The sequence below is a fragment of the Roseivirga echinicomitans genome, assembly GCF_001592935.1.
Taxonomy (GTDB): domain Bacteria; phylum Bacteroidota; class Bacteroidia; order Cytophagales; family Cyclobacteriaceae; genus Roseivirga; species Roseivirga echinicomitans.
Genome location: NZ_LRDB01000002.1, coordinates 57,672 through 288,357 on the forward strand (window position 1 = coordinate 57,672; position 230,686 = coordinate 288,357).

Annotated in this window: 203 protein-coding genes and 3 tRNA genes (2 of these 206 only partly in view); 96 read left to right on the forward strand and 110 right to left on the reverse strand. The window is 39.7% G+C overall.

The window, feature by feature from the left end:
• The 6 genes from AWN68_RS03765 to AWN68_RS03795 all read right to left on the reverse strand — a co-directional run.
• A protein-coding gene (locus AWN68_RS03765; protein WP_068411660.1) for a SusC/RagA family TonB-linked outer membrane protein crosses the window boundary here: on the reverse strand, window positions 1-2,788 show its 5' portion. 503 nt of this gene lie to the left of the window's left edge; only the first 2,788 of its 3,291 coding nucleotides appear in the window; the start codon lies at window positions 2,786-2,788; its stop codon lies beyond the left edge, outside the window.
• Window positions 2,789-3,579: 791 nt separating this feature from the next.
• Complete coding sequence (locus tag AWN68_RS03775; protein ID WP_172796026.1) at window positions 3,580-4,923, reverse strand: D-alanyl-D-alanine carboxypeptidase/D-alanyl-D-alanine-endopeptidase; 1,344 nt, start codon at window positions 4,921-4,923, stop codon at window positions 3,580-3,582.
• Window positions 4,916-5,611 (reverse strand): nitroreductase family protein, encoded by a 696-nt coding sequence (locus AWN68_RS03780; protein WP_068411669.1) that lies wholly within the window; start codon window positions 5,609-5,611, stop codon window positions 4,916-4,918. Before AWN68_RS03780 ends, AWN68_RS03775 begins: the two co-directional genes overlap by 8 nt.
• A gap of 145 nt (window positions 5,612-5,756) precedes the next feature.
• A complete protein-coding gene (locus AWN68_RS03785) occupies window positions 5,757-6,371 on the reverse strand; it encodes a DoxX family membrane protein (RefSeq protein ID WP_068411672.1) in 615 nt (204 codons plus the stop codon).
• A 1-nt stretch (window position 6,372) separates the two neighbouring features.
• Window positions 6,373-7,152, reverse strand: a complete 780-nt coding sequence (locus AWN68_RS03790) for an ABC transporter permease (protein WP_068411676.1) — start codon at window positions 7,150-7,152, stop codon at window positions 6,373-6,375.
• On the reverse strand, window positions 7,149-8,066 hold the full coding sequence (locus AWN68_RS03795; protein WP_068411679.1) for an ABC transporter ATP-binding protein: 918 nt from the start codon (window positions 8,064-8,066) through the stop codon (window positions 7,149-7,151). The genes AWN68_RS03790 and AWN68_RS03795 overlap by 4 nt, the downstream gene beginning before the upstream one ends.
• A 178-nt stretch (window positions 8,067-8,244) precedes the next feature.
• Between AWN68_RS03795 and AWN68_RS03800 the strand changes: the two genes are divergently transcribed.
• From AWN68_RS03800 to AWN68_RS03815, 4 genes are all read left to right on the forward strand, one after another.
• Window positions 8,245-9,315, forward strand: a complete 1,071-nt coding sequence (locus AWN68_RS03800) for a sensor histidine kinase (RefSeq protein ID WP_068411682.1) — start codon at window positions 8,245-8,247, stop codon at window positions 9,313-9,315.
• Window positions 9,308-10,003, forward strand: a complete 696-nt coding sequence (locus AWN68_RS03805) for a LytR/AlgR family response regulator transcription factor (protein ID WP_068411685.1) — start codon at window positions 9,308-9,310, stop codon at window positions 10,001-10,003. Before AWN68_RS03800 ends, AWN68_RS03805 begins: the two co-directional genes overlap by 8 nt.
• A gap of 76 nt (window positions 10,004-10,079) precedes the next feature.
• Complete coding sequence (locus tag AWN68_RS03810; RefSeq protein WP_068411687.1) at window positions 10,080-10,748, forward strand: TetR/AcrR family transcriptional regulator; 669 nt, start codon at window positions 10,080-10,082, stop codon at window positions 10,746-10,748.
• Window positions 10,749-10,802: 54 nt separating this feature from the next.
• Window positions 10,803-12,122 (forward strand): ABC1 kinase family protein, encoded by a 1,320-nt coding sequence (locus AWN68_RS03815; RefSeq protein ID WP_068411689.1) that lies wholly within the window; start codon window positions 10,803-10,805, stop codon window positions 12,120-12,122.
• A 2-nt stretch (window positions 12,123-12,124) separates the two neighbouring features.
• Here the strand turns inward: AWN68_RS03815 and AWN68_RS03820 are convergent, their stop codons facing one another.
• The 4 genes from AWN68_RS03820 to AWN68_RS03835 all read right to left on the reverse strand — a co-directional run bounded on the left by AWN68_RS03820 (window position 12,125) and on the right by AWN68_RS03835 (window position 13,627).
• A complete protein-coding gene (locus tag AWN68_RS03820; protein WP_068411692.1) occupies window positions 12,125-12,475 on the reverse strand; it encodes a hypothetical protein in 351 nt (116 codons plus the stop codon).
• 93 nt (window positions 12,476-12,568) lie between these two features.
• Entirely contained in the window at window positions 12,569-12,844 is a 276-nt protein-coding gene (locus AWN68_RS03825) for a hypothetical protein (protein ID WP_068411696.1), read from the reverse strand.
• On the reverse strand, window positions 12,837-13,259 hold the full coding sequence (locus tag AWN68_RS03830; protein ID WP_068411698.1) for a DUF1801 domain-containing protein: 423 nt from the start codon (window positions 13,257-13,259) through the stop codon (window positions 12,837-12,839). The genes AWN68_RS03825 and AWN68_RS03830 overlap by 8 nt, the downstream gene beginning before the upstream one ends.
• Window positions 13,256-13,627, reverse strand: a complete 372-nt coding sequence (locus AWN68_RS03835) for a diacylglycerol kinase family protein (protein WP_068411701.1) — start codon at window positions 13,625-13,627, stop codon at window positions 13,256-13,258. The genes AWN68_RS03830 and AWN68_RS03835 overlap by 4 nt, the downstream gene beginning before the upstream one ends.
• A gap of 74 nt (window positions 13,628-13,701) precedes the next feature.
• Here AWN68_RS03835 and AWN68_RS03840 point away from each other — a divergent pair, with 74 nt between their 5' ends.
• The 7 genes from AWN68_RS03840 (at window position 13,702) to AWN68_RS03870 (ending at window position 18,810) form a co-directional block, all read left to right on the forward strand.
• On the forward strand, window positions 13,702-14,724 hold the full coding sequence (locus AWN68_RS03840; RefSeq protein WP_172796027.1) for a tetratricopeptide repeat protein: 1,023 nt from the start codon (window positions 13,702-13,704) through the stop codon (window positions 14,722-14,724).
• 129 nt (window positions 14,725-14,853) lie between these two features.
• On the forward strand, window positions 14,854-15,366 hold the full coding sequence (locus tag AWN68_RS03845) for an RNA polymerase sigma factor (protein WP_068411707.1): 513 nt from the start codon (window positions 14,854-14,856) through the stop codon (window positions 15,364-15,366).
• Entirely contained in the window at window positions 15,356-15,907 is a 552-nt protein-coding gene (locus AWN68_RS03850; protein WP_157716068.1) for a hypothetical protein, read from the forward strand. The genes AWN68_RS03845 and AWN68_RS03850 overlap by 11 nt, the downstream gene beginning before the upstream one ends.
• Before the next feature lie 19 nt (window positions 15,908-15,926).
• The gene (locus tag AWN68_RS03855; protein ID WP_068411712.1) at window positions 15,927-16,442 is read left to right on the forward strand and encodes a DUF4252 domain-containing protein; all 516 of its coding nucleotides are present in this window, start codon (window positions 15,927-15,929) and stop codon (window positions 16,440-16,442) included.
• A 53-nt stretch (window positions 16,443-16,495) separates the two neighbouring features.
• Window positions 16,496-17,026, forward strand: coding sequence for a DUF4252 domain-containing protein (locus AWN68_RS03860; RefSeq protein WP_068411714.1), 531 nt, complete (start codon window positions 16,496-16,498; stop codon window positions 17,024-17,026).
• Between the two features lie 66 nt (window positions 17,027-17,092).
• Window positions 17,093-18,001 carry an ABC transporter ATP-binding protein gene (locus tag AWN68_RS03865; RefSeq protein ID WP_068412208.1) on the forward strand — a complete coding sequence of 303 codons (909 nt, stop codon included), beginning with the start codon at window positions 17,093-17,095 and terminating at the stop codon, window positions 17,999-18,001.
• Complete coding sequence (locus AWN68_RS03870) at window positions 17,998-18,810, forward strand: ABC transporter permease (protein WP_068411717.1); 813 nt, start codon at window positions 17,998-18,000, stop codon at window positions 18,808-18,810. The genes AWN68_RS03865 and AWN68_RS03870 overlap by 4 nt, the downstream gene beginning before the upstream one ends.
• Window positions 18,811-19,029: 219 nt before the next feature.
• Here AWN68_RS03870 and AWN68_RS03875 read toward each other — a convergent pair whose 3' ends face one another.
• Window positions 19,030-19,875: a 1,4-dihydroxy-2-naphthoyl-CoA synthase gene (locus AWN68_RS03875; RefSeq protein WP_068411720.1), complete on the reverse strand. Its 846-nt coding sequence runs from the start codon at window positions 19,873-19,875 to the stop codon at window positions 19,030-19,032.
• A gap of 46 nt (window positions 19,876-19,921) precedes the next feature.
• Complete coding sequence (locus AWN68_RS03880) at window positions 19,922-20,209, reverse strand: DUF3817 domain-containing protein (RefSeq protein ID WP_068411722.1); 288 nt, start codon at window positions 20,207-20,209, stop codon at window positions 19,922-19,924.
• A 232-nt stretch (window positions 20,210-20,441) separates the two neighbouring features.
• Between AWN68_RS03880 and AWN68_RS03885 the strand changes: the two genes are divergently transcribed.
• Window positions 20,442-22,544 carry a S9 family peptidase gene (locus tag AWN68_RS03885; RefSeq protein WP_068412209.1) on the forward strand — a complete coding sequence of 701 codons (2,103 nt, stop codon included), beginning with the start codon at window positions 20,442-20,444 and terminating at the stop codon, window positions 22,542-22,544.
• Between the two features lie 66 nt (window positions 22,545-22,610).
• Here the strand turns inward: AWN68_RS03885 and AWN68_RS03890 are convergent, their stop codons facing one another.
• The 14 genes from AWN68_RS03890 to AWN68_RS03950 form a co-directional block, all read right to left on the reverse strand.
• Entirely contained in the window at window positions 22,611-24,413 is a 1,803-nt protein-coding gene (locus tag AWN68_RS03890) for a potassium channel family protein (protein ID WP_157716069.1), read from the reverse strand.
• Between the two features lie 176 nt (window positions 24,414-24,589).
• Window positions 24,590-24,940: a DoxX family protein gene (locus tag AWN68_RS03895; RefSeq protein ID WP_068411728.1), complete on the reverse strand. Its 351-nt coding sequence runs from the start codon at window positions 24,938-24,940 to the stop codon at window positions 24,590-24,592.
• An 81-nt stretch (window positions 24,941-25,021) separates the two neighbouring features.
• Entirely contained in the window at window positions 25,022-26,428 is a 1,407-nt protein-coding gene (locus AWN68_RS03900) for a TolC family protein (protein ID WP_068411730.1), read from the reverse strand.
• Complete coding sequence (locus tag AWN68_RS03905; RefSeq protein WP_068411733.1) at window positions 26,428-27,783, reverse strand: HlyD family secretion protein; 1,356 nt, start codon at window positions 27,781-27,783, stop codon at window positions 26,428-26,430. Before AWN68_RS03905 ends, AWN68_RS03900 begins: the two co-directional genes overlap by 1 nt.
• A gap of 7 nt (window positions 27,784-27,790) precedes the next feature.
• A complete protein-coding gene (locus tag AWN68_RS03910) occupies window positions 27,791-29,512 on the reverse strand; it encodes a peptidase domain-containing ABC transporter (protein WP_068411736.1) in 1,722 nt (573 codons plus the stop codon).
• Window positions 29,512-30,198, reverse strand: coding sequence for a TetR/AcrR family transcriptional regulator (locus AWN68_RS03915; protein WP_068411739.1), 687 nt, complete (start codon window positions 30,196-30,198; stop codon window positions 29,512-29,514). The genes AWN68_RS03910 and AWN68_RS03915 overlap by 1 nt, the downstream gene beginning before the upstream one ends.
• A 199-nt stretch (window positions 30,199-30,397) precedes the next feature.
• The gene (locus tag AWN68_RS03920) at window positions 30,398-32,317 is read right to left on the reverse strand and encodes a M1 family metallopeptidase (RefSeq protein ID WP_068411742.1); all 1,920 of its coding nucleotides are present in this window, start codon (window positions 32,315-32,317) and stop codon (window positions 30,398-30,400) included.
• A 151-nt stretch (window positions 32,318-32,468) separates the two neighbouring features.
• Entirely contained in the window at window positions 32,469-34,553 is a 2,085-nt protein-coding gene (locus AWN68_RS03925; protein WP_068411745.1) for a ComEA family DNA-binding protein, read from the reverse strand.
• The gene (locus AWN68_RS03930; protein WP_157716070.1) at window positions 34,553-35,368 is read right to left on the reverse strand and encodes a PorV/PorQ family protein; all 816 of its coding nucleotides are present in this window, start codon (window positions 35,366-35,368) and stop codon (window positions 34,553-34,555) included. The genes AWN68_RS03925 and AWN68_RS03930 overlap by 1 nt, the downstream gene beginning before the upstream one ends.
• 81 nt (window positions 35,369-35,449) lie before the next feature.
• Window positions 35,450-36,877, reverse strand: a complete 1,428-nt coding sequence (locus tag AWN68_RS03935) for a BamA/TamA family outer membrane protein (protein ID WP_172796028.1) — start codon at window positions 36,875-36,877, stop codon at window positions 35,450-35,452.
• 11 nt (window positions 36,878-36,888) lie between these two features.
• The gene (locus tag AWN68_RS03940; protein ID WP_084362757.1) at window positions 36,889-38,028 is read right to left on the reverse strand and encodes a prolipoprotein diacylglyceryl transferase; all 1,140 of its coding nucleotides are present in this window, start codon (window positions 38,026-38,028) and stop codon (window positions 36,889-36,891) included.
• Between the two features lie 132 nt (window positions 38,029-38,160).
• Window positions 38,161-38,322, reverse strand: coding sequence for a Lacal_2735 family protein (locus tag AWN68_RS18950; protein WP_157716071.1), 162 nt, complete (start codon window positions 38,320-38,322; stop codon window positions 38,161-38,163).
• A 31-nt stretch (window positions 38,323-38,353) separates the two neighbouring features.
• The gene (locus tag AWN68_RS03945) at window positions 38,354-39,901 is read right to left on the reverse strand and encodes a toxin-antitoxin system YwqK family antitoxin (RefSeq protein WP_172796029.1); all 1,548 of its coding nucleotides are present in this window, start codon (window positions 39,899-39,901) and stop codon (window positions 38,354-38,356) included.
• A gap of 261 nt (window positions 39,902-40,162) precedes the next feature.
• Window positions 40,163-41,161 carry a 3-oxoacyl-ACP synthase III family protein gene (locus tag AWN68_RS03950; RefSeq protein ID WP_068411755.1) on the reverse strand — a complete coding sequence of 333 codons (999 nt, stop codon included), beginning with the start codon at window positions 41,159-41,161 and terminating at the stop codon, window positions 40,163-40,165.
• 211 nt (window positions 41,162-41,372) lie between these two features.
• On the opposite strand from AWN68_RS03950, the gene AWN68_RS03955 reads away from it, so the two are divergent.
• Window positions 41,373-42,119 (forward strand): DUF6503 family protein, encoded by a 747-nt coding sequence (locus AWN68_RS03955; RefSeq protein ID WP_157716073.1) that lies wholly within the window; start codon window positions 41,373-41,375, stop codon window positions 42,117-42,119.
• A gap of 16 nt (window positions 42,120-42,135) precedes the next feature.
• Here the strand turns inward: AWN68_RS03955 and AWN68_RS03960 are convergent, their stop codons facing one another.
• Window positions 42,136-42,834 carry an SOS response-associated peptidase gene (locus AWN68_RS03960; RefSeq protein WP_068411761.1) on the reverse strand — a complete coding sequence of 233 codons (699 nt, stop codon included), beginning with the start codon at window positions 42,832-42,834 and terminating at the stop codon, window positions 42,136-42,138.
• A 203-nt stretch (window positions 42,835-43,037) separates the two neighbouring features.
• Between AWN68_RS03960 and AWN68_RS03965 the strand changes: the two genes are divergently transcribed.
• From AWN68_RS03965 to AWN68_RS03975, 3 genes are all read left to right on the forward strand, one after another.
• Window positions 43,038-44,666, forward strand: coding sequence for a pyruvate dehydrogenase complex dihydrolipoamide acetyltransferase (locus tag AWN68_RS03965; RefSeq protein WP_068411764.1), 1,629 nt, complete (start codon window positions 43,038-43,040; stop codon window positions 44,664-44,666).
• Between the two features lie 55 nt (window positions 44,667-44,721).
• On the forward strand, window positions 44,722-45,261 hold the full coding sequence (hslV, locus tag AWN68_RS03970; RefSeq protein ID WP_068412215.1) for an ATP-dependent protease subunit HslV: 540 nt from the start codon (window positions 44,722-44,724) through the stop codon (window positions 45,259-45,261).
• 88 nt (window positions 45,262-45,349) lie between these two features.
• On the forward strand, window positions 45,350-45,877 hold the full coding sequence (locus tag AWN68_RS03975; RefSeq protein WP_157716074.1) for a hypothetical protein: 528 nt from the start codon (window positions 45,350-45,352) through the stop codon (window positions 45,875-45,877).
• Window positions 45,878-46,063: 186 nt separating this feature from the next.
• Here the strand turns inward: AWN68_RS03975 and AWN68_RS03980 are convergent, their stop codons facing one another.
• The 7 genes from AWN68_RS03980 to AWN68_RS04010 form a co-directional block, all read right to left on the reverse strand.
• On the reverse strand, window positions 46,064-47,971 hold the full coding sequence (locus AWN68_RS03980) for a M61 family metallopeptidase (RefSeq protein ID WP_157716075.1): 1,908 nt from the start codon (window positions 47,969-47,971) through the stop codon (window positions 46,064-46,066).
• 175 nt (window positions 47,972-48,146) lie between these two features.
• Window positions 48,147-48,497 carry a preprotein translocase subunit SecG gene (gene secG / locus AWN68_RS03985; RefSeq protein WP_068411773.1) on the reverse strand — a complete coding sequence of 117 codons (351 nt, stop codon included), beginning with the start codon at window positions 48,495-48,497 and terminating at the stop codon, window positions 48,147-48,149.
• Window positions 48,490-49,416, reverse strand: coding sequence for a hypothetical protein (locus AWN68_RS03990; RefSeq protein WP_172796030.1), 927 nt, complete (start codon window positions 49,414-49,416; stop codon window positions 48,490-48,492). The genes secG and AWN68_RS03990 overlap by 8 nt, the downstream gene beginning before the upstream one ends.
• Window positions 49,382-49,915: an LPS assembly lipoprotein LptE gene (lptE, locus tag AWN68_RS03995; RefSeq protein WP_068411778.1), complete on the reverse strand. Its 534-nt coding sequence runs from the start codon at window positions 49,913-49,915 to the stop codon at window positions 49,382-49,384. Before lptE ends, AWN68_RS03990 begins: the two co-directional genes overlap by 35 nt.
• Window positions 49,902-51,179, reverse strand: a complete 1,278-nt coding sequence (locus AWN68_RS04000) for a sigma-54 interaction domain-containing protein (RefSeq protein WP_068411781.1) — start codon at window positions 51,177-51,179, stop codon at window positions 49,902-49,904. Before AWN68_RS04000 ends, lptE begins: the two co-directional genes overlap by 14 nt.
• A 17-nt stretch (window positions 51,180-51,196) precedes the next feature.
• Window positions 51,197-52,666: a tRNA (N6-isopentenyl adenosine(37)-C2)-methylthiotransferase MiaB gene (miaB, locus tag AWN68_RS04005; RefSeq protein ID WP_068411784.1), complete on the reverse strand. Its 1,470-nt coding sequence runs from the start codon at window positions 52,664-52,666 to the stop codon at window positions 51,197-51,199.
• A 158-nt stretch (window positions 52,667-52,824) separates the two neighbouring features.
• Window positions 52,825-53,271, reverse strand: a complete 447-nt coding sequence (locus AWN68_RS04010) for a hypothetical protein (RefSeq protein WP_068411787.1) — start codon at window positions 53,269-53,271, stop codon at window positions 52,825-52,827.
• A gap of 270 nt (window positions 53,272-53,541) precedes the next feature.
• Here AWN68_RS04010 and proC point away from each other — a divergent pair, with 270 nt between their 5' ends.
• The 3 genes from proC to AWN68_RS04025 are packed head-to-tail and all read left to right on the forward strand — an operon-like array spanning window position 53,542 to window position 56,360.
• Complete coding sequence (proC, locus tag AWN68_RS04015) at window positions 53,542-54,369, forward strand: pyrroline-5-carboxylate reductase (protein ID WP_068411790.1); 828 nt, start codon at window positions 53,542-53,544, stop codon at window positions 54,367-54,369.
• A 2-nt stretch (window positions 54,370-54,371) separates the two neighbouring features.
• Window positions 54,372-55,151: a glutamate 5-kinase gene (gene proB / locus AWN68_RS04020; protein WP_068411793.1), complete on the forward strand. Its 780-nt coding sequence runs from the start codon at window positions 54,372-54,374 to the stop codon at window positions 55,149-55,151.
• Window positions 55,152-55,160: 9 nt separating this feature from the next.
• Window positions 55,161-56,360 carry a glutamate-5-semialdehyde dehydrogenase gene (locus tag AWN68_RS04025; protein ID WP_068411795.1) on the forward strand — a complete coding sequence of 400 codons (1,200 nt, stop codon included), beginning with the start codon at window positions 55,161-55,163 and terminating at the stop codon, window positions 56,358-56,360.
• Window positions 56,361-56,402: 42 nt separating this feature from the next.
• Here the strand turns inward: AWN68_RS04025 and AWN68_RS04030 are convergent, their stop codons facing one another.
• The 11 genes from AWN68_RS04030 to AWN68_RS04080 all read right to left on the reverse strand — a co-directional run bounded on the left by AWN68_RS04030 (window position 56,403) and on the right by AWN68_RS04080 (window position 67,458).
• A complete protein-coding gene (locus AWN68_RS04030) occupies window positions 56,403-57,101 on the reverse strand; it encodes a hypothetical protein (protein ID WP_157716077.1) in 699 nt (232 codons plus the stop codon).
• 8 nt (window positions 57,102-57,109) lie between these two features.
• Window positions 57,110-59,380 (reverse strand): xanthine dehydrogenase family protein molybdopterin-binding subunit, encoded by a 2,271-nt coding sequence (locus tag AWN68_RS04035; protein ID WP_068411801.1) that lies wholly within the window; start codon window positions 59,378-59,380, stop codon window positions 57,110-57,112.
• Window positions 59,373-59,834: a (2Fe-2S)-binding protein gene (locus AWN68_RS04040; protein WP_068411804.1), complete on the reverse strand. Its 462-nt coding sequence runs from the start codon at window positions 59,832-59,834 to the stop codon at window positions 59,373-59,375. Before AWN68_RS04040 ends, AWN68_RS04035 begins: the two co-directional genes overlap by 8 nt.
• A 53-nt stretch (window positions 59,835-59,887) precedes the next feature.
• Window positions 59,888-60,712: a M23 family metallopeptidase gene (locus AWN68_RS19215; RefSeq protein WP_068411806.1), complete on the reverse strand. Its 825-nt coding sequence runs from the start codon at window positions 60,710-60,712 to the stop codon at window positions 59,888-59,890.
• A gap of 83 nt (window positions 60,713-60,795) precedes the next feature.
• Window positions 60,796-61,605 (reverse strand): 4-(cytidine 5'-diphospho)-2-C-methyl-D-erythritol kinase, encoded by an 810-nt coding sequence (gene ispE / locus AWN68_RS04050; protein WP_068411809.1) that lies wholly within the window; start codon window positions 61,603-61,605, stop codon window positions 60,796-60,798.
• Between the two features lie 99 nt (window positions 61,606-61,704).
• A complete protein-coding gene (locus AWN68_RS04055; RefSeq protein WP_068411811.1) occupies window positions 61,705-62,520 on the reverse strand; it encodes an enoyl-ACP reductase FabI in 816 nt (271 codons plus the stop codon).
• Window positions 62,521-62,635: 115 nt separating this feature from the next.
• The gene (gene can / locus AWN68_RS04060; RefSeq protein ID WP_068411813.1) at window positions 62,636-63,232 is read right to left on the reverse strand and encodes a carbonate dehydratase; all 597 of its coding nucleotides are present in this window, start codon (window positions 63,230-63,232) and stop codon (window positions 62,636-62,638) included.
• A gap of 11 nt (window positions 63,233-63,243) precedes the next feature.
• Entirely contained in the window at window positions 63,244-64,818 is a 1,575-nt protein-coding gene (locus AWN68_RS04065; RefSeq protein WP_068411816.1) for a SulP family inorganic anion transporter, read from the reverse strand.
• Between the two features lie 110 nt (window positions 64,819-64,928).
• Window positions 64,929-65,279 carry a hypothetical protein gene (locus AWN68_RS04070; RefSeq protein ID WP_068411819.1) on the reverse strand — a complete coding sequence of 117 codons (351 nt, stop codon included), beginning with the start codon at window positions 65,277-65,279 and terminating at the stop codon, window positions 64,929-64,931.
• A gap of 126 nt (window positions 65,280-65,405) precedes the next feature.
• Entirely contained in the window at window positions 65,406-66,776 is a 1,371-nt protein-coding gene (locus AWN68_RS04075; RefSeq protein ID WP_068411822.1) for a sensor histidine kinase, read from the reverse strand.
• Between the two features lies 1 nt (window position 66,777).
• Window positions 66,778-67,458: a response regulator transcription factor gene (locus AWN68_RS04080; RefSeq protein ID WP_068411825.1), complete on the reverse strand. Its 681-nt coding sequence runs from the start codon at window positions 67,456-67,458 to the stop codon at window positions 66,778-66,780.
• Between the two features lie 343 nt (window positions 67,459-67,801).
• Here AWN68_RS04080 and AWN68_RS04085 point away from each other — a divergent pair, with 343 nt between their 5' ends.
• Entirely contained in the window at window positions 67,802-68,956 is a 1,155-nt protein-coding gene (locus AWN68_RS04085) for a serine hydrolase domain-containing protein (RefSeq protein WP_068411828.1), read from the forward strand.
• A 92-nt stretch (window positions 68,957-69,048) separates the two neighbouring features.
• A complete protein-coding gene (locus tag AWN68_RS04090) occupies window positions 69,049-69,744 on the forward strand; it encodes a hypothetical protein (protein WP_157716078.1) in 696 nt (231 codons plus the stop codon).
• Between the two features lie 45 nt (window positions 69,745-69,789).
• Here the strand turns inward: AWN68_RS04090 and AWN68_RS04095 are convergent, their stop codons facing one another.
• The 5 genes from AWN68_RS04095 to AWN68_RS04115 form a co-directional block, all read right to left on the reverse strand.
• On the reverse strand, window positions 69,790-70,800 hold the full coding sequence (locus AWN68_RS04095) for an LLM class flavin-dependent oxidoreductase (RefSeq protein ID WP_068411833.1): 1,011 nt from the start codon (window positions 70,798-70,800) through the stop codon (window positions 69,790-69,792).
• Window positions 70,801-70,908: 108 nt separating this feature from the next.
• Window positions 70,909-72,066, reverse strand: coding sequence for an efflux RND transporter periplasmic adaptor subunit (locus AWN68_RS04100; RefSeq protein ID WP_068411836.1), 1,158 nt, complete (start codon window positions 72,064-72,066; stop codon window positions 70,909-70,911).
• Complete coding sequence (locus AWN68_RS04105; RefSeq protein ID WP_068411839.1) at window positions 72,063-76,400, reverse strand: CusA/CzcA family heavy metal efflux RND transporter; 4,338 nt, start codon at window positions 76,398-76,400, stop codon at window positions 72,063-72,065. The genes AWN68_RS04100 and AWN68_RS04105 overlap by 4 nt, the downstream gene beginning before the upstream one ends.
• Before the next feature lie 67 nt (window positions 76,401-76,467).
• Window positions 76,468-77,853 carry a sensor histidine kinase gene (locus AWN68_RS04110; RefSeq protein WP_068411842.1) on the reverse strand — a complete coding sequence of 462 codons (1,386 nt, stop codon included), beginning with the start codon at window positions 77,851-77,853 and terminating at the stop codon, window positions 76,468-76,470.
• The gene (locus AWN68_RS04115; protein WP_068411845.1) at window positions 77,850-78,518 is read right to left on the reverse strand and encodes a response regulator transcription factor; all 669 of its coding nucleotides are present in this window, start codon (window positions 78,516-78,518) and stop codon (window positions 77,850-77,852) included. The genes AWN68_RS04110 and AWN68_RS04115 overlap by 4 nt, the downstream gene beginning before the upstream one ends.
• A gap of 151 nt (window positions 78,519-78,669) precedes the next feature.
• Here AWN68_RS04115 and AWN68_RS04120 point away from each other — a divergent pair, with 151 nt between their 5' ends.
• On the forward strand, window positions 78,670-79,458 hold the full coding sequence (locus AWN68_RS04120) for a glycerophosphodiester phosphodiesterase (RefSeq protein WP_068411847.1): 789 nt from the start codon (window positions 78,670-78,672) through the stop codon (window positions 79,456-79,458).
• A 185-nt stretch (window positions 79,459-79,643) separates the two neighbouring features.
• On the opposite strand, the gene AWN68_RS04125 is transcribed toward AWN68_RS04120, so the two are convergent.
• The 6 genes from AWN68_RS04125 to AWN68_RS04160 form a co-directional block, all read right to left on the reverse strand.
• Entirely contained in the window at window positions 79,644-80,843 is a 1,200-nt protein-coding gene (locus AWN68_RS04125) for a CynX/NimT family MFS transporter (protein WP_068411849.1), read from the reverse strand.
• Between the two features lie 120 nt (window positions 80,844-80,963).
• Window positions 80,964-81,398 (reverse strand): hypothetical protein, encoded by a 435-nt coding sequence (locus AWN68_RS18955; RefSeq protein WP_157716079.1) that lies wholly within the window; start codon window positions 81,396-81,398, stop codon window positions 80,964-80,966.
• 419 nt (window positions 81,399-81,817) lie between these two features.
• Window positions 81,818-82,048 (reverse strand): DUF3820 family protein, encoded by a 231-nt coding sequence (locus AWN68_RS04145; protein WP_068411862.1) that lies wholly within the window; start codon window positions 82,046-82,048, stop codon window positions 81,818-81,820.
• Window positions 82,049-82,141: 93 nt separating this feature from the next.
• Window positions 82,142-82,816 carry an OmpA family protein gene (locus tag AWN68_RS04150; RefSeq protein ID WP_068412217.1) on the reverse strand — a complete coding sequence of 225 codons (675 nt, stop codon included), beginning with the start codon at window positions 82,814-82,816 and terminating at the stop codon, window positions 82,142-82,144.
• Window positions 82,817-83,062: 246 nt separating this feature from the next.
• Window positions 83,063-85,252 carry a helix-turn-helix domain-containing protein gene (locus AWN68_RS04155; protein ID WP_068411865.1) on the reverse strand — a complete coding sequence of 730 codons (2,190 nt, stop codon included), beginning with the start codon at window positions 85,250-85,252 and terminating at the stop codon, window positions 83,063-83,065.
• A 115-nt stretch (window positions 85,253-85,367) separates the two neighbouring features.
• A complete protein-coding gene (locus AWN68_RS04160) occupies window positions 85,368-86,435 on the reverse strand; it encodes a fatty acid desaturase (protein WP_068411868.1) in 1,068 nt (355 codons plus the stop codon).
• A gap of 182 nt (window positions 86,436-86,617) precedes the next feature.
• Between AWN68_RS04160 and AWN68_RS04165 the strand changes: the two genes are divergently transcribed.
• Window positions 86,618-89,032: an ABC transporter permease gene (locus AWN68_RS04165; protein WP_068411870.1), complete on the forward strand. Its 2,415-nt coding sequence runs from the start codon at window positions 86,618-86,620 to the stop codon at window positions 89,030-89,032.
• Here AWN68_RS04165 and AWN68_RS04170 read toward each other — a convergent pair whose 3' ends face one another.
• The 6 genes from AWN68_RS04170 to AWN68_RS04195 form a co-directional block, all read right to left on the reverse strand.
• On the reverse strand, window positions 89,033-89,224 hold the full coding sequence (locus AWN68_RS04170; RefSeq protein WP_068411873.1) for a hypothetical protein: 192 nt from the start codon (window positions 89,222-89,224) through the stop codon (window positions 89,033-89,035).
• Between the two features lie 43 nt (window positions 89,225-89,267).
• Window positions 89,268-89,735 carry an RES family NAD+ phosphorylase gene (locus AWN68_RS04175; RefSeq protein ID WP_068411876.1) on the reverse strand — a complete coding sequence of 156 codons (468 nt, stop codon included), beginning with the start codon at window positions 89,733-89,735 and terminating at the stop codon, window positions 89,268-89,270.
• Window positions 89,735-90,145, reverse strand: coding sequence for an antitoxin Xre/MbcA/ParS toxin-binding domain-containing protein (locus tag AWN68_RS04180; RefSeq protein WP_068411879.1), 411 nt, complete (start codon window positions 90,143-90,145; stop codon window positions 89,735-89,737). Before AWN68_RS04180 ends, AWN68_RS04175 begins: the two co-directional genes overlap by 1 nt.
• Before the next feature lie 125 nt (window positions 90,146-90,270).
• On the reverse strand, window positions 90,271-93,531 hold the full coding sequence (locus AWN68_RS04185; RefSeq protein ID WP_068411882.1) for an amidohydrolase family protein: 3,261 nt from the start codon (window positions 93,529-93,531) through the stop codon (window positions 90,271-90,273).
• Between the two features lie 115 nt (window positions 93,532-93,646).
• Complete coding sequence (locus AWN68_RS04190; protein WP_068411884.1) at window positions 93,647-94,138, reverse strand: GNAT family N-acetyltransferase; 492 nt, start codon at window positions 94,136-94,138, stop codon at window positions 93,647-93,649.
• A gap of 17 nt (window positions 94,139-94,155) precedes the next feature.
• Window positions 94,156-94,368 (reverse strand): PLDc N-terminal domain-containing protein, encoded by a 213-nt coding sequence (locus AWN68_RS04195; RefSeq protein ID WP_068411886.1) that lies wholly within the window; start codon window positions 94,366-94,368, stop codon window positions 94,156-94,158.
• Window positions 94,369-94,526: 158 nt separating this feature from the next.
• Here AWN68_RS04195 and AWN68_RS04200 point away from each other — a divergent pair, with 158 nt between their 5' ends.
• From AWN68_RS04200 to metG, 10 genes are all read left to right on the forward strand, one after another.
• A complete protein-coding gene (locus AWN68_RS04200; protein ID WP_068411889.1) occupies window positions 94,527-95,246 on the forward strand; it encodes a hypothetical protein in 720 nt (239 codons plus the stop codon).
• A gap of 59 nt (window positions 95,247-95,305) precedes the next feature.
• Complete coding sequence (locus AWN68_RS04205; protein ID WP_068411892.1) at window positions 95,306-96,241, forward strand: carbon-nitrogen hydrolase family protein; 936 nt, start codon at window positions 95,306-95,308, stop codon at window positions 96,239-96,241.
• A 96-nt stretch (window positions 96,242-96,337) separates the two neighbouring features.
• Window positions 96,338-97,018: a (d)CMP kinase gene (gene cmk, locus AWN68_RS04210; RefSeq protein ID WP_068411895.1), complete on the forward strand. Its 681-nt coding sequence runs from the start codon at window positions 96,338-96,340 to the stop codon at window positions 97,016-97,018.
• Window positions 97,019-97,030: 12 nt separating this feature from the next.
• Window positions 97,031-97,924, forward strand: a complete 894-nt coding sequence (locus AWN68_RS04215; protein ID WP_068411898.1) for a 4-hydroxy-3-methylbut-2-enyl diphosphate reductase — start codon at window positions 97,031-97,033, stop codon at window positions 97,922-97,924.
• A gap of 140 nt (window positions 97,925-98,064) precedes the next feature.
• Window positions 98,065-99,432, forward strand: coding sequence for a Na(+)-translocating NADH-quinone reductase subunit A (locus AWN68_RS04220; protein ID WP_068411901.1), 1,368 nt, complete (start codon window positions 98,065-98,067; stop codon window positions 99,430-99,432).
• A 2-nt stretch (window positions 99,433-99,434) separates the two neighbouring features.
• A complete protein-coding gene (locus tag AWN68_RS04225) occupies window positions 99,435-100,616 on the forward strand; it encodes an NADH:ubiquinone reductase (Na(+)-transporting) subunit B (RefSeq protein WP_068411904.1) in 1,182 nt (393 codons plus the stop codon).
• Window positions 100,603-101,370, forward strand: a complete 768-nt coding sequence (nqrC, locus tag AWN68_RS04230) for an NADH:ubiquinone reductase (Na(+)-transporting) subunit C (protein ID WP_068411907.1) — start codon at window positions 100,603-100,605, stop codon at window positions 101,368-101,370. The genes AWN68_RS04225 and nqrC overlap by 14 nt, the downstream gene beginning before the upstream one ends.
• A gap of 11 nt (window positions 101,371-101,381) precedes the next feature.
• A complete protein-coding gene (locus tag AWN68_RS04235; protein ID WP_068411910.1) occupies window positions 101,382-102,044 on the forward strand; it encodes an NADH:ubiquinone reductase (Na(+)-transporting) subunit D in 663 nt (220 codons plus the stop codon).
• A gap of 11 nt (window positions 102,045-102,055) precedes the next feature.
• Window positions 102,056-102,667 (forward strand): NADH:ubiquinone reductase (Na(+)-transporting) subunit E, encoded by a 612-nt coding sequence (gene nqrE / locus AWN68_RS04240; RefSeq protein WP_068411913.1) that lies wholly within the window; start codon window positions 102,056-102,058, stop codon window positions 102,665-102,667.
• A 152-nt stretch (window positions 102,668-102,819) separates the two neighbouring features.
• The gene (gene metG / locus AWN68_RS04245) at window positions 102,820-104,880 is read left to right on the forward strand and encodes a methionine--tRNA ligase (protein ID WP_068411916.1); all 2,061 of its coding nucleotides are present in this window, start codon (window positions 102,820-102,822) and stop codon (window positions 104,878-104,880) included.
• A gap of 201 nt (window positions 104,881-105,081) precedes the next feature.
• On the opposite strand, the gene AWN68_RS04250 is transcribed toward metG, so the two are convergent.
• The 19 genes from AWN68_RS04250 to AWN68_RS04340 form a co-directional block, all read right to left on the reverse strand.
• Entirely contained in the window at window positions 105,082-105,528 is a 447-nt protein-coding gene (locus tag AWN68_RS04250; RefSeq protein ID WP_068411919.1) for a cold-shock protein, read from the reverse strand.
• Window positions 105,529-105,788: 260 nt separating this feature from the next.
• Window positions 105,789-106,643 (reverse strand): ChaN family lipoprotein, encoded by an 855-nt coding sequence (locus AWN68_RS04255; protein WP_068411921.1) that lies wholly within the window; start codon window positions 106,641-106,643, stop codon window positions 105,789-105,791.
• Window positions 106,644-106,846: 203 nt separating this feature from the next.
• Window positions 106,847-106,919, reverse strand: a tRNA-Gln gene (locus AWN68_RS04260).
• Window positions 106,920-106,994: 75 nt separating this feature from the next.
• Window positions 106,995-108,182 (reverse strand): YncE family protein, encoded by a 1,188-nt coding sequence (locus AWN68_RS04265; RefSeq protein WP_068411924.1) that lies wholly within the window; start codon window positions 108,180-108,182, stop codon window positions 106,995-106,997.
• An 81-nt stretch (window positions 108,183-108,263) separates the two neighbouring features.
• Window positions 108,264-110,225 carry an LVIVD repeat-containing protein gene (locus tag AWN68_RS04270; RefSeq protein ID WP_068411927.1) on the reverse strand — a complete coding sequence of 654 codons (1,962 nt, stop codon included), beginning with the start codon at window positions 110,223-110,225 and terminating at the stop codon, window positions 108,264-108,266.
• Window positions 110,226-110,505: 280 nt separating this feature from the next.
• Window positions 110,506-111,387, reverse strand: coding sequence for a sugar phosphate isomerase/epimerase family protein (locus AWN68_RS04275; protein WP_068411930.1), 882 nt, complete (start codon window positions 111,385-111,387; stop codon window positions 110,506-110,508).
• Window positions 111,388-111,542: 155 nt separating this feature from the next.
• The gene (gene tpx, locus AWN68_RS04280) at window positions 111,543-112,043 is read right to left on the reverse strand and encodes a thiol peroxidase (RefSeq protein WP_068411933.1); all 501 of its coding nucleotides are present in this window, start codon (window positions 112,041-112,043) and stop codon (window positions 111,543-111,545) included.
• A 35-nt stretch (window positions 112,044-112,078) separates the two neighbouring features.
• Window positions 112,079-112,819: a 3-deoxy-manno-octulosonate cytidylyltransferase gene (kdsB, locus tag AWN68_RS04285; RefSeq protein WP_068411936.1), complete on the reverse strand. Its 741-nt coding sequence runs from the start codon at window positions 112,817-112,819 to the stop codon at window positions 112,079-112,081.
• Between the two features lie 385 nt (window positions 112,820-113,204).
• The gene (locus tag AWN68_RS04290; RefSeq protein ID WP_068411939.1) at window positions 113,205-114,806 is read right to left on the reverse strand and encodes a hypothetical protein; all 1,602 of its coding nucleotides are present in this window, start codon (window positions 114,804-114,806) and stop codon (window positions 113,205-113,207) included.
• A gap of 12 nt (window positions 114,807-114,818) precedes the next feature.
• On the reverse strand, window positions 114,819-117,632 hold the full coding sequence (locus AWN68_RS04295) for a TonB-dependent receptor (protein WP_245657949.1): 2,814 nt from the start codon (window positions 117,630-117,632) through the stop codon (window positions 114,819-114,821).
• A 177-nt stretch (window positions 117,633-117,809) separates the two neighbouring features.
• Entirely contained in the window at window positions 117,810-118,157 is a 348-nt protein-coding gene (gene gldC, locus AWN68_RS04300; protein ID WP_068411942.1) for a gliding motility protein GldC, read from the reverse strand.
• Between the two features lie 105 nt (window positions 118,158-118,262).
• On the reverse strand, window positions 118,263-118,823 hold the full coding sequence (gene pth / locus AWN68_RS04305; RefSeq protein ID WP_068411944.1) for an aminoacyl-tRNA hydrolase: 561 nt from the start codon (window positions 118,821-118,823) through the stop codon (window positions 118,263-118,265).
• Between the two features lie 100 nt (window positions 118,824-118,923).
• Window positions 118,924-119,556, reverse strand: coding sequence for a 50S ribosomal protein L25/general stress protein Ctc (locus AWN68_RS04310; protein WP_068411946.1), 633 nt, complete (start codon window positions 119,554-119,556; stop codon window positions 118,924-118,926).
• Between the two features lie 12 nt (window positions 119,557-119,568).
• Window positions 119,569-120,492, reverse strand: a complete 924-nt coding sequence (locus AWN68_RS04315; RefSeq protein ID WP_068411948.1) for a ribose-phosphate pyrophosphokinase — start codon at window positions 120,490-120,492, stop codon at window positions 119,569-119,571.
• 150 nt (window positions 120,493-120,642) lie between these two features.
• Window positions 120,643-121,818 (reverse strand): dioxygenase family protein, encoded by a 1,176-nt coding sequence (locus AWN68_RS04320; protein ID WP_068411951.1) that lies wholly within the window; start codon window positions 121,816-121,818, stop codon window positions 120,643-120,645.
• Between the two features lie 61 nt (window positions 121,819-121,879).
• Window positions 121,880-122,716 carry a LytR/AlgR family response regulator transcription factor gene (locus tag AWN68_RS04325; protein WP_068411954.1) on the reverse strand — a complete coding sequence of 279 codons (837 nt, stop codon included), beginning with the start codon at window positions 122,714-122,716 and terminating at the stop codon, window positions 121,880-121,882.
• Between the two features lie 160 nt (window positions 122,717-122,876).
• Entirely contained in the window at window positions 122,877-123,203 is a 327-nt protein-coding gene (trxA, locus tag AWN68_RS04330) for a thioredoxin (protein ID WP_068411956.1), read from the reverse strand.
• Between the two features lie 140 nt (window positions 123,204-123,343).
• Window positions 123,344-127,636, reverse strand: a complete 4,293-nt coding sequence (dnaE, locus tag AWN68_RS04335; RefSeq protein WP_068411958.1) for a DNA polymerase III subunit alpha — start codon at window positions 127,634-127,636, stop codon at window positions 123,344-123,346.
• Window positions 127,637-127,855: 219 nt separating this feature from the next.
• Entirely contained in the window at window positions 127,856-129,115 is a 1,260-nt protein-coding gene (locus AWN68_RS04340) for a hypothetical protein (RefSeq protein ID WP_068411961.1), read from the reverse strand.
• Window positions 129,116-129,300: 185 nt separating this feature from the next.
• Here AWN68_RS04340 and AWN68_RS04345 point away from each other — a divergent pair, with 185 nt between their 5' ends.
• Window positions 129,301-130,404, forward strand: a complete 1,104-nt coding sequence (locus tag AWN68_RS04345; RefSeq protein ID WP_157716080.1) for a hypothetical protein — start codon at window positions 129,301-129,303, stop codon at window positions 130,402-130,404.
• A gap of 249 nt (window positions 130,405-130,653) precedes the next feature.
• Here AWN68_RS04345 and AWN68_RS04350 read toward each other — a convergent pair whose 3' ends face one another.
• The 4 genes from AWN68_RS04350 to AWN68_RS04365 all read right to left on the reverse strand — a co-directional run bounded on the left by AWN68_RS04350 (window position 130,654) and on the right by AWN68_RS04365 (window position 138,017).
• A complete protein-coding gene (locus tag AWN68_RS04350; protein ID WP_068411967.1) occupies window positions 130,654-131,214 on the reverse strand; it encodes a PepSY-associated TM helix domain-containing protein in 561 nt (186 codons plus the stop codon).
• 512 nt (window positions 131,215-131,726) lie between these two features.
• Entirely contained in the window at window positions 131,727-134,399 is a 2,673-nt protein-coding gene (locus tag AWN68_RS04355; RefSeq protein WP_068411970.1) for a M14 family metallopeptidase, read from the reverse strand.
• A gap of 717 nt (window positions 134,400-135,116) precedes the next feature.
• The gene (locus AWN68_RS04360; protein ID WP_068411973.1) at window positions 135,117-136,862 is read right to left on the reverse strand and encodes a reverse transcriptase domain-containing protein; all 1,746 of its coding nucleotides are present in this window, start codon (window positions 136,860-136,862) and stop codon (window positions 135,117-135,119) included.
• A gap of 153 nt (window positions 136,863-137,015) precedes the next feature.
• A complete protein-coding gene (locus AWN68_RS04365; RefSeq protein ID WP_084362760.1) occupies window positions 137,016-138,017 on the reverse strand; it encodes a BT4734/BF3469 family protein in 1,002 nt (333 codons plus the stop codon).
• A 639-nt stretch (window positions 138,018-138,656) separates the two neighbouring features.
• Here AWN68_RS04365 and AWN68_RS04370 point away from each other — a divergent pair.
• Window positions 138,657-141,215 (forward strand): M14 family metallopeptidase, encoded by a 2,559-nt coding sequence (locus AWN68_RS04370; protein ID WP_068411977.1) that lies wholly within the window; start codon window positions 138,657-138,659, stop codon window positions 141,213-141,215.
• A gap of 480 nt (window positions 141,216-141,695) precedes the next feature.
• Here AWN68_RS04370 and gap read toward each other — a convergent pair whose 3' ends face one another.
• Window positions 141,696-142,688 (reverse strand): type I glyceraldehyde-3-phosphate dehydrogenase, encoded by a 993-nt coding sequence (gene gap, locus AWN68_RS04375; RefSeq protein ID WP_068411980.1) that lies wholly within the window; start codon window positions 142,686-142,688, stop codon window positions 141,696-141,698.
• Window positions 142,689-142,864: 176 nt separating this feature from the next.
• On the opposite strand from gap, the gene AWN68_RS04380 reads away from it, so the two are divergent.
• Window positions 142,865-142,936: transfer RNA gene (locus AWN68_RS04380), tRNA-Glu, on the forward strand.
• A gap of 122 nt (window positions 142,937-143,058) precedes the next feature.
• Here the strand turns inward: AWN68_RS04380 and AWN68_RS04385 are convergent.
• The 4 genes from AWN68_RS04385 to AWN68_RS04400 form a co-directional block, all read right to left on the reverse strand.
• The gene (locus AWN68_RS04385; RefSeq protein WP_157716081.1) at window positions 143,059-143,487 is read right to left on the reverse strand and encodes a BP74-related protein; all 429 of its coding nucleotides are present in this window, start codon (window positions 143,485-143,487) and stop codon (window positions 143,059-143,061) included.
• A gap of 175 nt (window positions 143,488-143,662) precedes the next feature.
• The gene (locus tag AWN68_RS04390) at window positions 143,663-144,760 is read right to left on the reverse strand and encodes an AI-2E family transporter (RefSeq protein ID WP_068411986.1); all 1,098 of its coding nucleotides are present in this window, start codon (window positions 144,758-144,760) and stop codon (window positions 143,663-143,665) included.
• A 95-nt stretch (window positions 144,761-144,855) separates the two neighbouring features.
• Window positions 144,856-145,770, reverse strand: a complete 915-nt coding sequence (locus tag AWN68_RS04395; RefSeq protein WP_068411989.1) for a glutaminase — start codon at window positions 145,768-145,770, stop codon at window positions 144,856-144,858.
• A 118-nt stretch (window positions 145,771-145,888) separates the two neighbouring features.
• Entirely contained in the window at window positions 145,889-147,502 is a 1,614-nt protein-coding gene (locus AWN68_RS04400; RefSeq protein WP_068411992.1) for an ABC-F family ATP-binding cassette domain-containing protein, read from the reverse strand.
• Between the two features lie 146 nt (window positions 147,503-147,648).
• Here AWN68_RS04400 and AWN68_RS04405 point away from each other — a divergent pair, with 146 nt between their 5' ends.
• Window positions 147,649-148,281 (forward strand): 2OG-Fe(II) oxygenase, encoded by a 633-nt coding sequence (locus tag AWN68_RS04405; protein ID WP_068411994.1) that lies wholly within the window; start codon window positions 147,649-147,651, stop codon window positions 148,279-148,281.
• Window positions 148,282-148,283: 2 nt separating this feature from the next.
• On the opposite strand, the gene AWN68_RS04410 is transcribed toward AWN68_RS04405, so the two are convergent.
• Both AWN68_RS04410 and AWN68_RS04415 read right to left on the reverse strand, forming a co-directional pair.
• Window positions 148,284-149,126, reverse strand: coding sequence for an endonuclease/exonuclease/phosphatase family protein (locus AWN68_RS04410; protein WP_068411996.1), 843 nt, complete (start codon window positions 149,124-149,126; stop codon window positions 148,284-148,286).
• Between the two features lie 265 nt (window positions 149,127-149,391).
• Window positions 149,392-150,069, reverse strand: a complete 678-nt coding sequence (locus tag AWN68_RS04415; protein ID WP_068411999.1) for a hypothetical protein — start codon at window positions 150,067-150,069, stop codon at window positions 149,392-149,394.
• 188 nt (window positions 150,070-150,257) lie between these two features.
• On the opposite strand from AWN68_RS04415, the gene AWN68_RS04420 reads away from it, so the two are divergent.
• The 3 genes from AWN68_RS04420 to AWN68_RS04430 all read left to right on the forward strand — a co-directional run bounded on the left by AWN68_RS04420 (window position 150,258) and on the right by AWN68_RS04430 (window position 153,742).
• Window positions 150,258-150,707: a hypothetical protein gene (locus AWN68_RS04420; RefSeq protein WP_068412002.1), complete on the forward strand. Its 450-nt coding sequence runs from the start codon at window positions 150,258-150,260 to the stop codon at window positions 150,705-150,707.
• 99 nt (window positions 150,708-150,806) lie between these two features.
• On the forward strand, window positions 150,807-153,107 hold the full coding sequence (locus AWN68_RS04425) for an ATP-binding protein (RefSeq protein ID WP_172796031.1): 2,301 nt from the start codon (window positions 150,807-150,809) through the stop codon (window positions 153,105-153,107).
• Window positions 153,104-153,742: a response regulator gene (locus AWN68_RS04430; RefSeq protein WP_068412008.1), complete on the forward strand. Its 639-nt coding sequence runs from the start codon at window positions 153,104-153,106 to the stop codon at window positions 153,740-153,742. The genes AWN68_RS04425 and AWN68_RS04430 overlap by 4 nt, the downstream gene beginning before the upstream one ends.
• Before the next feature lie 24 nt (window positions 153,743-153,766).
• Here AWN68_RS04430 and AWN68_RS19220 read toward each other — a convergent pair whose 3' ends face one another.
• From AWN68_RS19220 to AWN68_RS04445, 4 genes are all read right to left on the reverse strand, one after another.
• On the reverse strand, window positions 153,767-153,916 hold the full coding sequence (locus tag AWN68_RS19220) for a GyrI-like domain-containing protein (RefSeq protein ID WP_317038916.1): 150 nt from the start codon (window positions 153,914-153,916) through the stop codon (window positions 153,767-153,769).
• Complete coding sequence (locus tag AWN68_RS04435; RefSeq protein WP_262501362.1) at window positions 153,865-154,185, reverse strand: GyrI-like domain-containing protein; 321 nt, start codon at window positions 154,183-154,185, stop codon at window positions 153,865-153,867. The genes AWN68_RS19220 and AWN68_RS04435 overlap by 52 nt, the downstream gene beginning before the upstream one ends.
• 76 nt (window positions 154,186-154,261) lie before the next feature.
• On the reverse strand, window positions 154,262-155,980 hold the full coding sequence (locus AWN68_RS04440; protein ID WP_068412011.1) for an amidohydrolase: 1,719 nt from the start codon (window positions 155,978-155,980) through the stop codon (window positions 154,262-154,264).
• 59 nt (window positions 155,981-156,039) lie between these two features.
• Complete coding sequence (locus AWN68_RS04445) at window positions 156,040-157,050, reverse strand: acyl-CoA reductase (protein ID WP_068412014.1); 1,011 nt, start codon at window positions 157,048-157,050, stop codon at window positions 156,040-156,042.
• A 151-nt stretch (window positions 157,051-157,201) separates the two neighbouring features.
• Here AWN68_RS04445 and AWN68_RS04450 point away from each other — a divergent pair, with 151 nt between their 5' ends.
• Entirely contained in the window at window positions 157,202-157,546 is a 345-nt protein-coding gene (locus AWN68_RS04450; protein WP_068412017.1) for a 4Fe-4S binding protein, read from the forward strand.
• A 72-nt stretch (window positions 157,547-157,618) separates the two neighbouring features.
• Here the strand turns inward: AWN68_RS04450 and AWN68_RS04455 are convergent, their stop codons facing one another.
• The gene (locus tag AWN68_RS04455; RefSeq protein WP_068412020.1) at window positions 157,619-158,524 is read right to left on the reverse strand and encodes a DUF58 domain-containing protein; all 906 of its coding nucleotides are present in this window, start codon (window positions 158,522-158,524) and stop codon (window positions 157,619-157,621) included.
• A 191-nt stretch (window positions 158,525-158,715) separates the two neighbouring features.
• Here AWN68_RS04455 and AWN68_RS04460 point away from each other — a divergent pair, with 191 nt between their 5' ends.
• The 4 genes from AWN68_RS04460 to cas6 all read left to right on the forward strand — a co-directional run bounded on the left by AWN68_RS04460 (window position 158,716) and on the right by cas6 (window position 162,271).
• Window positions 158,716-159,060: a DUF3276 family protein gene (locus tag AWN68_RS04460; protein WP_068412023.1), complete on the forward strand. Its 345-nt coding sequence runs from the start codon at window positions 158,716-158,718 to the stop codon at window positions 159,058-159,060.
• A 60-nt stretch (window positions 159,061-159,120) separates the two neighbouring features.
• On the forward strand, window positions 159,121-160,206 hold the full coding sequence (locus tag AWN68_RS04465; protein ID WP_068412026.1) for an AI-2E family transporter: 1,086 nt from the start codon (window positions 159,121-159,123) through the stop codon (window positions 160,204-160,206).
• 9 nt (window positions 160,207-160,215) lie between these two features.
• Window positions 160,216-161,313, forward strand: coding sequence for a redox-regulated ATPase YchF (gene ychF, locus AWN68_RS04470; protein WP_068412028.1), 1,098 nt, complete (start codon window positions 160,216-160,218; stop codon window positions 161,311-161,313).
• Between the two features lie 136 nt (window positions 161,314-161,449).
• Window positions 161,450-162,271, forward strand: coding sequence for a CRISPR-associated endoribonuclease Cas6 (gene cas6, locus AWN68_RS04475; protein ID WP_084362762.1), 822 nt, complete (start codon window positions 161,450-161,452; stop codon window positions 162,269-162,271).
• On the opposite strand, the gene AWN68_RS04480 is transcribed toward cas6, so the two are convergent.
• A complete protein-coding gene (locus AWN68_RS04480; RefSeq protein WP_068412032.1) occupies window positions 162,268-163,485 on the reverse strand; it encodes a type IX secretion system plug protein in 1,218 nt (405 codons plus the stop codon). The genes cas6 and AWN68_RS04480 overlap by 4 nt on opposite strands.
• 254 nt (window positions 163,486-163,739) lie before the next feature.
• Here AWN68_RS04480 and AWN68_RS04485 point away from each other — a divergent pair, with 254 nt between their 5' ends.
• The 4 genes from AWN68_RS04485 to AWN68_RS04500 are packed head-to-tail and all read left to right on the forward strand — an operon-like array spanning window position 163,740 to window position 166,444.
• Window positions 163,740-164,309, forward strand: coding sequence for an RNA polymerase sigma factor (locus tag AWN68_RS04485; protein ID WP_068412034.1), 570 nt, complete (start codon window positions 163,740-163,742; stop codon window positions 164,307-164,309).
• Window positions 164,296-165,636, forward strand: coding sequence for a hypothetical protein (locus tag AWN68_RS04490; protein WP_068412037.1), 1,341 nt, complete (start codon window positions 164,296-164,298; stop codon window positions 165,634-165,636). Before AWN68_RS04485 ends, AWN68_RS04490 begins: the two co-directional genes overlap by 14 nt.
• 1 nt (window position 165,637) lies before the next feature.
• On the forward strand, window positions 165,638-166,045 hold the full coding sequence (locus AWN68_RS04495) for a hypothetical protein (protein WP_068412040.1): 408 nt from the start codon (window positions 165,638-165,640) through the stop codon (window positions 166,043-166,045).
• Between the two features lie 9 nt (window positions 166,046-166,054).
• Complete coding sequence (locus AWN68_RS04500) at window positions 166,055-166,444, forward strand: hypothetical protein (protein ID WP_157716082.1); 390 nt, start codon at window positions 166,055-166,057, stop codon at window positions 166,442-166,444.
• On the opposite strand, the gene abc-f is transcribed toward AWN68_RS04500, so the two are convergent.
• Window positions 166,441-168,357, reverse strand: a complete 1,917-nt coding sequence (abc-f, locus tag AWN68_RS04505; protein ID WP_068412047.1) for a ribosomal protection-like ABC-F family protein — start codon at window positions 168,355-168,357, stop codon at window positions 166,441-166,443. The two genes, AWN68_RS04500 and abc-f, sit on opposite strands and share 4 nt — an antisense overlap.
• A 130-nt stretch (window positions 168,358-168,487) precedes the next feature.
• On the opposite strand from abc-f, the gene AWN68_RS04510 reads away from it, so the two are divergent.
• The 3 genes from AWN68_RS04510 to AWN68_RS04520 all read left to right on the forward strand — a co-directional run bounded on the left by AWN68_RS04510 (window position 168,488) and on the right by AWN68_RS04520 (window position 172,774).
• Entirely contained in the window at window positions 168,488-169,621 is a 1,134-nt protein-coding gene (locus AWN68_RS04510; RefSeq protein WP_068412050.1) for a PQQ-dependent sugar dehydrogenase, read from the forward strand.
• 32 nt (window positions 169,622-169,653) lie between these two features.
• Window positions 169,654-170,658 carry an ABC transporter ATP-binding protein gene (locus tag AWN68_RS04515; protein WP_068412053.1) on the forward strand — a complete coding sequence of 335 codons (1,005 nt, stop codon included), beginning with the start codon at window positions 169,654-169,656 and terminating at the stop codon, window positions 170,656-170,658.
• 139 nt (window positions 170,659-170,797) lie between these two features.
• Window positions 170,798-172,774, forward strand: a complete 1,977-nt coding sequence (locus AWN68_RS04520; protein WP_157716083.1) for an OmpA family protein — start codon at window positions 170,798-170,800, stop codon at window positions 172,772-172,774.
• Window positions 172,775-172,858: 84 nt separating this feature from the next.
• On the opposite strand, the gene AWN68_RS04525 is transcribed toward AWN68_RS04520, so the two are convergent.
• The 5 genes from AWN68_RS04525 to AWN68_RS04545 form a co-directional block, all read right to left on the reverse strand.
• Window positions 172,859-173,767, reverse strand: a complete 909-nt coding sequence (locus AWN68_RS04525) for a dimethylarginine dimethylaminohydrolase family protein (protein ID WP_068412059.1) — start codon at window positions 173,765-173,767, stop codon at window positions 172,859-172,861.
• A gap of 114 nt (window positions 173,768-173,881) precedes the next feature.
• A complete protein-coding gene (locus tag AWN68_RS04530; RefSeq protein WP_068412062.1) occupies window positions 173,882-175,093 on the reverse strand; it encodes a TCR/Tet family MFS transporter in 1,212 nt (403 codons plus the stop codon).
• A 54-nt stretch (window positions 175,094-175,147) separates the two neighbouring features.
• Complete coding sequence (gene murB, locus AWN68_RS04535; protein WP_317038914.1) at window positions 175,148-176,164, reverse strand: UDP-N-acetylmuramate dehydrogenase; 1,017 nt, start codon at window positions 176,162-176,164, stop codon at window positions 175,148-175,150.
• Window positions 176,161-176,616: a DUF1572 family protein gene (locus tag AWN68_RS04540; protein WP_068412065.1), complete on the reverse strand. Its 456-nt coding sequence runs from the start codon at window positions 176,614-176,616 to the stop codon at window positions 176,161-176,163. The genes murB and AWN68_RS04540 overlap by 4 nt, the downstream gene beginning before the upstream one ends.
• A complete protein-coding gene (locus tag AWN68_RS04545; protein ID WP_068412068.1) occupies window positions 176,613-178,328 on the reverse strand; it encodes a phospho-sugar mutase in 1,716 nt (571 codons plus the stop codon). The genes AWN68_RS04540 and AWN68_RS04545 overlap by 4 nt, the downstream gene beginning before the upstream one ends.
• Before the next feature lie 169 nt (window positions 178,329-178,497).
• On the opposite strand from AWN68_RS04545, the gene AWN68_RS04550 reads away from it, so the two are divergent.
• Window positions 178,498-178,920 (forward strand): hypothetical protein, encoded by a 423-nt coding sequence (locus AWN68_RS04550; protein ID WP_068412071.1) that lies wholly within the window; start codon window positions 178,498-178,500, stop codon window positions 178,918-178,920.
• Window positions 178,921-178,989: 69 nt separating this feature from the next.
• Here the strand turns inward: AWN68_RS04550 and serA are convergent, their stop codons facing one another.
• Genes serA through AWN68_RS04565 form a run of 3 tightly spaced genes read right to left on the reverse strand, consistent with a single transcriptional unit; the run spans window position 178,990 to window position 183,678 of the window.
• Window positions 178,990-180,894: a phosphoglycerate dehydrogenase gene (gene serA, locus AWN68_RS04555; RefSeq protein ID WP_068412073.1), complete on the reverse strand. Its 1,905-nt coding sequence runs from the start codon at window positions 180,892-180,894 to the stop codon at window positions 178,990-178,992.
• 1 nt (window position 180,895) lies between these two features.
• Window positions 180,896-181,252, reverse strand: coding sequence for a hypothetical protein (locus AWN68_RS04560; protein WP_068412076.1), 357 nt, complete (start codon window positions 181,250-181,252; stop codon window positions 180,896-180,898).
• Window positions 181,252-183,678 (reverse strand): penicillin acylase family protein, encoded by a 2,427-nt coding sequence (locus AWN68_RS04565; protein WP_068412079.1) that lies wholly within the window; start codon window positions 183,676-183,678, stop codon window positions 181,252-181,254. Before AWN68_RS04565 ends, AWN68_RS04560 begins: the two co-directional genes overlap by 1 nt.
• Before the next feature lie 14 nt (window positions 183,679-183,692).
• On the opposite strand from AWN68_RS04565, the gene AWN68_RS04570 reads away from it, so the two are divergent.
• From AWN68_RS04570 to AWN68_RS04770, 42 genes are all read left to right on the forward strand, one after another.
• Entirely contained in the window at window positions 183,693-184,364 is a 672-nt protein-coding gene (locus AWN68_RS04570) for a KdsC family phosphatase (RefSeq protein ID WP_317038915.1), read from the forward strand.
• Complete coding sequence (gene kdsA / locus AWN68_RS04575) at window positions 184,357-185,202, forward strand: 3-deoxy-8-phosphooctulonate synthase (RefSeq protein WP_068412081.1); 846 nt, start codon at window positions 184,357-184,359, stop codon at window positions 185,200-185,202. The genes AWN68_RS04570 and kdsA overlap by 8 nt, the downstream gene beginning before the upstream one ends.
• 17 nt (window positions 185,203-185,219) lie before the next feature.
• Window positions 185,220-186,017: a polysaccharide biosynthesis/export family protein gene (locus tag AWN68_RS04580; protein WP_068412083.1), complete on the forward strand. Its 798-nt coding sequence runs from the start codon at window positions 185,220-185,222 to the stop codon at window positions 186,015-186,017.
• A gap of 4 nt (window positions 186,018-186,021) precedes the next feature.
• Window positions 186,022-188,436, forward strand: coding sequence for a GumC family protein (locus AWN68_RS04585; protein ID WP_068412085.1), 2,415 nt, complete (start codon window positions 186,022-186,024; stop codon window positions 188,434-188,436).
• Window positions 188,437-188,912: 476 nt separating this feature from the next.
• Window positions 188,913-190,700, forward strand: a complete 1,788-nt coding sequence (locus AWN68_RS04590; RefSeq protein WP_068412087.1) for an ABC transporter ATP-binding protein — start codon at window positions 188,913-188,915, stop codon at window positions 190,698-190,700.
• Window positions 190,633-191,388, forward strand: a complete 756-nt coding sequence (locus AWN68_RS04595) for an acylneuraminate cytidylyltransferase family protein (RefSeq protein ID WP_262501363.1) — start codon at window positions 190,633-190,635, stop codon at window positions 191,386-191,388. The genes AWN68_RS04590 and AWN68_RS04595 overlap by 68 nt, the downstream gene beginning before the upstream one ends.
• Window positions 191,389-191,405: 17 nt before the next feature.
• Window positions 191,406-192,443, forward strand: coding sequence for an N-acetylneuraminate synthase family protein (locus tag AWN68_RS04600; protein WP_068412090.1), 1,038 nt, complete (start codon window positions 191,406-191,408; stop codon window positions 192,441-192,443).
• Window positions 192,440-193,564 (forward strand): UDP-N-acetylglucosamine 2-epimerase, encoded by a 1,125-nt coding sequence (neuC, locus tag AWN68_RS04605; protein ID WP_068412091.1) that lies wholly within the window; start codon window positions 192,440-192,442, stop codon window positions 193,562-193,564. Before AWN68_RS04600 ends, neuC begins: the two co-directional genes overlap by 4 nt.
• Window positions 193,564-194,322 (forward strand): imidazole glycerol phosphate synthase subunit HisF, encoded by a 759-nt coding sequence (gene hisF / locus AWN68_RS04610; protein WP_068412096.1) that lies wholly within the window; start codon window positions 193,564-193,566, stop codon window positions 194,320-194,322. The genes neuC and hisF overlap by 1 nt, the downstream gene beginning before the upstream one ends.
• Window positions 194,319-194,978: an imidazole glycerol phosphate synthase subunit HisH gene (gene hisH / locus AWN68_RS04615; RefSeq protein WP_068412099.1), complete on the forward strand. Its 660-nt coding sequence runs from the start codon at window positions 194,319-194,321 to the stop codon at window positions 194,976-194,978. Before hisF ends, hisH begins: the two co-directional genes overlap by 4 nt.
• Window positions 194,965-196,194, forward strand: coding sequence for an N-acetyl sugar amidotransferase (locus tag AWN68_RS04620; protein WP_068412102.1), 1,230 nt, complete (start codon window positions 194,965-194,967; stop codon window positions 196,192-196,194). The genes hisH and AWN68_RS04620 overlap by 14 nt, the downstream gene beginning before the upstream one ends.
• A gap of 9 nt (window positions 196,195-196,203) precedes the next feature.
• The gene (locus AWN68_RS04625) at window positions 196,204-197,367 is read left to right on the forward strand and encodes a polysaccharide pyruvyl transferase family protein (protein WP_068412104.1); all 1,164 of its coding nucleotides are present in this window, start codon (window positions 196,204-196,206) and stop codon (window positions 197,365-197,367) included.
• A 174-nt stretch (window positions 197,368-197,541) separates the two neighbouring features.
• Window positions 197,542-198,951 (forward strand): hypothetical protein, encoded by a 1,410-nt coding sequence (locus AWN68_RS04630; protein ID WP_068412110.1) that lies wholly within the window; start codon window positions 197,542-197,544, stop codon window positions 198,949-198,951.
• Window positions 198,952-199,003: 52 nt separating this feature from the next.
• On the forward strand, window positions 199,004-200,011 hold the full coding sequence (pseB, locus tag AWN68_RS04635; protein WP_068412113.1) for a UDP-N-acetylglucosamine 4,6-dehydratase (inverting): 1,008 nt from the start codon (window positions 199,004-199,006) through the stop codon (window positions 200,009-200,011).
• The gene (pseC, locus tag AWN68_RS04640) at window positions 200,011-201,216 is read left to right on the forward strand and encodes a UDP-4-amino-4,6-dideoxy-N-acetyl-beta-L-altrosamine transaminase (RefSeq protein ID WP_068412115.1); all 1,206 of its coding nucleotides are present in this window, start codon (window positions 200,011-200,013) and stop codon (window positions 201,214-201,216) included. The genes pseB and pseC overlap by 1 nt, the downstream gene beginning before the upstream one ends.
• Window positions 201,206-201,877 (forward strand): class I SAM-dependent methyltransferase, encoded by a 672-nt coding sequence (locus AWN68_RS04645; RefSeq protein WP_068412118.1) that lies wholly within the window; start codon window positions 201,206-201,208, stop codon window positions 201,875-201,877. Before pseC ends, AWN68_RS04645 begins: the two co-directional genes overlap by 11 nt.
• A complete protein-coding gene (locus AWN68_RS04650; protein WP_068412119.1) occupies window positions 201,861-202,733 on the forward strand; it encodes an aldo/keto reductase in 873 nt (290 codons plus the stop codon). Before AWN68_RS04645 ends, AWN68_RS04650 begins: the two co-directional genes overlap by 17 nt.
• Window positions 202,733-203,491, forward strand: a complete 759-nt coding sequence (locus AWN68_RS19110; RefSeq protein ID WP_221405697.1) for a cytidylyltransferase domain-containing protein — start codon at window positions 202,733-202,735, stop codon at window positions 203,489-203,491. Before AWN68_RS04650 ends, AWN68_RS19110 begins: the two co-directional genes overlap by 1 nt.
• Before the next feature lie 7 nt (window positions 203,492-203,498).
• Window positions 203,499-204,809 carry an aminotransferase class III-fold pyridoxal phosphate-dependent enzyme gene (locus AWN68_RS19115; RefSeq protein ID WP_221405698.1) on the forward strand — a complete coding sequence of 437 codons (1,311 nt, stop codon included), beginning with the start codon at window positions 203,499-203,501 and terminating at the stop codon, window positions 204,807-204,809.
• A gap of 3 nt (window positions 204,810-204,812) precedes the next feature.
• Window positions 204,813-205,373: a GNAT family N-acetyltransferase gene (locus AWN68_RS04660; RefSeq protein WP_068412120.1), complete on the forward strand. Its 561-nt coding sequence runs from the start codon at window positions 204,813-204,815 to the stop codon at window positions 205,371-205,373.
• 4 nt (window positions 205,374-205,377) lie between these two features.
• Window positions 205,378-205,917, forward strand: coding sequence for a UDP-4-amino-4,6-dideoxy-N-acetyl-beta-L-altrosamine N-acetyltransferase (pseH, locus tag AWN68_RS04665; protein ID WP_068412124.1), 540 nt, complete (start codon window positions 205,378-205,380; stop codon window positions 205,915-205,917).
• Window positions 205,907-206,317: a MaoC family dehydratase gene (locus tag AWN68_RS04670; RefSeq protein WP_068412126.1), complete on the forward strand. Its 411-nt coding sequence runs from the start codon at window positions 205,907-205,909 to the stop codon at window positions 206,315-206,317. Before pseH ends, AWN68_RS04670 begins: the two co-directional genes overlap by 11 nt.
• Complete coding sequence (pseI, locus tag AWN68_RS04675; protein WP_068412128.1) at window positions 206,304-207,350, forward strand: pseudaminic acid synthase; 1,047 nt, start codon at window positions 206,304-206,306, stop codon at window positions 207,348-207,350. The genes AWN68_RS04670 and pseI overlap by 14 nt, the downstream gene beginning before the upstream one ends.
• A gap of 16 nt (window positions 207,351-207,366) precedes the next feature.
• Window positions 207,367-208,740: a capsular polysaccharide export protein, LipB/KpsS family gene (locus AWN68_RS04680; RefSeq protein WP_068412130.1), complete on the forward strand. Its 1,374-nt coding sequence runs from the start codon at window positions 207,367-207,369 to the stop codon at window positions 208,738-208,740.
• A gap of 30 nt (window positions 208,741-208,770) precedes the next feature.
• Complete coding sequence (locus tag AWN68_RS04685) at window positions 208,771-209,580, forward strand: glycosyltransferase family 2 protein (protein WP_068412131.1); 810 nt, start codon at window positions 208,771-208,773, stop codon at window positions 209,578-209,580.
• Between the two features lie 46 nt (window positions 209,581-209,626).
• On the forward strand, window positions 209,627-210,457 hold the full coding sequence (locus AWN68_RS04690; RefSeq protein ID WP_068412134.1) for a class I SAM-dependent methyltransferase: 831 nt from the start codon (window positions 209,627-209,629) through the stop codon (window positions 210,455-210,457).
• Window positions 210,458-210,473: 16 nt separating this feature from the next.
• Window positions 210,474-212,366 (forward strand): asparagine synthase (glutamine-hydrolyzing), encoded by a 1,893-nt coding sequence (gene asnB, locus AWN68_RS04695; protein WP_068412137.1) that lies wholly within the window; start codon window positions 210,474-210,476, stop codon window positions 212,364-212,366.
• Between the two features lie 14 nt (window positions 212,367-212,380).
• The gene (locus AWN68_RS04700; protein ID WP_068412139.1) at window positions 212,381-213,451 is read left to right on the forward strand and encodes a glycosyltransferase family 4 protein; all 1,071 of its coding nucleotides are present in this window, start codon (window positions 212,381-212,383) and stop codon (window positions 213,449-213,451) included.
• Between the two features lie 4 nt (window positions 213,452-213,455).
• On the forward strand, window positions 213,456-214,604 hold the full coding sequence (locus AWN68_RS04705; protein ID WP_068412143.1) for a glycosyltransferase family 4 protein: 1,149 nt from the start codon (window positions 213,456-213,458) through the stop codon (window positions 214,602-214,604).
• A 161-nt stretch (window positions 214,605-214,765) separates the two neighbouring features.
• Complete coding sequence (locus tag AWN68_RS04710) at window positions 214,766-215,395, forward strand: FkbM family methyltransferase (protein ID WP_157716085.1); 630 nt, start codon at window positions 214,766-214,768, stop codon at window positions 215,393-215,395.
• Between the two features lie 113 nt (window positions 215,396-215,508).
• Window positions 215,509-216,258, forward strand: coding sequence for an acylneuraminate cytidylyltransferase family protein (locus AWN68_RS04715; RefSeq protein ID WP_068412149.1), 750 nt, complete (start codon window positions 215,509-215,511; stop codon window positions 216,256-216,258).
• A complete protein-coding gene (locus AWN68_RS04720) occupies window positions 216,248-217,174 on the forward strand; it encodes a phosphoglycerate dehydrogenase (protein ID WP_068412150.1) in 927 nt (308 codons plus the stop codon). Before AWN68_RS04715 ends, AWN68_RS04720 begins: the two co-directional genes overlap by 11 nt.
• Window positions 217,174-218,049, forward strand: coding sequence for an NAD-dependent epimerase/dehydratase family protein (locus AWN68_RS04725; RefSeq protein WP_068412151.1), 876 nt, complete (start codon window positions 217,174-217,176; stop codon window positions 218,047-218,049). Before AWN68_RS04720 ends, AWN68_RS04725 begins: the two co-directional genes overlap by 1 nt.
• Window positions 218,050-218,107: 58 nt before the next feature.
• Window positions 218,108-218,770, forward strand: coding sequence for an HAD family hydrolase (locus AWN68_RS04730; protein WP_084362766.1), 663 nt, complete (start codon window positions 218,108-218,110; stop codon window positions 218,768-218,770).
• Between the two features lie 6 nt (window positions 218,771-218,776).
• The gene (locus AWN68_RS04735; protein WP_068412155.1) at window positions 218,777-219,886 is read left to right on the forward strand and encodes a glycosyltransferase; all 1,110 of its coding nucleotides are present in this window, start codon (window positions 218,777-218,779) and stop codon (window positions 219,884-219,886) included.
• Window positions 219,883-221,001 (forward strand): hypothetical protein, encoded by a 1,119-nt coding sequence (locus AWN68_RS04740; RefSeq protein WP_068412156.1) that lies wholly within the window; start codon window positions 219,883-219,885, stop codon window positions 220,999-221,001. The genes AWN68_RS04735 and AWN68_RS04740 overlap by 4 nt, the downstream gene beginning before the upstream one ends.
• Complete coding sequence (locus AWN68_RS04745; protein ID WP_068412157.1) at window positions 220,995-222,245, forward strand: O-antigen ligase family protein; 1,251 nt, start codon at window positions 220,995-220,997, stop codon at window positions 222,243-222,245. The genes AWN68_RS04740 and AWN68_RS04745 overlap by 7 nt, the downstream gene beginning before the upstream one ends.
• 62 nt (window positions 222,246-222,307) lie before the next feature.
• Entirely contained in the window at window positions 222,308-223,426 is a 1,119-nt protein-coding gene (locus AWN68_RS04750; RefSeq protein ID WP_221405699.1) for a glycosyltransferase family 4 protein, read from the forward strand.
• Window positions 223,416-224,021 (forward strand): sugar transferase, encoded by a 606-nt coding sequence (locus AWN68_RS04755; protein WP_068412160.1) that lies wholly within the window; start codon window positions 223,416-223,418, stop codon window positions 224,019-224,021. The genes AWN68_RS04750 and AWN68_RS04755 overlap by 11 nt, the downstream gene beginning before the upstream one ends.
• Window positions 224,018-224,617, forward strand: coding sequence for an acetyltransferase (locus tag AWN68_RS04760; protein WP_068412161.1), 600 nt, complete (start codon window positions 224,018-224,020; stop codon window positions 224,615-224,617). The genes AWN68_RS04755 and AWN68_RS04760 overlap by 4 nt, the downstream gene beginning before the upstream one ends.
• Entirely contained in the window at window positions 224,610-225,746 is a 1,137-nt protein-coding gene (locus tag AWN68_RS04765; protein WP_068412162.1) for a DegT/DnrJ/EryC1/StrS family aminotransferase, read from the forward strand. The genes AWN68_RS04760 and AWN68_RS04765 overlap by 8 nt, the downstream gene beginning before the upstream one ends.
• Window positions 225,743-227,647, forward strand: a complete 1,905-nt coding sequence (locus tag AWN68_RS04770; protein ID WP_068412165.1) for a polysaccharide biosynthesis protein — start codon at window positions 225,743-225,745, stop codon at window positions 227,645-227,647. Before AWN68_RS04765 ends, AWN68_RS04770 begins: the two co-directional genes overlap by 4 nt.
• A 170-nt stretch (window positions 227,648-227,817) precedes the next feature.
• Here the strand turns inward: AWN68_RS04770 and AWN68_RS04775 are convergent, their stop codons facing one another.
• The 3 genes from AWN68_RS04775 to sucC all read right to left on the reverse strand — a co-directional run bounded on the left by AWN68_RS04775 (window position 227,818) and on the right by sucC (window position 230,189).
• Window positions 227,818-228,723, reverse strand: coding sequence for a DUF6089 family protein (locus tag AWN68_RS04775; protein ID WP_068412168.1), 906 nt, complete (start codon window positions 228,721-228,723; stop codon window positions 227,818-227,820).
• Window positions 228,724-228,895: 172 nt separating this feature from the next.
• Window positions 228,896-228,969 (reverse strand) — tRNA-Arg (locus AWN68_RS04780).
• Between the two features lie 8 nt (window positions 228,970-228,977).
• The gene (gene sucC, locus AWN68_RS04785) at window positions 228,978-230,189 is read right to left on the reverse strand and encodes an ADP-forming succinate--CoA ligase subunit beta (RefSeq protein WP_068412175.1); all 1,212 of its coding nucleotides are present in this window, start codon (window positions 230,187-230,189) and stop codon (window positions 228,978-228,980) included.
• Between the two features lie 130 nt (window positions 230,190-230,319).
• On the opposite strand from sucC, the gene AWN68_RS04790 reads away from it, so the two are divergent.
• On the forward strand, window positions 230,320-230,686 hold the 5' portion of the coding sequence (locus AWN68_RS04790; protein WP_068412225.1) for an ABC transporter ATP-binding protein. The gene runs 290 nt beyond the window's last position; only the first 367 of its 657 coding nucleotides appear in the window; its start codon is at window positions 230,320-230,322; its stop codon lies beyond the right edge, outside the window.

Sequence of the window (230,686 nt, forward strand, 5' to 3'; positions counted from 1 at the left end):
ATGTCAAGTCTTTCCAAGTTAAAGTAGAAATTATACCACCGTTGAAGTCTGGTAGAACAGAACCGAAGTAATGGTTTTGATCAGCAGTGAAAAGACCGTTACCATCTAGGATAGGAAGACCTTCTGCATTTCTTAAGATGGCAGTACCTCTTAATTGACCCCACTCTTTACCAACTTGGTGTACCGTTCTTGCGAAGCCGAATGAACCAGAGCTATAAATTAAGCTTTCCAAGTTGTCGGCAATGCTAACAATCTCAGATTTGTTTTTTGCCCAGTTAAAAGTCAAATTCCATTCGAAGTCTCCTGAACGAACTGGAGTTCCAGAAAGCACTAATTCAATTCCTGTTCTTTGAGTTGAACCAGCATTTTGAAGAATAGAGCTATAACCTGATCCTGTAGCAATTTGTGCTGAAAGGATATCATCTCTGTGCTTCTCATTGTAATAGGTAAAACTAAAACCAGCTCTTCTCTCAAAGAACTTAAGGTCAGTACCAAATTCTAAGGAAGAGTTAGTTACTGGCTTAAGTGATGGGTCCACAAGACGACTTGGAACTGACATCAAAAGGTTACCACTAAACTGGGTACTACCAATTCCATAATAAGCTTCAGTTGTGTAAGGATTTAATTCACTCCCTACTTCTGCATAACCGGCTCTGATCTTACCGTAGCTTAACGCTGGAAGTAAATCTTCTGTGAATTCAGAGAATACGAAAGACCCGCCCACTGAAGGGTAAATGAATCCGTTTTCTCCTTTAGGTAAAGTTGAACTTAAATCATTTCTAAGAGTAGCTTCTAAGAATAAATACTCTTTATAGCCCAAGGTTGCTCTCGCAAAAACACTTCTGGTCTTTTCCAATGAATAACCATGCCCAGTCGTAGTAGGGTTAACAGAGTTAGCAATCGACCAAAGGTCAGGCACTACCATACCTCCAGAAGTTCCACCATTAATGCTTGTGCTTAGGTTGTTTCTTAAGTTGCCCCCAAGGTTGAAGTCTACAGATAGATCACCGAAAGTTTCAGAATAAGTAGCTAAGAACTCAAAGTTATCCTCGGTATAACGGGACTGACTTGTAGAGTAAGCGTTGAAATATCCAGCTTGAGAGGCTGAGTTAGCCAATAAAGCAGGTAATCTATACTCAGAACGACCAAATACCTCATATCTTCTTGCGGTACCAGTGATAGAGAACTTATCATTTAACTTATAAGTTAAAGAGATATCACCAAACACTCTATTTGTATTATTTCTATTGTCTAATAATTCAAAGTAGGTATAAGGATTGTACCAGTAGTTTCCTCTATTGAAGTTTGCAGTATTGAAGTTTGTTGTACTAGAAACGTTACTATGGTTCCAAGACGCAATATTACCTGTTGGTGTTTTAAACTGAGATAATTCTCTCATAATGTCCATGTCCAAATCTCTGTGGAACCAAGAGTTGAAGTTACCAGTAGCGTTGTTAGCATAACCATCTCCAAAATCTCCTTGAGTTTCCTGATCTTGGTAGTTTACGTTTGTTCTGATAGAGAAACGCTCAGAAACATCAAAATCTAACTTAGCTGAGATGTAATTTTTCTTAAGCTCAGAGTTAGGGATCAAACCAGTTTGTTGTTCGTTAGTATAAGAAACTCTCATAGAATAACCTTCGCCACCTTTAGAAAGGGCAATGTTGTTTCTCAAAGTTGTACCAGTTTCCCAGTAATCTCTAATGTTGTTTGGTTGTGGATCAAATGTAGTAGTCTTAAAAGAGTACTTAGAACCAGGGTACCAAGCATACCAAGGGATATATTCAGAACCATCCAATTTAGGGCCCCAGCTAGCATCATCAGTATAATCATGGTATTTCTTACCATCAAATACTTGCCATTCAGCAGGGTGATTAGGGTTGTAGTTGTAAGTAATCCAGTTCGCAGAACCACCGCCACCATAAGAGTTTTGGTATTTAGGCTGACGACCTACTTCTTCGAAAGTGATACCTGTAGTGAAATCAACAGACATGTCGCCTTTGGCAGCACGTTTAGTAGTAATCATTACAACACCATCAGCAGCTCTTTGCCCGTAAAGTGCAGTTGCGTTTGGACCTTTAAGAATGTTTACACTCTCAACTTCATCCATGTTAATACTACTTGGGTTAATACCTGGAGTACCATCAACAACCCAAAGAGCACCACCATCAGATGTTAAACTGATGTTACCTCTAATTCTAACAGAAGCGTTAGAACCAAGTCTAGCACCAGATTCAGTTCGGATTTGAACCCCAGCTACTTTACCTGCAAGTGCATTGGTAACGTTTTGTTGCTGAGCCATGTTCAGTTCCTTAGCATTCACTTGTTGTGCTGTGTAAGGAAGTGTTTTTGCATCTCTAGGAATGTTCAATGCAGTTACAATAACTTCACCGAAATCCACTACTTCAGGTTGCATAACAACATTGATAGAGTTTCTACCGCTGATTTCAACTTCTTGGGTAATAAACCCTAAGTATCTGAAAACGAGTGTGGTAGCGTTTTGCGGAACGGTTATTCTATAAGCACCATCACTTTCAGTAACAACACCACTGGTTGTACCTTTGATGTAAACAGATAAACTTACCAATGGAAGTCCATCTTCAGCACTAGTTACCTTACCAGTAATAGTTCTGTCCTGTACGCTAACGGTTTCAATAGCTTTGCTATTTCCGTCCTCATTTAATATGCCATTGGCGAAAAGTGATGACATAACAAATGTCTGAATCACGATGCCAAATAAAGAGTATTTAGCTCCTCGATAGAGGGCGTTTATACGTTTCTTTTTCATAGATAAAGTTGTGTTTTAGTTAAACATAGTTTGTAAGACCAAGACACTCCACTGCAATGGTGTGTCATGGGAATTGTAGTAATAGTCTCTGTCATAGGCATTCTAGTTATTAAGTTAGTTTTACAATTCTTTACTTTAGTTAATTCAGCACTATTAGAGCTTATGTATCGTATGATGATACTAGCTTCATTAGTGCATGAAAATTCCTTGATTTTATTTATTTGAATGTGAGTGTGTATAATGAGGGAGGGAAGGGTAGCGTTTATTTTGGATTCATCCCTTAAGACTTCAATAAAAGGGTTTTGATTTACCTCCCCTGCCGCTTCCATATTCCTTTTGGAAGTGTAGTAAAAAATATCAGATTCGGGTTGTTTCTTGTTAAAGAATCTAGCCGCTGTAACGATGTCTTCTCTATTGGTTTTCACAAGTAGCTTATCCATTATAAAATGGTTGTTTGCATTGCTTGAGCATACAAAAAGACAAGTGGAATTTGGTGGATGTTTTCCGCCAGTAGTTCATTAAGTCTAGTAGTTTAGTAGCTCATCACAACCGTATCAAGAATACGCGTTCTGATTTAGGATACTAAAATAATAATAATAATTTAAACTACATCGCTTGCAGTGGTAAAAGAATTAATATGGACTTGGTTTTTGATAAGTAGTAATATTCGTAGTTGTAAGGTCTAAAAACGAATGATTAACCTTGCATTGTGCCTTTATAGTTGATTAGAGCGAGATTAGAGATTGAATATATTTTATATGGCTAGCGCCTATGGTTGAGCAAAGTCCTTTTTAATAGGATGTGCTTATATTACGTAACACTACCTCTATACTTTTTCTTACCTCGTCAGTTGTATGTTCGTAATGGTTAACAATAAAGTTAAATATTAATATTTTACCCCTTTGGGTTTTGATGTAACCACTTAGCGCATAGTTATTTCGTAGCGAACCTGATTTCGCATAAACGTATGGTTCATTCTCTCCAGCATACCAATCTTTCAACGTCCCGGAAATTCCACCAACAGGAAGTAGTTCAAAAAGCCTGTCTTCACCGAGTTCTTTGCGCAGCTTTAGAAGTAAACCAGTGATCGTTCTTGGGGTAAACATATTGTAACGGGATAAGCCAGATCCGTCTACCCAAACCAGTTCGTCTACCTCATTTGTAAACAGAAGCTCCTTGGTTGTTTCAATTATGGATGCAGTACTTAATGTGTCATTCTCTATCCCGCTGGCCATTAACAGTGTTTGCTCAGCGAAAAGGTTATCGCTTTCCTGAAGCATTTGCTTATATAAGGTGTCAGAAAGTACGGTATACAACGTTTGGGGAAACTCTATACTTCTGGGTTTTTCAATGATGGTAATTTTTCGATTAACCGTATCTGAAAGAAGTTTTACAAAAAGATCGGTGGAGTATCGGAATGGTCTTATTAAGGTGTCTGTTGGGGAATAGTCTACAATGTCGAAATCCAGATCGCTTGGGAAAGCATATTCATATTGGTTCTTCATCTCTTCTCGTTGAATATAGCTGCTCAAGCGAATGAGTGAATCGTTTTTGAATTTAAACTGAGGTTCTAAATAGGATGGGGATACCTTAATTGTTTTTTTCTCTTTATTAAGATAGGTGCTTACACTATTCCCGTAAATGGGAAATACGGATTTTTCAGCAGAGTAATAACCGTTATAATCATCCCAGCCCCAACCCGGACCAAATCTATCATCTTCCATTGGGCGTGGCCAATAGTAGAGTTTTTCTGTGTGTGATTTTAGAAAGTGAAGTGCTGTTGTGTCATTATATTCAGGGTGAAGGAAGAGTGGATTGCCTGTTCCCCAAAAAATCAATGAGTCGTCCTTAATAATGTATTGTAGGGCTGGAATATTATTCCCTAGAAAATGTAGACCAGCATATAAGGTGAAAAGCTTTGTGTTCGAAGCGGGGGTCATGTACTTATCCTCGAACTGACTCACAATGGTCTTTCCGTTTTTCGGGTCGACCAACATAAATCCAACAAAGGCTTGCTCAAAACCGGGTAACTCTTTCAGGTCTTTAAGAATTCTCTTCTTAGAATATTTTTGTGCCTGAATACCTTGAACGCTGTATACAAAACATACCAATATAAATAACAGTCTCTTATTCATAAAAAACAGCCACTTCATCTAGTGACTTTCTTCTGTTATTGGGTACATAAACCTCATCGGCTTCATAGCCCACAGGCAAAAGTAAGAATGCCCTTTCGTTTTCTGGTCGGTTTAAAATTTTAGCCAAAAAGTTCATTGGACTAGGAGTGTGTGTTAATGTAACTAAGCCAGCATCGTGAATGGCGGTAATTAAAAAGCCAGCGGCCAAGCCTACCGATTCTGCTACATAATAATTCTGGTGCTTTTTTCCTTCAGCATCGAACTCAAAAGGGCGTTTGAAAACAATGATTAAATATGGAGCGGTTTCCAAAAAAGGCTTTTTCCAGTTTGTGCCCATTGGCTTTAGGTCATCCAGCCACTCTTCGCTCATGCGCTTGGTGTAACTTTCGTACTCCTCCTTTTCTGCGGCTTCGCGGATCTGTTTTTTGATTTCAGGGTTGCTGATTACACAAAAAGTCCATGGTTGCTTGTGTGCGCCTGATGGGGCTGTAGAAGCAGACATGATTACATTTTCGATAACTTCCTTTGGAACAGGTTTGTCAGAGAAATCACGCACAGACCTGCGCGTTTCCATCCAGTTATAGAATTTATGGCTACGAACTTTCATTTCTTCTGGTGAATAATGCACGTGCGAATACTTGATGAATTCGTGATCTTCTATAACCTTAATGTCTTGTTGTGCGCTCATTGTTTCGATTAATGACCCACAAGATAGGAAAGAACTCAGAAGCGGGAAAGTAAAATAAAAAAACCCCGACTGATAATCAGCCAGGGCACGATTTGGATGTAAAATAACCCTACTCGAGGGTTGCCTTTAAGACGATTGAAAATCGTCAATGTTTCTTCAATCTGATTTTTTGTTTTTTAGCAATCATTTGGTTCGCTATTAAACCCAAAACTGCTCCTGCACAAATACTCCAAGCTACGGTGAGATTTAAATACGAAATGGGAATTGTGAGTAGAATGACAACGCACAACACTATCCATCCTCTATCAGCTTTTCTAGAAGTCCGTTTAAAGGGGATGTTTTTAACCGATTCAGTATGGTCCGAAAGAATAAACTTCAGTTTTGGATAGTCATAAATTAGAAGCCAAGCATTGAGTAATAATAATGCTCCATTCACATAAGGTGTTCCTTGCCATTCTAATGATACTGTTACCATCAATATATTCAAGAGAATAGGGAAGAGGAGCACAGCCCCTAAAGTGGCAAAGCGTTGAGAAAATAAAAGCAGGCCTGTGATTACTTGAGCAATAGCAATAAATCTAGCGTACATTCCCAATCCGTATTGAGTCAGTTCATCTTCGAGCCAAACGGGGCCAATAATGCCCGGGAATTTATGTTCAAAATATAGCTTACTCATACCAGCCCCAAAGAAGATTAAGCCCAAGAAAACCCTGATGAGAATGATGACAGTAGGATATGGAACCCAAAGTATCTTTTTCATTTTAAACGATTCGTTTTCTGAGTTGAGTCACTCCTGCGAGGGTAAACATTGCAGCTGCAACGATTAAGCTTTTATACACAGAAACCATATCTGCCCAGATTTGATAACCCTCTTGCCTGATTCCGCCAGTGGCAAGAATGGCATAACCATAAGGGTGGTAAGGAGCGTACTCCCAACCTTGCACAACAATCATAAAAGAGATCAACCCAGCAATGCCAATGCCCAGTGGTAAAATCAGATTCTTTGATTGTTGACTAATAAAGAATTGGATAGAAGCCATGCCTAAAGTGGCCAAGAAAATTTTAAACATCAACGCATATTCAAAACCAAAACTGAAGCTTTCTTCGAAACCTAAACCCGGCTGTACAACACGCATAGACAAGCCAACAAGAATTGTGAAGGTGCCAAATAACATTAGGCTGATAAAGATCATGACAATGAACACCTTCATTTTTGAAAGGTAGAGTGCCAAACGTGAAAGCGGTTGTGCATAAATCAGTTTCCAAGTATTCGAGCTGTACTCAATATTGTTGACCAATAAGGCGACCATCATTACAAAAAATGGGAATAGAAAGTTAGCGGGGTCAATACTAAAGCCAATCAGGGTCGGCCACGCATTCATTCCTTCTTTAATCATTTCTGGGCCTTTTCGCCACAGTATAATAAAGTTGATAATGGGTACAAAGGCTGGCGCTAAAATGAGCAGCCAAAGGGTAAAGGTCTTTTTGTATTTGAATATTTCTGCTGAAATCCCTCTTTTGAGTTGTAGTGCTATATTCATTGGTCTAATTTTTTAGTAAGGTTTAAGAAGATGGCTTCGAGGGTTTCCTCAGTAGATTTAAGCTGATAGACTTCGATATCGTTTTGCACCAAAGCTTTGTTGATTTTTGAGATATCAGTTTTGTCAGAGATTGGCAACGTTATGGTTTTACTGTCATGCTCAGAGATGGTATAATTCAACTCCTTGATTACTTCGATTGCCTTTTGAACGTTGTCGAGCTTAATTTCTAAAAACTGACCAGAGTCGTTGCTATGAAGTCCATCGAGTTTGCCTTCATACATGATTTTACCTTGGTCGATAATGGCTACATCGGTGGCCATTTTTTCGATTTCAGTAAGAATATGGCTCGAAAGGAAAATCGTTTTACCATGTTCTTTATTCAAGCGCATAATCAATTCGCGCATTTCGATAATGCCACTCGGGTCAAGCCCGTTCGTGGGTTCGTCTAAAATGAGCAGATCAGGGTCGCTGATGAGGGCAGAAGCAAGCCCCAGTCTTTGGCACATGCCTAAGGAATAGTTCTTGGCTTTTTTATTTGCGTTATCCGTCAGTCGAACGATTTTAAGCACTTCGTCAATTCTAGATTTTGGAGCACCAATCATCCGTCTGACTACCTCAAGGTTTTGTCGACCAGTAAGGTGTTTGTAGATAGAAGGATTTTCAATCAGTGCGCCTACTTTACCTAGTAATTCTACTTTGTTGGGAAGAAGTTCTTTGTTGAACAATTTTACTTGCCCCGGTTTGGAATGGAAAAGATCGAGTAGAATTCTTATGGTGGTAGTTTTACCTGCTCCATTCGGCCCCAAGAAACCATAAATGCTACCTTCGGGCACATTTAGATTCACCTGATCCAATGCTTTAAAGCTGCCGAAATGGAAGGTTAAGTTGTTGGTTTGAATAATTGATTTTGGCATTTTTCAGTATTTAGTTGAAAGACGATGGATATTTGGTTTTGACAACCAAGCTATTTTTAATTATACCAATGGAGTAATTCTCTAGATCAATAGAAGCTAATGCTCTACCAAAAACAAGCAACTTAATTAATAATCAAGGTTTGAGACCTTTCTTCATTTCAATCGTCTCTCTAAGAGAATGAAAAATATTAAGGCTTGGCTTGATCAGCACCAGGAAGATTTAATTATAGCCGTCCTGCATATTGTTGCTTGGGGACTTTATCTCTCTTTTATCAACTTAACTTTTTTAGGAAATCGTTTCAGTACTGAGTTTAGTGTTTGGTACATTATTTCAGTGGCCATTGTAGATATGAGTGTGTTCTACTACCTCTATAGCATTGGCATTCCTAAATTGCTGATGAACCAGAAAGTGAGAATGCTTATTGGTTTAATTGTATTGATTTTGGCCATATACCCGTTTTTGGTGTTTTTAACCAATGCGGCTTTAGCGCACTTCTTTCCAGCCGATATCACCCCCATAGCGGCTTTAGAAAAAGCTCGCTTTTGGACTGCCTATGGGGTGCGGGTTTTGTCCTGCTTGTTTGTGGTAATGATGGCGGGCATTGGCAAGTTTACTTTCGATTGGTTCAAGAATTTAAGAATCAGAAGAGAGCTTGAAAATCAAAACCTCACCAGTGAACTGGCTTTCCTTAAGTCACAAATTAACCCTCATTTTCTTTTCAATACGCTCAATAATATTCATACACTGGCCTATAAAAAGGCAGATGGAGCACCAGAGTCCATAATGAAACTTTCGGAACTGATGCGCTATATGATTTATGATTCGAATACTGAATTGGTGCCTTTGAAGAAAGAGCTTCAATACCTCCAAAGCTTTATCGACCTTCAAGAACTTCGGTTTAAAGCCAAAGGAATTGTGAGTTTTAGAGTAGAAGGTAATATCTCTGAAAAGCACATTGCTCCATTGATTTTATTTCCTTTTGTTGAAAATGCCTTTAAACATGGTGCTCAACTTAATCGTCCTGATGCCATTCAGGTTCAGTTGAGAGTTGAAGATGATTTGGTGTATGAGGTGAGGAATGGAGTGGTAGAGAGGAATGACGCTCAACAAAAAGACAGCGTAGGCGGAATAGGGATGGGAAATATTAGGCGGAGATTAGAGCTTATTTACCCTTCAGGCTTTGACCTAGACGTAGAGCAAAACGGATTGCATTTCAACATAAAACTAACCATTAGAAATCATGGATAAAATTAGATGCATGGTAGTGGATGACGAACCATTGGCCATAGAGATTTTAGAAGAGTATATAAACAAAGTGCCGTGGTTAAGTTTTGTCGGAAGCTTTGATAAAGGTGTAGAGGCCATTGAATATATTAATAAAAATACAATTGATTTACTCTTTCTCGATATTCAAATGCCTGACCTGTCAGGCATACAAGTGGCTCAATTGATTGGGAAGAAATGTAATGTGATTTTTACTACCGCCTATAACCAATATGCAGTAGTAGGTTTTGAACTTGAGGCGAAAGATTACTTGCTCAAGCCGATTTCGTTTGAACGTTTTCTTAAGTCTGTTCAGCGCATCAAAGGATCACAAGAACCATTACAGAAGGAAACGGATGATTTTGTATTTGTGAAGACAGAATACAAAACGAAGAAAATACGCCTGTCCGATATTCTATATATAGAAGGCATGAAGGACTATTTGCGCATAGTCACCCCGACAGAAAAGATTATGATTCTGCAAAGCTTCTCTAAGCTCTTGCCGACCTTGCCCTCAAACCGATTTTCACGCGTACACAAGTCCTTTGTGATTGCTTTAGATGCCATCGATATTATAGAAAAGAGCAAAGTTAAAATTAAGGAGCAGTGGATTCCAATAGGCGAATCCTACAAGGAGGGCTTTTTGAATGAAATTCAACGAAGAACGGTTTAGGTTTTACGAGAATATTTTTTCCAAAATAATACCCTTCTACAATAACCTTTTGCTTACAACTTAGGTTAACCGAGTCATGGAAAAGAAGGCGACAAGTAAATCTTCTAAAGCGAAGGTGAACGATTCAGAAAAACTCAAGAAGGCCTACATCGAGCATATTCTTGAACACGGAAACAGACCTGCTTCTATCTTTAAGTTTGTGAAAGAATTGAAGATTAAGGAAGAGGCTTTTTACGAGAACTTCAACTCTTTTGATACCCTAGAAAAGGAGCTTTGGCGCGATTGGCTTAGAGAAACCATTACTGCAATTCAAGCCGAAGAAGTCTATGCTGAATATTCAGCACGAGAAAAGCTTCTGGCCTTCTATTTTACCTTTATTGAGGTTCTAAAAAGCAATCGAAGCTTTATTCTGCTGACCGTTAAGAAAACGATCAAACCAGAATTTACGCCCGCTCACCTTAAAGAATTTAGAAAGGATTTTAAAGATTTTGTGAATGAGGTGTTGGCAGAAGCCAAAGAAACCGAAGAGGTGCAAAATAGGCCGTACATAAGCGATAAGTACTATGAAGGAATTTGGCTTCAGTTTTTATTTGTTTTCAATTTCTGGATGAAAGACGACTCCAAAGCATTTGAAAAAACAGACGAGGCCATTGAAAAGGCCGTGAACTTATCTTTCGATCTAATGGGCAAGGGGCCATTAGATTCCATGATTGATTTCGGAAAATTCCTTTTTCAGAATAGATAAATGAAACTAACCCTCCAAGGGTTTTGAAACCCTTGGAGGGTTGTAATAAACAAGATGAAAGAACAATCTAAAATACCTACAGGGAAAGTGCAGAGGGCGGCCAAGTTTGTAACTACTGGCGCCAAGGTGGGAGGTAATTACATGAAACATTACGCCAAAAAAGTAATGAATCCGTCTATTTCAAAAGATCAGTTGCACGAAGACAATGCTCGGGATATTTATAATTCCTTGAGCGAGCTAAAAGGCAGTGCATTAAAGGTGGCGCAAATGATGAGCATGGATAAAAACATGCTGCCAACAGCTTATCAAGATAAATTTTCCATGGCACAATACAGTGCCCCTCCATTGTCTTACCCTTTGGTGGTAAAAACTTTCCAACAATATTTCAAGAAATCGCCCACTCAAATTTTTGAGACTTTCACCAAAAATGCCGTCAATGCGGCTTCCATTGGGCAGGTGCACAAAGCCACTTTAAACGGGAAGGAATATGCAGTTAAAATTCAATACCCAGGAGTAGCGTCTAGTGTTCGTTCCGACCTTAAATTGGTGCGTCCGTTTGCGGTTCGTCTAATGAATTTAAATGAAAAGGACCTCGACCATTATATGGAAGAGGTGGAGACGAAGTTGATTGAAGAAACCGATTATCTGCTGGAAGTACAGCGCTCGGTAGAAATTTCAGAAGCTTGTGCTCACATTGAAAATATTAGGTTCCCAAAGTATTACCCTGAATTATCAGATGAGCGCATCATTACCATGGATTGGATGGATGGAAAGGTGCTCAAAGAGTTTATGAAATCAAATCCATCTCAGGAGGAAAGGAATAAGGTTGGGCAGGCCCTTTGGGATTTCTACGACTTCCAGATCCATACTTTAAGGCAAGTGCATGCCGATCCACACCCTGGGAACTTCATTATTAATGATGATGCCGAATTGGGTGTTATCGATTTTGGATGTGTAAAGGTGATTCCAGATGAATTTTATGATCCGTACTTCAAGCTAATAAGGAAGGATATTCTTCATGAAGACAAAGAATTAGAGCAGCTTTTTACTCAATTGCAGTTTATTTATCCAGACGATAAACAGGAAGATAAAGTCTATTTTTCTGCGGTAATCAAAGACATGATGGGTGTTTTAGGGCAACCATTTCACCAAAATGAATTCGACTTTGGTGAGGATAGTTACTTTAGGAAAATCTATGAAATGGGTGAAGTAATTTCTCAATCGGCCAAGTTCAGGGAAAGTGAAAGGGCAAGGGGAGCGAGAGATGGGCTCTACATTAACCGTACGTACTTTGGCCTCTATAATATTCTAAATGAATTGAAAGCCAAGGTAAAAACCACCAAGCCAGAGTGGGCCATAAAAGTGGCTGTGTAGGACTATAACTCTAGATCGGCTGCTGTTTCGATTAAGAATTTCCCTTCTACTTTAACGGATTTGATGCTCATACGGCATGGGTCAAACTTTTTGATAAAGCAACTCGAAAGATCTGATGAATTGTTTAGCACTTCTATCAGTACTCCTTCTATACTGTAAATCTCAAACTTAAAGAGACCAGATTGAACAATGGATTCCATGTCTTCGAGTAATTCAGAGGCTTCTTTATTTAAATTTCGATGGACCGCATTCTCTACATTCAGTGTTTTTACTGAATTTGTTTGGTCATCAAAGGAGTTGCATCCTGTGAAGAATATCCCTAATAAAAGTAGTGAGGTAAAAGTGTATTTCATTGACTGGAACTACTACCTGCTCAGTTGAAAATACCCCACCCTTTGTTCTTGAATATGTTCAAAATAGGTGAATTACCTAGAACTTGTTTTTTATCAGTTTTCTTTATGCTGTCGATTCATTACCTCATCTTTTATTTGCTGGCGCAGTAGCTTCTGATTCTTTATAAATAGCCGTAATAAAAGGAAAGCCACAATAAGGTGCAAACCAATATAAGCCCAACGATTAAAGTCGAACCCAAGGTAGTCATAAACCTCTCTGGGTTTAATCAGGGAGCTTATTCCGTTAGCCAAATAAAATATCCCTCCAACTAAATAAAGCCATCTCCACTTTGTCCCGAAGCGTTCGGAACGAGTTCTTCTATCATCCATATTTGTTGGTCATGTAATCGTAAGAATCCTTGATTAAGTCCTTCAATACTTCAATATCTACGTCCTCAATCTGTTTGATGTACAGGCATGATTTTCCTGTTTTATGTTTACCCAATTGCGCCATGTATTCTTCATACCTGTCAAAGCCGGGCATAATATAAAGCGTAAGGTTTTGAACCCTTGGCGAAAAACCAACTTTAAGAGAATCACCTTCCCTTCCGCTGTCGTATTTGTAATGGTATGTACCAAAACCAACAATGGAAGGACCCCACATTTTGGCGGGTTCGCCAGTTATTTCTTCCATTAAGTTTTTGATGATAACACAGTCGTTTTTTTTCTTTTCTTCTGCTAAACTGTTTAAAAAATCGGTAACACTTACTTTGGTTACTTTGGTTTTGTTTTGTGCTTTTGTCATGAGTTGAAAAAATATGGGTAAAAAATAATTGTGCCGATTACTACCGCAGTAATAGCCGTAATAAGAACAGCGGCAGCAGCGATGTCTTTTATAATAGCTGCTTTAGGGTTAAAGTCGGGTGAAACTAAGTCCACTAGCTTTTCGATAGAAGAATTAAAAAGTTCGGCCACCAACACCATGGCAATTGCCGCGACAATCCAAAGCCATTCAAACACTGACAGGTTTAAATAAAAGCCCAATAAAAGAACTAGAAGGGTGGCAAACAAATGAACTCTGAAATTATGCTCGTGCTGAACTACATGCCAAAGCCCCTTAAGAGCAAATTTGAAGCTTTTTAACCTTGCCAAGACAGAGAATTTTTTAGACATCCGTTAAAAGTAAGAAGATTTATTACGCAATGAAAAATAGGTTTGTAAAAGCACGAGGGCTAATTTTGAGCGTCATGCAAAAAACTAAACATTTCTACCTAATACTGATCCTCTTATGTACAACCTTGGGTTGTGATAACGACAAGGCGAAAGCTGGGAGATTCCTATTGATGGGAAACAATGAATTGGCTGATTTGAATTATAAAGAAGCCATTAGACTGTATACTGAGGCCATCGGGAAAGATCCATTGTTTAAAGAAGCCTATAACAATAGAGGGGTAGCTTTATTCAAAAGTGGTCATTATGCCGAAGCACTTAATGATTACTCTTTTGCCATTTTACAAATAGACCCGACCTATATAGATGCCTATAAAAATAGGTTTGAAGTGAACCTAGTTTCAGGGAATTTAGAGCGTGCTTTAGAAGATGCCGAGTATTTAAATAAGGCTTACCCTGATAGCGCATATACTTATTTATTTGAAGGATTGGCCCTTACAGATCTTAAGCGTTATGATGAGGCCATCGTAAAGTTTGATATGGCCTATCAGAAGGATCCGAAAAATGTGGAGGCTGTGGTAAATCAAGCCAATGCCTATTACATGTCTAATCGATATGAAGAAGCCCGAAAACTACTTCAAAAGGCAATTACCATTGATGCTACTGAGCCGAACATCTACAATACCTTGGCGTTAATAGCTACACAGGAAGGTGATTTTGAAGAGGCTTTGAAGCAAGTAAATCAGGCAATAGAAATAGATGGCAGAAATGGCTACTTCAGCAATAATAGAGGCTTTATATACTTGAATTTAGGAAATCTTGAAAAGGCAGAAGCAGACATAAATATGGGGATCAGACTTGATCCTAGAAACCCATGGGCTTACCGCAACAAGGCGATTTTTTATTACGAGAGTAAGAGTTTTGACTCCGCACTAAGAAATATTGAACTGGCTGCGCAGTATGATGACTCAATTCCTTTACTAAACCATTATTGGGGCTTGGTATTGATAGAGTTAAATAGAGCAGATGAGGCCTGTGTTAAGTTTTCTTTATCTGAAACGCCAGATGCACAGTTACTTATGGAGAAATACTGCAAATAAAATCATAGATTTCTACCCTATAGCACCTGCCGCTTTTTATCTTTAGAAGGCGGTTTTTTTGTGTCCTTAACAATAATTTCTAACACCAGTGTTAACAAGTCTTAACAACCTGCCGTCTAACCATTGATTATGGATGTAGCACAGTTCAAAACTGACGTTCTGCCTTTAAAGAACAAACTTTACCGCTTTGCCTTTAACATTGTAAAAGATGAGGAATTGGCGAAGGATGTGGTACAAGAATGTATGATTAAGGTGTGGGAAAAAAGAGATGAAGTCAAACACATTAATAACCTGGAAGCTTGGTGTATGCAGGTGACCAGAAACAAGGCCCTAGATAAGCTGCGGTCTAAACATGTCAAGAAAACTGATCTTTTTGAAGTCGAATTTGACACTAGAAAAGAAAAGGATACGCCAGTTGTATTGGCTGAACGAAACGAGATAATGAATCGCATTCAGTTTTTAATTGATGCACTTCCTAACAGACAACGCGAGGTAATGCAGTTAAGAGATATTGAAGGCTACAGCTATAAAGAAATAGCCGATATGCTGGAAATAGATATCAATTTGGTGAAAACGAATTTGTTTAGAGCACGCAGAAAGTTGAAGGAAAGCCTAATTAAAGAAAATGCTTATGGACTCTAGAATGGAGCAATTATTAGAAAAATACTGGGCTTCAGAGTCAAGTATTCAAGAAGAAAAAGAACTGAAGGAATTGGTGGCAAAAGCTGACAATTCAGAGGAGATGGAAGAACTGAAGGTCATGTTTGGTCACTTTCAATCGGAGCAAGCACTAAGCTTAGGCGATGATTTCGATCGGGAGATTTTAGCATTGATTGAAGAAAAACCTGAAACGAAAGTAATCAGTATGTCTGGTTATTTTAAACGGTATGCAGGAGTGGCAGCAGCAATGTTGGTGTTGATCACTAGCTCATACTTCTTTATGCAACAACAAAAGGAATACGAACAAGAAGATACGTTTGATTCTCCAGAGTTGGCTTTGAAGGAATTGAAAAAACAACTTGTGATGGTGTCCAACTACATGAATACGGGCTCAAGCAGTCTTAATGAGTTGAATAGCATGAGTAAAATGGATGTCGGAATGGAAGGTCTTAAATATATGGGGGATGCCGCCAGAGGAATGGAGCCAATTAGTGAAATGGATATTTTAGAAAAGAAATTTTAAAAACTTAAAATAGAACAAAATGAAAAAGTTAGCAATGATTATGGTAATGGCTGTAATGGCCTTTGGAGCACAAGCTCAGAATGATGCGATTTCGAAGTATTTTTCGAAGTACGAAAAGGACACTGATAAGTTTAGTGCTGTATCCATCAGTGGGAAAATGTTTGCAATGATCAACTCTATCCAAGTAGAGGATGATGAAGATAAGGCTTTGGTTGAGTCACTAGGTAAAATTAAAGGAGTAAAAGTGCTTTTTGCTCAAAAGGATGTTGATGGAGTTGCTATGTACAAAGAGGCAATGGGCGCTATCAAAGGCAGAGATTTTGAAGAGTTAATGTCTGTTAGAGATGAAGACAAAGATATCAAATTCTATATCAAAGAGAAGGGCAATAAAATTGACGAGCTCTTTATGGTAATGGGAGGAAACAGAGAGTTTGGAATGGTGAGTATTGTTGGAGATGGTATTGATATCAACCAATTGTATAAGCTCTCTAAGAGTTTAGGGATGGATGAATTTAAACACTTAGGTGGGAAATAGTCCTTTTATCCCTTTTTAAATTCAAAAACTCAACAATTTTTTATATTTGGATTATGCGCAAAACAACACTGATACTAACGCTGGTCTTATTCTCCACTCTTGCTTTCGGTCAAAGCAAGAGTGTTGAAGAATTCAGGAACGACAATAAGCCCACACTGAAGTTATTTTTTTATAAGAGTACGCTTAAAATGTTTGCCAACTTACAATTGCAAATGACAGACGAAATTGAAGGACTACCTGATTTTTCTTCCGTAATCAAGAACATTGAGAAAGTGAAATTCTTTGTATTCGATAAGGAGAGGTATGAAATGGATGATCCTATGTTTTCTAAACTTGAAAAGGATATTCTCTTAGAAGGCTATGAATCAATGATGACAGCCCGTATGTCTGAGGCAAATATGAACTTTATGATGAAAGGGACTGCTGAAAAACCCAAAGGTTTTGTAGTGGTGATGAGGTCAGAAGAAGGGATTAGTGTGGTGGATATTGAAGGATATCCTGACCTAAAGCAAATCATGAAACTCTCTGAATTTATGAGTAAAAATACTAGCGGCCTTGAGTCCATCTTGGACGCTTTCAATTAAAAGAATTACGGGAACTGGTTTTGGATGGGCCGGTTGCTGAATATCAACAAAACTCAAAAACACGATTTGGAAACTGTATTGTCAATTAAAGGGCTCTCCAAGCAATATGGAAGAGTCAGGGCACTTGATAACCTCAATCTTGAGGTGAAGAAAGGAGATGTCTTCGGCATTCTCGGCCCCAACGGTAGCGGAAAAACGACTACCCTCGGTATTATCTTAAGCGTAATTAACCAAACCAGTGGTCAATTTGAATGGTTTGGAGAAAAAGCGAATAAGGATACCCGAAAAACAATAGGAGCTATTTTAGAGCATCCCATTTTTTATCCCTACCTCACTGCGGTTCAAAACCTCAAAATTGTATGCGATATCAAGGAAGTCCCTTATGCTAGGGTAGACGAGGTATTGACGCAAGTAGGACTTGATGAGCGCAAGGATACAAAATTTAAAACCTTCTCACTGGGAATGAAGCAGCGTCTGTCCATTGCGTCAGCATTGCTTTGCAACCCTACGGTAATGATTCTGGATGAGCCTACGAATGGCCTCGATCCTCAAGGAATTGCCGAAATCAGAGAACTCATTATTGAAATTGCCAATAGTGGTAAAACCATCATTATTGCTAGCCATTTACTAGACGAAGTTCAAAAAGTATGCTCACATTTCTGTGTGCTCCAGCGCGGTAAATTGATCTATAATGGATTGGTAGAAGACGTTGGTAAGGGCTCAGTTTCTGTAGAAGTAAAAGCCGATCATGACGATTTGCAGACCGTTTTGGAGGCATCAGGTCTCGGGACGACAGTGAAGCGAGAACTTGATAAGTACATTATTAAGATGGAGGGAGATCATTCCGCTGCAGAAGTAAATGCTTATCTGTTCAAGCAGGGAATCACCGCCAAGCATTTGCTGGTGCAATCGAAGAGCCTTGAAAAGCAATTCTTAGAAATTTTAGCTGGTAATAAAGAAGGAGGTGCCCAATGATGAGATTACTGAAAATAGAACTGAAAAAAGTAATGCCAAACCGTGCATTTAAGGTATTGGCCATTATGTACATCGTTGCAATGGTTATTGTGAGCATGGGGGTAATGCCCTTCTTCCAGTTTCTGAAGGCAAAATTTACTGAATTTGGTGCTGACGGGATTGATCCAACCATTATTCCTTTTTATGAGTTTCCAGACATTTGGCAGAACCTCACAAGTGTGATGATCTGGTTTAAGATGTTGCTTGGCTTTAGTCTAATATTCTCAATCACCAACGAGTATTCGTATAGAACCATCAGGCAAAATGTAATTGATGGCCTGACTAAAAATGAATTTATTTGGTCGAAGATTATTATGGCTGGCTTTTTAAGTGCTGTGTCAACGTTAGCCTTATTTGTGCTAGGCTTGATAACAGGCTTCATTTATTCAAGTGAAATTTCTTTCGCGCTCGTATTCAGCGATGTTTATTTCCTTTTGGCCTTTTTCTTCCAGCTGTTCGCATTCTTGCTTTTTACGCTTTTTGTTGGGACGCTCATAAGGAAATCGATTATAGCCATGGGCTTACTGATTTTCTGGGTTTTGGCTGTTGAAAATGGGTTTTATGTTTGGAGTAAAGTGAAGAATATTGAATGGGTTGAGTACCTTCTTCCTGTAAAAACTATTAATTCGCTAATTCATAATCCGTTCCCAAAATATGCCTTTATGGAAGTACAAGACTATGTTGCTTGGCACGAAATGGGTCTTGTTATACTGTGGGGAGCCCTATTCTATTGGGCTACGACAAGAATGGTATTAAAAAGAGATTTATAGAGAACTCCCTTTAACTTAAAAACAAAAGCCCTGTTCGTTTTATACGGACAGGGCTTCTTTATGGTCATTGCGAGCCTTTAATTCGATTCTGAGAGATGCCGATTACGCGAAGCAATCTCTCCTTTAAAATCACAGAAACTGCGGTTTTGAGACTTTTTAGTTTCAGTCCATTGCTAAAGCATGTCTTGCATCTCGCAGTGACGGTTCTGATTTGTCAACTTAAGGAATCCATTTAATGTCTTTAAAATTGGGTTTTCGCTTTTCTAAGAAGGCATTTCTACCTTCTTTGGCTTCGTCTGTCATGTAAGCAAGCCTGGTTGCTTCTCCAGCAAATACCTGCTGCCCAACCATCCCGTCATCAGTTAAGTTCATAGCGAATTTCAACATTTTGATCGAAGTGGGTGACTTCTCTAAAATCTCTTGTGCCCATTGGTAGGCAGTATCTTCCAATTCATCATGTGGAATTACTGCATTCACCATACCCATATCAAAAGCATCTTGGGCAGAATAATTTCTTCCTAAGAAGAAGATTTCTCTTGCCCTTTTTTGACCTACCATTTTGGCCAAATATGCAGAGCCATAACCACCATCAAAACTGGTGACATCGGCATCCGTTTGCTTGAAAATAGCATGTTCTTTACTTGCCAAGGTCAGGTCACAAACGGTGTGGAGGCTATGTCCGCCACCAACAGCCCATCCTGGCACTACGGCAATCACAACTTTCGACATAAAACGGATTAAACGCTGAACTTCAAGGATATTTAACCTTGGCATTCCATCATCATCTACATAGCCTTGGTGGCCTCTAGCATTTTGGTCACCACCGCTGCAAAATGCCCAGCCACCATCTTTGGCCGATGGGCCTTCGCCTGAAAGCAAAACTACACCGATGGAAGTGTCTTCGCGGGCGTCTAAGAATGCATCGAATAATTCTGACACAGTTTTAGGACGAAAAGCATTACGCACTTCTGGGCGGTTGAATGCAATTCTAGCTACGCCATCGCCTGATTTTTTGTAGGTGATGTCTTGGTATTCTTTAACGGTGGTCCAATTGGGTGTATTCATAATGCTTTATTTGTTGCTAAGATAAAACTTTTGATTGGGAGGGGATTTAATTTTCATCCCTGAAATATTTCTTTTCAGCTATAAAAGTACCAAAGGGAAGAAGAGAGGCCAATAATGATAAAAATGTAACGACTATGGACCACTGCTTTTTTCTTGCTACAATAAGTACCCAAAGGCAATAACTGACAAATAACACTCCGTGCGCCAAGCCAACGGGGTGGGTGGGCTCCGGAATGTTGAAGATATATTTTAGGGGCACGCAAATGCCGAGTAAAAGTAAATAACTTATTCCTTCTAAAATGGCGAGTAATCGAAGTGTTTTTAGGTGGTTCATGTTCGGTTTATCCTTATTCGCTGCGAAGATAGGTAATGAAGTATTTGACACTGAGCTTTATCTTTCTTTTTTGGCAGCCATTATTGAATAGATTACGATGATAACCAATACGGACTGATGTTATAATGTATTGACCGTATAATCACTTTATACTATTTTTTTACAGTCGAAAGTAGTAGTATTAGCCACGTGTTCCCTTTTTGGAATGAAAATCGATATTAAAATGAACTCAATGAAAAAGAAACTTGCATCAGTGATAGCCGCTGTGGTCTTTTTGGCTAGCAGTGCGAGCATTTTGACAGCGCAGGACAAGCTAAAAAGCATGCCTGGTTATGATCAATATCAGAAGGTAGCACCTCAGATTAGATCGTCCGTTGTTTCGGGAAGCCTATTTGTACAGTGGAGTGACGATGGATCGTCATTTGAGTACACAAAGGATGGTAAGAGATACCAGTATGACGTTAAAAAGAAAAAGACAACTGAAATCGATGCGCCAGAAGCAGCGTCTAGAGGAAGAGGTTTCAGCCGTGGTCCAGCCAGGGGAAGACAATTTCCTTCAGCGGATTCTCCTGACGGTAAATTAATGGCTTTTACAAAGGACAGAAACATGTACCTGAGTAATCCTGACGGAAGCAATGTCGTTGCTATCACTACCGATGGTAATCCTGAGAATCAAATCAAGTATGGTATTGCCACTTGGGTTTATGGTGAAGAACTAGGTCAGCGTACTGCTATGTGGTGGTCGCCTGACAGTAAAAAGATTGCTTTTTACAGATTTGATGAGAAGAATGCTCAAAAGTACTATGTGCTTTTAGATCAACTGAAACTTTATGATTCTCTGGAAGTAATGTCTTACCCTAAAGTGGGTGCAGATAATTTGCCTGTTGACTTGATGGTGTATGATATTGACACCAAGCAAATGAAGAAATTGGATACCCGTGATGGCAAGCCATTTAACGATGGTGCCGTAGGTACCTACCTTTATGGCATGGATTGGACGCCTGATGGAAAGGAATTGCTTTTCCATAGCACCAACCGCAAGCAAGACATCATGGAGTACCGTGCTGCTGATCCAATTACAGGGAAATCTAGAGTAGTAGTTCGGGAAGAGTGGTTACCAAGTTTCACGAAAAACACTCCTGAAATTCAAGTTTTAGAAGATGGAAAGCGTTTCGTTTGGGCTTCTGAGCGTTCTGGCTTCAATAACTACTATCTATACAATTTTGATGGTACATTGATCAATGCCATTACTAGTCATCCTTTCGAAGTATCAAACATTGTTAAGATAGACGAGAAAGCTGGTGAAATGTATTACATGGCCAGAAGTGGTGAAAACCACATGAAAATGCAGTTACACAGAGTGAAATTAGATGGGACAAAAGATACCCGTTTAACTGACCCTAAATTTAACCACAGTGTGAATGTTTCTCCTGATGGGAAATATTTTGTGGATGTTGCTCAAACACATAACATTGCGCCTGTTACTAATCTGGTAGATGCAAAAGGTAAAGTAGTTGCTGAGTTAGCGAAAAGTGATTTGACTAAGTTCAATGAACTAGGATTGAAAAAAGCAGAGGTATTTACATTCACTTCGGCTGATGGGGTTACACAGCTACACGGAATGATTAACTTCCCATCTAACTTCGATCCTAACAAAAAATACCCAACGCTTTTGGCCAACTACGGTGGCCCAGCGACAAACGAATTCTCTGAGAACTTTTCTATGCCAAGTCCATTGACTGAGTATGGATTCTTAGTAGTAAGTATTGATGGTAGAAACGTGAGAGGTAGAGGTAAGAGATTACTTGATCAACTCTATGGTCACTTGGGTATTGTGGAGCAAGATGACTTTGCGGAAGGTATTAAATCACTTTATAACCGCCCTTATTTCGATAAAAACAGAGTGGGTGTATATGGAACTTCTTATGGTGGAACTACTGCAGCGATGAGTTTGCTAAGATTTCCTGATGTATACCAAGCCGCTGTTGCTAATTCAGCTGTTGCGGATTGGGTATTCTATGACAACATCTATACTGAGCGTTACATGAACCTTTTAGAGGATAACAAAGCAGGGTATGATAATTTCAGGCTAGCTAAGTATGCGCCAAACTTGAAAGGTGAATTGATGATTTATTATGGAACTGCGGACAACAACGTTCACCCGTCTAACTCAATGCAATTGATCAAGGCTTTACAAGATGCAGGCAAGAGTTTCGAAGTTCAAGTAGGTCCTGATAGAGGTCATACGGCAGTGAACTCTGAAAGAATGATGGAGTTCTTTATTCAGCATTTAGTATTGACAAATCAGCCTTTGACTTCGATTCAGAGACGTTAAGAGAATCAATCTTATATGTATTAAGAGAGCAGTGCTATTTGGCGCTGCTTTTTTTTATGCTGTGGTTTAATTGAGCAACTGTGATATCAGCGATACACTGAATATGGTAAGCATAAACCAGCCAATAAAACCTTCTATAATGGCTAAATAGCGAGGGAGGCCTTTGATAGGAATTTCGCCAAAGCCCAAAGTAGTAAAGGCATTAATGCTTAACATAAGGGCATTGAGCACGCGTATGGAGAGGTCGAAACCGACACCAATAATCAGGTAGGTCCCAATTTGTATGTTTTTCCAACGCTTTTGAGTAGGGCTAAGCTTATGCCACTCGCCACTCAGAATATCGGTGAACTTAAGTGCTTTGCTTGTGAGTTTTGTGCCTACCATGGCCGCATTATACACTGGTTTAGACCAAACAATAAAGAAACGAGGTAGTTCTAATTTCCCATCCTCTATTCGCTTTTTAAAAGCATCATATTCACTGAGTTCTTTCTTTTTCTCTACCAAGTAGATGTCGTTCATGCCTTCTTTGCTTCGCAGGTATTTTTGGAAGAAGTCGAAACGATGCAGTATTCTATGCTTGCCTTGTTCATCCCAACTATTTGGGAAAAAGAGATAAATGAAGGCGAATAGAATGACCACATTTACCGAAAACACTATGGCTTTTGAAGGCTCTGTTCCGTAATCCGAAAAGGCCTTGAGAAACTGATTTACTTTCCATTTAAAGAATGTATTGAAGGATGGATTTTGAGAATAGAGATAAGCTAAGCGCTCCGTCTCTAAGTTTTTAATTCCAATATAAACTGTATTTACATCTTCTAAATCGTGTTGAGCCTTATATAAATCAAGGAGCTTACCCCTCAACTTCACTTCTTGTTTGTACGATTTTCCAAACTGAACTATATCATTTTTATAGTTAGCGAGAATGCTATCATTGGCTTCATAACTTATGAAGCTACTCATTTTCACAGAATCAGCGAGGGTATTGAAGTAGTCGTTATAGCCTTGTGATGAGATCAATTGATCGCCCCATTGAGACCACTGGAAAGTACTGCTGGTGGTTAGGTCATCAAAATCCAAGAGCACATGATTGTTAAAGGTGTTTTCTTCCAAGATGGAAGTATTCAATTCCATAGAACCTAAAACCTTTATTTCAGCAATCCACTCCCCAAAGTCGTTACCGGAGACATCTACCTGATCCGTTAAATTTCCAGTGATGGTAACTCTACCTTGTTCATAAAACGTACAGTTTTTAACGGTAACTGAGACTACTGAAGTCCCATTGAATCTAGACCCTCGCCCTTCTTTAGAGCCCCATATTTCAGAATTTTCGATCCTTATTCGAGATCTCATTTTTTCATCTGTAGTACCTAAATCCATGTTTACGCTTTTCTTGAGCTTACTGTCTGTTACGGCTACGGCTAGATTTATGCTTCGGCTGTTTCTATCTAATAATTCAATCGTGTTTGCCATGGACTCTGTTGACATAATGGTCAGTCGTCCTTCGAATGTACAGTTTGTAAACAGCACAGATGAAGTGTTGCGCAACGCAACACTCTTATTGAATTTGATATGATGCAAGGGGATGGACTGTCTTCTGTCAGAAATATCGAAGTGTACATTAGTGAGCACTAATTCTTTGTCTATTACAATGGTGTCAGTATTATTGAAGACCCTTATGAAACTTCCAGGTGCACTACTATATCCAAAACGACTATCGGTAGCCTGATCATATTTAATAATGGCATTCTCAAGCCTAAAAGTGGAGTCTTCCGAACTTTCTATCATCTGAAAAAGCTCAGCGTAAGAGTAGTTCTTAAACTCACTGGTTTGGGCGAACAACCACTGGGAGGCAGACAAAAATAAAAGCAATATGAAGATTAACCTAAAACGAGGGTGGGTTTGCATAGAGTAGTTTGTGGTTGTGCTGCTTGAGTAAAATAGTACTGAATATACCGAAAATGCTGGCGAAATCAATTTTATTGACTCGTCTGTGATTTTAGACGAGTAGATCGACTGCTGGTTTAGTGTTCAGTAGAATAGACTGGCTAGGTAAACGTCCAAGCCCAATAGATTAAAAAGGCTTGAAGTGGAAGCCTAATCCAAAGTGCGATAATGTACCATGTCTTTTTAACCTTATTCGTTTGGAGCATGTGGATATTGGCGGGAAAAACCCCAATGAGCACAGCAATAATTCCCCAAGCACCAATTTCTTGAGTAGCGGGAAAGAGCAATAAAGCACCAAAAACGATTTCGAAAACTCCACTCACATACACCAATGGTAGATGGTAAGGGAGGTAACGCGGCATAATCCTGAGGTATGCTTTAGGTTTAATAAAATGCATGACACCCGCTAAAATGTACATGATACTCATAATGTAAAGCGAAGAGTTTTCCATAGTTAGTGATGCATTCAATTGGCTAAATATAAGCCAAATCAGCTGGCCCACTAGTATAGTTTAAATTGTGGCGATGATATACTAAAATAGCCGACCCGAAGCATAATCAATTCCAGTGCTTGAAATATTGAATTTAGAAACCAATGCGATTACCTTGAGCCTAGCGTCAATTAAGCTGGATTCACGGGAGTTGACTAGGAAAAGAGAGCTTTCTCCTGTGTCAAATTTAATCTTCTCACCTTCAAGCAAGCGGCCATAGTTAAGAACTGCGTCTTTGTAAATTTCTACTTGTTCCCTTAAGGCAATATGCTCGTTGAAATAGCTGAGTACTTTATTCTTTATTTCCTGTTGCTTTTGGCGTTGGCCGAACTGTGTTTGTTGAATTTTATACTTGGCCAATTGAAGGTTGCCGCGTTCTTCTCTCAGGAAGATAGGTAAGCTAAATTCAAGACCCCATTTGTAGTTTTGGCTTGAGAAATTGTTGATGAAGTTGTCACCAACTGGTTCGCTTAAGAAGTTATAGTTGAGGTTGAGTTTTGGTTTTATTTTCTCCGCTCTCAACTTTCTTTCAATCTCTAATGAAGACAATTTAAAGTCATAAAGCTGCATGTCAGGATGAGCACTTGGAATGGCATCAACTATGGTTTGAAGTGTATCAAAAGAAGTTTGAATGCTCAGCACAATCTCATCGAAAAGGGGAGGTCTGAGTTCATTAGTAATCTCTAATGGCGTATTGTTTACAAACCACAAGTAGTTCGAGAGTTCGAGTGTAGCATTTTGGTAGGCAAGCTTATACTCGTTGCGGCTCAGTTCTCTGTTTTGAATCTGAATTTTGGCTTCCAGCGTATCTATGGCTGGTTTGTCACCGAGTAGGTAGCTGTTTTTTACGGCTTCAAAACGAGTGACGGCTAAGCTGACAGATTCTTCAAAAACGTTATACTCATTATAGGTCTGCACCCATTTCCAATATTGCTTGATGGCATCAAAGTAAAGTTCATTCATCAGTACTTTTTGCTCAGCGATAGTGGAAGAGGCGAATACATTGGCTTTTTGCAACTCAGCCCTGCGTTTATCAATAAATAAGCCCTGACCTAGTGATACTGAAATACCGCCATACCAAAGCCCTCCATTGGGGACTTTATTTTCAGGGTTTAAGTATATACCTCTGTTCTGCTCAAACCCAGTTTTAAATTCAACACCATACCAAGTCGGGATTTTTAATCCACTGTTCAGAATGCTGTAATATTCCTTTTCGTCAAACTGTTTTTGATCTAAGTTGGCGAATAACTTTGGGTCAAATCCACCACGAGCAGCTCGAATAGAGCTTTCTCCTTGGTCGATCAAAAGCCTGCCTTGCTGTGCAACTGGGTGATAGTTTTCTATATACCAAAGAAGCTGATCTTGGGTGAACACTTTGTTTTCCTCTTGCCCAAAGGTGAAATTATAGCAGACTGAAAGTAATAAGATGGTTTTGGTCAATCTTCTCATTACTTCTTTTTTTGGATTTTGTCCGAACTGTTTTCCGAAACATAATAGTCTGCTGGAAAGCCATTGAGTTTTCTCCATAGCTCATACCATATCGGTACATCCTTTAGCAAGGCCATTCCATTGGCACCAGAACCTACGCGTAAACCTTCTGGCCAAGCCTCATCATTATCATCTGGAGCGACCAAAACTCTATACTGTCCGTTCGGACTGGCGAAATTGTCTATGGCCACGACTTCACCTCCGAATGTTCCATACGACAGGTTGGGCCAGCCAGAAAAGGCAATGGACGGCCAGCCATCGAATATGAAACGGATGGGTTGACCTTCTCGAATCAAAGGCAAGTCCATAGGTTTAATGTAAAGTGAAACAGCCAAGTCATACTCAGATGGCATAATGGTGAGTAGTTGTTCCCCTTCCTTTAGAGTCTCTCCAATCCCTGACTTAATCGTCTCAGTAATGTATCCGTTTTGTGGGGCTGTAATGTAATGCATGCCCAACCTCACAGAATAATTCTTATACTGATTTTCCATTTTTGACACCGTGGCTTCGGTATCAAACTTATTGGACATTGCAGTGTATTTGTCTGATTCCGTTTTCGCCAGCTTGTCGCGGTATTGATTTTCAATAGAGTTAATTTCTACTTGGGCATTAATGAGTTCATTCCTGCTGCTGAGTAATTTGTTTTCGGCACTAATCTTTTTTGCTTGCGTTTCTTGAAGCTTTAATCGAGTGCTTTCTAAGTCTGTCAGCGATTTTAAACCGCTTTTATGAAGTTGCTCCATCCTCTCCAATTGGTTTTCGGCAATTGAATTGTTTGTTTTAGATGCTTGAAAATCAATGCTGTCCGATTGAATTTTAAGTTCTATTTGACGGATATAATTCTTGGCTTGCTCTAACTTGAGTTCCTTGGTTTTTAGTAAGGCCTCAATTTGGTTCTCTAAAGCATTTATTTTTCCTGAATAAGAATCTAAGCTTGAAGACTTAGAAGTGATTTGATCTTGCGTTCTAGATAGAAGTTCAGGATCGAAATAATCGTCTTTCACTTCGGATATATAGAGAAGTGTGTCTCCCTTATTTACATAATTGCCCTCTCTTACATACCACTTTTCTATTCGGCCACTAATAACGGAGTTCACGTTTTGCGGCCTCTGATCGGGCTGCAAAGTAGTCACTACACCTGTCGATCTAATGTTCTGTGTCCAAGGCAAGAACAGCGCAAGAATAAAAAGGATGAAGAATATAATGATGAGGCGAGTAAAGGTTTTACCAGCATGATAATCCTTTACCATGGCAAACGATCGGAATTTTGACGTATCAACCTTCCCCTCAATTTTGTTAGGACTTATGTTTAGCATGCTATTGTTATTTTTTTGAAAAAACGTTTGAATACCATGGGTAAGTGGTCATTGAGGCCACGGTACCCTTCGCTATTATTTCTCCCTTTTCCATAACAATGGTGCGGTCGAACTTATTTGCCACAAATGGGTCGTTGGAAACCGCTACTACCGTCCAATTCTGAGTTACCAGATAGTCTAAGAAAGAGCCTTTATCTTTTTCATTCAATTGATTAAAATCATTTTCTAAGAGAATCATTTTGAAATTCCCAGCAATACTTCTGGCCAACATTATCCTCAGGATAATACTCTGTGGTAAGTTGCGTCCTTCGGGCAATAGGGTAGTGTAATAGCCCTGAGGTATCGCATCTACAAAGTCTTTAAGACCAACTATTTCTGCTACTTGTTGTACTCGGCTCATGGTGATTTCAGGTTTTCCTAAAGAGATGTTCTCGAAAAGGGTTGCGTTGAAAATATCACCACGCGTAAGGTTGTCACCTATAAGTTTATGAAAGTCAGCTTTACACCAATTTGTCAATGGAACTCCTTGGCATGATATGGAGCCACTGTATTCATCGTATAAACCAGAAACAACATGGAGAAGCAGCGATTTACCCGAGCCATTATAACCCGATAAGCATATTTTTTCTCCTGATTCAATACTCAGGTTCACATTCCTGATGGTGTCTTCTTTTAAATAGCTGAACCTATAACCTAAATTGGTAATGTTAATGGATAGACCCAGTTCGTCTGATGTATCACCAGCAGTACCACTGTCGCTGTCGAGAGGAATGTCCGTTACATTCCCGATTTTTTCAATCGAAGTAAGAACATCATAAATGGTTTCCATACTCAGAATAAGCTTTTCAACAGAGGTTAATACAAGAATGATAATGATTTCAGCCGCTACGAATTGGCCAATGTTCATTTGCTGATTAATGACGAGAAGACCACCAATGAGGAGTAACCCAGCCGTTACCAATACCTTAAAACCGACTAGGTTAATGTATTGCGTAAGCAAGGTTTTGAAATGGGCTTTTCTTGAGGTTAAATAGCCCTCTACTACATCGTCCGTTTTAGATAAGGGTAATGGAGATTGACCCGCTAGCTTGAATGTTTCCATAGCACGGGCCAATTCTTCCAGCCAATGTGCAACCATGTACTTGTTTTTGGATTCGATGATGCTCGTTTTTAATCCTTTAGGCGCTGTAAAGCGGAATATTAAGTAAACGACCACCACCAAAAGCAGCCCGAACATTATAAAGAATGGGTGGTACAGTGAAAGCAGAATTAAGCCAAAGACCACCTGAAGCGTTGCACTCGAAAAGTCAATCAGAATTTTTGATAAGCCCTTTTGAACCGATAAAGTGTCAAAAAATCGGTTTGCAAGCTCTGGGATATAAGCGTTTTTTATCGACTCCATTTTCATTCTTGGAATGCGATAGGCAAACTCAAAAGCGGAGCGTGTGAATATTTTTTGCTGGATATTCTCCGTAATGGTGAGCTGCATAATTTGCATTACGCCTGAGGCTATAACTCCAACGATAACGAAAGTGACAAGAATAAACCACGAAGTAGAGACCTGACCTCCACTGATCAGGTTGATGATGGCTTGGATCCCTAGCGGTAGAGAAAGTGTGATAATTCCATTGAATAGCGCATATACATATACACTCATGATTTCACGCTTATCTACTTTAAGCATGTTCAAGAACCGTTTTACTGGAGAAATACTTATTGCTGGATTCATTATGGAGTATTTTGCTTAATGGTTGAAATGGCCATATCAGTATAGAATTGAGCGAGCACAACAGTGTTGTTTGAGATGTCCGTTAAGCTTGGCAGGTGGTCAGCAAAATATTTTTGATGATGAATGCCTTCTATGATGGTTGATGTTAAGGTGTTCGCAAACTTGAAATCGGGATTAATGTCTTTAATGATTTCGCTCACCCTGGCCGTTAATCTTTTATAACCAGCGTAAAAACCTTCCTTATTTGCGTCATCTACTAATTTGGTTAGGTAGGCTTTAGAAGATTCAGAGATTACAATCTTATTTAGCAAGCCAAGATTAATGTGACCAAATATTTCATTGTCTGGGATGTCCATTGAAACTACTTTAATAGCCACTTTAAGTCGCTCTTCGGCTGATGAGATGTTAGCCGTAGAAAAAACCAGGTGATACTCTAGCCAACCCCAATACCAAGAAGTAAGGTATAAAAGGAGCTTATGTTTGCTTTCAAAGTACCTGTATATAGAACTTTCGGTGGTTTCTAGCTTCAAAGCTAACTTCCTGAAAGTGAAACTTTCTAAGCCCATTTCATCGATTAAAACGATGCTGTTGGCAATTATCTTTTTACCAAGCTCCGATGAGTTTGGATCTTTTAAGAAGATCTTCTCATTGACTTGGATTTGCATTTGGCTGATTAGATTATTCATATCGCCAAAACCTAACGCTTACTTTTAGAAAAGGTTTAAATACTATTGGAAAAAGAATGAAAATAGACTTATTCGATAGTATTACTTTTAATATGAAGTATTTCACGATTTGAAAAACCTTTGAGTTTTCAGGATTGGGCATAAAAAAAGCAGCCCAACCTTTCGGCTGAGCTGCTCATTAATTTCTATTCTCAGTAAACTATTTGTTTGTTGTCAATGAGTTTACCTCCCACTTGTTGTTCCCTCTTTCTACATCGGCCATTCTTCCTGAAGGGTCAATTTCGATTGAAGCAATGTCAGACATTGGTCTGTCAATTGAGAAGTCATAAGTAGGGTTTACCCAAGCCCAGTCAGGGTGTACAATTCTTTTATCTTGAGTTTCGGCTGGCTTTTCGCCACGCATCATTCTCAAAGCCATGTAGTGTACTTCTTTAGAGCCGTCTTTGTAAGTGACAACCACGTCCATTGGCATTGGCATCATGCCTACTTTTTCTAAAGTAACATTGGTTTTGTTGCCTTCTCCGCTTACTTCTTTCACACCATAATCAATTGATTTTGTAGTGTAAACGAAGTATTCGTTATACCAATCCAACTCCAATCCTGATACTTTTTCGAAAGATCTGATAAGGTCATTAGGGTTTGGATGCTTGAATTTCCAATCATCAAAGTAAGCCAACAATGCTTTATTAAGATTTTCTTCACCCATTATGTAACCCATTTGGCTCATCCAAACAGCACCTTTACCATAAGCAGAGCTGCTATATGCACCATTCATGTTGAAATGGTCAGAGTGTGTGCTTAAAGGCTCTTCTCTTCCGCTTTTAGATAAACCTACATAGCTTCTTTGGCCTGAGTTATTTCCTAGGTTGTCTAAAGTAACTGCTGGTTCAGACTCTCCTCTTGTAACTCTATTAATGTGGCTCGAAATACGAGTGGAAGCATATGATGCAAACCCTTCATCCATCCATGGGTGAAGCGCCTCATTACTGCCTAATATTCCATGGTACCAATCGTGCATTGCTTCGTGAATGGTTACACCAATAAGGCTACCTCTTGATCCTGTGATCAATGTAGACATTGGGTATTCCATACCACCATCACCACCTTGAATCACTGAGAATTGCTTGTATGGGTACTCACCGAAGTTGGCGCTTGCATATTCAAACAACATTTCTGTTTGAGGCATCACTTTATCCCAGTTCTCTTCGTTTTGTCCTTCTTTATGAATGAAGTGAAGTACCATTCCATTCTTCATGGTTAATTTCTTGTGTACATATTCAGGGTCAGCTGCCCATACGAAATCATGAACATTTGGTGCAAAGAAGTGCCAAGTAAGTTTACCGTCTTCAATTTTTTGGTTTACAGTTTCACCTTCGTTTTCATAACCGTGACCAATTTCTAAAGGGTTCTGTAAGTAACCAGTACCGCCAATTAAGTAGTCTTTGTCAATTTTGATTTTAATATCAAAGCTACCCCAAACACCATAAAACTCACGGCCAATATATTCATCTGCATGCCAGCCTTGGTAATCATATTCTGCCATTTTAGGGAACCATTGTGCCATAGAATAACGTACGCCTTCAGCATTGTCACGACCAGTTCTTCTGATTTGAATAGGAACTTGCGCTTCAAACTCCATGTCAAAATCAACAGTGCTTCCTGGAGCAATCGGTTGGTCAAGTTGAACCTCTAAAACAGTTCCTACCACTTCATACTTTACAGGTTTTCCGTTTAATTTTAACGACTTGATTTTTTGGTATCCAATCTCGTCTTCTTTCAAATTGAAAATTCTATCTCTTACTCTGCGGTCTGGATCAGCGATGGTTCTAGATCTTACGTCCATCATACTTCCAGGTTGGAAAGCATTGAAGTATAGGTGATAGAAGACCTTGTCTAATGCATCAGGAGAATTGTTAGTGTATTTTACATTTTGGACTCCCTGATACCTGTTGGTATTCACGTCCATATCAATTTCCATTTTGTATTCAATGGCTTGTTGCCATCGGTCATTGTCAGGCTTTGTTGCCCCTGTTCCAGTTCCGTTTCCTTGAGAACAGGCCTGTAAACTAAGCATTAGCAAGGCCATGGAAAGGAAGTAATTTCCAAATTTTTTCGTCATCGTCTTTTAAGTTTAAAGATGTAAAGTATTAAACGGATGGCAGCAGTCCAAAACAATATTTTCGAGTGGTAGGGATTTAATGGTTTAGATACACGGAGGGTTGGAGAATTGAGTGATAATATTTACCGCCATAGTCTGAGTTCAGGCAGGCTCAATTCAATTTATAACGCACTTGAAATTTTAATTCTGTGCGTTTATTTCCTGAAATGGTTTCAAGTCCTGTCCCAATTTCATCACGGTCATAATAAGTTGTTTTGGCTATTCTTGCCCAAAGGTCCATTTCACGAAATACCTTATACTGTATTAATAGGTAGTTTCGAATTCCTTTACCACTGTATGCTGGAATAGAAAAGGCATAGAGCACATCGCGTTCATAAGCATATTGTTTGTTTTGACTCCCCTCTGTGTCGAATAGTGCCATTCGACTACTGAAGACCCAATCACCATTTTTATAAACGGCATCTTGAATAAAAGCATAACCTTTGGTTTTTTCATCTATCAAATGATATTCGCTGAATTGTACCCTCGATTTGAAATTAAACCGAATGCCAGAAGCATATTCCCAGTTAATGAGATATTGATCTTTACGGCCTGGTACAACGATGTTGTTATTTGAGGTTTCGATGCTGACATTGGTGTCTTTTAGCTCTCTTCTAAACTGACCGTATAACTTTATACGGCTACCTGGATTGTAGTTCAGTCGGAATAAATAATCATGTCCGTTGGAAGGCGTATCAACTCCAAACCGTAACCAAGGAAAATGATAAGTGTCATAGTAAGCCGTAAGGTAGAATTTTCTATTCAGGGTGTACTTGAGGCCCCAATAGACTCCCTTTTCATTGATGTTACGACTTCCTTCAGCAAAGGAAGTGCCCCGGAAAGTATGAAAATTCATTTGATAGGAGCGAAGCACCATGGCGAATTCTACACGCGGGGTTAAGCGGGTTGTAAAACCTCCAACAGCACCCAAACCACCACTTTTGGAAACCGCGCTTTCTCCAAAAAGTAAGAAATGTTGCCATTGATATTTTCCGTATATACCCATGTTAAAATTGGATTGGCCTCTAAATTCAAACTTATTGTAAGGTTGATTGCTCCTGAGAATTGGGACAGAAAAGTGATGAGCATTAACTATAGAACCTAATTCGGTTTGGTCATTTGGTCTAAAGTTGAGATTCATTCCGATAATAGTTTCTGCCACCTGCTTTTTATTGGCCAGTTCCGTTGGTGTACGGTGCATTCCTGTAAGCTGCAAGGAAGAGGTATAGGACACAAAACCTTCATCATTCGCACCTGTCTGAATATTTGCATCCTGATTTAAATGAGAGGCAAATGTGGTAGCAGTGAGCTTCTTGTGCAATGAATAACTTGCGGCAACACCTCTTAAAAAGCCACCTTCTAGTACCGAAGTATAAGGTTTAATGCCTAGGGTTACTCTATTGGCTGTGTTCACGGTTTCGGAACCCTTACCTACGCCAAAGCCAGCCCCAAAGAGTAAGCCTTGCCCAAATTGCAATTGATAATCTCCAATAATGAGCTTTTGCCATTTGCCCTGATTTTCGAGCATGAAATGAGCGGACCAAAAATCGTTGAAATAGGTTTTGCTTTTTGGATTCCAATGAAACTGTTCGCCAGCATCTTTTTCTGTAGTGAAGCCAATACTGAAATCATTTGGCTTGGAAACTCTATAACGAAGGTAGAATTTGTTGGCAGTTCCTGCATAACGTGAGTCGTCTGGTGATTTCTTTGGGCTATTGCCCTTTTTCTGGTTCAAAATTCGTTCGTAACGAGAAATAAAATAGTTGTTCCGTTCTTCTAGAATTCTTTGCAATAGGGGCCTTTCGTCCGTCAATGCATCCTTGGAGTTTACGGAAACAAAGGGCTTTAAGTGTTCAATAGTGGTGTAATCAAAACCCTCAATTACCTGAAGTTCATAGAGTGTAATTAGCTTTCCTTTTTGCTCAATGTAGTTCTGCAAGTTTTGAATCTGTGTGCTAGAAAGAATATATAAACTTTGAAGCGCATATGTGTTGGCGGTGTTGAGGTTTAGCGGATTTTGATAGAGCGTGAAAAGAGACTCATAGAGGTCCTCATAATTAATGTCTTCGGCTTGAAGGTTGAAAAGGTCTTCAATAAATGACTCTAGGTCAAACTGTTCTTCTTTTTGTGCTAGTAGCTTTTCTTCACAAAGGAGTAAAGCTGTAATCGTCACTATGAGTAACCGCGCACATTTCATTACTCATTGATTTGGAAGGTTAATCCGAAGTTGTGCGTGTGTCCTAATTTTCTGTCAATTCGAATTCCATAATCCAAACCGAAGCGATTGAGCTGCAAACCTCCACCAAAAGAATGAGTGTTGGTTAAGGTAGAAAAACCAGTTCTGACTTTTACTTTTTCTATTGCTTGATATTCTAAACCTAACTTTAAGTCTGGTTCAAGATCAATATCTTTTTCGCCTTCAATTGCTAGAACTATATCCTCTTTAGGGCTATAAGCCATCCCTAGACTTATTACTGTGGGTACTTTCTCTCTGTTATCGGCTGAAATTGAAGACTGGGTAAAGTTATAGATGTGCGCTCCAAATCTAAGCTGGGGAGTGAGGTCCGCCACTACTCCAATGTCGGAAAGCAAAGTGCTCTTGCTTCCAAAACCTTCTATATTATATTGTAGGTAGTTCAGTTTAAGTCCCAGTCTAATAATACCGGTCTTTTGGGCAATTGAAAGGCTTGCCATTTGACTATTGAAAACATCATCACCAAATCTAAAAACTGAAAAGCTAAAACTACCTATGCCTGTGGGCATTGCAACACCGGCCGAAACTGTATTAAAAGGAATAAAGTCGAAAATGGTTTTGTAGGCAAGAAGGGCGGTCAGTTGTTTTATGTCCGTAACGCCAGCTGGATTATTGAATATAGACCAACTATCATGAAATACTGAAGACACACCACCCATACTAAGCGCTCGTGGCCCAATGGGGGCTCGACTGGCTTGCTGGGCGGAAACTTTGAGCGAAAGATAGAATATGATTAAAATAGCATAAATAATTTTCACAAATTGAAAATACAATATTTTGAATTAATCCTAAAATATTTTTTTACTATTTAAAACAGTCTAGCCCTGTGCTTTATACTCTTAAAGGGCTGATCTAAAATTGACGAAGAACCCGGTTTGCTTCTGTCGGTTTACACTAAATTCAAAACGCACTACAAAGTCATAGTAAGTGACAATGTCTAACCCAAGGCCTGCACTAAGCATTAATTCTCTATTGTAGAAATTGTTGGTGGTAGAACGAATAGGGTCTCCAGTATAACCCATATCTACGAATGCCTTAAAGTAAAAAGCATAAGGCATAGTTCTAAATTGATCAATCAGACTTCTTCTACTTAACACTTGAATACCTGAAATAAATTTGTATTTGAACTCACTTCGGTTCGATACGAATGCATTACTTTCAACCACATAACGTTCATAGCCACGAATGAAATCTGGACGATAACCAAAGCCAGAGCGTAGCATGTAAGGAATTTCGTCACTGAAATTATAATACCCTTCAAGGCTATTGGCCAAGTATAGCTTACCACCCAAGTCAAAGAAGTTACTCGTGGAGCCACGTAGTGAGAACATGTTCAGGTCATTAAAAATACCCAAACCATAATTACTGACTTCCCCTCTAAATAAATTGCCAGATAGTGGGTAAGCGAAGTAATCTCGGTTATCCCATGAGTAAACATAGCTTAGCCTGAAATACTTCTGTAATGCTTCTCCATTTTGAAAGTATTCTGAATTTGCATCAGTAATGAGTTCGCTGACACTTGCTCGGCTGAAACCCGCGTCAATTGAGTGTCGACTATAAAATGAAGGGCGATAAGTGAGCGTTCCACTCGAAGAGAAAATTCTTCGGTTAATATCGTCCGATTGTTCAAATTCGAGTCTGTGTCCATCGGTATTGGTGGCTACTGTTTTGTTATTCGCGAAGCTAGTTCTTAATGTAAGTCCTAAGGTTTGAGCCTTATTGATATATGGTCGTTGATATTGTAATTCGTACTGCTTTGTGAAACCAAACTGGGTTCTAAAGATGAGTTTGTCATTTCGTCCTGTTAGGTTAAAATGATAAAGTTGAATCCCATAGTTAACCCTTGAGAAATCGCGTTTTTGATTAACCCACCATTCAGTGAAATTTCGATCGGCTAATTTAAAGATGGGAAGGGGGAAAATGTACCAGCGTTCTTGTAATCGAATTAATATATCCACTTCAGTGTCGGAAGTAAAAAGTGGAACGACTTCTACCGTAATGAACAAGCGAGTGTTAATTAACTTTTGCTGACTTAGAACAATCGACTGGTTAAATTCTTGAATATCAACTTTGTCACCTTCTATAAAATCGAGCTCTCTGAGAATGATTTCGGCTTTGGTTTTTTTGTTCCCTGTAATATAGGTTTTACCTATTTTGATATAGCCAGCGCTCAGGCTGTCTGTAAATAGAGTGTTTTGTCCAAAGCCGCGTAGGCTGAGGACACATAGGAAAGTTAAGATAGCTATCCCCTTCAAACTCTTTTTCAAGGTTATTCCGATCACTCCTTTTCCTTACCGATTACTACGGAGCGGATTAAAACAAAGCATCCGATAAGCACTAAAGGAATGCTCAAGATTTGGCCCATATTGTAGGTCATTCCTTCTTCAAACGCCACTTGATTTTCTTTGAAGATTTCATGGAAGAAACGAAAGCCAAATTGCCAAATCAGGAAGGTTCCGAACAGTAACCCTTCAGGTGTCTTTTCTTTGTATCTGAACCAAAGGCCTAGGAGAATTAAGAATAAGATGAGGGAAGTGGCAGCTTCATAAAGCTGGGCTGGATGCCTCACAATTCCATAGGTATGGATAGTGGCTGCCCATTGCCTACCATTCGGTGTTAACTCATAATTCAAGGGTTTTCCAAGGGGTTCTTGGTAATGCTCGTTTACTGGGTAGCGTGTAAGCATGGGTTTGAATTCTCTTTCTAATTTCGCCCTTATTTGTTGTTCAGTGCTGCTTGTTCCTTCAAAAGTCACGTAAATATCTACTGGCACAATACCTGCAGCAAGTTTTTCTGTGCTTAACCCTTTAGAAGCTTCGGCACGATCAACACCGTTGATGCCATCTTCAAAATACATTTCTGCTACACGCCCAAATACAACACCGTAGTCGCTATCAGTAGGTTTTCCAACAATTTCGGAATTCACAAAATTACCCATGCGGATGAAAACTGCCGCTAAGGCTATAGTAATTACTATTCGATCGACAATCCAGAGATAACTTTGACCTACCTTTTTCTGTTTTTTGAACTTGAGTGGAGGAAAGCCACCTGCAGTAATAAAATAATTTCTGTATAAGAAAAGGGCGAGTAAGATTAAAGGAACCGCCCCGTGACTGGCCAAACCGCCTTCCCAAGTCCTAAAGAACATTAGAGGGTCTGCGAAAAAGCGATCGGGTTCGTAAAATAGCAAATGGCCTAGGCGTGCTCCAATGATAGTAGCCAATACCATGTACACAGTAAGCGTATCTACATTCAGTGGGTCTTTACCTTCTTTCTTAAAAATATAGACCATGATTTGGTAGCCTATAATAAATCCAAGCGCAAAAAGTACACTGTACCAAACTGGCGGTTGTATTCCCCTGATGATTTCTTTCATAGGGTCCCAAACGATGTAAGAGAGTATTGTCAAATGGTGCATAGAGCAAAGATATACGAATTAGGAAAAGGTTTTAGTAAGTATAAACCTTAATCTTTGGAAGGGTAGTATAAGTATTAAGAAAAAAGTGGCGAGATTAATTAATTGAAGCAATCTCACTGGCTTTAAAAAAGGTTATTTTAAGGTATCAATTTGCTTTAAAATAGCATCCGCTTCTGCGGTTTTTAGATCGCTGGCTCTTCGGTTGGTGTGTGATAACTTATAAGCTTCATCGATTAGTTTTTTATACTTTGCCTGAAGCTTCTCCTTTTCTGTTTTTCTCGAAAATAATCCCATGACTAAAGTAACAGTAATTGAATGAGAATGTTTAGCGACCTACTTCATCAATCAGTTCTCCATTTTCATACATTTCTATTCTGATAAGTTTCCCATTTTTCGCATAGATACTCCAACCACCTTCTTTAATGCCATTGATTAATTCACCAACACTTAATTTTCGACCCTTTTCGTCAAAGAATATCCAGTCCCCATTAGGGAGGCCTTTTTTGTAAGGCCCCTCGGAAAATTTAGTGCCATCAGGATAATAACTGGTTTTTTTGCCTTCTCCATTTATCAATGATCCAGAACTGTGTTTGTCGCCATCATCGTCAGTGAATTCAGATACTTTAATAAGTTTACCTTTCTCATAAGTTTCTTCTAACATTGGTGAGCCATCTTCATGGAAGTATCCCCATAATCCATCCTTTTCACCACCCAAATAACTTCCTATTGAGGAAAGGTTTCCACCTTCGTGGTAAGTAAACCATTGTCCTTGTTGTTTGCCTAATCGGTAATCGCCCTCGGAGGTGAGTTTGCCTGTCGGACTAAAGCTTTTCCAGTTTCCAACTCTTTGGTCACTTTTGTAGCTGCCGAATTCTGAAATCATGCCGTTCTCATGGTAGTATTTCCAAACGCCTTCTTTAAGGCCTAAATTGAATTCTCCAGTTTCGGCAATTACTTTATTATCATAATAAGCGATAAAAGTGCTGTCTATAAATCCAAGGCGATATCGACTTTCACTGGCAACTTGGCCACTTGGATACCACTCCTTTGATATGCCCACGGGTTTATCGTCAGCGTAAGTGATCTCGCTGGCCTTTCTTCCTGAATCATGGTAGGTTGTCCAGGTGCCAACTTTCTTACCATTATCATAATATTCCTTAATTGAGGGAGATAACTCACTGAATTCATAATAGAGCCATTCTCCATTTCTTTCGCCATAAACAAATTGACCTTTTTCTATCACGACAGTGCCATCATATTTAACCCAATTACCATTAAGATAACCGTCTTTATAGTTGGTGTCAATCATTAATGAGCCATAAGGGTCGTACTGCTCAAATGAGCCATCAAGCTTCCCTTTTTTATATTGACTTCTAATCTGAAGTACACCGTTGTCGTAGTAGCTATTCCATGTGCCCGTTTTTAGTCCTTCCTCAAAGTCACCTTTTTCATAGGTCTTCCCTGAGCCATAGTAGGAAGACCATGTGCCATTAAGCTTTCCCTTTGAGTAGTTTGTGATGACTGTCGATTTCCCTTCTTCGTTGAAAAGTACATAGGCCCCATTTAAGGAGCCGTTATCATATTTGAGTCTGGCCCTTTCTTGTCGGTCAAGAAAGATCATCCAAATACCAGCTTTTTTTCCTTCAACATAGTATCCTCTCTGAAGAAAGCTACTATCAGAATTATACATTGTCCAAAGACCATCGCGCTTACCTTCTTTTGTTTTACCTTCTTTCGTCAAGGATGGATCATCGGAAGGGAATATAAGTTCATAGCCTTCCTCTTGGGCAATGCCCGAAAAACTTAGAGTAATGAAGAAAAGGCTAGAAAGTATTAATTGATGAAAGCGCATAGAACGTATATCGGATTGCATGCAATTGAGTTTCATAAAAAATGATTCGGATCTTCCTTCTCAAATATTACGCCAATAAAGCCCAAATCATTGTGCTATTTGATGTCTTTCAATAAACATTCTAAAGCATTAATTTAATTAGGTAATAGCAATGCTTAAATTACCCTCATATTGGATGCTCTTAGGCTAATCAGTTAACAGTTAAAGGTGTATTTGGTTCAAAATACTGGAATGTAATTGTTGCTGAAAAAAAGGCGATGAAAATATAACAATTTACCCGTCCTACCAACGGATTAGCGCTGAAGCCCATGTGAAGCCACTTCCGAATGCGGCCAAGCAGATCAAGTCTCCTTCTTTAATCTTACCCTGCTCCCAAGCCTCACTTAAGGCAATTGGAATTGAGGCAGCTGTTGTATTTCCATAATGCATAATGTTATTAAACACTTTCTCATCAGGCATATTTAGCTGCTTCTGTACGTAGTTACTGATCCTTAAGTTAGCCTGATGCGGCACCAAAAGGTCAATGTCTTCTGGTTGTAGATTGTTTGCAGCCAAAGCTTCTGCGATTACCTCACTAAAACGAACCACAGCATGTTTGAATACTGCGTTTCCGTTCATGGTGAGATGAAAAGTAGGTCCTTCTATTAATTCGGTTGAAAGCCTAATCGTTCTACTGCTACCAGGGTCTTTAACGTATAGTTCCTCCGCAAAATCACCATCGGCATGAAGATGAGTAGATAGTATTCCGCCTTCAGTTGGTTCAGATGCTTTTAGTACAGCTGCTCCAGCTCCATCTGCGAAAATGACAGCACTTGACCTTCCTGCTGTAGATTTGTCAATTGCTGAAGATTGAATTTCGGCCCCAACCACTAAAATGGTTTTGTACATTCGAGTTTTAATAAATTGGTCGGCAACAGAGAGTGCATAGATAAACCCGCTACATGCGTTTCTGATATCTAGCGCACCGATGCCTTGAAGTCCAAGTTCTCTTTGCATCAACACACCCGATCCTGGGAAAAAATAATCAGGAGTAATAGTAGCGAATACAATGAAGTCCACTTCACTGACATCGGTTTGAGCTCTTTCAAGCGCCATTTTTGCAGCTTTAGTGGCCATATTGGATACTGTATCTGTTTCTGGGTCGAACCACCTTCGCTCTTCAATGCCCGTTCGTTCTATGATCCATTCATTATTGGTGTCGATTATTTTTTCGAGGTCTTTATTTGTAACAATGTTTTTTGGTACGTAATGACCTAAACCAACAATTCGGGAACTCTTCATGGCAATGTTATTTATGGATACAAAGTAAAGAAATATCCGATAGTTCTATATTGTTTCTGAAAGCTTCCTTCTTTAAAGCGGAATAAGGCCACTCATCATAGCATTTGTTGTCCTACTCAGTTCAAAGGAATTTATTCGGCCACCCAAGTAATGGAAGTAACCAATTGGAGGCAATAGCGTAATGGCTTACGGAAGAATTGAATTGTGTAAAATGATAAGAATTAATCCAAGCGTATTTTTGGCGCTGGCGTGGGTAATGGCTTCTTCGAGTTGTTCGGTGAATGAACCAACAGCCCAACAGATATTGAATTCGGCCATTCAAAAACACGGATACAAATCGAGTGAGGCGCTTGAAATTCAATTTGATTTCCGAGGTAATCATTACAATGCCAGAATCTCTGATAAAGGAGATGTATACAAACGTATTTCCCATGAAAATGGAAATGAATTAGAAGATATATTAACTTCTAATACCTATATAAGAAGAGTTAACCAGAAAGAGGTTAAGGTGATAGAAGATTCACTCTCAAATGTATTAGCAGGTGATACTAGGTCCGTAGTCTATTTTGCTTTGTTGCCATATGGGACTAACCGTGAGGCAATGAGTAAACACCTTATGCCCTCTATTAAAATAAAAGATGAATCTTATTATAAGGTAGAAGTAACTTATGGTAAGAATGGAGGGGGGAAAAATTTTGAAAATATATTTGTGTATTGGGTAAACCAAAATACACATACGATCGATTACTTGGCCTATAGCTACTATATTAATGGTGGAGGGGTGAGGTTCCGTGAAGCATACAATCGAAGAGAGGTGAACGGGGTACTGTTTCAAGATTATATCAATTACACCATCGATAGTGACTTCCCAGCCCATGAATTGGATTATGCTTTCCAAACCAATCAATTGAGAGAGATATCAAGAATTGACCTTGAGAACATTCAAGTAATTCGGTAACTTTACTTTCCGTTTTTTAACCAAACAAGGTGAAACTCCCGAATTGATTGGCTGGGGGGGCTTTCTTGAAAAGTTCTGGGCCATCAAATTCTGGATTGTTTATTTTTGGAGTGATTGAGTAGCGGTCTAACGCCTTTTCACGATAGGGGGTAATGAAGTTAATTATGCTCTCTTCCGTATTGGACTCGTTCAGCCAATCTGTCATCAAATCACTATTGAGTATGGCGGGCATTTCGTTTGAAATGTCTTCCACATCTGAATTGGCCTTTGTCGTAATCATCATGAAAGTATGAATAGATACTCCATTTTCATCTTCAAACTCATCCCACAGTCCAGCAATACCAAAAGGGCTATTGTCAACCAAATGAAAACGGTAAGGCACTTTCTCTTTCTTTGATATATGCTTCCACGCGTAAAAACCATCAGCAATAATTACACAGCGCTGAGATTTTAGATTTTTCCTCAGACTGGCTTTGTTTAATATCTGATCTACTGGAGCAAATATTAATTTTTCACTAATGCTATTTTTTTTGACAAATGCAGGATTGATTCCCCAATAGAAAAATGAAAGTCCATCTGGGCTTTCTGCTGTGATTACAGGAAGTAATTTAGTGGGTGAAGCATTATATTTTTGTGCATACTGCCCAGTGACTTCTACATTGAAATACTCTTCAATAACTTTAGCAGAACTGGCAATCGAATAGCTGGATGGCATATTAAACTTTTTAGAAATTTAAGCGATCAGGTTCATAAATACTAATACTTCGAGCCATTACATACTGGTCTAAGTTGGTGAAGTAGTGCCTTGAAGATTAGCCGATTATAAAATGATAACAAAAGCTTAGGGCAATAGGTCATTCAATAATTTGAATATCGGTTGTTTAAAACTATTTTTGGGCTCAATTTTTCACAAATCATATGGCAGAAATCGTTAGGATGCCGAAAATGAGCGACACCATGGAAGAAGGGGTGATCGCTGTTTGGCATAAAAAAATAGGTGATAAAGTAGAATCAGGTGAGTTAATGGCTGAAATCGAGACCGATAAAGCGACCATGGACTACGAATCATATAATGAAGGAACCGTATTATACCTTGGCGCTGAAGAAGGTGAGGCTGTTCAAATCAATGGTATTTTAGCCATTGTAGGAGAAAAGGGAGAGGATTATAAGGCACTTCTGAATGAGTCAAGTGAAAATGGCTCCGAAATTAAAGAAGAAAAACCAGTGGAAGAGAAAAAAACTGAAGCGATTGATACGAGTAACATAAAAGCGGAAGTGGTGAGAATGCCAAAAATGAGCGACACCATGGAAGAAGGGGTTATTTCGGCTTGGCATAAAAAGGTGGGGGATACAGTAGAATCAGGTGAACTGATGGCTGAAATCGAAACCGATAAAGCGACCATGGAATACGAGTCATATAATGACGGAACTGTATTATACCTTGGCGCCAAAGAAGGAGAGTCTGTAGCTGTAAATGGTGTTTTGGCTGTTGTTGGTGAAAAGGGCGCTGACTATGAGACGCTTTTGAAAGCTGAAGGTCAATCTGGAGACACATCTGAACCGACCAAGGAAGAAACAACCGAAGCCGCTCCAAAGCAGGAGGTTGCCGCATCTAAGAAAGAAGAAGTTTCGGCACCCGCTGAAACAAATAATAACGGAAGAATTAAAGCGTCTCCTTTGGCCAAGCGTTTGGCAGAAGAAAAAGGAATCAATATTGCTGAAGTGAAAGGTTCTGGAGATGGCGGAAGAATTATAAAAAGAGACGTTGAGGAGTTTGTTCCTGCTAAAACTACTGAGCAAGCTAAACCAGCTGCTGGTAAACCAACATCAGCACCAGCTGTGGAGCTACCTAAGATTGTAGGAGAAGAGAGCTTTGAAGAATTTAAAGTGTCTCAAATGCGAAAAACAATCGCGAAGCGTTTGGCTGAAAGTAAATTTACTGCTCCTCACTTCTACCTTACCATGGAAATCAATATGGACAAGGCCATTGAAGCAAGGGTGAGCATGAATGAGGTTTCTCCAGTGAAGATTTCATTTAATGATATGGTAATTAAAGCAGCAGCAGCAGCTTTAAGAAAACACCCTCAGGTGAATTCATCTTGGTTGGGAGATAAGATCAGAATCAACCACCATATCCATATTGGAGTAGCAGTTGCTGTTGAAGATGGTTTGTTAGTGCCTGTAGTGAGGTTTGCTGATAATAAGCCACTTTCGCACATTGCGGCTGAAGTGAAACAACTAGGTGCTAAGGCAAAGAATAAAGAATTGCAGCCTGCTGAATGGGAAGGAAATACCTTTACCATTTCTAATTTAGGGATGTTTGGTATTGAAGAATTTACTGCCATAATCAATCCGCCAGATGCCTGTATTATGGCTGTTGGTGGAATCAAGCAAACGGCAATCGTTAAAGATGATCAGTTGGTTATTGGGAACATCATGAAAGTAACAATGTCATGCGACCACAGGGTTGTTGATGGCGCAGTTGGCTCTGCCTTTTTACAAACCTTTAAATCTTTATTAGAAGACCCAGTAAGGTTGCTGGTTTAGAAACTTATTAAGTCAAAGTCCCGTTCTCATACGGGACTTTTTATTTAGAATGAACATGACCAAAATTAGATCAACCACCGTATTAGCGGTAAAACATAATGGTTCAATTTCAATTGGGGCTGACGGGCAAGCTACGATGGGAAATACCGTAGCTAAGAGTAATGTAAAGAAGATCAGAAAGCTTCAGAATGGTAAGATAGTGACGGGCTTTGCCGGGTCAACTGCCGATGCTTTCACCTTATTGGAAAGGTTTGATGAAAAATTAAGTGCTTACGGGGGCAATATGAAGAGGGCCGCAATTGAATTGGCGAAAGATTGGCGTACCGATCGTTACTTAAGAAAACTTGAGTCCATGCTGATTGTAGCCGATAAGGATGATATTCTCATCTTATCTGGGACAGGTGATGTTCTGGAGCCAGATAACGGTATTGCGGCTATAGGTTCTGGGAGTATGTATGCTCAAGCTGCTGCTCAGGCGCTGAAAACTCATGCCAAGGATCTAAACAGCTATGAAATTGTTGAAGAGAGCCTTAAAATAGCTGCTGACATCTGTATATATACAAACCACAATTTGATTATAGAGAAAATTTCTTAATTTCGTAATAAGAAAAAGATTTTCAGCTACTTAGCTCTGATTTTAACAGGAGGGGGTAGGTGGAGAACAACATAAACGAAATAAGATAATGCGCACTCATACCTCAAAAATCTTTGTTTTAGTAGCATTGATTGTCATGAGCAGTAGCTGTGTAGATACTAAGATGCCTTCTTATACCGCGGAGAGTGAAGGAAGACTCCTTTTGGGCGCAACAGTGCATTTGGGGAATGGCGAGGTAATTGAAAATGCTGCTTTGATAATCAAGGATGGATATGTCACCCGGTTGGAGAGAAATGCTTCAGAAAAGTTCGACCTTTCGAAATTTCAAGTAGAACTCTTAAGCTCGGAATATCATATTTATCCCTTTAAGAAAACTAAATTAGGTAATTCAGGGATTGTGCTGCCTAGGGCGGATGCAAAGCCTTTCAATATCACTATTAGCGATAGCGAAGCAGAAAAAGGGGTCGCTATTGGGGCTGAAGCTGCTTTGTTAATTTGCAAAGGAAGCATAACGGACATCAGTAAGTTTAAAGTAGAATATGTTGTGGATGGCAGGGATAAAATAAAAATACTTGAGCAGTCGGACTACAAGGCAAAAGGGAATAACAATCGCTAATACGCAAGCCTTGATACATGAATTTGAAAGAGCTACCCATTGGTAGCTCTTTTTTGTTGCCTTTTACTTTTGGAAACCTGTGGTTTTACTTTTTGCAATTTTTGAGAGTCTCTTCCAATAGTGAATGTAAAAAAGGGTCACCGATTTCGGTGACCTTTCAATTGTTTTAACTCAAAATATGGAATCTCAATTCTTTGGTTCTAACCAAGCCTTTCTCAATTTGAGCTGAGCTGGAGTAGCATTCTCATCAAAGGCCAATGTAAGGGCTATAGGCACATCGATTTGTTGGTTAGGCGCAGTAAGTGTCATTTCTTTAGGCTCGCCATCTACGGCCCTAATTACTGTTACGCTCATAGTTTCTAGTTCTGGGATTTTCTGAAATTGTCCGCCTAAGAAGTTATTGATTTCTGGACCAAGCTCTGGAAGCTCGTCTCCGTTCATTTTCAAGATGATATCACCGTTTTGTAATCCAAGCGCTTTGCCCATAGCATCGAGTTTATCTTGATTACCAATCGCCAACATTCTTTTTCCATTGTATTCGGCTGCGGCTATGCTTTCTTGACTGATGATTAATGAATATTGCTTTGTTGTACCGCCTTCAATCATATTTACACCAACTTCGGCCAATACTTCTTCATAGTTGATGGGGGTGTTCCCTGCTACATAAGTGTTCAAAAATTCACCAACTTCCGGGTAGGTCATGGCTACTATCTCACTGAACAATTTATCGTCTTGAAAAGACTTCTCCATACCGTATTTTTTAGATAGCCCAGCCATCATGTCTTGTACACCATAAGCGCCATCAGAAAGCTTTCTAAGCTTGATATCTAAAGCCATTCCAATTAAGGCACCTTTCATGTACACATTGTAGTATTGGTCCGCATAGGTGTCTAAAGCGCCAAGGCTCAATTCAGTAAAAGGTAAATCATCTTTGAATTGCGCAGAAGTGAGGATCTTTTCTCTTAACATGTCCAAGTATTCATCAGGGCTGACCAAGTCGTATTTTACTTGAACACTCCCCGCGAAATATTCCGTCATGCCTTCGTACATCCAAAGATGACGCGACATTTTAGGGTCGTTAAAATCGAAACTTCCAATTTCTTCAGAATGAATGGTCAATGGAGTTACTATATGAAAGAACTCATGTGCCGCAAAGTCACGTAACTGTTGATTCATTTGTTGAATGGTTTGCTCAGGCATAAAATAGAGTGAGCTGAATGAATGCTCGAGTGCTCCATAAGAAACTACTGGCTGATCTGTAAAGTAGAAAATGAAGGCATACTTCTCAACAGGTAATTTCCCGCCTAAGAATGTACTCTGTGCCGCCAATACTTCTTTGATACTGGTTGCAATTTCTTTAGCAGTTACCTTGTTGTTAGGAGAGTAGCTGGCAACTAGTACTTCTGTATTGGCTACTTTAATCACTGCTGTATCAGCCTTGCTGTACATTAATGGAGAGTCCACCAAGCGATCATAATCTGACACTTCGAATCTGTCAACTGTACTGTTTACATCAGGAGTAATGAAATCTCGCTTTCTTAATGATCGGCTTAAGCTTGTATTTGTGGCTTCTGCTTTTAAACCAGTAGCACCATAAAAATTCTTAGGGCGAATGATATTAAGCTCGAAGGTTTCTTTTTTCATTCCTTCAAAGTAACCGAAGAAACCGCTTGTGTTTAAAAGGAAGTTTTCTCCTTCCGCAATGTTGGTTCCTGCAGGTTGGAATATCTCAGCGCCCTCTTTCGGGTTGTCGTAAGTATCATCCACCCAATAGCTTATTTTGGCTATTTTCTTTGCATTGCTGATTTTCCAAGTGTTGTCATCAAGCCTTTTAACGAGAAGCGCATTTCCTTTTTTATCGAAGGCTTCAAAATCAGATACCATACGACCATAGTCTGCAATGGCGTAAGTGCCAGGAATGATTTTGGGTAGATAGAAAATGATTTCGTCTTGTTTGATTTTTGGAGGAGCAAGCTCTACAAGTACTCTATCGTCTGACACACGGGTAAGATCAATAACATACTTGTATGGGGTCGCTGCCCATGTGAGTGTTGTGAATAGGAGACCTAAACAGATAAATTTGAGTTTGTTCATAATGTTGAATTTGAATACCAGAAGTTTGACATGCTCTGGCATTGATTTATGTTATAACTGCAATATTAATGCTATTGTGTAAATGTTAAACGCGAAAAGTACGGGTTTAGAGTACAAGGCAAAAAAAAGACCATCAATAATTGATAGTCTTTTTATTATAGAGTCTTTTGTGTGCTTACTGGTTACCAGTTGTGTCAGGAACCGTTTGAGTTTCTGGAGTTACTGGAACCGGTTGTTGCATCGGTATTTCTTGCAGTGCCTTATCTATATTGGGGTTATTGGAAAAGTCGCTATTACTGTTGTCTACCATCATACCTGATGCCAAGCTGAGGGCCAATAAGGTTAGTGCAAAACCCCAAGTTACTTTTTCTAATAAATCGGTAGTCTTCTTTGCTCCAATTACTTGAGTAGCGCCTGCGCCACCGAACTGGCTTGATAGACCGCCACCTTTAGAATTTTGAACCAATACGATTAAAATTAAAAGTATGGCAACGATGATGGCAAGGATTATTAATAGCTTAAACATTCTGTACTTCCTTTATTTTTTGAATTTGGCTCGCAAAGTAAGTTCTTTTTTCAGGAAATTTCAAGCTTAGTTTTTCATAAATGTCAATAGCCCGAGTATATTTTTTCTGTTTCAGTAGTAATTTGGCCAGTGTTTCAGTGATGAACTCGTCTTTTGACTTCATATGCTTGGCCGCAAGGTCCTCCTGAGAGTATTCATTGTCCTCGTTATTGCCCTTTTTGTTTTCAAAACGAGGTTCATTTTTGATGAATTTCTCAATCAGTTCAACTTGAGATTTATTGCTTTGCTGTTTTGGCTCTCGTTTGGCCTTTTCTATCTGTTCTTGACCTTCAAACATCTTAGCCAATCGGAGTTTGCGCTCTTTGATCTCTAATAAGTCTTGCTCAAGCTGATTAATTTCTTGGCTTTGCTGACTCAATGGTGTAGTAGCTAAGGTTTCTTTCGTCACCTCTTTGTTGTCGGTATTGACCAGAGCATCTTGAATCGCGTCTTCCTCCTTTACTTGCTCATCAAACCTAATGTTTGCTGTTGCCTGTGTTTTCACAGTTAAGGGTTCAGAAGCTGTACTGATATTTATTTTAGGAGAAGTGCTCTTTGGGGCATCCTCAAAGCTTATTTCACCTAGGATTATTTTCTTTAGGTGAGCCCTATTAGGAGAATAGATGGCTGCTTTTTTAATGAATGCATCCGTTTTTGGGTGATTTCTGTCTTTTAGCGCTTTGGCTACTAGTACATAGGGCGTTTGAAAGAAAGGATATTTTTTACGCAGTTCATTCAGGGATTTAATGTCCTTATTGGTGACTTGGTGTAGGTTGCCAAGAAGTTGATTAAACCGTTCTTTATTCACTGGTTTTTGTTTTGGGATGTCTAAAATAGAATGAAAATTACCATTGGGCAACTGAGGCCTGGAAAATTTCAAAAATAATCTCTTTAAAAATCTGGCTTACCAACTCTGGTTCGACAGTGGTTAATGATGTTGTTTGAGGATCATAGTCCGCATAAAAACTAAAGGTACGCTTAAAATTCTCTTCTTCTTTCTTCACATTGGTAAACGCAACTTCAACACCTATGGTCAATCTCATTAAACCCGATCTATCAGCTACATTCTGGTTTCCGGATGATACAACGGCCTGAGGGGCTATGTTGTATTGGGAGATGGCACCTTCAAACTGTAAATCTCCTTTTGAAGGGATCAATTCTAATTTGGTGTTTCGTTGAAAATAATCCTTCAAGTCTTCTGTAAAGGTCTGGCCCATGTTAGGAAGCCCACCGTCAACGGCATCATTGAAAAAATTTGCAATAGAAACAGTTTTGGTAGTATTGTAGTCTATTGAAGCACCAGAAAAACCATAGGTACAACCATAAAGCATTGAAACCAATAGGGAAAGACTTATTAATAATGACTTACTCAATTTCATACTGCTTGATTTTACGATAGAGAGTACGTTCAGAGATCCCTAAATCTTTAGCTGCGTATTTTCTTTTATTATTATTCTTCTTCAAGGCTTTTATAATCAGTTCTTGCTCCTTCTTTTCAATGGATAACGACTCGTCTTCCATTTCATGTGTAATGTCCTCTACTTTATCTTCCTCGTAATCATAGTCATCAGCAATTGGTTTGGGCTCTAAGTAATAACTTTCATTTGTTTGCTTTTCAACCTGATCGCTGAGAGGGGAGTTACTGTCATCATCTATATTCCTAAACAGGTTTGGATGGTCACTAATACTCTTTTCGCTCAGATCACCAGACTCTAAAATATCGTGAACCAATTTTTTAAGCTCAGTCATGTCCTTTTTCATATCGAACAATACTTTGTAGAGCAGGTCTCTCTCACTCAGGCTTTCTCCACCTTGGCCATTATGTGCTTTGTATAGTGCAGGTAAACTTGATCTATTCTGAGGCAAATATTTGACCAAAGTCTCAGCAGAAACCTGCCTTTCCATTTCTAGTGCAGAAATTTGTTCTACTAAATTTTTCAGCTGGCGAATATTACCAGGGAAATTATAGCGTAAAAGAATGTTTTTGGCTTCGTCATCGAGCTTAATAGATTCTACTCTATATTTTTCAGCAAAGTCAGAAGCGAACTTTCTAAAGAGTAAATCAACGTCTGCTCCTCTGTTCCTTAATGGAGGGACAGAAATTGGAACTGTGCTTAATCGATAATATAAATCTTCTCTGAATTTCCCATTGTCTACAGCATCGAGTAAATCCACATTGGTGGCTGCAACTACTCTCACATCCGTTTTTTGAACTTTGGAAGAACCTACTTTGATGAATTCCCCATTCTCTAGAACACGAAGTAAACGCGCTTGCGTAGACATTGGCATTTCCCCAATTTCATCTAAAAAGATGGTGCCGCCATCAGTTCCTTCAAAATAACCTTTTCGAGCATCATAAGCACCTGTAAAGGAGCCTTTCTCGTGACCAAATAGTTCAGAGTCGATAGTGCCTTCGGGAATTGCTCCACAGTTTATCGCGATAAACTTACCGTGCTTTCTTGGGCTTAACTGATGAATTATTTTTGAAAACGATTCTTTACCGCTACCACTTTCGCCAGTAATCAATACAGTCATGTCGGTAGGGGCTACTTGAGCCGCTACTTGAATGGCGTGGTTTAATTGGGGGCTATTGCCTATGATACCAAACCGCTGTTTTATGCTTAATATTTCGTTGCTATTCAAAGTATAGGGATTGCGGGTTAATCAACAGAGTTTCCTAGAAGTGTGGCAGTTGTACAGTCGTCCACAAAAACATTTACATAGTCTCCTTTCTTGAAGTTCTTTTTAGGGAAGATCACCACTTTATTTGCCGTGTTTCTTCCACTAAGGTGTTCTTCGGAACGTTTTGAAGTGCCTTCTACTAGTACCTTATGTACCTTGTTTAGGTCAAGTTTGTTTCGTTCGAATGAATAATTGCGCTGTTTATCGATGATTTCTTGTAGCCTTCTCTTCTTTACGGCCAATGGAATGTCGTCCTCGTGTTTTTTGGCGGCCAGCGTGCCTGGTCTTTCAGAATAGAAAAACATATAAGAGAAATCGAATTTCACATAATCCATCAAGGTTAATGTATCCTGATGTTCTTCTTCTGTTTCGCTACAAAAGCCAGCAATCATGTCGGAAGATATGCCACATTCATCACCCAAAATTTCTCTGATGGCATCAACTCTGTTAATGTACCATTCGCGTGTATACGTTCTATTCATCAGCTCTAACACTCGGCTGTTACCACTTTGTGCAGGCAAATGGATGTATTTACAAATGTTCTCATACTTTTTCATAGTATGGAGCACTTTGTTGGTAATGTCTTTTGGATGTGAAGTAGAAAAACGAACCCTGAGGTCAGGAGATACTTTGGCGACCATTTCGATCAAATTGGCAAAATTGACCAATGCTTCGGCTTCACCTTGCTTTTCCTTCTTCTCTAGCCACGCCTTGTTGTTCTCTTCCGGAGACCATTTGTAGCTGTCTACATTTTGGCCCAAGAGCGTTACTTCTCTATACCCTTGATCGAAAAGTTCTTGTGCTTCGCGAACAATTGAATGCGGGTCTCTACTTCTTTCACGGCCTCTGGTAAATGGGACTACACAGAAAGAGCACATGTTGTCACAACCTCGCATGATTGAAATGAATGCGTTAATTCCGTTTGAGTTTAATCGAACAGGGGAGATATCGGCATAGGTTTCTTCTCTGGAAAGGAGGGTATTTATAACCTTTAAGCCTTCTTCTGCCGAACCTACTAAATTTGGCAAGTCACGATAGGCATCTGGCCCAACGACAAGATCTACCAGCTTTTCTTCCTCAAGAAGTTTGTCTTTCAGCCTTTCAGCCATACAGCCCAAAACACCTATGGTGAGCTCTGGCTTCCTTTTCTTTATTTTATTGAAATCGGTTAAACGTTTTCTAACGGTTTGTTCGGCCTTTTCTCTGATGGAGCAGGTATTCAAAAAGATGACATCGGCTTGTTCAAATTCCGAAGTGGTGTCATAACCGTTGTCTTTCATGATGGAGCTTACAATCTCGCTATCAGCGAAATTCATTTGGCATCCATAACTTTCTATGTAGAGTTTCTTTTTCTTGCCTGTGTTTTCCTCTTTCGAAGTCATCACAGTATCGGTCACTTCCTGATTATTTCTATCTAGAATGTCTATATCCTGAATAATGTTATCCATTTACTTCTATCTCTATTCTACAAATTTGAACCGCAAATATAGGTGTTTTGCGTGAAGAAGTGCCAATATGGCAGCGAAGTGTTGGGTTAATGTGTTTGGGTATTGACGTGTGGAGTTGTTGATGTTTTTAAAAATAATTTTAAGGGATGATCAGGGAATTAGATTTCGTCATAGCGTTTAGTTAAACGGTCGTAAGCTGAATTTAAATCCAGATGAAAATCACTGTCCGTTTGATCTAAATCCAGTTGTAGTAATGAAGAAAGACCGAATCTGTTTTTGTCGGATAACACGAAAGAAGTAATGAAACCCTCTTCGGGGTAAATAACTACGTCATGAAAAATCTGGAAGAGGCTAATGATTCTGTCACCATAATCATATTGCATGTCTCGCATGTCGACCAGAATAGCTAACGGTTTAAAGGTGAGTAATGCCAACCCTATTTTTTGATAGAGAAATTTGCCGTAATGTTCTCCTTGAGAGCCATGGCTACACTTGCCCTTTATTTCTACCCAAAGAATACTTTCTACTTTGTGTTCATAGATGTCGCAGGCAATTTCGGTGCAGGGAAGAATAGAAAGTTCTTGGTGTATGAAGCTATTTATCATTTGTAATAGTGAGGTGTCATTTTCAAGATAAGATGTTTTTTAAATTAATTGGAACATTAAACCCTTACTGTTGTTGACTAAGTATAATGAGCTACGCAAAACATATTAAATACTCGAGAAAGGTTACTTTCTCTAACTCTCTGGCCCTTCCTGTGGTCTACTGCGTGTTCGTTAATTAATTCATCAAAATCTAATTGTTGTCGCCACCGAGGTATTCGCCTGGGGCAGTTTGCTATAAGCAATCTTTAAATTCATTTAATAAACACAATCATGAAAGTGCTAGTAATTGGTGCAGGAAATATGGGCTTAATCTATACGTCCTCCATCGCAAAATCGGGTTATTTAAAAAAGGAAAACCTGATCATCTTCGATAAATCTCTTGAGTTAAGAGAAACGCTTAAAAAATCTATAGAAAATTATGAAGTCTACGATAGTCTAGAGGAATGCCTCCCTATAGCGGACATCATTTTTCTGGCGGTAAAACCTTACCACAGTGATGAACTCATGCACGAAATGAGGGAAATGATGAATGACCAACAATTGGTGATTTCTATTATGGCAGGGATTACCATTGAAACCATTCAACAAGGTTTGGGAATTACAAAAGTGGTGCGCGCCATGCCAAACCTGCCTGCGCAAGTGGGTAAAGGAATGACTTCCTACTTGGCAGCACCAGAAGTTTCACGCATAGAACTGTGGAGAGTTGAAGATTTATTGAACACCACAGGTAAGTCGGTAAGGGTTGATTCGCAGCGCTTTATTGATGCCTCTACTGGTATTTCCGGCTCGGGACCAGCTTATGTATTCTATTTTATGGAATCCATGATGGAATCCGCTAAAAGCATGGGCTTTTCAGATAACGACTCAAAGGTATTGGTGAGTGCGACTTTTGAAGGGGCCATTGAACTGTTCAATAAGAATAAGCTTTCTGCAAACGGTTGGATGAAAAAGGTCAGCTCAAAAGGAGGTACTACCCAAGCAGCATTAGACTCTTTGGATGACAATAATGTGCAACAGTTAATTCATGATGCCGCATATGCTGCCTTTAATAAAGCAGTAGAATTAGGGCAGGAAGAAACAGAACTACAAGTAAAATAGTCGTGGTAAAATCAGGAAAAAAAAGAGTAGTGATAAAAGTAGGTACCAACGTACTGACCAATAAAGACAACCGTATTGTAAGACCTGTAATTCAGGGAATTGTAAGACAAATAGCAGAACTGTATGAAAGAGACATTCTTTCGGTCTTGATTTCATCAGGGTCAGTGATTGCTGGAAAAGAAGTGCTTGGGCATTCTAAAATCAAAGATAAGGCCATCAGAAGGCAAGTTTTCTCCTCTGTGGGGCAACCACGAATGATGCGAACCTATTACGAAACCTTTCATGATTACGGAATGAAGTGTGCTCAAGTGTTGGCCACCAAAAGGGATTTTAACCCTGGCGTTTGGCGCGAAAATATGATCAATTGTTACGAAGGATTGATGTCGGAAGGCATCATTCCAATTGCGAATGAAGATGACGCTACATCGCTATCGCACACCATGTTTACCGATAATGATGAAATGGCGAGTTTGGTGGCGGAACTGATCAATGCCGATATGCTTATTCTTTTGACCGATACGCAGGGACTTTACAATGGTCACCCTGATCATAGTGACACTTCAATTATTAGAGAAGTGAGTGCGGATGAAAATCTGGAAAAATACATTCAGAAAAATGAAAAGGGAGAGGCGGAAGGAAGAGGCGGCATGGGCTCTAAATTAAAGATTGCTCAAGGCGCTGCCGCTAAGAACATCACCACATTTATAGCAAATGGTAAGCGTGAAAACGTCATTATAGACATTGTTGATGGGAAGAAGGTAGGTACCAAATTCACAGCATAAAAAGTAAAAATGGAATTATTAAAAACAAATAAGAAGAATAAAGTATTAGCATCATTTATAAAAATTTTAGGGCTGAATAGGGCTCAAATCATAGCGGCAAATCAGTTAGATTTGGCTGCTTTTGATCCAACCGATCGCGCCATGTACGATAGGCTAATCGTTGACAATGACAAGATCGATAGCATGGTAAAAGCCGTGGAAGAAGTCATGGAGAAGGATGATCCAGTAGGACAGACAAAGTCTACCTTCAAACGAGAAGATGGGCTCGAGATCATTAACAAAACTGCACCATTCGGCACCATCATGATGATTTACGAATCTCGACCTGATGTAACGGTTGAGGCTTCGGTTTTGGCTTTTAAAGCCAATAATAGAATTCTCCTAAAAGGAGGGAAGGAAGCGATACATTCCAATCAGATTTTAATCGACTGTTGGCATCAAGCTTTACACTTAAATGGCCTAGATACGGATTGGGTGCAGCTGCTCAAAATGTCGAGAACGGAAACTCAAGCGTTCTTGAAAAATCCAGATCAGAAAATTGACTTGATTGTTCCTCGCGGAGGAGAGCGTTTGATTGCTTTTGTGAAAGAACATGCCACTTGTCCAGTGTTGGTAAGTGGAAGAGGGAACAACTTCATTTATGTAGATCATATAGCGGATTGGGACCAAGCATTGAAAGTGATTTTGAATGCTAAAACCGATAAAATCTCTGCTTGTAACGCCCTCGACAAGATTTTGCTGGATAGGCGCTTACCTGATTTAAAGAATAAACTGATTCAGCTACAAAAGGCCTTACACGAGTTCGAGGTAGAGCTTGTTGTAGATCAGGAAGTGAAGAAGATTTTGACGGAAGAGCAAGTTATTGAAAACGAAAAAATTTGGTTCGAAGAGTTTTTGGCACTCAAGGCATGCGTAGCCCTTGTAGGTGACGAAAAGGAAGCCATTCAGAAGATTAATAAATATTCTGGTGGCCACTCTTCAGCCATTATGACAACCGATAAAGTGTTGGCGCAAAGCTTTATGGAGCAGGTAGATTGTGGAGCAGTGTATCACAACGCTTCCACCCGTTTTACCGATGGTGGTCAAATGGGAATTGGTGGCGAACTGGCCATCAGTACCGATAAATTGCATCACCGTGGCCCATTGGGGCTAGAACAATTGGTGACCAATAAATATTATTTCTTCGGGAATGGTCAGGTTAGAGTATAAACTGAACCGATGATTTTTAGGCCTGTGGGATGTAAGTATTGATTATTTACAGTCTATGGGCCCTGTTTTTTGCTCTTGATTTTTCAGCAAACCTACTTCTATCAAAGAAGATGGGTCAGTGCCCAACCAAGCATGAACTTCTCTAGTAATTCCTCCAATGTGATCTTTAGAAGAAGGTCCCGTTTCATAGCCTGCAATCACTACCACACTTTTGTTATTGGCAGTAAGTAAGAGTTTGGTACCCCTTTTCGGTTTTGATTCACTGGCCCACATCATGGTTATGAACCACATTTCATCCTCTGGCGATAATTCACTTCGCTGTACTTCCCCCACAGAACCTTGTCCAAAATGCCCGCCTTCTTCAGGTGTCCATTCTTTGTTCCACTTTCTATAATACAATTGCTCAAAAGTAATTTTTGGGTCGAAGGATTGATAGAGAAGGAAACTGCGCTGAAGGTGCTGCTGTATGTTCTCGGTTATCGTTTTAGGCCAAGGCGCTTGGTTGTCGAACTTATCGGATTGAGTGACATAATGGTTTTCTTCCACAAACTTCCCACTTGTCGGTAAGTTGATGGTTCTCCTCCAAGGAGAATTTCCATAAGGCATATTGTGCACTATCTCTATTGGGCTTGTCTCACAAAAGGAGGTAGGTAATTGTATTTCTTGAATCGATTTATTCACCGTCAGTGTGGTACAACTACAAACCAAAAACAGGAGTGCGAATAACTTGAATGATTTCATTTAATGGTTTAGACTAATTTAAAACCGTGATTTTTTAAAGGAAGGGAACGCACACGTTCGCCAGTTGCAGCAAAGATAGCATTGGTGAGTGCTGGAGCAATAGGCGGGGTACCAGGTTCGCCAACACCACCTGGTGCTTCATTGTTTTCCATGATGTGCGTGAACACCTCAGGCATATGTTTCAACTTCCACATTTCATAGTTAGGGAAGTTTGACTGCTGAATTTTGCCTTCTTCAATGGTGATTTCTCCATAGACAGCTGCCGTTAAGCCAAAAACAATCCCGCTTTGCATCTGTGCAATAATGGTGTCAGGGTTTACATAATTGCCACAGTCAATCACGCAAAAGACTTTGTCTACACTAAACTCTTTATCGGGGTTAATGCTGATTTCAGCTACTTGCGCCACAATGGAGCCGAAAGATTCGTGAAAGGCAATGCCTCGGCTTTTCCCTTCGGGAAGAGGTGAATTCCAATTGCTTATTTGGGCTACTTTGTCCAGCACTTTTTTCTGTCTAGAATTTGAAGAAAGAAGTTTTGCTCTAAACGCATAAGGATCGGTATCGGCTTCATTAGCGAGTTCATCAATAAAACTTTCAGTGAAGAAGCCATTGTAAGAATGGCCTACACTTCGCCAAAAACCTAAACGCATTGGGCTTTCAATAAACGAATACCCCACTTTTCGTGCACCCAGATTATAAGCTAAACCCAAAGCGCCTTCGGCTGCGGTAGTGTCCTGAGATTCTGGTGGAGTCATCAATGGGAAGTTCCGCCCAATGCTGCTCCGTAAAACCGACTGAAGCGTAACATGATTTTCCCAAGCGGGTATTGTTCCGTCATTATTGATCCCTGCCTTAAAACGGGCCATGGCCGCTGGGCGATAGGTATCGAATTGTGTATCTTCTTCTCTCGACCAAACCATTTGAATAGGTGTGCCTTTCATAGATTTGGCAATGCGCACGGCTTCGGTAACAAAGTCGTTTTCGGCCCTTCTGCCAAAACCACCTCCCAAGTACTTTATATCGATTTCAACTTTACTGCTGTTAATATCGGCTTCTTTGGCGGTGGCCATGGTGACCAGGAATGGTGCTTGATGCCCCACCCAAACCTTGGCTTTGTCTTCTTCCACCAACACCGTGCAGTTGATGGGTTCCATGGTAGCGTGGGCTAAAAATGGAACTTCATATTCTGCTTCGAAGACTCTATCGGAAGTTTCAAATGCCGTAGCCGTATCGTCAATATCCTCTTTTATGTGTCCGATTTCTTTGTCGAGTCTTGCCTTTAGAAGCTTAGAGATATGAGCAGAAGAAAGCTGTTCTTGCCCCTTACTGTCAATTTCAAAAGTTAGGGCTTTGGCTGCTTGTTGGGCTCGCCAAGTATTGTCTGCAATTACAGCGGCACCCGCAGGCCACTGCACTATGTGCTTTACCCCACGCATGGCCATTACTTCCGCTTCATTCATAATGCTCGTAATTTCTCCCCCAGTAATTGGGCAGTGCTGGACGGCAGCAAAAAGCATATTCGGTAAACGCACATCAATGCCATATTCGGCTGCTCCCGTCACCTTTCCTTTTAGATCGATGCGCTGGGTAGGTTTGCCAATGATTTTGAAATTGGACTTCGCTTTTAAAGTCGGACGGTTATTGGGTTTTTCTTCCGCAGCAAAAGGCGCAAGAGATCCGTAAGTGACTTTTTCTCCGGTTTCAGTATTGATGATAAAGCCTTTTTCTGCTTTCAATTTATCAATGTCAACAAACCATTTTTTCATGGCCACTTTCATTAACATTTCCTTGGCAGAAGCGCCCATAATGCGGTAATGCTCGTAGCCGTCACGAATGGTGGTGCTTCCGCCAGTGGCGATATAAGGAAGAATGTAGGCCACTTTTTCCATGAAATGGAAACCTGTAGAGCTTGACGTCCTTTCGTAATGGGTCGCTAAGTTGACATTGGCATAAGGCGATTCTACTTGTGGGTGAATTACTTCAATTTGATCTAAATCCACTTCTAATTCTTCAGCAGTAAGCATGGCCAATGCCGTATGAACACCTTGACCCATTTCTGCACGAGCAATGGCCAGTTTGATTTTGTTGTCTGGGGTAATATGAATGAAGGCATTGAGCGATTTTGCCCCCTCAAAGCCCATTCCGCTAAACTGCTTTTTCTTATAATTAGAAAAGGCCACTCCGCCCAAACCTAATGCAAAACCACCTCCGATTACAGCTCCGGAAATTATAAATGCCCTGCGACTTATTTTCTGTCCTCTAGTTCTTTCTTTAGCCATTTTCTTGATTTTGAGTCAATACCTCTTTAATGGCTTCTTTAATTCTTTGGTAAGTTCCGCAGCGGCAAATGTTAGAAATGGAAGCGTCAATTTCTTCTTCGGAAGGCTGGCTATTGTTTGCAAAGAGGCTTTCTACGGCCATAATCATTCCCGATTGGCAATAACCACATTGCGGCACTTGATGGTCGATCCAAGCTTGTTGAACCCGTGATAGCCGATCATCTTTTGCAATGGATTCAATGGTAGTAATGGCTTTTCCTTGCAAGGCAGCAATAGGCAATACGCATGAGCGAACGGCCTGTCCATCTAGGTGAACAGTGCAGGCGCCACAAGCGGCAACTCCGCAGCCATACTTGGTTCCAGTAAGGTTAAGTTCATCGCGCAGTACCCAAAGCAAAGGCATATTGGGTTCCACATCCACTTCACGGTCAATACCATTCACGTTAATCTTCATAGCAAAATTTATCCGTTTTGGAATTTAAGAAAAGAAAGCGGAGGTGAAAAGCTTTACTGTTTTTTGATTGCTGTATAGGTATTCCCTTCTATCAGAATTTCGGCTTTATCGTTTGAAGTCTTGAATAGAGTGGGGAGAGAAACTTGTCCGTCTTTTTCTGTTTTACGCACTATAAAATGAAGGTGAGCCCCCGTGCTCCAGCCCGTATTGCCACTTAAGGCAATCGGGTCACCAGCTTCCACTTTGTCGCCCAATTCGACCGTAACACCTTCGAACTGCAAGTGGAGGTAGTCTGCATAGGTGCCGTCTTCATGCAATATGGTGACGTAGTTGCCCATATCATTGCACCTTCTACTTCCACAGCCTTGATTGGAATCTTCTTTGATACGCACCACTTCTCCCGCTCTAGCAGCTAAAATTGTCGTGCCTTCATCCATAGTGAAATCGAGTGCATTATCACCTTGATGAGTGCGAGTACCGTTGTAGCCTTGTGTAAGTCTATAGCTTGTGCCTTCTTCAAAAGGAAGAAAATATTCTTGTTTAGGGTTGTGTTGTGCATTTGCGTCTCCAAAACGATAGATGTAGCTGAAGGAATACTGCCAAGATCTATCATGAGGTATAATGAGGCTTGTAAGCCTAAATTCTTTACTATTTGCAGGGACTACAATAAAATCAGGGACATCTTTAGAAGGCCTCAAACCTTTCAGTTTCAGTGTTAATGTCACCGTTTGCGGATAGGGTTTGTCATTGTCTGCGTAAAGCCCAATTCTCCCATCTTCTTTTATATCATATACATGGATCTCTTTTTCCTGGGCAAAAGAAAGCGTGTAGAAACTGGAAAGAAAGAGTAAACCGAGAAGTATTAACCGAATGTGCATATGTGATCAGGCCAATGTGTTAAAGACGGTTTTAATATACGATTTATTGTAAAAGGTAGTTTGAAACGGTTTCGCCTTTTCTACTAAAGCTCGATTAGTTTATGCACATGTTTTTCGAACACTGGCGTAATCTCTGGTTTTTCGGTATACAACCCGAAGAGGGTAGAACCAGAACCACTCATGGCGGCATACACTGCTCCGTTTTGATAAAGAGCTTCTTTGATCTCACCTAAAATAGGATGATTAGGAAAGATGGAAGCCTCAAAATCGTTGACTAGCTTTTCGCGCCATTGCGCAAAATCCTTGCTTTCTAAAAGTGATTTCAAGTCTACTTCATTTGACTTGGGCGTTACATTTGCGTAAGCTTCTTGGGTAGAAATGTGTACATCGGGTTTGACCAAAAGCAACCACATGCCAGATAAATCAAGGGTGAGGACTTCTAAATCGGTACCAGTTCCTGTGGCAATAGCTGGTTTGTTCTGAATAAAGAAGGGACAATCACTACCGAGTTGGGCTGCATAATCTTCGAGGACAGAATCATCTAAGAATAACTGAAATTCACTGTTTAGCATTTTCAGCATAAAAGCAGCGTCTGCTGAACCCCCGCCTAAGCCAGCACCCATCGGAATGATTTTGTGTAGGCAAATATTCAATTCGGGCAAGCCGAAATCTTTGCGTAGCAGTTTGTAAGCCTTTAGAACAAGGTTGTCTTTTTCATCACCAGGAATGGCAATCCCGCTAGAAGAGAAGGAGATTTTTTTACTTGGAACAAATTCCAATACATCACACCAAGGAATAGGGTAGAGGCAGCTTTCGATGCTATGGTAGCCAGTATGAAGCTTCCCCGTTATGGAAAGGCCTAAATTGATTTTAGCATTGGGGAATGTAACCATGGCGCGATTGGTGAATTAAAAACAGCCTGCTGATTTTCGTTTTAAAACGCTTTGTCGGCAGGCTGTTTAAATATTGTCCTTAACGGACTATTGATCTGTTTAATCTTTCTTTAACTGCTCAATCAATCGATCAGTAATGCCTGAAGAAGAGAAGCCTCCATCGTGCATTAAGTTTTGCATGGTTACCATTTTGGTGTAGTCTGAGAACATCATGGCACAGTAGTTAGCGCAGTCTAGCGCACTAGCATTGCCTAATGGGCTCATTTGGTCAGCATAAGAATAGAATACATCAAAACCGCCAACACCCGTTCCCGCAGTGGTCATGGTAGGCGATTGAGAAATAGTGTTTACTCTCACTTTTTTCAGTCTAGCATAACGCTCACCGTAGCTTCTTGCAATAGATTCAAGCATGGCTTTCGCATGTGCCATGTCAGAATAATCAGGGAAAGTACGTTGTGCCGCAATGTATGATAAACCTAGAATTGAACCCCATTCGTTCATGGCGTCTAATTTTTCGGCTGTCTGCATTACTTTATGAAAAGAAATGGCTGAAACATCTAAGGTTTTAGTTAACCAATCGTAGTTCAAATCGCCATAATCACGGCCTTTTCTTACGTTCGGGCTCATGCCTATTGAGTGTAAAACGAAATCGATTTTACCACCCAAAATTTCTACTGACTTGGAGAAAAGGTTTTCTAAATCTTCGATTGAAGTTGCGTCTGCTGGTATAATTTCAGAGTCACAGGCTTCAGCCAATTTATTGATTTCACCCATTCTCATAGCGATTGGCGCATTGGTAAGGGTGAAAATAGCCCCTTCAGCCTTTGCTACTTCAGCTACTTTCCAAGCGATAGATCGTTCGTCTAATGCGCCAAATATGATTCCTCGTTTACCTTTTAATAGATTATTTGCCATAGTACGTTTTCTTATTTCGGTCGTAAAAATAGACATTCAATTTAATAAACCGATACGAAATGTGTTTTCGAACAATCAAACATACTATGACAAATAGCTCACTGGTCTTGATATATTAAAATGCAGTTGATACATCTAAGTCTTTAATCAAACCATTTTTAATGTCATAGACCCAACCGTGAACCTTTGGCGCATCATCTTTTGCCCAAGAGTTTCTGATAATACTTGTTGTGGTAAGGTCATACACTTGTTCTATCACATTGAGCTCTACAAACCTATCTGCACGGGATTTTTGATCTTCAATGCCATCTAATTCTGTTTTATGCAGTCTGTAAACATCCTTGATATGACGAATCCAGTTGTCTACCAAGCCATATTGGTTGTCGTCCATTGCAGCTAAAACACCACCGCAACCATAGTGACCACATACGATTACATGCTTCACTTTTAAGATATTTACCGCATAATCTAGCACACTTAACATATTCATGTCGGTGTGAACAACCATGTTGGCAATATTTCTATGTACGAAGATCTCACCTGGCTCTGTACCTGTAATTTGGTTGGCAGGAACTCGGCTATCGGCACAGCCAATCCATAAAACGGGTGGCTTTTGGCCATTCGCTAATTTGTTAAAGAAGTCTTTGTCTTCGTTTAATTTATCTTCAACCCACTTTTGGTTGTTATCGAGTAATTGTTTAGCTAAAGTCATATCTATGTCTATTAATGGTTTACGGTTACTGTTGATCCTATAGGAATATTAATGAGTTCAATGGTGATGTCCTTTTCATGAGCGAACTCTTGGAAATTATAGATTACTTCGAGGGCATCATGGTCTATTTTTTTCGACCTAGATCCATCCAATATCACAGCGCTACTGTGCGGAAGATGCTCTAGTGTAAGTTGTAAGCTGGCCTTATTTAAGAAGGAAACGTGCTCACTCAATTCTATTCTAATTTTACTGTTGTTGGTGCTCACTTGTTTTTCTTCCTTGTAGTGGTAAGGTACTTTGTAATTCGCTTTTAGGATATAGAAGATACCAACAGCCATACCGATTAGAATACCTATTAAAAGATCAGTAAAGAGAATGGCTACTACTGTGGTAATAAATGGAACGAACTGTTCGCGACCAAGCTTGAATTGTTGCTTATAGAGTGCTGGTTTGGTTAATTTAAACCCAACCACTATTAGAATTGCTGCCAATGAGGCCAACGGAATCATATTCATGATTGCTGGGAATATAGCAACGGCAATCAATAATAGCACACCATGAAATACAGCCGACATTTTAGATTTTGCGCCAGCTTCAATATTAGCGGAACCCCTTACGATTACAGCAGTAATAGGAAGCCCACCAATTAGGCCAGCAACAATATTACCTACTCCTTGCGCTTTTAATTCAGCGTTTTGAGGTGTACGTCTTTTGTGCGGATCAAGCTTGTCCATGGCTTCAACACAAAGCAATGTTTCTAAACTGGCTACAATGGCTAAGGTGAAAGCAGTGATGTATACGTTAATATTTCCCAGCATAGAGAAGTCAGGGAACTGGAATACAGCACCTAACGAATCTAAATCTGAAATCACAGGAATGTTTACCATATGATCTCCAGTGATAGAAAGGTCAGGGTAGAAGGCGTTAAAAAGGTAGTTGATTAGAACACCTACAGCCACTACGATAATTCCACCTGGAACTCCTTTAAGGAACTTGTTCTGTTTTACAAAATTACTTCCCCAGCCGATCAAAATGAATAATGATACTAGCCCTACAATTAAACTTCCGAGGTAGATGTGGTCGAAGGACGAAACAAGAAATGAAAGCGTGTTGCTACCATCTTGCTGCATAAACTCCATTTCACCAAAGGCATCAGCATCAAAGCCAATGAGGTGTGGTACTTGCTTCAGGATAAGAATTAACCCGATTGCGGCCAACATCCCCTTGATTACTGGTGAAGGGAAGTATAAGCCGATAATTCCTGCTTTTAAGTAACCTAAGGCTACTTGAATTATCCCTGCTAATAGAACAGCAAGAAGGAAACCTTGAAATCCACCTAAGTCGTCAATGGCTGACAGAACGATGACTACAAGGCCAGCGGCTGGGCCACTTACACTTAAGTGGGACTTACTTAGTAAACCCACCACAATACCACCTACAATACCAGCAATTAAGCCAGAGAACAAAGGGGCTCCAGAGGCAAGTGCAATACCTAAACAAAGGGGTAAGGCAACTAGGAATACTACCACACTGGATAGCATGTCACTTTTAAGATTCTCTTTCGAAAAAATATCTTTAATACTCATAAAAGAATTGTTAATGTTTTTGGCGTACCCCTTTAGCAGGGGTGACCTAAATTACTATAGCTTATGCCACAGCATTTTTGATAAAGTAAATGTTGATAGAAATTGTTTTGTTAAGTAGCAGTTAACAAATCGGGGGGTGGGGTAGGTATCTTTTCTTTTATGAAATCTCCATCTAAGATAAAGAAGTAGAAATCTCTTTTAATAAAGTCTAATCGAAGCGAATTTCTGTAAATCAATGATTGATTTAAAACAAGGTCATCAATATCCACGCAATCCTCTTTAGTTTCTTCGTCAGGCAAAGTAAGTGGAATTGGAATTGAATCTGAATCCGATTCGTCTTGCTCTTCAGAGTCACTTTGTTCGTCTTGGTTTGCATCAAGCACAATGCTCTGGTTTGGCGCCAAAACAACTCTATTGAACGAATATACTCCGAAGCCCTGTATCGAAACGAGAAAACTCATTAAGACAATCAAACATGTATGGAGGTATTTGCGCATTAAAGCAGACTATTCTTTTAAATATGCTGCAAATATACGGGCTACTTGAAGGGAGGGCTGAATCTCAAGATTAGAATACCATTAGAATTTCTAACGATCGATAGAAACCGCCTGTCTGTAGTTAGGAAGCCTGATTTTTACATTGGTACCCTCACCTTCTTTTGAGTTGATTATAAGGCTTCCGCCATGGATTTTAATCACTTTTTGAGCCAAAGGCAAGCCAATTCCAAAACCATTGAAGGCCCTAGCGTTTGAAGCACGGAAGAAATGCTCAAAGATGTTTTTTAATTCCTGAGGAGGAATTCCAATGCCTTTATCGTCCACTTCTATTTCAACCCAATTTTCATTGGCCGAGACCTTAATTTTTACGGGCTTATTTGTAGAGAATTTGCAGGCGTTCTCTACAATATTGTTCAAAACCATTCGAAGGAGGCTTTGGCTTCCTTGAACAATTAGGCATTCCGCTGTTTCAGGCAATTCAGAAAAATCGAAGCTAATTTGGTTCTCAGGCTTGATCTTATCAATGTCACTTTTCACAATAAGCATTAATTCGTCAATACGGATGCTTTCAATGATAAGTCCTTTGTTGTCGTGATCGGCTTGGGCCAATTCAAGTAAACATTTTACAAGAATCTCCAGCCTATTAGATTCCTTTTCAATGGTATTTAAAGAAGCAATGTATTCGTCAACAGTTCTTTGTTTTCGCAGTGCCACTTCAACTTCCCCTAAAATAGCGGTTAAAGGGTTTTTAAGTTCATGCGATGCATTACTCACAAAGTTGCTCTGAATTTCAAACGAGGTTTCTAGCCTGTCGAGCATATTGTTGAAGGTGGAAGAAAGTTCCGCAAGTTCATCGTTATTTTCTCCTGTGTCTAGCCTTAAGTGAAGGTTAGAGGCCCTTATCTCATTCGCCCTTTTGACAATACCTGAAATGGGAATTAATACTTGTTTAGCTTGAAAGACACCAACAATAAAAATAATAATTGAGCAGGTGATGAAAGCAATGAGTAGAATGTTTTTAAGGCTGTGAAGAAGGTTTATACCGTGTTCATCAATGGCTGAAACAATAACGATAAAGTCATCTTGATGATGTGCGTAGATGATTCCGAAATAAGCGGTGTCATTGATTTTTTGAGTAGCGGCCTCATTATCGGTTATGGATGAGGCAAAAGATAGAATTGGCTCGGGTAAAGAACTGAAATTTGACTTTGGAACTACATAAGCATGTTCGTTAGTCAGGTGCAGTAAATGTTCTGTTTGAATCTCATTGAAAGTTAAAGAGTCAAGTTCTTCTGCTTTTAGAAAGAAATCAGCCTCGATTTTCGCTCGTTTACTTAAGTGTTCATAGAATTCCTTTTCTGAATATACTTTCGCGAAATAATAAATAGACACAAAAGTAGCCAAGAGCAATGTGCAAGTAGTCAGTGTGAAAATAAGGGTGATCTTACTTCTGATTTTCATCTCAAGTTTCTTCTTTTAAAATATAGCCCATCCCAATTACGGTTTGGATCATTTTCACTTCAAATCCCTTGTCAATTTTATTTCTCAGGTAGTTCACATAGACATCCACCACGTTAGTGCCGACATCGAAATGTAAATCCCATACGTTTTTCAGAAGTTCTGCCCTGGAAAGTACCTTTCCTGAGTTTTTCATTATGTACTCAAGGAGCTTGTATTCTGTCGAAGTGAGTTTGATTTCTGTTCCGGCCCGACTTGCCGTTTTTGCATCTTTATCTAGTACTAGTTGGCCTACGGTTAATGATTGGTTGTTCTGAAATTTTTGGGTTCTTCGTGCCAAAGCGTTGATTCTAGCAAGCAGTTCTTGAAACTTAAAGGGTTTAGCCAAATAATCATCTGCTCCAGTATTTAAGCCTTTAACCACATTTTCTGTAGAACTCAAAGCCGTAAGCATCAGTATCGGGGTTTGAATATCCTCGGTTCGGAGTTGCTTGCACAGTTCTAAACCACTGATACCTGGTAGGATAACATCCAAAATGAACATATCGAATTGGCTCGCTATCAATTTTTCTCGTCCAGATTCTGCACTATGAGCAACCTCTACAGCATAACCTTCTTCCTCAAGCCCTTTTTTTATAAAGGCCGCCACATTCTGTTCATCTTCTACTAAGAGTATTTTTTTCATGGTTTTATAAAGAGGTCATCATGAATTTTGCAATTCAGCTTACGACAAAAATAGAGATTCAGATGGATTAACAAACCTGTCAATCGTTTTCAAGCACAGAAATGGCTATATAATCACAACTAAGGCTTCCATCTTATTTTTTCGTCTCAATCTGTTATCTAAATGTTAAATAAATATTACCTTCATGTCGATTTTAAGACAAAGAAAACGAAGGCATGTAGGATTACATGTTTTTGATTAGGTAGAAGGGAGGTGTGATGGCCTCCTTTCATTTTTTCCTCCAATAAAAGTCCGTTTGTAAATCTTGCCCTTTCTGTTTAACTCGGGTTAAACCCTTCCAAAAATGAACAGATTTGCTATTACTTTGTGCATAACTCTTGCGCTATTCGCTACAATCCCTACATACGCTCAGAATTACTTTCCGACCAGAGGGAAATGGGAAACCCGAACGCCTCAGTCTTTGGGTTTGAATGCAGCTCAAATTGATGTAGCGGTTAAATATGCCCAAGACAATGAGTATTCAGGCTCTAAAGACTCCAGAATTGCTTCATACGAAGGTTTTAGTACCGAGCCTTACCACGAATTAGTCGGTCCAACCCGAGAACGTGGTGGGCCTGCAGGTGTAATTATAAAGAATGGTTATATCGTTGCCCAATGGGGAGATGTGAAACGAGTGGACATGACACACAGTGTAACTAAAAGTTACCTTTCCACAGTCGCTGGCTTGGCTTTGGATAAGGGACTGATCGGTAATGTTCATGACAAAGTGAGCGAATATGTTTGGGACAACACCTTTGATGGTGCCCATAACCAAAAAATAGAATGGCATTCTTTACTGAATCAATCTTCTGCTTGGTCGGGAACGCTGTTTGGGATGCAAGATTGGGCTGACAGACCACCAAGAAGGGGAGGGATTGATGATTGGCGTTTCGAAAAACCTGTGCCATCTGGTACGGTAATGGAATACAATGATGTACGGGTGAATGTATTGGCTTATGCACTGCTTCAGGTGTGGAGAAAACCACTTCCGCAGGTTTTAAAAGAAAACATTATGGATCCCATTGGGGCCTCAACCACATGGCGATGGTTTGGTTATGAAAACTCTTGGGTCAATGTTGATGGTGTTAATATGCAATCTGTTACGGGTGGAGGTCATTCAGGTGGAGGTGTTTTTATCAGTGCGCTAGACCATGCCCGATTTGGTTTGCTTTTTTTAAACGAAGGCAATTGGAATGGTAATCAACTCATTTCTAAAGACTGGGTCAATGAAGTGCAAAAATCTTCTGAGGCGAATGCCAGTTATGGCTATTTGTGGTGGCTCAATAGAGGCCCAAGAAAGTGGAAAGAAGTAAATGATGAGTCCATTTATTTTGCGGCAGGTTTTGGAGGTAACTTCATCGTTATCGACAAGAAGAATGATTTGGTGGTGGTGACACGCTGGCTAGAGCCTAATAAAATTGGCCCAATGATGAGCTTGGTTTTGGAGGCAACAAAATGAGACTGCCCGTTATTACCGACTAGAATATCCGAGCTAGAGGGTATTCTTTGACTATGCAAAACCCCGGTTCTTCGTCTTATAAATATTATAAAATGAAGAACAGGATGAAATACTTACTGGCGGCTTTAGCCATTTTTACAATGGTTGGTTGTCAACCTAAAAGCCCTTACGATACCAGTACTCCAGAAAAAATGCTTCTCTCTTTAGGACTAGTTTCTGCTCAACCAGTAGATCACAACCCTGTTCCGTATTTTTATGTGAAGAAAGATGGGATTGCCATAACCAATTTTGATGAGGCTGGATTTAAAGCGCTAGATGCTTTCGAATCATTTAAAACGGCCATGATTGGTAGTTTTCAAACGAAAATTAAGCGTAGCTCAAAGGATAAGATAGAGTTTTATAAAGATGAGGAATTGTTTTCTACTGTATCACTCTCGCTTTCAGCTTCACTTATTCGACCACAGTTACAAAATCGCTCGCCAGAAGATTATGAGGTGATTTCGGTTTCTGAACCTAGTGAGCATGGAGTGGTTACTGTTAAGTGTAGGATGATGGACAGAGAAACTGACCTTGAAGTGAAGAAAGAGGATGGTAATTATTTGATGTTCTTGAAGGACAAAGATTACGTTCAAATTCAGAAAATGACCAAGTTCTTCGAAAAAGCCGAAGCACTTTTCTCTAGGGCAGCTTCCGAAATCAATAACAAAGAAGTGACGGAAGAAAACTTTGAAGAGATTTCTACTAGTTGGGACACTGAATACATGGATTTATTCAAGGAATTGAATTGATTGGGAAGAACTCAACCTCACCTAATTAACATTGAAAGGCCGGAGTTATTTCCGGTCTTTCATTATTTCTGAGAAGATCTGGTAAGACTTTATTCTGTCTTCGTGATGGAAGATGTGGGAAGCCACCATCACTTCATCAATTCCTGTGGCTTCAATAAAGTCATTCGTCTTTTGTTGCACAGTGGCCTTGCTGCCCACAAAAGCATATTTCAGCATGCGCTGAAATGCCTCGTACCCTGATAGTGCTTTCAGTTCCGCATTCATTTCTTCTGGCGGCTGCATGTAGTCGATATTATTCGTCAACACTCCGTACATCATCTTGATGAGGGAAGTAGATAAGCGTTCTGCCTCATGGTCAGTATTGGCCGCAATTACATTGATACAAGCTATGGTATATGGTTCCTTCAAAAATGCGGAAGGCTGAAAATTGTTATGATAAATATGAAAAGCTTCAAAGAGCTGAGCAGGTGCAAAATGACTTGCAAAAGCATAAGGCAAACCCATTTTTGCTGCCAAATGAGCACTATCGGTGCTGGAGCCTAAAATGTAAATAGGCACTTCCACGCCTTCTGCCACAGAAGCCCTCACCTGAGCGGTTTTATTTTCTCTGGAGAAGTACTTTTGAATTTGCGCAACCTCATCGGGGAAGGCAACTACCGACCTCGCTCTATCCGACCTGATGGCATGAGCTGTAGCTTGATCGGTGCCCGGTGCTCTGCCCAAACCGAGATCAATTCTACCTGGGTAAAGCGAGCCTAAAGTGCCAAATTGTTCAGCGACAATCAGGGGCGAATGGTTAGGCAGCATGATTCCTCCAGAACCAACTCTTAGTGTTTTTGTGCCTCCAGCAATATGGCCAATCAGCACGGAAGTAGCTGAACTTGCAATGCTGACCATATTATGGTGTTCCGCCAACCAAAATCTAGTGTAGCCCATTTCTTCCGCTTTCTGCGCAAGATCAAGACTTTTTGAAAAGGTATCTGCGGGTGTAGATCCCACGCCCATAGAGGCCAATTCTAGGATCGAATATTTTATATGTTCAGAATGCTTAGGCATGGACTGTCTTTTTAATTTCTCTAACCGTGTAGGTAATGAGAAATGGGGGAGAATAATTCCCTATTGTTAGAGTTTTAATCGGTGCATTCTTTCAAAAAACGATCCTTTTTATTCCATAATCAAATTGAACGCTCCAGAGATTAAGAATTCAGTATTGGCTTTAAAGTCCTGAGGATTTAAAATGGAGGTAAAGCCATCTTCAGTAATGCCCACTTTCACCGCTCTTTTCTCGAACACTGATGCTCCGTTTTCCATACCTGTTTTTACTAAAACGTAATAATTATTTTCAATCTCTATCACTGCAGCTTCAGGTAAAGCCATTTGAGCTTGAGTGGAAGTGAGTATTTCAGCTTCAACATACATGCCCGGTATAAAGAGCAATTCGTCTTCTTCATTGTCCAGATGGCAATGCACTAAAACAGATCTGTTTTCCTCGTCAATGGCTTTGTTGATGAGGTTAATCGTAGCTGTAAACGTTTTGTTAGGGTCATTCTGACGCTTGAATATTACTTTCTGATCCACCTTAATCTTATGCAGGTCATTTTCAAAAACCCTCAATTCCATATGCATGTGTTCGGTGTTGGTAATGGTTATTGCAATGTCGGAAGGGTTTAGGAACATGCCTTTAGAAGCATCTACAGAAGTGATAAATCCACTAATGGGTGATTTTACCGAGATCACTGAAGTCATGCTCTCTGCCGTTAAGCTGTTGGAATCAATGTTCATCAAGGCCAATTTCTTTTTAAGGGCTTCGTATTGGGTTAAAGCACTGTTGTATTCCGTTTCTGCCTGAAGAAATTTCTTCTGAGAGCTGATATTTTCTTCCGAAAGGTTCTTTTGCCTTTCGTAGTCAGACTTTAAAAAAGTGAGATGGTTTTTAACCTCCAGAAAGTCCTGCTGCATTTGAATGTAGGCTGGGTTTTCTAGTGTGAACAAGGTTTGTCCTTTCGTGGCCACTTCACCTGGTAACAGCTCACTCTCTTTTACGTAGCCACCAAAATAGGCACTTACAGAAGCTTTGTGACCCGGAGGTACATCAAACATGCCTGTGGTATGCACCTTTTCCGAAAACTCAAAAGTGTCCATTTTCCCGAGCTTCATAGCCGAAGCTTGAAATTGAGAGTTACTCACGCTTATGATGTTCTCGTTGTCATCAATGACCACGGTTTCGTTGGTAGCATTTGAACCACAAGAGAATATGCCGAACACGAGGGCAAGACTGCCTAAAAATAAGCTGATACTGAATGTATGTTTAGAACTGTTCATTTCAGAATTGTTAAATATTTGATATCCAATAAGATCATGTTGTATTTGTAGAGATTTTCTAAGTAGGTAATCTCAATACCTTTGGCATTATCGAGCAATTGTATGTACTGTAAGAAATCGATTTCACCACTTTTAAAAGCCTTTGTGCCATTGTTGATTAACTCTTGAGACAAGAGATTTCCAGCACTTTCATAGTAGTTTATAGCTTCTTCATATTGCTGTAAATCAGCGCGCTGAGCTTCAAAATTGGCCTTTAACTGTGTTTTGTAATTCTCTGACTCGTATTCAGAAATGAGCGATTGGATTTTGGCTGCATTCACCTTTGCCTTATCGGCTCCATAAAAGAGAGGGATGCCTATACCTGCTTGAAAACCCATATAGGCTTTTGCATTTACACCATTGTTGGTTCCTCTGAAGATGTTGAGGTGTAAATCGGGTAAAAGCTGCTGTTGAGCCAGCTTTAACGACTGTTGCGATAGCAATTCAGCCTTTTCAAAATATTGAATACCCAGGTGGTTTTCGGTATCTAAAGGACTGTATTCAAGCATTTGCATATGTTGTCGCTCTACTTCAATATCGGTATCGGATTGAAGCCACTGGTGAAGTAAAGCATAAGATTTTTGGACGCTTTCTTTGCTCTGCTTTAGGGCTAAATCAAGCTCTCTTTGTTTGGCCTCTGCGGTTAGTTTCTCCAAATAATTGGTTTCCCCTTCTTCAAATTTACGTGAGGCTGCTCTGGAAAAATCTTTATACAGGCTGTCTAAATAGGCGTAATTCTGTACTACGCTTTTCCAATACACAACAGTGTAATAGGCTTTCGAAACTTCTTTCGTGATTCTATTTTGGTCCAGTAAATTTTGTTGTTCCGAAAGGGAGGTAATACCCTGAAGTACTTTTTTCTGATTACCATAGACTGTAGGAAAAGCAAATGACTGACTGAGACCAAAGACATCCAGCGCTTGGTTGTTTTCCGCAATGTTGTTTTCGTCAAAGTGGTAGTATACCTGCGTCTTTTCAATGTTGAATGAACTACCGACCAAAGATTTATTCTGATCTATTCTAGCAGAAGAAGCTTTCAATTCATTGTTGTTTTTCAACGCAATGTCAATGGCTTCATTAAGGCTAATGGGTTTGGTTTGTGCCTTTCCGTTGCTGTTTAAGGCAAGCATCAATAGAATGACAATCATAAGCGGTTGTGCTTTCATTGGCTTTTTGGTTTCTTTTTTATCGAAAATAGAATACAAAACAGGCAGTACAATTAGCGTCAGAATGGTGGCGGAAATTAGTCCCCCAACGACTACCGTGGCTAAAGGTCTCTGCACTTCGGCACCAGCGGAGGTAGAGATGGCCATGGGTAGAAACCCTAATGCTGCGGCCATGGCGGTTAGCAATACAGGTCTCAGTCTTTGTTTTGTGCCTAGAATAACCCTAGCATTAATGTCGTCATGACCGTGTTTTTTCAGTTCTTTAAAATGCTCAATCAGCACAATTCCATTGAGCACCGCAATTCCAAAAAGAGCGATAAAGCCTACACCAGCTGAAATACTGAAAGGCATATCACGAATATAAAGCAAGAGTACGCCACCCACAGCTGAGAGCGGGATAGCACTGTAAATCATCAGGGCTTCCTTTACTGAGTTGAAAGCGAAATAGAGTAAGAAGAAAATGAGCACTAAGGCGACAGGTACCGCAAGCATTAATCTGGCCCTGGCTGACCTTAGGTTTTCAAACTGCCCACCGTATTCAATACTATAGCCAACAGGTATTTTAACTTCGGCTTTAATGATTTTTTGAACATCATTTACCACTGACTCCAAATCTCGCCCACGAACATTTACGCCTACCACCACTCTTCTTTTGGTGTCATCACGCGATATTTTAGCAGGTCCTTTGGTGTAGCTGATTTCGGCAAACTCACTAAGTGGTACTTTATTTCCGTTGGGCAAGAGTACTGATGCTCTTTCTATGTCCTCAATGTCTTTCCGGTGTTCCGCATCATAACGAACTACCAAATCGAATTGCTTTTCGCCTTCAAAAACACTTCCGGCTGCCTTTCCAGCAAAGCCTATCGTAATGATGTTATTCAGTTCTTCTACGTTCAGGCCATAGCGTGCAATTTTTTGACGATTGAACTTTACAGACATTTGAGGTAGACCCGCTACTTTTTCTACAATAATATCGGCTGCCCCGTCTACGTTGGCAATCGCCTTTTCTATTTCTAAGGCTTTTTGGTAGAGCACGTCCAAATCTTCTCCAAAAACTTTGATGGCCAAATCAGCCCTTACGCCAGTGATAAGCTCGTTAAAGCGCATCTCGATCGGCTGGGTAAACTCAAAATCAACTCCAGGTATTTTGGCGGAAAGGGCTTCTTTAAACTTGTCTGCCAATTCATCTTTGGTTTCGGCCGAAGTCCATTCTTTGATCGGGTTGAGTTTAATAATCACATCACTCTCTTCCATCGACATAGGATCAGTAGGTACTTCTGCCGCTCCAATTCTGGTCACCACTTGATCTACTTCTGGAAACTCCTTCAGAATTTGTTCAATCAGGGTAGTAGCTTCGATGGTCTTACTTAATGAAGTGCCCGTTTTAAGTACTGGCTGGATTACAAAATCACCTTCATCTAAAGTAGGCACGAATTCACCACCCATTTTTGAGAACAAAACACCAACTGCAATAAGCAATGCTGCTGCGGCAGCTAGAATAATGCCTTTGCTTTTTAAAGCCCATGTAATAGAGGGAGTGTATATGCTCTCCAGAAATCCAATCAGTCGATTAGAGATATTCTTTTTAGTTGGGTCAGATGGCTTTAAGAACATAGAAGCCACCACCGGAACATAAGTGAAGCAGAGGATCATTGCACCAATCAAAGCAAAGCAAAACACCATTGCCATTGGCTTAAACATTTTGCCTTCAACACCAGAAAGCGAAAGAATTGGAATGAAAACTATAATGATGATCAGCTGTCCAAAAACTGCGGAACGCATCATTTTTGTGGAGCCACTAAAAGTGATTTTATCAATCAGGCTTTGTTTTTCATCTTTCGGAAGACTCATGATCTGAGTTCTTTCGGCTGTAATTTTAAAGGCAATGTATTCAACAATAATCACCGCCCCATCTATGATAATCCCGAAGTCGATGGCGCCTAAGCTCATCAGGTTGGCATCAACTCCGAAAATGTACATTAAGGATAAGGCAAAGAGTAAACAGAGTGGAATCACTGAGGCTACCACCAAACCAGATCTCAAGTTTCCTAGTAGCAGCACCACAACAAAAACCACAATCAAACAACCCAAGATTAGGTTCTCTGCAATGGTGAAAGTGGTTTTTCCAATCAGTTCACTTCGTTCTAAAAAGCCATTGATTATAACCCCAGGAGGAAGGCTATTTTGAATTTCCGCAACTCTATTCTTTACGGCATCAATTACTGCCTTCGAATTGGCATCTTTGAGCATCATTACTTGGCCTAAAACTTTTTCTCCTTCTCCATTGCCCGTGATGGCGCCAAAACGATTGGCATGTCCAAAACCAACTTTGGCTACATCACGAATGAAAATTGGCGTGTTGTTTTTGTTGGTAATTACGATGTTCTCGATATCATCAAGTGAACTGACCAAGCCTTCTCCGCGAATGAAAAAGGCTTCATTGCCCTTTTCAATATAGCTACCACCCGCCACGCTGTTGTTCTTTTCTAAAGCGTCAAATACTTCTGAAAGCGATAGGTTTAGGGCGCTTAATTGCTCTGGATTAATGGCTACTTCGTATTCTTTGAGAAAGCCTCCCCATGTATTTACTTCCACCACCCCAGGTATTCCAGACAATTGACGCTTGACAATCCAGTCCTGAATGGTTCTTAAATCGGTAATCGAATATTGTCCTTGATACTCAGGCTTTACATCTATGATATACTGGTATATTTCTCCCAAACCTGTTGAAACAGGCCCCATAAATGGTTTTCCAAATTCGGCTGGGATTCTTTCTTCGGCACTTTTAATTTTTTCTGCAATGAGCTGTCGAGGCAAGTAGGTGCCCATTTTATCCTCGAACACTACGGTAACTACAGAAAGTCCGAATTTAGATACCGATCGAATTTCCATCACACCGGGCAGATTGGCCATTTCCAACTCAACAGGGTAGGTCAGGAATTTTTCTACATCTTGGGTAGCCAAGTTGCGAGAGGTAGTAATTACTTGGACTTGATTGTTGGTGATATCAGGTACCGCCCCAATGGGGATATTGGTGAGCGAAAAAACACCAAAACCCACCATTACGGCTGTAAAAAGCATCACAATGAGTTTGTTTTTAATGCTGTATTGAATAATCTGTTCTAACATTACTATTGGTCTAAAATTGACTTCTCAAATCTATAATGTACTGCCTTAAGTTTCTCATAAGTAATGCTTAAGGTTTCCTTAAAAATGCAATGGTAAAAGTGGTGCCTTTATTGAATTGACTTTCCACTGTAAGCTGAGCACCCATGGCGTCTACTGCTTTTTTGGCAATGGAAAGCCCCAAGCCAGCGCCTGTAATTTGCTTGTGTGCTAGGGCATCGGACCTAAAAAATGGACTGAAAAGTGAGCTAAGATCATCCTCCTTAATTCCTATGCCATTGTCGCTTATTTTACAAAGCGTGTAATCACCCTCTACAGAAATCTCTACATTAATGGTTTTACCTTCATGGGAGTATTTGATGGCATTAGTAATAATGTTTTCAAGCACCAAGCTGGCATAATATTGAGGTACATGGGTTTCTGTCTTGGCCTTTACTTCAAAATCAATTTTTAAGTTTTTCTTCGCTATTGCTTGTCCATTTCTAGAGAGCACTTCATCTACCAAGGCCACTAAAGAAATTGGGTGATTACTCTCTATTTCACTTTTAGAATCGAACCTAGCGAGTAGTAAAAGTTGCTCAACAATATTTCCCATTCGGTCTATTTCACTTAAACCATATTGTACTTTCTCTTCATACTCTGGTTGTGTGCGGGGTTTCCTGATCAGCACTTCCAATGTGCCCCTGAGGGTTGAAAGTGGGGTGCGGAGTTCATGCGAAGCATCAGATGTAAACTGCCTTTCGCGCTGAATGGCGTTTTCTATGCGCTGCAAAAGTTCGTTAATAGCAGAGGAGAGTTCGAATATTTCGTCCTTGTTATGCGGTAGCGGTACCCGTTCGTTCAGGTTGTTTTTTGTAATGGTGTTCGTAGTATCAATAATGGCTTGAAGAGGAGTGATGCTTCGACCCGCCAAAGAACTTGAAATTAGATACAGACCAAAAAGCACAATGGGAAAGGAAATCAACAAGGTGTTTTGAAGGTTTTTGATCACCATAGTGGAACTTTCCATGGAAATTGCGGTGAGAATATAACCTTGTTTTCTGCCGTTTTTTTCAATTGGAATTTGCGCTTGTCGAATGGCCCTGTCTTCAAGCAATGTACTGAAGTGGTCGTTACTTTTTACTGCATCAAGAAAGGTAAGTTGCTGCTCTTTAAGGTTAGGCGACTTATCCATTAACTGCCCCTGATTATTGATCAGCTGAATAAATACTGGATTGACTTGAACCTCACGATGCTCTCTTTCAGCCCATTCGGCTTTGTTCATGAAATGAATGCTATCATTTTCAATGATGATTTCTTTGGAGTGTTTTTGTGCCTGATAAGAAAGCTCTTTATCTAGGTTGCTGAAAACCGTTTTCTTTACACTCAGAAAGACAATAAGAAATGCCAATGCCGTGATGATGGCTGTGGCTACGGTGTAGTAGAGAGCAATCCTGTTTTTGAAATTCAATTTCATAATTCCTTGGCGATATAGCCTATTCCCCTTACTGTTTGAATGTAATTTTCAGCTTCACTTAATTTCAGTTTGTTGCGAAGTGCATTAATGTACACATCGATTACACCAGTGTTGTATTCAAAATGGATGTCCCAAACCGATTCAATAATTCTTGTTCTGCGGCAAACCTTGTTCTTGTTTCGAATCAAATACTCTAGTAATGCGAATTCCTTTTTAGTCAGAAATATCTCTTCATCTCCTTTATAAACTTGGTGTGCATTCACATCTAAAACAATATTGCCAATACTCAATTTTTCGGGTACGCTAGGTGTGGAGCGCAACTGAACCCTGATTCGCTCTAAAAGTTCTTCAAAATGGAAAGGCTTTTTGATGTAGTCGTTGGCGCCAGATTGTAAGCCGAAAATGGTTTCTTGTACAGTGTCTTTGGCGGTTAGGAAAATGATAGGAGTTGAGCTGTTTTCTTTTCTGAATTGCCGGCAAATTTCTATACCACTGAGTCCTGGAAGCATCCAATCGAGTAAAAGTAAATCATAATCATTACTCAAAGCCAAAATAAGTCCCTGATTGCCATCTTCTGCTGTGTCTACCACAAATGATTCTTCTTCCAAACCCTGCTTTACAAAGTTGGAAATCCCGATCTCATCCTCAACAATCAGAATTCTCATGCCCTAATTTATGCTTTGTTAAATTAGAGTGCACGCTGAACTTCCTTAAAGTTTCCTTAAGAATAGGTTTGGATATCATAAAGGCCAGTTAATATTCAGGCAATTTGAGTTTTCTATATTTGTGTTTACTTCATTAAAATAAATCCATAGAATGAATAAGTCTTTCTTCATTTACGCCCTGCTATTTTTTGCCACCATCGCTCAAGCCCAAACCAAAGTAATCGCTCACAGGGGCTTTTCGGGAGTTGCTCCAGAAAACACTTTGGCTGCTTTTCAAAAAGCCATTAATCATCAGTTCGAGTATTACGAACTGGATATTCATAAAACCAAAGACGATTCTCTAGTTGTCATTCATGACGCTTCGGTTAACCGAACTTCTTCGAACGGCATGAAAGGCAAGGTTGCCGAAATGACTTATGAAGAACTGAGCAAAGTGAGAGTTGGTTATTCCGATAAGTTTGGAGATGAGTTCAAGGAGGAGAAAGTGCCCACCCTTAGAGAAGCGCTGGCCATGTCTAAAGGGAAAATCAAGGTTTGTGTTGAAATCAAAGTCAACGGAGTGGAGCAAGAAATGATGGATATTATCAATGACCTAGATATGAAGAATGAGGTGATAATTTTCTCCTTCTATTATCAGGCATTGGAAAAAGTGCGTCAGTTAGACAAAGACATTCCGATTCTCTTTTTGGTAGGATCTGCAAATGAACGATCAATTGATTCGGCCAAAGCCATCAATGCCCAAGCCATTGGTGCTGGGGGTGGAAATCCAATTACAAAGGATTACATAAACAAAGCGCACAAAAGTGGAATTGAGGTGTGGCGATGGACCGTAGATGATGAAAAAACCATGGGAGAACTGATTGAAGTTGGTATTGATGGTATCATCTCCAATTTCCCTGACAGGATTGCGAAGCTACCTGGAGGGAAAATAAAGCGTTAATCATCGGTTGGGCTTGTATTTCGAACTAAACCTTTCGCCCTTATCATAAATTCATTTTCTGAAGAAGATAAAGGAGTTCAACTTCTTGAAGTTATATGGAGCTATTTTGGTGGTTTTTTAATGAGCCTATCTGTTTGTTGGTGACAACACCAACAAAGGCATCGGGGTTATAGTTGTATTTCGAACTAAACTTTACCTGGCTTTCCTGCGTCTAAACCCATGTATAGTTTAACGGCCGCAATGATTAATAGGAAACCTATGGAATAGGACCAATTGCCAGTCAAATCGAAGATGCTACCAAAGATAATTGGCCCTGTGGCGGCTAATAAGTAGCCTATGGATTGCGCCATGCCTGAAAGCTCCGCGGCTGTTTCCGAATCTTCAGACCTGAAAATAATCAACATCAATACCAAGCCGAAACTTCCCCCTAAAGCAAAGCCAATCAAGGTAACCCAAACATACACGAAGCCGGTTTCAGGGAACATAAGCCCCACTAGGCTAATAGCCTCTAACAGCACAAGAACCAGTATAATGCTTCGCTGATCCTTTTTTCTGCCTGCCCAGATAGGGATGAGCAATGAACCCAAAACACCAGTGCCTTGAGATAAGGAAAGCATCCAGCCTGAGTATGTAGCATCAAACCCACGACTTTGAAGGATGTCTGGGAGCCAAGCTAAAATCACATAAAAGGCAAAGGATTGTAAGCCCATAAAAATGGCCACTTTCCAAGCCAATTTAGAACCTGCCAAGTTTTTCATGGCTTTCATAAAGTTGCGATGCTTTTTCGCTTTTTTAATATGCCATACTTGCGGTAACCAAATAAAGAAAGCCATCAAAGAAAGAATGGCCCAAACACCCAACGCGCCTCTCCATCCAAAAGCCTCATTTTGAGCTAGGGGCACGCTTATTCCTGCAGCGGAGGCTGCTCCAATTGCCATAATTCCTGAGTATAAACTGGTGATGAGGCCCAAATTAGATTCGAAATTACGTTTTACCAAACTGGGTAAAAGCACATTTCCAAAGGCGATGCCAATGCCGGACAAAATTGTTCCTATGTACAACGCTGGTATAAAATCAATTGAACGCACTAGAATTCCAATCGTGATTAATAGGAGTGCCCCTGCCAAAGTAGCGGCCATTCCAAAACGCTTGGTAAATAGGGGAGTGAGCATTGAAATCACTCCAAAAGCCAAAAGAGGTAGGGTAGTGAGCAAGCCCAACATTGAATTGGAGAGTCCAGTACTTTCCCTAATGGTACTTACTAATGGCCCTAGGCTGGCCAATGCTGTCCGCAGGTTGATGGCAATAAACAAAATGCCAGCAATGAGTAAAGCTTGCTTAGGTTGACTATTCGTTTCCGAAGCTTTTAAATCGGTTTTTAACATTATCAGCGCTATCAGTAATGAACTACTCCACAAGAGCATTCATATCATACCCTAATGATGAAGCCTTGTTAAAAGTTCGTTTAATAGCGGAATTGTTTCAACCTCTTGATAATGGCTTAACTATTCGGTTCTCTGGTATTTTAAACCTGAGCCATCGCAGTAATCCCAAGTGCCTTTGAGTGTGCTATCTGAGGTTATGATTAACACTTCGGTTAAGTCACCTGTGCAGTTGGCAATTATGTCGTTGTCGCTTGGGTAGGTGAGTTTGATTGAATGTTCTTCTTCTGTAGAATTAAAGATGAATGTGCCAGACGCTGAGGTTTCTACGCCACCTCTTGTTCTGAATTTGGAGAAGGTGCCTGTGTTGGCATTTATTATGTAGTATTCCTGCCAATCCATGTCATCTCCTGAGGTAGCTGAGGGTGAAAAGCTACCTGTCATTTCTACTAATGACCATTTTTGTTCGCCACCTTCAATAGTACAACAATCCAACTCATCGGAACAAGAAGAAAAGGAGATGAGGATAAGAGCGGAAGCTAATAGTAGGTTTTTCATGGTTTTTTTGTGTGATCTATTTGACACGCCTTGGTTTGGAAAGGTTGGGTTAGTGGTGTAGGAAGTTGATTCATTAGATTTAACGTGTTTTAAATTATGTAACCAATCAAGAATGTTAAAATGAGTACTATAATTGAAAAGTAGAACAACACAGACAATCCATTTGCTATCCTCTTTTCAAACTTATATTGATCACCAGTCCACCAGAGCTTAAAAACACTTTTAAACATAATACCTATGAACTTAAGGTTGTCAATCAACGCTGAACTAAATATTTTGATTTTTTCTTCTTTATAGAAAATAAGAAAATTGGAGAAGTTACGAAAGCTAAAGAAGGTTAGAACAACAATCAATTCTAAATTCAATAAATCATCGAGAACCATTTTGTATAGGTTAAAAATTGAAAAAACAGATCTCTTTCAAAACCTTCTCTTACTCTTCAGTGGCTTAAGCAAATCTTCCAAACCGTTGATTTTAATTTCGAAAATGGTGGAGAGGAGCATTCCTAGTTTTCCATTTGGGAAACCTTCCTTAGCAAACCATTCTAAATAGTAAGTGGGTAAATCGCAGAGCGTGGTGCCTTTGTATTTGCCGAATGGCATTTTCATTGTTACTAAATCGACAAGCAGTTGTGGGTTGGGGCCTTCCATTGATGCAAGTTAATAAATCACCGAATGTTTGAGCATAAAAAAATGCTTTGCGATTTCTCACAAAGCATTTTAAATACTTTCCATTGAGTGGGCTTATTCGCCTCCTTCAAGTTCGCCTCTTTTGGCCATTCTTTTCATTTTGTCGTTGGCGTAAATCGCAACTTCAACTCTACGGTTGGCTTGTCTTCCAGCGTTGGTGTCGTTTTCAGTGATCGGCTGGCTTTCACCATAACCCGCGATTTCCATTCTCTGGTAATCTAAACCAAGGCTTACTAAATACTCCTGAACCGAAGCAGCTCTTTTCTTAGAAAGGGTCATATTATATTCGTCAGTACCCGTATTGTCAGTATGACCTTCGATCAGCACGTTAGTGTCTTCATATTTCTGAAGTGTAGCGGCTAAATCTTTAAGGTTTTCCTTTGTGTTTACATTCAAAGCAGATTGATTAGTGGCAAACATTAAACCTGAATCAAAGGTGATTTTAATGCCTTCTCCTACACGCTCTACTTTTGCGCCATTTAGATCTTCTCTCAATTCTTCAGCTTGCTTGTCCATTCTTCGGCCAATTAGAGCTCCAGCAGTACCACCAACGGTTGCTCCAATAATTGCACCTAGGGCGGTATTATCTTTACCTCCAATTACACCACCGATTACACCACCAGCAGTCGCGCCAATGGCACCACCTTTTGCCGTGTTACTCGCTTGACAGCCGAACAAAAGGGCGCCAGAAAGAAAAATTGCTGTTATTAGTTTTAATGATGATTTCATGATTTCGTATGTTATTTGATTTGTGTGTTGTTGTTCAATTCTCGTACCATTAGTAATAACCTCCTTAAAGGCACTTTTTGAGAAAAAAGCTGTCCCAAAGTTTCCCATATGTGTAAAAGAGTACTCAATTTGGTAATTGCTGGAGGTAGATTTTCCGCGAAGATGATATAAAGGGAGTTCAGTTTTCTGTTCGGGACTACCTTTATTTTTCTAGGGGGTTTTGAGATGATTTTGCCTAATGAGGTTTTATTTCAAGGCTTTGTAAAAAGTGAGTGCCATGCGGATTTCACCATAGCTGTATTCTTCCCCAAGCTTGCTTTTGATTTCTTGAGTGCCCGTGGTTTCAGGGGTGACTAATGAAAGAATTACATTCAGTTTTTCTTCGCTCATTAAACGCTTAATATCCACTTGGCCACTAGAGATATATTGCGCTAAATGACCTTCAATCGTGCTGGGGACTAGCCCTCTGGTTTCTGCAATTCCCTCCACTGATTTTCCTTGCTGATACAGCTCGAAGCTGATTTCGGCAGTAGGTGTTTTCGACTTTTTCCCTTTCGAGATGGTCGCTACTTTACGTTCCTTGTACAAAGAAGAACTGAGCATTTCTTCCTTGGTGAGTGTTTTACCCTTTAAGGCATTGCTGACCAATAATTGGAAACGCTGTACTTGGGCTCTTTTGTTGAAATACAGTTGCTCTAAAGCCTTGAGTTCTTTCTTGTATTCTGTAATTCTGACCTTTGTTTTTATGTCCTGTTGGTGCTCGTCTAAGAGGTCGGTGAGTTTTTCGAGTTCCTTATTAAAGTATCCTTTTGCTTTTTCGGCCCTCTCGGCTAAATGTGGTAAATAAGCCTCCATGGTCAAGATTCTCTGGACTTCACCAATAAATGTAGCGCCCACTTTTTGCAAGGGAAGCGTACTGTCCAAAAGTCTTTTGTTCCAACCTAAATACTCTTGCTTGGCCGATCGGCTCTCGTCTTTATCAAAACCCTGAATGTGTTGGCTCAAAGAATACAATACCCCTGAAAAATCGAATGTGGATTCAGACAGTTTCGCGTAATATCGTTTTTGGTAATCTGGCAGTTGATTGGTGAGCTGGTTTTCGCTGCTTTTGGTAGCCATAAAAGCATTCATGCTCTGACTTCTTTCAAAGCTTCCTTCGGGTAAACGAGAGGCAAGAATTAGCCCGTCCAGTGAAGTTAATCGCGATAAGGCCACATATACTTGTCCGTGGGTGAAGGCATCGGTAAGATCGAGGATTGCCTTTTCGAAAGTAAGGCCTTGACTTTTGTGAATTGTAACTGCCCAAGCGAGTTTTAAAGGGTACTGCTCAAACTTACCCAGCACTTTCTCTTCAATTTCGTTAGAGGCCTCGTTGAGTTTGTATCGTTTGTTTTCCCAAATGTGGTTACTGACTTCAACTTCGTTGCCGTCCTCAAACTTTACCCAAATTTCAGAGGAACGCAATTGGGAAACTGTCCCAATTTTTCCATTGAAAAATTGGCCTTGCCCGGAAGCATCATTCTTAATAAACATAACCTGAGCTCCCAATTTAAGGGAAAGCCTAGGGTTAGTAGGGTAGGCGTTATCAGGGAAGTCACCACTAAGGTCAGCTTTATATTCATGCGCATTCGACTGGAGGTTTGCTAGTCGATTGGTGTTGATTTCATCTGCTTTTCTGTTGTGTGTGGTCAGGTAGATGTAGCCACTTTTCTCCTTTTCTTTTACTTCAGGATTATAGAATGAGTTGAGGTAATTTAAGTCCTCAGTGTTTTGTTCGTTGTCTCTAAATCGATTTAGAATTTGAATAAATTTCTCATCGGTTTGCCTGTAAATTTTATCCAGTTCTACATGAATAGGAGGGGCTTCGCGAAGGGCATGTGCATCGAAGAAATAACTGCTTTTGTAATATTCTGAAAGCACATTCCATTCAGAGTCTTTCACCACAGGTGGAAGCTGAAGTAAATCTCCAATGAACAATATCTGAAGTCCACCAAAAGGCTCATTTCTGTTTTTTCTGAGGTAGCGCAGCATGTGGTCAATGCAGTCTAATAAATCAGAGCGTAACATACTGACTTCATCTATAATCAAGAGTTCTACTTCGCGAAGCATGGCCCGCTTTGAAGCGTTAAACCTTACATTCGAAAAGAGGTTGAGGAGCGTAGTGATTTGTCCTCCTGTATTTGGAGGTGTAATGCGTTCAGGAATAAATGCCCCGAAAGGTAGATGCAATAAAGAGTGGAGCGTAACCCCATTGGCGTTAATGGCGGCAATACCCGTTGGCGCAGCAACCACTGCTTTCTTATGGGTATGTTGTACAATGTATTTTAAAAAAGTGGTTTTACCCGTGCCTGCTTTACCAGTTAAAAAAACATGCTGATTGGTGGTATTTATATAGTTAGCCGTGGTTTTGGCAATTCCACTCAGTTCGTAATTCATGATTAATAATAATTATATAAAAACACCAGATCAAACAAATTCATAAATTTGTTTGATCTGGTGAGGAATAAGCAAATCTTAACGATTATGCCTGACTTTTATATTGAATTGTGCTTTACCCGTTCGATTTATTTGATACTGGTACGGGAATTAGACCACGTCTTTCCATTTCGTAGAATTCTCTGAAAGAAATCATACGCTGTTGCGTTTCACACCATAGCTTGTTAGAAGCAAGTTTTAAACTGTCTCTAAATCCAATTATGGTTGGGAACTGATTCAACCAAGGGTTTTCCTTGATACATTTCTTTAAGTTATAATTAGGGATTAGTGGGTTTAAATGGTGTACGTGGTGAATACCAATATTGCCAGTCAGCCAATTGAATACCCTCGGAATTTTATAATAAGTACTGCCTTTTAAAGCCGAAGTAACATAATCCCAGTTCTTTTTCCATTGCTTATAACCGTGTTCATGTTGGTGCTGAACATAGAAAAACCAAATGGCAATAATAGAGAACATAACCAAAATGGTAACATGTACCAATAGGAATTTTACCCAACCTAAGCTGAAACCAAGTATGGTAAAGGCCGCTAAGAGTAATATGTTATTTAAAATCACTCCCTTTTTGGCACTCTTAAAGGCAGGTAATTTAATTTTAGCTAATCTGTTATGAATGAAAACGTAATAGATTGGGCCGATAAGAAACATTACAATTGGAGAGCGATATACTCGGTACCCAAACCTTTTGCCTTTGCTAAATTCTTGAAACTCCGCCACAGTGTAGGTGGTTACATCTCCAATATCTCTCAATTCTAACTGACCATTTAATTTATGGTGTACGCTGTGTGATTTAGCCCAATAATTGAATGGAATGGTAGAGAAGTAGCTACATGCGTAGCCTATAATTTTTTGTGCAGTTCTGTTTTTTACAAAAGACTGATGACCGCAGTCGTGCTGAATAATAAAGATTCTTACCAAGAAAAATGCGTTCAAGATACCTAAGGCAAATGTCAGCCAGTAGCTGATATCTAGGGAGAAGTACATCAAAATCCAGATACCAATAAAGGGCAAGAACGAATTGATGATTTGTATAGTGGCCTTGGTTTTATGCTCTTCGGCATACTTGCGAAGGGATAAAATTTGGTCTTTTTCTAGCGTAATTTTTTCAGCTGTGATTTTCTTCATTTAAAAGGGTTTGGGTAGTGCTGTCCTTTAGGTCTGCAAGTTAATCATTACAAACCCCGTTCCATCATTTAAGTTCAGTCAATATGGCGTTTCTGTCAAATAATCCGACCATTCATATTAAATGTAACTACTTACGTTTATTGTTTTTGTATTTTTATTTTAGGTCAAAAAAGGAGAGCAACATGATTCGGAATTATTTTAAAGTCGCTTTAAGAAATATTTTTAGACAGAAAGCATATGCTTTTATCAACATCTTTGGTTTAGCAATTGGTATTTGTTGCTGCATGCTTATTGTAAGCTTTGTGGCAGATGAATTGAGCTATGATAATTTCCATCCTAATAGCGAAAATACCTTTCGAATTGCTTTAGATCGAAAGTTCCCAGATAACGGCTTTCAATACGCACGAAGCCCTATGCCAATGGGCATGGCGCTCTATAATGAACTTCCAGAAATCACAGCGGCTACTCGCCTTTACAATAGTTTTGGTTCGGTGACTATCGAAAAGGATGATCAATATTTTGATGAAAGGAATGTAATAGCGGCTGACTCAAACTTCTTCCATTTTTTTGGAGCGAAGTTGATCTTAGGCGATGTTGAAACCGCTTTGAACGAACCGAATTCATTGATCATTACTACTCAGATGGCGAATAAGTATTTTGGGTCGATTGATGTAATAGGTCGACAACTCGAGATGCAAAATATTGGCCAAATGTTGGTGAAGGGTGTCGTGGAGCCAATGCCTAGCAATAGTCACTTTCATTTCGATTTTCTTTTTTCTCTAAAAACCATTCCCAATTTATACAATAATCAATTTTGGGGCTCATACGTGACCTACAATTATGTAAAAATGGATGCTAGTTCTGTACCCATTGTAGAACAAAAAACACAAGAAGTTTTGCAACGCTATATGGAGCCTCAAGTCCAGAGTATTTTGGGGATAAGTTGGCAGCAGTATGAAGAGGCAGGCAATGCGCATCAATATTTTTTCCAACCGTTGTCTAAAATTCATCTCAATTCTAATTTGCAATGGGAATTAGAGCCTAATGGAAGTGCTGCCACTGTTTATCTATTTGCAGGTATTTCTATTTTCATCTTGCTTATTGCTTGTGTTAACTTCATTAACCTTGCTACTGCTCGGGCTGCCAATCGAGCAAAGGAAGTAGGAATGCGCAAAGTTTTAGGGGCCCACAAAGGTCAGCTTGTATTTCAGTTCCTTACCGAATCGGTGATTATGTGCTTATTGGCATTGGTACTTGCTATAGGAATGACGGCCTCAGTACTTCCATTCTTTAATGAACTATCGGGTAAAACTATCGCTATTGATACTTTTCTGAGCCCAACTATTTTGTTTGCAATGTTTGGTTTTTCTTTAGTGCTGGGTATTGTGGCTGGACTTTATCCTGCTTTTTATCTATCCGCATTTAGGCCTATTACGGTATTGAAAGGTAAACTTACGGGCGGAGCTAAGAACACTTGGCTGAGAAATGGTTTGGTGATTTTTCAGTTTTCAGTGTCCGTAATTTTGGTAGTTGGTACAATTGTGATTTATCAGCAACTACAATATTTGAATAACAAGAGTTTGGGCTTCGATAAAGACCAACTTGTGGTAATTGAGCGTGCAAATTTACTTCGGGGCCAAAGCAATACTTTTAAAAATGCTTTGCTCAATAACCCTAATGTTTTGCAAGTAAGTGGCGTAAATACTATACCAGGAAGACAGGTGGTTGGTGGTACTTTTACCGATGTGACAGGAGATGCCAGTGATCGTTTTCTCTTGCCAAATTTACGTGGCGATTATGATTTAATTTCCACTATGGGGCTAGAGGTGGTTGAAGGACGTTCATTTAATTCTGAAATCGTTTCGGATTCTTCGGCAGTAATTATTAATGAAGCTGCGGCTCGAATTTTCAAATGGAAAGATCCTATAGGTAAGCAACTACAACCTATTAATGGCCCAATTTATAATGTAATTGGAGTGGTAAAGGATTTTCATTTTGAATCGCTACATCAAGAAATTGGACCGTTGGCGCTATTTGCAAGTAGCCTGAATGCTAGAGCTTCAAATTTAATGGTTGTAAAAACGAATACGGCCAATGTGAAATCAACACTAGAGTTTATAGATAGCCAATGGAAAGCGTTTATTCCAGACCGCCCATTGGCTTATCGCTTTATGAACGAAGAATTTGGTGCTTTGTATCAAGCGGAGCAACGTAGTGGAAAGGTGTTTACTTCCTTTTCGGTTTTAGCTATTATCATTGCTTGTCTTGGTGCTTTTGGCCTTGCTGCATTTTTGGCTACTCAGCGTACAAAAGAAATAGGGGTGAGAAAGGTGCTAGGAGCCTCTACCTTCAGTATTGTTCGATTGCTTTCAAAGGATTTTGTAAAGCTAATTCTCGTAGCAAACTTAATTGCAGTACCCATTACTTATCTAGCAATGAATGAGTGGCTCCAGAACTTCGCCTATTCTATTGGTGTCAATTGGCTTACCTTTTTCTATGTGGGAGCGGGCTCAATTGCTATTGCTTTAATTACCGTTTCGTACCATAGCATTAAAGCAGCTTTGAATAACCCTGCCGACACGCTTCATGCGGAATGATTAACCCACGCGTCCATCACCATTAATATCCTTACCAATAGTTTCTTCTAAGGTTTTTAATGTTTTAACGAGTAGCTCTTGCGTATGTCTCAACTCGATTTCAAGGTAGTTCACCCGATCTTCCAATGAACTCGTTTTGCTTTGTTGATCTGATATTTGACTGTGTTGAATGAGGTCCCAGAATAATCCCATGGTAAAATGTTTAAAGTTTGAATGAGTTCATCAAATAACTCACTTAAAACATAAAAAGCCTTTCATCAATGGTAAACGGTGTGATCTGTTGATGAATAGAAGTTTGTTTATGGTCAGGATGAAGTGGGTTCAGCAGATAATTGAACTCGTTTGGAACAATAGCCGAAGGTACTTTTAATAGGTAGGCTTCTGCTCTATGAAAGAAGTTGAAACCTATTTTCTGTGTAGAAAGTGGGGTGAATTTTTTCGTTTGCCAGTCTGCAGGAAGATCATTAAGCGAAACTTCTTCAATTAGAGCTTCGTCTGCAACGAATATTTCCGACAAGCATATTTCCTGTTTTCCCATAATGTGAAAATTATGCACTAGATACTCTAAACAAGCTAGAGAAGTACTACCTGCGGTGTAGACTAAATTGATTCCTTTTGGGTTCCATCTTCCTCCATATAATCCGGCACCTGTTCCAGTGAGGTCGTTTGCGTAGATTTGTTTACTAATTCTGTAGACAAGCATTAGGCAAGTACTCCGTGTTCCATGCGGCCAATTTCATCGAGGAGTTTGCGTACTCCAAAACTATTGGAGAGTAATTTTTTAGGAATAATACCACCCATCGCCACGTTTTCGGTGGCCATCCATGTGTGAAAGCCCTCACCGAAGGCATTCAGGCCTGTTCGGTATACTTCTTCTATTTCTAGAATTTTTTCAGTGACTGGCGGATTGAACTCAGTTTTACGCTTATAGGTATCTATGGAAATAGGAATAATGGCCATTAGCTCATTCAGGCTAAGCTTTGAAACTTCTAAAATTGCCTTGATGTAATTTTTAGAGATGTCGTGTTCTGCTAGAGAATAGTAGTTGGTGTGCCCATACATCACTGCGGGTTCATTGAGTAAGTTGGGGGTACTTTGTGATTGCTCTTTCATTTCAATAGTGTAAAGTTACACTTAAATGTATGTAAATATACGCTAATTCTTAAAGATGAGTTTCATTAAAAAAAATAGCCACAACATTTACATGTCATGGCTATTTGAAATTGTTATAGTGTGACCTATTTTTTCACCCCTGGTAAATCTTTTGGAGTTACATCCATCCACCACATTTTAGGAAGTGGCTTTTTAGTTGGGTATAGTTCATCAAGTGTATTTCCATCATACAAACGGCCATTTTTCATTACATGGCTGATGTCTTTAGAGTTCTTGATGTTGTCTAAAGGGTTGCTATTCAGGATAACCAAATCGGCTAATTTTCCAGACTCAAGTGAACCAAGGTCTGTGTCTAAACCAATGGCTTCGGCTCCTAAAATAGTAGCGACTTTCAGTGTGTTCAATTCACTCATTCCTCCAGACTGCATGGCCCAAAGTTCCCAGTGATAACCTAGGCCTTGCAACTGCCCGTGGCTACCTATACCAGCTCTTCCACCAGCTTCCACGAGGTCTTTTACGAAAACCGCATGGTCTTCAAATACATGTTCCTCTTCCATAAACCAGCCGTCATTTCTTCTTCTTGTTCTTGAGTCAAGGTTTTCATGTGGCATAAAACGATTCAGTTTTGGATCAGCATGTGGGTTTTCAGTTGCATAGAAATAGTTTTCTGCCCATGGGCCACCGTAGGCTACTAGCAATGTTGGTGTATAAACTGTTCTAGAAAAAGAAACCAAATCAATCACATCTTTATAGAGTGGAAAGATAGGGAAGGTGTGCTCATGCCCTGGGTAACCATCAATTACTTGAGTAAGGTTGGCTTTGAAATCTAATCCGCCTTCTGTTGTTGGCATAATGCTTTGCTCTCTTGCTGCTTGAATGATCCACTGTTTTTGCTGACGATTTCCAGCACCGTACATTTTGATCGTCTTGGTGTTGTAATATTCGCTATAGCGTTTCATTACTTTTTGAGCATGCTCTAGGCTACTGATGTTTTCGCTACCGAAAATACCAGGGCCAGTAGAGTAAATTCTTGGGCCAATCAACTTACCAGCATCCACTAAGTCTCCATAAGTGAGCACATCCGTGGTTGCTGTTTGTGGGTCACGTGTAGTGATTACCCCAAATGCTAAATTGGTAAGGTATGGCCAGAACTCTCCTCTGTGAAGATTTACCGGATGACGGAAGTGAGAATGAGTGTCTACAAAACCTGGGACAATCGTCTTTCCGGTCATGTCCATTACCGTTGTTTTTCTATCAGCAGTAAGGTTAGTGCCCACCTGTTTAATGCGATTGTTTTCAATAAGGATGTCTCCTTTTTCGATCACTTCATCACCCTTCATGGTAATGATTCGAGCATTCTTTAAAAGCATAGAGCCTTTAGGTGTGTCTCGTTTAACATTTACGCTAATACGGTTTTCAATTGGTTCGTACTCTTTTTTCTTCTCTTTGTCTTCTTCCGTTTTGTTGGCTTCATCAATGGCTTTGGCGGCTGATAAATCATACACTACATGTGCATTTCCTACAGCCCAGTGTACTTTAGTCCCATCTGCATTCCAAGCAGGGAACTGGCCTCCAATGTCTGTAAGTTGACGTGATGGGAAGGCTGCATTCGCTGGGTTTGAAACCGAAATGGTTGGAGCTTCATCACTTACTTGCGGTACGGTTACTACGAATAAATCATTCACTACTTCGGCCAAAGCTTGATCACCTTCCGGTGCCATTTTTATCCATGAAGCATTCGGAGCGTTGCTTGATCCCGCAGATGCTTTCCCTCTAACTCGTACATGGAATTTTTCATCTGTTCCATCCCAACGGATAGAAGACAAGCCCCTTCCGCTTGAAAGATAAATTCGGTCTGAATTCTTAACAAAATGTGGATTACCACGACCATTAGAATAAGTGATGAAATTATCTTTTGACCCATCAGCTGAAATCCAAACCAAATCGCTGGTACCTCTGAAAGCAGTACGCTGAAGCGCTTCTTTGAAATCTTGCGTTAAGCCTTTAATGACAACGATTTTACTTCCGTCATTTGACCAAACCGGACTTTGGTAAACAGAATTGTCCTTATTCAACTGGGTTAAATTTTGGCCATTCGGGCGAACCTTGTATAACTTTCCACCATCAGCTTTCCAGCTTACAAAGGCAATCCACTCACCATTTGGCGACCATGCTGGTTGTGCTTGAGATTCACCAACATTCACCAACTTCTTAGGAGTGCCGTTGGGCAAGTCCATAATATAAAGCTCGTCTAAAGCGGTAAAGGCCATTTGCTTTCCGTTTGGTGAAGGAGCAATATCTCTAATTTGAGTAACCACAAATTCTTCTGAATCTGAAATTGGGTAATCGAAATCCAACTCTGGACCTAATTCAATGCTTGACTTTACTCTGAAAGGAATCTCCTGTGCTTTTTTTGTCGCTACATTGATCTTCCACATTTTTCCGCCATAAGAAATGACGATACTTTTGTTGTCTGATGTCCATGAAAAACCTGGCAATACATCTCTTGAAGCACGTGATTCCTGATCGTCATGTTGAATAGGGTAGGCTAACCAGCTTTCGTCTCCGGTGGCTAGGTCTCTTAAAATCAAGCCAGTTTCCTCGTCATGTCTAGTGGCGTAAATCAACCATTTTCCATCGCTAGATGGCGTAGGGCGAAAAGATGAACCGTATCGCGAGGATTGTGCAGTGATTTCTCCAGTTTCGCGATCATAAGTAGCCATTTGATATTGTGGCATCGAAGCATTGTATTGGGAAGAACCTGTTCTTCTGGAGAACCAGATGTATCGGTCGTCTTTTCCGAACGCGCCTTCCACCATTCTCATATTACTTGGTTCGTTCACTAAAGCTGTTCCAGAACCGCCTTCTACATGATATAACCAAAGTTTATGTGATCCTCCACCTTTTGAAGCGATCATGTATTTCCCATCAGGAGTCCATTCAGGAGACTGATAAGCATTGGAATTGCCTTTAGTCACTTGGTTTTTCTTGTCAGTAGAAAAGTCGTAAGTCCATACATTCTCACCGCCAGATTCATCTGAAATGAAAATTACTTTGTTGCCATCAGGGCTATACCTTGGTTGGCTATCGAACTGCATACCCTTAGTGATTTGAGTAGCATTTCCGCCAGAAATGGGCATGGTATAAAGATCGCCTAGAAAGTCGAATACGATGGTCTTTCCATCAGGACTTACGTCAAGGGCAATCCATGAGCCTTCCTTTAGATCAAAATCAAAAGTTCTTCCTGGCTCAAGAGGTAGGTCTTTTTTCTTTTTTTTGTCTGTTTTACTCGTATCCGATTTCGCTGGATCGGTTTGGGCAAAACCTGTGAGTGCAGTTGTTGCAATAAGCAAAACTACCAAAGTCAGTTTTACAATGGTCTTCATAGAATTCAGCTTTGTTGTGGTTGTTTAATCGCGGAAAATAGTGGGATTTAATTTTCCGACCAATGCGAATGATGTGAAGGGTTAGAATGGAAGGCAGTAAGGTTTGGCTAAACCTTTAATTGCCTGCTTTCAGGCTTCTTCTTTCCAGCAAAACGGTGTCTCTCCAGACTCCGTTCATCTGCCCAATCTTTTCTCGATAGCCAATTTCTCTAAAACCTAATGTAGTATGTAGCCTAATACTAGCTGCATTTTCTTTAAAAATACCTGCTTGAAGTGTCCAGAAGCCTTCAGCTTCACTGGTTAGTATCAGCTGGTTCAAGAGTTGACTCCCTATTTTTTGGCCTAAATGATTGGTAGAAACATAGACGCTTACTTCTGCCACACCTCCATAAACACAGCGACTAGATACTGGGCTTAGGGCTGCCCAGCCTACAACTTCTCCTTCTCTTTCTGCCACAAAACGGCAAATTTGTAAGTGGTTGCTGTCCCATTTCTCCCAACTGGGAATCTCTGTTTCAAAAGTAGCTTGACCTGTCGCAATACCTTCAGCGTAGATTTTTGAGACCATCGGCCAATCATTTTCAGACATTGTTCGAAGGTGGAGCATTGAATTCGTTTTGAGTGTCAGGCTATTTTTTGATTTCGTCCAACGAGGAAGTATAAGATCGACCCTAAAACTGGAAGGAATATAATCACTAAAACCCAAATTATTTTATTGTCTCCTGAGAAATCGCCTTTGAGGCAGTCAACCAAAGCAATAACCCATAATGTAAATGGAATGAGTACGAAAAAAACAATCATCATTCCCATTCCTCCAGGCATACCTATTAAGTCCATAATTTCATTTTATTGGTGAGACATAAAATTGATTCACTAATTTAATAAATTACTGTAATTGTTATTTGTTTTATTAAAAATTCACGCAACTAAGTTGAGATAAATGAATTGGGCTATTTATAGATACTTTCTCAACTTTGACTTTTTGAAATTATCTAATGTCTGAGCAAAATCACCCAATCAATATTCTTAGCCAAAATGAACTGCCATTACAGGCTGAGATTGATGCTTTGCAAAGAGAGCTAAATGAGGTAGAGCGAAAGGTATTTGCGTTTGAATCTATCCTTCGGTCTGAATTGGCCAATGAACTGGTGGAGGTTCAAGAACTGACCGTGCTTTATAAAAAGCAGAAGCTAGCGAAAAAGGAAAAGCGCATAGCACAAAAGCAGCGTGGAAAGAACTATACGTCACCAACCTCTTTAAAGCCCTTGACCAAAGTTATCAAAGTCCATGTTTCAGAAGTGGATGAAAAGGAAAGGAAACGACTTTATAGAGAAGCCATGCTTTATGTGCATCCCGATAAGTTTAATATGGACGAGGGACAAGCCGATTTAGCCACAGAAGTAACCACCAAACTGATTGACATTTATCAAACTGGAGACTTAAAGGCGTTACAAGATTACCATGCTCATATCTTTAGCGGAAATACATTGGTGAATATTGCGGAGCACAAAGGGGTTAAGATTGAGCAACGGTCTAAAAGCGAGTTTCTGAAAACTGAGAAGGAGAAGATTGAGAAGCTAATTGAGCAGGTGAAGAAAAAATACACTTACAGGGTGCTGATGGATTACCCAGAACCAATGACATTTCTGGAGGAGCTTAAGCTTTATTATAATGATCGCATTTCGAAACTTAGAAGGCGGACGAGAGTAGGGTAATAGATTCCTCCTACATTATAAATCTTAATTTCATTGGCCAAATTTTATAACTTTCAGGCATGTCTACAAAATTCATTGCTGCGGTCGTTCAAGCCTCGCCCGTGCTTTTCGATTTAGAGAAAACTTTAGCAAAAACGGCTCATTTGGTAACTGAGGCGGCTAGCAAAGGAGCTAAACTTGCGCTGTTTCCAGAAGCCTTTATTTCTGCCTATCCCCGTGGGTTGAGTTTCGGTACTGTGGTCGGTAGCCGAAGTGCAGAAGGACGCGAAACATGGTTGCGCTATTGGAACTCATCGATAGAAGTACCGAGCAAAGCAACTGCTCAATTGGGTGAAATGGCCAGAAAAGCGGACTTGTTTTTAGTAATAGGCGTGAATGAAAAGGACACTGTTTCAGGAACCATGTACTGCACCATGCTTTATTTTAACCCAAAGGGCGAGCTCTTGGGCAAGCATCGAAAACTTAAACCCACCGCTGCTGAACGTATTGTTTGGGGAGAAGGAGATGGCTCAACCCTTTCAACTTTTAATACTCCTTTGGGTAAAATGGGAGGGTTGATTTGCTGGGAAAACTATATGCCGCTAGCGCGAATGGCCATGTACCAAAAAGGAGTGCAATTGTATTTGGCGCCCACAGCAGACAGCCGTGAAAATTGGCAGCATACCTTAAAGCATATTGCTTTGGAAGGTCGGTGTTTCGTGATCGGGTGCAACCAGTTTGTGACCAAATCAATGTATCCAAAAGATTTACCTGGAATTACCGACTTAGATCACCAGCCAGAAGTAATGAGTCGTGGAGGTTCTGTAATTATGGCGCCAACTGGTGAGGTTTTAGCGGGCCCGCTTTGGGACGAAGAAGGGATTCTTACTGCTGAAATAGATATAGAGGAAGTGATGAAAAACAAACTCGATTTCGATCCAGTTGGTCATTATGCAAGGAATGACGTATTTTCCTTGACGGTCAAAGATCAACCAGATTCAGAAGTGTTTGAGTAAACTCGCTGTTGTTTAATTTCTATATTACTCAAATCCTTGGTTTGATTTTTTACACCCCTCCATCAAACTTCTTACCTTTGCCGAAATTTATTTTGAATGAAGAAGATCAATATTGCCATAGACGGTTTTTCTGGCTGCGGAAAAAGCAGCACTGCGAAAGAAGTAGCAAAGCGATTGGCGTATAAGTTTATTGATAGTGGAGCCATGTACAGGGCAGTTACCTTATATATACTTCAGAATAAAGTTGATATAAAGGATGAAGCCCAAGTATTGAGTGCACTCGATGCTATCTCTATTGACTTCAGGCACAACCCACAAACAGGCAAAAGCGAAACTTTTTTGAATGATGTGTATGTTGAAGAAGAGATTCGGAAAATGTACGTTTCAGAATTTGTGAGTCCTGTGGCTGCCATTAAAGCCGTAAGAATGGCCATGGTAGCGCAACAACAAGAAATGGGCAAGGATAGAGGTGTAGTCATGGATGGAAGAGACATTGCTTCAGTGGTTTTTCCAGATGCAGAACTAAAAATATTCATGAATGCCAGTGATGAGGCCAGGGCCAAAAGAAGGCAGGCCGAGTTGGGGGAAAAAGGAGAGGAAGCATCGCTAGAAGAGATCGTGAAGAATTTTAGGGAACGAGATTTGCAGGACTCTACCAGAGAAGAAAGTCCTTTGATTCAAGTGCCAGAAGCCATAGTAATTGATACTTCGGATCTGGAATTTGAAGAACAGGTAAATAAGGTGCTAACTTTGGCAAAAGAACAGATAGAAGGCTAGATATCAATAAGTATGAAAGTCACAATCGATAAAAATTCAGGCTATTGTTTTGGGGTGGAATTTGCCATCCAAATGGCGGAAGATGAAATGAAAGAGGGAGAATTATATTGCCTTGGCGATATAGTTCATAATGGTATGGAGGTAGATCGTCTGAATGCCAAAGGCCTGAAAATTATTGATAGAGAAGAATTAAAAGGGATTAAAAATACCAAAGTACTGATCAGAGCACATGGTGAGCCCCCTGAGACTTACCAATTGGCAATGGATAACAATATTGAATTGGTAGACGCTTCATGTCCTGTGGTGCTAAAACTTCAGAATCGTGTGAAAATGGCTTATGACCGTATGCAAGATGTGGATGGGCAGATTGTGATTTACGGAAAAACAGGTCATGCTGAGGTAATTGGCCTCACAGGCCAAACCAATAATGAGGCTATTATTATAATGGAGGATAAAGACCTCGATAAAATTGACTTCAGTCGTCCGGTTACTTTATATAGCCAAACTACAAAGAGCACTAAAGGCTTCTATAGAATTCGTCAGATGATTGAAGACAGGATCAAGGAAGCAAAGGGCGAATTCAAAGAAATTGACTTCAATGCAAATGATAGCATTTGCCGTCAAGTATCGAACCGAGAACCGCAGCTACAAAATTTCGCGAAAGACCAAGACGTCATAATCTTTGTAAGTGGAAAGAAAAGCTCAAATGGAAGAGCGCTTTACAGTGTTTGTCTGCAAGAAAATGAGCGAAGCTATTTTGTTGAGTCTGAGGAGGAAATAGATATTTCGTGGCTCAAACAAGAGGATAAAGTTGGGATTTGCGGGGCCACTTCCACTCCAATGTGGCTTATGGAACAGGTAAGCAGCTTTATTGAAAAATCATTTGAGAAACTACCAGTCGCATAATTCTAGACTAATACTTTTCTTACCATTTTTTTTGGACTAAATTGCGCCTCGAAAAGCTAGAAAAAGGCTTTTTGTTGATGGTAAATATTTTACATTTGCCTCAACTTTAGATCAAACTATTGATTCGCAATTAAAAGAGTATGTCCAAAATTATAAAGCTTAAAAAGGGCTTTGACATCAATCTGGCAGGAAAGGCAGTACATAAAATTGCCGACTCCATCTATCCAGAAACGTTTGCAATTAAACCCACCGACTTTGTTGGAATGAAGCGTCCTAAGTTACTCGTTAACGAGGGCGACAACATTAAAGCAGGAACTCCGATCTTGTTCGATAAGATGCAGGAGAACGTGATGTATTGCTCACCGGTGAGTGGTGAAATTGTCGAAGTGAAAAGAGGAGCCAAAAGGAAAATCCTCGAAGTCAAAATTCTTGCCGATAAAACGATCGAATACGAATCGTTTCAATCGTACAGTCCTTCAGATATTAATGGATTGAGCCGAAATGACGCTCAAGCCCAAATGCTGAAAGCTGGCGTATGGCCAAACATCATCCAACGACCATTCGGTATTGTAGCCAATGAAAATGATAGCCCAAAAGCGATTCATATTTCGACATTCGATACCCACCCATTGGCTGCTGATGTAGCTTTTACCTTACAAGGTGAAGAGGATGCTTTTAAAACAGGAATCAATATTCTTAAGAAATTTACTGACGGTAAAATTCATTTGAATCACGACCTGAATGCCGAAGTAGCTAAGGTGTTTGCTGGTGTAGATAATATAGAGCACAATAAATTTTCAGGACCGCACCCAGCGGGTAATGTTGGAGTTCAAATTCATCATTTAGATCCTGTGAATAAAGGTGACATTGTTTGGACCTTGACACCTTATGGTGTTGCTCAAATTGGAAAGCTTTTTAGCCAAGGAAAATACGATGCTTCTAGATTAGTAGCCGTTTGTGGTTCGGAGGTTAAAACTCCTCAGTACTACAAAACCTACAGTGGAGGAGCTATCAATAAACTTGTAGAAGGAAACATTAAACAAGACCACGTTCGATATATCTCTGGTAACGTTTTGACTGGAGAGAAAATTGAGAAAGACGGATACTTGAGTTTCTATGCTAATAGCTTAACGGTTATTCCTGAAGGAGATCATACTGAATTCTTAGGCTGGATTATGCCGAAGAAGAACGTATTGAGCTTTCACAGGGCTTGGGGCTTGTTCTCTTTCATGAATGGTAAGAACAAAGAATATGTACTTGATTCTAACACCAATGGTGAAGACAGGGCTTTTGTTCAAACAGGAACTTTTGAAAAGGTAACTCCAATGGATGTTTACCCTACATTTTTACTAAAGGCTATTTTGTCAGAAGATTTTGACAATGTGGAGGCCTTAGGTATTTATGAGGTAATTGAGGAAGACCTTGCTTTGTGTGAATTTGTTGATGTTTCTAAACATGACGTTCAGCATATGGTAAGAGAGGGTATAGAATTGATACAAAACGGATAAGGATGAAGTTTTTACATAACCTATTAGAAAAACAAAAACCGATGTTCGAAAAGGGAGGGAAACTTGAAAAGCTCTACTACCTGTTTGAAGCTGGAGAAACGTTTATGTTTTCACCTGCGAGCACTGCCAAAAATAAAGGTGTGCAAGTGAGGGATGCGATTGATTTGAAGAGAATGATGATGACTGTGGTAATCGCCATGATCCCTTGTCTGATCTTTGGAATGTTTAATACGGGGTATCAACACCACGTTGCCGTAGGAGAAGCTACTACTTTCCTTTCTTTAGATAACTTATTGTTTGGCGCCCGTTGGGTATTGCCAATCGTTTTAGTGTCATATGCTGCTGGTGGTATCATTGAAGCTATTTTCGCAATAGTAAGAAAACACCCCATCAACGAAGGCTTCTTGGTAACAGGAATGCTCATTCCATTAATTGTACCTGCTACTATTCCATTATGGCAAGTAGCTTTGGCAACTATTTTTGGTGTGCTAGTTGGAAAGGAAATTTTTGGGGGTACCGGAATGAACATCTTGAATGTTGCAATGACATCAAGGGCGTTCTTATACTTTGCTTATCCATCACAAATCTCTGGTGCGGTTTGGACGCAATTGGCAGACAAAACTCCAGTAGATGGTTTTACAGGAGCAACAGCATTGGCCGTTGCTTATGATTCTTCAACGGCAGGAGGCGATGTTGTTTCCGCATTGGGAGACACCTTTAGTTTTAGTAACCTGTTTATGGGCATGGTGCCCGGATCAATAGGAGAGACCTCTACCTTATGGGTGTTGGTTGGAGCGCTGATTCTAATTGCTACAGGCGTAGGAAGTTGGAAAATCATTGTAAGTGTATTCGGTGGAGCCTTTATTATGGGCGCTATCTTTAATGCCGCAGGGATTAATCCATTTATGGATATGCCAGCACATTACCATTTAGTAATGGGTGGCTTAGCATTTGGTGCTGTGTTTATGGCAACCGACCCCGTGTCGGCAGCTCATACAGAAACAGGCAAATGGATTTACGGAATATTGATTGGTATGCTCAGCGTATTGATTAGAGTGGTAAACCCAGCTTACCCAGAAGGTATAATGTTGGCGGTGTTATTAATGAATGTTTTTGCCCCGCTAATTGATTTCTATGTAATTCAAGCAAACAAAAAAAGGAGGTTAGCACGTGCGACAGTCTAATACATATATCATAGTATTCTCTTTAATACTCACAGCAGTATTGGGAGGTTTATTGTCAGGGGTTTCTCAAGTTTTAGGACCAACTCAAAAGAAGGCACAGGATTTAGATACTAAGAAGCAGATTCTTGGAGCTATTCCAGCAGAGAAAGCCAAGTTGGGCGACATGACTCCAGAAGAAATTATCGAGCGTTATGCTCAAGTAATTAATTCTGAGGTGGCCGACTTTAATGGCGATTTGGTAACAACCAATGAAAAAGGTGAACCACTTTTGGCTGAGAATGTAAACATTGAGAAGAACTACAAAAAACCAGCTGAAGAAAGAACATATCCTGTTTTCAAATATCAGAATGGAAATGAAATAGCCTACATTTTGCCTGTTTACGGTGCTGGGCTTTGGGACGCAATTTGGGGCTTTGTTGCTTTGAACGAAGACTTAGAGACCATTAAAGGGGTGACATTCTCTCATAAAGGAGAAACTCCTGGGCTAGGCGCTAGAATTACAACAGATGAAATTCAGGAGCGCTATCAAGGTAAATCCATTGTTGAAAACCAGGAGCTGGTTTCTGTCACCATGATTAAAGGTGAAGGAAATCCTCCATCAAAATTGAGTGACACAAAGGTAGACGGGCTGGCTGGTGCTACCCTAACTGCTAATGGTGTAAACGCAATGTTGAGCAATTACCTAGGATATTATCAGGCATACTTTAATAAGCATTCTAAGAATGCAGATGCCATGTCAATGAATAATCAGTAAACAAAGAGGATATGAGTACTGAAACTTTAGAAAAACCAATCGTTAAGAAAGAAGCAATTTTTTCGAAGCGCAGGAAAAAATTCGTAATTGACCCATTGAGTGATGATAACCCGATTACCATTCAGGTGTTGGGGATCTGTTCTGCCTTGGCGGTAACCACTCAAATGAAGCCGACAATGGTAATGGCCATTTCGGTAACCATGGTATTGATTCTCTCTAACTTGGTGATTTCTCTTATGAGAAATATCATCCCTTCAAGGGTAAGGATTATCGTACAGTTAGCTGTTGTGGCTACTTTGGTAACCTTAGTAAATGAAGTGTTGAAAGCCTATGCTTTCGATATGTACAAAGAGCTATCTGTATTTATTGGTCTGATTATCACCAACTGTATTGTGATGGGGCGTCTTGAAGCTTTTGCTTTGAATAATAAGCCTTATGATTCAATGCTAGATGGTCTTGGTAGTGGTTTAGGTTATTCTTGGATCATCCTTGCCGTTGCTTTCTTCAGAGAGCTTTTCGGATCAGGTAAAGTGTTTGGCTACCCAGTTTTTGAATCTATTGGTATGGGCAACCTTGCTACCAATGGTTTGATGGTAAGTCCAGTAGGTGCATTTATGGTACTTGGCTTTATCATTTGGGTACAGAGAACTAAAACAGGTTACGTAGAACATTAATTGAAGCAATCATGGATTTAATTAACTTAGGTATAAAGTCGATTTTTATAGAGAACATGGTTTTCGCCTATTTCTTAGGCATGTGTTCTTTTTTAGCTGTTTCAAAAAAGGTTTCTACAGCCATGGGTTTAGGACTCGCTGTAGTTTTCGTTTTGGGTATTACGGTACCAATGAACTGGCTATTGGATCAATTCGTATTGAAAGAAGGAGCATTAACGTGGTTGGGCGATAGCTTTGCTACTATTGATTTGTCTTTCTTACGCTTTATTATGTTCATCGCCATTATTGCTGCCATGGTGCAGTTGGTGGAAATGATGATCGAAAAATTCTCACCTTCCCTTTACGGTTCTTTGGGTATTTTCTTGCCACTAATTGCGGTAAACTGCTCAATTTTGGGTGGTGCATTGTTCATGGCACAAAGGGATTATACTTTGAGTGAAGCTACTGTATTCGGCTTTGGTTCAGGAATCGGTTTCTTATTGGCTATCGTGGCTTTGGCCGCGATCAGAGAGAAACTGAAGTACTCTAACGTACCTGACGCTTTGAAAGGATTGGGAATCACAATGTTCATTACTGGTTTAATGGGTATTGCATTTATGAGCTTTATGGGGATTTCGCTTTAATCGAAATTACGCACTAGATATACAAAAGCACACTCTTCAAAGGGTGTGCTTTTTTTACGTTCAAACTTGACTACCATTATCTGCCACCAAACTCGGCAAAATCTCTATGCTTATTTCCTCCTTCTAACATCTAAAAACTATCTTTGCAGTCTATGAGTAAGAATGAATTCAAAAGACATACAGTAACGGCTGCTTTGCCTTATGCCAATGGCCCCGTACATATTGGTCATTTGGCTGGTGTTTATGTGCCTGCCGATATTTATGCGCGGTATTTAAGGTCGAAAGGAGAGGATGTAGCCTTTATTTGTGGTTCCGATGAGCATGGCATGGCCATTACCATGAGAGCGCGTAAGGATGGCGTTAACCCTCAAGACATTGTAGACAAATACCATGGCATGATCAAAGACAGTTTTGATCAGCTTGGAATTTCCTTTGATATTTACTCAAGAACTTCAAATAAAATACACCACGAAACTGCACAGGAGTTTTTCAAAACGCTTTATACTGAAGGCAAATTTGAAGAACGCGTAAGCGAGCAATACTTTGACGAAGAGGCTCAACAGTTTCTGGCTGATAGATACATTACAGGTACTTGCCCACGTTGTTCACATCCTTCGGCTTATGGAGATCAGTGTGAAAACTGTGGCGCTACGCTGAACCCAACAGACCTGATTAACCCAAAGTCTACATTGAGTGGCAATACGCCAATCATGAAAGAAACGAAGCACTGGTATTTGCCTTTGCAGGATTATGAGAAGTGGTTGACAGAGTGGATTGTTGAAGGACATAAAGACGATTGGAAGTCGAATGTTTGGGGGCAATGCAAATCATGGATTGACGGTGGCTTACAGGCTCGCGCCATGACACGTGACCTAGACTGGGGAATTAAAGTACCGATAGAAGGAGCTGATGGTAAAGTGCTTTACGTTTGGTTCGATGCACCTATTGGTTATATCTCCGCTACGCGAGAATGGGCAGAAGCCAATGGTAAAGACTGGAAGCCTTATTGGCAATCGGACGATACCAAACTGGTACACTTTATTGGTAAGGATAATATCGTTTTCCACTGTGTCATTTTCCCTGCGATACTAAAAGCACATGGCGATTACATTCTGCCTAATAACGTGCCTGCCAACGAATTCTTGAATTTAGAAGGCAATAAGATCTCGACTTCAAGAAATTGGGCCGTTTGGTTACATGAATACTTAGAAGAATTCCCTGACAAGCAGGATGTGCTTCGTTATGCACTTTGCTCGAATGCTCCTGAATCAAAGGATAATGATTTTACTTGGAAAGACTTTCAAGCCAGAAATAACAGCGAACTCGTTGCGATCTTAGGTAATTTTGTTAACCGAGCAGTAGTACTGACGCACAAATACTTTGAAGGAAAAGTACCTGTAAGGGGAGAGCTTTTCGATATCGATACTGAGACCATTGAGGCCCTTAAGGGAATGCCAGCTAAGATTGGTGCTTCCATAGAGCGTTACCGCTTCCGCGAGGCGCAATCAGAGATGATGGAATTGGCTCGTTTAGGTAATAAGTACTTGGCCGATACGGAGCCTTGGAAAGTAATTAAAACGGATGAGGCTAGAGTAGGAACTATCTTGAATATTGCCTTACAGATTGTGGCCAATATTTCGATTGTAGCCGAACCATTTATTCCTTTTACGGCAGAAAAACTAAGAGGGATTTTTGGAATGGAACAGCTGAGTTGGGCTGCGGCCGGAAACCCAGACTTACTCAATGGAGGTCAGCCTTTAACGCAAGGCGCATTGCTCTTTGAAAAAATAGAAGATGAGACCATTGCTGCGCAAGTTCAAAAATTAGAAAACACCAAGAAACAAAACGAAATGGAGAACAAAGAAATTGAACTGACACCTTTAAAAGAGACCATTGTATTCGATGATTTCATGAAATTAGACTTAAGGGTAGGGACGATTCTAGAAGCTAAGAAAGTAGCTAAATCGAATAAATTACTCGAGTTTTTGGTAGACACTGGCGTAGACAAACGCACTATCCTAAGTGGGATTGCTAAGCATTATTCACCAGAAGAAATGGTTGGAAAGCAAGTAACGATTATCGCTAATTTGGCACCAAGACCAATGATGGGTACTGTGTCGGAAGGCATGATTTTAATGGCAGAAGATGCTGAAGGAAACCTTAGACTCATTCAACCAAACGAAAAAGTGAATCCTGGTTCAGTGATTAGCTAAGGCGCATTCGCTTGCTTCGCTTCTTAATGAAGTAGATACTGAAAATCCTCAATTAGAATTGCTAATTGGGGATTTTTTCTTTTACCTGATAATGTATGGATGATTTGTTGCCAGTCAATCTTGATTAAAAACCTCACCCATATTTGGGTAAAGGATTTTAATCATATGATTTAGAATGGACTTTTTAAGCGTAATGGGGAATTACACTTTCTTAACGTTAACGGCATTCATGCCTTTCATTCCGCGCTCAAGTTCAAATGAAACTTTATCGCCTTCACGAACTTCATCAATGAGTCCATTTACGTGAACAAAGAATTTCTCTTGTGTCTCTAGCTCCTTAATAAAGCCATATCCTTTCTGATCGTTGAAGAATTCGATACGGCCTGTTCTTACCGTTTCAACCACATCTTCTCTCTTCGGAACACCGATTTCAATGCTCTTTGCATCAATCTTTTTCTTTTTGATTGTTGGATCCGGAGGAGTATCAGTGATGTTTCCATCCTCATCTAAATAAGCAATCATGTTGTCGAGTCCACCGCCTGGAGAGTTGCTCTGACGCTCTTCTTTCTTCTGCTGCTTATCCTGACGCTTTTTTAATCGCTTCTTCTCTTTTTCTTTTTTGTTAAATGTTTCTTGTGATTTAGCCATTCAATGTTTTTGTTAAAAATGATGCAATGACTGTTCTACGCAAACAATCAAGGGGGGTAAAGAAATAACCTATTAGTAAGTGGCTTGTTCGCAGGAAACTGATGGAAATCAGACATTCGTACGATAGGAGAATTACTTGAAGGGTATTTACATCATTACGCTCGCGCAAAGTTACGATAATTTATAAGAATATCCGTATCGGCAATAGCATTTGCACTGAATTATAGGCCTTAACTGTCCAGAGGTTAACTTTATTTTGCTTAGTAAGTGTTTGTCATGTTGCTATCGATGCAAATAATGAAATCGGCCATGAGTTTATTTTCTTCCAATAGCTTACTTAAGTCATCCTGCATCACAGTAGCAATGGTAGCGTATTGCAAATCACTTCTCTCTCTTTTTAAGTACCACAGAATACCTTCGTAGTGATTCGAATGGTATGAACCATTGTAATGCATAAAAGTGTGGTTAGGTTGGTAGTTCTCTAAAATGAAGTGGGCCATCGTAGCATCTTTAGAGGCTTGCGCTTCCACCAATTGCGGAGTTCCGTGCCCAGCCATCATGGCCAGGATGTTTTTATAGGTAGGTAGTTCGCTGTCAAACGGCATTGGGAGTGGAGCCATCCATGATTTTTCTTCAGCCGAAAGCGTGTTCAATACCTCAAAACCACCTTTGTTTACCATGCTGGCATACCTGCGTGGAATGTTGGTAGCGATAAAAGGAAGCTGTTTGCTTTTCGCTAGGTCTACCAGAGGCGCATAATCGGTTTTGTAGTTGGGCCAAAGCCTGGCTAAAGTATCTAATGCTTTTGCGTTAATGTTGCCTACTAAATAATCGTTGAGTGGCTTTTGATTATCGGCTTCAAACATTTCTGCCCCTAAAATCATTTCGTTCGACTGACTCAAATCATTGGTCACTTCATATTGCATCCAGTGTGCAATGGCATTGTTGTGCAGCTCTCCGAATAGAATGATGTCTTTCTTGTCCAGAGTCTTCATCATCTTCTTGTAAGAAACCTTTTTGCCTGTGGCAGTATAAATTATATAGGCTGGCTTCTTTTGACTGTAGCCAAAGAAGGTGATCAACGTAAAAAATAGGAGGAAGAGTGCGCGTTTCATTCGTTCGGTTTAAATAATTGAGAGCTGAATTTAATCAAAAAAGTGGAATGTATGAGGGAATATTTGAATGCGCATTTACCTGATGCTGTCACAGGTCCTTGCGTTTGGTATATATCTATTTTTCGTACACTTAAAGTGCGGACTAGTCCTTTGTTTTGAGGCTAAGACATAAAAAAAGCCCCACATTTCTGTGGAGCTTTTTGTTGGTCTACTAGGGCTCGAACCTAGACTCTTCTGTACCAAAAACAGACGTGTTGCCAGTTACACCATAGACCAGCTTTATTTCCGAGTACAAAAGTAGTATTTGCTTTCTATTTTGGAAACGAATTGACGAAAAAATTTACGTCTTTTTTATCTTTCTATTTTCCAGAATGCAATGCCTCCTGCTTGCTTGCCAAGGTACGCGGTGTCTATCAGGCGGTTAGTCGTTAAATCAATCACATCAACCATGCCTGGGTCATCTTGAATTCCTTCTACAGAAACGAAGGCAAACTTGCTGTCCGATGAAATAGCTACCCCATGCGTTACTTTTTGGCTGTTGTCCAGTCGGGCCAGTTCCTCTCCAGACTCTAAATCCCAAACGCCTGTTTTGGCAGCGGTCTTATAAGATACCACCATTCGTTTTCCATCAGGAGAAACATCAATGTTATAAGGCCCTTTGTCCGTAATGAATTTACGTGTAGTCTTCCAAGTGTCGGTACTTATTTCTAATACTTCAGCAGCGCCATTTCCAGCCACATAAATCAAGTTTTTGGTAGGATGAGTACTTACCCATGTTGGCTTGAAAGCTGAATGCTTCATCGCAGGCATGCCGCCCATGTCCATTTTAGAATGATCCATCTGGCTATGGTCCATAGCTTCCATTGACTTCTTTTCTTCGGCCATTTTGGATGTGCCCATGTCCATTTTTGAATGGTCCATCATACTGTGATCTTCAGGAGCCATTTTAGAGGCTTCATCTAGGTCAAGTATTTTCGTAATTTTCAAACTGATGGCATCAATTTCAAATAATTCTCCCGACATCATGGCGACAGAATATTGTTTCAACCCATTTGCAGAAAGCCTAGAGCCATGAGGCATTGTGCCAGTGGTAATTTGAGTCAACTCAGTCATGCTCTCTACATCTACTACCGAAACCGTGCTGGGCACCATGTCGCCATGTAGGTTGAAGTTAACGCAATAGAGTAGGCCCGTTGCTGCAGATACTTGCATTGAAGCAGGGAATAAGCCCAAAGGAACTGAACCCACTACCTTGTCTGTGCCAGTTTCATACTTATAAAGCGTACCATACGGATTTCCATGCGCAAGGCTGAGGTACCAATATTTCCCATCAGGACCTACCGTAATCCCATGAGGACCTTCATTTTCCACAGGCCATACGCCTACTGGGATGTTTTTAATGGTCTCCGCCTTTTTACCATCGAATTTTATCAAAGCCACTTCATCTTCAGATTCAGCTGCTACATATACATAGTAGTTTTGCGCTTTTAGTGCAGTGATAGCCATTAGTGAAAAAACAATTATCAATGTTTTTCTCATCTTTAATTCATGTTTAAGATGTGTTGTTGGTCAATCAAAACAAACGTGGCATAAAGAATCATACCACGTTTGCTTGGATGTTTATTTTACTTGAATGGGAGTGTTTTTAGGCTTTTCTGGCTCTAATTTGGCCGACCATAATCCACTGTTAAAATCTGAAAAGAAGACATGGCCTTTGTGCAGTTGTGCACCCCAAGTAAACGGAGCATTAGGGGTATAACCATTTGCATCGTTTGGTAAGATCCAAGCAATTTCACGACCTTGTTTTCTTAAGTCTCCCATCAGTTCACCGCTAAGGTCAACCACTCTTACACCACCATTATAGAATGCTACGTAAAGTGTTTCACCTTCAATCCAATAGTTGTGAGATCCAGCGTAAGGCACTTCGAATCTTGCTACTTCCTGTGGGTTTTCTAAATCCGTGAAGTCCACCACATGTAGGTAACCAGCGGCCATATTTACTCCACCTTTTTGGGTATTCAAGCCATAAGGGAATATTTCATCTCCACCAATCACATAGAACTTACCAGTGGAAGGGCTACGGAAAGGGAATGACGCGTGGTTGGCCTTGTTAGGGTAGGCGTAGCTCGCGAATTGTTTTGGGTTTTCAGGTGAACCACCAGCAATGCCGTTTCCAACATCTACCAACTGAATACCATCTCCCCAGTTTGAAGAATAAGCGATACCATCTTCAACCCAAACATCATGAATAGAATGACCAGGTGTGTCTAATTCGAATTTAGAAACCGCACGTGGGTTTTTAGGGTCTTTAATATCGATGATGTAATATTTCTGACCTCCGCTTAGTGCGTATAAATAGTCTCCAGAAAGGAATACGTTGTGCACCCCACCTGTCATGTTTTCGTCAAACCTTGAAATGATTTCTACATCTCTTGGGTTAGATACATCAATGATTACTAGTCCGTTTTTACGATCAGAAGCTCCTTCACGGCTGATTACACAAATCTTACCGTCTTCAGAAATTTTTACATCATTTACAGTTCTGGCATCTACCTGAACCGAATCAATTTTGATCATACTTCCTGGATCAGTAACGTCCCAGAAATAAGCAGTACCATCGGCACCCCAAGTTCCTGTAACGGCATAATCTCTTCCGTCAATGCCTTCCCATACCCAGAAATCAGAAGTGTGCTTGTCGTTCACAGAGCCCTGACCTACCATCTCGATTTTTCTGCTTACCTCTCTTGGTGCGATTTTAACTGTTTTTGAAGCAGATGCCACACCACAAGATGCGGTGATTGTATATTTTCCAGCTTCGTCCGCTACAAAACGTCCATCATTTTTGATCAAACCAGAAGCACTTTGTGAAGTGTTATCTGATACGCCATTGAAAGAGTAGAAGATAGGAGCGTCTGCAATTATTTTCCCATTCTTATCTAAAGCTTTTGCTTTGAAATGGAATACATCACCAGTTCTGGCAGAGGTCATTTCGGCCTCTAATTGAACTTTAACAATTGGGTTGGCTACCACATTTACTGTAATAGTATTAGTGATGTTTTCAGCTTTCACTGTAATGGTTGCTTTACCAGGAATCATGGTGTTAACCATTCCATAATCATCTACTTCAGCAATATTGCCATACATAGAGGTGAACTTTACGTCAACATTATCTCTTGTCGCACCAGATTTGTCAATCACATTGTACTTAAGGGCAATAGATGTTCCAGCATAGATTTTCTGAGGGATATCATCAATTTTAATTGATGCAATTGCTGGGTAGTTTACCTTGATTTGGAAGGTTTTTCTAACACCATCAGCTACTGCAACGATATCGTAAGTACCCGGCTGAATGGCGTGCGCCATCATAGTAGAGTCAATCGTTAGACTTCTTCTTGCTCGTGAAAGTAAGTTGATAGGGTCATTAAGCTTTTTGCCATTTTCCATGACATAAGCATTGATTTGTTTCTTTTGCCCCACCTCCATAGTGATGTTGGCTGGTTCAATTACGATTTCCTTTTGTGCGAAAAGAGCAACAGGGAAGAGTAATGCCAGTATGTAAAGGGCTTTCTTTAATTTCTTCATAATGAGTTGATGTGGTTGATTAATCTATCAATTTAGTCATAAAGGAAAAGCACTACAATTGTTTTTAGTGATATAGTTAAAATTTTATATTGATTAAGGCCTGAGGGCTTGGTCACAAGCTGGTGGTTTTGGATTGAATACCAAATAATCTGCTATTCAAGGATAGGAGGTAAGTAATTCAACAAAAGGCATATGGGGCTGCACACAAAGTTCTTTTGTGCGAAAACTCACAGATATTACTTGTATGGTTGAAGTACTAGAAGTTGAAGCGAGTACTTACTTAGATTTTCTTCAAGTGTTTAATGCTGGTGACAAGGCTTTCAACCGAACTAGTGGCCCAATTGCCATCTTGTTCCACGAAGAAGTATTCGAGGCCAGCATCCTTATCGTAAGCAAAGAGCTGTTTCCAGTCTATTCTTCCAGCCCCCACTTCTTTCATTGCTCGATCATCGTCCATGCTCATGTCTTTGACATGCCAAAGCGGGAATCGACCCATGTTCTTTTGAATCATCTTCAGTGGATTTTGATCGGCATATCGGAGCCAATACATGTCAAGCTCCATTTTAACTAGGTCGGCATCCGTTTCATTCAGAAGGATATCATAAGGCACCTGACCATCAATTTCTTTAAACTCAAAATCATGATTGTGATAAGCGAATTTGAGTCCTGATTTTTTGCAGATTTCGGCTGACTTATTGAATAGCTCCGAAACTTGTTTGTATTGGTCAAGGGTTTGTCTTTCAGGGCCCCCTAGGTAAGCACAAACTAAATATTCAGCGCCTAGTTCAGCAGCATCATCTACAGCCCGTTGCCAGTCGTTTACCATGGTGCCCGATACATTAGGAGTTTGGGTACCAGTGCCTACGTGAATACTTTTTAGTTTAATCTTAGAATCGTCAATAATGGTTTTGGCTTCTTTTACGGGCATTCCTAAAAGCTTTCCATCGGCAAAATCAAAAAACTCAGCATAATCATAACCGGCCTTTCTGAGGGTTTTTAAGGTGCCCGCCATGTCCTTTTTAATCACATTTCGAACAGTATAGACTTGAAAACCGAAGTCTTTAATTTTGCCTTCAAAAAATGGTTGGCTAAAAAGTGAACCTGTGGCCAATAAACCAGCAGAGGTGAGTGCTGATTTTTGCAAAAAATCTCTTCGTTTCATAGTTCTTCTGTTTGAGCTTATTAAGCTACTAAAATATACTCAGGTGACAAATTGTGGGGTTTGATAAACTTCGGAGATTGAGTTGTTCGACCCTATTGTAAACAGAAAAAGCCTGCTGGTGGGCAGGCTTTAAATATTATGTGTTTTGAAACGGCTTAATTAAGCGCGTCTAAGGCTTTTTCGTAATTAGGCTCATCTACAATTTCTGGTACTTGCTCCGTATAAACTACCTTTCCATTTTCGTCCAAAACAATAACTGCTCTTGAATGTAAATTCAATAATGGCGGGTCGATAATTTCCAAACCATAGTCTTTACCAAACTGGCCAGTAGCATAATCCGATGCGTTGATTACGTTTTCTATGCCTTCCGCACCACAAAATCTTGCTTGGGCAAAAGGAAGGTCTCGCGAGATGCAAACCACCTTAGTGTTTTTTAATCCTGAAGCCTGCTCATTGAATTTTCTTACAGATGCAGCACAAGTACCGGTGTCAATACTAGGGAAAATGTTCAGTACTACTTTCGACCCTTTTAAATCAGAAAGGGTAAGTTTTGAAAGATCGGTTTTTGTCAGGGCGAAATCTTTCGCTTGATCACCCACTTTTGGGAGACTGCCTGATGTTTTAATTGAATTGCCTTTTAGTGTAACAGTGCTCATAGTTTTGTTATTTTAGAATAGAACAAGTCTCTACTTTAATTGTTCCTTGAGTTCATGTAATCTTTGGCTTTTTCTAAATCTTCTGGTGAATCAATGGAGATTCCCACATGATCGATTTCTACCATTTTTATTTTCCTTCCTGTTTCTAGGTAACGAATGCACTCAATTTTCTCAGCATTTTCCAAGGGAGTCATTGACGTACTTTTGAAAGCCAAAAGAGCTGCCTTTCGGAAAGCATAAATCCCTATGTGTTTGTAATAAGGAATGTCAATTTCTTGGTTCCGAGGATAGGGGATAGGAGAGCGTGAAAAATAGATGGCAAAATTATCTTGGTCCGTAATCACTTTTACATGGTTAGGGTTTTCAATATTCTCTTTTCCCTTTAAGCGCACCATAGGAGAAGCCAAGTCGATTTGTTTATGAGTATCCTGTTCAAAAACTTCCAGGAGCTTTTTGAGTGTGTCCGTTTGTGTGAAGGGCTCGTCTCCTTGCACGTTCACAATAATGTCTGCGTCAATGGTTTCGGCTGCTTCAGCAATTCTATCGCTTCCGCTTTCGTGAGGTTCAATACTCATAATTACTTTACCGCCATAGGCCGCAATCTCGTCATGAATGATTTTACTATCCGTCACTACGAAAACTTCGTCAAACAAACCTGTATTTAAAGTAGCGGTATAGGTGGTTCGAATAACGGACTGACCATGAAGATCGGCCATAAGCTTTCCAGGGAATCTTGTGGCTTCGTATCGGGCCGGAATCATAGCAACTACTTTCATAAGAAGGTTTTTCTCAAAAATAGATAGAAAAGCGGAATGATGACGCTAGTGTTTTAGTTCTTACTGATCCCATTTTGGGAATCTAGTGTGATAGTTGGGATTAAATTCCTTTGTCTTGCTTATTAATAAACATTCAATTAGTTGTAAATGAGCAACTTAAATTGTTTTTGTTTTTTGGCAAATGGCTTGCCATAGTATTTCTAAAGATTTTATAATTAAAGATCTTGTTGGACCGTGAAGTTGATGGTTATTTATCTATTTGGTTGAGGTGTGCCCCGAAGAATACGTCTTCGGGGCACTTTTTTTGAGATAGTTCGCCTTATAAAGGCATAAAAAAAGGAGTGATGTACATCACTCCTTTTTCATTTCTTAATTGGGTTCTAGATTATTGAACCAGAATACCTCTCTGAGCTAGTACATCTACATCAGGTATATCTACCCCGTAGGCCGTCCTCATCGCACTTAAAATTAAGTTAGCGATAATGGCATGTCCACGTGGGTTAGGGTGAATCCCGTCTGTTGAGAATACTCCATTAGGACTAAAATCAGGTGCTAAATTGGTTCCATTGATCTTGATCCCCAATACACCATCCGCTTCGGCTTTTACCGCTGCAATTGAGGCTTGAGTACCTAAACCCAAAGCTAATTGAGTTACAAGGGCATCATTAAGGCCAAATAGATCAGCAAATTTAGGTTGAACGTCTACAAGTGTAATCACAGTACCGCCTGGCCCTGAATTGATTAAATCAACCACACCTTTAATGGTTTGGTTAAAGGTGGCTCTAGCCGTAACAGTTTTCACTACTTCGTTGGCAGATAATACATATTTATCTGCTATTGGAATGGCCACACCAATTGGTGCTGCTCCAGTACCTAAGACTGTTGCGGCTGTTAAAACTGGTAGATCACTAGAAGTAGCAGGTCTCGATTGTCTGTAGGGCTCTAATCCTGCTCTTTGCGCAGCTGTAATAGCTTGCGCTCCGAGTAGAGCATCGAATTTAGGACCTAAGTCTTCTAAATCTTTATCATGCATTAATATGGGATTATTAGCGCCAGCTTGATAGGTTACCTTTCTTTTTGCAGCTTCTGCAGTAGTTATTAACTGGAAATTGGCTAATCCATCTAGGGCAGCGTTCAATCCAGCAAAAGCTGAATTAAGTGCCGTGGCATTTGCAGCATCCAAAGGAACTGCATTCCATTTTACAGCTCTGAAATAAGGAAGCAATACCAAAGGAGGTAAAGTCATCACTACTCCTTTTGCACCAGTTCCAGCCAATTGACTTAATGAACTCGCCAAAGCATTTTGGAAATTACCTTGTGAGGTAATCGCGGCATCATTCACACCACCTCCAATAGCATAACCAAGGGCATCATTATTTCCCAACCAATAGGTATAGAAAGTAGGAGAGGTTGCTAAGGCATCAGACAATACAGTAGAAGTGCCTGGGCTGCTTGCAAAACGTGCATATAATGGATTAGAACCAGCAAGTGCAGGATCATTGATGTCTACGATCCTCATGCCTGGTACCCCAAAATTATTTAACTGAGCTTTGTTTCCAGCATATGCCGCTGGTACCTCACCTACGGTAGGTTTTGGGCCAGGAATACTAAGGTCTAATACAAATCTTCCTAAAATGGAATTATTGGGTCCTATTCCTGAATAACCATTTACTGAGTTAATGTCAGGTTGGTTGAAAGCGGTGCCGCCAACTCCTGAAATCTGGAATTGCTGACCTAAAAGGTTTGCAAAGGAACTCGCTTGACCATTGGTATAGAGCGCACCATCCATATAACCAGCGGTAATGGAGTTACCAATACTCACATATTTTGTGAGAGTAACGGAACCATTGGTGCCTGTGGTGGCAGTAACGGTGGGTAACGGATTGTCGGCCTTTCTTTGGTCAACCAATGCTTCTTCTTCATCGCATGAGGTCAATAGTACTCCTGATGCCAATAAAGCGAATAAGTATATTTTTAAATTTTTCATTGTCATGTCGGTTTAATTGAAGAATTCATCAAACGTGATTTGGAAATAGTAGATTCCACCAAGTGAAGGGTTACCAAATGAAGTCGTATATCTTTCGTTCAATAGGTTACTTGCACCAATTTTGAAAGTAGATTTCCACGTTGGTACTTTATAGCTTACTTGAGCATCTAATGTTCCGAATTCAGGAATTACACCAGTTCCGAAAGAAGATTCCCAAAGGTAAGCTTGCTGCCATCTGTAAGTAACATTGAAACCAAGTCTTTCTGTGATTTTTCTGTTACTGAATTTGATGTTGTATCTGTATTTCGGAGTGTTATAACTTGCCGCAAAACCTTGTGCAATAAGATCATCTTGTGATGTCAACTCATTATAAGCAACGTTACCACCTATTTCATATCCATTACCAATTTGGTAATCCAATTGAAGTGCCCATCCTTGAGATTTTACTTTTCCATCAGCGTTAACATCGAAACCATAGCGCTGGGTTGGAACTGTTCCATCAACGATTTGTTGTCTTTGTCCTTGAGTGCCTGCATCAGTATTTGGTTGTCTTAAACCATTAGGTACGGCTTGAGTAAAGTCAATTTCAGCAATAAAGTCTGTGTAAGTACTATTATAGTAGTATGCATCCACTAGTAATCTACCATCCATAAACAAACCTTTATAGCCTATTTCAAAAGTATTTACTTTTTCAGTTTTGAATTCATTGTTAACACGGTCTTCAATTACTAAGAGGGCTTCGTTACCAGCTGCTCTAGCTGCATTTACGCTTTCAGTAGTATAAACAGTGTTAGTTTTGAAATTGTAACGATCTACAAGTAAATCGTTGCTACCAATAAGTCTTCTTGTTACCACATCTAAATCGATAAATTGATCTTGTGTGGTAGGGATTCTAAAACCTCTTTGGAATGAACCACGGATGTTATGATTATCAGCAATAGTACCTACAGCTGACACCCTAGGAGAGAATTGCCCCTTGAAGTACTCGTTTTTATCATAACGAACAGAACCTTGGAATGTAAGGTTGTCGTTAGCTACGCTTTTAGAAGCTTGTAAGAAAGCACCATATTCATTAAAAGCAACCTCCGAACCATCGTTCTCTAAGGCGAAAAGAGTTCCCTCTGAGTAGAGCGCGTATCTTCTATAGTTAGCGCCAACTATAACATCAGCAAAATCAATTCTTTCACTCAAGTTCCAGTTACCTTCCATGTGGTATAAATCTGTCTTATCAAGGAAAAGGGCTCCTCCTTCTGAGATAGGTTTAGCTCTATTGCTCTCTACAAGAGCTTCAAATGCTGCTGAACCTGGTTGAGGCTGTGCTGCATCAGCAGAAACCCTTGCCGAAGCGTGCGCTTGTTCAATACTTGCTCCTGCCAATCTCGCACCAGCAAATGCTGATAAATACGGAGAAAGGTAAGTTTGCTGGTTGATCAATGAAGCTAGCGTATTGGCCGCATAAGTGTCACCAGAATTTTCTTGAGTAGTATAGGCTCTTAAATAGAATTCAGATCCTTTTAACTCCAACTTGGCAGTTGTGATGCTGAAGTTGTCTAATACGAAACGGTCGTTAGCAGTATATACTGTGCTTCCCGAACCATAATTGAACTGTCCTAGTAACTCTAGGTTATCGTTTAATCTGTAGTGCAGCGCTCCACCGATTTTTACACTTTCAGTAGTGTTGTCTACAAAAGAAGCTTCGCTAAATCCTGTAGGGGTGAAGTAACCAGATTGATCGTCAGGGAATAAAGATCTAATGGCAGCAACAGAAGTATTTCCTCCAGCAATAGCACCATCAGCGATTCTTCCTACAGTAATTCCGAAATCACCATAGGTATTTACACCATCATAAAAACGATTTCCATTTCTTTCTGTGGCTCCTCTTTCAACTACACCACCTGTAGCTAAACCTTGATCTCTGGTGTCAACACCAATAAAATCATTTGCGCTTAGGTAGGATGCTGTGACTTTAAAAGCCAACTTATTATCAAACGCTTTGGCATAACGGAAACCATAATCTTGATAGAGAGACATGTTATCATCTCTTTCATCTACATGGTTAACTCCCGTTTTAGCATAAACACTTAATCCTTGGTATTCGAAGGGGTTTTTCGAAGTAAGTAGAAGGATACCGTTAATGGCATTTGGTCCATAAAGTGCAGAAGATGCACCTGGCTGTAATTCAGCAGACTCTAAATCTAGATCGTTAATACCTACAATGTTTCCTACCGCAAAGTTGAGGCCTGGAGCTTGATTGTCAATACCGTCAATGAGCTGAACGAATCGAGTGTTGCCATTTGCACCAAAACCACGTGTGTTAATGGATTTAAATGTGATACTCTGAGTACTGAAATCGACACCTTTCAATGTTGCTAATCCCTCATAAAATGAAGCAGCAGCAGTATTTCTAATGTCTAAGATATCTAGCTTCTCGATCGAAACGGGAGAACGTAAAATGCTCTCTTCTACCCTAGAGGCAGAAACAACCACATCTTGTCCGAATAGAACTTGCTCTTCCATTTTAATTTCGAGACCAGTTACGTTGGCTTCGGTAATAGAGATTTCTTGTGGCGTATAACCCACATATGAAAAAACAAGTGTTAAAGGGGCCGATTGATTCACCGTAAGACTGAAGTCTCCCTTGGCATTTGTAATCGTTCCTATCACCTTGTCCTTTACCCTGATGTTTACACCAGGTAGACTTTCACCGGTGGCAGCATCTGCCACTCGGCCCGAGATGGAAACTTGTGATTGACCATAAACTGCAGCAGTCTGCATGATCAAAAAAACAAGTGCCAGTCCCTTCAAAATTCTCTTCATCTTCATCATCTTATTCTGAGTTTGGAAACAAATTAAGTTTGGCTTGTTAATGTAAATACGGTGCGAATGGCATCGTCTATCTCAAAAATACAATGTTTTGTAAGTTTAAAAAGGGTTTACAAGAAAAAATATTCGTCATGCATACTAAATTCAGTAACCCATTGCACCAATGGTAGACTGTTTTAATTAAACTTGACTACCTTTTTTGGCTTCTTCTTCAAGATGCTTTACAAGTTTATCGCAAAGGCGATTCATGGCAGTAGACATAAATTCATCACCTGTTGAATTGAGAATGCTTTGTGCTAAACCGCCTAGGCAGTCAACATAAAACCTTTTCATCTCATCAGTGGGCATTTCTTTGTTCCAGAGGTCTATTCTTAAGGTGTTTTGAGTATTGTGGTCCCAGATGTTTAGACTTACCGACTTGGTCTCTTCTTCTCCATCACCTTCTTTTTCAGTAGCATCCCAATATATTTTTTCAGGAATGTTTTCATCATCCAATACTACCCTTAGTTTAATTTCTGATTCCTTCATGTGTGTGTGTTTTTGTCAAAGATAAACCTTGACCGATTAGAATGAATTTAATTTTTGTTTGAGATATTTTAATTACTTGAATCTGCTTTAACTTACATTTCCAACTTAATCGTTGAATTGAGTCATGGTTTGCGAAATACCGATGCTACAAAATGAGTAGATCATATCTATGGCCTTGTCCATGGCAAACGGGAGTTCTTCAAATTCGGTTTTACTGAATGGGCTTAGTACATAATTCACCTGAGCTCCTTTTGAGAAATCGTCTCCTATACCGAATTTAAGCCTAGGATAATTTTGCCCGCCACATAACTCTTCAATGTTCTTTAGGCCATTATGTCCTGCACTCGATCCTTTTGCTCTCATCCTTAGTTTGGCGAAAGGAATGGCCAAGTCGTCCACAATCACCAATACTTTTTCAATTGGGATTTTTAATTCTTGCATCCAAAACTTGACTGCTTTGCCACTGAGGTTCATATAAGTGGTAGGCTTTATCATATGGATTGTTCTACCCTTGTGTTTAAATTCGGCATGGTAAGCAAGACGATCAATCTCAAACGAAACTCCTTTTGTGTCGGCTAATCTGTCTAAAGTTAGAAAGCCGATATTGTGCCTTGTTAGCTCATACTCCGGCCCAATGTTTCCAAGTCCAACAATGAGGTATTTCATTTTAGTGCATTTTTAATTTGTGTGTATTTTCAATACGTACGCAAATAAAAAAATCCTGCCCTTAAAAGGCAGGATTTTCATGTTTTCAAATAAGAAATTCTTATTCAGCAGATTCAGTTGCTTCAGAAGCACCTTCTTCACCGCTTTCTTCTTCGCCTTCTTCTTCGTCAGTCAATCCAGCGCCTCTTAGTGCTCTTGGAATTGCTACAGACGCGATAGTTACTAATGGGCTGTTTTGGATTTCAAATCCTTCAGTAGTTAATGCGCCAACTTTTGTTGACTTACCAAGTTTTAAGTTAGAAACGTCTACTGAAATTGAATCTGGCATATCCTTAGGAAGTGCTTTCACCACTAATTTTGGTCTTTTAATTACCAAGCTACCACCGTTGATTACACCAGGTGCTGTACCTTCCATTTTCACAGGAATTTCCATTTTGATGTATTTTCCTTTGAACAACTGTAAGAAATCAACATGCAAAAGCATATCACTTACTGGATGGTATTGTGAATCTTGGGCAATGGCTTCGAATGTTTCGCCTTCAATATTTAAGGTGATGAAACATGGCTCAGGAGTGTACAATACTTCGCGGAACTGAATTGCAGGTGCATAAAAATGCACTTGATCATCACCGCCATAAAGTACACATGGAACTTGACCTTCGAGTCTAAGTCTCTTTGACTCAGTCTTACCGAGATTTGCTCTTTTAAACCCTATAATCTCTACTTTTCTCATAATATATATTTGTTAAATAAATAGCTTGCTAATAGACCCATCGTGAGTTACACTTTTAATGGCTTTTGCGAAAAGCTCAGCAACGGTGAGTACTCTGATTTTGTCTGATTGTTGTTTTAAAGGAATGGTGTCTGTTACTACCAATTCTTCTAAGACAGAATTATTAATATTTTCATAGGCCTTACCTGATAATACTGGGTGAGTACAGAATGCTCTTACTGAAAGGGCGCCCTCCTCTAAAATGATTTTGGCTGCTTTACAGATTGTACCTGCTGTATCGATAAGGTCATCTACTAACACCACGTTTTTACCTTTTACATTACCGATAATTTTCATCTCGGCTACTTCGTTGGCTTTTGTGCGGTGCTTATCAATTACTACCATTTCAGCATTGAAGTGCTGCGCGAAAGCACGTGTTCTTTTTACGCCCCCAACATCTGGAGAAGCAAAAAGTAGGTTGTCCAAGTTTAGTGTTCTGATATAAGGCACGAAAACGGCTGCTCCATCTAAATGATCTACTGGGATATCGAAGAAACCTTGAATTTGTCCTGCGTGTAAATCACAAGTCATGATTCTATCTGCACCAGCAGCTGTAAGGATGTTAGCCACCAATTTTGCACCAATGGCCACTCTTGGCTTGTCTTTTCTGTCCTGACGGGCATAACCGAAATATGGAATTACAGCAATTGCTTTATAAGCACTTGCTCTTTTTGCCGCGTCAATCATCAAGCAAAGCTCAAATAGATTGTCAGAAGGAGGGATGGTAGATTGAATTAAAAATACTCTGTTACCTCTTACTGACTCCGTATAGTAAGGGGCGATCTCTCCATCACTGAACTTTTGTATCTCTATAGATCCCAATGATTTACCGTAGAATTCGGCAATCATCTTTCCAAGATAGGCTGATTCAGTTCCGGCAAATAGTTGGTTGTCCATAGTCTTAGGCTTTTGAGCTTTGAAAATTGAACCGCAAAAGTAAAAAGATTTATGTTAAAAACAGTGGTGTGTCGTCAGTTCATTTTTTATTTCTCTCAAATTTAATGAATGTACTCATGAGTTGGCGAAAGAGGAGTGTGATTGATGTAACTAATTGTTTTTCGGTGAATTAAGGTCGAAATAATCTCCTTGCGTTTTATCTAAAGCTTCTGAAACCAATGCAAAGTTCTTTGGCGATGCTTTGAGGTTGATGAATTTGCATACAATATTGCTCTGTTTGTAGATAATGAAAGTGTTCTCAACTGCTGGATTGATTTTATTCATATCTATTTCGGAAGCATGATCTGAAAAAGAGGGGACATAGGTGAGTGCTACTTTTTGCAGATTCAGGGCTTTGCCAATGTTCTCCAAGTGAGCGATCAGTCGGTCATTGCTTTGGCTTAGCTCATTACCATAAACAAAATATGCTTTGAGGTATTTTTGCCTTTCGAAACTCTCTCTTTCTAAGTATACCAACCATTTTTTTACCTCTTCCCAATCTGTGTGCTTCCCAACAAAATAAAGGACACCTTGATATCGCCCATATTTACAAATTGGGCAGGTTTTAGTACTTCGATCTGGGCCCCAAGCGTGATATGGAGTGAATGAAATTACGTCTTCACCAATATTTCTTCCGGAGGAGGCTTCTTGCCTGTTATTCACTGTTGGATAATTCGGGATATTCAACCCGAGGATAATGTTGTGTTCTGCGATATGTAAATCACCTTTTTGCAAAAGGCGCAACACACCACTACCGCCACGGTTCGTCATTGACTTTCTCTTTTTGCTCGTGAGTAGTGGGTCATCATCAAAAACGAATGCATCGATATAGTATTCAGTATCAATATTGGGTTCTTTAATAGAAGGGTGAATATGCGCTGGATCATCGCGGTTTGGGTAAGGAGCGGGACGAACAGTATAGATCGCGTATTTTCCATTTTTGTCTGATTTTACCCAACTACGGATGTAGCCATGCCTTGCTACCTTTTGATCGAGGCCTTTTCTGTTTGAGTATGCCCCCTTTGTATCGGTTTGATAGTAGTAAACGATAACATTTGGGGCAGGCGTTACCCCGTCCTGCTGCAATATGGTTCCAGTGATTAATAATTTCTGGCCTTCTTCTAACCAGCCTGGACTAGTGTCAATAGATGGGATGTGTTTTGGCATTCCTATGTACATAAAATCACCGTTCTCGAAAAGGCCACCAATTATTTTATTGGACTGACCTTTACAGTTAAAAAGAAAAGCGACTAGCAGAATTGGGTAGAGATAGAGTTTTTGAAGCATGGTTTTTTTCCAGCAATAAGCTTCAGAAATGAAGGTTTGTCAAATCGAATAGGCTGTCCTGTTAATTTTTTAAGCTAACCTGATGAGTGTTGAGTAAGGCTTTGAATGCTTGGCTGTAATTTCTGCTCATTCTTGCTGAAGAACCGTTACTGAGCGTAATGTCATAATCTCCATTCAGTCTCGATTTATAAGAGATCACTTCACTCATATTTATGATCGTGGATTTATGAACCCGAACAAAAACCGATGGATCTAGTTTCTCGTACATTGACTTTAATGTTTCACTCTGGAGGAAATTTCCTTTTGAAGTGATCAGTTTTATATAGGGGCTGGCCGCTTCAATCGATAGTATCTCGCTTACATTTAGCACAGATATTTCGTTTGCCAAGCTTACGGAAATGGTTTTGGCGTAAGTGGGTGATTCTGTAATTTCTGGAACAGTGGGAGTTGGCGACTTTCTACTGTAATGATAAACAGCAACCAACGAGTAAATAGCTAAACCAACATACAAGTGTTCAGATAGGCCATAAGATAGAGTACGGCCAAAGTCATAAGTTTGTGGAAAGAATTGAGCCGAAACTAAATTCACAATTAGAGGGAAAAGAAGGAAGTGAATTAGGGTGGAGAGTATGATTGAGCCAATAATGATAGACAAACTCTTGAATGTTTTCTCGGTTCGAAGGGCACTTAACCCTTTCAGTTGAAAAAAGGAAAGCGGTAAGAATAACACCCAAAACGAATTAAAAAGAAGTGATTCGGTGATGTAAAAATTGTAATCTCTTAATATCGATTCAAGAAAATCTTGACCAAGCCCTGCCAAAACAACCAGTACCAATACACCAAAACCAAAATATAATTTTGAGTGCTGACTGATATGTTTTGAGAATGTACGGATCATTTTAATCGCTTGAAATACTTGCTGTCTCTTTACGTAATAATTGCAGTGAATGATTTACTGTCTTAAATTAGTGATTTAGGTGCGTTTTTATAGCTGATTGAACACAAAAAAGGCCACACTTTCGTGCAGCCTTTGAATATGTTTTAAGATGTTTGGTCAATTAAGCCAAAGTACTATCTAATTTCGAAGTTAAAGTTCCTTTTGGAACAGCGCCTACAACACCGTCTACTTGCTCACCACCTTTGAAGTAAAGAAGTGCTGGGATTGAACGGATACCATATTTCATTGAAATGTTAGGGTTAGCATCAACATCTACTTTACCAACTACGGCTTTCCCTTCGTATTCACCTGCGATTTCTTCAACCACCGGGCCTACCATCCTACACGGGCCACACCATGCTGCCCAAAAATCTACCAATACTGGTTTGTCTGATTTTAATACTAACTCTTCAAAGTTAGCGTCTGTAATTTCAATTGCTTTTGCCATTATATATTTATTAAGTTTCTTATTTCAATTGTTGCAGGTTGACAACAAAACTAATTAAAAAGTTCAATTTGAGGGCCAAAACCAAGGCGACTCTTCATTGTCATTCTCAATAGGCTATTGACCCCTTTTATTTAAGTCCTCTAATTCGTGATTAAACTGGCGGAATTAGCGTATTTCTTCAATGTTCTAATGAGGTTACTATTCGGGTCTACTTTTACCTTTCTACTTAAAAGTTCGACACTCAGGTTCTCAGATTTTTCTACCAACTGAATTCTAAGCTCTGTATTTCCTTCATGCTCTTTTGTTAATTTCATGATCGTATCAATCAACTCTTGATCGACATCTCGGGCATTAATACTCACTTTGATCCCTTTCGCTCTTTTCTCTCTTAATTCACTTAAAAGGGAAATGGCAGCTACTTGTAACTCCCAATCTTCTGGAGTAGGGGTAATGAGAGGATTGTCCCTGATCTCATTTTTCTTGCGCCAATTCAATTCCACCCTTCCTGTGATAAACAAAAATTCTCCTGGCCTTAAATACTGCGCATGGTTCATGTACTTTTCACCCATCAAGAAGAGCTCAACAGAACTGTTATAATCTTCAATGCTAAGAATGGCAAAAGGTTTTCCGTTCTTCGTTTGCCCGTTCCGAACCCCACTCACAATCCCTCCAATGGAAATGTCTTGGTTAGGATATCTCTTAATGTCGCTCACTGGTTTACAGAAGCTTTCCAGTTCTACTTCAAACTGATTAAGCGGGTGGCCAGAAATGTAGAAACCGACCACATCTTTTTCAATTTTAAGTTTTTCCATTTCGCTGAACGGCTCGCAAATGGATACACTCGGAAGTGGAGTGGCTACATTGCTGTCACCTCCAAAAAGAGAAACCTGAGCAGCATCTTTTTCGGCTTGCTTGGCATTGGCGTAACGAATTACTTTTTCTAGTAGCGTTTGCTCATTTTCTGGGGCGTATAAATACTGCCTTCTGTGGTAATCTTCGAAGCAATCGAAACCACCGGCCATGGCCAGTGATTCGCAGTTCTTTTTGTTTACAGCCCTTAGGTTTACTCTTTCTGCAAACTCAAAAATATTATGGTAAGGGCCGTCTTCTTTTCTTCCTTCAATAATCGACTCAATGGCGGCTTCACCCACCCCTTTAATCGCACCCATTCCAAAGCGAATTTCGCCCTTGGTGTTTACCGTAAACTTGTAGTTAGATTCGTTAACATCTGGCCCCAAAACAGGAATGCCCATGCGCTGGCATTCTTCCATAAAGAAGGTGACCTGCTTAATGTCGTTCATGTTGTTACTGAGCACCGAAGCCATGTATTCAGCAGGATAATGCGCTTTTAGGTAGGCTGTTTGGAAGGCCACATAAGCGTAACAGGTAGAGTGTGATTTGTTAAAGGCGTAAGACGCAAATGCCTCCCAATCCTTCCATACTTTCTCCAGTTTATCGGCTGCATGGCCTTTTTCAACGGCCTGCCCAACAAATTTGGGTTTCAGCTGATCGAGCAACTGACGGTTTTTCTTACCCATTGCCTTACGCAGCACATCTGCCTCACCTTTGGTAAAGCCAGCGAGTTTCTGCGAAAGCAACATCACTTGCTCTTGATACACTGTAATACCGTAAGTTTCCTCAAGGTATTCCTTCATGTCCTCCAAATCGTAGGTGATTTCTTCGTCACCGTGTTTTCTTCGAACAAAAGAAGGGATGTATTCTAGAGGCCCTGGTCGGTACAGGGCGTTCATGGCAATTAAATCGGCAAAAGCGGTGGGCTTGAGGTCACGCAAATACTTCTGCATGCCGTTGGATTCGTATTGGAAAATACCCACCGTTTCTCCTCGTTGAAAAAGCTCGTAAGTGAGCGTGTCATCCAGCGGAAAATCATCAGGGATTAGCGCTACATCATGACGTTCTTTTACATTCTTAACCGCATCTTTAATCAGCGTGAGGGTTTTCAATCCCAAGAAATCCATCTTGAGCAATCCTGCATCTTCTACAACCGCGTTATCGAACTGGGTACACCACATGTCCGAATCCTTGGCCACTGCCACAGGTGCGAAATTGGTGATGTCGTCTGGGGTAATAATCACCCCACAAGCGTGAATTCCTGTATTTCTTACCGAACCTTCAAGTACTCTGGCTTGGTTTAACACCCTAGCCAGTTCGTCATTTCCGTGCGAAATTTTAATCAGCTCCTGAGCCAGTGCAATCTGATCGCCTTTGAGTTTATCTTTTAATTCTTTCTCGCTAAAAGCGAATAGTTTGGCCAAAGAGGTGTCGGGCACCAGCTTGGCAATTCTGTCGGCATCGAACAAAGGAAGTTCCATTACCCTTGCTGTATCTCGAATGGAAGATTTGGCCGCCATACTACCATAGGTAATGATCTGGGCCACCTGATTCTTTCCGTATTTATTGATTACATAGTCAATTACCTTTTGGCGACCTTCATCATCAAAGTCAATATCAATATCGGGAAGTGATACCCTGTCTGGGTTAAGGAAACGCTCAAAAAGGAGATCGTACTTGATCGGATCCACATTCGTAATTCCGATACAATAAGCCACTGCTGAACCTGCGGCTGAACCCCTTCCTGGTCCAACGGAAACATCCATTTCCTTGGCCTTGTTCGTAAAATCCTGAACAATGAGGAAGTAACCTGGGTAGCCAGTATTGGCAATCGTATCAAGTTCGAAATCTAGACGCTCTTTAATTTCTTCAGTGATTTCTCCATAGCGCTTCGTAGCACCTTCATAGGTAAGGTGACGCAGGAAAGCATTCTCACCACGTTTCCCACCATCTGCTTCATCTTCCTTGGAAAGAAATTCCTCAGGGATATCAAATTTTGGAAGGAGTACTTCGCGCTCCAGTTTGTAGGACTCTATCTTTTCAACGATTTCGTTGGTGTTGGCAATCGCTTCGGGCAAATCGGTGAAGAGCTTTTTCATCTCTTCAGGCGACTTGATATAGAATTCATCGTTCGGGAAACCGTAACGGAATTCTCTTCCGCGTTTCCCGATGTATTTTTTAGGCTTGCTTACCGATTCCGCATCTTTTACACAAAGTAGAATGTCATGCGCTACGGCTTGGTCTTTTTTGGTGTAGTAAGTGTTGTTCGAAGCAATGTACTTTACATCGTACTTCTTACAGAACTGAAGTAGAATCCTGTTAACGTGGTCTTCTTCTGGAAGTCCGTGACGGTTGATTTCTGCATAGAAATCATCGCCAAATTGTTCTTTCCACCACACAAAAGCTTCTTCTGCTTGTGTCTCGCCCACATTCAGAATGAGGTAGGGCACTTCGCCCCAAAGCCCGCCTGTGGTGGCGATTAAGTCGCCTTTGTATTTTACTAAATCGTCTCTGTCGATTCTGGGTAGGTAATAAAAGCCTTCCGTATAGGCGATGGAAGCCAGTTTTACCAAATTGTGATAGCCTTTTTTGTTCTTGGCTAAAATCACGGTTTGGTTACCGTTGTCCTGTAGTTTTTTGTTGCTTCTGTCGGTACATAGGTTGAATTCACAACCAACAATAGGTGTGATCCCTGCCGATAGCGCTGCTTTCACAAAAGTAAATGCGCCCATCATGTTTCCATGATCCGTCATGGCAATGGCTGGCATGCCCATTTCCTTGGCAGTATTCACCAAGGCGGTAAGTTCTGAGGTGGCCTGCAAAATCGAAAACTGAGAATGACAATGCAGGTGAGAGAAAGGGACCTCCTTTAAATCGGAAAGGGTTTCTTTGTCGATTTTACCAATGCCTCCGCTGCTTTCTTGTTCATCAGTCTTAGCGAAATTGGCGGCATCCAGTTCTGGGGCTTCGTATTTAATTTCCGATAAACGAATGCCTTCAATGGGAGGTACCACACTGTGTTCCAACAAACCAAAGAAACAACGGGCCGTAGCATCTACATCATAAGCCGCATCGTGCGCATCGTCAAATCCTTTTCCGAAGAGTTTGAAGTGAAGTTCAGTCAGTGTAGGCCATTTGAATCTACCGCCTTTTCCGCCCGGAATGGCACAGAATTCTGTGGCTACATTTTTAGTGTCAATGTTCTCAAAGCCTTCTAGCTTGTTTTCCTGCTCGGTACGCAGGTATTCTGCCCCAACAATATTTAAATCGAACTCAATATTATGCCCAACCGCAATGGTGGTTTTGGCGAGGTCTTCGGTGAATGCCTTTAGTACGTCATTGAGGTCATGACCTTCCTCCATCGCCCTTTCCGTAGAAATACCATGGATTTGTTGGGAGTTATAGGGGATGGTAAAACCTTCGGGCTTCACGATGAAATTCTGAGCCGAAATCAGTTTTCCGTAACCATCGTGCAGCTGCCAGGCGAGCTGAACTAATCGGGGCCAGTTGTCTAGATCACTTACCGGAGCGTTATAGTTTTTAGGTAAACCAGTGGTTTCGGTATCAAATATCAGGTACATAGGCTGTTAGTCGGAATGACGATTTTTCGATCGGAAATAATAGACTAAAGTAAGGAAAATGATGGAAAGCTACCCGTCATACTCATGGATTTGTTCGGGTGAATGGATTGCGCAGAAATTATTTTTATCTACCAGCGCGAGATGGATGATTTTCTGTGGGTGACTTTGTTTTATACTTCCCTGTAAAGGGCTTTTGTTTACCCCACTTGAAGTTTAAGGTTAAAGAGAATCTTCGGAATTACCTACAAAAACCACTCCCTCAGTGTTGCTCAATTTGATATATTCAATTTCCCCACTGCCTTCAAACCTGTATTTGAAGCCCACCAGTTGGCCTAGATTGTAAGGCGTTTCGAAACTTTTGATCAATTGCTGATTCAGGTAAATACTGACAAGTCCATTTTCAACAGTGCAGCGCAAATCTTGCCATTCGCTGATGTTGGTACCAAAAGCGGAGAGGTCGTTCGTTTTTCCGTCAAAGCCAGTGCCCATTAAAAACAAATTGAGCTTGCTAACACAGCCGGGGATAGAGAAGGGCACATAAAGAATGCCTTCTGTGCCATGTACTAAGACGACCGTATTTTGGCAAATGCCATTGCTCTTGTGGTAACTGTTTCGAAACCTCGTTTCAAACTCAAAAGAATCACCCGTAACTTCTCCAAAATCGTCAAAATAGTGGTAGGTGAGTAAAGGGGCTACTTCGGTATTGGTATCATTGATTTCCTTCAAAGTTTCTTCGGTCAGTTTAAGACTTCCGTTTTGGATCAACTCTTCTCGATAAAGGTATCGAGGCATTTCTCCATTACCGATGGTGGCCATCCAGCCATTGGTGCGTATATGCACGTCATGTTCCTTCAGAATTTGGTCATTGGCTTTCAGCTTTGCCCTAAAGTAACCGGGGTAATAATAGATAGCGGTTACCTCTTTGCCTTCATTGTCTATTGGAATGCTCAGTTGATCGTTCCACGAAAGCTGAATAAAACAACTGTCGGCTTCGATGTCAGCAAAGTCGTACTTGAAAACAACAGAATTGGGAAGTCCCAAGGTGACGGGCGCGCTGCTGAACTGCACTTTTTCAATCTCCTTCTGGGGGTAGGGCTTTTGGCTTCCTTTATTGAAGGCGACCAACACTAGTGTACTGGTGACTAGTAATATGATGATGGCGACAATACTTGCTTTGGTTCCTGTTTTTTTCTTTTCAGGAAGTGGAATTGTTTTGGAAAGCCCTTGCTTCAGTGCATTCCAGTTTTCGTAGCCGATAAAAAGGGCTAGAGTGTTGAGTGTAGAAATGCTGGGTTCACTGTCGTAATTCACTCTTCCCCAAACCCTTTTTAAGGTGGAAATGCTCAGACGAACACGGGTTTCCTCAAAAATACGGTCGCTTAAGAGTTGGAACTCCTGATTGAGCCATTCGCTACTGGAGCCCCAGCCAAGTTTTTCTTCAATCAAGTGAAGGCATTTCTGAAGACACTGTTTATTCATGAATTATTAAGTTAATAAGCCCTTGAACTCGAATTTAATGCCGCCAAATACAAATCAAGTTCAGACTACAAAACTATAAACTGAATCCATACGAACGAGGTTGCACAGCCTTGAATGGTTTTGAATAGGAATCTGATGGCGTTTTTTCTCGAGTCTTCCGTAATAGCCAAGAAAACAGAATTCAAATGAACAAATTTTTATGTATTGCCATCGCTGTTATATACGGTCAGACGATGTCGGGTCAAGAGTTTTCCTTTGCTCACCAAGAACTTTGGGAGGTAACAGGGAAGAGTCATGTTTTTGAACGCTTTGAGGGAAAGGAAAGCCTTTCTCCTTTTCAGTCTCAGGTCAGGTTAAAGAACTTCGAGTTTTTTACTGGGATTTTGGAGTATGATATTTATATCACACCCGACCGAGGTTTCCCAGGTATTGATTTCAGAATTCAAGACGCTGTAAATTATGAGGAGTTTTATGTGAGGCCGCATCAATCGGGTAATCCAGATGCCAATCAGTACACGCCTATTTTCAATGGTTTTGCTGGCTGGCAATTGTACTATGGTCAAGGTTTCGCTCAGGCAGTTGAGTATAAAATGAATGCTTGGAGCCACATCAAATTGGTGATTGCTGAGCGTGCAGCTGAAGTGTATATCAACGATATGTCCACTCCTTTATACTATATCCCTGAACTGAAAAGAGTACCAAAATCGGGAGGTTTAGGTTTCAGTGGAAGTGGACCTTCTGCTTTCAGAATTGCGGATTTGAAAGTGACCAAACAAAGTAATCCGGTGCTTAAAAGTAAAGCTATCGCAGTTGAACCTTTGGAAAAAGGAGTGATCTCCTCATGGTCAGTTTCAACCACTTTCGAGGAAGCCACATTAGAGAAGCCTGTTGATCTCTCCGCGGATATGAAGAAGGGGTTGAAATGGAATAAGGTCGATGCCGAAAGTAGGGGGTATGCAAATTTAGCAAGGGTTGCAATTGCCAATGGGCAGAACAATACGGTCTTTGCCAAGGTGACCATTGAGTCTGATAAAGATCAAATCAAAAAGCTAAGCTATGGCTTTAGCGACAGAGTCAGGGTTTATTTAAACGATCAGCTTTTGGTGGGAGGTCATGATGAGTTTACCAGTCGGGATTACCGTTTTTTGGGCACTATGGGCTATTATGATGATGTGTACTTAAGACTGAAAAAGGGAGATAACGAACTTTGGATGGCTGTCTCAGAGAATTTTGGAGGATGGGGCATTATGGGACGGTTTGATAATATTGACGGGATTAAAATAAAATAAGCGCTCAGGGTTGAAGATTAAAGAGAAGCTAGGGTTTACCTGAGCCCTAACTTCTTAAGTCTGTTTTTCTTGCCACAAAGTATCGATTGTCATCAGGCTACTCTCTGCCTTTGTGGGTGTTGTCACCCACAAATATCATGAGTTTATTATTCAATAGAATTTTCTATTCTTGAATCCAAGAGAGAGTTGTGGTTACGAGAATGCATCGGCTTTTTGGAGAAAACTCCAAAAAGGGCATAATTTCTTTCCCTAAATCAAGAAAAAGAGGAAAACCAAGGGGAAGGCAATGCCTACAATGGCGAATTTCCAACCTCTTTTCCTGAAACTGGTTTCACCTCCTGAAACGAACATTCCAGAAACAGCGATAAGAATCATTGCAATACCGAAAATATCAGAATACCAGATCCAAGATTTGTTGGTGCTCTGGTGTAAATCGGCCATTTCTGCGAGTCCGATTCTTCGGCCCACCCATTCTTTCTCACCTTCTCCTGTTTTTATATTGATTTCAGCCCTGGCCTTCTCATAGATAATCCTCAAAGTGCCACCTTGAACCCTAAAGCCTGTGTATTCGTTGCCTATGGCGATTTCGGGTAGAATGCTTTGCACAAAAGCTTCATTGATCTCTTTAGGGTCTGCTGGTAGGTTGATTTTAATGGGTTCAGCTGAGTAAGTGAACTCCCGTGAGTTGAAGTCTCCTCTGTGGTTTAGGGCGATACCTGAAATAGCAAACGCGATAATTAGGCCCACAAAGAAATAGGCAATGTCTCTGTGGAGGTTGCGTGATTGATTTCTAAATTTTTGGCTAGTCATGAAAAATGGGTTAAGTCTGAAAAAAGTTGATGAAACTAACTTAAATAATTGATAACCAAATGGGTTGGGGTTAAATATTGTTATTTGGGATCGGTGCCTTTCCGCCTTTGTGGGTGTTGTCACCCAGAAATATCATGAGTTTATTGTTATTTAATATAATTTCTATTCTTGAATCCAAGTGGGGAATTGTTGTTACGAGAATGCATCGGCTTGTTGGAGAAGAACTCCAACAAGGGCAGAATACTTGAACAAACTGAAAAAGATGCTTACAGCATGACTTAGCTTTGATCTATGTGCGAATGATGGCATTTAACCAAATGAGCTTGCTTCTCAGTCATCCCCGTAGGGATCTTCTCCGCCTTTGTGGGTGTTGTCACCCACAAACATCAACATCATAAGTTTCACTTATTCGATATAATACCTATTCTTGAATCTAAGCGGGGAGTTGTGGTTACGAGAATGCATCGGCTTGTTGGAGACAAACCAACAAGGGCTAAGAGTGTTTGTATAGCCTACTTCCCCTCAGGCGCCTCCCAAAATCCTGGGTTCAATTTCTGATTTTGAGCTACATCACCACTGTATAAAATCGAGTTGAAAAGCACGCGGTAAGTGCCCATGGTTTGGCCGCGCCATTGCGGACTGAAACCGTGGAGGATTACATGTCCTTTTCCTTTTTTGACATCCAATGAAGCTGCATAACCCTGAATGAATTTCTCGCCCAATAAATAGCCTGAGCGCAATGGTGAATCTTGGCTTTGGTACTTCGCCAACACCTGACCTTCGAAACCTTCAGTAGGAGCGAAAGTTGGACTGTTCGATACAAAAATGTTCGCTTGTGCTGGCATTCCTGCCATTACAGGATGGCTAGTGTCTATTGTCACGCCAAGAATCGAACTTCCAGCAAAAAAGTCTTTTCTATTGATACCAGCCGTTACATTTTTCACAGGCAGGTGCAGGGCATCAATGGCGAACAAACTACTTTGGTTCATGCACACCAAAGTGCCACCAGCGTTTACAAATTCGTTCATCGCACGGATACCCGAGTCGCCAAGACCGCCTGCATATTCAGGGGGCACAGTGCCTTCTCTAAATCCATTGGTAAAGGTGGAGGAGCGTTCCGAAGCCAATAGAATCACGTCAAAACGGTCTTCTAAATCACCCATTTGAAAATCGGTGTTGCCAATATTGGTAAACTCGAAACCGTAGTTTTCTAGCAACCAACGCGTCCAGCCCTCATCCATACTGGCGGTATGTGGCCTGTAAAGTGCAATGCGTTTTTTGATCGCGGTTCCTTTCACATTATTGGCCATGGTAACATTCACAGCCAATTCTTTTGACCATTGGTCAATGTTGGATTTTGAAATGCCATCAATGGCATATTTGCCAGAAGCGAAACTCACCTTTCCATTGGCTTTTAAGGCTTTATTGATCAGCCTAAAACTGTTGTTTTCTTTCGGGTCGACCAAGGCGGTATTGCCTGAGCCAGAAACCTTGCTGGGTAAGGGGACAATGCCAGCGGCATTAGCATTAGTGTTGAAACCTATACCGGGCACAAAGTCAATAGCTGAAGCATCACCTGCGGTTTTCCAGTCTACGACAGTGCCTTGAATTGGCATAAGTGCATTCTTCACTTCTTCCGTTAATGGCGACATGGCCGGAGTGACTTTCACTTCAAAAATCATAGGCAATGTCCATCCCGCAGCGTCATAAGGCTGCTCTGGTGGGCCTTGCGGATATTCGCGCAAGTCAGGGTAATTCTGTACATCTAGTAACTGACGAGCGAGTTCGGCAAACTCTTGATTCATTGGGATAACCCAAGTGCCTTTCGGGTAATTGATATTATTGAAAGTCACTGCTTTCGAAAGTTGTTCAATGCGGACCCCATTAAATGCCAGTCGCTTTAGTAGCTCCACAGGGCGTACTGGGTCACGTTGCGCTTGCGGAACGAAATAGGCGTAAGGTGGTTCTTCTTCGTACTTCTTGATGGCATTTCTGCCCGACTGATAACGATTGTACAGCACTGTTTCTCCATATTTCGAAGCGTATTCCAATACTGCAATCGAGGCGGTTTGCATATAATCAACAGCGTCTTTCAAACGCCACCATCCGCCTTTCCATGGACTGGAATAGAGTGATTCTATCCTCAAGTCAGAACGGTCTCTTGGGAAATCGGCAAGTGTATATAAATGTGGAGTAGCATAGCGATAAAGTGCAGTTTCTGTCCAGAAAGCAGGAATGTTTTGAAGTACAGGCATGTAATCGACATAGCCAGGATACCAAGCATCGAAGCCCGTGCCCATATGTACTGCGCCTGGCTGCCCGTTGGTTTCTAGCGCTTGAGCGATCGCCATTCCAATCATATTGACTTCACGTGCCACAATAGGCGGGGTTTGTGTAGCGATAGGCTCCGCAAAAGGCGGTAACCAAATACGGGTAGGGAAGGGGGAAGACTGATGGTGCACATGGATAATGTTCGGTTCCCATTCGCGCCAAGTGCGGGCCACCACCCTAGATTCCTCCATGTTCAGCATGTAGGCATCGCGGTTATTATCGTGACCAATGTACTTCTGATAAAGCACTGGCAATGGCGCCACTTCATAGGGTGTACCCACATTGGAATGATACCAATCGGCTACTATGTTTTGTCCGTCAGGGTTAAGTGAGGGCCACAGCATAATGATCACATTGTCCAGAATGTCTTTGATTTTCGGGTCATCGCTGCTTAACAGTTCATAAGCCAACGAAATGGTATGTTGCGCTCCGGCTACTTCTGTAGCGTGGAGGCCGCCATCAATGTGCACAAAGGGTTTCCCTTCTTTGGCCAAGGCTTTGGCTTGTGCATCGGTCATGCCCGTTGGGTGCGCCAATTGCATGGCGATTTCTTTATAGCGATCCAGCTTGTCCAAGTTGGCTTTGGATGAAATGACCGAGAAATACCAAGGCCTACCTTCTGAAGTAACGCCTGCTTGATACAACTGAATTTGATCGCTGACTTCTGTTAGTTTCTGAAAATAAGCCAGCGACTGATCGTAAGTAGCCAAATGATAATCTGCACCTACCGTAAAGCCCAACATGCTTTCGGGAGTAGGAATGCTTTGGGCTTGGCTAGCGAATTGCGCTGAAAAAAAGAAAATAACGGCAGCAAAAATTCTGCAAAAAAGTGGTTGAAGGATAAATTTTTTCATCCCTTAAAATAGTGCATAATCACTTTGGCAGTACTATCAAGAGCGGGATATTACATTGGTGGTTTATATGTGTTAAAGTGTTGGGGTTGAGAAGTGTTGAGGTGTTGGAGTACTGATGTGTTGAAGACAATCGGAGCTAAAAACGCTCGGTTTCTTTCCCTGAGCTCCGAGACTTCGGAGAAGGGTCTAGAAACTGTAATACTAAGCGTGGGGCTTTCTACTCTCCACTAGTCGCTGCGACTCTCTAAGAATGTTATGACCTAACCACCTGAAAAGGATGCTTACAGCATGACTTAGCTTTGATATTTGTACTAATGATTTGATTTCGCCAGGTAAGCTTGCTTTTCAGTCACCCTGCTCCGAAGCTTCGGAGGTCTTTTTTAGCAACACAGAAAGAAGTCATTAAACCGCAAAGAACACGAAGAAGCGCGAAGGTGGAAGGTGCTCTTAGGTTCACTAGTCGTTGCGTCTCGCTGCGACTCACTAAATCACCCGATATAAAAAGCCTATTTCAATAATTCCCTTTTGTGTTTGATGAAAAATTAAACCGTTAAAACGGTTCATGGAAGCTTTGTGCTATATAGCCCACGGTTTAAACCGTGGGCTATTTGATAAATCTTCTTTGAGAATGGTTTTAACCATTTATCAGGTTGTTGGTCTTAGTGAGAGATTAAGACTTGTGGAGGTTTCAGCGTGGACGCTGGTCTGTATAAATTGCTAATTTACTTGATGTTTGAGTTTTTCGTGTGCCTGATAGTAATAGCTAAAGGGTTTTCCGAAATATATTATCTGTCTATTGGATTTAACGTTGACTTGTTTACTGTTGCTTACTTTAATTTCCCTTAATCTTCGTCTGAATTTATGGAAATACTTATTTCTATTTCTATCTAGATTTTTCAACTGAATCGCAACTGTTGGGTTATTTGATAACTCTGAGAAACCATTAATCCAACAAAGGTCATTAATTCCATTTTCATAATTCCACATAGTTACGCGTCCAACAGACATGCCAATAAGCCTATGTATTATAGATTCCTCAATATACTTGTCAGAAGCCCTCTTTTTATCTCCTTTTATCGCATTAAAGGCCGTATTTATAACCTCAATTTGTTTCGACATTTCTTTCTTTAAAGAACTTTTTCTTATCCGAATGTCACCATTAAAATTGAGTTCGTAACCAACAAAACCGATCCAAGGGATTTCCTGTTTGTTGTATTCACCCCATTTAAATGGATTCTTGGACTTGTTTTCCCAGAACGTACTATCATATTTCTTAACATCTTTAAATGTATGTGGTACTAATTTTAACTTCAATAACGATTCTTGGTATTTACTTGTCGCAGACTTACATATTTTCTTATTTGGGTGCATAATAATCATATCATCACAATAACGGAGATATAGCAAATTCTTTTGTTTGTAATTGGAAATAATACCATCTGAATAATGTAAAACAATATTTGCAATTAGCCCAGAAAGAGCACCGCCTTGAGGGACTCCAATTTTTGCGTTATTCAATTTCTTGTAATGTTTTGATAATAAATCATCTTCAACCCACTCAAATACGCCATTAGTTATGTTGTATTTTGAAAAATATGCTTGGTCCTTATTGAGAGGATAAACTGATTTATTGAATGAATAACAATTTAAGTAAGAGTAAAATAAATGCTCAGCATTAACATCATATAACTCTGGGTTTTTCCGTTTAACCTGATTCATGAATTTTTTAAAATGCTCTTTGATTACTGAATGGTTTACTGTATCGTAAAACTTCTTCATATCGCATTCAGAAACCCATAATTTTTTACCTTTATTCTGTCTCTTATATTTTACGATTTCCTTTATTGCATCATGATGCGTAATGCTATATGGCTTTCCATTAACTTTCTTAACTGCACGGAATGCCATAGAATTATCGTGGAATAAATCATCGAATAAGTCCGTGAAATATTTATTTACCAAACAAATAATTATTCTATCCCGTAGATTGAAAATTGAGATTGGTCGACATACCGTCTGAGCTTTTTTTAGTTTATCTTTTCTCTTTGGATAAGTAGAAGGTTCCGAAATTGAATATTCTTGACTTTTGATACTTTCTTGAACTGACAATAAAAAGATATCCAGTCTTTTTAGAAATACTGCATTAGGGTCATTTTCCCTATACCACTCAATAGTAATTTGCAATGACTTGATGTTTTTTTCAAGTGAGTTTAGCTTTTTTCCATTTCGGTAACGATTTTTCTCTCCAAGTTTTCTCCATTTTTTTCGACTAGGGAATAGGCTGCAAATTTCGTTTTCATCTAAAGTTTCATCATTTATAGATACATGGTAGTTTTTTTTAGAGTCACTAGAAATAAGGTGTATCAAGTGCTTCTTGTTGCGCCTCTTTGCAATCTTAGCTCTGATCCGACACAGGTAGAAAATTATATTCCTTTCCTCTATGTATGTTTCTAGTTTTCTCATGTTAAAAATTAAAGAAATCAGTTGCTAGTAAATTATAACCATACTGAACAAATAATAAAATTGCTAAACTCACATGTGCTTTGTGCTGATATGCAAGTTAATATGTGCGTAAAAGGCAAAATAGCCTATACACCTTCGCTACTGATTTCTTTGTTATTTTTTAGGTTTGTAACCATGTTCTTGTGCGTAATGAAAAATTGTACTGAATTTTATCTCCGCATTCGTTGTTTCATAACAGTTTATTAATATGTTTTTACATTCAATTTCATTGTATTTATCTTTGTCTTGTTGACATAGTTTTAAAAAATAGTCTTCTCCAATATCATGTGTGAAACTATTGGCAATAGCAAAAGCCACCCTATACCAACTATCATATTCCTTTGTTATTGATAAGTCTCTCTTATTTAAAAATCTAATTATTGATTTAATGGAAAGTCTATTCTTTGGGAGGTTTTTGCCATTTGCATTAAGTAAGGCGTCTTTTTTATTTACTCTTCTTACTGCTTTGTCCTTCTTACTGGTTGATGGTTTAATAGTAGTAGAATACTTGTCAATATCCACTTGACTTATATTGAATAAACTCCCCTCATCTTTAATTACAATATTTGAATCTGATGATAAGAAACAAAGTCTCGTTGTGTCACTTCCGCTTTCGTCAAGTTCGATCTCATATTTTGATTGGAAATAGTCTACAAGCTTTTTGAAAGCAATTCTATGAAGTAAATCTACATTGGTGATTTCAACTTCGAAATTAAGATATATAAGCCCTTTTAGACCATTTCGTGATGGTGATTCCCAGAATGAAAACACATGAGTCTCTGCCAAGAGTACGTTTTTAATTCTAGCTAATTCATTATTTGTCAATTTGTCAATGTCTAAAACGACTATCTGATTATATTTTTTTAAATCATCTCGTTTTCGTTTGGTATTAAATGTAGCACTAAAAGTTACCCCAGGCAGTTTTTTCTTATGAAGGTCATAAAGGTCTTTATCTCCATTTTCAAGCATTTTTCTCAAATCGGAGACAATGTATTCGAGTCGTTTTTCTTTTATCCCTCTAAGAACATCTTTTATTGGTAGTTCATGAGTCAATGGTGCGTAAGCTGTTCTTTGAAACGAGACGGTCTCATATAATATGATAGAATTACTATTCATTAGTAAGACGTTTTTGGGAAGGAATAACTCTAATGTGAGTAGAAAAATTATTCTGAGTGGCAGTGCTTATAAATTCGCTCATTGTGTGTTAGGTTTTAATAATGATCTATATCTTTTTTGCTCTCAGGATGAATTCTACTATATACACCGCGCACTTTTTTTCAAAAGTTAAAAAATGTGATTGTTAACCACCCAAATAGGCTATGCTATAAGCTCTTTTCTAATTTTTATTAAGTTTAGTGAATTGCCTGTGATTATTACCATGGTTCACTATTTTTTTGGTTTAATCCAAATGGAGGGGTGGGTATAATGCCTTTTGATATGGAGGTAAAAAGGGAGAGGCTGTATATCTGAGGGATCCTGAAACGCCCGCGAAACTTCGGGGCAGGATGACGGTGAACGAGAGGGCTGCAGTTGCGTAGGCCTATAACTGATAACTGATAACTGATAACTGATAACTGATAACTAATTCCCCAATACCCAATACTCCTCACCAATGACTAGTGACCAGTGACCAATCCCCCGACACCCTTAAACCAATAATTCCCCACTCATTTCAAATATCCTTAGCTTAACAGATTTGGAGGCATAGGGCTTGGGCATTAGTGGTATATTCAGCCAAACCTTTAATAACAAAAGATGAAGAGATCACTTAAAATACTATTCGCTTTGCTATTTCTGGCGTGCTTTTCTTTGAGCGCACAGAAAATACCCCACCCAAGGGAAACCTTTGGTCATGAAGTGGGTGCCGACTATAAATTGGCCGACTATGACCAAATGTTGGAATACTACGATAAACTAGCCGCCTCTACCGATCGTGTTCAAATGATCGAAATAGGGAAGTCTGTAATGGGCCGTTCTATGAAGCTCGTGTTTATTTCTAGCGAAGAAAACATGAAGAAATTGGAGCAATGGAGAGAAATCAGTGAGAAGCTTTCGAGAGCAGAAATTACTGAAGCCGAAGCCAAAAAGTTATCTAAAGATGGAAAAGCCATCGTTTGGTTTGATGGTGGAATGCATGCTACAGAAAGAGCACACGCTCAAATGACTTCGGAACTGATGTGGCGAATTGCTTCTGAAGAATCAGAAGAAATGCAAAAAATTAGAGACAATGTAATTACCCTAGTAGTGCCTGTAATCAACCCTGATGGGGTGGATATTGTGGTAGACTGGTACAGAAAAACATTAGGAACACCTTATGAGAGTTCTGGTCCTCCAATCCTTTACCAAAAATATGTAGGTCACGATAACAACCGTGATTGGTTCATGAACAACATGCCTGAAACTAAGGCGGTAACTACAGTGCTTTATAAGCAATGGTATCCACAAATTGTGCATAACCATCACCAAACGGCTCCAAGAGGTGCAATGATTTTCATTCCTCCTTTCCGAAGCCCAGTAAACCAAAAAATTCACCCAGGAATTACCACAGGTGTTAACTTGGTAGGTACTGCCATGGCCAATCGTTTTGCCATGAAGAAAATGCCAGGTGCAATTGCGCATACTTCATTTAGTATGTTCTGGAATGGTGGTATGAGAACTACTCCTTATTACCATAACCAAATTGGTATTTTAACAGAAACGGCTCAGCCGAGCCCAACGCCAACGGAATATCCGGTAGACAGAATGCCTACCACTGTAGGAGGGAAGCCTGCCAATGCGACTGAGATTTTCTACCCATACCCATACAAAGGTGGTACAATGACTTTTAGAATGGCGGTAGAATATATGCTTGAGTCTTCAATGGCTGTGCTTGATTTAGCGGCAGACAAAAAGGATGAGTTCCTTTGGAATATCTATAGCATGGGTCGCGATGCGATTGATGACAAAGAAGGTGCTTTTGCTTATGTGATTCCTAAAGATCAGTGGAACCCAAGTGAGGCAATGAACCTTACGAATATATTAATGCAAGGTGGACTTGAGGCTAAAATGGCTACAAATTCATTCAGTGTAAATGGTAAAACTTACGAAGCGGGTTCTGTTGTATTCTACGGAGCGCAGTCTTTCCGTCCTTACTTGGCCGATTTAATGGAGAAGCAAGTATATCCAGACCAATTCCAATACCCAGGTGGACCACCAATGCCGCCTTATGATTTGGCAGGATGGACACTTCCTTTACAAATGGGTGTAACTGTAGATCGTATTACTGAAAGCTTCAATGCTGCTACTTCTGATATTACTAAAAAGCTAGAGCCAGTGGCTGGTTCAGTTTCAGGAAAAGGGAAATACGGTTATGTTTTCTCTAACAAAGATAACTTGAGTGCTAAGGCCATTAACCGTTTACAGAAAGAAGGTTATACAGTGAGCATTATTAAAGAATCAGTAGAAGGAATGGAAGCTGGCTCTGTTTTGGTGAGCAGCAAAAGAGGTTTGGACGATAAGGTAAAAGAGATCAGTTCAGAAATGGGACTTGATTTTACTGGTATTGAGAAAAAACCAAGTGCTGAAAGTGCTGAGTTGAAAAAAGTAAAAATAGGAATCTACAAGTCTTGGCAAGCCAATATGGATGAAGGCTGGAGTAGATGGATGTTTGAGCAATTCGAATTTGATTTGGATACACTACACAATGCTGAAATCAAAAATTCTGACTTATCTCAGTACAGCGCTATCATTATGCCTTCTCAGAGCCCAAGAGGGATCATGAATGGTTCTAATAGAGTGCCAGAGAACTTACAAGGAGGAATTGGCGAAGACGGTTTAGCCAAATTAGATGCTTATGCTAAAAATGGTGGTGCAATCATATTCTTTGACGATGCCAGTAATTTTGCCATTGAGGAGTTTAAATTGCCAGTAACCAATGTATTGAAAGATCTGAAATCTTCAGAATTCTTTATTCCGGGTTCATTAATTAGAACAGATATCATGACGGATCATCCGCTTGCTTATGGTATGCAACCACAGGTGGCTGCTTCGTTTGATAATGGCCGTGCATTCAAAGTAAATGCTGGTGCCCAAGGAATAGAAGAAGTAGCACGTTATGCTTCTAAAGACTTGCTTATGAGTGGTTGGGCAATGGGTGAAGATGAACACTTGGCCAATACATCTGCCATGCTTAAAGTAGGTTATGGAACAGGTAACTTAGTGTTATTTGGATTTAGCCCACAATTCCGTGGTCAGCCAAGAGGAACTTATAAACTGATTTTCAATTCCATCTATATGGGTGCTGAAAAGAAAGCAGTTAAACTGAATAAAAAATAAGTTAGTAGTTTAGCTTTATGTAAAGCCCTGCCGTTCATTTTGAATTGGTAGGGCTTTTTTTTGCCCTTTCCTCCTAAGCCTTTGAGCTAACAATCGTACAAATATGATCTAAAGTTAATTGGATGCAGGCCGCTTTTCATCCTGAGTGAAACGAAGGAACTATAATTAAGCTCTAGACCCTTCGCGAACTCAGGGAAAGAAGCATTTCATAGATACTTTGGCGCTCAATAAATAACGTCAATACTAATAAGGAAAGGGCAAAAAAATAACCCCTCAATTATGAGCGGTTTCAGTTCCTGTTTTAAAGACTTAGGTTGTCGTCATTGTGCTACTGTGCATCCCATTTTATAGCGACTTGGGGTTGTCATTTGTTTAGTTAAACAGCTTTAGAAATTAAAAGTTTCCTTTAACCTCAGGTTTTTGAAAATAAAAAAGGGTTGAACATTAGCCCAACCCTACTCTTCAATATTATAAATACGCTTAACCGATTTTCTCGATCAAGTCAGCAGCTCTGTTAGAGTAACCCGCCTCATTATCGTACCAACCTACCACCTTAACAAGTGTTCCTTGCGCAGAAGTAAGAAGAGAATCGAAGATGTTTGAGTGCGTGTTTCCAACGATATCAATAGAAACAATTGGGTCTACAGTGTACTCCATAATGCCTTTCATTGGGCCATCAGCAGCAGCTTTCATTGCAGCGTTTACTTCTTCTTTAGTCACTTCTCTTTTCAAAACCACAGTAAGGTCTGTTAAAGAACCATCAGGAATTGGCACACGCAATGCGATACCGTCTAATTTTCCTTTTAGGTGAGGTAATACCAAACCAACTGCTTTTGCAGCTCCAGTAGAGGTAGGGATGATAGAAACTGCTCCAGCTCTTGCTCTTCTCAAATCAGAGTGAGGTGCATCTTGGATACACTGGTCAGAAGTGTAAGCGTGAACGGTAGAAATGAAACCGTGAACAATTCCGAAACTATCGTCTAAAACTTTGGCCATAGGCGCCAAACAGTTTGTAGTACATGATGCGTTTGAAAGAATAGTCTCTTCGCCCGTCATGGTCTCTTCGTTAACACCCAAAACAACAGTTGGAATGTTCCCTTTTGCAGGAGCAGAGATGACTACTTTTCTAGCGCCAGCTTTTAAGTGACCACCAGCACCTTCTTCATCCACAAATCTACCAGTAGACTCAAGAACGACATCGATACCTAGTGCGCCCCAAGGAAGGTTAGCAGGTACTCTTTCAGCGTAGATTTTGATTTCTTTGCCGTTTACTACAATACCATCTTTTGTAGAAGTTACAGTTCCATCGAATCTTCCGTGAACTGAATCATACTTCAAAAGGTGGGCTAAAGTTGCGGTGTCAGTTAAGTCATTGATCGCTACAACTTCGATGTTTTCTTTGGCCAACAATGCTTTGAAAGTCAATCTTCCGATCCTTCCGAAGCCGTTGATCGCTACTTTGGTTTTAGACATATCTAGAAAGTTAATTTATGTGATTCTAAAAAGTGGTGCAAAGGTAACTAAGCCTTCTGCTATATCCAATACAATCGAATGAAGTTGCACATAGTTCCCTGAAATTGTTTGAATTTTTTTACAGAAAACATTTTTGGAATTAAAATGGACTTCTATCTTTGCACCACGAAAAAAATGGTCCGTTCGTCTAGGGGTTAGGACACTGGGTTTTCATCTCAGCAACAGGGGTTCGATTCCCCTACGGACTACTTTCAAAAAGCTCAGCATATTGCTGGGCTTTTTTTTGTTTTTTATCACTCTATAGTTTGAAGTATCGGGGAGCCCGCCCTACAAGCTGGCCCAATGCTAAATTCTTCCACTGGAAGAGTTTTTAATCTTCATCCAAGGTAATTTCTTCTAGCACTCGACTCCCCCAACCACCGTAGCGGCCAACAGACTCAATGTAATTGGTAAGTTCAACATCGCTGTAGGCACACCCGTCATAAATTTCCGCTCCTAGTTCAACCAGTTCCCAATCATTTTCGATCAGGTGCCAGCTGAATTGGTGCGATGCATTGGTGTTGTAGCCTGCATAGCCTTCTCCTAGTTGTCCTAACGGGAATAAGGTACGCTGTTCAAGTGGTAGGCTCAGTTGATTGAGGCACTGCTGAATCACCGCAGCATTGGCTGTTGCGGCAACGAAACTGCTGTCCTGCCAGCGGCCATGGGTTTCGCTAGGGCAGCTACTAAATCGGAAGTATCGCCATTCAGGTTCTAACTTGTTTTTATCTCCATCGTCATTGCTGCAGCCTGCCATCATCAGGGCTGCACAAAAGAAAATTAGTGTTTTTATATTCATAACGTTTTTGACACAAAGAGGAGGAGAGGGGTTGCAATGGTTTGCTCCCTTTACCCTCCTATTGCAAATTGGCTCAATGACTAAAAACGAAGAAGAGTTCAACATTTGTCGAACTCTTCAGTATTGTTTAACAAGCTTAGGCCTGTTTGCTTTCTTTCCTTAGCCTTCTGGGGAGTCTAGGAGGTTTTTTCTTCGGGCCTGAGATCAGGTCGGCAATAACTTTAGTCCTTGGGAATTGCTCCAAAATAATTTTAAAGAAAACAGTAAGTGGGATGGACATAATTAGCCCGGGGACGCCCCAGATATAGCCCCAAAGCATGAGCATTACCAAAATGGTAATGATGTTGATGGAGAATGATTTTCCCATAAATACGGGCTCTAATACGCCTCCAAATAGTGCTTGAACGGCCGTTATGCTGAGTATGAAAAAGAATAGGGTGCTACTGGCATCCATTTCTACAAAGGCAAATAAAGCCAAGAGTATTACTGATACGAATGAGCCAATCATTTGCACAAAGTTGATCACAAAGGCAAAGAGACCCCAGAAAATAGGGAAACTCACCCCAAAGAAGATACATGCCAAACTAATACCTATTCCGGTAAAGAGACTTACCATAAACTTCACTTTAATGAAGGTGATCAAATCTTTTTCAATTTTCATAAAGGTCTTTACCGAAGCAAATTCTTTTTTCAGAATAGTGCTGCTCAAGAGTTTTTGAAAATTAACAGATTCGGCCAACCATAGAATAGCAAAGAAGGCTGTCATTAACGTCATCGAAACGGTATTCTGTACAAAGCCGAGAATAGTGCCTACATTTTTGAAAGAGTTGTCTTTTTCAATAATGCCCCCCAAAAGATTTTCGCCTTGTAAAATTGTCACACCGAAACGTTCTTCAATTGACATAATCATAGAAATGATTTTCGACTCTGCCTTCTGGAAAAAGTCATTTTCAGCTGAAAGTATTTCTCTGCTCGAAAGCTGTACTAATTCAATTCCCACCTTAAAGACCCCAGCAATGATTAAAAAAATGATAAAGATACTAAGGGTTTTGGGTAAATTTTTCTTGTTGAACCAACGCATAAGCGGCAGGAACAACAAAGCGATGAACATGGAGAAAATGAGCGGAATGAAAATAAATGAAAGCATCTTCAGCAGGTAAAATACCAGCGGAATTACAATGATCAACAACAGCGTGTTTGTTGTTTTTAAATCTTTTAATGGACTGTCTTGCATCTTTATTTTTTGCTCTCCTTATTTTAGGCACTTAAACACTGAACTCTCAAACGTGTTTGCCGCGCAAAAGTACGTAAGGATCATGTTATTTTTCTTTAGAAGACTGAAGAATCTGTGGCTTGATTAAACATTTCTAAAAAACGCATTCCTTTGTATGAATTACCCTTTTCGTTTAAGCGTGGGCTCCATACCGCCACACTGAAGTGTTCCGGTAGTATGGCAATAATTCCACCACCCACTCCGCTCTTACCTGGTATCCCAACTTTGAACGAAAATTCTCCGGCTTCATCATAGAAACCGCAAAGCTGCATTAAGGTGTTAATTCTTTTCGACTTTTCGGTGCTGATTATTCTTTCTTTTGAAAATGGATCGACTCCATCATTTGCTAAGAACATAAATGTTCGTGCCAGTTCAGCACAAGTCATCTCAATAGAGCATAAATGAAAGTAGAAGTCTAAGACCTCATCGCAATTGCCTGTGATGTTGCCATAGGCCTTCATTAAGTTGATTAACGCGGCATTTCTATAACCGTGCGCTTTCTCTGACTCGGCCACTTTTTTATTGTAGTCGATTGAATCGTTGTTGGCAATTTTTCTGATGTATTCGATGAATGTTTGTTTGGCATCTTTTAGATGATCTACCAAGAAATCGCAAATCACTAGTGCGCCTGAGTTTATCAATGGGTTTCTGGGAATCCCCCTGTCGTGTTCAAGCTGCACCAAAGAATTAAAGGCTGTGCCAGAGGGTTCTACGCCCACACGTTTCCAGAGTTTTTCGCCTTCTAATTCATAGGCCAAAACCAACGAAAGTACTTTGGCAATACTTTGAATAGAGAACTTTTCGTGCGAATCTCCATGACTAAAACTGTCCCCATCCATTGTGGTAAGGTGAACTCCAAATTTCGTGGGATCTACAGAGCCTAATTCTGGAATGTAGGAAGCTACTTTACCGGGGTCGTTGATTTCAGAAAGAAAAATGCAGGTATTTGAAAATGCTTGTTTGTATTCCATTCTGTGGTTCAACTATGGTGTTTAGAGGTTTGAAAAAATGACGGGATAAACCTAAGTAAATAGAGAACAGAACAAAAGTAAAAGAGGATTGTTTGCTGCAATCCTCTTTTTAGTGTTTTTAGTAAACTGATTTTCTTTGTTCTGCCCAAGCAGCATTTTCGATATAGTCATCGTAAGTGCTTAGCTTATCTACAAAACCTTTAGGTCCTAATTCTACAATTCTATTGGCCACAGTATGGGTGAACTCATGGTCATGAGAGGTAAATAAGACTGTTCCAGGGAAATCTTTCAATGCGTTGTTGAAGGCCTGAATCGACTCCAAATCCAAGTGGTTGGTGGGTTCATCAATGATGAGCAAGTTGCCTTGCTTTAACATCATGCGAGAAAGCATACAACGTACTTTTTCTCCTCCAGAAAGGACGCTGCACTTTTTGAAAACTTCTTCGCCAGAGAAAAGCATTTTACCCAAGAAGCCACGAATATAAACTTCATCTTTTTCTCCGTCAGAATATTGTCTCAACCAATCAATTAGGTTGTCGCTTGACTCAAAGTACTCTGCATTGTCATTTGGCAAGTAAGAGTGCGTTATGGTTTGTCCGAACTTGAATTCACCAGAATCAGCTTTCATAGCGCCTGTTAAGATTTCGAATAGAGCCGTGGTGGCCATACTATCCTTACTTAAAAAGGCGATTTTATCTCCCTTGTTAACAAACAGATCAAGGTTATTGATCAGTATCTTGTCATCCGTCTTTTTATTCAAACCTTTTATCTCCAAAATTTGATCCCCCGCTTCTCTTGTTTGGGTAAAAATGATGGCAGGGTAACGTCTGGTTGAAGGCTGAATGTCATCCAAGTTAATCTTGTCTAATAGCTTTCTTCTACTTGTTGCTTGTTTGGATTTAGAAGCATTGGCGCTAAATCTGGCAATGAAATCCTGGAGTTCTTTTTTCTTTTCTTCTGCTTTTTTGTTGGCCGAAGATCTTTGTGTTAAAGCCAATTGGCTCGACTGGTACCAGAAAGTGTAGTTACCAGTGTATAGTTTTACTTGGCTAAAGTCGATATCAACGATGTTGGTGCAAACCGTATCTAAAAAGTGCCTATCGTGAGATACAACAATTACTGTGTTTTTAAACTCAAGTAAAAAATCTTCTAACCAAGAAACGGTATGGATGTCCAAGTCGTTGGTAGGTTCATCCAGAATTAGGATGTCAGGGTTGCCAAATAAGGCTTGGGCCAAAAGCACACGTACTTTCTGACTACCATTGAGATCTTTCATTAACATGTAATGAAGGTCTTCGGTAATGTCCAAACCACTGAGTAGAGAAGCAGCATCCGATTCAGCATTCCATCCATCCATTTCGGCAAACTGACCTTCGAGTTCAGATGCTTTAATGCCATCTGCCTCAGAAAAATCTGGCTTCATATAGATGGCCTCTTTTTCTTTCATGAGGTTCCATAATATGGTATGACCCATCATTACTGTATCCAAAACAGTGTTTTCATCAAAGCCATAGTGGTTCTGACTTAAAACTGCCATTCTTTTTCCCGGCTCCAGAATAACTTGACCTGAATTTGCGTCAACTTCACCAGAAAGGATTTTCAAGAAGGTAGATTTTCCTGCACCATTGGCCCCAATTACACCATAACAGTTGTTGCCAGTAAACTTGATGTTTACTTCATCGAACAATACTCTTTTGCCGTATGCGAGGGAAATATTTTGGGTTGATATCATAGCTACCGTATTTTAAGGCCGCAAAGGTAAGAGGATCAAATGGGAAAGGGAAGTCAACAGCCAACTTTATGATTTATCTTGCTTAACTATTAGAAATAAGTGAGTTATGTTCGTTTAAAGTTGATTAGTTTCGCGGGATTTTATACATGAATAAGTTCTCAGAAGAGCAGTGGATCAACTCAGTTGATCAGCTCGCGCAAAATGATTTTGTGGTCATTGATGATTTTCTCGATAAGCAATTATTTGAGAGCATCCGTACCTATTTTCTTAATCGCCTTGAGGTGGATGGGTTTTCTGACGCGGCCATTGGTGCATTAAATCAAAAACAGCTGGAGAAGTCCATTCGAGGAGATAAAATTTATTGGTTAGAAAGAAAGAATGACATAGAAATGGAGCCGTTCTTCCAACTGTCAGACGAGTTAATCCAACAGCTGAATCAGCTTTGTTACCTCAGTCTTTCGGGTTGCGAATTTCATTTGGCACATTACCCAATAGGTGCCTTTTACAAAAAGCACATCGATCAGTTTAAAGGCAGAAGTAATCGCCTGATCTCGGTGATCATATACCTTAATGTGGGCTGGAAGCCAGGAGATGGGGGAGAGCTTAAGATTTTTAAAGAGAACGGAGAAGAACTGTTGGTTGAGCCTTTGGCTGGCAGGTGCGTAATGTTTAAGAGTGACACTGTGCCCCACGAGGTGATGAAAACTCAAGTGAATCGCTACAGTTTAACAGGCTGGCTTTTATACCAGCCTTCCACTTTAGGCTACCTGTTAGGCTAGGGTTATCGCTTTAAAATTGCCTCAACTACAACCGGTAAATGATCAGAAGGGTACTTTTTATCTTTAGAATCGCTTAGTACTGCATACTTTCTTACTTCAACCCGATAAGGGTTTGTGAAAATATAGTCGATGCGTCTGGTTACAGGCTCGTTGAACTTAAACCCATTGAAGGTGCCTTTTGGCCCAAAAACTAAGCCTGTGCTGAAGTGGCGTGCATCATTCATTTTTGAACTTAGCTTTTGTATTGGCTCAGACTCAGGTTCAAGGTTTAAGTCTCCCATTAGAAAAACGGGAAGGTTTTCCATGTTCAGTTTGTTGATTTCTGTAATAATAAGGTCAACGCTATTGATCCTTGCAGAATCGCCAACATGATCAAAATGAGTGTTAAAAACCCAGAATTTTTGATTGGTAGTTTTGTCTTGAAATAAGGCGTATGTACAAATTCTTTCTAGTGCTGCATCCCAGCCTACGCTTGGCTTTTCAGGAGTTTTTGAAAGCCAAAAGGTATTTTGATTGATGAGTTCTAGTGTTTCGCTTTTATAGAAAATGGCAGTGTATTCTCCTGCCGACTCTCCATCATCTCTGCCCACTCCAACATGGTTATAGGTAGGTAACGCATCTTCCAAAAATGCAACTTGATGTGATAGCCCCTCCTGAATCCCTAATACATCTGGTTCGATAAAGTTAATTTGGTTGGCCAGCCAGCGTTTGCGCAATTCCCAATGATTTTCTCCGTCATTTGGATTGTCATATCGAATGTTGTAAGTCATCAATTTAATTGGGGTTTGCCCAAAAAGGCCGACCGAGAGTAAAAAGGAAAATAGGAGAAAGACTGATTTACGCATGAGGCAAAGTTCGGAATTGATTTGGAGATAATAAAACAATATGTCCGATAGGGTATTCAAATTTTAGGCCAGAGTTGGAAAGTAGTCCTGAACCAATCTTAGGGCCAAATCGTGCTTCATTTATTCTATTAGTTTGATTATCGGATAAATGTATTCAATGTGATAGCTATAAAAAGGAAAAGGTGCCCGTCTGGCACCTTACCTCTCCCAAACACTACTATGACTGGATTACTATGTAATCCAACGTCTAGCAAAATTTTTAACTCTAAGTCATCTCATTCATTATCGGTCCCAAATAAAAGAGAGAAACCGTACCTCCAGCGTCTGAGGATGCTCTTTGGATATTGCAAATGGGTTTTGTTTGTGGAATTGGTATAGCAGGAGCTCCCAAAGGTTTTCTATCGCAATAGGGAGGGGCCACACTTGCTGTGCATATATCACAAGCATATGGATAAACACCTATGTTCCCAATATTTTCGCCAAGTGGGCCGTTTTTGAATTTTATAACATCCGGATGGTTTGGTCCAGCGTTCCATTTATCCCCATCTGTCAATAGAAATTTCATATAGGAATTAGCTCCCGATACATTGCTAATGTCCACAGTTTCCCAACCTTTTGGATTTGAAGTGTATGAGTTTAAAGTGAATTCAGCCAAATTGATACCCATAGGAAAATCATCCGTAGGACAGCTGAGAGGAGGAGAATTGAATGCTATATTTCCACTGAGCACTTCGCCTTTAGGAGGTGTATAAGCGATGAATTTACTAGGTGCTAGCGTGAAATAACCCTGAAGTGGGTGGATTACATTTTTAATGAATGGCATTTTGTTGATATTAGAAATATAATCCTCTCCTTGATCTAAAGTAAGATATACGCTCACTTCTTCTGTCCAGTCGTTGATGATTATAAATTCAGTAGTTCCCATATTGTCTTGTTTGGTCATCAATACGCTTTTGTATAATTCTTACTTTATGCGTTTGATCTAATGTTTAAGGCATTTCAAAATTGGACTATAAAAAAGAGGTTTTAATCCGCTGTAAGTAGTAATTTCACGATACCACTTTAGGGGTATGCGCTCTATATATCAAGCCTGTACTTTTGAAGGGATTTCAACTAAAACCAATAATAATTATGTCATTAACAAGTCAATATCCATTAGGCCCCGGTGGGAGCTATGGTTCAGCCGAATGCCTCTTAGCCACGGGGATGCAGTTTGAAGATGTAAAGGGAGACAAAGGTGTGCCTAAGCTTTTCGCTCCCCATTTGAAAATGGTAAAGAATGAAAGTACAAAGTGTTCTGAGCTGAGCATTATGTTCCATGCGCCTTCCAATTTTGTACTCGATGCTAAATCTGCAATTGTTTGCGATTACATGGGGACAGAGCTTTTTGTTTTTGTAAACTTATCTCAGGTAGGCACAGTAAGTGATTTTTTTCAGTGTTTCAACCTTAATTTGACTTTTACACAGGAGTTTTCTAGAAAATTAATAAAGAGAAATATTTTCGTGATACCTGTTCATGGTGATCCTGAAGAAGGCGAGATAGGTAAAATTAGCGGAGAAGGTAACGAACAAGTAGATTAATTAAATTAGACCATGGGATCAAAGCTTATGTTTCGAACATCATTTTTTACTCTAACATTGGGTCTCGTGGTCTTTTTTATGCCTTTTTTAGTAAAGGCAATGCATTATCAGGATCAATCAAAAATAACCATCCTTCAGGCCCAAGCGGAAGAAATAGGCAAGAGCAATATTGATTCTGTTTTGCTCTTACTAAAAAAAGCTGAAGATTTAGCCTCTCCTAAAACACTCGAAAATGTTCAAGCTGAAAGCGAGTGGGTAAAGGCAAAAACCTATTACGCTTTAAAAGATTATGGGGAGTCGAAGCGCTATTCTTTGACAGCTATAGAAAAAGCGACCAACACTCAGAATTATCAGGTGCTTGCGAAGGCCTATAATTTAATGGGAGTCCTGGAAAAATTCAACGGAGACCTTAATTTGGCGGAAGTCCATTACCGGAAAAGCCTAGAGAATAGAAGAATGCTTTCAGATTCTGTAGGAATGTCTAAAACCCTTCAAAACTTAGCGAATATTTTTAGAGACCAAGGGGTTCGCGACAGTGCTTTTATTTACTACCAAAGGAGTATTGATATCAAACTAGAGCTAAAGGATACCACTTCACTGGGTATCACTATTACCAATCTTGGGGTTTATTATGCTGAAATAGGGCAATATGATAAAGCGATTGAAAAGTACAATGAGGCCAATGTTTTTTATGAAAAAACTAATTTTCAAGAAGGAATTGCCAAGAATTGGAATAACATCGGAAGTTGCTACAACAACACGGGTTTCTTTAAACTAGCACTCAATTTTTATTTGAAGAGCTTGACGATGTACAGGTCTTTGGATAATCTTAAGTTAGATGAAGCACATACTATAGAGAATGTTGGGGTATTGTACAAAAGGTTGTCTGATTTACCACTTGCCTTAGAATACTTCGATAAAAGTTTGGCCATCTATGAATCTCTCAATAGTGAAATTAGAAAGGCATCGGTCTATTTACACTTAGCTGATGTTTACCTGCAAGAAAATTCGCCCGAACGAGCTTTAGAATATTTGAAATTGAGTGAAAAAATATATGCCGATAGAGGCAGAAGCCAAGATTTAGCTATGGTACACCACGGTTATGGTTTTGCATACAAGCAGCTAAAGGATTACGATAAAGCCAAAGCTTATTATAAAGAAAGTATTTTAAGAAAAGAAGAACTAAAGGATTCTGACGATTTGGGCCAAACTTACAACAGTTTAGCCGTAACAAATTACGAAACTAAAGAGTATGCCCAAGCTTTACGGAATTATCAGAAAGCTTATGATATAGCTAAAGAGCTTAAATTGCCTACGCTGATCCGTAAATCGTTACTGGGGCTTTCAGAAGTTAATCAAGCTTTAGGTCGTTCATCCAAAGCCTATGATTATCGTCTTCAATACGAAGTGGTAAAGGATAGTTTGAATAATGTTGAGAAAGCCAGCCAATTGGCTGAAATTCGAGAAATCTATGAGTCTGAAAAGAAGGATAAGCAGATTTCACAATTGGAACTGGAAAATGAAGTGGTAAATGCTAAAAGTGAAGCAAATGCGGCCTTGGCCCAAAAGGAAGCTGCTAATAAGCTAGTATTTATCATATTGGCGATTACACTTTTTGTTTTGGCCTTAATCTTCTACTTCTATTTCAGACAGCGCCTTGTACTGACTAAACTGAAGGTAAATGAAGAGAAGGAATCACGAAATAAAGAGGTAAACCAGTTGATGATTCAGCAGCAAACCAAAACCCTAGAGGCTATGGTGGAAGGGCAGGAGCAAGAACGAAAAAGAATAGCGAAGGAATTGCATGATCACTTTGGGAGTTTAATGGCTACCGTCAAGGTGAACTTAACCACAGTAGCTGCTAATAAGGAAGTGACTCCTGAAAGTGAGAAGCAAATGAATACTTTAGCCAAACTTGTGGACCAAGCCTGTGTGGATATCCGAAGCCTTTCACATTCAATGCACGTAGGTATTTCAGAGACGTTTGGTCTAGTGCCGGCATTAAAAGATTTAGCTCACTCTATTTCTCAATCAGGAAAAATTCAGGTGTCGTTTCATTCCTCTAATTGTTCTGAAAAACTTGATTCATCCATCGAGGTGACAGCTTATCGGGTTGTTCAAGAGTTGGTGAGTAATGTCTTAAAACATGCAAAAGCCACTAAGCTCACATTGCAATTAACCTGTTTAGACGACATTATAAATATTATTGTTGAAGACAATGGTCGTGGTTTTGATGCTGATTTCCTTATGAAAAACTCTCAAGGAATGGGGCTTAAAAGCTTGCAAGAAAGAATTACTGAATTGCATGGTGAATTTGAAGTGGATAGTAGGCCTGAAAAAGGGACAACTGTTATTATTGATTTGCCCATATCCATTGAACAAACCCTATTGAAAGTATGATACGCGCCTTACTTGTAGATGATCATCAATTATTTGGTGAAGGAGTACGCTCTATGTTTAAGCCAAATGATGGAATTGAAATTGTGAAAATTACAACAAATGGCAATAACGTTCCTTCAATACTTTCTGAAATTGAGGTGGATATGATTCTGATGGATATCAGTATGCCTTTGATTGATGGTGTTGGGGTATTAGAGTTAATGAAAAGCAAAGGGTTGGATGTACCTGTTTTGATGCTCACCATGCACCAAGATATGAAGTACATCAGAAAATCTTTAGAAACTGGTGCACAAGGCTATATTCTTAAAGATGCTTCGAAAGCAGAACTGACGGAGGCAATAGAAAAAGTGAGTAGAAGAGAAAACTATTTTCACCCCAAAATCAATAATCAAATTTTCGACTACTTACGTGGTACTAAAAACCCTAGTCAAGGGGATTTAGTAGATCAGCTTTCTGATAGAGAAAAGGAAATTATTGGCTGTATAGGCAAGGGAATGAACAGTAAAGCTATTGCCGAAGCACTTTTTATCAGTGAGCATACGGTTAAAACTCACCGTAGAAACATTATGCACAAACTGGCGGTAAAGAACACGGCAGAGTTAGTTACCTATTCAATGGAGAAGGGGATTATTTAGCCCTATTAACATTTCTCATTAATTTCAGTTTTTTGGTTTGATGGGAATCCACATTTCTTCTTCTGAATTAGGGTCAGCATTTTTATATTTCTCACCCAGTATCTCAAAGTGAGGTCTATTGTCTAAATCATAATCCGATTTTGGAAGCCAGGTTCCGAAAATATAACCGAAAATTTGGTGGCGGTGCTAGAACCTTTGTAATCGAATACCGCGTAAAGCCCTTCTTCTAGATTGAAATTTTCCATTCCTTCAGGAATAGGGCTAGAGCCTAAAACTTCAACCCCTGCCCATTTTTCAAAAACTTGATCAAACTGACCAAGGGTCAATGGTTCTGAATACACCTGCATCGAAATGAAATTGGAGTTAAGCGCATTAACTATTTCTTTTCTTCTGGGCATAAAACTGCTCCAAAGTTCATGGGCTCGATTGTTGGTAAGCGACATCTTTAATCGCTTACCAATAATTCTTTTTTGTGCTAAATTCTCAATTCGGGGCTCAATATTTATCCGAAAAGTTGGCTTATTGTTTGGCATCATAAAGTACTTTCCCACCAACAATGGTCATGGCAACTTTTGTGTTCAGAATTTCGGCCTCAGGAATCGTCATGATGTCCTTATCAAAAACAGTAAAGTCTGCTACTTTCCCAACTTCAATACTGCCCTTAAAATCTTCTTCAAATTCGCTGAAAGCACCAAAAATGGTAAATGATTTTAAAGCCTGGTCTCTGGACATTTTCTGATTAGGTTCAAAACCACCTTCAGGCAATCCCGCTAGTGTTTTTCTAGAAACAGAAGCATAAAATGAAGGGATTGGATCAACTGGTTCTACTGGAGCGTCAGTTCCGTTAGGTATAATGGCCCCGGATTTAAGTAAGTCTTGCCATACATAAGCACCTTCTTCAATTCTTGCTTTACCTAACCTGTCAATTGCCCAAGGTCTATCTGAACTCATGTGAATCGCTTGCATGGCAGGAATGACTCCTAGTTCGCCAAAACGAGGAATATCAGCACCACTTAAATGTTGTGCATGCTCAATTCTAAATCGATGGTCTGTGGCCAACTCAGGATACTTTTCGAAAGCAGTTTGATAACGATCTAGGATTTCTCGGTTGGCACGGTCGCCAATGGCATGAGAACATACCTGAAAGCCATGTTGAAGGCCTTTTTCCGAAACCTCTGTGACTACTTCCATCGGAAGGGTTTCATGACCTGTATGTCCCGCTCTGTCAGTATAGTCTTCTAAAAGCCAAGCACCGCGAGGCCCTAAGGCTCCATCGCAGTTTAATTTGATGGAACGAACAGTTACATAATGATCTGGGTCAATCATTGGGCCGCTTTCATACCAACGCTCTAATAGCTCTGGCGATCTTCCGCTCAGCATTACATACATTCTGATACCCAGTTTTCCCTCTGTTTTAAATTTTCCCAAGCGGTCGATAAAACCCTGACCTGAACCCGCATCGTGAAAACTGGTAATTCCTTTTTCCAAACATTCCTGAATGGCCATTTCCAAAGCTTGCTCGTCCTTGTCTTCGGTACTTTGAGGCACTAAACGACCAACCAATCCAGAAGCACGTTCAGTGAATACACCTGTCGGGTTACCTAAGTCATCTTTGATGATCTCTCCACCTTCTACTTCGCTGGACAGTTGTTCAAGGCTCAACCGGTTGACACCGGCTAGCTGCATCGCTTTTTCATTAGCAAAAGTTGCATGTCCACTCGCGTGTCGAAGATAAACAGGATTGTCAGGAGAAACTTCGCTTAATTTATCATGTGTTTGAAAGCCCTTGACCATATTGTCTGGACGTTCAATCCATTTGTCTTGATGCCAGCCACGGCCTGTAATCCATTCGCCTGGTTTTGCATTTTGAACGGCTTCTGCTACTTTCTCCACCAATTCATCGTAGGTTTTAACGTACATCAAATCTAATTCGAGCTTGTTGTAACCAATCCCCATCAAGTGTCCGTGAGATTCGATAAACCCTGGTGTCATGGTTTTGCCTTCAAGGTCAATCACTTTCGTGTTTTTGCCTTTCATGGCATCAATTTCAGCCAGACTTCCTGTGGCCAAGATCATTCCGTCTTTTACTGCAACCGCTTCTACTTTCGAATTGCTTATGTCTGAGGTATAGATATGGCCATTGGTGTAAATGGTGTCAGGTGTATTTATTGAACTGCAAGAGAGAGCTGTGAGCACAAGAAAGAGCCCAAGGCAAAGGAGTTTAGAAGTAAGTTTCATTATTTAAGGATTGATTTTGCTGATGAATCTAATCCTTTTGGCTGAAACCTACAATGGCTTTATATACCACTCAAGAATTCTAGGGTGTCAACGCCATCGGCATAGTCCGAAAGTTCTGGCTGCTGTGCTTTTCCTAAAGGAATGCTTCCTTCGTACCAGCCATTAGCCGAAACCACACATTGAATTTTCTCATGGTGTTTGGCAAGTGTAAGGTCTAGTTCAGCTTCGCTATTGTAATACTCATAGAACAGGACGGAAATAGGAGAAACTAATGCTTCACTTTCTCTCATTAAAAAGAAACCAGAATCGAGGTGTGGTTCGCCATTTACCAGATAGATAGATTTATTGTAATCGTAATTATTACGGTATTTATGATGATCCAGTACAGTTTCATAACCCATAAGGGCATCGATCAACTTTACAAAGTCATAACCCTTAGGCGCATAGATTTTGGAGATGTTTCTACAGCCTAAACCAAAGTATTGGAAGTAATCTTTACCAAAATTAGTGAGTTCTTCAGCTGTTTCATCGCCTTTGATTACCGCCACAGCTGTTCTGTTTTGTCTGATAATGTGTGGGTGGTTAGCAAAGTAATGTTTGAAATAGCGGGCACTGTTATCAGAACCGGTGGCAACAATGGCATCCGCCTCGTTCATTCGTTCCGCATGAATAATATTGGCACCGAGTGTTTCCGAAATATCTTTGATTTCCGAAATCATAAATTGCATCAGCACTTTGTCTTGAGAGGATAGCTTGACCATGGCTTTGTGCCCAGAAATAAGCACAGACAGTAGGTCATGAAAACCAACCAACGGAATATTACCTGCCATCACCAAACCTACCTTTTTTGGAGCGTTAGGTTCAAGTTTGTAATTATCGGTCCACGCAGAAAGCGATTCTTCAGAAAGCGAATCCCCCCAAGCATTAAACGCCAGTTGAACGCTTTCCGGTGTAAACCACGAATTTCCGTTGCCTGCCCTGAAACATAAATCATCAACTTCAACTTCCGTTAATGATTTAATGCGTTCTCCTAATTGAGCAAAAGCCTGTATTCTTTCCTTAAGTACCATATTCTGTAAATCTTGGGCAAAAATACACCTTAAGTTTACTTCAAAGTAAAAATAGTGATTAGTTTTGCGGCAAATAAAAACCTTTGGCGAGGAAACTTCGTCAGATAGTTTTTGTTTATGAATTGATTACAAACTACAAAGGAGATCAGAAATGGCAATTATTATAACTGACGAATGTATCAATTGTGGGGCCTGCGAACCAGAATGCCCGAATACAGCTATATATGAAGGTGGTCAAGAATGGAATTGGGCTGGCGGTACTGACCTTCGCGAAGTAGAATTAGAGGATGGAACCGTGTTGGATGCGAGTGATATGCAGGAACCTGTTTCGGACGAGTTCTACTATATAGTTCCAGGGAAGTGTACAGAGTGCACTGGTTTTCATGAAGAACCTCAATGTGCAGCTGTTTGCCCAGTTGATTGCTGTGTGGATGATCCAGACTACAGAGAAACGGATGAAGAGTTATTGGCTAAAAAAGAATGGTTACACGTTTAAGCGAGTATACAAAAGATATATATGAAAGCCTTCAGCAATGGGGGCTTTTTTTATGCCCATATTTTTAGGTCGCTAAGCCATTTTTCTTCTTTTGATTAAATAGGAATTCAAAACTTGATCAAAGCCTAAGTTGATATCGGCTTCAATCAGGTCGATTTTGAGTTTTGCACATTTCAGGTAGAGCTCCTTATAATAGCTGTCCATTTGAATTTTGAAGTCCTTTTTAATGGCGGCTGGATTCAGCTTTATCCTTTCCTTAGTCTCAGAATCTATAAACTCGTAAGGGCGATCTTCAAAATCAAAGTCGAATTCTGTTTTATGGTCAGTAACATGGAAGAGCAATACTTCATGTTTCTTATGCTTTAAATGCTGAAGCGCTGCCAATATTTCTGCCTCGTTGTTTTCATTATCGAACATATCGCTAAAAATAACAATCAGCGATCTTCTATGTACCTTTTCGGCCAACTGATGTAAGATTGAGGCTACGTTGGTTCGCTTTTCAGTTTTCTGCTTTTCAAGCAAATTGTTAAACTGAATGAACAGCTTATGAATGTGTGAGGCAGACGATTTTACAGGGGTTTCGAGTTCTAGTCGATCGCTGAAAGTGTGTAAACCAACGGCATCTCGCTGTTTGTGCAGTAAATAGGTGAGGGCCGCACCGGCCATAACACTGAACCGCATCTTGCCGAAATTATGCTCTGGGTAATACATCGAAGAAGACTGATCGATGACGATTTGGCATCTTAAATTGGTTTCCTCTTCGTACCGCTTTGTATATAAGCGGCCAGACTTCGCGAAAATCTTCCAATCCACATGGCGAGTACTTTCCCCGGTGTTATAGAGTCTATGCTCTGCAAACTCTACCGAAAAGCCATGGTAAGGCGACTTATGGAGTCCCGTAATAAAGCCCTCAACCATCTGTTTGGCAAGGAGTTCAATGTTGGAAAATTGTTTCACGTTATCCAGAGAAAACTTCATAAGCAAAAATGAATTTGGGTCTAAAATATGCCTTTATGCGAGTATTTGCGTCATATAAGGTACTGTTTTCTGTATATTAAGTTTACGGAATTATACATTCGGCTATTGCAATAGTAATTATTATTGGCTTATATTGGATAAGTTTTTATAGTTATATCTACTTGGTAATATACCAAACTAAATGTTGAATAGTGGAAGAGAACAAGGATAGTGACAAGAATGAGATTTTTTCAAAGAGGGTAAGGGCAGGGAAAAGAACCTATTTTTTTGATGTAAAGGCAACACGCTCAAACGACTACTACCTGACCATTACAGAAAGTAAAAGGAAGTATAAGGACGATGGGTTTACTTATGAAAAGCATAAGATTTTCCTTTATAAAGAAGATTTCAATAAATTCATGGAGGCATTTGGTTCGGCAGTGAATCATGTTAAAACAGAACTACTGCCTGAATTTGACTTTGATCAGTTTGATAACAATGAAGACGAAGTGTTAGCGGAGTCTTCAGCCGAAGAATCTGATTTGAAATGGGATTAAGTAAATTTTAAATAAGAAAGTTTAAGAGTTCTTGATTCCTCAGGAGCTCTTTTTTTTGATATGAAAAGAACAGCCATATATATCGTCCTGATTATTGCAGCTCTGCTTCTGTTCATCTACTATTTCACCAATATTTTCACCTATCTAGTATTGTCGTTGGTGTTGGCGTCCATCTTAAGGCCTTTGGTTGAGAAGATTAGTGGCGCTCGATTTTTTAAATTGAAAGTACCAAGGTGGTTGGCCATTCTTATGGCTTTTGCAGCGATGATTGTGGTACTTACGCTCTTTGTTATTTTATTCATTCCGTTGATTGACGATCAAATCTCTTTGCTCTCAACATTGGATATCGATTCGGTTACCGAGAGTATTCTTGAGCCGATTAGGTCGTTCGAAGAGTTTTTGCTTGAAAAGAGGCTGTCAAATGAACCTGCTGGTTTTCTGGTGGAGGGCCTCCGTGACACTATTACAGAAGCGATCAGTAAAATTCAAGTCCAAAGTATACTCAATATTATTTTGTCCTTTTTGAGTAGTTTTTTTGTGGGCCTGTTGGCCTTGAGCTTCATTACCTTTCTTTTGCTTTATGAAAAGGGGCTTTTAAGAAATAGTATCATTGTCGCAATTCCCAATAAGTACTTTGAGGTATCGATTGCCGCACTTGATAAGATAGAAAAACTGCTTTCGAATTACCTTCTGGGATTATCATTTCAAGTACTTGTTATTTTTACTATGGCTTCTGTTGGGCTTACCATTATGGGGATTAAGTATTCTTTGACCATAGCCCTCTTTGCCGCTTTGGCCAATCTTATTCCTTATGCGGGGCCATTATTGGGTTCGGTATTTGGTATTATTGTAGGGCTTTCTACTTCACCCGATTTAGTAACCTCAAATGATTACATATTCCTGATTGTGAAAGTTGTTTCTGTGTTTTCTGTGATCCAACTCACAGATAATATACTCCTTCAACCATTGATTTTCTCCAAATCTGTTAAAGTGCACCCGTTAGAAATATTTGTTATTATCTTTGCGGGCGCTTCCATAGCGGGCATCCCCGGAATGATCGCTGCGATTCCTGCATATACAATTATCAGGGTGTCGGTAGTAGAACTTAAAAGGGGATATAAACAGTATAGTATTTTCAGATCATAGCAGATTACCATGGGACTTCAGTGTGGGATTGTAGGATTGCCAAATGTGGGCAAATCCACCCTTTTTAATGCATTATCCAGCGCCAAAGCAGAGGCAGCAAATTTTCCTTTTTGTACTATTGAGCCCAATGTTGGGGTGGTCACTGTACCAGACCCTAGATTGAAGGTGTTGGAAAAATTAGTGAATCCTCAACGTGTATTGCCTACCGTAATCGAGTTTGTAGATATTGCTGGTTTGGTAAAGGGAGCCTCAAAAGGTGAAGGCTTAGGGAATAAATTCTTGGCCAACATTAGAGAAGTGGATGCGATTCTTCATGTGGTGCGCTGTTTCGAAGATGACAACGTAGTGCACGTAGCAGGTTCAGTAGATCCAATGTTCGACAAAGAAGTAATTGATACTGAATTACAATTGAAAGACCTTGAGTCGATTGATAAAAAAATTCTTAAGTACTCAAAGGTAGCCAAATCTGGAGATGCGGTTGCCAAAAGAGAACTTGTGATTTTAGAAAAATTTAAGGCAGCATTAGAAGCTGGTAAAAATGCCAGAGCTGTAGAAGCTACCAAAGAAGACTTAGCCGCAGTAAGTGATTTGAAATTACTTACCATTAAGCCGGTAATCTATGTGGCTAATGTGGAAGAAGAGTCTGTTAACTCAGGAAATAAATTTGTAGACGCACTTCGTGAAGGTGTTAAAGAAGAAAATGCGGAAGTAATTATTGTTTCTGCGGCTATTGAAGCACAAATAGCTGAATTGGAAGAAGAAGATGAGAAACAAATGTTTCTTGAAGAGTATGGCCTTACTGAATCAGGTTTGAGTCAATTGATCAGAGCATCATATTCAATATTAGATCTAATTACCTACTTCACTGCTGGTGTAAAAGAAGTGAGGGCTTGGACGATTAAAAGAGGCTGGACTGCTCCACAGGCCGCAGGTGTAATCCATACTGATTTCGAAAAGGGCTTTATTAAAGCTGAAGTAATCAAAATAGCTGACTTTGAGAACTATAAAACCGAGGTAGCCGTAAAAGAAGCTGGTAAAATGGCCATTGAAGGCAAAGAATACATCGTAAAAGATGGCGATGTAATGCACTTTAGGTTCAACGTATAATCGTAAGTATAAAACAATTCAATAAAATTTTTACTTGTCATTGAACAAACCGTGACAAGATTCAGTTATCGCTATACCCAATTGATTTATAGCCGTATAGATTATTGGGTGTTTTTTTAATCAAAGTTGAGTTGTTGTGAGAGTAAGGATCATTTTTAAACTTAAGAACAGAGGGGCAGTTCTTCCATTTCATCACCAATACATATTGGCCCAGTTTATCAAGGGTGTGATTGTTACTGGTGGGAAGAAGGAATTTATGGATTATCCATATTATAGCTTCTCTGGATTAAAAGGTCAGACAAAAGTAAGCAGAACAGGTTTGCACTATTATTCAAACTTGGTAACACTGGTGTTGTCTTCTCCTAAAAAGGAATTTATAGACTATGTACTCACTGAAATCTTTAAGTTTGACCAGTTTGAATTGGGTAACCTTCAATTAGTACCGCAGAATACGGAACTAGAGAAGCTTCCTGAATTCACTTCGGAGATGAAGTATATATGCATTTCTCCAATAATTCCGGTTACAGCAACCTATAATGGTCCTGAAGGGAAACGTTTTATTGAGCCAGAAAATGATGAATTTTCGGATTTCCTTTTTGATTCCACAGTTCAGCGAATGGAAGAATCAGGTCAGTATGATTTTGATAAAATTGAAGGCTTTAACAAATTTCAGGCAGTCCCTGATACAGAATACTTGAACAAGCTTAGAGAACGAGATAAGAAATTTGCTAGAATTTACTCCTTGTTCGATATGGATGTAAAGTATGAAGTGAGGGGGTATACTTTGCCTTTTAAGCTGTATGCAGCCAAAGAGGTACAAGAGTTTATCTTCAGTTGCGGAATAGGAAACTATACTTACAAAGGTTTTGGAATGGTCGATTTGGCCAATGCAAACCCAATAGACAGATCGACTGAATATACCTTCTCAAAGAAGAATATTTCTTCAGATCAAGATTAACGTCTGCGGTTGTAGTCAATTCTAGAATACCCAACTAAAATATCTCCACGCCCACCGATGGGCTTGAAATAGACGAAAACCTCATATAGGTTTTCGGTTTCAAAGAAACTTTGCTCAAATTCATTTGGTGCAGTTGGGTCTGCGCTCCAGTAGGAGTAATCGTACCAGCCTTGCTTTAATAGGAAGGTGGTTTCGTAAACTTCATTTGTAGGATTCCATTTCAATTTAGACTGGGTATCTCTTTTCCAGTTATTGAAGGCCCCAAGTAAGTAAATGTCCGTAAGTCGTTTTTCTGCTTTTAAGCTGAAAGTAGTAGATACATATTCTGAAGTGATTGCAAAAGCGCCAGCGCCCTCTAGATCACGAATGTAATATTGGCCATTAAGGTCCAAGTTCTGAAAATAACCATCATTCCTCATTTCATCTAACCCGAGCTGGGCAAAAGGCTTATTGGCTTCAAATCCAGCGTCCATTACATTTCGGCCTTTAAAGTTTACGGTACTTAAATCGAAGTATCTGAACTCATTTCCTCCTAGGAAATCATTTTCACTGCCCAGGTTTTGATAACGGATTACTTTACTGTTTTCATCAATAAAAGTAGGGTTAAGCATCAATTGCATATCTGGTCTTTGGTTTTGCCGCACTATCACCTTAAAGTCTTGCCTTGGATCAATGCTGTTGAGGTTACCATAACTTATGGTCACCTCAATACGCTGATGTGTCAATCTATCACCCATAGCACTTGAACGTAATACATTTCCACCTACACCCACTTCATTTTGATAGACCCTAAATCGTTTGCTTAAAATGATGTCTTCTTTGTTTCTATCTCGGTAGACTATGGCTATGTAGTTACCAGTAGATTGGAATTCTGGTAATCGATATTTGTAATGGACGTAATTGGTTTTTGATTCGCTGCTGAATTCAAAACCTTCAATTTCAAACTCATTGAAGCTGTTTAAATACATATTTGCTCTTAAATCGGAGGGAGTCCAATCGGCATTACAATGAATGAATTGCACAAAGTAATAATCAGCATCATCCCTGAGGTCATCAAACTCGAGTAGGAGTTTTGTTGTTTGTCCCAATTCGGCAATGGCAGGAGCAAGACTGCTTTGGATAGAACTGCCTTCTGGATACATCCGCACAGTCTTTACTTCACTCTCATAAACAGTGTCTTCGAATTTCAACTCCTTCTTTTTCTGGAACCCCATTAAGGGTTGAAAGAAGAGAACGGACAATGCGAAAAGTGAGATTGACTTTAATTTCAAAATGGTGCTTTTACTGCAATTTAACATATCATTTGCTTCGAACATAAATTATTAGATAAGCTGATATTTTATATCTGTTTGGTGCGAAGATTGCTTCGAACTCATTTTTTATGTTTTAGATAAGTAACGTTTGCAACCATAACTTTGTGTGTGGTGTCTAAGAAAATAGGAAGAAAGAAACCGGGACTTCTCCATTAATGAACCTAGACGAAAAGCTAATTGAGCGATGTATAAAGGATGACCAGAAGGCCCAACGGGAGCTTTATGGCCGCTATGCCCAAAAGCTAATGCCAATGGCAATGCGGTATGCTAAGTCTCAAGAAGACGCGGAGGACATTTTGCAGGATGCTTTCATTAAGATTTTCAAGAGTTTAGATTCTTTTAGAAGGGAAGCTCAATTTCTGACCTGGCTAAAAAGAATTGTGATTAATACGGCCATAAATCACAACCGAAAGAAAATGTATCAGCAACCAATGCTGGACATAGAAAAGGTGACACACATGCATATTGAATCCAATTTAACGCTTTCTAATATGCATTTCACAGAGATTTTGGCACTAATGCAGAAATTGCCTGTGGGGTCTAGGACCATCTTCAATCTCTTCGCAATTGAAGGCTATGGTCATAAAGAAATTGCAGAAATGTTAGAAATAAGTGAAGGTACGTCTAAATCTCAATACTCAAGGGCACGAGCGCTCTTAAGGACGATGGTTGATGAGGCCAATAAAGTTGTTCAAACTAACTATTTATCAGATGAGCGATTTTGAGAATGGGTTAAAAGAAATGTTTGATGGGGCTGAGTTTAAGCCTTCCGATCGTGTTTGGGCTGGTGTTCAAGCTGGCTTAAAGGCCAAAAAGAAGAAGGGAGTCTTTTTCTATTGGCAGACCTATGGAATTGCTGCTGGGATTGTTTTGGTGCTGAGTTTTGGGTTTCTGTTTTCAGATCGTTTTAATGGAGGTGAGGGTAAAGTAACGACAGAGAATAAAGCAGAATTTGAGAATAAGGTGTCCGATAATGGTGCTGACAAAGAAAAGTCTACAGACGCAGATGGTATTCTAGCGCCTGTTGATAATACACCCGCAAATAGAATTAATGACCAATTGGATAATGGAGTAAACGCTAAACTTCAAGCAGCGAACACAAAGCAAAATTCTGATGCGTTTTCTAAACAAGCGGTTTCTTTAAGAGGGGAAAATGAAGTGCTGCCAATAAGTATAATTGAAATGGATAATGAACATTTTGATCATGCTAAACCGAGAACTCCACAGCGAAGTATTAATATTCTGAAGGGGTTGTGGGATATGAAGCACATGGTCGCTTCAATGGAGTTGAAAGATTATAAAATAGAGAGGATTACAACAAATGAAACTCGAGCTTTAGCTTTGAATGGAGGTTTAAATGGAGGGAGTTTTAACCCAAATCCATCACGCAATTCTCTGGACATGTTATCAAGGCAAGATAGCCCTATAAGTAACGTTGCTGTTTTATCTTCAGTAAGCAATGGAAGTGATAAACAATTGAGTTCGATGGGGTTTGGTGCTGGTTTGGCCTTTGAGTTAAACGACCGTTGGGGAATGAATTTAGGACTTAGGTATTCTGAGTATCGATTTGCGAATCAATCAAATGCCTACTCTGTTGAAAATGGAGTTTCTTACCCAATTTATCTTCCCGCAGGATATGCTGGAGAAGTGTTTTTCATTCCTAATTATAATATCACCAATACAATTAAGAGTATCTCCATTCCAATTCAGGCTTCATTTAAAGTGTTGGATTTAGGAAGATTTGATGTGCAAATGAAGGCCGGGCTCAGCGCGGACTACTTTTTGAGTTACAATGTTAAAGGTGATTTGAAATCACTTGAGGTTCGAAAAGTAGCCTTTTCACGAGATGGTTTATTTGACCGTTTCAATGTTGCTGGCTTAAGCGCTTTGGCATTGAACTATAAGTTGAGTAAAGAATGGGGAATTTCGGCCGAAGGCTATTACAGAAAGTTCTTAAAGCAGTCTAGTCAGGAGGTGTCATCTCAATCAGGTCCATCCGTGTTGGGTGTTGGTTTCAGTTTGAATTACTTTCTAAATCGAAGAGAGGATTAATATGAAGAAGTATATTATAGTGTTGTGCTTTGCTTTAGGGTTGAATGCCCTGATGAGTTGTTCTGCAGAGGACGATTTTGGTTTTGACAAGAATACAACATTGGAGGAAGCCATGGGAATGCTAGAAGAAATTCAGAGCGATATCCAAGGGATTGTTTCGGACAAATCTTGCGATGGATCAGGAGACTGCAAAGTATTGGCTTATGGAAAGAAAGCTTGTGGCGGGCCTTCGACCTATGTGATTTATGGCAGCAAAATTGATGAAGCTCTTTTAGAGAAGAAAAGTAATGAGTACACTGCATTGCAAGATGAGATGAACAAGAGATACGGACTGATCAGTGATTGTAGCTTGATGTATATTCCAGAAGCGACTTGTGTGGATGGTAAATGTGTTATAGTTGAACTTTAGTGACAGGTTATGATGATCGATAAGAGAATTTTAGCGGCTTTTCTTTTCCTGATTTCATCAGTGGTTTTTTCTTGCGAAGAAGAGTTTGAGGTTTTTGAAGGAGGTACTTTTTCTCTCAGGTTAAACCAGCCAAAAACCCTCATTGATGGCTCTGTGCTGGAGTTAATTGGGATAGAAGATTCACGCTGTCCCGAAAACGTGAATTGTGTTTGGGAAGGTAGGTCAGCTGTGAAAGTGCGCTGGACAAGGCAAGAAGCCTATGACATAGACTTGAACGATGTGGAATACATCAACGCGCAAATAGAAACGTACCTGGTTAGTTTACTTGAAGTAAATCCATACCCAACCACTGAAGCTAATGATGATAAAGTGGTGAAGATTAAAATTGAGGTGAATTAATTCACCTCAATTGCATCAATCATTTCGGCAATTTTTCCCCAGCTGTTTTGGGCAGACTCTAGCTTTTTTGTCAGTTGATCGTATTCTGATTGTTTTTCTTGAAGCTTATTAAAGTCTCCAAAAACCTCGGGTTTGGCCATTTCGGCTTCCAATACCCCTTTTTTCGACTCTAGCTTTTCAATATCGTTCTCCACATTCTCTAACTGCGATTGAAGTTTTTTCAACTCCTGCTGATTAGGATCTTTCGGTGGTTTTTGTTGCTGAACTGGCTTTTCCTTCTGAACCTTTACCTCTGTAGTTTTTGGCTTTTGATCTGCGTCTTTCTTCTGTTGCCAGTACACATATTCATCATAACTGCCTGGGTATTCTTTGATTTGATGGTCTTCGATGTACCAAATCTTATTAGCAATCTGAGAAATGAAGTGTCTATCGTGAGATACAATTAAGAATGTGCCTTCGTATTGTTGTAAAGCCTGAATAAGAATGTTGACTGAAAGAAAATCCAAGTGGTTTGTAGGTTCATCCATCATCAGGAAGTTGGCTTCCGAGATCAAAGTCTTGGCCAAGGCTACTCTTGATTTTTCGCCACCAGAAAGCACTTTAATTTTCTTAAAGACATCTTCATTTGAAAACAAGAAACAGCCAAGAATTGCCCTTAACTCCATTTCCGATTTATCACTGCCTGCCTGAGCGAGCTCCTGAAGAATCTCGTTATTTACATTCAAGGCTTCTAACTGGTGCTGGGCATAGAAAGTAGTAAGTACATTAAAGCCTTCTCTTCTCTCACCCGATACTTTTTCAGTTCCAGCGATTACGCGAAGCAAAGTAGATTTACCTTTTCCGTTGGCACCAATCAATGCGATTTTATCCCCGCGTTCAATTTTGGCGGTGGTATTCTTTAGGATGGTTAAGTCACCATAGGCCTTTGAAATATCGTCTAACTCAATGATGGATCGGCCAGATTTCTGTTTGAAACCAAACTTGAAATTCATCACCATAGAATCATCAACGATGTCTTCAATCTTATCCATTCGCTCTAAAGATTTTACCCTAGATTGAACTTGACGGGCTTTTGTAGCTTTGGATCGAAAACGCTCAATGAACTGCTCCGTTTGCTTGATCTGTTGTTGTTGGTTCTCAAATGCGTTCTTCTGAATCTCTTCACGCATTTGCTTCTCTTTAGTATAGAAGGAATAGTTACCACTGTACTGCGTAAGTCTCTGGTTAGAAACTTCAACAATGGAAGTAGCTACATTATCAATAAAAGAACGGTCGTGAGAAACTACAATTACGGCACCTTCATAAGTCTTTAAATAGTTTTCTATCCACTGAATGGATGGTAGATCCAGGTGGTTAGTAGGTTCATCGAGCATCAATAATGAAGGCTTCTCTAAGAGGAGTTTGGCCAACATTACCCTCATTCTCCAACCTCCGGAAAATTCCTTCAATGGACGAGTAAGGTCTTCGGTTCTAAAACCAATACCTTCTAGGATTGACTCAGCATCGGATTGCATGGAATAACCACCGAGTGTTTCGAATTGATCTTGAGCCTTGGCCAAATCGTCTACCAATTGATCATGGTAGTTGGTTTCCATTTCTTTTAAAATTCGCTCAATGGTTGCTTGTAATTCGTTGGCCTTACCAAAGGCTTGCATGGCCACATCTAAAATGCTTTCTTCCGACTGATAGGAAAGGAGATCCTGATTCAAGAACCCAATACTGCAATCTTTACTCTTACTCACATCACCAGCTGTAGGAGGAAATTCCCCATCGATTATTCTTAGAAGGGTCGATTTCCCTTTTCCGTTAAGGCCGATCAAGCCAATTTTGTCCTTCGGCTTAATATGAAGTGAGGCATTTTCGTAAAGGGCTCGACCCCCAATGAGGTACGATAAGTTGTTGATTGCAATCATGCCGCAAAATTAGTGTTTGTAAGGCCAATTCAAACGTTTATAAAAGTATTATTGACAGATATCCTTTTGTCAAATCTTTTTTAACTCTTAGCGGTTAATATTCTACCTTTCGAGACTAAATGAATTGGTTATGATGAAACGCATTTCAATGATATTTTCAGTAGGCCTATTGGTACTACTGACTAGTAGCCTAAATCTATCGGCACAAAACAAAGTTGATTTATCGAAAATAAAATTGCCTGATGGCTTCAAGATTTCCATTTATGCCGAAGGTGTTACAGATGCACGCTCATTAAGCAGCACTCCAGATGGCAAAACGGTATTTGTTGGGAATAGAAGAAGAAAAAATGTGTATGCACTGACCGATACAGATGGTGATATGGTAGCGGATAGGACGGATACCATTGCAAAGGGGATGAAAACTCCAAATGGAGTGGCCTATCACAAGGGTGATTTATACGTAGCTGAAGTCAATAGAATTCTCAGGTATTCAGACATCATGAATAATTTAGACAACCCAAAATATGAAGTAATTTATGAGAATTACCCAACTGATGCGCATCATGGGTGGAAGTTCATCGCTTTTGGGCCTGATGGAAAGCTTTATGTTCCTGTTGGGGCGCCATGCAATGTTTGTGAGCCTGAGAAAGAGATTTATGCTTCGATTACCAGAATGGATCCCGATGGGGCGAACATGGAGATATATGCTACAGGAGTGAGAAATAGTGTAGGCTTTGCATGGGATCCTAGAACGGAAAAGATGTGGTTTACCGATAATGGTAGAGATATGTTAGGGGATGATATTCCCGCATGTGAACTTAATTATGCGCCTGAAAAAGGGATGAATTTTGGCTTTCCTTATTGGCACCAAGGTGATATTCCAGATCCAGATTTTGGAGATAAATTCCCAAGAGCCAGCTTTATTGAACCAAAGTATAAGTTTGAACCACACTCAGCTCCGTTAGGCTTAAGGTTCTATCAAGGAGATATGTTTCCAGCCAAATACAAAAACAATATTATTGTTGCTCAACATGGTTCTTGGAATCGTACGCTAGATGCAGGGCATATTGGTTACCAGTTGCGTTTTGTTCAAGTAGAAGGAGATAAAGTAGTAGGTAGCGAAATTTTTGCCTCTGGTTGGTTAGATCAAGAATCCAATAAGGGTTGGGGTAAACCCGTTGATATTTTGGAAATGCCTGATGGCTCTATCCTCGTTTCGGATGATATTGCTGGAGTAATTTACCGTATTTCTTATGGGAAGTAACTGGGCTAAACCCAAGCATAAATAACGTAGCATTGAAGTTTCTGAAAGTAGATAAAGTATCAAAAGCCTATTCAGGTAATGAAAAGCCAGCCGTTTCGGATCTGGCTTTTTCAATGAAAAGGGGCGAGATCGTTTCTTTTGTTGGTGCTAGCGGTTCTGGTAAATCGACCTTGCTAAAATTGATAGGTGGATTGATTTCACTAGATAAAGGAACTATTCATTTTCAAGGCAAGGAAATAGAAGAGCCAGAAAATAAGCTTATTCCAGGAGAAGAAGGAATAAAAATGGTGTTCCAAGATTTGCGTTTAATGCCGAATCATACGGTAGAGGAAAATATCAAATATCCACTTCTTTTGTTTGATAAGGGTTATCAGAATGACAGGACAGAAGAACTTTTGGGGGTCTGTCATCTTCAGGCGTTTAGAAAACGACTGCCTAGAGAACTGTCTGGTGGCCAACAGCAGCGTTTGGCCTTAGCCAAAACACTAGCGGAAGAACCTGAGCTCCTTTTAATGGATGAGCCTTTTAGTAACCTAGACCCTATTGTTAAAAGCAAATTGATTGTTGATGTCAGCGAGATCATCCGGAATCAAGGATTGAGTTTGATTATGGTAACGCATGACACTCAAGATGCATTGATGCTTTCGGATAAAATTGGTTTTATGTCGGAAGGGAAATTGGTGCAGTATGCTTCCCCATTAAACATTTATAATAAGCCAAAGAGTATTGATATAGCAGCCTTTTTCGGGACAATCAATATTTTCGACAGTCATGAGGTCCAACAATTTTCTGGTGAAAACTTAGAGATTGCAGAGTACCAGAGAATCGTTATCCGAGCTGAAAGTTTTCGGACTTCATTTGAATCAGGCATGTTAAAGCTAGAAGGCGTGGTGCAAGGCTCTTTTTTTAAAGGGGCTAAGTATTTGATTCGGTTGAAAGTGGGTAATCGCCTTGTGACTATGTACGCCAATGAAATGATTAAAAACGGAGTTCGCATTAAATTTTATGTTGATCGTCATAATTTGGTAGCGATTTAGAGACTCGCATTCTTTTTAGTTATAGAATTTTCTTCATAACTTCGGCACCTTGGTTTTGACAACCATTGCCTCAATCCAATCATTATTTTTTCCACAAACTGTTGCTTTTTGGCACACGGTTAACCGTACACTTTTGATTATGAGGAGTCTCATTGTTTTTTCATTTCTGCTTTTATGGTTGACTATTACGAGTCAAGCTCAAAACCTCAATAAGGTCTACGCGGCTATGGAAGGTGGCGATTGGGAAGTGGCATTGGAAATGCTGGAGCCAATCATTGAGAAGAATGCTAAGAATAGCGAAGTAAAGTTTTTGGCTGCAATATGTCATACCGAACGTTATAGATTAGGTCAGGCAATCGAGTTATTCAATGGAGCCACTGATTTTGCACAGGACTCTCCTTATTTTTGGGTGAAGTTTGCTAAGGCTTATTTGTTGAATGGACAAGTAGATGATGCTGAGCAGACAATTAGAAGCGTAAGAATGCAAGATTTGGATAATTTTCTAAGACCAGATTATCTGTTGGTTAGCAATCAGATTCAAAACGCAAAGAAATACCTATCTAATCCTAGAGGTATAATTATCAAGAATCTTGGACCAAATATTAATACTGAAGGTAATGAATATAGTCAGGTGGTAACCGCTGATCAAAGGGGTATTTATTTTACTGCAAGAAGGAAAGGAACGGCTAAGGTGGCTGATGATGGAGAAGCATATGAGCAGGTTCTTACCGCTGATATGAATGAAAATGATGAATGGAAAAAGGATAACCCCTTGGCTGGTTTTGCAAGCACAACAACCAATGAAGCGCCAATACAGCTTTTTAATAACGATAGTACCTTGATCTCATTTTATGATGAAGATTTATTTATCTCACAAAAGAAAAAGGACGGTACTTGGAGCAAACGAGTTGCTTTACCTATTAACTCAAAACGATGGGATTCACATGCATTCATTTACAATAATGGGAATTCAATGATATATGCTTCTGATATCAATCATGAGATTGAGAATCTAGACTTGTATATCATGCATAAAGACGAAAGGGGAAAGTGGGGAAAGCCTTCACCAATCACAGAATTAAACTCTCCTTTGAATGATGATGCTCCATTTGTAGCAGGGGATGGTACATTCTATTTCTCGTCAAGAGGGCATGACTCAATGGGAGGATACGATATTTTCTCCACTAAATACGATAGTACTGCTGGTAAATTTGAAGCACCTGTCAATATGGGCGCGCCTATAAACTTGCCTAATGATGATACTTTTTTTACAATGTATGGTGGTTTTGCCTACCTATCTTCTAGTAGGCCAGAAGGCTACGGTCAAGTAGATATTTATCGCATCATCATGTTTAACCAAGCTCAAATCCAAGGTAAATTCTTGGACTGTGATGGAATAACGCCAATAGCTAATGCTCTTATATCCATAGAGGGTACTGATGGTGAAGTTACTACGACCACCAATGAGTATGGAGTCTATAAAATGCTCATGCCAGTTGAGCAATCTTTCACTTTAAAAGCAGTCCTGAATGGTGAAGTGGTTTATGAAAAAAAGCATACGATTCGCGTGCTTTTCAGAGATCAATTTGATGTGGAACAAAACTTTTATGTAGGCTGTGAAAAGAATGATGAAATCATATACGTGAAAATGATCAATGGTTTTGACCTAGATCCAATTAATCTATCGGTAGCCCCTCCTTCAGCAGAAGGGATCCAGCCAGTTGCTCCACCAGTTGAGGAGTCAAAAGAGATGATTGCCGCAGTACTAGCAAAAAATAATATCAGGCTTCCAAATGTGTTCTTCGATTTTGACAAATACAACATCAAACCAGATTTTTTTAAACGTTTGAATGAGGCTGCCGCACTACTGGTGGAGAATAGGGACTTAAGAGTGATGGTTGCTGGTCATACCGATGCATATGGAACAAACCCTTATAATGTAGATCTTGGTATTAGACGTTATACCGAGGTGTATAATTACTTAATAAGCAAAGGAGTGGATGCCAATCAACTTGAGGTTAAAACCTTAAGTGAAGACATTCCAATATCAACCAACGAAACGATAGAGGGTAGAGCGTATAATCGTAGGGTGGAACTATCTTTTATAGAAAAATAATAATACGTTCTGTAGTATTAATGTAAAAAAGAGGCGACCAATTTTGGCCGTCTCTGTTGTATTATAAACGTTATAGTCTATGTTTCACGAACGTATCAAAGGCATTGTAGAGCACCTAAGCAAGCCACTAAGTTTTGAGTTCTCAGTATAGTCTACTTCATGAACGATGTAGCCGCGTTCTTTTAAAGCGGCAATCAAAGCCTTGAATGATCTTTCGACTACAATGTCTTTTGGTGAAAGTGAAAAAATGTTGGGATACATTCTATTCATTTGGGCCTGATCTACTTTAAGCATGTCTTCTTCCTTAAACAGATCATAAATGATTTGTGGACGTTCGGCAAAACCGTTTTCATAAATAATTGCGTCTTTTATGCCAATAGGTTGAAAAGTACAATCAAGATGAAGAATGTTCTTCTTTCGATCTTTAGAAACCACCAATGGAATGGCATGCACCTGCTTGTTGGGGAACGAAGCTTTTATGAATTCATAACCTTCAGTATTGGTGCGGGCACTAATACCTACGAAAATATGATCGTTCCAAAGAATGACATCACCTCCTTCAACGTTGGCGTCTTTCGGTGGATGTATAATGTTCTGTGGATTTATTTTGTTCGTGATGTGTTTTACACCAGGGAGCTCCAATTGACGAACTTCTTCCTGCATACTGGCCACCACATAGGTGCTGTCTATCACAAAGCCAATGTCACGTGTGAAAACTTGTTCTAGACCTTCGATGTTTTTTGGACGATAAACCTTTACTCCGTGTGCCTTGAGTACCTTTTCGAAGGTTGAAATTTCCTGTTGAATGTCTTCTTCTGTAGGGTAGGTGCCTTCTTCTTTATGGTATTTACTCGTAGGGTTGATCTCTGATTCTTCCCCTAAATCAGTACCAATGCCTAAAACGACAGCTTCAAGCTTATCTGTTTCGTTTTTCACATTGAGTTTAAGGTACGTGGGTTTTTGACCAGAATTAGAGAATTCAACTTCACTCATAAATTTGCCTTTTGGTTAAAAATTCTAAGTTCGGAATTAATGATTTAATGGCCTAGACATAATCTAGGAATAGCAGTGCTAATAATAAATATTGGCTGAAATCCTTAACTCAGTCTAACTTAAGTCAGTTTTACGTAGAGTTCGGTAAGCAAAAATGACACTTAGAAAAGTAAGAATTGCACCAAGTAGAAAGGCAGCCCCTGCAAAATAGAAATTACCCTCTGTCGTGAAATAGGCAAAAATCCCTGTCATTAATGGTGGCCCTACCATAGAGGTGACGCTGATTAAACTGGTCAAGCCTCCTTGTAATTCGCCTTGTTCATTGGCTGGCACTTGAGATGACATAATTGCTTGAAGTGTTGGGCCAGCCAAACCACCTAAGGCATAGGGAATCATGAAAGCATACATCATCCATGATTTATTAGCAAAAGCAAAGAGTAATAAACCCAATGCATAAAAAGTAATGCCAATATAGACTGCACGCTTTTGTCCTAATTTTGGCACCGCAACTCGAATAAGCAGCCCTTGAACTAAGGCCACCATGAGTCCTACAAAGGCTAAAGAATAGCCAATTTGAGCCTCAGACCATTGAAATTCCTCAATCACAAAAAAGGACCAGTTGCTTTGCACAGCATGTGCGGCAACATAAATCAATACCAGTGATAGCACTAGTCCTATGATAATGGGATATTTTTTCAGTTGTGATAATGAACCAATTGGGTTAGCACGTTTCCATGAAAAAGGACGTCTATTTTCAGGAGTTAGCGATTCAGGAAGAACGAAATAACCATATAGCCAATTGACAAGTGCGAGGCACCCTGCCACGAAAAAAGGCACTCTAGGCCCGATTTCTCCAAGCAAACCTCCAGTTAGTGGCCCAATGATAAAGCCAACGCCAAATGCTGCTCCAATCATTCCGAAATTTTGGGCACGTTTTTCTGGTGGGCTCACATCGGCAATGTAGGCCATGGCCGTGGTAATGCTTGCTCCTCCAATTCCAGCTACAATCCTTGCCAAAAAAAGCCAGCTTAAAGTAGGTGATAAGGCCGCAATGAAATAGTCAACACCCAAGGCAAATAATGAGATGAGGAGAATAGGACGTCTGCCATATTTATCGCTTAAGCCACCTAAAATAGGAGAAAATACAAATTGCATGGAGGCATAGGATAGTGCTAGTAAGCCTCCAATTTTGGCCGTTTCACTGATGGATTCTCCACCTAACTCTAAAATAAGGGTAGGGACTACAGGCAATACGATTCCAATTCCAATAATGTCAATGAGGATGGTTGCCAATATAAAAGGCATGGCTGGCGTACGTTTCGACATCTTGAATATTTTTGAGGGGTCGAATTTATGCAATAGAAACCGGTAGACGAAGGATTAAATGATATTCACTTCGGGAATGATTTCTATTCCGAATTTGGCAGCGACTGAAGCTCTAATTTCGAAGGCTAAACTTTTAATGTCTTCCCCTTTTCCGTTGCCATAGTTTACTAACACAAGTGGATGGTTCTTATGGACGCCTATTTCCCCAAAGGTCTTTCCTTTCCAACCCGCTTGCTCTATAAGCCAAGCAGCTGGGATCTTTACTTTTTGCTCCAGAAGTTTATAACCTGGAATACTTGGGAATTCAGCCTTAAGGCCTTCGTAATCAATATTGTCGATGGTAGGATTTTTAAAAAAACTACCAGAATTACCAATTTCAGCGGGGTCAGGAAGCTTGCTTTGCCTGATTTTGATTACAGCATCACTAATGGCTTTAATGCTCAGTTCTTTCACTTTCATTTCATCTAGTGTGGTCTGAATGGCTCCATATGTAGTATTGAACTTTGGGGTCTTATCCAACTTGAATACTACGGAAGTAATGATGTATTGTCCTTTTAAGGAAGTTTTAAAAACGCTTTCACGATAACCAAACTCACATTCTTCGGCCGTAAATTCTTGGTATTTTCCTGATGTAATTTCAACGGCTTCTAAGGAATCGAAAACGTCTTTGATTTCGACACCATAAGCGCCAATATTTTGCATGGGGGCAGCCCCAATTGTGCCAGGAATGAGCGAAAGATTTTCTACGCCAGCCCAATCATTTTCAATGCAGTGCAAAACAAATTGATGCCAATTTTCACCGGCCATGGCTTTGATCCAAACATGGTTTCTATCTTCATTAATAAGCTCAATACCTTTAAGCTCGTTTTTGAGCACAATTCCATCAAAATCTTTGGTGAGTAGAATATTGCTTCCACCTCCTAAAATCATTAATTCCTGATCGGATTCCATCATTTTCAGTGCTGCCAATAGTTCGTTAACTGTTGTGAATGCAATGAATTGTGCAGCTTTAGCTTCCAAGCCAAAGGTGTTAAATGCTTTTAAAGAAACATTTTGTTCCAGTTTGATCATTTATCGAGAATCCTGCGGTGGTAATTGATTTGTCCTAAATGGTAGTTTAAATGCCCTTGGAGGTGAATGAGAAAGAAAAGTGTGCTCATTTCCTTATTGTTGAAAATTCGTTGTGGGTAAGGATAGTTAAGTACAGATTCTGGAAGTCGTTGTAGGGTGTCGCTTACCGTAGTTTTAGTTTCTTGAATTGAGTTTAGCAATTCTGTGCGACTCACATTCTTTCCTGAAAACTCAAAATCTCGGTTACGTTCATAACCTGTTTTCCCCAGAACTGCGCCTATGAAATGTTGTAAGTTTCCACAAATATGGAGTGCTAAGTTACCTGCGGTATTGGTGATTTGACCCTCTGTAATCCATAAATTTTCTTCTTTTGAATAGGATTCAACTTCATTAGAAAGGCGATCTAAATCTCGGCTAATTAATTCTGAAATGGATTGGGCTGCAATGCTCATAGGTGTAAAGATTTTTTGATGGTTTCAATTCTGGTTTCTAAAAACTGCTTGGTTTCATTAAAGTGAACGGCCGATGTAAGCGGAGTGTTTACGCTAATATAGAATTTGATTTTTGGTTCGGTACCAGAAGGTCTCGCTGATATTTTAGAACCATCTTCTAAATAGAATTGTAATACATTCGATTTTGGTTGGTCGATAGCTCTTTCAGCACTAGAAATCATGTCCTTTTCTATCAAACTTTGATAGTCCATGGTTTTAATCACTTTGCACCCAGCAATTGTGTCAGGGGTTTTTTCGCGCATATCCACCATCATTTGCCTAATCTCATCAGCACCTTTCATTCCTTTTTTGGTCATTGAAACCAATGCTTCTAAATAGAAGCCATTTTCAACATAGATCTGCTTTAGAAGATCGAAAACCGACATGCCTTGATCTTTGGCCCAAGCACACATTTCAGCAAGCATGGCGCAGGAAGCAATTGCATCCTTATCGCGCACAAAATCACTGATCATGTAGCCGTAGCTTTCTTCACCACCGCCAATAAACTCCTTCTTGCCTTCTTCTTGTTTGATGAGTGCAGCAATGTATTTAAAGCCCGTCAGTGTTTCTGGGCAGTCGACTTCAAACTTCTCCGCAATACGGGTAAGTAAATCGGTGGTCACAATGGTTTTAATAATCATTTGATTACCATTGAGTTTCCCATTTTCTTTCCACTTTCTCAGCAAGTAGTAAACTAAAAGGCTAGCGGCCTGATTTCCATTGAGCAATTCAAATTCACCTTGATCATTTTTAGCGGCCATCCCCACACGGTCGGCATCAGGATCGGTGGCCATAACAAGGTCGGCATCCAGTTCCTTCGCTTTGATCAGTGCCAAAGTCATCGCTTCCTGCTCCTCAGGGTTTGGATAAATTACGGTAGGGAAATTCCCATTGGGTTCGGCTTGTTCTTCAACAACAAATACGTTTTCAAAGCCTTTTCGCTTCAGGATTTCTGGTACCAAAGTAATGCCTGTTCCATGAATAGGAGAGAACACAATTTTGAGGTCTTTCTGGTTTTTAATGGCTTCTGGCGCCAAGGTTAATTCTTTAATGGCCGAAAGGTATTTTTCATCCAGTTCAGCACCAATCAATTCGATTTTAGAATCGTCCTTTTCAAACTTCACGGCCTCAATTCCAGCAATGGCTTGCACTTCAGCTATGATGTTTTTATCGTGAGGAGCAATTACTTGTGCCCCATCGTCCCAATAGGCTTTATAGCCATTGTATTCTTTCGGATTATGTGAAGCCGTGAGGACCACGCCACTTTGACACCCTAATTCCCTAATGGCAAATGAAAGCTCTGGCGTTGGGCGAAGACTTTCGAAAAGGTACACATAGATCCCATTGGCAGAGAAAACCGCAGCGGTAGTCTCGGCAAAATACCTGCTATTATTACGGCTATCATGTGCTATGGCTACTTTTATGACTTCATTTGGAAAGGCTTTGATCAAGTAATTGGCTAAGCCTTGGGTGGTCATTCCTATTGTGTATTTGTTGATTCGGTTAGAGCCTACGCCCATGATACCCCTTAAACCCCCAGTGCCAAATTCTAGATCTTTATAAAAAGCCTCATTTAAATCTTCTTCTGAAAGCGAACGAATAGCCGTTTTACTCGCTTCGTCTATGCTGCTGTTTAACCAAATATTAACCTTGTCTTGAATGTTGGTTACCATAAATTAAGATGATAAGAAATATAGTGCCGTGTTAAGAAAGATACTGGGTAAAGTTAGTTTTTCTGACTGCTTTTAAAAAGGATTTCTACCAGTAGTAAACCTTTTCCTGTTATGCCTTGCATGTTTTAACTGATCTTACATTCTTTGTGCTACGCCTAGTATTTAGAATATGAATGTAGAAAAACTGAATGAAGATTTTGCTGCCATTGCAGAGAAAATCAATGAGTTAGACGACATGGATTACAGTGACGAACGCTACGATGATTTGGAGGAGCAACTCCATGATCTGGAAGATGCGTTTATTGAAGAATTCGGGTCGGAATTAGAAGAAGCTATCGCTTTGGTGCATGATGAGTTTTGCCCAGACAATGATGTGCTTTTACCAATTGCTTATTTCGCTAAGAATTATGTTCGTTTGCAACGTAATAAAGAAGGTCAATATGGTTACGATGTTGAATTCGGAGAGGGAGTACCGGTAGAGGTAGATGATTTTCCGGACCAAGAAGTTAAACTGGTATTGGTGCCAGGCCCAACCCGTTTGTTGGTTACTGTGGGTGAAAATGCCAAACAAGAAGCTTGGAGAGCTAAATAATTAGCCTCTTTAATAATAGAATCAAAAAAGTCTGGCTTGCCAGACTTTTTTGATTTCAAGAAGGTTTATTTAATACAGCATCCTGAATTTTATGGTGTGATCAATTTTCTTCAACGATTTGCTTAGCTCTTTGCCATATTGCTTATTAATGTCGGTAATCACATAACCAATGGCTTCATTCGTCTTTAGGTATTGACCCACAATGTTGGCGTCAAATTCAGCCAAAGTATTGTTGATCTTAGCCAAAACCCCAGGTCTGTTTTTATGGATATGAATGAGCCTGTGGGCATCTTTCAGTGGAGGTAAGGTAATATTTGGAAAATTGACACTATTCTCTGTATTTCCTGTGTTGATGTAATCCATGATTTTCCGAGGAACAAAATCAGCAATGTTTTCTTGCGCCTCCAAAGTGCTTCCGCCAATATGTGGCGTAAGTATGGTGTTGGGTAAACCCATGAGTTCCGAAGTAAAAGGATCGTTGTTGCTATTCGGTTCTTCTGGAAAAACGTCAACTCCCGCGCCAATGACTTTCCCGCTCAAGATGGCTTCTTTCAAAGCAAGGATATCAACCACTGGACCACGTGCCAAATTCAGAAAAATAACGCCATTCTTCATCATCTGAAAATGCTCACGAAGAAAGAAGTTTCCGTTTTCTGGTCGGCCATCAATATGAAGTGAAACCACATCCGCAACGGCCAATAGCTCCTCCATTGTGTCGCATTTGGTGGCGTTGCCTAGTGCCAGTTTTTCAACCAGATCGTAATAGTAAACATCCATTCCAAGGTTTTCTGCCAAAACAGAAAGTTGTGCTCCAATACTTCCGTAACCAATAATGCCTAATTTTTTACCTCGAATTTCAAAGCTGTTTTTAGCCGTTTTCGACCAAATGCCTTGATGCATATCTCGGTTCTTATCAGAAATGCCCCGCATCAGGCTAATCATTTCGGCAATGGCCAATTCTACCACTGAACGTGTATTGCTAAACGGAGCATTAAAAACTGGGATTCCAGCCTCTAGCGCTGCCTCAATATCTATTTGGTTGGTGCCTATGCAGAAAGCACCAATGGCCATCAGTTTATCGGCTTCTCTAACCACTTTGGCTGTCACTTGTGTTTTTGATCTTAGGCCTAAAACGTGAATGCCTTTGATTTTCTTACAGAGCTCATCTTCGTCTAAACCTGCGGGATAGCTTTCAACGCTAAAGCCTTCTTCTTTTAATTTAGCCAGCGCATTAGGGTGAACACTTTCTAGCAAAAGCATTTTAATACGGTTTTTGGGGTAGGATAGGGCTCCGCTCATTTTTTTGTGGTACAAAATTTCGTCAAAACTTGGGGCGATGTGATCGGCATGTTTCTTTACAGGTTCGCGCTCTACATTTTCGGTATAAGCATAAAAGTTATTGGCCATTCCGGCTTGACGCACCTCGTAATCGGTGTAGCCATCGCCAATCATATTGATTTGACCTTTTAATTTTAGTGCTTCAATTTGCTTTACTTTCCCTCCATTTATGGAAAGAACGTTGTTGCGGTTGAGGTCGATGATGTTACCTTCTTCGTCAAAAATCATGTCGTTGGCAAAAACATGATCGGCTTTAATGCCAAATTTGGTGACTACGGGAACAATAAACTCCTTGAAGCCATTCGAAATAATGAAGGTGTCTTCAGGGTGCTCGTCAAAGAAAACTCTATTCCTTTCGATGGACTTTGAAACCAGTTTTGACAGTCGGGAGATTAGCTCTGGAAGGTGTGCTCTGTTACCGTTTAATAACTGAATACGAGCAATGAGTGATTCACGTAGTGACATTTCACCCGCCATTCCTAAGTCGGTAATGTCTTTGATTTTCTGTAATCGAGTGTTCCTTTCTGGATGGTTCGAAAGCGAAATTTCTCCTAAAATATCAAGCGCTTCAACTTTTGTAAACGTGCTGTCAAAATCGATTACAAAATATTGTTTTTCTTCCTCTTCAACCTTCATTCTACTTTTTCCCTGAGATTAATTGCTTGCATTGGTTTCCGAAAACACCAGCTATTCCAGCAGCAATTCCACCGACAACTCCTGTAATCAGAAATAGTAAAAAGGTGTTCCCTTCTAATTGAAGAAGCACCGCTATTTTCTTGGTCAAGGTAAAGTCGTTTGGTTGCGCCAGAAACCATGCGTTCACGACCCAAAGTAAGGCGATTGCCAAGAAGGGAACAAAGAAAGAAGAGGCCTTTTTTAGTCCTACAATGGCACCCATAGTAAAGCCAGCGATCATTACTGACCACCAAGGAAGAAAAAGGCTTAAAATAAAGGCAATAACAACAGTTAGAATAATATTGATGAGCGTTTTCATTACTTGGCAGGGCTTAGGTTTTGAGAAAAAAGGATACGGTCTGAAGCTTGGTCAGCTGATTTCATAAAGAAGAGTGGAATGTATTCTCCAGCGGTCCAGCGATCAATCATATTGTCATAGAATTTGCTACCTGGGTTTCCTGATTGTCCACCTGGGTAAATGCCAAAAGCATTGGGTTCATCTCCCAGCTCTACAATCATGCGCCAAGAAGGCCCATGATTTTGGCTTGTAGCGTTTACAATCCCTGAATTCCCACCAATCGGTAAGTTGAATCTAGAAAAGGCCGGTTGTGCTTGCAGCAAATGGCCAACGTAAGTGCCTTTGTAATCCATCCATTTTAAGGACTTCCCGGTTCTAGACTGCCAAACGGTGAGGTCTTGCACAGCATCTCTAAACGACTGGAAATAAAGATCTTTGGCGGTTTCTATTTCTGGGGTTTCTTTCCTGTCAAACCAAGCGTAATTTGGTTGATTTTTTAATAACCAGGTAGTTTGGTAGGCGCTTGGGCGATCTATACTAACATCTAGGTTGTAAAGTTCATCCCATGTCATTCGGTATAAGTTGCTCCACCATTTTTCCCATATCGTGGCTGCTTCAGCGTTTATGCTGCTATTAAAATCCCAATCTTCGATTGTAGAGAGCATTTGTGCTTCATTGGCAGTGAGTGAACTTCTGTCCATGCTGTCGAGCATGGTAGGGATCAATTCTGCTGCTTTTAGGCTGAAGGTATTGCTCTGTAGATCCTTAAAGTCTTGAACCCCAAACTTCTCTTTGCTTCTGAAAAAGTTGTTGATTACACGGTTGCGATAGGTTTCATAACCATCATCATATACATAGTAAGGATATTTTTCATCCGTAGGGTGTTGGTTGGCAGAACTTACAAAACCCCTTTCAGGGTTTTTTACATAAGCATTCTGGTTTTGAGGAATGAACGCTTGCCATTCGTATCTAGAGTCTGATCCATCCATCAAGAACTTGCCTTGTTCTGCCCACTTATTGGCCAACTCGCCTTGCACCCAAAGGGCAATATCTCCTTCACGTGAAGCGAATACAAAGTTTTGCGCTGGTGCAGTGAAATGCTTTAATGCTGCCGCATATTCATTATAGTTCTTTGCCTTATTTAAATCCAGAAAAGTCTGTTGGTTATTGTTGGGTAGATGACCTCCCCATTTCATAGCATAACCCACTTTTTCGCCATTTCCTTTGTGAGTATGGTCATAGGTTACAGGGCCGTAATGCGTATAAATAACCGTATCATACACAACAGGCTCTCCTTTTACTTTAATTTCTTCGATTACCTCCGTAGTTGCTCTCCAAGTATCATCATACTTGTACGCTTTTCTAGACGCATCTTGAAACTCAATTTTGTACCAATCTTTCACATCGCGTGTAGCATTGGTCACTCCCCAAGCTATGTTTTGATTGAAACCAATTATGACTCCTAATGCACCAGGAAGCGTAGCACCAAAAGTGTTTTTTTCAGGGGTGGCCAATTGCATTACATACCAGATGGAAGGTAAGTTGAGCTGAAGGTGTGGGTCGTTGGCTAAAATAGGGTTGCCTGAAACGGATTTAGCAGGAGAGATCGCCCAGTTGTTACTTCCGTTGTGTGGATTGGGTTTATCCATTGTCTCTTTAATGAAATCGCTAGGGAAATCAACATCAGGTTTTTCAACCTTTTCAACATCAAAACTACTCCAGTCCCTTTCTTGAGGAATTACAGGGTCTTGATCCGTATAAAATTCAGGGAACAGTAGATCGAAGGTTTCCTTCCCAAATAGCTTTACAAAATTGGTGTTTTCTAAATCGGCATCGCCTCCCGCCAACATATCCGTCATGTACATCAGAAGGAGTGCGGTTTTCTTTGTCGTCCAAGGTTCTGGCTGATAGTCAAGTATTTTGTATTCCACAGGAAGCTCTCCTACACTCAAACTTTCTATGTATGCATTGATTCCGTCTCGATAGGCTTCAAGCAGTTTGACTTCTTCAGGATGCTTCATCATCTCTTTTAAAGCATTGTCAGCTCCAAAGCCCATTCCTTTTCTCCGTTGACCTCTGTCGTATTCAATGGCCGCTTCGCCAACTATCTCAGAGAGCCTGCCGCCCGAAGCAAAGGTTTGAAATTCTAGTTGCCAAAGGCGGTGTTGAGCTGTTATGTACCCCTGTGTCCTATAAAGGTCTTCATCATTTTGAGCAAACACATGCGGAATCAATGATTCATCATAATTCACAGTTACTGGATTTTTTAAGCCTGGGATTTTCAAGACCTCCTCTGCCACATCAGATTCTGTAATTTCATTTTTCCAGAAACCTTGGTTCGGACTTAAAAACTTCCCCATAGGAGGGATATCCCCGAATTTAGTATTCAATCCATAGAAAATGCCAAGGGTAAAAAGTAGGCTGACTAAAAACTTAACAGACTTCATAAAGCAAGGAATTGATGTGTGTCTTAAATATAGGGGTTAATGTTGGAATCGGAAGAAGAGTGGTGCTCCAGTTTTGGCTCTTAATTGAAAATAGAACCATTATGTCAGACAAAAAAAACATTCTACATTTGTCTAAACCTAAAGTTGTGAGAATATCCACTGAGATTGCTGAAAAAGCCAAAAGAATTAGAGCCATTATTTTCGATGTTGATGGGGTGCTTACAGATGGCCGCATCATTTATAATAATGAAGGCATGGAGTCTAAGGAATTCAATGTGAAAGACGGTCAAATCATCCAACATTTAAAGCTTCACGAGATATTAACTGGTGTTATTACCGGGCGTGATTCCCAAGTGGTAAGAAACCGTTGCAATGAATTAAAAATAGATTTTCATTACCATGGAGTAAAAAGAAAAGGAGAAAAATTTGAAGATGTATTGATGGAGTTTGGGTTGAACACGGAGGAAGTCGCCTTTATTGGTGATGACATAAACGATCTGCCTATCCTTACAAAATGTGGCTTAGCCGCAACACCAGCAGACGGACACTACAAGGTGAAAGAGCATGTTGATCTAATTCTTCAGGCAAAAGGAGGCGAAGGGGCATTACGAGAATTGGCTGATTTGGTTTTGGAGACTAGAGGTTTTTATGAGTTAATTATTGAAAGACAGTTAAGAAATGAATAAGTTTGGAAAGGGGTTTCGCTTAAGTGACAACGTAGAAGTGGGGAACGGCAAGATGGTGCTGTTCTCTGGCCCATGCGCGGTTGAGAACTATGATATTTGTGCACAGATTGCAGAGACCTTAATAGCAATTTGTTCTGAACTGGACATCCAGTATGTATTTAAAGCTTCATTTGATAAAGCCAATAGAACCTCTGTTGATTCATTTAGATCAGTAGGGTTTGAAGGGGCTTTGGACGTACTAGCAAGGATCAAAGCAAATTATAACGTACCAATAGTGACTGATATTCACGAATCATATCAAGCTTCTCCTGTGAGTGAAGTGGCGGATGCGTTGCAAATCCCGGCTTACCTGTGTAGGCAAACGGACTTACTGGTTGCGGCTGGTAAAACGGGTAGGACGGTAAAAATAAAGCGAGGGCAATTCATGGCTGCTGAGGATATGGAATACGCAGTAAACAAGGTGAAGTCTACTGGTAATGAGAAAGTTTGTCTTACGGAACGGGGTGTATCCTTTGGCTATCATAACCTTGTAGTAGATATGCGCTCACTACCTGTTATGCGTCAGTTTGCTCCCGTTATTTTTGATGTAACACACAGTGTACAGCAACCCGGAGGGATGAATGGTAAGTCTGGAGGGCAGAGAGAATTTGCTCCTTATTTAGCTCGTGCAGCAGCAGCGACTGGCGTAGATGGCTTTTTTATTGAAACGCACCCTGATCCATCAAAAGCTTTAAGTGATGGGCCTAATTTGATTCCTTTAGATAAAATGAGAGACTTTATGAAGATGCTCAAAACTGGTTTTGAGTATGGGAATAGTCCTGATAATACCATACTTTAATTGATTAAACTGAACAAATGGTAAAGAAATTTCTCGGACTAGTTGTTTTAATAATTACAGTGTCTTCCTGCATTCCTAATGAGAATGTGATATTATTTCAGAACAAGGGGCCGGATGAAGCCCTTGAATTAAACACACTGATTACGCCACCTAGGTCTGAGTATTATCTACAACCACGAGATATGTTGTCAATCAACTTTTTCTCCAATGTTGAGTTAGCTGTAGAACCTTTTAGACAGTCAACTATTGATGTTTTAGGTGGAGGAGGCCAAGAAGGCGGTGGGCAACAATCATCGGGACAATCTTTTGTGATTGACAACAATGGCTATTTATTAATAAATACTTTACAACCAGTTAAGGCCACTGGCCTAACAACAAAGGCACTTAAGGATAGTCTGGAGAAAATAATACGCAAGGAAAAAGGGATCAGAGATATCTCAATAAATGTGAGCTTAGCAGGAATTCGATATACTACAACTGGCGAGATTGGAGGGGGGCAGCAACTGATTGCGGGTAGTGAGGCTAATTTGATGGAAGCTATTGCTAATGCAGGGGGCTTAACTATCAACGCGGATCGCCAAAAGATGCAGTTGATAAGAAATTATGAGGGCGGTTTTAAAGTGCATGAGATTGATGTTACTCAGAGGAATTTGATGCTTACTGAGTTTTGGTATATTAAACCTGGGGATATTATTTATGCTCCCCCACTAAAATTACGTGAAATCGGGGCTGGTGATAATTTCATGTCCCAATTAGGAACTGTATTGGGGCTGATTTCAGCTGTGATTTTTTTATCTAGTTTGACTGGTAAATAATAGGATGGGAGATTTCGAAGAGCTTTTTGGTCAAGGGGAGAGTAAAACAAACGCAACGGCTTTTAACCCAAAAGAAGTGGTTTTTAAGTATATCCGCTTATGGCCATTATTTATTATCTCCACGTTCATGTTGTTACTTGCTGTATATATTTATCATAGGTATACGACAGAGAGGTTTAGTGTAAGAAGCACAATCCTCATTCCCGAGAAAAACCGAGATATTGATCAGAGTATTTTGGCACAATTTAGCTTTGACTTTGGGACTGTTTTTTTGAATGAGATTGAAATTTTGAAATCGAAACCTTTGATTGAAAGTGCTCTCGACAGTCTTGATTTTGATGTTTCGTTTTATTCTAAAGGGAGAATAAAAACGATTGAAGAATACCAAACTCTGCCTTTTGTGATTCTTTACGACAAGAACCATGAACAGCCTTATGATCAAGAGTGGAAACTTGTTTTTTATGAGGGGAATGAGTTTAGTATTGGGCGAGGCGGAGAAGAAGGTCTTGAAAAGAAAATCCGCTATCACCCAGATGGGTGGATCGAAAGTGGGCAATACCGATTCAAGGTGGAATTTAAAAATTTTGCCAACTTGGCTGGCAAAACATATTTTTTTAAAATAAACAGTAGAACAAGCCTTGTTAGTAGCTTTCAAAGTCGTTTAGATGTAACTTATTTGAAGGCTTTCAGTTCTATTGCTGTTCTTACGCTTACTACAGATGTTCCTCAAAAGGGTGTTGATTTTTCGAATAAGTTGCTTGAAGTTTATCAAAGAAGAGAACTCTCTTTGAAAAACAGCAAAGCGGAAAAAACCATTGCCTTTATCGATGAGCAAATGGATACCTTAGAATTCAGCTTAAAAAAACTAAGCACAGAGAGGTCTGATTATAGAATTGAGAATAGATTTCTGGATTTAGCGAGTAAAGGATCAGAACTTTTGTCAAAAATAAATGAGTCTGATTTTGAGATAAGGAAACTAGAAAGACAGGTTACTTTTTTGAATGAATCCCTTAATAAAATTGCGAATAACGATAGTCTTCAAGATCTCGTCTCTCCTTCATTATATGGCATTGAAGACACGTATATTAATCAATTCACAGATCAAATTAGTGAACTCACATTGCAGCGTTCAGCATTGCTTCAGTATTTGGAAAAATATAACAGCACAATCAAGTCATTAGATCAGCAGATAGGTCAAGTTCAGAGAAATTTAAAGAGTTATGTTAAACTAAAAATAGATGAACTAGAAGGTCAACTCAAGGCATACAAGGATGAGAATAAATTGGTTGAAACGGATTTTGAAGATTACCCAGTTGTTGAGAGAGATTACTTGGATATTGAGAGGAGATTTAATATTGTAAACGGAATTTATACTAACCTGCTTCAAAGGAGACAAGAGGCCTCAATTGTAGCGGCTTCCAATGTCGCTAATTCTGAGATTGTAGATCCCGCTGTACTACCTTCAAGCCCATACTCCCCTAATTATAAACTCAATTATTTAGTGGGAGGAACTTTGGGCTTGATTATTCCATTGTTGTTCATTGTTCTCAGAGAGCTTACTTTTAATCGTATAGAGACAAGAGGGCAGATAGAGCGAATTACTTCCCTCCCAATAATTGGTGTAATTGGGCATAATGAATTAAAATCGAACCTGGCTATTTTTGATAAACCCAAATCGATAATTGCGGAAACCTTTCGTTCATTACGTTCTAACCTCCAATACTTAAGTGGTGAAAATGAACTACAGACTATCCTTGTAACCTCAGGCTCGTCAGGTGAGGGTAAATCCTTTTGTTCTACCAACTTAGCTTCCATCATGGCAATCACTGGTAAGAAAACGGTTCTTGTGGGTTTAGATTTGAGGAAACCAAAGCTTTTTGATGATTTTGGTTTAACAAATGATATAGGGGTTTCCAATTATTTAGGAGGCTTTGTTGAAATGGAAGATATCGTTATTCACACTGAGTTTAATAACTTGGATGTGATTTTCGCGGGGCCTGTGCCGCCAAATCCAGCAGAGCTTTTAATGGGAAAAAAAATGGAGAAGTTGATGGCATACTTAAAATCTGAGTATGAAATTATCATTGTCGATACCCCTCCAATTGGTATTGTAGCAGACACTTTTAGCTTACTGAAATATGCAGATGTCAGTTTGTACTTAGTACGGCACCTCTATACACAACAAGATTCTTTAAAACCTCTGAATGAATACGTAGAAAAAGGGATTGTTAAAAACATGGCCTTAATTCTCAATGATTTTAAATCTAAAACTGGCTATGGCTACGGCTATAATTATGGCTACGGTTACGGTTACGGTTACGGTTATGGCTATGGTAATCAATATGGTGGCGGGTACTATGAGGAACCTGAGACTAAGGTGAAAAAGAGTTTGATTAAAAAGAGGTCATCTAAGAAATAATGAAAGCTTACTCTGCCGTATTTGCAATGCTATTACTTATGGTATATGGTCAGTTGATATTGAAATAACGGATATTGAAATATGGGAGCCTTCCCGTAGGGTTAAAAACAAATGAAATCTTTCTGCTTAAGCTTTTTTTGGATCCTTATATTTTATCCAGTTTTGTTGCTGCTTTTTTAGCTTCCATATTTTGAATGGCTCCCATGATCAAACTAGAGCTTTCAAAAGCTTACTCAGTTATGAGTTTGGCGCCTGTGCCCTTGTTTTTTATTAGGTATTCTAGTGTTGAATGAAAGTTACTCTCACGGTAAACTGATAGGATTGATATTGATTAGACTCGTTGAATATGAATTTTAGATTATTAAGTATAATAAAGGAGGAGTAGCATTTAATTGTTAGTAACCCTAGTTCTGGGTAGGTACTGTGTAATTTGGACTGCAGGTTAAAAGGCTCTCTTTTTGAAGTAAATTGTTAGAATGAATTTTTTTAAATCAGATATCGTAGGCTATTTTCTGTATTTCTACAAACAGTTGAAATACAGGGTGTTTGTTGTTATAGTACTCAGTATTATAGTAGGAGCTCTGGATGGTTTAGGATTGGCTATGTTTCTTCCACTACTTCAAATGGTTAACAAGGGGAGCTCAGCAGAAAGTCAAGATTTAGGACAGTTGGACTTCATCCCACGTGGAATGGATCGGTTAGGGTTACCTTTTGAGCTCATTTCTGTGTTATCACTGTTGTGCATATTTTTTATACTCAAGGGGACTGCAAAATACTTTTCAGGTTTATACAATGTAAACATCCAGCAGTTTTATGTAAAGAAGATTAGGCTTGGCTTACTTAGCGGTGTTAAATCTATGTTTTTCAAGTCTTACATGACAACTGATATGGGGCGCATTCAGAATACTTTGACAGGTGAAGTGGGCCGTGTAATGGTGGCTTATACCGCCTATTTCTCTGCATTGCAGAACTTAGTTTTAATGCTGGTGTATGTTTCTTTTGCCATTTTTATTGATATCAAGTTTTCATTTCTAGTTGTTATCGGGGCATTATTGACCAATGTCTTATATAGAAAGATATATAAACTCACTAGAGGATCATCGCATAGAGTGACGAGTTTATCACATGATTTTGAGGGTTTTCTAATACAGTTTGTTCAAAATTTTAAGTATTTGAAAGCTACTGGGCTTTTGAACAAGTATGAAAAAAGACTCTCCGGTTCGATCGTTAATATTGAAAAAGAGAACAGAAAAATCGGCACCCTTAATGCACTTTTAATTGCGGTGAAAGAACCGATATTAATCGTGGTAGTCTCTTCTGCAATTTTGATTCAAACGATGGTTTTTGAAGAATCATTGGCTCCTATTTTAATTAGCTTACTGTTTTTCTATCGCTCTTTAGGTACTTTAATTGCAGTGCAAAACGATTGGAATAAATTTATTGCAAGAATAGGGTCTCTAGAAAACTTGATTGAATTTCAAGAGACTTTGAGTACATCAAAGGAAAATGATGGAGAGGTTAGTTTAGTGTCTTTTAAGAAAGAAATCATCTTGAATGGCTTAGACTTCTCTTTTGATGATCAACAAGTTTTGAGAGATGTTAACTTAACCATTCGAGCCAAAGAAACTGTAGCTTTTGTGGGAGAGAGTGGTGCAGGAAAAACAACTCTTATTAATGTTGTTTCTGGCCTAATGCCGGTTGGAAAAGGTGAATTGACATATGACGGTATTGATAGCTCAGTGTTAGAAAAAGCCTCCTTACAAAAACGGATTGGTTATATCACTCAAGAGCCAGTAATTTTCAGTGATTCCATATTTAATAATGTCACCTTTTGGGACGAAAGAAATAGTGATACCCTAAAAAGATTTGAGTTGGCCGTTAGAAAAGCGGCTATGGAAGAGTTTATGGAGCCCTTACCTGAAGGACTTGATACCAAGTTAGGTGATAATGGCATTAATTTGAGTGGTGGCCAAAAGCAGCGTTTATCAATAGCGCGTGAGCTCTATAAAGAGATTGACCTATTGATTTTGGATGAGGCAACATCCGCTCTTGATTCAGAAACGGAGAATTCAATTAAAAGAAACATTGAGGACCTGAAAGGAACACTAACTATTTTAGTTGTAGCGCATCGCTTGTCAACCATTAGGAATGCCGATAGGATTGTTTTGATGGATAAAGGGAAAATTGAGAAAGTCGGTGATTTCGATACACTCAAGAGAGAGTCTTCAAGATTTAAAAGAATGGTTGAGTTACAAGAATTTTAATTTAATAACATTGAGTAAAGTAGCTTTTATACCAGCTCGGGGAGGGTCAAAGAGGTTGCCTGGAAAGAACCTAATGAAGTTTTCAGGAAACCCCTTACTATACTATTCCATTATGTTTGCTATTAAAAGCAAAACCTTTTCCCATATCATAGTATCTTCAGACGATGATGAAATATTGAAATATGCGGAGTCATTTGGGGTGGCGGCCCTTAAACGACCTGATAGTATTGCAGGAGATTTTTCACCTACAATTAGTGCCGCACAACACGCTTTGGCATCATTGGATAGTATAGATGTTTCGGCCTTTGTAACCTTACAGCCAACCAATCCTGCGAGAGTATTCGATCATCTTAATCAATCACTAGAGAAGTTTTATAGCTCAGAAGAATCTGCGGTCATTACCGTTTCAGAGATGAACAAGAAGCTAGGGGTATTGAAGGAGGGGAAATGGCAACCTCAATTTTACAAGCCAGGGCAACGAAGCCAAGATATTGAAAAGCTCTACTATGAAAATGGCAATCTTTATATATCTAGACCTGAATTTATCCGTTCAGGGAATATCTTTGACACCAACAGTGAAACCTTGGTAATTGATGCAATACCCTATGCTATTGACATCGATACCATGGAAGATTTTATTATCGGAGAGTCGGTTTTCGCCACTTACAGATCACGCATAGATTACTAGCATTATACACTTATTATATGTTTGAGATTCAGGGAAGAAAGATTGGGTATGATTACGATCCTCTGGTGATTGCAGAGGTAGGCATCAATCATGGAGGTTCGTTGACTGTAGCTAAAGAAATGGTAGATGCAGCCCAGAGAGCTGGTGCAGAAATCATAAAGCACCAGACCCATATAATTGAAGATGAAATGTCTTCAGAAGCAAGAAGTATCAAGCCTGGAAACGCTGATATTTCCATTTATGAAATAATGCAGCACTGTGCCCTCAACGAAGAGGAGGAAATCGAAATGCAGCGCTATGTTAATTCGAAGGGTATGATTTTCATGAGTAGTCCTTTTTCTCGTGCCGCTGTAGATAGGCTGCAACGAATGGATGTACCAGCTTTCAAAATTGGCTCTGGAGAGTGTAATAATTACCCCTTACTGAATCATATTGCCTCACTGGGCAAACCTGTGATTTTAAGTACTGGAATGAACACTATCGAATCTATTAAGAAAGCCACCTCGATTTTCGAAAAACACAAGGTGCCATTTTGTTTGCTGCATACCACAAACCTATATCCAACGCCAAACAGCCTAGTAAGGCTTGGAGCTATGGTGGAAATGTCCAATCATTTCCCGGGTATTCCATTTGGCCTTTCAGACCATACACTATCAAATCATGCCTGCCTCGGGGCAGTAGCATTAGGTGCCAGCATATTGGAGAGACATTTCACTGATCATATGCAACGAGTGGGGCCAGATATTATCTGTTCTATGGATGAAAAAGCATGCGCTGACCTGATCGAGGGTTCAAAGATTATAAAACAACAGAGGGGTGGACTAAAAGGGCCTTTAAAGGAAGAGCAAGTTACAATCGACTTTGCGTTTGCTTCGGTATGTACGATAAATCCGGTAGCAAAGGGCGAAAAATTCACCAAGGATAACCTCTGGGTGAAACGACCTGGGACGGGTGATATTAAAGCTGAACTCTATGAGTCGGTAATTGGTAAAGTTGCTAGTCGAGATTTAGAGAACGACATCCAACTTAAGCTTTCTGATATTTCTGAAGGATGAAAAAGAATATTGTATTTCTGACAGGAACTCGGGCGGATTTCGGTAAGCTCAAATCTTTGATTGACGTATGCGAAGCACATGATCAGTTTAGCGTGAGCTTATTCGTGACGGGTATGCATATGCAAGCTCAATACGGCTATACTGTCGATGAAATTTTAAAATACGGCTATTCGGATATTTATAAATTCATTAATCGTACCAATGAAACTACCATGGATCAGACTTTAGCCAAAACGATTTCAGGCTTTTCTGATTATATAAGAGAAAATAAACCAGACTTGGTTGTGGTACATGGTGACAGAGTAGAGGCCTTGGCAGGTGCTACTTCTGCTGCCCTAAACAATATTCTTGTGGCTCATATAGAGGGCGGAGAAGTCTCAGGAACTATTGATGAACTAATAAGACATGCCGTGAGTAAAATGTGCCATGTGCATTTTGTATCGAATGAAAGGGCGAAGAAAAGGCTTATGCAAATGGGCGAACTTAACGAAAGTACATTCACCATTGGAAGTCCAGACGTAGACATAATGTTTTCCGATAAACTCCCTTCAATTGCCATGGCCAGGGAAAGGTATGAAATTCCATTCGATGATTTTGCAATACTAATGTTCCACCCAGTTACTACCGAGAATGATAGAATGGCAGAATATGCTCGATTAGTCGTAGATGCTGTATTGGAATCGGGCCTGAATTACGTGGTCATTTATCCTAATAATGATTTAGGCTCGTCTGATATTTTGAGAGAGTATAAAAGACTAAGAGGATTGGATAGAATTAAAATATTCCCTTCGGTACGCTTCGAGTACTTTTTAACCTTTCTGAAAAATGCGCAGTTTATCATGGGTAATTCCAGCGCTGCCATTATGGAGGCTCCATATTACGGCCTGCCTGCCATTAACATTGGAAACCGTCAAAATAATCGCTCGGAAAACACTGATTTAATACATTGTGGCTATGACAAAGCGGTACTGCTTGAGGGCATTAAACAGGCGTTGAACTTGAACCTGACACCTATCGAACTTTTTGGGGAGGGCAAGAGCTGTGAGAAATTTATGGATGTCTTGCTGACTAAGAAATTCTGGGGCATCTCAAAACAAAAACTGTTCAACGATATTCATTAATGCATAAACTTAGGTTAATAGCCAGACTAGATGTTAAAAACGAATTTGTCATTAAAGGGATTCATTTAGAGGGGCTTCGGAAGATAGGGAACCCTAATGTATTGGCTAAAAAATATTACGATGAAGGCATTGATGAGATTGTATTCATGGACGCTGTGGCCAGTTTGTATGGTAGAAATAACTTGTTTAATATCATTGAACAAGCCTGCAGAGAGGTATTTATACCAATAGCCATTGGTGGTGGCATAAGGTCATTAGAAGACATAGAACTGGCGCTTAGGGCGGGCGCAGACAAAATTGTTTTAAATACACAAGCTGTAAAGACTCCTCAAATCATTTCGGAAGCCTCAAGAGTTTACGGTTCCCAGTGCATCGTGGCCTCAATCGAAGCTAAGTTTAAAGGAACCAATAGGTGGGAGGTTTATGTAGACAACGGTAGGGAAGAAACAGGACTTGACGTAATTGAATGGGCCAAAAAGTTGGAGGACCTAGGGGTAGGTGAGATAATGGTTACCTCGATTGATCAAGAGGGTACAAAAAAAGGTTTTGACCTTGATCTTATTGATCAGGTGAGTAATGTGGTGAGCGTGCCTGTGATTGCTAGTGGAGGGGCTGGCAAGATCAACCATATTGTAGAGCTTAAAAAGAAAACTACAGTGTCAGCTGTCGCAGTAGCCTCTCTCATTCATTATAACATTCATTCAATTTCAGAGATAAAAGAAAGTGTTATCTCGCAAGATATACACATGAGGTTATGATAAAAGTTGCAGTATTAGACTACGGCATTGGCAATGTGAGAAGCATTACCAATGCACTAAACAGTATTGGTGCAGAGCCTATACTAACCTCTGATAGTGAGCTCATCCTGTCTGCTGATGCGTTGATCTTACCTGGAGTAGGGGCTTTCGCAAAAGGCATGCAAAATTTGAAGGATAGGAATTTAGTAGGACTGATTCATCAATTCGTAAATTCGGGAAAACCGTTTCTTGGAATATGCCTTGGGATGCAAATGTTGCTCGATGAAAGCGAGGAGTTTGGATTGAATGAAGGGCTTGGCCTGATCAAAGGAAAGGTAGTCAAGCTTCCGTTAAAGTTGGGTAATGAAGAAAAGTTGCCACATGTATCATGGAATGAAATCTTACCTCCAAGCCATGGTAGGTGGAATAATACGCTTTTGGAATCGACAGCACCTTCATCAGATGTATATTTTATTCATAGCTATGTAGCCTTGCCAGCTGACCAAAGCGATGTGCTTAGTCATACTTTTTATGGGGACGGGTACTTTTGCTCTGCTGTACAGAAAGATAATATAACCGGTTTTCAGTTTCATCCTGAGAAAAGTGGTGTTCTGGGATTAAAAATGTTAAGTGAATTTATTGAATCAACAAGGAAAATAAACTATGAATCAAACTGAAACTTTTTTTGGGCTTCCTGCAGAAGTGAAATTTTGTAAGAAATGCGTTATTTCTAATCAACGACCTAGTTCAACTGTTGAATTTGAGAATAAGAAAGGTGAGAAGAAGGAGGTAATTGATTTCGATGAGTATGGAGTTTGTTCTGCTTGTAGGTATAATGAAGAAAAGGACCAAGGGATAGACTGGAGCCAAAGGGAGGAAACCCTTATGAAGCTTCTTGATAAATTCAGAAGAAACGATGGACGCTATGATGTAATCGTACCTGGCAGCGGAGGAAAGGATAGCGCTTATACTGCCCATATTTTAAAGCATAAATATGGTATGAACCCGCTTACTGTTACTTGGGCACCACATCTATATACTGATATTGGCTGGAAGAACTTTACTAATTGGATGCATGAGGGAGCGTTGGATAACATCCTCTACACTCCTGATGGAAAATTACATAGATACCTGACCAAGTTGGCCTTTCATAATTTACTACATCCTTTTCAGCCATTCATTATTGGTCAAAGAATTATTGGGCCTGCAATGGCTGCGCGCTTTGGTGTGGAATTGGTAATGTATGGAGAAAATCAAGCAGAATATGGTAATAAGGTAGATGAGAATAACATTCCGACCATGGATACCAAATTCTTCTCGGTAGATGACCCTATGAAAATGAAATTGGGCGGTATAAGTATGGCTGATTTGATCGATCAGCATGGGTATAAAATGAATGACTTTACACCATATATACCTACCAAGCCAGAAGTACTCAAAGAAAAAGGTATTCAAGTGCATTATCTGGGATATTATCTGAAATGGGATCCGCAGGAGTGTTACTATTACGCAGTTGAGAATACTGGATTTCAGGCCAATACTGAGCGTACAGAAGGAAGTTACTCTAAGTACAGTAGCATAGATGATAAAATCGATCCATTTCACTACTATACTACCTTGATTAAGTTTGGCATTGGCCGTGCCACCTATGATGCAGCACAAGAGGTAAGAAATGATAAAATTACCCGTGAAGAAGGGGTGTTATTAGCACAAAAGTTTGATCAGGAATTTCCAAAGCGCTTTTTTCAGGAGTTTCTTGAATACATCGATACCACCGAAGAGGAATTCTGGGAAACAATAGAGAAAAATAGATCCCCCCACCTTTGGGCAAAAGAGGCGAATGGAGAATGGAAACTGCGATATACAGCCGCAGGTGATGGTTTAGACGATTGAGTATTACACATGAAGAAACTAAGAGTATTACAACTTGCTAGTTACCAAGGGAATATTGGAGATAATGCCAATTTAACAGGCACTAGGAGAGCATTGATGAAAAACTTAGATTTCAAACTTGAGTTTCACGACTTAGAAATCCGAGAGTTCTTCTGGAAAGAGCGTTTTTATGATGTTAGCTTTGCCGACACAGTGAATGAGTATGACTTGTTTATTTTTGGAGGAGGCAACTTTTTCGAGCTGTGGGTAGATCACTCATCTAATAATACTTCCGTTGATATAGACATATCAATTTTAAAGAAGATCAAAACACCAACAGTCTTCTATTCACTTGGAATGGACCCTGGGATGGGGGTTTCAGAAAAGGGTGTCTCCAAATTTAAAAAGTGGTTAGACTACGTAATAAGCCAAGAGCGCTTTGTGCTCTCTCTTCGAAATGATGGCTCTAGAAATGTAGCAAAGAAATACCTAGGTAACTCTTATGCTAAGCACTTTCACTTCTGCCCAGATGGAGGGCTCTTCACTGAAGTACCCTCAGCAACTCATCCTGAGATTGAAGAGGGAATGATCAACGTAGGAATGAACTTGGCTGGTGATATGATGGATGTTCGTTTTCCAATGGACACCACAGAAAGTATTGACTCAAATACCTTCTTAACGGAGTTAGGTCAAATGTTTAACAATCTATTCAATAAACACGATGACTTGAGACTGGTGCTCTATCCTCACATTTATAAAGATTTAGAGATTATCTCTAGGTTCACCTATAAGATGAATGACAAGCAAGTCCGAAAAAAAGTATCTTGTGCTCCTTATCTCACTGGTTTCGAAGGTCAAGATTATATTTTTGATTCTTATCTAAATTGCCAGCTCATTATGGGTAATAGGTTTCATACTAATATTTGTGCTATGGGGCTTAACATTCCATCCATAGGCTTCATTAACTATCGTCAAATTCATGATTTTTATGAAGAAATAGATATGTTAGACAGGAGTGTAGAAGTTAATATGAAGGGCTTCAGTAAGGATTTGGAGCTTATGATAGAAGATACGCTTACAAACGGTAAAGAGGTAAAGAAAGCCTATTCGGAGATAACCAATGGTTTGAAGGATGAACTAAATAGTTTTCATTTTTACCTCAATAACTGGCTTAAACAGATCATTGGTCATTAGGAAATGCTTTACTTCATTCACTATACGGAATGCATATCCATATTGTTCAAAACTAGGCTTAGCTAAAATGGATTACTGAAACTCCTACTTCAATGATTTGTAATTACATCATTGAAGTAGATTGCTTTAAATCTTTTCATATTCTTTTTGATACATTATTGAGCACTCTACGTCATGTCTGATTCTATAGAATATAGGTTTACTCCTAACCAAAATGTGTATCAAAATGGAGTTGTGACAGCTCAGGAGCTGGATAAAATTACAGCCAAAGCAGAGTTTGTGTTAAACGACCTTCATTCAGATATCCAGATTGGTTTCCTGCTCAAGGAGTTAATTGGTCAGGTCTTTTCTGAAAATGAAGTATCGAGTGATAAGGTCTTAAAAAGAAGACCCTCTTTATTAAGACTATTTCTAGTCGCTTTATTTCAGGTAGTCAAAGCAAAAAATAAAGCTTCAGAAGATGTAAAATTACTTCTGATTAGAAACTCAAATAAGTACCACTTCAAATCTTTAATCAACCCTATTCATGATAGGTTTCAAGCAAAATCAGATTTGATGGTTCACTCAGATAAGTCTTTCAACGGAATCACACAGAAACGGCTGTATTACCGTGAGGTATTTAAGTCATTATATATTTCATGGCGCGTTAGTAAAAGCGCAAATGAGACATTAAGAAGTATGGGCTTCTTAATACCCGAATCAGAAATTCGTTTCGAATTATTCAAAAATTTGATGGGTTATTATTCTGCATTAGATTTATGTGAGAGAAGAGGCTATAAGATGATCTTGGTTGATACTGATCGCGGCAATTCTTTGGCCACTTCATTTTGTCTGGCGGCATCTAAATTGGGCATTAAATCTGCCACCTTACAACATGGTGCCATTGACATGGTGATAGGCTATTACCCCGTTATAGCTGATGAGATGTGGTGTTGGGGCGATTTTCAGAAAAGACTTTTAGTTGTCGCTGGATTGGAAGAGTCTAGGATTCAAAATATAGGAAACCCAGTAGCACAGCGTAAGCCTTTTAAAGAAAAGATGAGCATGATAATAGGCTTTGGATTGTCAGGGGGGCACGTGATAGATATAGAAAAGAATATTATCCTTTGGCTCTTAGAACAGGAGAGTCTAAAGGACTTTGAAATTTTAATAAAAATTAGGCCTTCTCAAGCTGTACAGCCTTGGATGTTGAGTAATCCAAGGCTTGGAGTTTATGAGACAGAGCAGCGTACCGATGCGAATAGTGAGTTTTTCAAACAAGTAGATTTACTCATAGTAACGATTAGTAGTATTGGCCCGGAGGCGGTTGCTAGTGGTGTTCCTCTGTGGGTGTATAAAATATCAAGCATAGACCTTAAATTGGATGAGTTATTCGTGAGGACAGGCCTTTTCCCAAATATTTCAGACCCTCTTGAATTAGAGAGGGAATCGACAAGTTTGAAATCGGATGGTTCGAAATACTTGAAAGAGCTTTGGTCTACACAAAGTAACTTCATCATGAATGACTATTATTGCGCTGTAGGCAATATGGCCGTTGAAAATATATGTGAAGGCATACAACAAGAAATTAGAGATTCCAATTAAAGCATAGCTTTGCTAAGCTTTATGACTTTTGAAAGAAGATTAAGTCGTTAAGATGAAAAATAAAACTATTCTTATTACTGGTGGAACAGGCTCTTTGGGCAGGGCCTTAACCTCACATATTCTTACGAACTTCCCTGATGTAAAAAAACTCATCATATTTAGTCGAGATGAACAGAAACAGTTCCAGATGGCCCAAGAGTTTCCGGAATCTGAGTATCCGCAAATTCGTTTTTTTATAGGAGATGTGCGTGACTATGAGCGTTTAAAAAGGGCATTCCAGCAGGTAGACCTTGTCATACACGCGGCTGCAATGAAGCATGTACATATTGCAGAATACAACCCAGAAGAGTGTATTAAAACCAATATAGATGGGGCTCAGAATGTAATCAATGCCTGCTTAGCCACGAATGTAGAAAGGGTTGTGGCCCTCTCTACAGATAAGGCTTGTGCACCAATTAACTTATATGGAGCTACAAAACTTACTTCGGATAAGCTGTTTATCGCTGCCAACAATATTAAGGGGACCAACCCCATCAGGTTCTCTGTAGTTCGCTATGGAAATGTAATGGGATCTAACGGGTCAGTTATTCCGTTTTTTATTAATAAAAAGTTAACGGGTGTTTTGCCGATTACAGATGCCAATATGACCCGCTTTAACATCAGTTTGCAAGGCGGAGTAGATATGGTCATGCACGCTTTGGGACACGCCTTAGGAGGAGAGTTATTTGTGCCTAAAATACGATCTTACCGTATTATGGATGTAGCTGAAGCGGTTGGTCCAGAGTGTGAGAAGCCGATTATCGGAATCCGCCCAGGAGAAAAAGTACATGAAGAGATGATTACATCGTCAGATTCATATAATACCTATGACTTGGGTAAATACTATGTTATTGTACCAACAGTGCCTACTCGACCTTTAAGAGATTTTTTAGAGCAGAATAACCACAAGAAAGTTGAGGAAGGATTTAGTTATACTTCTGATAAGAATACGGAGTGGGAAACGATTGAAAGTTTACGTGCATTGATTATTGAACATGTGGATCCTAGTTTTAAGGTTTAATGAGTGTTAACATTCCATACGGTCGTCAGAACATCACCGATGAAGATATCCAAGCGGTGGTTGATGTTTTACAGTCTGATTACCTTACCCAAGGGCCAGAAATCTTCAAGTTTGAAAAGGCATTTGCCGATTACGTAGGAAGTAAATATGCAGTTGCTGTAGCCAATGGTACAGCAGCACTACACCTATGTACGCTAGCACTTGGGGTAAAAGAAGGAGATAAGGTGATCACCACTCCAATTACTTTTGCGGCTTCTGCCAATTGCGTTCGTTATTGTGGAGGTGAAGTGGTCTTTGCCGATATTGATCCGGATACTTATTTATTAGATATCAATAAGCTAATGACTCTCTTAGCGTCTGCCCCTAAAGGAACATACCAAGGAATTATCCCAGTGGATTTTGCGGGAAGGGCAAATGATTTAGAAGCGTTCCGTGTTTTAGCCGATGAATATGATTTATGGATCATAGAGGATGCTTGCCATGCTCCAGGAGGTTATTTTACTGATTCTAAAATAGTGAATCAAAATTGTGGAAATGGCAACTTTGCTGATTTAGCAATCTTCTCGTTTCATCCAGTGAAACATATTGCAGCTGGTGAGGGAGGAATGATTACCACAAATGATAAAGCACTTTATGATAAATTATTAACGCTCCGCACCCACGGTATTACCAAGGACTCATCTCAATTTAAAAATGATTTGGATTTAGCAATAGGTAGTACTCAATACTCAACACCCAATACTCAGTACCCTCTTTGGTATATGGAAATGCAAGCCTTAGGTTATAACTACCGCCTGACCGACTTTCAGGCGGCTTTGGGCTTGAGCCAATTGAATAGAGCAGATGCAGGACTAGTAAGAAGAAAAGAGATTGCAAAAACCTATTTTGAAGAATTTCAAGGGAAATCGTTCATCAAGGGGCAATCAGGAGTGGTAGAGGGGCATGCGTATCATCTATACGTGATTGAGGTCGAAGACCGTTTGGGGCTGTATAACTTTCTAAGGTCAAAAAATATCTTTGCCCAGATTCATTATATCCCTTGTCATCTGATGCCTTATTATAAGCAGTATGGTTGGAACGAAGGTGATATGCCATTTGCTGAAAAGTATTACTCTCAATGTTTGAGTCTACCCATGTATCCGACATTAGCCGATAGTGAATTAGGGTTCGTAATTGATACCATACTCAGTTTTTATGAAATCTAGTCAAAAAGAGGCCTTTTTGGCCTATGAAGCCAACGCTTGGTTCGAAAGAAACTTTAAAGTTATTTCTAATTATTTGCCTGAAAATGATCGAGTAGTTGGGTTGATTGAAGAATATGGACTGAAACCAGCAAGTGTATTAGAGGTAGGCTGTTCTGCTGGATACCGATTGGAAGGAATTCGATCTCGGGTTTCAGGTTGTAATGTTTATGGAGTTGAGCCGTCTACACAAGCTATTAATTACGGTAAATCTCACTACCCAAAGGTTAATTTTTTAAATGGGACAGCGGATGATTTGAGTGAGTATGGGGATGAATCTATGGACATTGTTATTGTAGGTTTTGTTTTTTATGTAGTGGATAGAGCAATACTTTTCAAAGTTATTGCTGAGATAGATAGAGTTTTAAAGAATGGAGGGGTTTTGATTATTGTGGATTTCTTTTCAGAAAAGGCACTTATGAATGCCTATCACCACATTCAAAATTTTAGTGCCTTCTCTTTCAAACAGAACTATGATGAGGTATTTACGGCCTCTAAATTGTATTATCTGCTGGATAAATCGACCTGGAGTCATTCAGATAAAGGGCGTGATGCTTCAGATAATTATCACGACAAGTACAGCATATCGTTATTGAAAAAGGATATTAGTGCAAGCTATAAGTAAACTTGTCTTAGGTACAGTTCAATTTGGCTTGAACTATGGTGTCAATAATAAATTGGGGCAAATGACTGTTGCTGACGCTCATAAAACCCTCGATTTAGCACTAAATGCTGGTGTAAGAACTCTGGATACAGCAGCAGCCTATGGTACGTCAGAACAGGTAATTGGAGATTATATTAAGACGAAGGGTCAAAACCCATTCAATATTATCACAAAACTCGCTTTGAAGAATGGAGAAACTTGGGAAAGCTCCCTTGAGAATAGCTTTAGCAATTTAGGTGTGGATAGTATTGACACGCTAATGTTTCATTCCTACAGAGATTATTTAGAAACCAGAGGGGAGATTCAAGAAATTTTGGTTACTCAAAAAGGTATAAAATTTCAAAAGTTAGGAGTCTCTGTATACACGAATGAAGAATTGGAAGCTGTTGCGCCCGATAGAGACATTGACCTAATTCAGTCTCCCTTCAATCTTTTGGATAATCACCTCCACCGATCTGGTGCATTAATGAAATGTAAGAAGCATAACAAACAAGTGCATACGAGATCTGCATTTTTACAAGGCCTTTTCTTTATGAAAAGAAATGATATTCCAGAAAAAATAAAGCCTCTATATAAGGAAATAGAAGCGGTTAAAGCCATCTCAGAAAAAGCAGGAGTGAGTATTGGTGCTTTGGCTCTAAACTATGCTCTTTCGAAACCTTATATTGATGGGGTATTAATTGGGGTAGACAGTTTAAAGCAATTAGAACAGAATCTGCGTTGGGCACAAACTAAAAATCTAGAGTCATATTTTGAAATGATTGACAACATAATGGTTCGAGAAACCTCTTTGCTTAACCCCGTAAATTGGAACTGATGAACGTGATTATTGTAACTCAGGCTAGAATAGGGAGCTCTAGGTTACCTCGTAAAATATTGAAAAGGATAAATGACCAGAGTTTACTTGAAATTCATCTTTCACGATTAAAGAAATCAAAACTAGCGACAAAGATTATTGTGGCTACTACTTTTGAGTCAGGGATAGAAGAAGTAATTGACATAGGAAAGAAAATGGCGGTGGATGTATTCCAAGGTGCTACGGACGATGTATTGGATAGGTTTTATCAAAGCGTCAAAGACTTTACACCAGATTATATTGTTAGGGTAACTTCAGACTGCCCTTTAATTGACCCTGAGTTAGTAGACAAGGTAATAGAAATTGTAAAGGCGGAGAATTTAGACTATGCTTCAAATGGACTGGAAGAGTTATATCCTGATGGACAAGATGTTGAAGTGTTTTCTTTCAACGCGTTAAAAAAAGCTTGGGAAGAAGCTAAACTTCCATCTGACAGAGAGCATGTGACTCCATATATTCGAAAGAATACTGATTTTATGGGAGGAGAACTTTTTAAGGCGCAGAATCTGGCTTGCGAAAAAAATTACAACCAAATCAGAATGACTGTCGATGAATCGGCCGATTTCGAAGCAATGGAGACTTTGATTAATGAGTTAGGGGTGAATGAGCCTTGGCAAACATATACACAGTATATAATAAGACATTCTGATAAGTTCAAGAATCAGTCTATTTACAGAAATGAAGGATATTTAAAGTCGTTGCAAAAAGATAATTTATAATACAATAATGGGTACAGGGCAAGAACTTTATAAAAAAGCAAAAACATTAATCCCAGGAGGGACAATGCTATTATCGAAAAGGCCAGAAATGTTCTTACCTGAAAAATGGCCTTCATACTTTAGTAAGACCAAAGGATGTCAAGTTTGGGATCTGGACGATAACCAGTATTTAGATATGTCCATCATGGGAATCGGTACGAATATTTTAGGATATGGGAATGATACTGTTGATAATGAGGTGCATAGGGTAGTGGCACAAGGTAATATGTCAACTCTCAATTGCCCTGAAGAAGTTTATTTAGCCGAAAGGCTAGTTGAATTACATCCATGGGGCGATATGGTAAGGTTGGCACGAAGTGGTGGTGAAGCCAACGCGATAGCCATTCGTATTGCTAGAACTGCCTCAGGTAAAGATAAAGTGGCCATTTGTGGTTATCATGGTTGGCATGACTGGTATCTCTCTGCAAATCTAGGAGATGCTGCTGGTTTAGACGGGCATTTATTGCCAGGCCTGAACCCAGGTGGAGTCCCCCGGAATTTAAAGAATACCGTGCTTCCGTTTAATTACAATGATATTGAAGGCTTAAAGGCTTTGGTACAGAATAACCCTGATTTAGGAGTTATTAAAATGGAAGTATCCAGAAACATGGGGCCTGAGAATAATTTTTTACATGAGGTTAGAAGTTTAGCGACTAAGAATGGAATAGTATTAGTTTTTGATGAGTGTACTTCTGGTTTTAGACAAACTTTTGGTGGTTTACATAAGATATATGGTGTTGAACCGGACATGTGTATGTTTGGGAAAGCTTTGGGTAACGGTTACGGCATCACTGCTATTTTGGGTAGGCGTTCAGTGATGGAGGCTGCACAGAAAACATTTATCAGCAGTACTTTTTGGACAGAAAGAATAGGGCCAACAGCAGCTTTGGCAACATTGGAAGTAATGGAGAAAACTAAATCATGGGAAACCATTACCGAAATTGGCCTCAATATTACACAACGATGGGCTGATTTAGGTAAAAAATATGAATTGAAGTTAAGCACGGCAGGCTTGCCAGCCCTTACCTCTTTTTCCATAGCATCTGAGGATTGGTTGAAATATAAAACTTTGATTACCCAAGAGATGCTGAAGAAAGGCATCCTTGCTTCAAATAGCGTGTATGTCTGTACAGAACATAAACCTGAGTTTGTAAATCGCTATTTTGATGAACTAGAATCGATTTTTAATACTATTTCAGATTGCCAAAAGGGTGATGTCGATATAAATTCATTGTTAGAAAGCCCTGTATGTCATGGCGGTTTTAAAAGATTGAATTAATAAATGTCCAAGGAATACAAAGTACTTACAACTCAAGTTTTTGCTCATGGTGAATACTCAATCGTCCCTATTAGGGATCAAGATCGGTACGATATCATGCAGTGGAGAAATGAACAGATTTATCATTTACGTCAAGCCGAACCTTTGACTAAGGAGCGGCAGGATGCCTATTTTGACAATGTAATAAGTAGTCTTTTTGAGCAAGAGAAGCCTCATCAAATTTTATTTTCCTTTCTAAAGAAGGGTGAATGTATTGGATATGGAGGCTTGGTCCACATCAATTGGCAAGACAAACATGCTGAAATTTCATTTATCATGAATACTGAGCTTGAAGAAAACTTCTTTGTGTCGAATTGGAAAATGTTTTTGACTTTAATCGAATCAGTTGCCTTCAGGGAATTGAATTTGAACAAAATAGTGACTTATGCTTTTGACTTGAGGCCACAAATTTATACGATTTTTGAACAATGTGGATTCAAAGAGGAGGCTAGGCTTAAAGAACATGTTTTCTATAATGGTCATTTTATAAATGTTGTCATTCATGGAAAATTAAATAAAAATTGATTTTATGGATATTGAGTTAATAAAACTTTCATTGGATGATATTGAGCAAGTTAGGGCCTGGAGGAACAGCCCAAATGTTGCCCCCTATATGTATAATGAGAGGGAGATTTCTCCCAGTGATCAACGCAATTGGTTTAATAGTATTAATGAAGAAAAATCGCGCTATTGGCTCATATCCTATAATGAAAAGAAAATAGGCCTAGCAAGTGTTACCGGTATAGATCATACTTTACAGAGTTGTTATTGGGCTTTTTATCTAGGAGATAGCGCTGTACGTGGCGCAGGTATTGGAGCTAAAGTAGAGTATAATGTGCTTGAGTATGTGTTCAATGAACTTAAGTTGAACAAGCTGAGGTGTGAAGTTTTTGTTGACAATGACAAGGTGATTAAAATGCACGAAAAGTTCGGTTTTAGAAGAGAAGCCTATTACCGAGAGCATTGTGTAAAGGCGGGTAAGAAGTTGGATGTAGTTGGCCTAGCCATTCTGAAGTCAGAATGGGATCGATTGAAGTCATTTCAAAAAAAGGCGATATATGGAGAATAAGGTTACTGTAAATACCGTGTTTGAGTATGGGTTTTCGTTTAATCAGACAGATGTCGAAAATTTTGCAAAGGCATCTGGAGACTTTAATCCTATCCATCTCGATGCAGAATACGCAAAAGACACCATTTTTGGGCGGACAATTATCCACGGCTTTCTAAGCGGAAGTATGTTCTCAAAAGTATTTGGTACTATCTTTCCAGGGCATGGTACGATTTATTTAAATCAGAGCTTAAATTTCTTTAAGCCAATGTATACGGCAGAAGAATACATGGCGGTCTTTACAGTGAAGGAAGTTTACATTGAGAAACGCAGGGCATTAATTACCACAGAAATATTTGATAGCCATAAACAAGTTACAATTTCTGGAGAAGCATTGATACAGCACAATGATATTGTATAACCACATCATAGATAACCAATCACCTGTTTTTATAATAGCGGAACTTTCAGCTAATCATAACGGGAGTTTAGTAACAGCTATTGAAACAATTCGTGCTGCTAAAAGGGCCGGAGCGGATGCTATTAAGCTCCAAACCTATACTGCAGATACAATAACCATTGATTCCGATAAAGATGACTTTGTTATAAAAGATACTATATGGGGAGGTAGAAAGCTCTATGACCTCTATAAAGAAGCTTATACTCCTTGGGAATGGCACAAGCAGCTTTTCGAAGTAGCTGAAATGGAAGGGTTGGTTTGCTTTTCATCTCCATTTGATAAAACAGCAGTTGATTTTTTAGAAAAATTGGATGTTCCTGCCTATAAGATTGCTTCTTTTGAGATCACGGATATTCCATTAATTGAATATGTTGCCTCGAAAGGCAAACCTGTAATTATATCCACTGGAATATCAGAGCAAGCTGACATCGAATTAGCACTAGATGCCTGTCGAAGAATGGGAAATAATGATATTGCGTTATTGAAGTGTACTTCTAGCTATCCTGCACCGATCAATGAAGCGAATATGATAATGGTAAAAGATTTGGCGGAGCGCTATGGAGTGATTTCTGGTCTTTCGGATCATACCATGGGGGTTACAGTACCTATAGTAGCTACCTGTTTTGGTGCTAAAATCATTGAAAAACATTTCATCCTCGATCGATCAATTGGCGGCCCAGATGCATCTTTTTCTATGAATGAAGAAGAGTTTACGACCATGGTAAAATCAGTTAGAGAGGCCGAAACGGCCATTGGCAAGGTAGATTATACGTTAACCGAAAAGCAGCATAAGGGAAAGGAATTTTGTAGGTCACTTTATGCGGTGAAGGACATTAAGTCTGGAGACATAATTACCGAAGAAAATGTAAGAAGCATCAGGCCGGGTTTTGGCTTGCACCCTAAATACTTAAATAAGATTTTAGGTACAAAAATTATGGCCGATGTTGATAGGGGCGAGGCCCTTAGTCTAGATATGTTTGACTTTATCTCTTAATCATTCACTTGTTCAAATGTCTATTGTTTTAATTCCGGGCGGTATACCTTTAACCACTAAAGTACATGACCTGCTCTCTGCAGATGATTTAGTATTTATAGATAATTGGTTCTATTCTGACTGGTCAAATAAAGGACAATTCAAGCTGAGGAATAAGGATGTGCTGTATAATGAAATGAAGTTACCTAAGGTCAATCAGGTTAGGTCAACTGGTAGTTTCAATTATGAAGAGATGCTACTGTTTGTCTTTAACGATTATAACCTTTGGCATATCCTTGAGCGAAAGGATAATTTTGAAAGCCTTTATGACTCAGATGTTTTAGTGGAAAGGCTGGCCGTTTTCGCCTTATCTATTCTCAAGCAAGATAAAATTGACAGGGTGATTATTTTTGAAACACCACATGCTCCATTCGACTATGTTTTTTGTAGAGTGGCCGAATTTTTAAAAATAGAAGTGAATGTAATTAAACAATCTGCAATTCCTTGGCGGAGCTTGATTACAAAAGGTATTCAAGGTAATGAACCTATTAAGTTGCCATTTCATGGGGCTGACTCCAATGATAGAGCACTACTAAAGGATTATCTTCACACCAAAACCACAACCTATGAAAGCGCAATACCGACTTATGAAAAAGAGAGGTATGATAAGTTCAATGGGAAAATATGGAGTTGGAAAGTAGAACTGAATAAGGTTCTATCAAATAGAGATAAAAGCATCCCCATTTCTTTTCTTGAATCTAGATCAAAGTATAAGTCATACAGGCGATACGTTGAACAGGAAGTAGCCTATGATTTTAACAAAAGAAACGTAGTATTCTTTCTTCATTACCAACCTGAAAGAACCACTTTACCCGAAGGAGGTATTTTTAATCAGCAAATTCTTGCAATACAACAGCTGAGGCAGATTTTGCCGAACGATATTACTATTTATGTGAAAGAGCACCCTTCCACATACAGAAACTTTTTCAAGTATAAAACACGGACTAAAAAGTTCTATGAGACGATTAGCGCTTTGGCGAATATTAAACTTGTTTCAATGGAAACAAACACTTTTGAGTTAATAGACTATTCGTTATTTGTGGCAACCATTACGGGCACCGTTGCCATAGAAGCGGCATGCAGAGGCCGAGTGGCAGTTTATTTTGGTAATTCAGTATACCAGAATCTTCCAGGTACTATTCATTTTAATGAATTATTAGGAAGTTCTTCATTAATGGAAGAGATTATCAATCAAAAGCACGATTTTGAGTTTTCTGAAGTGGAAGAATACTTTCACGAATTGCTTGATTACAGTGCTGGTGACTTAAGTAATGATAAAGATTATTATTCGGGTAAGGATTACTATAACTCAGCCGCCAGTTGTCTAGCTTATTTGTTGCTCGATAGATAAAAATAAATATTGATTAATGTCCATTCATATATGACGGAAAACGAACCGTTTTTTTCAATTGTGACTTCCGTATATAATCGGTCACACAGCATAATACGAACTTTAGAATCAATTAGAATTCAACAGAATATTACCTATGAGGTGATCTTGGTTGACGATTGCTCAAGTGATGATAGTGTTGATGTAATACGTAATTATATTTTGGAATATGAGCTTCCTTGGCAGGTGGTAACTTCTGATATTAATCGTGGCTACCTTACGGCAGTCAATAAGGGGGTAAGCTTCTGTAAGGGAGCTTTTGTAATCCCAATGGATTCGGATGACTATTTTCCGAATCCAGATACTTGCCATGAGATGATGAAAATTATTCAATCTCAGCCAAACCAAGAGCTATTCATGTTTAGGTGTATAACGGAAGACGGAGATAAATTATCAAACAATCCAGAATTCAACGGGGTGTTGTCTTTTAAGGATTATTTTTCAAGAAAGGTGCGTGGTGAGTACTTGCCAGTTCCAAGACTGAAATCCTTTAGGGAATCACCGTTTAATGAAAAATTGAGACTAGGCTCGGGCTTGACATGGAGGAGAATCACTGAAAGGGCTGGTTCAGTGTTTATAAGCTCATTTGTGGCAAGGGTCTATGACAATACTGGAGAAGATCGGTTGAGTCAACCGGGTAAGGCATATTTGGAGAACACACTCAAATATTGCTTGACTGATTTGAGAACGAACCTCCATAACTATCTGAAATACGATATCAGGAGAGGATTTAAACTCTTAAAAAAGATTGTTAGCCTAAAAAGGCAACTGTTGAAGCTAAGCGCAAATAATGGTGATTAGGTTAGATTTCATTGTCGTTTAGTGAAAAATGAAAATAGCAGAATGAATGAGTTTTAGCCAAGAAATAATACAAGGGAAGCGTTTTGAGTTTGGGAAGAACTGGAACTCATTTCTAAAGACATTGGATGATAAGCGAATAGAAGTAGCGATAGATTCATTGAAAGAAATGCTAGAGGTTGAAGATTTGGCTGGGAAGAAATTTCTTGACATTGGTAGCGGAAGTGGCCTTTTTTCTTTAGCGGCTAAAAAACTAGGAGCTGAAGTGTACTCTTTCGACTTTGATACGGATTCTGTTGGCTGTACAAAATATTTAAGGGATACTTATTTCCCTGAATCGAATTGGATAGTAGAAGAAGGTTCTGTTTTGGATGATGGTTATATTAAATCCCTTGGACAGTTCGATATCGTATATTCTTGGGGTGTATTACACCATACTGGACAGATGTATAAGGCGCTTGATAATGCTGCTCTTCCTGTTAAGGATGGAGGTAAACTCTTTATTGCCATTTACAATGATGAAGGAGCTAAATCCAAGGTTTGGAAGAAGTTAAAAAGACTATATGTTAAATCCACAGCTGGAAAGTACCTAACGATCATGTTATATACGCCTTATTACTTAATGAAGAACTTCCTCATGGATATTCTCTATTTAAGAAAGCCTCCATTGGCCAGGTATAAAGAATTTAAGAAGAAGAGAGGGATGTCATGGAAGCACGATTTAGTGGATTGGCTAGGCGGGTATCCATTTGAAGTAGCGAATATTCCTGCGATATTCAATTTTTATAAAGAGAGAGGCTTTATATTGAATATGGTTACAGCCAAGAAAGGCAAGGGCTGCAATCAATTTGTTTTCACAAAAGAGGGCCTTAATAAATAGGCGCAAAAGCCATTTTATGTGCGGTATTGCCGGCTTTATAGATTTTTCTCATAACTCTTCAAAGGAGCAGTTAGTGAAAATGACGAATACCTTGACGCATCGAGGGCCCGATGCTAGTGGTTATGAGTATGCTCAGAATGAAATCTATCAATTAGGCCTTGGGCATAGAAGGCTCTCAATACTAGATTTGAGTAAAAATGGGCACCAACCGATGTATTCAACGGATGGCCAGTATGCAATTGTATACAATGGAGAAGTGTACAATTTTTCTGAAATTCGGTCGTGGCTACAGGCTAAAGGGTACCAGTTTAAATCAAATTCGGATACAGAAGTAATCCTCTATGCGCTAATTGAAGAAGGCACTAAGGCCATCGATAGGTTTATAGGGATGTTTGCCATTGCTTTTGTGGATAATGTAAAGCAAGAGTTGTTTCTAATTAGAGATAAGGTAGGTGTTAAACCACTTTTTTATTCTTGGGATGGTAAAACCCTACTGTTTGCGTCAGAAACTAGGGCTTTTCACAATCATCCGAGCTTCAAAAAGAGCCTTAATCTACGGTCAATTGCTAGTTACTTAGATTTTGATTATATCAAAGGAGGGGGATCTGTCTTTGAATCTGTCAACTCGGTAAAACCAGGGCACTACGTTAAGCTCGATTTGACTTCAAAGGACATAAATGAATATGAATACTGGTCTATTGATGGCTTTTTTCAAGAAGAAAATCAGTCGGCCGATCTAACTAAAGCCATTGATGATTTGGATGATCTTTTGGTGGATGCATGCAAATTAAGAATGGTTTCAGATGTGCCTGTTGGTGTTTTTCTGAGTGGAGGGCTAGATAGTACAACTGTAGCAGCGATTCTTCAGAAACATCATTCCTCTACCATTTCTACCTTTACAATTGGTTTTGATGAGAAAGAATTTAATGAGGCAGAAAAGGCGAAAGCCATAGCCAAATATTTAGGTACCGACCATCATGAACTGTATTGTTCTGAAAATGAGTTGCTTGATATATTTCCTCGTCTTCCAGAAATATATGATGAGCCTTTTGCCGATAAATCGGCAATCCCAACTACTCTGGTAAGTGAATTTGCAAGAAAGCACGTTACAGTAGCCCTTTCTGCAGATGGGGGCGATGAGGTGTTTGCAGGCTATAATAAATATTCAAACGTTCTTGATAGCTATGCTCAACTTGTTGGGCAGAGTGAATTTTTTAGGCGTGGAAAAAAAGGAACCTATAAATTGCTCCACGCGCTGGCCTCTTCTTTATCGGGATTGCAATCAAAGGTGGCGTTAAAGGCCTTTTCCGAGCTCAAGTATTTAAACCAGTTTCCAGATGTTGTAGAGATGATGATTTCTAGCACTCGAAATTTCGGAAAGAGAGATTTGGAGAAACTGTTATCGACATACAAAGAAATCCATGCAAGAAATAACGTAATTCTGAATAGAGACCATTTGACTCAAATTCAAGCTTACGATTACAAGGATTACCTACCCGATGATATTCTAATCAAGTTGGATAGAGCAGCGATGAGTGTGAGTCTTGAAGGACGTGAGCCTTTGTTGGACCATAGAATTGCAGAATTTTCCGCTAGGTTACCCAGTGATTTCAAAATAAGAAACGGGGTTAAGAAATACATATTAGCCGAAGTGAATGCCAAATATATTCCACGTAACCTTACTGAAGGGCCTAAGAAGGGCTTTGCTATTCCTAAGAAAAAATGGATGCAAACGCACTTAAAAGACCATGTCATGACTTACCTAAGTGATGATGAGATCAAAGACTCGGGAGTTTTTGATTTGAACTATGTTCGCGGATTAAGAAAGCAATATGAAAAGGGCTATTCGAACAATAGAGTTTGGAACATAATGCTCTTTCAAATGTGGCATGAACGATGGATGAAGTGAACGGATTCAAATAAATGAAAGTCGTAGTTATCAATGCCCATTATACTCACACCTTGGGTGGCTCAGAAATACAGTGTCATCAAATCGCTTATGGGCTAACTGAATTGGGTATTGATTTAACCTATTTGGCAGTAGGTGGATATGATTATTCTATAGATTTGCCCTATAAAGTTATCGCTGTAGAAAAGAATTCAAAATCAATCGCTCAAGTTTGTAAGGAGCTTCAAACGGATGTGATTTATTGGCGATTCAATAAGAACTTGCTTGCTTCTGTTATTAATGAGATCAAGCCATTTAATATTCGACTAATTTTTTCTGTAAGCCATATTCATGATTTAAAGCCTTTTGCTTATAAACCTATTCCTAACCTGAGTGTTTTTGATCGCTTGAAAAGAAGGTTAGGACATTTAGTTAAGGGTATTGAATTTCAAAGGGCCTTTAAGAAAATTGATGGGGTCGTTTGTAATAACGAGGAACATTTGGATCGCATCGCTCATACTAATAAAATCTATATTCCTAACTCTCCTTTTTTAGAGTTTGAAGAATTTTCATGGCCCAAACCTTATGTTGTTTGGGTTGGGAATATCAAGGCCCATAAACACCCAGAGTTATTCATTGATTTAGCTAAATCGTTTGAGCGGCAGGGAGTTGATTTCTTAATGGTGGGAGATATTCAGCAACAGGCATATGAATATCTAAACACATCCAAAGAACTACCTGGTAATTTTTATTATCTAGGGCCAAAGAGAATATTTGAGACGAATGGAGTTATTAGATCTTCATTGTTTTTGATACATACCTGTGAGCCTGAGGGGTTTCCCAATGTGTTTTTGCAAGCTTGGAGTTTTAAAAAGCCTGTGGTTTCCGCTTTTTTCGATCCTGGATCAATGATAGAAAAACATGATGTAGGTAGAATTTCTAACAACCTTAGCAAGCTCTACACCGATGTAGAACAGTTGATTAAAGATCAACAATTACGTAATGAAATAGGGTTACGGGCACGTGATTTAATTGATAGGGAATTTATTAGAACGAGTAACGTAAAGAAGCTTCTAGGATTTATAAAGCAAAGCCAGCACTCTTAGAATAATGAAAATTACCTACCTATCAGATTCAGCAATACCTTCAAAAAGAGCAAATAGTGTTCATGTAATGCATATGTGCAATGCATTCCGGGAGTTGGGGCATGAAGTTACCCTTTTCGGGCTTAATGGGGATCATACCACTTTAGAAGAAACAATGAGTTGGTATGGGGTTTCTGGTTTTGATATTGAGCTTACATCGCTAAGAATCCCGAAGCTTACACTTTGGTTACACGCGAATAATATGTTACATGCTGTGAAGAAGATACAACCTGATTTGATTTTCGGAAGGTCACTATTCGGTTGTTACTTATTGGCTAAGAATGGTTATAAGGTGTTTCTTGAAACGCACGACCCACTAAATACCCTTACAAAACAACAAGTAAAAATCTTCAATTGGCTTTTGAAATCACCTAATTTGATTGGGCTTGTAGTGATCAGTGAGGCTTTGAAGAAAATCATACTGAGTCAAACAACACTCATAAATGAGGATCGAATTCTTGTGGCCCATGATGGAGCTACTTTACAAAAAATTAATAATGAAGCGTTAGAATCTTACGCATGGCCGACTCCAGTGAATGGAAGATTACAAATTGGTTATGTTGGTACAATCTCTAAAGGCCGGGGAATTGAATTGATTATTTCTCTTGCTGAGAAATTTGATGATTTGGATTTTCATATCATTGGAGGAAGAAAAGAAGACCTGCTAGCGATAGGCTTACAAGAGGTTGGCGAATTGAATAACGTCTTTTTTCATGGTTTTGTCTCTCCTAGAGAAGCGGCATTAGCCAGAAAAAAATGTGATATTCTGTTAGCACCTTATCAAGAGGATGTCACGTTAAGAAGTGGGAAGAATACCGCTAAGTATATGTCTCCATTAAAGGTTTTTGAATATATGGAGGCTGGTAAAGCCATCATAGCCTCTGATTTACCGGTATTGAGGGAAGTGTTAGTGAATATGGACAATAGCATTTTATGTAAGCCCTCAGAAATAGGGGCCTGGGAGAAATCTATATCTCTTTTAGTCAACAATGAAAAGTTACGATTAGAGCTTGGCTCAAAAGCCCAAACCCATTTGCTTAACAGCTATTCTTGGAAGAGAAGGGCAGAGCGAGTTAATTTATTTATAAGCGAAAAAAGTAGTTCCCTTAAATAAAGTCAGATTTACCAAATAAAAATTATTTCAGCATGAAGTTGCTAATGAATCTTTACAGGCACATACTCATTTTCGGGAAGTCAGGGTTTCTCGTCTTTTGGAGAGTTAAAAATAAGCACACAAATGATATTAAAATATCCAAGGTTAGAACCCCGATAAGCTTGAGAAGCGGAACAAGTGATATCCCCTTGTTTTACGAAATATTTTGGAAAAATGAGTATGATTTTAGCTTACCCTTTGAGCCAGTGAATGTAATTGATGCAGGTGCCAATATAGGTTTGGCAGCACTCTTTTTTGCTAATAAATACCCCAACACCAAGATAATTTCGATTGAGCCTGAGAAATCTAATTTTGATTTGATGCGGACGAATATAAATGATTATCCAAATATTATTCCGCTAAGGAAAGGTCTTTCAAACTTGAGTAATCAAAAAATTAAAGTTTATGAAAGTGATAAAGGTAAATGGGGATTTACTACGGGATCAGTTTCAGAGTCTTTACACGAGGAAGATGAGCGAGTTATATCGACAATTTCAATTGATGATATAATGGCAATGTATAATCTAGCTTATCTAGACATTGTTAAGGTTGATATTGAAGGAGCCGAAAAAGAATTATTTGAATCGAATTATGAAAACTGGTTATCCAAGACTCGTTGCCTAGTTATAGAGTTACATGATAGGCTACAGCTGGGTTGTTCAAAGAATTTCTTCAATGCCATAGGCCGCTATAATTTTAGTCTTTCACAGAAGGGCGAGAATTTAATTTTACTAAATCAAGATTTGCTTTAGTAAAAACTCTAATCGTAATTATTTAGATATTAGATAAATTTAGAATCTCACTCAAATATAGTATCTACTGTATTGAGTGTGGTTTTGAATTTGAGTAAAGATAATTTCCAACAATGAACGTAGCCATAATCACTGCCCGTGCGGGCAGTAAATCCATCATCAATAAGAATATTTTAGAAGTAAGGGGTAAACCCCTGATCTACTACCCAATCAAAGCATCGCTAGATGCACTCAAAATTGACAAAGTTTTTGTGTCAACCGATGGCGAAGGCATAGCTGAGGCCGCAGAGAAATATGGTGCTACCGTCATTCCTCGTCCAGATGAGTTAGGGGGCGATAGTATTAATCATGGCGAGGTGATCAAGCATGCAGTGGAATGGGTTGATGAACGTTATGAAAACCTTGAAAATGTGGTTCTACTGCTTGGGAATACGGTGTATATAGATGGGAGTATTATTGATAAATGCCTCCAAAAACTTGATGATGAAAAGAGTCTGGATTCTTGTATGACTGTTTGGGAAGCACAGGATGATCACCCTTTTCGAGCAATGGAAATCACTGAAAATGGATTGTTAAGACCTTATGGCGGAGTGGAGCGTAATGTATCTACAGAAAGGCAGTCTTATCAAAAAGCCTATTATTACGACCAAGGAGTATGGGCTTTCAGGAAATATACAGTCCAAAGCCATGATGGACCTAATCCGTGGTGGTGGATGGGTAAGAAATCAGCTCCTATTATTCGTACCTGGGTTACGGGTCGCGATATCCACACTTATTTCGATGTGGGGATTAGTGAATGGTGGCTGGAAGGATTAGATAAAATAAAAGAAGTACTGAGTAAATCTTCTGAAGATGGTTTATAGAATACTAACAACAACTTCTTCTTTCGGTAAAGTAGATCCAGCTCCTTTGGCCTTACTCAAAGCAAAGGGTTTTGAGGTAACCGTTAACCCGTATGGCAAAAAACTGTCGGTAGAAGAATCAATAGGAATACTGAAAGACTATGATGGTTTAATAGCCGGCACAGAATCGCTCAATGAAGAGGTGCTGAATGCTGCTGCTAACTTAAAATATCTATGTCGGTTAGGGGCAGGTATGGATAATGTAGATTTCAGTGCAGCTGAAAGACTTAATATCACTGTTGAAAATACACCAAGTGCCCATGTAGATGGTGTGGCAGAGCTTACCCTAGGAGGTGTTCTATCTTGCCTAAGAAGTATTGCTAATGCCCACACGAATATCACAAACGGTATTTGGGAAAAACCAATGGGCAGCTTGTTGAAAGGAAAAACTGTCGGTATTATTGGTTTAGGGAGAGTCGGTTGTCGCCTTGTTGAGTTACTGGCTCCTTTCAAAGTAAATGTTTTGGCTTTCGATTTATACGAAAATATTGAGTTTGCTAAAAAACAAAATGTGACCTATGTTGCAATAGATGAATTGATCAGCGCATCAGATATCATCACTATTCATACTCCTTTTTCTCCAGAGGCCAAGCACATGATCAATGCCGAGTTTTTTACTAAAGCGAAGAGGAACCTATGTTTGGTAAACGCATCACGTGGTGGCTTGGTAAATGAGGATGCATTACTTGAGTTTTTGAATTCAAATACCACAGCTTCTGCTTATCTTGATACTTTCGAAGAAGAGCCATATAAAGGCCCTTTAAGTAAAATGAAAAACTGTACACTCACTCCTCATATTGGCTCTTACGCAAGTGAAGTAAGAATTAACATGGAAATGGAAGCTGCACAAAACGTGATTAAATTCTTTAAAAAATAATGAGCAAAGTTTTAGTAACAGGAGGGTCAGGGTTTTTAGGTAGCCACATTGCTGATGCGCTTTCTGATTTCGGGCATGAGGTTACTCTTTTTGATCAGGTAGAATCACCCTTTTTGCGAAAGGATCAGCGTTTCATCCATGGCGATGTTCGCGATGCTGAAAAGCTTATAGAGCAACTTTCAGGTTTTGATTATGTATATCATTTAGCTGCGCTAGCTGATTTGAATGCTGCCAAAAATCGTCCTTTAGATACAGTCTCCATTAATATTCAAGGCACAGTGAATATGCTTGAGGCCTGTAGAATCAATAAAGTCAAGCGGTTTATTTTTGGTTCTACAGTATATGTATATAGTCGCGAAGGTAGCTTTTACCGGTGCAGCAAGCAGGCCTGCGAGAACTATGTTGAGGAATATTTTAATCAGTGCGGTTTAGAATATACGATTCTCAGGTATGGTAGCCTTTATGGGCCCAGGGCTGATATGACGAACGGAGTTTACCGTTTGCTGAAAAATTTCATGGATCAAAATGAAATGGAACATAGTGGTAAGTCAAATGATAAGCGTGATTACATTCATGTCTATGATGCTGCCAGATTAAGTGCTTCAATTCTAGACCCACAGTACGTCAATAAAAATTTAGTATTGACAGGAAATGATAAATTAGAGATTGCTGATTTGTATAAAATGTTCAGTGAAATTTTGGGCAAAGAAGTAAAAATTAGATTCTTGGGTGATGAAGGCACTACTAACGGACATTACAATATTACGCCTTACGCTTATACACCTAAAATCGGGCATAAGCTGGTTTCTAATGAATATGTAGACATGGGCCAAGGGCTTATTCAAGTTATTGAAGAGATTGATTCAACTCACTAATTATATCTGGTAGTAATAGTTCTATTGTTCTCCCTCATTCAAACAGGTATTCCTTTTAATGATAATAAAACCAATTTCATATACTGAATTAAGAAATTACAAATGCATGTTCTTCGATTTTGACGGTGTCGTGTTAGAATCAGGGAATATAAAAACCGATGCTTTTGTGGAACTATATTCCGGAAGCGGAATTGAAGAACAAGTAAGAGAACATCATTTAGCACATCAGGGGGTTGTACGCTACGAGAAGTTTAAATGGATTTCAGAAAACTTGTTAAAACAGGAACATACTGAAGAAATGGGGCTTGAATTAGGGAATAGATTTTCTGAACTGGTAAAAGGCAAAGTATTGGCAGCACCATTTGTTCCTGGTTTTCGTGAAATGATCACCTTTATTCGACAACAAAATATTTATTGTGTGGTAGCTTCTGGTACCCCTCAAGAAGAATTAAGGGAGATTATAATAAACAGAAAACTAAGCCCGTTCTTTGACGAAGTTTATGGCAGCCCGAGGGAAAAAGCTGAAATTACACTTGAAGTAATGCAAAGGAAGCAGTTTAGAAAAGAAGATTGTCTCTTCTTTGGTGATGCCAGCACCGATCACCAAGCAGCTGAACAAACTAATGTCGATTTCTTTGCCAGGTTAACTCCCGAACTTTCTGATTATTGGGAAAATGCACCATATAAATATGGAGCGCTTGACTTCTCAAAAATGCAATAGTTAATAATGTCGAAACGATTGAAGATCCTTTTTGTCCGACCTTCTTTGGGCTATGGTGGTGCCGACAGAGTAACTGTGAATCTACTTCAAGCTTTTGATCGAAATAAATTTCAATGCGATTTGGCTTTGATGCGTGCAGAAGGTGAGTTTTTAGGCCAAACACCGGACGATGTTCAGCTTTTCGACCTTAAATCTAAATCACTTTGGGCGATGTGGAAACCTCTTAAGAAGTTGATTTCTGAAAGTGATTATGATGTGGTATACTCTACCTGTGGGGGGGCTTCCATGTCTATGATGCTGTCTGCCTGGCTTGGCAGGTTTAAAGGAGTTACTGTCGTTTCAGAAAGAAACATCCTTTTTCCTCCTAAAAAAAGCAAAGCTAAAAGGCGACTGATGATTTTAGTCAAGTCCTTTCTCTATAAAAAGGCAACATGGGTAACTGCTGTTTCGCAGGGTGTAGCCATCGAGTGTAAAGATATTCTCCATGTAAAATCGGAGCGCATTAAAGTAGTTTATAATCCTATTGTGAACAAGACACTGTTGGAAGGGGCTAGAGAAGAGGTTAAGCATCCATTCTTTAGTCAATATGGCGAAGTCATATTGGCCGCGGGGCGCTTTGAGTGGCAGAAGGATTATGACACTTTATTGAGGGCCTTTAAAAGAGTAACACAGGTAACTGACAATGTGGGATTATTTATATTGGGGAAGGGGCCTTTAGAAAGTTATTTCCGCACCGTGGTTTCAGATATGGAATTAGAAGGCAAGGTTTGTTTTGCTGGCTTCGATACTAACCCATTTAAATATATGGCTGCTGCAGATGTTTATGTACTGAGTTCTCGACATGAAGGAATGCCTGGGACACTTGTGCAAGCCATGGCTTGTGGGGCAGCCTGTATTGCAACAGATTGCCCAACGGGACCCAACGAGTTAATCATCGATGGTGAAAATGGATACTTGGTGGACGTAACTGATGATTCGGCAATGGCCGAAAGAATATTGAAGTTATTGAGTAATAATGATTTGAAATCGAAATTCAGAAATGCCGCTCCGATTGCTGTAGAACAATATTCCGAAAAGAACGGAGTAGTCTCATATTTCAATTTTTTAGAAAAATGAAGCTTGCCATTCTTATTACTAACCCCAACCATCATTTGGAGCTTACCATCGAAGCGGCTAAATTAATTGAGAAAAAAGGGCATCATGTTACTTATGTGTCTCTTTGTGAACTTAGAAGAATGGCCAGCCCAGAAGACACCTTCAAAAGTCATGGGTTTGACTATATCAAATTACAAAACCTATCTCAAAACTTAAAGCCTAGTTCAGGTAAGCTTACTTTAGGTAAAAGCGATTCTTTCATAAGGGCTGTGGTAAGGAGTGCTTTTTGGTTTATTAAACTCAGACCTTTCATTAAAAAGTCATTATCTGGTTTTGATAAAGTCTTGCTGATGAATGACACAGCTTTTCCTGGAGATAAAATATGTGGATGGCTCAAACATAAATCAATTCCCTTTTACCTTTTGCAAGAAGGAATTAGGTTTCCGTTACCCAATGAGACAGAAATTAAATATGGAGCAAACGGTGCAGAAAAAGTGATGGTTTGGGGGGGGCGCTCTGCTAAGTACTTCCGAACTATTACATCTACTGAAACAGAAGTAGTGGTCACTGGCTCACCAAGGTTTAATAAGTTTTTGGAAGATATCCAGGCCTACGTGATAAATGACACCAATCAAAAGGTTTTGGGTGTATTCACCAATCCTATTGACGATCAAGGGTTTTGTAGTCCCGAGGCTAAACTTGGTTTGTTCGAGGGATTTGTACAACGAGCTGCTTTACAGGTACAAAATATGAATATACAGCTTGGCATTAAATGTCACCCCCGCGAAGATATTCAAGAATATTTAACCATAGCCAATAAGTATGTGACCGCAATTGAATTACCTAAATCAATTGTAGAAGCAATTTCAATGGTGGATGCGGGAGTCATTATGGCTTCTACCGTAGGCTTAGAGCTTATGGGGGCAAAGAGAGGGCTAGCTCAATTGGAAATACCAAATCATGGCTATGTTTTCGATTACCACGAAAGTCTAGATTTACTCAAGATACCGCTAGAGGGAGATTTCGATTTATCTGTTCTTTTCGGTGAGCCAACTGAAATTTCATATTTTTATGAACACATTGCAATCGGGAATGCAGCCCAAAAAATTACTTCCGTTTTAACAGAAGCATGTTAGATATTTTTAAACATACATTAGGAGCAAAAGGCTGGTTAAGAGCATGGGCTATTTATCTGATGGCCTTCCCGTTTTATTTTTTCCCAGCAGGCAGTGCCCAACCCTCTGATATATTTATTGTGGTCATAATTGGTTTGTACGTTTTAGCCCGTAAGTTTAGCCTCAGTGGGTCTCTTATGGAGTCTTTCTCTCGATTCATGAGGTTCTGTGTGTACATTACCATTATTAATTTAGGAGTGTTTATTTCTTTACTCGGAGAGGCGAACAAGGGGCTACCATGGTTTGTTTTCAGCGCTTTTTATTTTTATAACTTGTTTGTCATGGGGTTTGCCCTGTCTCTATATCGACAATATGGTAAACGGTTTCTATACACAACGGTATATAGCTGCTTGATAGCTGCGGCACTTCAGATTACATTGTCATTCTTTTTGGAAACAGGAGGGGAGGGCGTAAGGGGAGCTTTATTTTTCACTAACCCAAATCAATTAGGTTATTACTCACTATGTGGTTTAGCCATAGTATTGGTTTTGGAAACCATGATTAAACTACCAAAACTGATGGTCTACCTTGGGTTCTTTCTCTTTAGCTATTTGGCTTTGATAAGCGTATCTAAGGCGGCAATGGGAGCTATGGTAATTCTTTTTGGAGTGTATTTGTTAGCCAATGGCATACTTTCTACAAGAAATATATTTGCATTAATAGTAGTTGGGGGGCTGGGCGTGTTTGGATTAACAAAGACCGAATTCGGTGCTAATTTTCAGAGAAATCTAGAAGCAAGAAATCTTAATGAAGCTGATAGGCCAGAGGAGATTACAGAGTGGCAATATCGGGGTTATGATAGAATCTCAAATCATCCAGAGTATATGGTTTTTGGAGCAGGAGAAGGGGGGTATAATCGATTTGATACATTTATTGAAGGGCATGAAATGCACTCATCATTTGGGACAATTGTTTTCTGTTATGGCATACCTGGCACTGTCTTATTTATAATGTTTATCTTCTCTTTACTCAAGAAGCTACCATGGTACTATGTAGTATATTCCTTGCCATTATTTGCTTATGGAGTCACTCACATGGGCTTACGGTTTACAATCTTTTGGATCGCATTGATGATGTTCCCAATTATTAGAGTGGAAAGAAGTAAGCTAAAGTTTGTAAAAATGTATTTGATGAAAAAGAGAGAAAAGGAAAGGGTTGAGGCTCTTTTGAATAAGCCTGGCCTTTTGAACCACAACATTTCATAAGTAGCAGGATGATAAATGAAAATAAGCGACCTCTCAAGTTGTTAAGGCTTACTACCGTTCCAATGTCATTATCTCTTCTATTGAATGGTCAGTTCGCTTATTTTCAAAGTGTTGGATTCAATGTTGAAGTTGGGTCGGCAGTAGGGCCAGAAATAGAGCGTATTATTCAGAAAGAAAATGTAGTTCATCATCAATTTCCATTTAGTCGAGAAATCTCTCCACTAAGAGACCTGAAAGCTCTGTTTCTTATGGTCAGGTTTTTAAGGAACAACACTTTTGATATTGTTCATACACATACCCCTAAGGCGGGTTTAATTGGGATGATGGCTGCTTGGTTTTGCAAGGTTCCCGTACGTATGCATACCGTAGCTGGACTCCCATTGATGGAGGCAAAAGGTATTAAAAAAAGAGTCTTGATGTTGGTTGAGCGCATAACTTACCATTGTGCAACAAAGGTTTACCCCAACTCTTTTGCTCAGAAGGAATACATTCATAAGAATATTTTTTCTAAGGGTGAAAAACTGAAGGTCATAGGTAACGGGAGTAGTAATGGGATAAATTGCGATTACTTTCAGCCTTCTTCAGCGTTAAACGAAAAAGCAAAACAGATTAGATCGGAACTCAAAATCCCCTTTGATAAACATGTAGCAATTTTTGTTGGCAGAGTGACAGGTGACAAAGGTATTAATGAGCTCGTTAATGCTTTCAAAACACTTGAAGATTTGGATTTGATTTTGGTTGGCCCATTAGAATCAGAATTGAGTCCATTGGAAGCTACTGTAATGAATGAGATTGAGGAAAACCCAAAAATACATTTGGTTGGTTTTCAATCAGATGTTCGTCCCTATTTATTAGCTAGCGACTTTTTGGTTTTTCCCAGTTATCGCGAAGGATTTCCTAATGCGCCTATGCAATCAGGAGCCATGGGCTTACCTTGTATAGTAAGTGATATCAATGGATGTAATGAAATTATAATTAACGAGGCGAATGGCTTACTCATACCGCCAAAAAATGTAGAGGCAATAAGGTTAGCAATCTTGCGGTTGATGGAAGAACCGACTTTAATGGGTAAGTTAACACATAACGCAAGGAGTATGATTGTTGAACGATATGATCAGAGATTCCTTTGGGAAGCATTGCATTTAGAGTATCAGGATCAAACACGAAGGTATGTACATTAAATACTTTAAACGCATCTTCGATTTCTGCGGAGCATTCCTTTTGTTATTGCTCGCAAGTCCTCTCTTGGTTGTGGTAACTTTATGGTTGAGTATCGCAAATTCTGGTCGTCCATTTTTTTTTCAACCCAGGCCAGGGAAGGATGAAAAGATATTCAAAATCATAAAGTTTAAAACTATGACCGATAAAAGGGATTCAAAGGGTGTTTTGCTTCCTGACGATCAACGGTTGACAGCGGCTGGTAATTGGGTAAGGAAATTGTCGATAGATGAATTTCCACAAATGATAAATGTTCTAATAGGAGATATGTCCTTAATTGGTCCGAGGCCGCTTTTAATCGAATACTTACCTCTCTATTCTGAGGAACAACAAAGAAGACATAACGTTCGCCCTGGCATTACTGGTTGGGCACAAGTGAATGGACGAAATGCTGTAGATTGGAAAAAAAAGTTTAAAATGGATGTATGGTACGTTGATCATGGTTCTTTTTTATTAGACTTGAACATCTTGTTTTTGACGGTAAAAAAGGTGCTTCTTTCCGAAGGAATTAGTGGAGAAGGGGTAGTGACAATGGAAAAATTTAAAGGTAATTTATGATTCTCATCGGAGCTTCTGGGCATGCAAAAGTCATATTGGATATTCTAGAGCAAAATGAAATTAAAGTAGAGTGCTTGGTAGACGCCAACCCTAGTCTTATTTCTTTATGTGGATATGCAGTGGTGCATGATTCCGTTTTCAATTTTGAAGGGAAGGACGCAATTCTGAGCATTGGCTCAAATGAAGTTAGAAAAAAGCTTAATGATTTACTGCCTTGTACGTTTAAAACTGCAATTCATCCTAAGGCAATCTTAGATAAGACGGTGAAGGTTGGAGAAGGTACAGTGGTTATGGCTGGGGTAGTGCTTAATCGAGACGTTGCAGTGGGCAAACATGTAATAATTAATACATCTGCATCTGTCGATCATGATAACCATATAAAAGATTATGTTCATATTAGTCCTAATGCTACCCTTTGTGGAACAGTGACTGTGGGTGAAGGCACACATATTGGGGCGGGTGCTACAATAATTCCTAATATAAGTATTGGTAAATGGGCCATCATTGGAGCTGGTGCAGTCGTAATTAGCGATATCCCAGACTTTGCAGTAGCGGTAGGTAATCCGGCTAGAATAATTAAGTATATCAATGAGTAATGAAAGGATATGGCTTTCATCTCCCCACATGGGAGGTAGTGAGCTTAAGTACGTAAAGGAAGCCTTTGATACCAACTGGATTGCTCCACTAGGCCCTAATGTCGACAATTTCGAAAAGGAGTTAGGGGAGTATTTAACTGTAGATCACGTTGCTGCGTTGTCCAGTGGTACAGCTGCCATTCATTTGGCATTAATCATTTTAGGTGTTAAGCCAGGAGATGAAGTTATAGCCCAGAGCTTCACTTTTTGCGGCACAACCAACCCCATATTATATTTAGGTGCTACACCGGTTTTGGTTGATAGTGAAAAGGATACCTGGAATCTCGACCCCATTTTACTCGAAGAGGCTATTCTTGATCGAATCAAAAAAGGAAAAAAGCCAAAAGCAGTCATTATGGTTCACTTATACGGTATGCCTGCTCGAATAAAAGAACTTTTAGAAGTATGTAATCGCTATGATATTCCTTTGATAGAGGATGCAGCCGAGGCATTGGGCTCTGTAATTGACGGCAGACAGGCAGGGAGTTTTGGCCATTTTGGTATTCTGTCGTTCAATGGAAATAAGATCATTACAACCTCTGGAGGAGGAGCTTTAGTAAGTAATAATAGAGAGTGGATTGATAGATCTCGTTTTTTGGCTACCCAAGCTAGAGATGACGCACCTCACTACGAACATACGGAGGTAGGGTATAATTATCGGATGTCAAATATTTTAGCAGGTGTCGGTCGTGGACAATTAGAGGTGCTAGATAACCATATATTGAAGAGAAGAGAGGTTAATGCATACTATCGCAAACACTTAAATCTTGGAAGGCTTTACTTTCAGTCTGAAATTAGCAGGTTAGATTTATCCAATTATTGGTTAACTTCAATCAAGATTGAACCAGAGCTACTAGGCGTAAGCCGTGAAGATATTCGTATTGAATTATGGAAAAGTAATATCGAAACCAGACCTCTTTGGAAGCCCATGCATTTACAACCTTTGTATAAAGATTGCCCATATTATGGGCATGGCGTAAGTGATGAGTTGTTCTTGAAAGGATTGTGTTTGCCTTCTGGCTCCAATTTGACTTTAGTAGACTTGGAAAGAGTGGTAATTGGATTTAATAAAGCTATCAACCAACTGTGAAAAGAAGTATTCGTACGCTAAACATTTTGCCAAGGTGGATTATTGTGATAATCGACTTAGTCGTGTATTTATTATCTGCATTGGTTGGCTATTTACTTCGTTTAAATTTCAATCTTGACTCCCTTTATGAGTATAACTTCCTACGAGGGATAGTCATTTTCACTCTTGCGGGGCTTATTAGTTCTCTAGCAACAAGGAGCTTTGCTGGGATCATTCGTTATACAGGCATTCAAGACACATTAAGGGTTTTCTATGCCAGTTTGATTACACTGCTTATTGCTTTGGGGATTAATACAATCTCTGAAAATGCAATACCGTACTCCATTGCTGCCATCGCTTTTTTTGTATCCGTGGTAGTATTGACGAGCTATCGTTTGGTGGTAAAGGAACTCTTTGCGTTCTATAGAACTATCCCTCAGGTGAGCAAAAAAGTGATAATCTTTGGTGCTGGGCAATCGGGAATGATCACCAAAGAGCTATTGGATAATGATACTTCAACAAATGTTAAGGTAGTTGGCTTCTTAGAAGATAACCCTAGAAAAATAGGGAATGTACTTGGTGGTGTTCGTATTTATTCCGCTCGAAATGACTTTCAGAAAGTGATGATTAAAAACAATCCGAGTGAGTTAATCATTGCAACTACCAGTATGTCATTGGATAGAAAGAATGAGCTGGTAGACCAATGTCTAGAATTTGGAATTAAGATTTCCACTGTCCCTAATGTTGACAAGTGGACTGGAGGTGAGTTTGGTATAGATCAAATTCATGAGGTTAGGATTGAAGACCTCTTAGGTCGAAACCCAATTAGCTTAAAGAATAAATATGTAAATCAAGAGCTATCAGGTAAAAGTGTATTGGTTACGGGTGCAGCAGGGTCTATAGGTTCAGAATTAGCCAGGCAAATCATAAGATATAATCCTTCTAAACTGATATTACTGGATCAATCTGAGTCTGGCCTTTTTGAGATTGAAAATGAGATACGAGGCTTAAAATCACTAGGGGAAACACTGGTTTGTTATGTGGCGGATGTGACAAATTCTAAAAGAGTAAGGAGGATGTTTAGCCAATATAGGCCTGAATTTGTCTTTCATGCCGCGGCCTACAAGCATGTGCCTATGATGGAGATCAATGTTCCTGAGGCCATTGAGTGTAACCTCATGGGGACAAGAAATTTGGCTGATTTGTCAGTAGAATATGATGTCAAGAAATTTGTGATGATTTCGACTGATAAAGCAGTTAACCCAACAAGTGTGATGGGAGCAACTAAGCGAGCAGCCGAAATTTATGTGCAGTCACTTAATAATCTATTATCTGAGATTGAAGCAGATAGGCCAACTCTTTTTATTACAACAAGGTTTGGAAATGTATTGGGGTCAAACGGCTCTGTTATTCCGATTTTCCAAAGGCAAATTCAGCGAGGAGGTCCTATTACAGTGACTCACCCAGAAATAACTCGTTATTTCATGACAATATCAGAGGCTTGTAGCCTAGTATTGGAAGCAGGTGTAATGGGGAATGGTGGCGAGATTTTTGTTTTTGATATGGGTAAATCCATTAAAATAGTTGAATTGGCCAAAAGAATGATTCAGCTCTCTGGACTGAAAGAGGGTAAGGAAATTGATATTGTCTTCACTGGCTTAAGGCCCGGAGAAAAGCTATATGAGGAGCTTTTGAATGACATGGAAAATACGATGAGCACTCATCATCCTAAGATTATGATTGTAAAGGTTAAGCCATTAGATTTTACTAAAGTTAAATCACATTATTCTGATTTAGAGGATTTAGTTTATTCAACCCCGAGTAATGGGGATGACATGGATATGAAAATGGTAAAGGTTTTAAAGTCACTGATTCATGAGTATAGGAGTAGAGAGTCTAAGTTCTCTATGCTTGACAGGTGATAATAATGGGACAGAATCCGCTGTAAAAAGTCAAGCATAATATACCTGAGACGCGAGGTACAGATTAATATCACTTGAGAAATTCAGAAAAAAGGGTGTGAAAAAAATAAAAATGGTCGAGGCATAGTATATGCCTCGACCATTTTTATTCAACAGGTTTTATATTCAAGCTACCTGAACTTGGGTTGCTTTCTTGAAGGGGAAAATAGTTCTTTTAGAAAATTATTGCCCAAGTACATTTCCAGTCTGACTTGAAATATGTAGTAAGAGTCGTTTTTCAACGGATTGCCTCTATCATCACCTGGTGCACTAGCTTTAAAACCACCTTCAGCACTTCTGTCGGTCAAAGCCTTTGCTAAGGCTGCTTTTTCAGTGTTTTCACCAAAAAGAAGATCAAACTGAGTTTTATCAACGTGATCTGTACTAACGTCATCTAAATAATCTGTAAATGTGCGCCTATAGCCAGCTTCCAATAAAATATCTACTGATTCCGTAGCTTTTAGTCTTACCCCAAAACCAATAGGTATAACCATAACTCTTCCTGGATAAGGTGTTAATTCAGTTTGTAAGGGTCTCAATGGTACCCAGTCTCCTTCATAGAATGTTTTTGGATTATTTGTGCTGAGTCCAACACCAGCAAAGATGTATGGGTTGAGAATAGGCCTTGTGGTGTAGGAGTTATTTATAGGAACTAAGTTGAAAAGAAACATGGCAGATAACTCAAGGTTATTTGATCTGAAGGATAGGTTTCTCTTTTTTCGAGAATCAGTTCTTCCCGCTACTTCTCGTGTTCTAAGGCTTTGATTTGCTGAATCTGTGCCACTGATTTGATACCAGTTGAAATCTACTCTGAAGCTTAACTGTGAGCCGAGTTTTTTTCGAAGTCCAATACCAGCATTAGGGGTTGCCGTCAAACCATCATAGATGACGTCATGCAAGTCACCATTATAGTTGGACAGCCCCAAGCCAAAAGAAAGCATAGTAGTTCTGTCACGTCTACTGGAGTAGAAGCCTTGGGCATTGACAGAGTCAACTATAATAAAAATAAATAGAAAAATAAATATTACTTTTTTCATTCCGAATACACAGATGTGTAAAGATACAAGCTGAAACCCAGATATATAGATGTAAAAAACATTTATATATATGTGACGGTTATGCTAAACGTACTTCGGTGAGGCGGGGCAAAGGTATATATATTACTCTGAAATATAAAATCCTTCAGTAAAATACCGAAGGATTTTTAAGTGCACCCGGAAGGAGTCGAACCCTCAACCCCCAGAGCCGAAATCTGGTACTCTATCCAGTTGAGCTACGGGTGCCGGATTATTTATCCTAAAACTTCTTGAACTTTAGCTGCTGCGTCTTTCAAAAGAATGGCAGAATGAACCGCCAAACCACTTTCGTCAATGATTTTGGCACCTTCTTCAGCATTAGTTCCTTGTAATCGTACAATGATTGGAATACTGATATTACCGATTTTTTTGTAGGCTTCTACAACACCGTTAGCAACTCTGTCGCATCGAACAATCCCACCAAAAATGTTAATTAATATCGCTTTAACATTAGGGTCTTGAAGGATTATTCTGAAACCTGCTTCAACTGTTTCTGCATTTGCTGATCCTCCCACGTCTAAAAAGTTTGCAGGTTCTCCACCTGAAAGCTTAATAATGTCCATGGTGGCCATGGCTAAACCAGCACCATTCACCATACAGCCAACGTTGCCATCTAGTTTCACATAGCTTAAGCCAAATTTACCAGCTTCTACTTCTGCCGGATCTTCTTCTGTAACATCTCTTAATGCCAATAGGTCTGGGTGACGCATTAGAGCATTGTCATCCAAGTTTACTTTTGCATCTACGGCAAGTATTTTATTATCTGAAGTCTTTAAAACTGGGTTGATTTCAAACATGGAAGAGTCTGAGCTCTCATATGCTTTGTATAAAGAGAAAATGAATTTAACCATTTCCTTAAATGCATTACCTTCTAAGCCTAGTTTGAAAGCCACCTTTCTAGCTTGGAAACCTTGAAGTCCAACTTTTGGGTCGATCCATTCTTTAATGATTTTCTCTGGACTATTTTCAGCAACTTCTTCAATGTCCATACCACCCTCGGTAGAAGCCATAATTACATTGCAGCCTTTTGCTCTATCTAATAAAATTCCCATGTAGTATTCCTTCGGCGCTGAGTCCCCAGGGTAATACACGTCTTGAGCGATAAGTACTTTATTTACTTTCTTTCCAGCAGGACCAGTTTGATGAGTAACAAGAGTGCCTCCTAAGATGGCTCCTGCTATGGTAGGTACTGTGTCCAAACTTTTGGCCAAAACTACTCCGTGAGATCCCGTTTCGTTTACTGTACCTTTTCCACGACCACCAGCATGGATTTGAGCTTTTATAACATACCAAGATGTTCCTGTTTCAGCATTCAGTTTTTTTGCCGCTTCTAAAGCCTCATCAGCTGTTGACGCAACAATGCCTTCCTGAATTTTTACTCCATGTTTTTTTAGTAGTTCTTTTGCTTGATATTCGTGGATGTTCATGTGTCAAAATTTTTGCACGAAACTACACCTTTGACCTTAATATAACAAGGAAAATAGAAGGCGTTCTTTTCAGTTGTACATGATCATTCACATGATTTTACTATGTTTGGTTCGATAAGTAACTATGGAGATTTTAAAGGCGGAAAGTGTAAGGAAGTCATATGGTGATCTGGAAGTGCTCAAAGGCATTCACCTGACTGTTCAAAAAGGGGAGGTGCTGTCGATTGTGGGGGAGTCTGGAGCGGGGAAGAGTACATTGCTCCATATTTTAGGAACATTGGATTTGGCAGATACTGGCGGTGTAATCATCAACGGTAGATCGGTTGAAGAAATGAATCCTAAGCAATTGGCTCATTTTAGAAATAAAGAGATTGGCTTTATTTTTCAGTTCCATAATCTTTTACCAGAATTTACTGCATTGGAAAATGTGTGTCTACCAGCACTAATTTCTAATTCAAATGAGAAGGAGGTATTCAAAAAAGGTGAAAAACTTTTGA

Excerpts from the sequence above, each read along its gene's own strand:
- AWN68_RS03775 (WP_172796026.1), bottom strand. The coding sequence starts at position 4,923 with ATGAATAAGAGACTGTTATTTATATTGGTATGTTTTGTATACAGCGTT.
- AWN68_RS03780 (WP_068411669.1), bottom strand. The coding sequence starts at position 5,611 with ATGAGCGCACAACAAGACATTAAGGTTATAGAAGATCACGAATTCATC.
- AWN68_RS03785 (WP_068411672.1), bottom strand. The coding sequence starts at position 6,371 with ATGAAAAAGATACTTTGGGTTCCATATCCTACTGTCATCATTCTCATC.
- AWN68_RS03790 (WP_068411676.1), bottom strand. The coding sequence starts at position 7,152 with ATGAATATAGCACTACAACTCAAAAGAGGGATTTCAGCAGAAATATTC.
- AWN68_RS03795 (WP_068411679.1), bottom strand. The coding sequence starts at position 8,066 with ATGCCAAAATCAATTATTCAAACCAACAACTTAACCTTCCATTTCGGC.
- AWN68_RS03800 (WP_068411682.1), top strand. The coding sequence starts at position 8,245 with ATGAAAAATATTAAGGCTTGGCTTGATCAGCACCAGGAAGATTTAATT.
- AWN68_RS03805 (WP_068411685.1), top strand. The coding sequence starts at position 9,308 with ATGGATAAAATTAGATGCATGGTAGTGGATGACGAACCATTGGCCATA.
- AWN68_RS03810 (WP_068411687.1), top strand. The coding sequence starts at position 10,080 with ATGGAAAAGAAGGCGACAAGTAAATCTTCTAAAGCGAAGGTGAACGAT.
- AWN68_RS03815 (WP_068411689.1), top strand. The coding sequence starts at position 10,803 with ATGAAAGAACAATCTAAAATACCTACAGGGAAAGTGCAGAGGGCGGCC.
- AWN68_RS03820 (WP_068411692.1), bottom strand. The coding sequence starts at position 12,475 with ATGAAATACACTTTTACCTCACTACTTTTATTAGGGATATTCTTCACA.
- AWN68_RS03825 (WP_068411696.1), bottom strand. The coding sequence starts at position 12,844 with ATGGATGATAGAAGAACTCGTTCCGAACGCTTCGGGACAAAGTGGAGA.
- AWN68_RS03830 (WP_068411698.1), bottom strand. The coding sequence starts at position 13,259 with ATGACAAAAGCACAAAACAAAACCAAAGTAACCAAAGTAAGTGTTACC.
- AWN68_RS03835 (WP_068411701.1), bottom strand. The coding sequence starts at position 13,627 with ATGTCTAAAAAATTCTCTGTCTTGGCAAGGTTAAAAAGCTTCAAATTT.
- AWN68_RS03840 (WP_172796027.1), top strand. The coding sequence starts at position 13,702 with ATGCAAAAAACTAAACATTTCTACCTAATACTGATCCTCTTATGTACA.
- AWN68_RS03845 (WP_068411707.1), top strand. The coding sequence starts at position 14,854 with ATGGATGTAGCACAGTTCAAAACTGACGTTCTGCCTTTAAAGAACAAA.
- AWN68_RS03850 (WP_157716068.1), top strand. The coding sequence starts at position 15,356 with ATGGACTCTAGAATGGAGCAATTATTAGAAAAATACTGGGCTTCAGAG.
- AWN68_RS03855 (WP_068411712.1), top strand. The coding sequence starts at position 15,927 with ATGAAAAAGTTAGCAATGATTATGGTAATGGCTGTAATGGCCTTTGGA.
- AWN68_RS03860 (WP_068411714.1), top strand. The coding sequence starts at position 16,496 with ATGCGCAAAACAACACTGATACTAACGCTGGTCTTATTCTCCACTCTT.
- AWN68_RS03870 (WP_068411717.1), top strand. The coding sequence starts at position 17,998 with ATGATGAGATTACTGAAAATAGAACTGAAAAAAGTAATGCCAAACCGT.
- AWN68_RS03875 (WP_068411720.1), bottom strand. The coding sequence starts at position 19,875 with ATGAATACACCCAATTGGACCACCGTTAAAGAATACCAAGACATCACC.
- AWN68_RS03880 (WP_068411722.1), bottom strand. The coding sequence starts at position 20,209 with ATGAACCACCTAAAAACACTTCGATTACTCGCCATTTTAGAAGGAATA.
- AWN68_RS03885 (WP_068412209.1), top strand. The coding sequence starts at position 20,442 with ATGAAAAAGAAACTTGCATCAGTGATAGCCGCTGTGGTCTTTTTGGCT.
- AWN68_RS03895 (WP_068411728.1), bottom strand. The coding sequence starts at position 24,940 with ATGGAAAACTCTTCGCTTTACATTATGAGTATCATGTACATTTTAGCG.
- AWN68_RS03900 (WP_068411730.1), bottom strand. The coding sequence starts at position 26,428 with ATGAGAAGATTGACCAAAACCATCTTATTACTTTCAGTCTGCTATAAT.
- AWN68_RS03905 (WP_068411733.1), bottom strand. The coding sequence starts at position 27,783 with ATGCTAAACATAAGTCCTAACAAAATTGAGGGGAAGGTTGATACGTCA.
- AWN68_RS03910 (WP_068411736.1), bottom strand. The coding sequence starts at position 29,512 with ATGAATCCAGCAATAAGTATTTCTCCAGTAAAACGGTTCTTGAACATG.
- AWN68_RS03915 (WP_068411739.1), bottom strand. The coding sequence starts at position 30,198 with ATGAATAATCTAATCAGCCAAATGCAAATCCAAGTCAATGAGAAGATC.
- AWN68_RS03920 (WP_068411742.1), bottom strand. The coding sequence starts at position 32,317 with ATGACGAAAAAATTTGGAAATTACTTCCTTTCCATGGCCTTGCTAATG.
- AWN68_RS03925 (WP_068411745.1), bottom strand. The coding sequence starts at position 34,553 with ATGAAATGTGCGCGGTTACTCATAGTGACGATTACAGCTTTACTCCTT.
- AWN68_RS03940 (WP_084362757.1), bottom strand. The coding sequence starts at position 38,028 with ATGCACCATTTGACAATACTCTCTTACATCGTTTGGGACCCTATGAAA.
- AWN68_RS18950 (WP_157716071.1), bottom strand. The coding sequence starts at position 38,322 with ATGGGATTATTTTCGAGAAAAACAGAAAAGGAGAAGCTTCAGGCAAAG.
- AWN68_RS03945 (WP_172796029.1), bottom strand. The coding sequence starts at position 39,901 with ATGCAATCCGATATACGTTCTATGCGCTTTCATCAATTAATACTTTCT.
- AWN68_RS03950 (WP_068411755.1), bottom strand. The coding sequence starts at position 41,161 with ATGAAGAGTTCCCGAATTGTTGGTTTAGGTCATTACGTACCAAAAAAC.
- AWN68_RS03955 (WP_157716073.1), top strand. The coding sequence starts at position 41,373 with ATGATAAGAATTAATCCAAGCGTATTTTTGGCGCTGGCGTGGGTAATG.
- AWN68_RS03960 (WP_068411761.1), bottom strand. The coding sequence starts at position 42,834 with ATGCCATCCAGCTATTCGATTGCCAGTTCTGCTAAAGTTATTGAAGAG.
- AWN68_RS03965 (WP_068411764.1), top strand. The coding sequence starts at position 43,038 with ATGGCAGAAATCGTTAGGATGCCGAAAATGAGCGACACCATGGAAGAA.
- hslV (WP_068412215.1), top strand. The coding sequence starts at position 44,722 with ATGACCAAAATTAGATCAACCACCGTATTAGCGGTAAAACATAATGGT.
- AWN68_RS03975 (WP_157716074.1), top strand. The coding sequence starts at position 45,350 with ATGCGCACTCATACCTCAAAAATCTTTGTTTTAGTAGCATTGATTGTC.
- AWN68_RS03980 (WP_157716075.1), bottom strand. The coding sequence starts at position 47,971 with ATGAACAAACTCAAATTTATCTGTTTAGGTCTCCTATTCACAACACTC.
- secG (WP_068411773.1), bottom strand. The coding sequence starts at position 48,497 with ATGTTTAAGCTATTAATAATCCTTGCCATCATCGTTGCCATACTTTTA.
- lptE (WP_068411778.1), bottom strand. The coding sequence starts at position 49,915 with ATGAAATTGAGTAAGTCATTATTAATAAGTCTTTCCCTATTGGTTTCA.
- miaB (WP_068411784.1), bottom strand. The coding sequence starts at position 52,666 with ATGGATAACATTATTCAGGATATAGACATTCTAGATAGAAATAATCAG.
- AWN68_RS04010 (WP_068411787.1), bottom strand. The coding sequence starts at position 53,271 with ATGATAAATAGCTTCATACACCAAGAACTTTCTATTCTTCCCTGCACC.
- proC (WP_068411790.1), top strand. The coding sequence starts at position 53,542 with ATGAAAGTGCTAGTAATTGGTGCAGGAAATATGGGCTTAATCTATACG.
- AWN68_RS04025 (WP_068411795.1), top strand. The coding sequence starts at position 55,161 with ATGGAATTATTAAAAACAAATAAGAAGAATAAAGTATTAGCATCATTT.
- AWN68_RS04030 (WP_157716077.1), bottom strand. The coding sequence starts at position 57,101 with ATGAAATCATTCAAGTTATTCGCACTCCTGTTTTTGGTTTGTAGTTGT.
- AWN68_RS04035 (WP_068411801.1), bottom strand. The coding sequence starts at position 59,380 with ATGGCTAAAGAAAGAACTAGAGGACAGAAAATAAGTCGCAGGGCATTT.
- AWN68_RS04040 (WP_068411804.1), bottom strand. The coding sequence starts at position 59,834 with ATGAAGATTAACGTGAATGGTATTGACCGTGAAGTGGATGTGGAACCC.
- AWN68_RS19215 (WP_068411806.1), bottom strand. The coding sequence starts at position 60,712 with ATGCACATTCGGTTAATACTTCTCGGTTTACTCTTTCTTTCCAGTTTC.
- ispE (WP_068411809.1), bottom strand. The coding sequence starts at position 61,605 with ATGGTTACATTCCCCAATGCTAAAATCAATTTAGGCCTTTCCATAACG.
- AWN68_RS04055 (WP_068411811.1), bottom strand. The coding sequence starts at position 62,520 with ATGGCAAATAATCTATTAAAAGGTAAACGAGGAATCATATTTGGCGCA.
- can (WP_068411813.1), bottom strand. The coding sequence starts at position 63,232 with ATGACTTTAGCTAAACAATTACTCGATAACAACCAAAAGTGGGTTGAA.
- AWN68_RS04065 (WP_068411816.1), bottom strand. The coding sequence starts at position 64,818 with ATGAGTATTAAAGATATTTTTTCGAAAGAGAATCTTAAAAGTGACATG.
- AWN68_RS04070 (WP_068411819.1), bottom strand. The coding sequence starts at position 65,279 with ATGAGTTTTCTCGTTTCGATACAGGGCTTCGGAGTATATTCGTTCAAT.
- AWN68_RS04075 (WP_068411822.1), bottom strand. The coding sequence starts at position 66,776 with ATGAAAATCAGAAGTAAGATCACCCTTATTTTCACACTGACTACTTGC.
- AWN68_RS04080 (WP_068411825.1), bottom strand. The coding sequence starts at position 67,458 with ATGAAAAAAATACTCTTAGTAGAAGATGAACAGAATGTGGCGGCCTTT.
- AWN68_RS04085 (WP_068411828.1), top strand. The coding sequence starts at position 67,802 with ATGAACAGATTTGCTATTACTTTGTGCATAACTCTTGCGCTATTCGCT.
- AWN68_RS04090 (WP_157716078.1), top strand. The coding sequence starts at position 69,049 with ATGAAGAACAGGATGAAATACTTACTGGCGGCTTTAGCCATTTTTACA.
- AWN68_RS04095 (WP_068411833.1), bottom strand. The coding sequence starts at position 70,800 with ATGCCTAAGCATTCTGAACATATAAAATATTCGATCCTAGAATTGGCC.
- AWN68_RS04100 (WP_068411836.1), bottom strand. The coding sequence starts at position 72,066 with ATGAACAGTTCTAAACATACATTCAGTATCAGCTTATTTTTAGGCAGT.
- AWN68_RS04105 (WP_068411839.1), bottom strand. The coding sequence starts at position 76,400 with ATGTTAGAACAGATTATTCAATACAGCATTAAAAACAAACTCATTGTG.
- AWN68_RS04110 (WP_068411842.1), bottom strand. The coding sequence starts at position 77,853 with ATGAAATTGAATTTCAAAAACAGGATTGCTCTCTACTACACCGTAGCC.
- AWN68_RS04115 (WP_068411845.1), bottom strand. The coding sequence starts at position 78,518 with ATGAGAATTCTGATTGTTGAGGATGAGATCGGGATTTCCAACTTTGTA.
- AWN68_RS04120 (WP_068411847.1), top strand. The coding sequence starts at position 78,670 with ATGAATAAGTCTTTCTTCATTTACGCCCTGCTATTTTTTGCCACCATC.
- AWN68_RS04125 (WP_068411849.1), bottom strand. The coding sequence starts at position 80,843 with ATGTTAAAAACCGATTTAAAAGCTTCGGAAACGAATAGTCAACCTAAG.
- AWN68_RS18955 (WP_157716079.1), bottom strand. The coding sequence starts at position 81,398 with ATGAAAAACCTACTATTAGCTTCCGCTCTTATCCTCATCTCCTTTTCT.
- AWN68_RS04145 (WP_068411862.1), bottom strand. The coding sequence starts at position 82,048 with ATGGAAGGCCCCAACCCACAACTGCTTGTCGATTTAGTAACAATGAAA.
- AWN68_RS04150 (WP_068412217.1), bottom strand. The coding sequence starts at position 82,816 with ATGAAATCATCATTAAAACTAATAACAGCAATTTTTCTTTCTGGCGCC.
- AWN68_RS04155 (WP_068411865.1), bottom strand. The coding sequence starts at position 85,252 with ATGAATTACGAACTGAGTGGAATTGCCAAAACCACGGCTAACTATATA.
- AWN68_RS04160 (WP_068411868.1), bottom strand. The coding sequence starts at position 86,435 with ATGAAGAAAATCACAGCTGAAAAAATTACGCTAGAAAAAGACCAAATT.
- AWN68_RS04165 (WP_068411870.1), top strand. The coding sequence starts at position 86,618 with ATGATTCGGAATTATTTTAAAGTCGCTTTAAGAAATATTTTTAGACAG.
- AWN68_RS04170 (WP_068411873.1), bottom strand. The coding sequence starts at position 89,224 with ATGGGATTATTCTGGGACCTCATTCAACACAGTCAAATATCAGATCAA.
- AWN68_RS04175 (WP_068411876.1), bottom strand. The coding sequence starts at position 89,735 with ATGCTTGTCTACAGAATTAGTAAACAAATCTACGCAAACGACCTCACT.
- AWN68_RS04180 (WP_068411879.1), bottom strand. The coding sequence starts at position 90,145 with ATGAAAGAGCAATCACAAAGTACCCCCAACTTACTCAATGAACCCGCA.
- AWN68_RS04185 (WP_068411882.1), bottom strand. The coding sequence starts at position 93,531 with ATGAAGACCATTGTAAAACTGACTTTGGTAGTTTTGCTTATTGCAACA.
- AWN68_RS04190 (WP_068411884.1), bottom strand. The coding sequence starts at position 94,138 with ATGCTCCACCTTCGAACAATGTCTGAAAATGATTGGCCGATGGTCTCA.
- AWN68_RS04195 (WP_068411886.1), bottom strand. The coding sequence starts at position 94,368 with ATGGACTTAATAGGTATGCCTGGAGGAATGGGAATGATGATTGTTTTT.
- AWN68_RS04200 (WP_068411889.1), top strand. The coding sequence starts at position 94,527 with ATGTCTGAGCAAAATCACCCAATCAATATTCTTAGCCAAAATGAACTG.
- AWN68_RS04205 (WP_068411892.1), top strand. The coding sequence starts at position 95,306 with ATGTCTACAAAATTCATTGCTGCGGTCGTTCAAGCCTCGCCCGTGCTT.
- cmk (WP_068411895.1), top strand. The coding sequence starts at position 96,338 with ATGAAGAAGATCAATATTGCCATAGACGGTTTTTCTGGCTGCGGAAAA.
- AWN68_RS04215 (WP_068411898.1), top strand. The coding sequence starts at position 97,031 with ATGAAAGTCACAATCGATAAAAATTCAGGCTATTGTTTTGGGGTGGAA.
- AWN68_RS04220 (WP_068411901.1), top strand. The coding sequence starts at position 98,065 with ATGTCCAAAATTATAAAGCTTAAAAAGGGCTTTGACATCAATCTGGCA.
- AWN68_RS04225 (WP_068411904.1), top strand. The coding sequence starts at position 99,435 with ATGAAGTTTTTACATAACCTATTAGAAAAACAAAAACCGATGTTCGAA.
- AWN68_RS04235 (WP_068411910.1), top strand. The coding sequence starts at position 101,382 with ATGAGTACTGAAACTTTAGAAAAACCAATCGTTAAGAAAGAAGCAATT.
- nqrE (WP_068411913.1), top strand. The coding sequence starts at position 102,056 with ATGGATTTAATTAACTTAGGTATAAAGTCGATTTTTATAGAGAACATG.
- metG (WP_068411916.1), top strand. The coding sequence starts at position 102,820 with ATGAGTAAGAATGAATTCAAAAGACATACAGTAACGGCTGCTTTGCCT.
- AWN68_RS04250 (WP_068411919.1), bottom strand. The coding sequence starts at position 105,528 with ATGGCTAAATCACAAGAAACATTTAACAAAAAAGAAAAAGAGAAGAAG.
- AWN68_RS04255 (WP_068411921.1), bottom strand. The coding sequence starts at position 106,643 with ATGAAACGCGCACTCTTCCTCCTATTTTTTACGTTGATCACCTTCTTT.
- AWN68_RS04265 (WP_068411924.1), bottom strand. The coding sequence starts at position 108,182 with ATGAGAAAAACATTGATAATTGTTTTTTCACTAATGGCTATCACTGCA.
- AWN68_RS04270 (WP_068411927.1), bottom strand. The coding sequence starts at position 110,225 with ATGAAGAAATTAAAGAAAGCCCTTTACATACTGGCATTACTCTTCCCT.
- AWN68_RS04275 (WP_068411930.1), bottom strand. The coding sequence starts at position 111,387 with ATGAAACGAAGAGATTTTTTGCAAAAATCAGCACTCACCTCTGCTGGT.
- tpx (WP_068411933.1), bottom strand. The coding sequence starts at position 112,043 with ATGAGCACTGTTACACTAAAAGGCAATTCAATTAAAACATCAGGCAGT.
- kdsB (WP_068411936.1), bottom strand. The coding sequence starts at position 112,819 with ATGAAAGTAGTTGCTATGATTCCGGCCCGATACGAAGCCACAAGATTC.
- AWN68_RS04290 (WP_068411939.1), bottom strand. The coding sequence starts at position 114,806 with ATGAAAAATTTAAAAATATACTTATTCGCTTTATTGGCATCAGGAGTA.
- AWN68_RS04295 (WP_245657949.1), bottom strand. The coding sequence starts at position 117,632 with ATGATGAAGATGAAGAGAATTTTGAAGGGACTGGCACTTGTTTTTTTG.
- gldC (WP_068411942.1), bottom strand. The coding sequence starts at position 118,157 with ATGAAGGAATCAGAAATTAAACTAAGGGTAGTATTGGATGATGAAAAC.
- pth (WP_068411944.1), bottom strand. The coding sequence starts at position 118,823 with ATGAAATACCTCATTGTTGGACTTGGAAACATTGGGCCGGAGTATGAG.
- AWN68_RS04310 (WP_068411946.1), bottom strand. The coding sequence starts at position 119,556 with ATGAGAAAAGTAGAGATTATAGGGTTTAAAAGAGCAAATCTCGGTAAG.
- AWN68_RS04315 (WP_068411948.1), bottom strand. The coding sequence starts at position 120,492 with ATGGACAACCAACTATTTGCCGGAACTGAATCAGCCTATCTTGGAAAG.
- AWN68_RS04320 (WP_068411951.1), bottom strand. The coding sequence starts at position 121,818 with ATGCTTCAAAAACTCTATCTCTACCCAATTCTGCTAGTCGCTTTTCTT.
- AWN68_RS04325 (WP_068411954.1), bottom strand. The coding sequence starts at position 122,716 with ATGATCCGTACATTCTCAAAACATATCAGTCAGCACTCAAAATTATAT.
- trxA (WP_068411956.1), bottom strand. The coding sequence starts at position 123,203 with ATGGCAAAAGCAATTGAAATTACAGACGCTAACTTTGAAGAGTTAGTA.
- dnaE (WP_068411958.1), bottom strand. The coding sequence starts at position 127,636 with ATGTACCTGATATTTGATACCGAAACCACTGGTTTACCTAAAAACTAT.
- AWN68_RS04340 (WP_068411961.1), bottom strand. The coding sequence starts at position 129,115 with ATGAATAAACAGTGTCTTCAGAAATGCCTTCACTTGATTGAAGAAAAA.
- AWN68_RS04345 (WP_157716080.1), top strand. The coding sequence starts at position 129,301 with ATGAACAAATTTTTATGTATTGCCATCGCTGTTATATACGGTCAGACG.
- AWN68_RS04350 (WP_068411967.1), bottom strand. The coding sequence starts at position 131,214 with ATGACTAGCCAAAAATTTAGAAATCAATCACGCAACCTCCACAGAGAC.
- AWN68_RS04355 (WP_068411970.1), bottom strand. The coding sequence starts at position 134,399 with ATGAAAAAATTTATCCTTCAACCACTTTTTTGCAGAATTTTTGCTGCC.
- AWN68_RS04360 (WP_068411973.1), bottom strand. The coding sequence starts at position 136,862 with ATGAGAAAACTAGAAACATACATAGAGGAAAGGAATATAATTTTCTAC.
- AWN68_RS04365 (WP_084362760.1), bottom strand. The coding sequence starts at position 138,017 with ATGAATAGTAATTCTATCATATTATATGAGACCGTCTCGTTTCAAAGA.
- AWN68_RS04370 (WP_068411977.1), top strand. The coding sequence starts at position 138,657 with ATGAAGAGATCACTTAAAATACTATTCGCTTTGCTATTTCTGGCGTGC.
- gap (WP_068411980.1), bottom strand. The coding sequence starts at position 142,688 with ATGTCTAAAACCAAAGTAGCGATCAACGGCTTCGGAAGGATCGGAAGA.
- AWN68_RS04385 (WP_157716081.1), bottom strand. The coding sequence starts at position 143,487 with ATGATGGCAGGCTGCAGCAATGACGATGGAGATAAAAACAAGTTAGAA.
- AWN68_RS04390 (WP_068411986.1), bottom strand. The coding sequence starts at position 144,760 with ATGCAAGACAGTCCATTAAAAGATTTAAAAACAACAAACACGCTGTTG.
- AWN68_RS04395 (WP_068411989.1), bottom strand. The coding sequence starts at position 145,770 with ATGGAATACAAACAAGCATTTTCAAATACCTGCATTTTTCTTTCTGAA.
- AWN68_RS04400 (WP_068411992.1), bottom strand. The coding sequence starts at position 147,502 with ATGATATCAACCCAAAATATTTCCCTCGCATACGGCAAAAGAGTATTG.
- AWN68_RS04405 (WP_068411994.1), top strand. The coding sequence starts at position 147,649 with ATGAATAAGTTCTCAGAAGAGCAGTGGATCAACTCAGTTGATCAGCTC.
- AWN68_RS04410 (WP_068411996.1), bottom strand. The coding sequence starts at position 149,126 with ATGCGTAAATCAGTCTTTCTCCTATTTTCCTTTTTACTCTCGGTCGGC.
- AWN68_RS04415 (WP_068411999.1), bottom strand. The coding sequence starts at position 150,069 with ATGACCAAACAAGACAATATGGGAACTACTGAATTTATAATCATCAAC.
- AWN68_RS04420 (WP_068412002.1), top strand. The coding sequence starts at position 150,258 with ATGTCATTAACAAGTCAATATCCATTAGGCCCCGGTGGGAGCTATGGT.
- AWN68_RS04425 (WP_172796031.1), top strand. The coding sequence starts at position 150,807 with ATGCATTATCAGGATCAATCAAAAATAACCATCCTTCAGGCCCAAGCG.
- AWN68_RS04430 (WP_068412008.1), top strand. The coding sequence starts at position 153,104 with ATGATACGCGCCTTACTTGTAGATGATCATCAATTATTTGGTGAAGGA.
- AWN68_RS04435 (WP_262501362.1), bottom strand. The coding sequence starts at position 154,185 with ATGTCGCTTACCAACAATCGAGCCCATGAACTTTGGAGCAGTTTTATG.
- AWN68_RS04440 (WP_068412011.1), bottom strand. The coding sequence starts at position 155,980 with ATGAAACTTACTTCTAAACTCCTTTGCCTTGGGCTCTTTCTTGTGCTC.
- AWN68_RS04445 (WP_068412014.1), bottom strand. The coding sequence starts at position 157,050 with ATGGTACTTAAGGAAAGAATACAGGCTTTTGCTCAATTAGGAGAACGC.
- AWN68_RS04450 (WP_068412017.1), top strand. The coding sequence starts at position 157,202 with ATGGCAATTATTATAACTGACGAATGTATCAATTGTGGGGCCTGCGAA.
- AWN68_RS04455 (WP_068412020.1), bottom strand. The coding sequence starts at position 158,524 with ATGAAGTTTTCTCTGGATAACGTGAAACAATTTTCCAACATTGAACTC.
- AWN68_RS04465 (WP_068412026.1), top strand. The coding sequence starts at position 159,121 with ATGAAAAGAACAGCCATATATATCGTCCTGATTATTGCAGCTCTGCTT.
- ychF (WP_068412028.1), top strand. The coding sequence starts at position 160,216 with ATGGGACTTCAGTGTGGGATTGTAGGATTGCCAAATGTGGGCAAATCC.
- AWN68_RS04480 (WP_068412032.1), bottom strand. The coding sequence starts at position 163,485 with ATGGGGTTCCAGAAAAAGAAGGAGTTGAAATTCGAAGACACTGTTTAT.
- AWN68_RS04485 (WP_068412034.1), top strand. The coding sequence starts at position 163,740 with ATGAACCTAGACGAAAAGCTAATTGAGCGATGTATAAAGGATGACCAG.
- AWN68_RS04490 (WP_068412037.1), top strand. The coding sequence starts at position 164,296 with ATGAGCGATTTTGAGAATGGGTTAAAAGAAATGTTTGATGGGGCTGAG.
- AWN68_RS04495 (WP_068412040.1), top strand. The coding sequence starts at position 165,638 with ATGAAGAAGTATATTATAGTGTTGTGCTTTGCTTTAGGGTTGAATGCC.
- AWN68_RS04500 (WP_157716082.1), top strand. The coding sequence starts at position 166,055 with ATGATGATCGATAAGAGAATTTTAGCGGCTTTTCTTTTCCTGATTTCA.
- abc-f (WP_068412047.1), bottom strand. The coding sequence starts at position 168,357 with ATGATTGCAATCAACAACTTATCGTACCTCATTGGGGGTCGAGCCCTT.
- AWN68_RS04510 (WP_068412050.1), top strand. The coding sequence starts at position 168,488 with ATGATGAAACGCATTTCAATGATATTTTCAGTAGGCCTATTGGTACTA.
- AWN68_RS04520 (WP_157716083.1), top strand. The coding sequence starts at position 170,798 with ATGAGGAGTCTCATTGTTTTTTCATTTCTGCTTTTATGGTTGACTATT.
- AWN68_RS04525 (WP_068412059.1), bottom strand. The coding sequence starts at position 173,767 with ATGAGTGAAGTTGAATTCTCTAATTCTGGTCAAAAACCCACGTACCTT.
- AWN68_RS04530 (WP_068412062.1), bottom strand. The coding sequence starts at position 175,093 with ATGTCGAAACGTACGCCAGCCATGCCTTTTATATTGGCAACCATCCTC.
- murB (WP_317038914.1), bottom strand. The coding sequence starts at position 176,164 with ATGATCAAACTGGAACAAAATGTTTCTTTAAAAGCATTTAACACCTTT.
- AWN68_RS04540 (WP_068412065.1), bottom strand. The coding sequence starts at position 176,616 with ATGAGCATTGCAGCCCAATCCATTTCAGAATTAATTAGCCGAGATTTA.
- AWN68_RS04545 (WP_068412068.1), bottom strand. The coding sequence starts at position 178,328 with ATGGTAACCAACATTCAAGACAAGGTTAATATTTGGTTAAACAGCAGC.
- AWN68_RS04550 (WP_068412071.1), top strand. The coding sequence starts at position 178,498 with ATGAATGTAGAAAAACTGAATGAAGATTTTGCTGCCATTGCAGAGAAA.
- serA (WP_068412073.1), bottom strand. The coding sequence starts at position 180,894 with ATGAAGGTTGAAGAGGAAGAAAAACAATATTTTGTAATCGATTTTGAC.
- AWN68_RS04560 (WP_068412076.1), bottom strand. The coding sequence starts at position 181,252 with ATGAAAACGCTCATCAATATTATTCTAACTGTTGTTATTGCCTTTATT.
- AWN68_RS04565 (WP_068412079.1), bottom strand. The coding sequence starts at position 183,678 with ATGAAGTCTGTTAAGTTTTTAGTCAGCCTACTTTTTACCCTTGGCATT.
- AWN68_RS04570 (WP_317038915.1), top strand. The coding sequence starts at position 183,693 with ATGTGTGTCTTAAATATAGGGGTTAATGTTGGAATCGGAAGAAGAGTG.
- kdsA (WP_068412081.1), top strand. The coding sequence starts at position 184,357 with ATGAATAAGTTTGGAAAGGGGTTTCGCTTAAGTGACAACGTAGAAGTG.
- AWN68_RS04580 (WP_068412083.1), top strand. The coding sequence starts at position 185,220 with ATGGTAAAGAAATTTCTCGGACTAGTTGTTTTAATAATTACAGTGTCT.
- AWN68_RS04585 (WP_068412085.1), top strand. The coding sequence starts at position 186,022 with ATGGGAGATTTCGAAGAGCTTTTTGGTCAAGGGGAGAGTAAAACAAAC.
- AWN68_RS04590 (WP_068412087.1), top strand. The coding sequence starts at position 188,913 with ATGAATTTTTTTAAATCAGATATCGTAGGCTATTTTCTGTATTTCTAC.
- AWN68_RS04600 (WP_068412090.1), top strand. The coding sequence starts at position 191,406 with ATGTTTGAGATTCAGGGAAGAAAGATTGGGTATGATTACGATCCTCTG.
- neuC (WP_068412091.1), top strand. The coding sequence starts at position 192,440 with ATGAAAAAGAATATTGTATTTCTGACAGGAACTCGGGCGGATTTCGGT.
- hisF (WP_068412096.1), top strand. The coding sequence starts at position 193,564 with ATGCATAAACTTAGGTTAATAGCCAGACTAGATGTTAAAAACGAATTT.
- hisH (WP_068412099.1), top strand. The coding sequence starts at position 194,319 with ATGATAAAAGTTGCAGTATTAGACTACGGCATTGGCAATGTGAGAAGC.
- AWN68_RS04620 (WP_068412102.1), top strand. The coding sequence starts at position 194,965 with ATGAATCAAACTGAAACTTTTTTTGGGCTTCCTGCAGAAGTGAAATTT.
- AWN68_RS04625 (WP_068412104.1), top strand. The coding sequence starts at position 196,204 with ATGAAGAAACTAAGAGTATTACAACTTGCTAGTTACCAAGGGAATATT.
- AWN68_RS04630 (WP_068412110.1), top strand. The coding sequence starts at position 197,542 with ATGTCTGATTCTATAGAATATAGGTTTACTCCTAACCAAAATGTGTAT.
- pseB (WP_068412113.1), top strand. The coding sequence starts at position 199,004 with ATGAAAAATAAAACTATTCTTATTACTGGTGGAACAGGCTCTTTGGGC.
- pseC (WP_068412115.1), top strand. The coding sequence starts at position 200,011 with ATGAGTGTTAACATTCCATACGGTCGTCAGAACATCACCGATGAAGAT.
- AWN68_RS04645 (WP_068412118.1), top strand. The coding sequence starts at position 201,206 with ATGAAATCTAGTCAAAAAGAGGCCTTTTTGGCCTATGAAGCCAACGCT.
- AWN68_RS19110 (WP_221405697.1), top strand. The coding sequence starts at position 202,733 with ATGAACGTGATTATTGTAACTCAGGCTAGAATAGGGAGCTCTAGGTTA.
- AWN68_RS19115 (WP_221405698.1), top strand. The coding sequence starts at position 203,499 with ATGGGTACAGGGCAAGAACTTTATAAAAAAGCAAAAACATTAATCCCA.
- AWN68_RS04660 (WP_068412120.1), top strand. The coding sequence starts at position 204,813 with ATGTCCAAGGAATACAAAGTACTTACAACTCAAGTTTTTGCTCATGGT.
- pseH (WP_068412124.1), top strand. The coding sequence starts at position 205,378 with ATGGATATTGAGTTAATAAAACTTTCATTGGATGATATTGAGCAAGTT.
- AWN68_RS04670 (WP_068412126.1), top strand. The coding sequence starts at position 205,907 with ATGGAGAATAAGGTTACTGTAAATACCGTGTTTGAGTATGGGTTTTCG.
- pseI (WP_068412128.1), top strand. The coding sequence starts at position 206,304 with ATGATATTGTATAACCACATCATAGATAACCAATCACCTGTTTTTATA.
- AWN68_RS04680 (WP_068412130.1), top strand. The coding sequence starts at position 207,367 with ATGTCTATTGTTTTAATTCCGGGCGGTATACCTTTAACCACTAAAGTA.
- AWN68_RS04685 (WP_068412131.1), top strand. The coding sequence starts at position 208,771 with ATGACGGAAAACGAACCGTTTTTTTCAATTGTGACTTCCGTATATAAT.
- AWN68_RS04690 (WP_068412134.1), top strand. The coding sequence starts at position 209,627 with ATGAGTTTTAGCCAAGAAATAATACAAGGGAAGCGTTTTGAGTTTGGG.
- asnB (WP_068412137.1), top strand. The coding sequence starts at position 210,474 with ATGTGCGGTATTGCCGGCTTTATAGATTTTTCTCATAACTCTTCAAAG.
- AWN68_RS04700 (WP_068412139.1), top strand. The coding sequence starts at position 212,381 with ATGAAAGTCGTAGTTATCAATGCCCATTATACTCACACCTTGGGTGGC.
- AWN68_RS04705 (WP_068412143.1), top strand. The coding sequence starts at position 213,456 with ATGAAAATTACCTACCTATCAGATTCAGCAATACCTTCAAAAAGAGCA.
- AWN68_RS04715 (WP_068412149.1), top strand. The coding sequence starts at position 215,509 with ATGAACGTAGCCATAATCACTGCCCGTGCGGGCAGTAAATCCATCATC.
- AWN68_RS04720 (WP_068412150.1), top strand. The coding sequence starts at position 216,248 with ATGGTTTATAGAATACTAACAACAACTTCTTCTTTCGGTAAAGTAGAT.
- AWN68_RS04725 (WP_068412151.1), top strand. The coding sequence starts at position 217,174 with ATGAGCAAAGTTTTAGTAACAGGAGGGTCAGGGTTTTTAGGTAGCCAC.
- AWN68_RS04730 (WP_084362766.1), top strand. The coding sequence starts at position 218,108 with ATGATAATAAAACCAATTTCATATACTGAATTAAGAAATTACAAATGC.
- AWN68_RS04735 (WP_068412155.1), top strand. The coding sequence starts at position 218,777 with ATGTCGAAACGATTGAAGATCCTTTTTGTCCGACCTTCTTTGGGCTAT.
- AWN68_RS04740 (WP_068412156.1), top strand. The coding sequence starts at position 219,883 with ATGAAGCTTGCCATTCTTATTACTAACCCCAACCATCATTTGGAGCTT.
- AWN68_RS04745 (WP_068412157.1), top strand. The coding sequence starts at position 220,995 with ATGTTAGATATTTTTAAACATACATTAGGAGCAAAAGGCTGGTTAAGA.
- AWN68_RS04750 (WP_221405699.1), top strand. The coding sequence starts at position 222,308 with ATGTCATTATCTCTTCTATTGAATGGTCAGTTCGCTTATTTTCAAAGT.
- AWN68_RS04755 (WP_068412160.1), top strand. The coding sequence starts at position 223,416 with ATGTACATTAAATACTTTAAACGCATCTTCGATTTCTGCGGAGCATTC.
- AWN68_RS04760 (WP_068412161.1), top strand. The coding sequence starts at position 224,018 with ATGATTCTCATCGGAGCTTCTGGGCATGCAAAAGTCATATTGGATATT.
- AWN68_RS04765 (WP_068412162.1), top strand. The coding sequence starts at position 224,610 with ATGAGTAATGAAAGGATATGGCTTTCATCTCCCCACATGGGAGGTAGT.
- AWN68_RS04775 (WP_068412168.1), bottom strand. The coding sequence starts at position 228,723 with ATGAAAAAAGTAATATTTATTTTTCTATTTATTTTTATTATAGTTGAC.
- sucC (WP_068412175.1), bottom strand. The coding sequence starts at position 230,189 with ATGAACATCCACGAATATCAAGCAAAAGAACTACTAAAAAAACATGGA.